The sequence below is a fragment of the Pseudomonas abietaniphila genome (genome assembly GCF_900100795.1).
Classification (GTDB): domain Bacteria; phylum Pseudomonadota; class Gammaproteobacteria; order Pseudomonadales; family Pseudomonadaceae; genus Aquipseudomonas; species Aquipseudomonas abietaniphila.
Window position 1 is genome coordinate 1 of sequence record NZ_FNCO01000012.1, and the last position, 230,686, is coordinate 230,686.

Consider the following 230,686-nt stretch of genomic DNA (forward strand, 5'->3'; position numbering starts at 1 on the left):
GTTGAGCAATTAGAAGCCGGGCTCGACGAGTACATCCATTACTACAACCACGAGCGGATCAGCATGAAGCTCAACGGCCTCAGTCCGGTACAATTTCGAAGCCAGATAATGAGTCTGTAGTTTGTCCAACTTTCGGGGGTCAGTTCACGGAGGCGAAACAGTTCTGCCCTTAGGCAGAACCAAGATATCAGCGTCGATCCAGAAATGGGGCGGGAGCGCAAAACCAGAAGACCTATAGAACCTTATTCACGCATCAGATACGCGAGGCTTCCCATGCGCCGCCAACCGCTCCAGCGCCGCCCGAAGCTTGGGATCACTGATCCCCTCAGCCGTCGAACTGATCGACTCAGCCGCCGCAGTCGACAAATCCCTCGAATGACCAACGGCACCCCGATGTACTGTCGCAGGCTGTACCTTCAGTTGCAGTCGGGTGAGATTCGCAAACTCTTTGAACGCCACCAATTGCCGCTGCAACCGCTTCTGCTGATAACGCAGACGCGTCGCCCAGTGCCCGTCGGTGACAATCAACAAGAGCGTACCTTCACGCCACGAAGCCACATGACAGTGCTCGCGTGCCGCGGGTTGCAATTGGCTTTCCAGCAGACGCTGTAAATGCGCCAATCGCTGGGCATGATTGAAAATGGCTTTAAGCGGCCTGGCTTCGCGCAAAAGAACAGCCGGTGAGCGAGCCGGTAAAGGACGAAATGCCACGTGAGATACCTTTTCTTACAAGCGCAAGATAGTATCAGAAAGCACTCATTGGCCCGGCAAGCGTTGATACATCACCTGTGCCAATTGCCGATTCATGAAAAAACATTAATAAAACTTCTCCCTGTTACGGGTTGAAGTCCCAAGAAATGCCCCTATTGTACTTCTGCCCCGTAACATTGCTGTGCCAGCATCGTGGAATAACGCCACTTTCCTCACCACCATTTCCGGGTAGAATGCTCGTTCGCATGCGGCCATGAGGGCTGCACGGGCGACTCACGGGGCCGCCCTCCATCCCTATGTGTGGAAGATCCTGTCGATATGTTTGCACCTTTGTTAAAAAAACTTTTCGGAAGCAAAAACGAGCGCGAAGTGAAGCGCATGCTCAAGACGGTCCAGATCGTCAACAGCTTCGAAGAGCAAATGGTGGCCCTTTCGGACGAGCAACTGCGTGCCAAAACCGAAGAGTTCAAGGCCCGCATAGCCAAAGGTGAGACCCTCGATCAGCTCCTGCCTGAAGCGTTCGCGGTCTGCCGTGAAGCCGGCAAGCGCATCATGGGGATGCGTCACTTCGACGTTCAGCTGATCGGCGGCATGACGCTGCACGAAGGCATGATCGCGGAGATGCGTACCGGTGAAGGTAAAACCCTGGTAGCCACCCTGGCGGTCTACCTCAACGCACTGTCCGGCAAAGGCGTGCACGTGGTCACCGTGAACGACTACCTGGCCCGTCGTGACGCCAACTGGATGCGTCCACTGTACGAATTCCTCGGTCTGACCGTCGGCGTTGTCACGCCATTCCAGCCGCCAGAAGAGAAGCGCGCTGCGTATGCCTCGGACATCACTTACGGCACCAACAACGAATTTGGTTTCGACTACCTGCGCGACAACATGGCGTTCAGCCTGGAAGACAAATTCCAGCGCGAGCTGAATTTCTCGGTCATCGACGAAGTGGACTCGATCCTCATCGACGAAGCCCGTACGCCGTTGATCATCTCCGGGCAGGCCGAAGACAGCTCCAAGCTCTACACCGAAATCAACAAGCTGATCCCTAAACTCGAGCAGCACATCGAGGAAGTGGAAGGCGTGGTCACCAAACAAGGTCACTTCAGCATCGACGAGAAATCGCGTCAGGTGGAGTTGAACGAGTCTGGTCACCAGTTCATCGAAGAAATGCTCACCGAAGTCGGCTTGCTGGCGGAAGGCGAGAGCCTGTATTCCGCGCACAACCTGGGCCTGCTGACCCACGTCTACGCCGGCCTGCGTGCGCACAAGCTGTTCCACCGCAACGTCGAGTACATCGTTCAGGACGGCCAGATCCTGCTGGTCGACGAACACACCGGCCGTACCATGCCGGGTCGTCGTCTGTCGGAAGGTCTGCACCAGGCGATCGAAGCCAAAGAGCACCTGAACATTCAGGCCGAGAGCCAGACCCTGGCCTCGACCACGTTCCAGAACTACTTCCGTCTGTACAACAAGCTGTCCGGCATGACCGGTACTGCGGACACCGAAGCGTTCGAATTCCACCAGATCTACGCACTGGCCGTGATGGTCATTCCGCCGAACAAACCGTTGGCGCGTAAAGACTTCAACGACCTGGTGTACCTGACCGCCGAAGAGAAGTACGCGGCAATCATCACCGACATCAAGGCCTGTCTGGCTGAGCAACGTCCGGTGCTGGTGGGTACGGCGACCATCGAAACTTCCGAGCACATGTCCAATTTGCTGCGTAAGGAAGGTATCGACCACAAGGTTCTGAACGCCAAGTTCCACGAAAAAGAAGCCGAGATCATCGCGCAAGCCGGTCGTCCGGGTGCACTGACCATCGCCACCAACATGGCCGGTCGTGGTACCGACATCCTGTTGGGCGGTAACTGGGAAGTGGAAGTGGCCAGCCTGGAAGATCCAACGCCAGAGCAAATCGCTCAGATCAAGGCCGACTGGCAGAAGCGCCATCAGCAGGTGATCGAGGCGGGTGGTCTGCACGTGATCGCGTCCGAGCGTCACGAATCGCGCCGTATCGACAACCAGCTGCGCGGTCGCGCTGGCCGTCAGGGTGACACCGGTTCAAGCCGTTTCTACCTGTCGCTGGAAGACAGCCTGATGCGCATCTTTGCCTCTGACCGGGTGAAGAACTTCATGAAAGCGCTGGGCATGCAGTCCGGCGAGGCGATCGAACACCGCATGGTGACCAACGCCATCGAGAAGGCTCAGCGCAAGGTTGAAGGCCGTAACTTCGACATTCGTAAGCAACTGCTCGAGTTCGACGACGTTTCCAACGAACAGCGTAAAGTGATCTACCACATGCGTAACAGCCTGCTGGCTGCGACCAACATTGGTGACACCATCGCCGAATTCCGCGAAGAAGTTCTCGACGCCACCATCAGCGCGCACATTCCTCCACAGTCGCTGCCAGAGCAGTGGGATGTGGCCGGTCTGGAAGCAGCCCTGAACAGCGATTTCAGCGTCAAGCTGCCGATCCAGCAGTGGCTGGACGAAGACGATCACCTGCACGAAGAAAACCTGCGTCCGAAACTGTTGGAAGCCATCATGGCGGCTTACAACGAAAAAGAAGACCAGGCCAGCGCCGAAGCCCTGCGCACCTTCGAGAAGCAGATTCTGCTGCGTGTTCTGGACGATCTGTGGAAAGACCATCTGTCGACCATGGACCACCTGCGTCACGGTATTCACCTGCGCGGCTACGCTCAGAAGAACCCGAAGCAGGAATACAAGCGCGAGTCCTTCACCCTGTTCCAGGAACTGCTGGATTCGATCAAGCGCGACACCATCCGTGTGCTGTCTCACGTACAGGTTCGTCGCGAAGATCCGGCCGAGGAAGAGGCGCGTCTGCGTCGCGAAGCCGAAGAGCTGGCGCAGCGCATGCAGTTCCAGCACGCTGAAGCACCGGGTCTGGATCATCCGGATGTGCTGGCCGAGGAGGGCGAAGACGTCGCCGTCGCGGCCGCAGCAGCCTTGTCGCCGGTTCGCAACGACCAGAAGCTGGGCCGTAACGAACTGTGCTGGTGTGGTTCTGGCAAGAAATTCAAACACTGTCACGGTCAGATCAACTAAGCCGGACACACTGGCCCGCTGCATCTGAACCGTTACACCGCGCCGCGACCGGCTTTGCCGTCGCGGCGTTTTTCAATTGATCGAGCCGTGCCGGCCGACCCGCACGGCGTGACATCTCTCAAGGAGCGCATTTCATGGCTGTTGGTCTTGGTCCTCTGCCGACTCTGCACCCGGTTCCCGGTTTTGAACTGGGTATCGCCTCTGCCGGCATCAAGCGCCCTGGGCGCAAGGATGTGGTCGTCATGCGCTGCGCCGAAGGCTCCAGCGTCGCGGGCGTGTTCACCCTGAACGCATTTTGTGCGGCACCGGTGATTCTTTCCAAACAGCGCGTGCAAGGCACCGTGCGTTACCTGCTGACCAACACCGGCAACGCGAACGCAGGCACCGGTGAGCCGGGTCTGGTCGCTGCTGAACGCACCACGGCCAGACTGGCCGAGATCACGGGCGTCGACGCCAGCGCTGTGCTGCCATTCTCCACGGGTGTGATCGGCGAGCCGCTGCCCGTGGAAAAGATCGAAGGCGCGTTGCAAGCCGCGCTGGATGACCTGTCTGTGGATAACTGGGCGGCTGCGGCCACCGGCATCATGACCACCGACACCCTGCCAAAAGGCGCGAGCCGTCAGTTTCAGATCGATGGCGTGACCGTCACCGTGACCGGCATCAGCAAAGGCGCCGGCATGATTCGCCCCAACATGGCGACCATGCTGGGTTACATCGCCACCGACGCAAAAGTGTCCCAGAGCGTGCTGCAGGACCTGATTCGCGATGGCGCGAACAAGTCGTTCAACCGCATCACCATCGACGGCGACACCTCGACCAACGACTGCTGCATGCTGATCGCGACCGGCCAGGCCAACCTGCCAGAAGTGACTGAAGCCAGCGGCCCGCTGTTCGATGCGCTGAAGAAAGCCGTGTTCGAGGTGTGCATGGACGTGGCGCAGGCCATTGTGCGTGACGGCGAGGGTGCGACCAAGTTCGTGACGGTCGAAGTCAACGGCGGCGGCAACCATCAGGAATGCCTGGACGTCGGCTACACCGTCGCCCATTCGCCCTTGATCAAAACCGCGCTGTTCGCCTCCGATCCGAACTGGGGCCGTATTTTGGCCGCTGTTGGCCGCGCCGGTGTGCCGGACCTGGACGTGAGCAAGATCGACGTGTTCCTCAGCGGCGTCTGCATCGCGAGCAAAGGCGCGCGCGCATCGACCTACACCGAAGCACAGGGCTCGGCGGTGATGGCTGAAGAAGAAATCACCATCCGTATCGAGCTGGGTCGCGGTGATTGCAGCGAGACGATCTGGACCACCGACCTGTCCCACGAATACGTGAAGATCAACGCGGAATACCGCACCTGATCATGATTTGATGGCAGTTGGCATCGAGCAAGAGTTGCAGATCCTTGCGCTAAATCTGTGGGAGCGAATTCATTCGCGAGAGGCCAGGGCGGTCGACGTAATTCCATCGTCTGGAAACCCTCATCGCGAATGAATTCGCTCCCACAATGTTGAGACATCGTATGTTCAACGGAGCTAGACCATGAGCCTGCACCTGATCATCGGCGACAAACGCTATTCCTCCTGGTCCATGCGGCCGTGGCTGGTGCTGGAAATGATCGGTGTGCCATTCACCGATCAGGTCATTCGCCTGAACCAGGCTGATACCGATCGGCTTATCCGGGAGCACTCGCCCAGCGGCAAGGTCCCTGCACTCAAGAGCGAGCACGGTACCATTGTCGACTCGCTGGCGATTTGCGAATACCTCGCCGAGCTGTTTCCCAAGGCTGGCGTATGGCCCGCGGACACGGCTGCCCGGGCGCGGGCGCGTTCGGCGTGCGCACAGATGCACAGCGGCTTCATGGGTTTGCGCTCAAACCTGCCCATGGATTTGCGTCGTGACGAAGCGCTGGAAGTGATTCCGGTGGAAGCGCAAGCCGACATCGATCGCGTCATCGAGCTGTGGGCCGAGTGCCGTTCGGCGTCGAAGGAGACTGGCTCTTTCCTGTTTGGCAAACCAGGCATCATCGATGCGTTCTTTGCACCGGTCGCCGTTCGCCTGCGCACGTACCGCGTCGAGTTGCCAGCCGATGCCGCTGCGTACGTTGAGACGATTTACCAATGGCCTGCATTCCAGCGCTGGCAGCAGGCAGGTTTAGAGGAAGGTTGAACGTGAAACGAGTCCATGTAGCCGCCGCGGTCATTCGTGGCACCGACGGCAAGATTCTCATTGCCCGACGCGCTGACAAACAGCACCAGGGTGGTTTGTGGGAGTTTCCCGGTGGCAAGGTCGAGGCGCACGAAACCGTCGAGGCGGCCCTGGCCCGTGAGCTGAAAGAAGAGCTGGGCATCGCCGTCGTGGCGGCGCGCCCCCTGATCAAGATCCAGCATGACTACCCGGACAAGCACGTGTTGCTGGATGTCTGGGAGGTCTCCTCGTTCACCGGCCAACCCCATGGCGCCGAAGGCCAGCCGTTGGCCTGGGTGTCGAACCGCGAGTTGGCCAGCTATGAATTTCCAGCGGCGAACCAGCCCATCGTCGCGGCGGCACGCCTGCCGGGCGAATACCTGATTACGCCGGACGCCCTCGAGACCCCGAAGTTGTTGCAGGGTATGCAGAAGGCGATTGCCGGTGGCATCAAGCTGATTCAATTGCGCGCTCCGAATGGCTATGACCCGAAGTACCGCGATGTGGCGGTGGACGCGGTCGGGCTGTGTGCAGGAAAGGCGCAATTGATGCTCAAAGGCCCGCTGGAGTGGCTGGGTGACTTTCCGGCGGCAGGTTGGCACCTGACCAGCGAGCAACTGCGCAAGTACGCCAGCAAGGGCCGTCCGTTCCCTGAAGAGCGCTGGCTGGCCGCGTCCTGCCATAACGCCGAAGAGTTGTCGCTGGCCGAACAGATGGGCGTGGATTTCGTCACGCTGTCCCCGGTGCAGCGAACCCAGACGCATCCCGATGCGCAACCGCTGGGTTGGGATAAAGCGCGCGAGCTGATCGAAGGCTTCAGCAGACCGGTTTATCTGTTGGGCGGGGTCGGGCCGACGGAACGCCAGCAAGCATGGGAAAACGGCGCGCAAGGCGTGGCCGGGATCCGGGCGTTCTGGCCTGATAACTGACATGAACCAGCTGTAGGAGCGTGGCTTGTCCCGCGATCGGGGGGGAACCCGCCGCAAATCCGGCAAACTCGGTCCGCCAGACACACCGCGTTTACCGAATGGCTGCCGGTTCCCGGCAGATCGCGGGACAAGCCACGCTCCTACAGTTGTTGTGATTACTCAGGCTTCTTCGCAGGCTCCCACAAAATCTCCGCTACCCCTTCACGCCGCGCAATGATGCGTGCCACGACAAACAGCAGGTCCGACAGCCGATTGATGTAGGCCATGCCCACCCCGGCCAGTGGTTCGATGGCGTTGAGGTGCTGGCAGCGTCGCTCGGCGCTGCGGGCCAGGCTGCGGCATACGTGAGCTTGAGCGATCAGCGCCGAGCCGCCCGGCAGGATGAAGTTCTCCAGCGGCCCGAGTTCTTCGTTCCAGCGATCAATCGCTGTTTCAAGCCGCTCGATTTCCGCCGCGTTCAGCGCCTGATAGGTCGGCATCGCCAACTCGCCGCCCAGGTCGAACAGCCGGTGCTGACAGGGCGCCAGAACGTCGATGACTTCCTGAACGGCTGGCAACGCACTGACAAGCCCCTCAAGGCCAGCGAGGAGCAAGCCCAACTGGCTGTTCAACGTATCGACTTCGCCGATGGCTTCCACCCGCGGATGGTCTTTGGTCACGCGACGACCATCCCCCAGCCCGGTTTCACCTTTGTCGCCGGTGCGTGTGTAAATTTTCGACAAGCGAAATCCCATGGTTCTACTCCCGGTCGTTCTGACCAATGATCTGTGGGGCGGGCACGTTCATCGGGTTGCCCGCCAACGGCAGGCGCAGCGTAAAGCAGGTGCCCTGGCCGAGGGTGGAGTGCACCTCCATCTGGCCTTTGTGGTTGTTGGTGATGATGAAATACGAGACCGACAAGCCGAGCCCGGTGCCCTGGCCGATTTCCTTGGTCGTGAAGAACGGTTCAAAGGTGCGTTTGCGCACAGCCTCGGACATGCCGACACCGTTGTCCTCCACCTGGATTTCAGCCCATGGCGGATTAAGGCGGGTGCGCAGAATGATGCGCCCCGGTTCTTTTTCGTTTTCGCGTTGGTGAATGGCCTGTGCGGCATTCTTGAGCAGGTTGAGCAGTACCTGCTCCAGTTCGTTGGCGGTGCCCGGCACCGGGCCGAGTTTGGGGTCGAACTGGCGAATGATGTTCTGGCCCTTGAAGTCGAAACCAATGGTCAGGTCGAAGTCGTTGCTGGCGATTTCCACCGCCTGGTCGATCAGCGCGGGCAGGTCACAAGGCGCCATCTGCCGGTTGCTGCGCCGGCTGAAACTGAGCATGTGGCTGACGATTTTGGCGGCACGGGCGCCAGCCTGTTGAATGCCGTCGAGCAACTGCGGCACCTCGCGCGCACTGAGGTATTGATTCACCGCGCTCAGTTCCACGCCCTCTTGTTGGGCCTGTTCCTGGTTCTTTGGCAGGTCGGGCGACAGACGCCGACGAATGTTCTGCACGTTGTGCATGATCGCGCCCAGCGGGTTATTGATTTCGTGGGCCATGCCCGCCGCGAGTCCGCCGACCGAGAGCATTTTTTCCGATTGCACCATCATGTCTTCCAGCGACAGGCGCTGGGTGATGTCATCGATCCTGATTACCACGCCGCGCCCGGCACCGCCGGTCAGTGGATAAAACGTCAGCGCATAATGCCGGGTGACTTCGCCCTTGACCCACGTCACCCGTTCGATCTTGGTCACGGTGTGGCGTTCGACGGTCTGCTTGATCTGCGGCAGGAACGACTTCATCGGCGGGAAGGCGAGGAAAATCGGCTGGTTCAGCGCTTCGTCCAGCGGCGTGCCGGACAATGCGCCGGCTTCCTGATTCCACTGCGTGACATACAGCTGCTCATCCAGGGCAATCAGCGCCGAGGGCATGGAGTCGATGATGCTGTTGAGGTAGTTCTGAAAGCCTGTGAGCTTCTTCTCGATCTTGCTTCGCACCTGGACTTCCAGCTCCAGCTTGCGGTTGGTGTGGCGGGTTTCTTCGGCAAGCCCCTGCGCCTGATCGTAGGCGTCCTGAGACTCGTCGCGTGCACGCTTGAGTTGCTGCTCGCGGGCCTCCATTCGCGACAGCATGGTGTTAAAGGCTTCAGCCAGAGATCCGATTTCGTCGCGGTTGCCGGTGCCAGCGCGTAACGCATAGTTTTCTTCACGGGTGACCCTGCGCGAAAGCTGCTCCAGCTGATAGATCGGCTCGGTGATGAAGCGCCGGATTTGCCGCGCCACGCCCGCCCACAACAGCACGCTAAAAATCAGAATGCCAAGACTGGCGGTCAGCGTGCCGGTGTAGAAGGCGGTCGGCAGTTCGCTGCTGGCGACCAGCAGCAGATGCCCAGGCGCCTGACCCGGTTTGAGGACGGGAATCACCTGGGTGTTGCGAAACTCGGTGATGCGCCAGCTTTCGAGATTGCGGTAATGGTCCGGCAGCCGGAGCTTGTCGCCTTGCTGAACCTGAGCGAGCCGGTTGCCGTTGGTGTCGTACACCGCAGCGGCGCGCAATGGCGTGTAGTTTTTCAGCTCTTTGAGCAGCGCCTGAGCATTGTCCGGCGACGACAACGCCTGCTCCGACAGGCCGGGGTTGCTGATCAGCCGGCCGATGGTCTGCAACGCCTGCGGCGCCATGGCTTCCTGGGAGATGTAATAGGCGGCGCTGATGAACGTCAGGTTGGCGACCAGCAGAACGGTGGTCAACAGGACCAGCAGGGCAGCCAACAGCTTCTGGCCGACCGGCAGGTTTTCGAGGCGCTGGCGCAATGGCATTGGCAAAGTCACTGGCGAATGAGGAACAGGCAGGTTAGCGCTGTTCGGGGCCTGCGCAAACCCGAACCTTTTAAATGGTCTGGGGCAAACCCGGTGGTCGTTCAGGATCCGTGGCTAGTCGCTCGGCAAACCTCGGGCTTGCAGGTGGGCGATCAACTGTCCGCGTATCCGGTTCAGGTAGGGCGCATGGCAGCCGTGCGCTCTGGCGGTGGTGCAAACGTGACCGAGCAAATAGCTGATTTCCGTTCGGCGACCGTTCGCGACGTCCTGGTACATCGACGAGTAGTTGGCGGCCGTGGCCTGGATGACCCGATTGACCTCGGCGTGCAACCCGACGGCAGCCTCTGGCTGGCCGCAGGTTTGCAGCACCTGAACCAGTTCGTCGCACAACGCGTCGACTTCGTCGCGATGCTGCAGCAGGTCGCCGTTGCTGCAGTCGTCCAGCACCGTCAGCGGATTGATTGCACAATTCAGCGCGAGTTTGCGCCACAGCCGGTCGAGGATGTCCGACGACCATTGGTGTGGAATGCCTGCAAGGCTCAGTTCATCGAGCCAGGCGGGGGCGGCACCGTTCTGCGTATCGCCGAGCCAATTGAAGCCGTTTCCGGCGAACACCACGCTGAAGTCTTCATCCCGAAACGCACCTTCCGTGCTGGAGACGAACACGCACCGCGCGTCAGGGACAAGCGCGGCAACAGCGTCCTGGCTGCCGAGACCGTTTTGCAGCAGTAAGAGCTCTGCACCGGGCCTCAGGCGCGGCGCAATGCTTGCCACCGCGTGCTCGGCATCGTACGCCTTGCAGGCCACCAGCACGCGTTGAATGGGCTCATCGTCGTCGACGGTCTGTGCCGCGATGTCGAGCGTCAGGCGCTGGCCTTGCTCATCGAGCGTCAGTCCGCCCTTGCGTGCGTACGCTGCGAGGCGGGTCGCATCACGCAGGATCAGCCGCACCGGCAGCCCTGCGCGAGCCAGTCGTGTTGCCCACAAACTGCCTAGGCTGCCGGCGCCAAGGATGTGCCAGAGAGTCGTATTCAAGAGACGTTGCGCCGCAGGTCGGTAAGCGTGAGCAACAAGGAAAACAAAATCGACACCGCAGGCTCACATGAATGGGGGAAAAGTCTCGTTATAATGACCGGGCTTTCATACCGTCAAGTCAGGCGTGCTCCATTTCCATGTCGAGCCGCGCCGTATCAATTGGAGAATCTACATGCCCTCGTTCGACGTAGTGTCCGAACTGGATAAACACGAAGTCACGAATGCCGTCGACAACGCGATCAAGGAGCTGGACCGCCGCTACGACCTCAAAGGCAAAGGCAGCTTCGAGTTCACTGAAAAAGACCTGCTGATCAAGATGACCGCCGAAGAAGGCTTTCAGCTCGAAGCGATGATCGAGATCCTTAAGCTGGCGTTGGTCAAGCGCAAGATCGACGTGCAATGCCTTGAACTGAAGGACCCCTTCGCGTCCGGCAAGGTCATGAAGCAGGAAGCCACGCTCAAGGAAGGGATCGACAAGGAGCTGGCCAAGAAGATCGTTGCGCACATCAAAGAGGCCAAGCTCAAGGTCCAGGCCGCCATTCAGGGCGAGCAAGTGCGCGTGACCGGCAAGAAGCGTGACGACCTGCAGGAAGCCATTGCGGCCTTGCGTGCCAAAGAGTTCGGCATGCCGCTGCAATTCAACAACTTCCGCGACTGATCGCTTTCCTGATTTGCCTCTGCGTGAGGAACCTGAAGGGTTTGTGCGCGTCCGAGTGCAGGTCCCGCTGAAACGACGGCGCTGCGAAGCGCGGTCGTTTCTGTCTTCCGTTTTCGCGACCGCGAGGAGAAATGAATGGATTTGGATTTGAACGGCCAGGTGGATCACCTGGTCAAGGCCTCCCAGGCCTGGCTTCCCATGGTCATGCAGTACGGCAGCAAAGTCCTGTTGGCACTCGTGGTGTTGCTGGTGGGCTGGTGGCTGATCAACAAGCTGACCACCAAAGTGGTCGCGCTGTTGGCGTACCGTCACGTTGACCTGGCCCTGCAAGGCTTCATCAGCAGCCTGGCGAACATCATTCTGAAGATCCTGCTGATCGTCAGCGTTGCGTCGATGATCGGCGTAGAGACCACATCGTTCGTCGCCGCCATCGGTGCGGCCGGTCTGGCCATCGGTCTGGCGTTGCAGGGCAGCCTGGCGAACTTCGCCGGTGGCGTGCTGATTCTGCTGTTCCGCCCGTTTCGCATCGGCGACTGGATCGAGGCGCAAGGCGTGTCGGGCACTGTGGACAGCATTCAGATCTTCCACACCATTTTGCGTACCGGTGATAACAAGACGGTCATTTTGCCCAACGGCAACCTGTCCAACGGCATCATCACCAACACCAATCGTCAACCCACCCGCAAGGTGGTGTTCGATGTCGGTGTCGATTATGACGCTGATCTGCAGAAAGCCCGGCAAGTATTGCTGGATCTGGCGAAGGATCCACGCGTGCTCGAGGATCCGGCGCCGCAGGCCGTGGTGTCGACGCTGGGCGACAGCTCGATTACCGTCTCCCTGCGTATCTGGACCAAGACCTCGGACTACTGGGACGTCATGTTCATGCTCAACGCCGAAGCGCGCGATCGCCTGAAGGCCGAGAACATCGACATCCCGTTCCCGCAGCGTGTGATTCGTGTGGTGCAGGAACAGCAGGAACCCGCTACACAGCGCTGATCAAGGCTGTTGAAACGACAAAAGCCCCGGCTCGTGAGAGTCCGGGGCTTTTTGTTGGGTGTCGGAACAACACAGATCGCTCCGACGAGGGGTAGGCGAATATCAGGGTTGTTCGCTCACCGGCGTTTCAACGGGCTTCTGATCCTCGTCGCGCTTCTCCTTGCGCGCTTCCTGCACCCAGTGAATGACGATCATGAACAGGGTCGGCACGCCCATCAGCGCGGTCGCCAGGAAGAAGTTGTGGTAACCGAGTTTCTCCACCATCACACCTGAATACCCGCCGATCAAGCGCGGCAACAGCAGCATGATCGAGCTCAGCAGCGCGTACTGCGTGGCCGAGAACTTGAGGTTGGTCAGGCTCGACAGGTAGGCCACGAATGCCGACGTCGCGAGGCCCGAGCTGAAGTTATCCAGCGAGATCGTGACGATCAGCATCTTCAGGTTCGGGCCCATATCGGCCAGCATCAGGAACAACAGGTTGGTGGCCGCCGACGTGGCGCCCCCGATGAACAGGATGGGCAGGATGCCGAAGCGGACAATGGCCAGTCCGCCGAACGCGGCACCGGCCAGCGTCATCACCAGACCAAAGATCTTGCTCACGCTGGCGATCTGATCTTTGGTGAAGCCCTGATCGATGTAAAACACGTTGGCCATCACACCCATCACGGTGTCCGACATGCGATAGGTCGCGATCAGCCCCAGCAGCAGAAAGGCCTGCCAGCGATACCGCAGAATGAAGTCATTGATCGGCGTCAGGACCGGCGCCAGGCCACGACGACCCATGGACGACAGGCAGGCGGCAGTCAGCAGCGTGTAGAGGATCGCGCGCAAGAAGGCACGGTCTTCCATCAGCAGGCTTTTCCAGGTGGTGCCTTCGAACAGCACGCTGGCGAAATCGGTGTTGTACAGCTGGGTGAACATCGCTGGCACTGACACCAGCAGGATGATCAGCACGAACACGGACGCGAGTTGATGGGCGAAGCCGTAGCGTGCCGCTGAAAGTTGCGTGCGCAATGGCACGGCGGGTTCGCGCATGATCAATGTGGTGATCAACGCAGGAAGCATCAACAGCCCGAACAGCACGTAGGTGCCGGTCCAGGCCGAGTGTTTGTAGGCGAAGCCTGTGGAGCCGAAGCCTTCGGCGAAATACAGCGCGCCAGCGGTGGCGAGCAGGGCGGCAACGCGGTAACCGGCCATGTAGCTGGCGGCGAGCGTGGCTTGCTGGCTGTCGGAGGCGATCTCCAGGCGGTACGCGTCGATGGCGATGTCCTGCGTGGCGGACGAAAACGCCACTAACACGGCAATTGCGATCAGCCATGACAAATGCTGTTGCGGGTCGCAGAAACCCATGCCGATCAGGCCCAGCGTCACGAGCGTCTGTGAGAGCACCAGCCAGGAACGCCGCCGTCCCAGTTTGCCCAGGAGCGGCAGGCGCCATTGATCAAGCAGCGGCGACCATACCCATTTGAAGGCATAGGCGAGGCCGATCAGGCTGGCATAGCCGATGGTTTCCCGAGCAACGCCGGCTTCACGCAGCCAGACCGAGAGTGTGGAAAACACCAACATATAAGGCATGCCCGCAGCGAAGCCGAGCAACAACAGCACTAACGTGGAGGGGCTGGCATATGCGGCGAGCGCGGCGCGCCAGGTTTTGCGGGGCATGGGCTGGAATCTGCCTCAGTTTACGTAAACAAAGCGCGCACTCTAACCGTTGTGCTCTGTCGGGCGCCAGCCATGACGTGTCATATCCACACGATTGTTACGGATGGTCACCCCTTCGGCGCGCAATCGCGCCCGTTGTTCTTCACCCGATACGGTTCCCGCAGCCAGGCTCAGCTTTCCGCCCGCGCCCAGCACCCGATGCCACGGCAGGGTGCTTCCGTCGGGCAACTGACTCAAGGTTCTGCCCACGAAGCGTGCCGCTCGTCCTAAACCCGCCAGTTCTGCCAACTGACCATAACTGACCACTTTGCCTTCAGGCACCTGATGCAATGTCAGGTAAAGCGCCGTACGCCGGGCCTCTGCGGGCGATTGGCCAGCAGGGTCATTTATCGGTGAGGAGTGTTCGATCACGGATTCGTTCCTGATTGTAGGACCAGCGGGAATTTTCACGAAGGAACTAGGGAAATTTCCTACGGTCATTGATACCTGTGCTGGCGGTCCTTCGATTGCCTTGACGTTGTCCGCAAGGATAATGCCCGATTCTCCGCGAACCAGAGCCTTGTCGTTTCCTATGTTGTCCAGAACCCTGCTGTGCCTTGCCATTACCAGTGCTTCCACCCCTTTGCTCGCCGACACCGTCTGGTTGAAGAACGGTGACAAGCTGACCGGGACCATCAAGGTCTTCGACGGTGGGAAGTTACTGCTCAATACCAAATATGCAGGCGACATTCCTTTGGACTGGAAGGAAGTCAAGACACTGGAAAGCGACCAGCATCTGCTGGTCAAGCAAGACGCCTACAACGGCGAGATTTCCAAGTCCCTGCACGCCGCCGACGATGGCAAGGTTACCCTGGCCAACGGCGACGCGCCCAAGACCGTCGAGCTGGCGAGCATCCAGCAGATCATGAAGCCCAAGCCGGTCGTCACCGATCTGGTCTGGAAGGGTAACGTCGACGCGGCGCTGGACTTCCAGCGGGCCGACAAGGACACCGACGACTACAACATCGCGTTCAAAACGTCTGCGACTCACGGCAGATGGCGTCACAACGCCGAAGGTGAGTTCAACCGCGAGACGCAGGACGAAGACACCACGATCGACAACTGGAAGGCCGAGTACTCCATCGACCGGTTCATCACTGATAAGTGGTTCTGGGATGGTCGTTTCACCTACAAGCACGACAACATCGAAGACCTGCGTCGCCAGCGCACGGTCGGTACCGGCCCGGGCTATCAGTTCTGGGACGATGAGTTGGGTGCATTCAAGGTCGGGACGCTGCTTAACCGTACCGACTTTGAATATTCCAACGGCGAGAAAGACAACTTCTATTCGGTTTCCGGTACGTGGGACTACAACCGCTACCTGATCGGCAAGAAGGTCGAGTTCTTCACCAACGGCGAACTCGGCAAGCCGATCAGCGGTGTGGCGGACTACAGCCTGGATACGGAAATCGGTCTGCGCTACAAGGTCACCGAATGGGCATCGCTCAACGTCAAGGCCGAGAAAAACGTCATCAGTGGCTCTGACGACGGCGATCTGGACAAGACCCGCTACACCGCCGGGTTCGGCGTCGCCTGGTAAAGCGCTGTCTTTAGAAGGCGCGTTGGTCGAGTGGGGCTGGCGCAGTTTCTGTGGGAGCGAATTCATTCGCGAGACGGCTGTACGGGCAATGCATCGATACCGTCCGAACGATTATTCGCGAATGAATTCGCTCCCACAGAATGGAAATCGCGCTCAGCCGCCTTTAAAAAATTACGCTTAATCCGCGCAAAATCGTCACGCCTCGCCAATCTGGCACCTCGCAACGATAACGATTATCTTGGAGCCGCAACCCCACCACGCTGCTGCGTACCCTTTTGTAGTCGTTGATTCATTTCAGGAGCCCCACCATGAGCGCCAAAGCCAACCGGCAAGCCCGAGCCCTGCTGCTCAAGGAGTATCGCGGTGTGCTGTCGACCCATTCCAAGTCGATGCCGGGGTTTCCTTTTGGCTCCGTGGTGCCGTATTGCCTGGACGATCAGGGGCGGCCGCTGATTCTGATCAGCCGCATCGCTCAGCACACTCACAACCTGCAGCGCGACCCCAAATGCTCGATGCTGGTGGGCGAGCGCGATGCCGAGGATGTCCAGGCGGTGGGCCGCGTCACGGTCATGGCTGAAGCGCAAAAGGTCACGGATGAGGCGGCTGTCGAAGCTGCCGCACAGCATTATTACCGCTACTTCCCCGAGTCGGAGAGCTATCACAGTGCTCACGACTTCGATTTCTGGGTACTGGCGCCGGTGCGTTATCGGTACATCGGCGGGTTCGGCGCGATTCACTGGCTCGACGACGTCGCCCTCGCCAATCCATTCGCGGGCGCCGCAGAAACCAGCATGGTCGAGCACATGAACGAGGACCATGCCAAGGCCATCGCTCACTATGTCGAACTGGCCGGCCTGCCGAAGACCGAACCTGCCACGTTAGTCGGCATCGACAGCGAAGGCATGCACCTGCGCGTGGGGCCGGGCCTGTACTGGCTGGCGTTCGCTGAGGCGTGTAATACGCCGACACAAGTCCGCCAAGCCTTGGTTCAGCTGGCTCACGCAGACAAATGGCCGACCGTTGAAGCCGCTGAGGCTTGAATTTACAACCTTGCGACATCACCTAGTGTCTACTGGAAGACTCCTTCCGTTGAGGAACTGATTTGATGCGCGCTTTTTTATTGCTTTTATTGCTTTTTCCAGTGCTCGAGCTGTTCGTGCTGGTGAAAGTCGGAATGTCTATCGGCTTCCTGGCGACGTTCCTGCTGGTTGTCGCGGGTTCCATGCTCGGCGTTTTCGTGGTCCGTGTTGCCGGTCTTGCGACCGCCATGAGTGCCCGTGAGAGTCTGGCGCGAGGCGAATTGCCCGCTCAGCAGATGATGGACGGACTGATGATGACTGTCGGTGGCGGCCTGTTGGTGTTGCCGGGCTTCATCAGCGACGTACTGGGCCTGATCTGCCTGCTGCCGTTTACCCGACGCTTGCTGGTGAACAAGGTACGCCAGCGTGCCGAGGCGTCAGCGACCCGTCAGCGTGCGTTTGCGGACGACCTGCGTTCTGCCGGATCGAGTCCGGGCGCCGGCCGCCCTGCGGCTCGCCAGCCCGACGTCATCGAAGGCGAAGTGATTGAGGGCGAGTTCGAGCCGCTCGACAAAAAGTGATTCCAACGCTTGATCCACACGGCACCTTCGGGTGCCGTGTTCGCTTCCATGACCGCGATTCCGTTAAAAAATTTCTTCGTTGAGCCTTGTAATCAGCTTGGCTGCCCTTATGTATGGGTCACCGCAAGGTTTCTGGCGCATTTCGTCAGACCGTATTCTGCGGTTCGCTCGCGAACCGTAACCGGCAAGCCCGGATGTTTTAACCCGCCGGTGCCAACACCGGGCGTTCAAAAACCATAATTAGGAGATCGACAATGAAGCTTCGTCCTCTGCATGACCGCGTCGTAATCCGTCGCAGCGAAGAAGAAACCAAAACTGCTGGCGGTATCGTGCTGCCTGGTTCGGCTGCTGAAAAACCAAACCGTGGCGAAATCATCGCTGTCGGTGCCGGTCGCATCCTGGACAACGGTGAAGTACGTGCGCTGGCCGTGAAAGTGGGTGACAAAGTGGTGTTCGGCCCTTACTCCGGCAGCAACACTGTGAAAGTTGACGGCGAAGACCTGCTGGTGATGAGCGAGAACGAGATTCTCGCGGTCGTCGAAGGCTGAGTTGATACCCCGCATTTTCCCGTTACTACAAAGTATTTAAGGAATATCGATCATGGCTGCTAAAGAAGTTAAGTTCGGCGACGTTGGCCGTAAGAAAATGCTCGCCGGTGTGAACGTCCTGGCTGACGCAGTAAAAGCGACCCTGGGCCCGAAAGGCCGTAACGTCATCATCGAGAAAAGCTTCGGCGCTCCGCTGATCACCAAAGACGGTGTGTCGGTTGCCAAAGAAATCGAACTCAAAGACCGTTTCGAAAACATGGGCGCGCAGCTGGTCAAAGACGTTGCCTCCCGTGCAAACGACGACGCTGGTGACGGTACCACCACCGCTACCGTTCTGGCTCAAGCCATCGTCAACGAAGGCCTGAAAGCCGTCGCTGCCGGCATGAACCCGATGGACCTGAAGCGCGGCATCGACAAGGCGACCATCGCCATCGTTGCCCAGCTGAAGTCGCTGTCCAAGCCTTGCACCGACACCAAGGCAATTGCCCAGGTCGGTACTATCTCGGCCAACTCCGACAATTCCATCGGCGACATCATTGCTGAAGCCATGGAAAAAGTGACCAAAGACGGCGTTATCACCGTTGAAGAAGGTTCGGGTCTGGAAAACGAACTGTCGGTTGTAGAAGGCATGCAGTTCGACCGTGGCTACCTGTCCCCGTACTTCATCAACAAGCCGGACACCATGGTTGCCGAGCTGGACAGCCCGCTGCTGCTGCTGGTTGACAAGAAGATCTCCAACATCCGCGAAATGCTGCCAGTCCTGGAAGCCGTTGCCAAAGCCGGCCGTCCTCTGCTGATCGTTGCCGAAGACGTTGAAGGCGAAGCCCTGGCGACTCTGGTTGTGAACAACATGCGTGGCATCGTCAAAGTCGCAGCCGTCAAGGCGCCAGGCTTCGGCGACCGTCGCAAGGCCATGCTGCAGGACATCGCTGTCCTGACCGGCGGTACCGTTATCTCCGAAGAGATCGGTCTGAGCCTGGAAAGCACTACCCTGGAGCACCTGGGTAACGCCAAGCGCGTTGTGCTGAACAAAGAAAACACCACCATCATCGACGGTGCCGGCGTTAAAACCGACATCGACGCGCGTATCGCTCAGATCCGTCAGCAAATCGGTGACACTTCGTCCGACTACGACAAAGAGAAACTGCAAGAGCGTCTGGCCAAGCTGTCGGGCGGCGTTGCTGTGATCAAGGTCGGTGCCGGCTCCGAAGTTGAAATGAAAGAGAAGAAAGCCCGCGTTGAAGACGCCCTGCACGCAACCCGCGCAGCCGTTGAAGAAGGCGTGGTACCTGGCGGTGGCGTGGCTCTGGTTCGCTCCCTGCAGGCTATCTCTGAGCTGAAAGGCGACAACGCCGATCAGAACGTCGGTATCGCTCTGCTGCGTCGTGCTGTTGAAGCACCGCTGCGTCAGATCGTTGCAAACTCCGGCGACGAGCCAAGCGTTGTGGTCGACAAGGTCAAGCAGGGTTCGGGTAACTTCGGTTACAACGCTGCGACCGGCGAGTACGGCGACATGATCGAAATGGGTATTCTGGACCCGGCTAAAGTGACGCGTTCTGCTCTGCAGGCGGCGTCTTCCATTGCCAGTCTGATGATCACCACCGAAGCGATGATCGCTGATGTGGCAGAAGACAAGCCAGCTGGCGGTGGTATGCCAGACATGGGCGGCATGGGTGGCATGGGCGGCATGATGTAAGTCGGCCTTACCCGCTTCTCGCTGTAAGAAAAACCCCGCTTCGGCGGGGTTTTTTTATGGGCACTGTTTGGGGTTTTGGGTTTGGGGTTTGGTGGCTTTGGGGGTGGGGTGTATATCCGTTATCTGCGGCGGCGCGGATTATGGTTCCGCTCTTACAGCGGGTCACTTTTCTTTCGGGAAAAGTAACCAAAACCATTTGCTCCTGGTTTGGCCCTCGTTCCTCGGGTTCCCTCACTTCGGCGACGCTCCGTGGGCCCGCGCCGAACGGACATCCCTGTCCTGACGGCGCTCTCGCGGCATCCATGCCGCTCGGCCCACTCCGCGCCGCCTGCGTTCAGCCTGCACCCAAGTCGCGCTTTGCGGTGTCTGAACGTTCGCGGTATGAAGATCAAAAGCGAGAGCAGGAGCACCTTGCTGTTCTTCTTTTGATTCTGGCCGGAGGCCGTAGGAGCGCGCTTGCTCTGGGCCGCACTCGGACGATCTACCGTGCAGCGGTAGCAAAACCAGGCGACTCGGTTGGACCTGACACACCGCATGCACAGGGTTTACTGCCGGTTCCCGGCAGATCGCGGGACAAGCCACGCTCCTACATTTAAGAGTGGGGCGGGGAGATGGGTGCACGAACCAAAAATGCGAAGAGCGTTAGCTCCAGCCCGCGTTGCGCTTGTACGCAATAGTCCAGTCACCACAAACCGCGACTTGGGTGCAGGCCAAACGCAGACGGCGCGGAGTGGGCCGAGCGGCATGGATGCCGCGAGAGCGCCGCAAGGACATGGATGTCCGTTCGGCGCGGGCCCACGGAGCGTCGTCGAAGTGCGGGTACCCGACGAAGTCGGGCCTAACCAGGAGCCAGACGATGCGGAACAGTTTGGCCGTTAGGACAAACCAAAAAACGCAGAATCACCGCCAATACCGAATATCCATGCAAATTAAGCGGCGGTATCGCCAAGCAAGCAACCGCTAGCCCGAAACCGGCTTACCGCCCAAAACCTTCTCCCTCTTACCCACCGGCCTGTAAAGCACCACGTAGTAGGCCCCCAGACAAATCAGCCAGCAGAACACCGCCGTCCAGATGTTGTGCGAGAAAAAGTGCGCGCCCTGCAGCATTCGCCCCACCGAGAACACCGTCCCGAGGCCAAACGCGAAGATCAGACCTGCCTTGGCCAGGCGCGGCTTGCGATCACGAAACACGAAGAACAACGCAAACAGCGTAAAGCCCGTCGCCGCATGACCGCCTGGCCAGCAACGGCCGGGTTTGTCCGTCTGTGGACGAGGGCTCAGCAGCTCGCTGTACTGCTCCTGGCCGCCAAACTCCGTCAGGCTCCACGGGCATTGCACGGCTGTGACGGCTTTCATCGGCGTCACGAAACTGGTCGACAGCGCCATCGACAGCACCAGACAACCCAACTCACGTTTCCAGGGTTTGAGCTTCTCTATAAAGAAAGAAGCGACAAAGCCGGCGAACGACAGCACAGCCAGCGCGATGACGACTTGTTTCGCCCGGTCGTGCAGGACGTTTTCCAGAAAGTAACTGTGCTTGCCGATAAACCCGCCAGCGGACGGATCATAGGCCAGCTTGGCGATATCCATGTCCAGCGACGTCAGTTCCAATAACAGCAAGACAATGGCGGTCACCGCTGGAATGCCGAGATAAACCCACAGGTTGATCGGGCGTGAAGCGGGACGTGCAAAGACTTCAGACATGGTGAATCCCGTGTTGTGGCGAGGAGGGCTCGCAAGGTAGACCGAGAGCAGTCGGCAGTCTGGGCCGAGTGCTGTCGGCGGGCTGTGAACCGGGAGTGAAAAAAACGTTATGCACGGCGAGGCTGGCCCTCTGGCGCACTTGGCCGTAAGCTGCCGCCAACTCTGACCTGAATGAGTCCGCAACACGGTGCTGCGCCAGGTCATGCCGACATCCGTATAGGGAGACAAGCGCCCATGAGAATCCTGCTGGTTGAAGACAACCGCGATATCCTGGCGAACCTGGCTGACTACCTGGGTTTGAAGGGCTACACCGTCGATTGCGCCCAGGACGGGCTTTCAGGGCTGCATCTTGCCGCGACGGAACACTACGATTTGATCGTGCTCGACATCATGCTGCCGGGCATCGATGGTTACACGCTGTGCAAACGTCTGCGTGAGGATGCCCGCCGCGATACGCCGGTGATCATGCTGACCGCCCGTGACCAGCTCGACGACCGCCTGCAGGGCTTCCGCTCGGGTGCTGACGACTACCTGCTCAAGCCGTTCGCGTTGTCGGAACTGGCTGCGCGCATCGAAGCGGTCTTGCGTCGTGCTCAGGGCGGCGGTCGCCGGACCTTGCAAGTGGCCGAGCTGATTTATGACCTGGACACCCTCGAGGTGACCCGCGAGGGTCGTTTGCTCAAACTCAACCCGGTGGGCCTGAAACTGTTGGCCGTGTTGATGCAGAAAAGCCCTCATGTGCTGCGCCGTGAAGTGCTGGAAGAAGCGCTGTGGGGCGATGACTGCCCGGACAGCGACAGCCTGCGCAGCCACGTTCACCAGTTGCGTCAGGTGATCGACAAGCCGTTCGCCAAGCCTCTGCTGCAAACCGTGCACGGTGTCGGGTATCGCCTGGCCGAGGGCCGGGATGGAGTTTAAGCAGAGCCTTGCGCAGCGGATCATCATTGCCTTTGCATTGATGAGTGCGCTGGTTGCCGGGTCGTTTGCCATGGGCATCGTTGCGACGGTGCACCTGGTCGAGGAAAAGCTGATTTCTGCCGGGTTAGGCGGGGATCTGACGCGCCTGTTGCTCATGGACAGTGTCGAGGACTGGAGCCATCGCCCGGAGCCGGATCAGCTTTTCTACTTCAGCGGCGGGCCGGGCGATTTTGACTTGCCCAAGGACCTTCGTCATCTGGAACCGGGATTTCACGAGGTGTTTCGTGGCCCGTTGTCCTATCACGCCATGGTCGAGGTGGTCGACGGCCGTCACTACGTCCTGTTGCAGGATCAAAGCGATTTCGAAGAGCGCGAGCGCGTACTGTTTGCCGTCGTACTGGTCGGGTTCGTGCTGGCCCTGGCGTTGGCGGTTTTCCTGGGGTGGGTGCTTGCACGTCGGGTGATGGCGCCGGTGGTTCGGCTGGCGCGTCAGGTGCGTCATCGGGACCAATTGCTGGGGCTCGCACCGCCGCTTGCGCCGGATTACGCCGCCGACGAAGTGGGTGAGCTGGCCGTGGCGTTCGACGCAACGCTAGGTCGCTTGCGCGACGCCTTGACCCGAGAGCGCATGTTCACCAGCGACGTGAGTCATGAGTTGCGAACCCCGTTGATGGTATTGGCCAGTTCCTGCGAACTGTTGCTTGAGAACCCGGCACTGGATCAGCGCGCCCGCGCACAGGTCGAGCGGGTAGGGCGAGCGTGTGAAGAGATGCGCGACCTGGTGCAGACCTTCCTCATGCTGGCGCGTACTCAGCGTGACGATGCAGGCATGAATCCGCAGTTGTCGTTGCAAGGGGCGGCCCAACAGCTTTTGACGCTTTGGCGTGAGCCCATCGAAGCCAAAGGTCTGTCGCTGGAATACCACCCTGACAACGCTTCTCAAACCACTTATAACGCCACCTTTTTATACGCCGTGATGGGCAACCTGTTGCGTAACGCCCTTCATTACACTGATCGAGGATTTATCCGCCTCACGTTGCTGCCGCAGGGCTTTACCGTTGAAGACTCAGGTGTCGGTATACCCGAAGAAAAACGCGAGGCAATGTTCCAGCCCTTTGTCCGGGGTAACGAGCAACGGGGCGAAGGGTTGGGCCTGGGCCTTTCACTGGTGCAACGTATTTGCGAAAACCAGGGCTGGACCGTGACCCTCGACACGATGCAGCCAAACGGATGCCGGTTCACTGTAGAGCTCAGGAAAGTGGTGAGTTCAACGTCCTGACACTCGATCCAGGGTTTTGTACAGAGAGTGTAAATGTTGCTGCGATCAGGCGGATAATGGCCCTATGCTAGCCCTATCGTCTGGAAAAACCCCGTAACATTTGCGGTGGCCAAAGGACGTTTTTTTCACAATTGCATGACCTGACAGTCACGCAAACCCGCCTAGTTTGGCCGTATCACCCTCAGGAGATACGGCCATGAGCAAGCGGATCGAGCTTGATTTCTCGCGTAAATACGACGACGAGCACGCTAAAAAATATTTACGCAAGCACAAGGACGGATTGGCAAGACGGTTGTCTGATCGTCGCGACAAGCAGCTGGCCAGACGCGCGCTGGCGCTGGCGGGCGAGCCTGGACTGGTGCTCGATCTGCCATGCGGCGCTGGACGCTTCTGGCCGCTGCTGGCCGAGAAGGCCAATCGGGTCATCATCGGAGCCGATAATTCTGCCGCCATGGTGGCCACGGCGTGTGAGTCTCAGCCTGCCGACGTGGTGAAAAGGGTACAACCCTTGCAGACTTCTGCCTTCGCCATCGACATGCCGGACAACGCGGTAGACAGCATCTTCTGCATGCGACTCCTGCACCATGTCGGCAACGCTCAGGACAGAGCGGTGCTGCTGAGAGAGTTTCATCGTGTGACCCGTGACAGCGTGATCATATCGCTCTGGGTCGATGGCAATTTCAAGGCATGGAAACGCAAGCGCGCGGAGCGTAAACGTCAGCAAGAGGGTTACCAGAACCGCTTTGTGTTACCGGTGGCAACAGTAGAAGCTGAATTTGAACAGGCAGGGTTTCGCATCCAGGAGCGATTGGACTTCCTGCCGTTGTACGCCATGTGGCGTGTGTATCTATTACGTAAGAGGTAACAGGATGGCCGTGGATTTTGCAGCAGAGTCGAGCGTTCCCGCCAAGGACCGTTTTGCCTATTTCTGGAACACCCGTGGTGAGTGGGTTGAAGAGCCCAACGTACGCCGCGGAGGGGAAAGTGGCGTACAGCGCGTCGTGTCGGAAAACGGTCGCCTGCTGTACGTGAAGCGCCAGACAGGACACATCTACCGCAGCTGGCTGCATCCGTTCGGTCGTCCGACGGTGCTGCGCGAGCGTGACGCGCTGGAGGGCCTGCGCCAACTCAACGTCAACGTTCCCCGCATGGTCTTCTGCGGTGCTGAGCGTGATGAGAACAATGAATGGCGGGCGCTGCTGGTCACCGCTTCGCTGGACGGCTACGACGAGTTCGAAAACTGGCTCAAAGCGGGTGGCCGTGAGCAGTATGGCGAAGCTGTTTACGACCAGATGCTCAAGGAACTGGCCGAAAACCTGGCGCGGATGCACAAGGGACGCTGGCAGCACAGCTGCATCTACATCAAGCACGTTTTTGTGCGCGTGGTCGGGGAGGGCGCAAACGCCAAACCTGAAGTTGCCTTGCTGGACCTGGAGAAGTGCCGCCAGCGTCTGACCGCTTACGGAGCCGCTCAGCACGACATGAAACAGCTGCGTCGCCATTCGTCGTTCCAGCCAGCAGACTGGAAGAAGCTCGTCTACTTTTACGAGACGGCGTTTGGCAGCCCCATCAAAGGTTTAGGTCGATGAAGTTAGAAATGGCGCGAGGTTTGTTTCTGGTTGGGGCTTTGGGCGTCGCTTCCATTGCCATGGCCGCCTGGGAGCAACCCAGGCCACAGATACTAAGCGCAGTACACGGCGAAGGGCATTGCCCTTTGCCGCGGGTAGCGAAGGCAGAGCTGCCGGCGCGACCTGATCATGATCTGTTGTTGTTGATGTTTGGCCTTGCACAGGGATCGGGGCCACAGCATTGAGACAACCACCTGACTGAAGGCCCCGTTATCGGGGCCTTTTTATTGGCGTTGATCCACCCGCCCAGCCAGCAACGTATAAACACACGGCAACACAAACAACGTAAACAATGTTCCCACCGACATCCCCGTCGCGATCACCAGGCCGATGTCGAAGCGGCTGACCGCTCCTGCGCCGGTTGCCAGAATCAATGGCACCATGCCGAACACCATCGCGGCAGTGGTCATCAGGACCGGACGCAGGCGAATCGCGGCCGCTTCCTCCACGGCCTCTCGAACGCCGAGGCCTTTGTCGCGCCGCAGCTGGTTCGCGAATTCGACGATCAGGATCCCGTGCTTGCTGATCAGACCGATCAACGTCACCAGGCCCACCTGTGTGTAGATATTCAGCGTGGATACGCCGAGGAACAGCGGGATCAGGGCGCCACAGATCGACAGCGGCACGGTCACCAGAATCACCAGCGGATCGCGAAAGCTTTCGAACTGCGCCGCCAGCACCAGAAAGATAATGGCCAGTGCAAGACCGAACGTCACCCACAAGGCGTTGCCTTCCTGCACGTACTGACGGGATGCGCCTGCGTAGTCGTAGGCAAAACCGGCAGGTGCTTCTTCCTCGGCGATTTGTCGCACGGTGTCGATGGCTTCGCCCATGCTGACCAGCGGAAAGCCCGAAATAATGGCCGAGTTGAGTTGCTGGAACTGGTTGAGCTGACGCGGCCTGGCACGGTCACTGACGGTGATCAGCGTCGACAGCGGGAGCATTTTGCCTTCGCTGTTTTTCACGTAATAGTTCGACAGCCACTCGGGGTTGTCGCGGTAAGCCCGTTCCACTTGCGCGATGACCTTGTAACTGCGGCCATCGATGGTGAAGCGGTTGATCTCCGCCTCGCCCAGCAGGGTCGCGAGGCTCCCGCCCAGGTCCTGCATCGACACGCCCATCTGCGCCGCCTTGGCGCGGTCGATATCCACCACGACTTCCGGCTTGTCGAACGCCAGGTCCACGTCGAGAAACGCGAACTTGCCGGACTCCGTCGCGCGTTTCTTGATCCGGTCCACCACTTCAAGCAGGGCTGGATAATCGTTTGGCGAATTGATGACGAACTGGAAGGGCAGCCCTTCACCGGTTCCCGGCAATGACGGCAGGTTGAAGCCGAAAATCTGCAGGCCGGTGATCTGTGAAAGCTTGGCCTGTACCTCGGGTAACAGCTCCATTTGCGTGCGCTTGCGCTCGCCCCATGGCTTGAGCAGGAAACCACCGACACCGCTCTGTACACCGTTGAAACCATTGATCTGGAAGGACGAGTAGTACTCCGGGAACGCCTTGAAAATGGAGATGAACTGGTCGGTGTACTTGTTCATGTAATCAAGGTTGGTCGGCTGTGGCGACGTCGCGATCATGAAAACGATGCCTTGGTCTTCATCAGGCGCGAGTTGCGACTGGCTGAATTTCAGGAACACCGGAATCAGGCACAGCACCAGCACCGCGAAGACGATGACCACCGGACGGCTGTTCAACGTGCCGTGCAGCAGGCGCTGATAGCGCACTTTCAAGCCGTCGAAAATCTGGTCGAGCTTGTGCGCCAAGCCAGTGGGGTTCTCGTCGTGGCGCAGGAGCACGGCGCACATCATCGGCGAGAGGGTCAGGGCGACGATACCGGAAATCACCACGGCACCGGCCAGCGTCAACGCGAACTCTTTGAACAGTGCGCCGGTCAGGCCCTGCAGGAAGCCAATAGGCGCATAAACGGCGGCCAGGGTCACGGTCATCGACACCACGGGCATCGCGATTTCCCGTGCGCCTTCCAGCGCTGCGTTCAGCGGCGTTTTGCCTTCTTCGATGTGCCGATGGATGTTTTCCACCACGACAATCGCGTCGTCCACCACCAGGCCGATCGCCAACACCATGGCCAACAACGTCAGCAGGTTGATCGAGTACCCCATCACCTGCATGAAGAACAGCACGCCGATCATCGACAGCGGGATGGTGATCACCGGGATCAAAACCGAGCGCAGCGCACCCAGAAACAGGAACACCACGACGATGACGATCAACACCGCCTCGACCAGCGTTTTCACCACTTCATGGATCGAAGCCTGGATGAACAGGGTGGCGTCGTAGGCGATGGACACCTTCAGGCTGGGCGGCAGTTGGCCTTCAAGTTCCGGCATGATCCGCCGGACTTCCTTGATCACGTCCAGCGGGTTGGAACTGGGCGTACCCTTGATGCCGATGTACACCGAGGGCGTGCCATCGAAGGAGCTGACGGTGTCGTAGTTTTCCGCGCCCATTTCCACGCGCGCCACGTCACCGAGCAAGACACGGCTGTCCCCCACGGTTTTCAGCGGAATGGCGGCGAACGTCTCCGGGGATTTCAGATCAGTGGTGGCGTTGACACTGGTCACCACGTATTCACCTTTGACCTCACCGGCGGCGGACAAAAAGTTGTACTTGCGCACAGCATCCGTCACATCGGTGGCTGTCAGCCCAAAGCCTGCGAGCTTGACCGGGTCCAGCCACAAGCGCATGGCGAACACCTGGTTGCCCAGAATCTCGGCTTCGGCCATGCCGGGCAGCGTGGCCAGTTTTGGCTGGATGACGCGGGACAGGTAATCGGTGATCTGCGGATTGTTCAGTTCCGAGCTGTAGAAACTGATGTACATGAGCGCCGAGGCATCGGCCGCTTCCTTGCTCAGCACCGGGTCTTCAGCGTCCTGCGGCAGCTTGTTTTTGACTTCGTTGGCCTTGGCCAGCAGCTCGGTGTAGAGACGGTCCGTGTTGGCGCCGATGCGCGCGTAGATCGAGATCACCGAGAAGTTCTGCCGACTGACCGAGGTCATGTAGTCGATGCCTTCCGCGCTGGCCAGGCTTTGCTGCAGCGGTTGAGTGATGTAGCCCTGGATGGTTTCGGCGTTGGCGCCGGGGTACGCCGTGGTCACGGTGATGAGGGCGTTTTCCATCTGCGGGTATTGGCGGATGGTCAGTTTGCTGAACGCCTGAAAGCCCAGCAGCACGATCAGCAGGCTGATCACGCTGGCGAGGACGGGGCGGCGGATGAACGGGTCTGTGAATGCCATGAACGTTCCTTTGAAAGCTCCTTCGAGCCATCAGCTGTGATCAGTCAACCTTGGGTTGGCTGTTCTGCTCTGCGGGCGCAGCCTGATCGGCGCTGATGGCGACGTGAGTGCCGTTGTCCAGCTTGAGCTGGCCGCCGGTCACCACTTGCTCGCCTGCTTTCAATCCCTTGCTGATGATCACCAGCCCGCCACGGCGCTCACCGGTGGTCACGAAACGTCGTTCCACGGCCAGTTGCGGTTCACCCTTGTCGTTTTTTTCCGGCTGGCCGTCGGTGGTTTTCTTCGGCACGACGACATACACCGAGTTGCCATACAGCGTGTAGGTAATGGTGCTTTCGGGCACCACCCGTTGCTGTGTGTCCTGTCCGAGGATGACCTGCAAATTGGCGAACATGCCGGGCAGCAACGTGCCGTCGGGGTTGGGCAGCGTGGCGCGCACGAGCACGTTGCGCGTGGCATCTTCGACCTTGGGGTTGATGGCGCTGATGCTGGCAATGAACACGGCGTCCGGATAAGCCGTGACGCTGACCTGCACCTGCTGACCGAGTGCCAGTTTTGGCAGGACCTGTTCCGGCACAAAGAAGTCGGCGTAGAGGCTGGTCAGGTCTTGAAGGGTGGCGATGACCGTGCCGCTGGCGAGGTAATCGCCCACGTCCACCTGACGAATGCCGATGGTGCCGCTGAATGGCGCAAGAATGCGCTTCTTGGCCAGCGAGGCATTCAGTTGCGCGACACTGGCCGCAGCTTTTTTCTGAGTGGCGGCGAGCTTGTCGAAATCGCCTCTGGAAATGGACCCATCGCCCACCAGTTTACTGCCGCGCGCGAAGTCCAGCTGCGCCAGACCCAGGTCAGCTTCGGCGGTGCCGAGCAGGCCTTTTTCCACATCGCTGTCGAGCTGCACGAGCGGCTGGCCGACCTTGACCTTCTGGCCGGACTCGAACTGCAAGGCCTTGACCGTGCCAGAGATTTCCAGCGCCAGGTCCACGCCCTGCAAAGCCTTGAGCGTGCCGATGGCAGGCAGGCGGTTCTGCCAGGGACGTTCCTCGACCACGGCGACCGCCACATTGATCGGCGGCTTGGGGGCGGTGAATTGCTGTATCTGTTTATAGATCGACAATGCCTTATACCCGCCCAAGGCCAGCACCACGATGACGACAACACCCAACATGATCAACATGCGGCGACGCAACATATTCCACTTCCTTGGAAAACAGATGAATCAGGCGACTTTGATGCCCTCAAGCCAACCCAAAAAACTCACACCAGATGCAAATGGTTGTCCCACAATCCTGCCGGCAACGCCAGTGGCTGAGCGACCAGTGTGCTCTGGCGGCAATCGTAGAAGCGGCATCGGCCTTGCCCCGAGGTGACGACAAACCCATTGGCGACTGCTCCGACCCCCGCGCAATCAGGCAGCGGCGCGTCTAGCCGGACGGCGCCGGTGTCCAGGTCCCAGATAAAGAAACGATTGCCACGCGGAGCCGTCAAGGCGACCAACCGCAGCTCGCTGTGGATGGCCACGCTCGCGGTGTAGTGCGCCATCGCTTGCAACTGTTTCTCAGCCACGGGAAAGGCCTGAAACGGCTGCCCCGGCCGTTTGATCGCCAGCAGCTCGGCGGACTCATGGGACGGCCCCATGAACTGTTGCCCGGCTACGACGGTGCCGTCCGCGGCAATTGCCATGTGGCGCACGCTGTTCATCGGCTGGGCCAAGGTTTCCTTGCTCAACAGTGTGCCGTCCCGGTGCATCAGGACCAGGCTGGGTTCCATGGCATTCAGGTTCATGTCGACCCGGCTTTCGGCTTCGGTACGGATACCGCCATTGGCGACGGCCAACGTCTCGCCGTCAGGCATCCAGGAGACCTGATGCGGGCCTATGCCGTGGGTGGGAATCTCACCACTGTGCTCCAGGCGATCACCGACGAACCGGTAGACCCCGAGCAGTCCGCGTCCCGGATCGGTGGTGTCGTTCTCGGTGGCGTACAGCCATTCACCGTCCTTGTGAATGACTGCATGGCCGTAGAAATGACGATTCGGCTTCGAGGTGATGGTCTGCAGCAGGCGACCGTCGCGCAGGTCGATCAGGTAGCTCTCGGTGCCCGGTCGGCGGGCGACGAACAGCGCGATCGGTCGCTCTGGATGATTGATGATGTCGTGGCAACGCTGGGCCACCTGTGTGGCGAACACCTGAGCGCCGTCCACGCGATACCCCACGGCGTAGTGCTTGCCATGGCTGTCATCTCGGGCAGACAGCAGCAGCGGGCTTTCGCCTTTCTTTTTGAACAGTGTCCATCCACCCAAGGTACAGGCGCTGAGAACAAGGCTGCCGAGAGCCAGAGCCTGACGTCGCAACATATCAGTCACCATCGTTGGCGTTGAAGCCGAGCTGAATGCCCAGTGCTTTGGCAAGTTCGCCCTCGTGCAGGCGATGCACCCTGTTGAGGCTGTCGTAGAACGCGTTCAACTGCTGCCGGCCTTGCTCGGTGGCCAGCAGCTCGACCAGTGGCGGTTTGAGCGCCGCCAGCTGCTTCTGACTTTCAGCGTAGGCAGCGTCGATCTTGTCAGCCAGCGGCTTTTGCTCGGCAGGCAGCAGGCCGCGCAGGCCTTTGTTGTCCACGCCCGACCAGACCGTTTCGGCGCTGGCGAGACCGGCTTGCAGGCTGCTCAGCGACGCCTTGCTGCGCCATGCTTCGGCCTGGAAAGGTTGTGGCACGCCTTTGGTCTGGCGGCCCAGCGGTGTGCCGAGTTTTTTCTTCAGGCTATCCAGTGCCGTGACCTGCACGCGCAACAGTTCAGCGATGGCCTCGTGAGAGTCGGCGTAGCGCTGGTTCGGGAATTTGCTCAACTGCGCGAGCATGCCGTCGGTGCTGTTCCAGCCGTCGAGGATCTCTTGCGCGAGGGTTTTCTGGCGTTCGCCGATGGCGATCAACAGCGGGCAGTAGCGCGCTTTCTGGTCAGCGCTGGCCATGTCGATTTCGGCATCGAACAGGATGTATTCATATGCCGACAACCCCTGCACGACGACGCTGGATTTCGCCAGTGCATCGGCGCTGATCTGCGGTTGGGCAGTCACCAGTTGCTCGACCTGACGGCCCACAAGGTTCTTCTTGTCAGGCCAGAACTGGATCTGCCACGAGCGGTTGCCTTCGGCCAGCGGACCGATCAGCAACGGCTGAAGTTCGGCCCAGGCTTTCTGGGCATGGAGGAAGTCGGCCCGCGCGGTGTCCAGATCGCTCTTGCCCTGACAGAACGCCAGCGCACTGACGGCCAGTTGCCTGTCAGCGTCGACCCAGCGGCTGTAGGTCGGCAGGATCACTTGCTTGGCGATGGCGGCAGACGTCACGGCCTGCGGGTCTGCGGGTGCACAGGCACCCAGCGCGAGCGCGGCGAGGCTGGTGAGCAACAGCTTGGGACGGAACATGTCCGGCTCCTTATCGTTCGGATAATACGTTTAAAGGGAATTCAGGAACGCCAGAAGCGCTGCCCGCTGTTGTGCGTCGAACGCCAGCACCTGACGCTGCGCGGGCAACGCTTCGCCGCCGTGCCACAGCACGGCTTCCATGAGGTTGCGGGCGCGGCCATCGTGCAGAAACTGGGTATGACCGCTGACGACCTGAGTCAGTCCGATGCCCCACAATGGCGGGGTTCGCCATTGCTGCCCGTTGGCCTTGAACTCAGTGAGGTTGTCGGCGAGCCCTTCGCCCATGTCGTGCAGCAACAAGTCGGTATAAGGGCGGATCACCTGGTTGGCGAGTTCCGGCTCGGCGGCGTTGGCTGCGGTCGTGAACTGCGGCGTGTGGCACTGCTGGCAACCGGCCTTGAAGAACAGATTCTTGCCCGCCAGGACTTGCGCACCGGCCACGTCACGGCGCGCCGGCACGCCCAGATTGCGGGTGTAGAACGTGATCAGCCGCAGAATGTTGTCACTGACCTCCGGCTCGCCATCGGGGCCTTGGCCATTGGGCGCGTCAAGGCAGGCGGGCTGCGACGGTGTGCAGTCATCCGCTGGCTTGAGGCTCGAGGTCAGCCCCATGTCGCCCGCGAGGGCATGGGCGTTTTGTTGATTGATGCTGGGTTGCGAAGCTTTCCAGCCGAAGCGCCCGAGCGCTGTTTTCTGCTGCGCGTCGTCCCAGACCCAGTTGGGTGTGCCGGTGACCCCGGTGCCTTTGCTGTCATCCGGATCCGCGTTGGCCAGAATGGCTGCTTCGGGAATGGCCTCCAGCAGGCCCAGGCCGATCATGGGCGGCGCGATGCGGGCCGACGCGCGGGTCTGCGGGTGCATTGGCCCATAACCCAGCTGGGTGATCTGCAGGGTAGGGCGACGCAGGTGCGCGGGCGTACCGTCGCGGAAATGCACGGTCATCGAGTCATATTCCACGCGCACTTTGCCTTCGGGTGTAACACCGGGAATCGCCATGTCCTGCAGCTGTTTGCCGTAGACCGGCTCCGGTGTCAGCCCCAGATGCCTGATGTGCTCTGCGAAAGCAGGCTCATCGGGAATCGACAGGCGCACGAGCATCGACACGGCGTTGTCGGCGCCCGGCTCGGGCGGGTGTCCGCGGCCGTCCTTGATATGGCAGTTCTGGCAGGCGTTGGTGTTGAACAGGGGACCCAGACCGTCTCGCGCGGTGGTGGTCGAGGGTGCGATGACCCAAGGGTTACGGAAAAAGCTGTTGCCGACGCTGAAGTCCAGCCGCCGGGTCGGTGAAAGGTTGGCCGCAGGAAGGGAAAACGCAGTGCGGTCCTTTTTGTGGACGGTGGTCGCGCCGCCGGATTGCGCTTCGCCAGGCTCGGCAGCGGTGAAACGCGGGGCGTCATCGCACCCGCCAATGGCCGAAGCCATCAGCAGGAAGAGCCAGAGACGGAACCGCGCAGTCATACACATCCTGCAAAGGGGGTGGAAATCGGGGCGAGCAAGCTTACCAGCCCCGTTCTTGAGGAATAAGAGGGATTTGCGTTTGTAAGCCTCTCTCGAAACGTGTTGTAACCAATTTGCCGCCAGCCCCGAGATTTGGCGGCAACTTGCCCATCACAGTCCTGAAATTTCCAGTGCGGGGTTCTCCACCAGTAGTTGCATGAGTCGTCGTTCGCCTTCTATCACTTTGAACGAGCGGTAGTCGCCAATGCTGTCGAGCTGACGCTCGCGTTCGCGGATGGCGAGTTCCTTGGCTCTGTCGTAGCCGTAGTGCTCGACCCTGAAGGACTTGGTCACGCTGCTGCCATTGCGCAGGGTCGTGCGCGCTACCCAATAGGCGATGCCGGTGTAGCAGCGGTAATGCACGCCGGGATAGCCGCTGGTGTTGGTTGAGATGATGCGTTGACGGACGTCCCGGCTGAGCTTGGGCAGGTGTTCGAGCAGCAATTGATCGCGGCAGGCGTCTGCCGCTTTGCGAGCGGTTTCGGCCCCGCCGTAGCGAGAGAATGAGAACAGTCTGTTGAAGGTTCTTCCATCACGGTAGATCGTCACTTTCCAGGCGCGAGGCCCCTTGATGCCGACCAACAAATGGATGCCGTAGTTATTGGCTTTGAGCTTACCGACGCGGCGCCTTTTATTGTTTCTCTTGGGCACTTTCTGTCTCCTCCTGGATAGGGTGGGGTCAAGGAAGTGCGCATGATCGACGGCGAATAAAGCGTGTTCAATCCGACACGGAGCGAACAGGAAATGCCCTACATAACTTACGGATTGGTCTTCAGAAACCCCCTGTTTATGGCGGTTCTGACGGTTTTTTTGTGGTCAAAAAAAGGCCGGCCCGCTAACGGGTCGGCCTTCTTTTGACGATCATCGAAGCGCGCTTTGGCGAGTGCCAGGCAGGCTTCGATCAGGACCGTGGGAGCACAAACGGCGCCAATCAGAATTCGTGATCGGCGTTGTCCGGGTTCAGGTCGGTAATGCCCAGCTTGCCGGCGGCTTGTTCGATCGCGCCGGTCTGCTTGACCAGCGACGCGATGGCATCACGAACGACTTGATTGCCAGCGGTGTTGCCCGCCGCGATCAACTGGTCAAAGTGTTCACCCTTGTTGGCATGATCGACGATTGCCTGCAGTTTCGCCTGGGTGGCGTCCAGGTCGGCGCGCACAGTGCTGTCGGTCGCGGCGTCGGCCTTGGCGACCAGCGAGGACAGGCTCGGCCCGCTGACCTTGGTGCCGTCTACGCGGGTGTATTCACCCAGATAAACGTTGCGGATCCCCAGTCCGTTATAGAAGTGCGAGTTGTGAGTGTTGTCGCTGAAACAGTCGTGTTCGTCTTCGCTGGAATTGGCTTCCAGCGCCACCTTCATGCGCTCGCCCGCCAGCTCGCCCAAGGACAGGCTGCCCATGCCGAACAGCATTTTACGCAGACCGTTTTCAGCAGGCTCCGCTTCCAGCGTGGCGCGGTAGTTGTCGGCAACGCCCGGTTTCCAGTTGTTGACCATTTCTTCCAGGTCGCTCACCAGCAGGTCGGTGGCGGCTTTCAGGTACGCACGGCGACGATCGTTGTGACCGCCGGTGCCGCCTTTGCCTTCGATGTAGTCGCTGGCAGGGCGTTCGCCTGCGCCCGGGCCGTTGCCGTGCAGGTCCTGACCCCAGAGCAGGAATTCGATCGCGTGGTAACCGGTCGCGACGTTGGCTTCGGAGCCGCCCAGCTCGTTCAGACTGGCCAGTTTCTCAGGCGTGATTTCCGTGACGTCGACCTTGTCTTCGCCGACTTGCACCGACTTGTTGCCGATGATATTCGCGGTGGCGCCCGGGTTGCCCAGCGCATGCTGGTAATCCTTGGCCACGTAGTCGATCAGGCCTTCGTCCAGCGGCCAGGCGTTCACCTGACCTTCCCAGTCGTCAATGATGGTGTTGCCGAAGCGGAACACTTCGCTCTGCATGTACGGCACACGGGCCGCAACCCAGGCGTCGCGCGCGGCTTTCAGGGTCTGGTCATTCGGGTTGGCGAGGAAGGTGTCGACAGCGGTCCGCAAGGTCTTCGCGGTGGATTCGGCGTCGCTGAACACGGCGAAGACGATGTTCGCGTAATTCGCGACCACGGCCTTGGTGGCGGCATCGTTGGTCTGAGCCGGTGCGGCGGCTGGCGCTGCTGCTGGCGCCGGCGCGGCTGCGGCGGGCGTCGGGGATGGCGCGGCGGCAGCGGGCTTGTCCTTGCCTTGGTCACAACCGGCCAGAGAGATAGCGATGGCCAGCAGACTTGCGGTTGCCAGGGGCATACGAATCATGACGGAATCCTGCGTCTGAAAGAGAGTGTGAACGGTGGCGAGCGCCAGAAAAAAGCTGCGACATAATGCGAAAGATTTGCATTCTGTGTAAAGGCAAAACGCCGCGACGCGGGAGGAGGAGGTATTTCAAGCTGTTACAAGGCGTTTCAGCGCGGGCTGGACCGCACTCTCAGCAAGAACGCGCGTGCCCGCGATTGGGTCTGGTCAGTCACATTGGCAGCGCACCACCCACGGGGTTCGCGGGCAAGCGCGCTCCTGCACGTCGGGGAGTGAAACTACAAAACCCCCACATGCGTGCGCTGCGCCTGCTTCAGATAGGACAGCAACTCCCGCGCGGGCAGTGGCTTGCTGTAGAAATAGCCCTGACCTTCGTGGCAGCCCTCGGAGATGATGTAAGCCTCTTGCTCGGTGGTTTCCACGCCCTCGGCGATGACCTGCATGCCCAGGCTTTTGCCCAGCTGGATGATGGCGCGCACGATGGTGGCGTCGTCATCGTCGTCGATCAGGTCCTGCACGAAGCTCTTGTCGATCTTGATCTTGTCCAGCGGCAGGCTTTTCAGATAGCTCAAGGACGAATAACCGGTCCCAAAGTCATCAATGGCAATCAGCGCGCCCGAACGACGGAGGCTGAGCAGGTGCTGGGCGGCGGTGCTGATGTCTTCCATCAGACCGGTTTCGGTCACCTCCAGCTCCAGACTGCGCGGCGGCAGGCGGTAAATCTGCAGCAGGTTGTTGACCACGCGAGGCAGTTCGGAGTGGTGCAGTTGCACGGTGGACAGGTTCACGGCCATGCGCAGTTCGCTGAAGCCCTGATCGTGCCATTCGCGCAACTGTTTGCACGCCTGGTCCAGTACCCATTCGCCGATGGCGATGATGGTGCCGTTCTGTTCGGCCAGCGGAATGAACTGATCCGGCGGCACGAAACCGTGCTCAGGGTGAATCCAGCGAATCAATGCCTCTACGCCGACGACACGCTGGTCGCGATAGCTGATCTGAGGCTGGTACACCAGATGAAACTGGTTGCGCACCAAGGCTTCGCGCAGGTCCTTTTCAAGCTCGCGGCGACGGCGCATCTCGCTGTCGACGCTGGCGATATAGAACTGATAGCGATTGCGCGAGCGCGTCTTCGCCAGGGTCATGGTCTGCTCGGCTTTTTGCAGCAACTTTTCAGTACTGTCGCCATCTTCCGGGAACAGCGTGATGCCGATGGTCGCGCGAAGACGGATTTCCTGCTGATCGACGGCGAACGGCGCTTCCAGATCATCCAGAATGTTCTGCGCCAGCTCCGCTGCTTCATAGGGTTGTTCGATGTCGGCCTGCACCAGCGCGAACTGGTCGCCGCCCAAGCGCGCGAGAGCGCCCAGGCGGCCACTGTGTCCACGCAGACGGTCGGCCAGCGCCAGCAGGAGTTGGTCGCCCGCCTGATAACTGAATTGTTCGTTGATGCCCTTGAAGTCATCCAGGCCGACGCACAGTACGGCAACCCGGTGCTGCACTCGCCCGGCATCGATCAGGATCTTGTCCAGTTGCTGTTGCAGCTGCTGGCGATTAGGCAGCCCGGTCAGAAAGTCATATTGCGCCATGCGCAGCAGGCTCGATTCAGCCTCGTGTCGCAGGTGAGTGTTGCGCTCGATGGAGGCCAGAAGTTCGTTGGCGGTGTTGACCCAGAGCCCCAACTCGTTCTTCTCGTGCCCCTTGAGCAGCGGTAACTGGTGTTCGCTGGGCCGGTCGGGATTGATGCTCGTCAGGTGTTCGATGATGCGCGACAGCGGTTTGGTCAGCAGCCAGTGATAAACCAGATACAGCACCAGCCCCATCGCGAGCGCGCGTAGCACGCCGGAAATAAAGATGATCATCGAATTGACGAGAAAGCCCTCGCCGTAGGTCGCGGTGTCGAGCGTGATACGCAGATCGCCGTAATATTCGCTGTACGGGCTGCGTCCTACCAACTGGGTGGTGAAGCTGCGTTCCTGGCCGAGGATCGGGTCTGTCAGCCAACGCGTCGGCGAGGGTTTGAGGTCACGGGTCTTTTCCGCGAGCAAGGTCTCATTGGGGTGGCCGATCGACGCCATGCGTACGGCCTTGTCCTGAAACAGGCCCTCGATGACCTGCATGCCCATTTCCCGGTCCAGGCTATACACAGCCTGTGTCGACGGGTCACGGAACATGTCGAGAATCCGCTCGGCGTCAGTGGCGACGGCCTGCCGGGTCTTGTAGGCGTCGTAGACAATTTGTGCGCAGCTGAGCACAACGCCCACGACGAGCGCTGAAAGCAACACCACACGCAGCAGCTTCACCGACAAGCTGTTCTTGAGTTCCAGCTTCAAATGGGCATTCCTTCATCCATGCTGATAGCGGGTGACTGTATGCAAGCATTGGCAATGCAGGCCATGGGGTCAAGGTTTCGATACACACCTGACCTGTTTCATTCAGATAACGATCCACATGCAGGCCAGTAAGGCTATCAGTACTGTGTCGGTAAACAGGGGGCGGAACTTGAGCCTCTTTTCGTCGATTCGGACGAAACTGATATTAGTCCGCTATCGCTTTCTGACAATACATAAAGGACGAACAGAACGCGAAAAAAAACCCGGCGAGGCCGGGTTTTCTTTAAAACGCGCGTTGATGCAGTAATCAGGCGGTGAAAGCCTTGCCTTCGAACTGCTCAGCAACGAACTTCCAGTTCACCAGGTTCCAGAACGCCTCGACGTATTTTGGACGCAGGTTACGGTAGTCGATGTAGTAAGCGTGTTCCCAGACGTCGCAGGTCAGCAGCGGGGTGTCGCCGCTGGTCAGCGGGTTGCCGGCGCCGATGGTGCTGGCCAGAGCCAGGGAACCGTCAGCTTTCTTCACCAGCCAGCCCCAGCCGGAGCCGAAGGTGCCGATGGAGGTTTTGCTGAACTCTTCCTTGAACTTGTCGAAGGAGCCGAACGCAGCGTTGATGGCATCAGCCAGCGCGCCGGTCGGTTGGCCGCCGGCGTTTGGTGCCAGGCAGTTCCAGTAGAAAGTGTGGTTCCAGACCTGGGCTGCGTTGTTGAAGATACCGCCCGAGGAAGACTTGACGATTTCTTCCAGGGTCTTGCCTTCGAACTCAGTGCCTGGCACCAGGTTGTTCAGGTTCACGACGTAGGTGTTGTGGTGCTTGTCGTGGTGGTATTCCAGGGTTTCCTTGGAGATGTGCGGCTGCAGAGCATCATGAGCGTACGGCAGCGGAGGCAATTCGAAAGCCATGGTAATTCTCCTAATCAGGTCAGTTGCGGTTAGCGCAAGGCCGATCACGGGCGGCCAGACAGAACATACGCCGGAGAGTCTTTTACTCTTTGCGGCGCAGGGTTTTGGATCATAGCACCGGGTCCGGCCCATAACCACGCAACAACTGTGTGGGATAGAGGTTCCAGAGCGTTGCGCGGGAAACGATGGATAGTTTTGATGAGTCAGCGCAGGCGCATGATCAGGCGGTTCGGATCAACTGCACTGCGATGCTGAACATCATCACGGCGACCATCAGATCCAGCAGGCGCCAGGTTGCCGGACGGGCGAGCCACGGCGCCAGCCACGCCGCGCCGATCGCCAGCGTCGAGAACCACAGCAGTGACGCACTGGCGGCGCCGGCCACGTAGGCGCCCGGTTCGGCCTGTTGCGCCCCAAGGGAGCCGATCAACAGTACCGTGTCGAGATAAACGTGCGGGTTGAGGAGGGTGACGGCCAAGGCCGTCAGCAACACTGCGCGGCGGGAACGCTGACCGTCGGCATCGCCCTGTTGCAGGCTTTGCGGCGACACGGCACGGCGCAGGGCTTTGCTGCCGTACCACAGCAGAAACATCACGCCACCCCAGCGCGCGACAGCCAGCAAGGTCGGGTTGTGCGCCAGTACGTTGGCCAGCCCGAACACGCCTGCGGCGACCAACACCGCATCGCACACGATGCACAGCAGCGCGACCGACAGGTGATGCTCGCGGCGCAAGCTTTGCGCCAGTACATAGGCATTCTGGGTGCCGATGGCCATGATCAGCCCGAACGCAACCAGCAGGCCATTGAGGTAGCTTTGCCACATGAGGAATCGCTCCGTGAAGTGAATCAGTGGGCGTTGGCGGCCAGTTCGCGCAGTACCGTCATGGCTTTGTGCGCGTCGTCTTTGCCCACGAACAGATGGTCGTGATAGAAGCCTGCGATCACATTGCAACTGATGCCTGCTTCGCCCAACGCAGTGGCGAATGCCGCAGTCAGCCCTACGGCCTCCAGTGACGAGTGCACGTTCAGCGTGATCCACGCCATGACGTAGCCACAGGCAAGGCCCAGTAATTCGGCCTCTTGTCGTTCGATAATTACGGTCAGCCCCTCCCGTTCGCGAAAGCTGCCGATGACCTGCACGCGTTGAAGGTCGCTGCCTTCGGGCACGCTGGCAAACACATATTCACCTGGGTTCAATGCTGGGCTCATGCTGCGCAGCAGCACGTTGAGGGAGGTTTCACCGGACATCAGGGGGTCTCATCGCAGGCAGGTTTGTGTGGCAAGTGTCAGGCAATGAGCGGTATAAGAAAAACCAATATTGCTCATCGCTCATTAGGGAAAGTGATGTTCGACTATAAATTGCTTTCGGCGTTGGCAGCTGTGGTTGAACAGGCGGGCTTCGAGCGCGCGGCACACGTACTGGGCCTGTCGCAGTCGGCCGTTTCACAGCGGATCAAATTACTCGAAGCACGCATTGGTCAACCGGTGCTGGTGCGGGCCACGCCGCCCAGTCCCACTGATATCGGTCGGCGCCTGCTGAACCATGTTCAACAGGTGCGGTTGCTGGAGCGAGACCTGCAAAGCGTGGTGCCTGCGCTGGACGAAGGCGGCATTGCGGAGCGTCTGCGCATTGCGTTGAACGCGGACAGTCTGGCGACTTGGTGGGCGCCGGCGGTGGGGGACTTCTGTGCCGAACACCGGTTGCTGACCGACCTGGTGGTGGAGGATCAGGACGTTGGCCTCAAGCGCATGCGCGCCGGCGAAGTCGCAGCCTGCCTGTGTGGCAGCGAACGCCCGGTGGCGGGCGCGCGCAGTCTGCTGCTGGGCGCCATGCGCTATCGCGCGTTGGCCAGCCCTGCCTTCATCGCGCGGCATTTTCCGCACGGTGTCACGGCTCAGGCGCTGGCACGTTCGCCGGCATTGGTCTTCGGGCCGGATGACTTTCTTCAGCATCGCTATCTGGCGTCGCTGGGCGTCGAGGGCGGCTTTGAACATCATTTGTGTCCGTCGTCCGAGGGTTTTATTCGCATGACGGAGTCCGGGATGGGCTGGGGGCTGGTGCCTGAGTTGCAGGTGCAAGAACAGTTGGCGAGCGGCAAACTCGTGGAATTGTTGAGCGATCGCTGCATCGATGTGCCTTTGTACTGGCATCATTGGCGCAACGGCGGGCAGTTGCTGACTCAGCTGACTGATCATCTGGCGAAGAAAGCCGGTCAGTGGTTAGTGCCGCTGGCAGCGCAGTGAGCGTCAGTACAGACGTTGAGGTGCCTCGGTCGGGCGCAAAACCTGTGGGAGCGAATTCATTCGCGAGCGGCCTGATCAGCCTGCGAAGATGTGTCGTTTGAAAAACCGTATCGCGAATGAATTCGCTCCCACAGAGATCACTAACGCCAGAGATTTCTGCGACCTGCAGGGTCGGGCCTCGCGAGCCAATGTTGTGCATTTTTATTTTAACGGAGCGGTAAATGAAGATTCTGGTCACCGGCGCGAGCGGCTTCATCGGCGGACGCTTTGCGCGTTTCGCCCTGGAGCAGGGATTGAGCGTCCGGGTCAACGGCCGTCGTGCAGAGAGCGTTGAGCATCTCGTGCGGCGCGGCGCCGAATTCATTCAAGGCGACTTGAGTGACCCGGAGCTGGTGCACGCCCTGTGCGACGACGTCGAGGCGGTTGTTCACTGCGCGGGGGCTGTCGGCACCTGGGGACGTCGTCAGGACTTCCAGCAGGGCAACGTCCAGGTCACTGAAAACGTCGTCGAAGCCTGTCTCAAGCAACACGTCCGGCGACTGGTGCACTTGTCCTCGCCATCGATCTACTTCGATGGGCAGTCGCACCTGAACATCCGTGAAGAGCAGGTCCCCAAGCGCTTCCACAATCACTATGCCGCGACCAAGTACCTGGCCGAGCAAAAGGTGTTTGGCGCCACGGAGTTCGGGCTTGAAGTCATCGCGTTGCGTCCTCGCTTCGTCACCGGCGCGGGAGACACCAGCATCTTCCCGAGGCTGATGCAGATGCAGCGCAAGAAGCGCCTGTCGATCATCGGCAATGGCCTGAACAAAGTCGATTTCACCAGCATTCAGAACCTCAACGAAGCGATGCTCAGCAGTTTGCTGGCGACGGGTGCGGCACTGGGCAAGGCGTACAACATCAGCAACGGCACGCCGCTTCCCATCTGGGACGTGGTCAATTACGTCATGCGTCAGATGCAATTGCCGCCTGTCACGCGTTATCGCTCGTACGGCCTGGCCTACAGCGCGGCGGCGATCAACGAAGCGGCCTGCCTGCTCTGGCCGGGCCGACCTGAACCTACGCTGTCCAGAGTGGGAATGCAGGTGATGAATCGAGATTTCACGCTTGATATCAGCCGCGCCCAGTATTATCTGGATTACCAGCCCAACGTCAGCGTCTGGACCGCGCTGGATGAGTTCTGCGGCTGGTGGAAAGCGCAGCACGGTCAGGCCGTTTAAAACGGCCGGCGATTCATAGGGTCCTACGTGTCGCGGTTATACTGCCGCCATTCAGATTCAGCGATCTTCAAAGGGAAACACATGCGCAAAGATCCGTATGACGACATCGATGACGTGCCGAGCCTCAGCGCCAAAGATGACGACGATGACTTCATCCCGACCGCCGGTGCCCGTGAGCGCACCACGGTGTATTCGCGAACCACACCGGTGGTCAAGGTCAAAGCCCCGGGCACCGGCGCTTTGTGGGCCTTGATCGGGGCGCTGTTCATCGCGTTCTGCGGTCTGGGCTGGTGGAGTTTTCAGCAGGTTTCGTTGATGGAGCAGCAATTGGTCGCCACCCAGGAAAGCTTCGCGCGCATCAGCGAGGAAGCGGCGGGGCGCCTGCAAGACATTTCCGGCAAAGTTGTCGCCACCGAATCGGTTGCCAACAGCGGCGGTGAAGCGCTGAAGGCCCAGATCAAACAGTTGCAGGATCAACTGGCGGACCAGGGTAAGCAGCAGCAAGGCGTGGCCGGTTTGCAGGGCGGCCTGGACAAGCGTCTGGAGCAGATTGCGGCTCAAGCGACGCAGCAGCAGGCGACCAATCAGCAGTTGCAGGATCAGTTGAAGACGGTCGCGACCGAACTGGCCGCGTTGAAGGCGGCGATGCCTGATAACAAATCGGCGCAGTCGCAGCAGGATCGTCTGGATTCTGAACTCAAAGGCTTGAGTGCCGATGTGGCGAATTTGAAGAAGAGCAATAACAGTCAGGCGATCGAGCGTCTGGAGCAGGACATGATCGTGCTCAAGAGCGAGCAGGACAATCGTCCGGCGCAGGCGGCTTCATCGAGTGCGAGCACGGCGGAGTTCGATGCGTTTCGTGGGCAGATGACGCGCAGTCTCAATACCCTGCAGAGTCAGATTCAGACGTTGTCGCAGCAGATCAATTCGCGGGCTCAGTAGGGCTCTGAGCGAGGCGTGCGCGCGGACAGTGAGCTGAGATGTCCGCTGTTTGTGGTGGCGCTGCTTTCAGGTCTGGCGTTAGCCAGACCCTGGCAGCGACGCAGGAAGAACCGGATACACCCCGAATCCAATCCAGCCCCAGCCAAATACGCTAATTACAGCGTCGGATAATCGATATACCCCACTGCGCCCTTGGCATAGAACGTCTCAGGATGCGGCTCGTTCAGCGGAGCATCCTTGGCCAGGCGTGCAGGCAGATCAGGGTTCGCAATGAACGGCACACCAAAGGCCACCGCGTCCGCTTTGCCGCTGGCCAGCCATTCATTGGCGCTCTGTTTGGTGAATTTCTCGTTGGCGATGAACGCCCCACCAAACGCCTCTTTCAAACGCGGGCTCAGACTGTCGTCCAGCTCACGCTCACGGGCGCAGATGAACGCGATGCCGCGTTTACCCAGTTCCTGCGCGACGTAGGTGAAGGTCTCAGCCAGGTTGTCGTCGCCCATGTCATGGGAGTCGGCGCGAGGTGCCAAATGCACACCCACACGGCCTGGGCCCCAGACTTCGATGGCCGCGTCGGTCACTTCCAGCAGCAAACGCGCGCGGTTTTCCAACGAGCCGCCGTAGCGGTCGGTGCGCGTGTTGGTGCTGCTTTGCAGGAATTGGTCGAGCAGGTAACCGTTGGCGCCATGGATTTCCACGCCATCGAAACCAGCGGCTTTGGCGTTCTCGGCACCGACGCGGTAGGCGTCGACGATGTCGTCGATTTCAGCCAGTTCCAGCGCACGTGGCGTTACGTAATCAGACAGCGGACGAACCAGGCTCACGTGGCCTTTTGGTTGAATCGCGCTCGGTGCGACAGGCGTTTCGCCGTTCAGATAGAGAGGGTGCGAAACACGGCCTACGTGCCACAGTTGCAGCACCATTTTGCTGCCCGCGGCGTGAACGGCCTTGGTGATGTTGCTCCAGCCGCGAACCTGGTCGTTGGACCAGATACCCGGGGTGTCCGGGTAGCCGACGCCCATCGGCGTGACGGACGTCGCTTCGCTGATGATCAGGCCAGCGGTGGCGCGCTGCACGTAGTACTCGGCCATCATCGCGTTCGGAACGCGGCCTTCGTCGGCGCGGCAACGGGTGAGTGGCGCCATGACGATACGGTTGGCCAGCTCCAGCTCGCCCATCTTGATCGGGTCAAAAATTGTAGTCATCGGGGATATCCTCAATGGGTTGGACAGTGGGTGAATCCGCAGTTTTGAAGCGTTGAAATCAGTTCGTTGCAGCGGCGAGTTCGCCATCGCCGCGCTGACGGAAAATGATCAAGGTCACCAGCAACGCAAGGATGGCCAGGCCGCCGGCGGCGAGGGGCACGCTGGTCAGGCCGTAGCCGTGGGCGATGACGCTGCCACCGACCCATGCGCCCAAGGCGTTGCCGACGTTGAAGGCGCCGATGTTCAGGGTCGACACCAGGTTCGGTGCGTCCTTGCCGAAGGTCACCACGTTGATCTGCAAGGCAGGCACGGCGGCGAAACAGGCGGTGGCCCAGAGGAAGAGGGTGATTTCAGCCGGGATCAGCGCCACGCTGGTCCAGGTCAGAACAGTGGACGTCACGGCCATGGCGATGAATACGCCGATCAAGGTGGCGGCCAGGCGACGATCCGCCAGCTTGCCGCCGATGATGTTGCCGGCGGTCAGTCCCAGCCCGATCAGCATCAGCGTCCAGGTCACGCCCAGCGGCGACACGCCGGTGATTTCACCCAGCAACGGTGCGACGTAGGTGAACAGCGCGAACACGGAAGCGGCAAACAGAGCCGTCATGCTCAGCGACAGCCAGATCCCGGCACCTTTGAGGGCACCGAGTTCAGCACGCATGTCGAGTTTCTCTTCATCGCGTTTGGCCGGCAGGAAACGAATCAGGCCGATAAAGGCAATGACGCCGATCACGGTCACCGCGTAGAAGGTCGAGCGCCAGCCTGCCTGTTGTCCGAGCGCAGTGCCCAATGGCACGCCCAGCACGTTGGCAAGGGTCAGGCCGGTGAACATCAGCGCAACGGCCGAAGCACGGCGGTTGGCCGGAACCAGGCCGGCTGCCACGACCGAGCCGATGCCGAAGAATGCCCCATGGCACAGCGCAGTGACCACGCGGGCGAACATCAGAATGTTGTAATCGGCCGCGACGGCGCAGAGCAGGTTGCCGATGATAAAGATCCCCATCAGCGTCACCAGCGCTGCTTTACGCGGCAGTCTGGCGGTGGCCATGGCCATGAACGGTGCACCGATGGCAACGCCCAGCGCGTAGCCGGTCACCAGCCAGCCGGCGCCGGGAATGCTGACGCCCAGGTCAGAGGCGACGTCGGGCAGCAGGCCCATGATGACGAACTCGGTCGTCCCGATGGCAAAGGCGCTCAGGGCCAGAATGAGTAGCGAAAGGGGCACGGTGCGTCTCCTGAAAAATCGGTGTTTGAGAGCGGCCCGCTCAAAGTTGCTGGGCCAGCTCCTGCAAAAACGCCTGAATGGCGTCTTCGTTGCGTTTGAAAAAATGCCACTGGCCGTACTTCCTGCTGCTGATCAGGCCAGCACGTTGCAAGGTGGCCAGGTGGGCCGAAACAGTCGATTGCGACAGGCCCGCACGTTGGTCGATCTGACCGGCACACACGCCGTTTTCAAGCGAGTGCTCCTGATCGGGGAAACAGGTGTGAGGGTCCTTGAGCCAGACCAGAATCTGACGGCGAACCGGGTGAGCCAGCGCTTTTATTATTTCGTCGAGGTCGATAGGCATGTCGTTCTCAATCTGCGTGTAGCGTTATATCGCGATGGAGCGAACTTTATATTGGTGCATCGCGATATACAAATATGAAGGGGTTCTAAGCATGGAGCGAATGGGTATATCGGGTTATAACGATACAAGCGCGGCGCCTCATTGTAGGAGCGCGCTTGCCCGCGATCGCGGTAGAACAGTCGATGAAAAAATACCCGACAAGCTGCCATCGCGGACCAGCGTGCGCCCACAGGCTTGCTCGGTGTCTGCTACATTGCGGCGACCTGCACACGGGCAACGGTTGTCATGAATTACCTCGCACACCTCCATCTGGGCGGTCAGACGCCTTCCCAATTGCTTGGCAGCTTGTATGGCGATTTCGTCAAAGGCTTGCTGCCGGGTCGCTTTCCCCTGGACATCGAGCAGGCGATCCGTCTGCATCGGCGCATCGATGCGTTCACCGACGCCCACCCCGTGACCAAACGGGCGATGGGGCGCTTTCCGGCCGAGCGTCGGCGCTATGTCGGCATCGTGCTGGACGTGTTCTTCGATCACTGTCTGGCGCGGGATTGGTCGCAGTATTCGGACGTGCCGCTGGATGCATTCACCGGCAAGGTGTATCGCGTGCTGGCGAACGAGCCTGAACTGCCCGAGCGCCTGGCTATGATCGCGCCGCGCATGGCGGCGCATGACTGGCTGGGGTCGTATCGGGATTTCGAAGTGGTAGGCGATGCGTTGGCCGGGATTGCCCGACGCTTGTCACGCCCCGAGGGACTGGCCGGCGCCATGCAGGAACTGCAGGCGCTTTATGGGCCGTTAAGCGAGGATTTCAGCGAGTTCTATCCGCAACTTCAGGCGTTCGCTCAGGCCGCCCTGGCGGTTGACGGTCGTAGCTCGGCAGGCTGAGCCACCTCCCCAAACAACGCAGTCTGGACAGCGGTCTGTGCTTCGAACGCCAGTGCCGCGCGCTCTTTGCCATGGGACGCAATCGGCTCCAGCAACTGAATGTGCACGTTGCTCACCTCGTTGGCGAACAGGCGGCGCAGGTGTGAAAGCAGATCGTCATCGCCAATGAATGGCGCGATGTGATCTGGCTTGCCGTCGCGCACATACCGGATGGCAACCGGTAGCACAGGGGTTCCGGTTTCAATGGCGCTGGACAGCAGGCGACCGTGGAAGGTGCGCAAACGGGTGCCGTCCGTGGTGGTGCCTTCAGGGAAAATTACCAGCGAATGATTGCCCAGCAGGTGCTGGCCCATTTGCTTTTGAATCAGCTTGCTGTCGCCCGAACCGCGGCGAATGAACAGTGTGCCGGCCTTCAGCGCCAGCCAGCCGGCCACCGGCCAGGTGCGCACTTCAGCCTTGGACAGAAACGAAAGCGGGGCGAGCATGCCCAGCAAGGGAATGTCGGTCCATGACACATGGTTGCTGACCCACAAGGCGGGCTGAGCCGGCAATGTGCCGCTGACCGTGACGCGGAACGGCAGCGCGGCCGTCAGGCGTGCCATGAACCAGCTTGTCCAGCGCTGACGGCGGGCCATGGAGTTGCCGACGCGCAGACGTTCCATCAGGGCGAACGTGCCGGCAATGGTCAGGCCGAGGCCGATAACCCACAGCACACGGATGACGCGCGCATGACTGCGCAGCGAGCTCATCACACCGCTGCCTTGAAGTGACGGGCGTAGCGCGGGCACAGCTCGTCGCGCTTGAGCAGGATGAACACGTCGGCGACCTGGAAATCTTCATCCCAGCACGGCTCGCCACAGATCTTGGCGCCCAGGCGCATGTAGGCCTTGAGCAGCGGTGGCATTTCGCAGATTACGTTGTTTGGAATGTCGAGGGTTGGCAGCGGGTTCTTCGGCTCGGCGCGCAGGTGTTCGGTGCTCAGGTAGCGTTCACGCAGACGCTGCATGATGGCGTGGGCCTGAATGCCGCCGTCCTGCATCGGGATGCTCGCGCAGCCCATCAGGTAGCTGTAACCGCCTTCGTTAAGCACTTCGGCCAGCTCGCTCCACAGCACGGCAATGGTCCCGCCGTTGCGATACGCCGGGTCGACGCAGGTACGGCCCAACTCCAGGATCGGACCCTGCAAATGGCCCAGGCCATGAAGGCTGAATTCTTCTTCGCTGTAGAAACGGCCCAGGGTGTTGGCGGCCTTGTGGTCCAGCAGGCGAGTGGTGGCGACCAGTCGACCGCTGTTGAGGTCACGTACGCCGATGTGCATGCAGTGAACGTCGTAATCGTCGATGTCCAGACCCAGCTCGGCACCTTTGAGTTTGGCGTTGAATTCGCCGCTGAACACGCTGAAACGCAAAGCCTGTGCTTCTTGCAGGGCTTGAGGACCGATCAGGCGCTCGGCCTGCAGGCGGCGGTCTACGCTGGTGTCTCGAATACTGGCGATCTGAGTCATAGGGCGTCTCCGTGGGCCAGCCTTGGTCCAGGCCGGTCGACTGAATGATTCGAAGCATTGCTGTACGAATGCAGGCTAGGGAGGGCCGATGTCACCACCATTAAGCTTTGGTGATGGTTGCGTGACAGGCGGGGCGGAAGGTGGGAGACGCTGGGGATGCGATGAATGCGTGGCGATTTTTGCTTCGGTGCCGAACCCCTGTGGGAGCGAATTCATTCGCGAAAAGTCGTCCAGCCAACAGAGCTGCTTTGACCCTGCTGGCCAATCGCGAATGAATTCGCTCCCACAGAAGATTTTCGTCCGGCTGATTTTGTGCTGCGTTTGAACGACCTCAAAGAGGGTTTCCCCGTGCTGTCATCATTGCGTGCCAGGATTGCCGGTATCCGCGCATGAGGTCCGTTCATGAGTCGTTTATGGTTAACGCTAATCCTCTTTTCGATGACTTGTTCGGCGGTCGCCGAAACCTGGCCTGACGCGCAATGGTCCGCTCGGCCACTCGCTTCAAGTGCAGCCCTAAAGGACCTCGACACCTACGCCTTCCCACCACGCGACGAGCAGACTCGCAAAGGTATTCGCACCGACGCGCTGTTGATCGTCCACAACGGCGAAGTGGTCTACGAACGCTACGCCGGCGTGACCCGTGCCGAGACGCCGCACCTCACCTGGTCGATCAGTAAAAGCATTCTCGCAACCGTGCTGGGCGTGGCCTTTACACAAGGGCGGTTCAAGCTGGATGACCCCGTTGCACGCTATTACCCACCGTTCAAAGCACATCCCGATATCAGGATTCAGGACCTGCTGCACTGGGCGTCGGGCCTGGATTGGCAAGAGGATTACGAATACGCGCCGCTCAACTCCTCGGTCGTCGCCATGCTCTACACCCGAGGCCGTGGCGACATGGCGCGCTTCACCGCCGAGCACCACGTGGCGAGCGCGCCCGGCACGGCGTATCGCTATTCCAGTGGCGACAGCACGGTATTGGCCGCTGCGCTTCGAGGCATGGTGGGCGACACGGCCTACGCCGATTACCCGTGGACCGCGTTGTTCGACCCGCTGGGCATCAAGAGCGCGGTCTGGGAAACCGATGGTACTGGCACCTTTGTCGGCTCGTCTTACGCCTACATGACCGCCCGGGATCTGGCCCGTATCGGTTTGCTCATGCAGCATGGTGGCCGTTGGCAGGATCGCCCGTTGCTGGCGCAGGGCTGGGTCGATTTCAACCTCACCCCGTTCAGTTCCCAAACGCCCACCACCGAAGCGCCGGGAGGACAGTGGTGGCTCAACCGGGCGGCGAACAACACGCCCGGCCCCTGGCCTGACGCGCCGCCCGACACCTTCGCGGCCCTGGGGCATTGGGGACAGGCGTTGTATGTGATCCCGAGCGCGGGCCTGGTGATCGTGCGTTACGCCGATGACCGGGACGGGACCTACGATCACAACCAGTTGCTCAAGCGGGCGTTGAAAGCCGTGGCCGTGGAGCGTGTGCAATGACGGCCAGGAAGGGGTTCATTCGACGCCGCCCGTTCAGCACGGTGGCGATGCTGATGGTGGTGTTTCTGCTCGCCGTGGTCTGGACCTGGCGTGTCCCGTTGCAGGCGTTTCCGAGCATCATCAGTGCTTACACCGCCAAGGAATATTGTTCCTGCCGTTACGTGATGAACAACCCGGTGGACGACTGTCAGGCCTACGTGAAGCAGTGGCTGCCAAGCACATTGACGGAAAGCCTGGCCGACAAGCGAATCACCGCTACAGGGATGGGCCGTGAAAGCAGCGCGCAATGGCAAGGCCAGCGCCAGGGCTGTCGATTGTTGCCAGCCGAGCCGTGAGGGCGAACGTCGCCATTTGCTTGCGGTCTGACAGGCGGATAAGGTTGCCTCAATCGCGCCGCTGGAGTTCTCATGCCCACTTTCACCCGCCTGCTGCTGGCCTCGCTCGCCGTGTGGGCGCTGCCTGCTCAGGCGAACTGGTATCTGGATAACGAGTCCTCGCGGCTGTCGTTCATTTCCACGAAGAACGCCGACATCTCCGAAGTCCACCGCTTCCTCAACCTGCACGGCAAGGTCGACCCCAAAGGCGTCGCCGAGCTGGAAGTCGAGCTGGATTCGGTGAGCACCGGCATTCCGTTGCGCGACGAGCGCTTGCGCAGGCAGCTGTTCGACATCAAGCAATTCCCGCAAGCCCGCATCACGGCGCAGCTGGACATGCGTCCGATCAATGCGCTGGCGCCTGGCGCGCAGTTGGAGTTACGGCTGCCGTTGAAGGTGCAGATACACGGCCAGTCGCAAAGCTACAACGCCGAACTGCTGGCGACACGACTCGATGACCGACGTTTCCAGGTCGTGACGCTGGAGCCGCTGGTGTTGCACGCCGAGGATTTTGGATTGCTGTCGGGCCTGGAAGGGCTGCGCAAAGTGGCTGATCTGTCGGCCATCGGGTTTTCGGTGCCGGTGGGTGCTGTCTTGATCTTTTCGGCGCGCTGATCATGAGAGGCGCGATTTTTCCGTGGCGTGACGACAACCAGTTCAACCTGATGATCGACGGCCCTGCGTTTTTCCCGCGCATGATTGCCGCCATCGACGGCGCGCAGCAGCACGTTGAACTCGAGTTGTATCTGGTGGAAGCGGGCGTGTGTGCCGAGGCGGTGGTGCAGGCGCTGGTCAATGCCGCACAGCGTGGCGTGATGGTGCGTTGCCTGTTCGACGACTTCGGTTCTCTAGCCTTTACCTTGAGCCTGCGCACGCGTTTGACCGAGGCGGGCGTGATTCTGCGGTTTTACAACCGCGTGCACTGGCGTCGGGGCATACGCAATTTCTACCGCGATCATCGCAAGTTGTTGCTGGTCGACAAGGCGCTGGCGGTGGTGGGCGGCACGGGCGTGACAGACGAGTTCTGGCGGCCGGATCAGGACGCCAGCGAATGGCACGAAGTGATGGTCGAGATTCGCGGCCCGCTGGTGCTCGACTGGCAAGCGCTGTTCGACCGCCAGTTCCACGCCAATCCCCGACGCCGGGCGTGGCGACCTGCGGAAAACTTCGGGTTGCCGCGTTTGCCGAAAGCGCCGGTCAGCGGCAGTGGCTTGGGGCGCGTGGCTTATGCCGACTCACGCCAGCACCGCGACATCCTGCAGTCACTGATTCGCTCCCTGAACACCAGCAGAACGCGCATCTGGCTGGCGACGCCGTACTTCCTGCCAACCTGGAAAGTCCGCCGCGCGCTGCGCCGTGCGGCGTCCCGGGGTGTCGACGTACGTCTGCTGCTCACCGGCCCGCGCACCGATCACCCGTCCGTGCGCTACGCCGGCCATCGGTATTATCCGCGTCTGCTCAAAGCCGGGGTCAAGATCTTCGAATACCAACCGTGTTTCCTGCACCTGAAAATGGTGCTGGTGGACGATTGGGTGAGCCTCGGCTCCTGCAACTTCGACCACTGGAACCTGCGCTTCAATCTGGAAGCCAATCTTGAGGCCATTGATCCCGGGCTGAGCCTGGCCGTGCAGAAGAGCTTCGAGCGGGACTTTCTGGTCAGCAGCGAAGTGAGTCTGGCGGACTGGAAATCCCGCCCCCTGTGGCGCCGTGTCAAACAGCGCCTGTGGGGGTGGGTGGATCGGCTGGTGGTCAATGCGCTGGATCGGCGGGGGTAGCCCCTTTTAGATTCAGGCGACTGCCTTGGTTTTCTGAAGATGGCGTCTGAAAAACCCAGTGGCCGGCCTTGCGGACGTGCTGGCTGCCGTGGTGTCTGGGTCAGCTGCAGTGACTCGGGTATAGGGTCCCTTGGGTTCGACGCTGATGACAAAGTCGATTTTACCTGCGTTGGGTTCTCGCCGAACGGACGTCGCTTTCAAATCGAAGTCATCAAGAATGCGCTGTGTGGTTTTGCCGTTAGGGGTTTGAGAAAAAAACACCTCCAGCATTTCCGCTGACTCGTCCTCCAGCCCCTCGGTTTTGCTGAGTGTGGTCTCGTTGACGACCTTGAATCGTCGTATGGTGGAAGGCAGGTGCCCGAAAAATTGATTGGCCTTGGCCACAGCCTTGTACTGATGGCGGGCTACATCGTTGGCAAATATTTTTCCTGAGTCCGAGAATTTGAAATTGTGCATGAACGTCCATTCATGCTTTTCGAATCTGTTCCAGTATTTGCTCGGCTTTTCCAGCGTCGAGAGTTTTGGATCGGTCTTGATCCTCGACTTCAAAACAATCCTGTGCGTGAAGTTTTCGGTGATCAGTCTGTTTCGTTCTTCAGCCCCTTCTTCGGTCGTGGCCAACGTCCGCTCCAGATCCTCCACGACGTAAGAAAAGATCTCCTGACTTTTTTGGGGAGGAGCTGTCAGCTTCGGCTGCGTATTGCGTCCGTCATCGACAACCGGGTCGAGAGGGGTGGGTAACCGTCCGTCATGGTCGGTCAGGGACAACGGATTATTTCGGACCATGCGATACAGGTTCGGCCCATCGACATTCCTGTCCGGGTCAGGGTTGATCCAGCGCATCAACCAAGGGGCGTAATACCTGAACCCGTAGTAGTAAAGCCCCGAGGCGTCACGTTCCTTGCCTGAATAGCGCACCGTCTTGTACTTCGCTTCCACCGCACTGCGCGCTGCCCACCACGCCGTGCCACCGAACGGGTAATAACCCTCCTGGCTGATCAGCCCGCCTTGATGATCCAGTTCCAGTGCGCTGGATCCCACGTGGTCCTGAAGGGTGTAACGCACTTGATCGTTGTCGATGCCGTTGGGTGTGCCGGCCTCCCAATGCAGGATTCTGACGCGGCTGCGTCCGGCCTGAACCGAGGCGACATGCAACACCTCACCATCAGGCTCGCTGCGAATCTCAAGGCCCGGCAGGTAACGCACTTCAGCGTTGAGTGTTCGAGCGTTCGTCTGTGCCCGACGAATCTTGCGGCAGCGTTGTCCGTCGCCGTCGTAAACGTACACCTCGTCGTCATTCGCGCCCTCTGGACGTTGCACCGCCGTGACCTGGCGCAACTGATTGTGCAGGTTCCATATCATTGCTTGTCCCCGCACGAGCGCCTGAAGATTGCCATTGGCATCGAAGCCATTTTCGAGATCTGTATCGGTTTCGCCTTCCGGCAGGCTGCGGTTGCTGTTGGAAGCAACCAGCATGGTGCGGGTAAACGAGTGATCGCCGACATGCCGCATCTGACACAGATTGGCGCCCGCGTCATAGGTGTAGGTCTGGGTGTAGTTTGTCAGTTGATTGGGATCGGGCAGCAGCGGCTGCTGGTCGGGCAAAGCGGGCCCGTGACTGAAGCCGGTTTTGACCTCACGACCGGTGGCCTCCACCAACTGGTACAGGCTGTCGTAGCGGTACAGATTGGCCGGATCAGCTTTTGTGTTTCTGGCGGTAGAAGAGGGAGACCATAGGTCTTCGAGCCTGACGAGATTGCCCTCCGGATCATATTCATAAGTCAGGCTATGCAAAACGGCGCCATTGGCTGTCTGGGCCTTTAGCTTTACCAGACGCCCGGTTTCCAGCTCGTAGGTGTTTTCCGTGGCAATACCGTTGCCCAACTGCTCGCTGATGACTTGACCAAACGGGTTGTAATGAATATCGCTGACCAGTGTTTGAGCTGTGGAGCTCCCCACCAACTCGATAGCGGTTTCCTTAAGCGAGCCGTCGACGTTATAGCGATGAACCTGCCGGTTTCCCGCTGCGTCGATCCGGCTGATGGGCATCGCCGTGGCATCGAAGAGTGTTGTGGTGGTATGACCCACTCCAGCTTCCAGCAACGGATCACGTGATGCGGGTTCAAGCGGCCAGTCTGGCGAAATTTGCGTGTCTTGCACAAAGCGCCGGTTTTCGATCAGTACCCCGCCTATCAGGCCAAAAGCCAAGGCTTGCCACGTGCCGGCCGGATCGTCATGGCGAATCAGTCGGCCACACTGGTTGGACGGCGAAGAAGCATCGCCGTAAGTCAGTCGCTCAACCACAGCAGCCTCTGCATCCGAAGTCTTTTCGGTGATTGAAACCCGTCGCAGCAGCTCGTCACACTCGGTCAGGCTGAAATGTCCTCGCCCGTCCCAGCTCTCCTGAATGTGCTGGTCAGCGCTCGTAAGACTTAACGTCCAACCCGCATCCACGCTGTCCGTGAGCAGAGTATGTCCCGAGAGTGAGGGGATTGCCGTTGTATTGGCACCGGACGCCTCGGCCCACAACCGCGGATCCCAATCAGCCACGGCTCGACCCGCCACGTCCCAGGTGCGTCGGGTCACGCGTTCTTCTGCGGGGATATCTTGATCGGAGCGGCAATAAGCAACCTCGCGGATCAACAATGCCCGAGGGTCGATCACCAGCAAGCGGGGCGTGTGGGTGTGCAGGCTCATGTCAGACGTCCTTGTCGCTACATTGCTTAAGCGTAGGAGCTCCGATCATGGATGCCGGGATGACTGATCAACGGTATGGCACTTGCCCATATGTCCGGTCAGCGAATCACCGGTGGGCCGTAGTACTAGGCTGTTACCCATGTTGCCGATTCAGGTCCGATACTGATCGGCATCACAACGCATCACTCATTGATGAGGACCGAAAATGGCTGCCAAGAAAATTCTCATGCTGGTCGGCGATTACGTCGAAGACTACGAAGTGATGGTGCCGTTCCAGGCGCTGCAAATGGTCGGGCACACCGTGCATGCTGTCTGCCCGGGCAAAAAGAAGGGCGATGTGATTCGCACGGCCATTCACGATTTCGAGGGCGATCAGACCTACAGCGAAAAGCGCGGTCATAACTTCGGCCTGAATTTCGATTTCGACAGCGTGAAGTCTTCGGACTACGACGCGTTGCTGGTGCCCGGTGGCCGCTCGCCTGAGTACTTGCGCCTCAATGAGAGGGTGCTGGAGCTGGTGCGCGAATTCGGTCGCGATGACAAGCCCATTGCCGCTGTCTGCCACGGTCCGCAACTGTTGGCTGAAACTGGCGTGCTCAAGGGCAAATCGGTGAGCGCCTACCCCGCATGTGCGCCCGAGGTTCGGTTGGCAGGCGGCGAGTACGTCGAGATCGGCATGGACGAAGCGCACACCGACGGCAAACTGGTCACCGGTCCTGCATGGCCCGCGCATCCGGCCTGGTTGGCAGCGTTCCTCAAAGTCCTCGGCACGCAGATCATTCTCTAAAACGGAGGGACGTCGCATGTGCGAACTTTACGTAAAAGCCGACCCCATTCTGTACGAATCCCGTTCGCGCTCACTGCGCATCTGCGGCGTCGTCACAACCCTGCGCCTGGAAAACCAGTTCTGGGACATCCTCGCCGAAATCGCAGGTCACGACGGCATCACCACCAACCAACTGATCAGCAAGCTGTACGAAGAGGTCATGGATTACCGGGGCGAAGTGATCAACTTCGCCTCGTTCCTGCGGGTCAGTTGCATGCGTTATTTAAGTCAGCACCGGGCCTTCGCGCCGCCGTTGAGTCTGGTGCGGGGTAACGCTGCAGGCCCAGAAACCGCCTGGGTCGGCAAATAGGGTGTGACCTCGGTTGGTGTGACACCGGCTGAGCCCCGATATCGCGTCGCGTGCTAACCCTCATCGCGAGACGTTCTAATAGAGCGTCTGCGAATCTCCTAGCCTGAAATCAACCCCGTGTTAATCGGGGTTCCAGGGAGAGGGATTGTCATGGCCGACACAGATAAAAAATCGCTGATCGCGAAATTGCTCAGCGACCCGGACGCAGGGGGCGTGAAGAAAACCAAACGAACGCCCAAAAGCGCCAAGGTCAGTTTTGTGGAGGCGATGGGCGAGCTCGGTTACACCTCGGTGTTCGACATCGTCAGGGAGTCCAAAAGCACCTTCGTCAGCAAACTGGCTGAACGCACCGACGCCGATGGCGATCTGGCGTATGACAACGCTCAATGTTACGCAGTGCAAATAGCGCGCTCGTGGCGTGAGCACCAAGTCTCATCCGATCGCCGACAGATCGCCACCGCGCGGACCGGGATCCGCTCCCTCGTGGACGTGGGGCCGAGCTTTCCCAATCTGTTCAAGGAAAACTGGGACCAGTTTTGCAAAGTCGGGGCCATCGCGGCGGTGGATTCCCCGGTGGCCTACCTCAACTCCCTGTATTCGTTTCTCCTGCGCGAGATAGAGGACCAAGGCGGTTCAGATGCCATTCCGCTATCCGTACGCCGGCCCGATATCCCAAGCCTGATGCTGGACGCGCAAAGTACGTTCACGCCGGTGCCGATGCTGAAGCTCGTGACCGAGGTGTTGAGTAAAGGAATCCAGGAGTACCTGGACGCGGCAGGCCACCCGGACAAAGACACGCCAGTTCATGAGTTGCTCAAAACCAAGCGTCATCCGTTTACGTTTCCGTATGACTTTCATCATCAGCAGATCATGTTGGGATTGTCCGGGAAGAAGCAGCCAACGCTGGGGGAGTTGAGTTATCGGGCGAGTCAGTTTTTGCCGGTGCATTTTCGCGATGGGATTGATACGGTCGATCCAGATAATAGCTATGGGAGCAGTGCCGATAATGCTCCCTCCAATGCTCAGATATTGCTGAGTGGGTTGAGTGGTGAGCAGCAGCAGTTGCTAACGGCGCCTTCTTTGTTTACGACCTTTTATTTGTGCCAGGACGACTTGAAGAGCACTTGGAGGTCCTCGACCTGTCATTTACTGGTGCCTTGGCATTGCGAGAAGAATTACAAAGGTTTCGTGGTTCCGGATCAGGACGGAGTTGCCGATGTTGACCCTCAGGCCAGTAGTTTGCAGGCGGGCGCAACGGGCAGTAACGAGATATCAGTAAATGACACTGCGAGGAATCTAATTATTGATATTACGATAGCCTACAGCGCTCACGATAACGTAGCTTCGTCACCCCAGTATATTAACTCCTTGCGATATGCTGCTGATTGTCTCTCCTTGGTCGTTTCAACCCCGCAGGGTGCGCCACAAAATGCCTGCGCTTCGTTTTACGTGATTTTCACGGCGGAAGCTCCTATTGATGGCGTGGCGGGCAGACAGCACATTGCCTCCCAATCTTTTACGATTTCCACACTCGAAGATTCACCCGATAACGATTGTGTTTTGACTGATGAGCAGCGAGATTATTTTTATAAACACTATGGGGTCACCGTCAACAGTTGTACTACTAATGGGCTGGTGAATGTTTCTACCTTTCTAAAAAGTACAGATTTGACGGCAGCTCAGCTGTCAGCGCTTCTCGCGCTACACGAACATCGGCCCAGGTTTTCGGAAAACGTCGTGCAGTCTAATCGCTGGGTACATGACTTTCCCTATTCGATGAATTACGGCGCCTGTTATGTCAATGGCACTGGAGGTTGGGAGGTGGGTTCGCGTCCCTTTGTCCGGACCACCATGAGCGATCCGTCAATAGGGATCGAGCACGAAAGCAGCCCCGATGGGACGGTCCTGCAATACCTGACGAACACTTCATTGAATCGCTTTGACCGGTTGCAGCGCATGATCCGATTGCAGAAATGGACGGGAATATCATTTGCTGAACTGGACACCCTGATCATGGCGGTCATTCACTCCGAGGGGGAAAGTAACCTGGCGTGGGAACTCAACCGGAATACATTACGTGCGCTGGGCGTGTACCGCTACCTAAGCGGCCGGTATACCCTTGAACCAGAAGAGTTTGCGGCATTCGTTCACTTTTTGAGTGCGTTTTGTATCGGTGACCGTCCTTCGATGTTCGACCAGATATTCAACAGTCCAGCATTGTTTGACACGCCTTTGGTTCTGGACGGCGACGCATTTAGCTATAACGACCCAGCGTCGCAAAAAACCATCGCACAGCTCTGCGCCGGGCTTAAGATTGCGAACACAGAAGACGAGATAGGTTTGGTGATGCACGATACAGCTTTATTGTTGGGGCCTCCTGATAATGAAAACGAACCTGTGGAAATAGAACTATCTCGTAGGCAAGTCGTCATTTCTTCGATGTATCGGCAAGTGCGTATTGCAAGAATGTTCCATTTGACAGTGAAAGAAAGTCGGTCCTTGATCACTCTGTTGGGTGGAGAGGCCTGCCTGAAACGCATTGTCACTGGGGTTATACGTGATGTGTCGAGCGACGAAGTGTCGCCAGACATACTTGATATCCTGATGCAGATGGATTGGGCCGTTACATGGATGAACGACACGGGTGCAAACATTTCCGCTCTACGGAAGATGATTGATCTGCCTGACAGTGCTCCAGTGAGCCAAACGTTGTTGGGTCAACTGAACGAGGCAAGAAAAAAGCTGAATGACGTACTGGTCACTCGAGTACAAGTTATCGGTCTGAGTTTGCCAGCCGCCGTATTCAATGATACCGGTGATCCGGTGGATTGGTGGGAAAGCATTGTTTGTCATCCTAACTGTCTCTCCGCCCGCGGTGTGGTAGTGACTGTGCCTTCCGAGAAGTTTAATGATCCTATGGGCTATTTCGTGGGTGTCATCAACGCGCTGGAAGTCCAGAACATAACGTTTTTGAATGAAATGACGCAGGAAGGGGCCTGGGTGCAGGTTACCAATGAGCTGGCGCTCTTGTTAACCCAGAAGCGTGCAGAACAGTTGAAGATACTGGAGGTGCTGTTTCAGGCCTGTTCAGGTATTTCAATGGACTACGCCGAGTTGGCGATCCGATTGTCGAGCAATAACACGAGCGGAGAAGAATTATTGGGCGGTTATGTCGTAGGCGCCATCGATCAGCCGGAAATCGTTTTGCCGCTTACTGGAATTGAGCTCGTATTGGCTTGGCGGGTGAGTGGCGTAGCGGGCTGCGCAGATATGTTGCAGCAACTAAGTATTTCCGCTGCTGCGTTGCGCCTTTTTATGGCTCATCCCGCTTGGTTGTTTACCACCGCATCCAGCCCATTAAAACTCAATCTTGCAACATATTATCTGCTTGATCGTTACGTGCACTGGGCACGTGAGAGCGGTTTGGGTGAGGATGTGCTAATGGCCTATTTTGTCGCTGCCGGTGAAGCGCCGGCTGGTGACAGAAACGAAATGCTCGCCCCGCTGATCAACTGGCCCGCCAGTGAGATATCTGCCGTGGTGCCAGCGGGGGCGGAAACCATGGCAGAGGTGGATTGGGTTCGAAGGGTTCAAGCGGCCTGCGCTGAAAGCGGACTGTCCGCCGCCTCATTGCTCGCGTCTACACAGCTCAACAAGGACAGTCTTTCAGCGGATTGGCAGGCGGTCGCAGAAGCTGCGATGGCCGCAAATCATTAATCTTTTTCAAAGGGCTCAGTGAAAGGCAGTCGAGCCTGGAGTTTATTTTCGAGCACGGAAGCAATTACTATGTCCAGTCTTATTGAACGTCAACTCAATGAATCCTTTCGCGATGCGCTGGTGAGTTATTACTTGAGCGAGGTTGTGCCCAATCACGGGCCCATCGTAGACTTAGGGCTGGATAACCGACTCATAACGGCCAATGATCTCTACGAGTATCTTCTCCTCGATGTTCAGGTCTCTCAGCTAGTAGAAACAAGTTATGTCGCGTCGGCCATCAGCAGTATTCAGCAATACATAAACGCCGTCCTGATGGGGATGGAGCCTGGCTACTCAAGTCAGGTGCTCAATGCCAATCAACTTGCAGAATGGCGTGACCAGCGAAGCCAATACCCCATCTGGGCGGCCAATCAAAAATTGCAGTATTACCCCGAGCTTTATATTGATCCGATGTTGCGTTTGCATAAGTCCGGGTATTTTCAGCAGCTCGAAACGGATATTAATCAGAGCAAGATCGAGGTTGATACCGTTCAGGAGGCGGTCAACGCCTACCTTGCCAGTTTTGAAGAGGTCGCCAACCTCTCTGTGATCAATGGGTATATTGACAGCAATGACTTTGCGACGGGCACTTACTATTTTGTCGGTAAGTCCAGGGCGGAACAGCAGTATTACTGGCGCAGCGTGGTGATGAATGATCGCCCGGTGGTGGACGGTGTAAAGTCAGATTATCCTAATCCAGGGGCGTGGTCAGACTGGAAAAAAGCGAATGTCGGCATTACTCCGCATACGTTGGAGCACACCATTCGACCTGTCTATTTTAACAATCGTCTATTTGTAACCTGGGTAGATCGCACGGATGTCATGGAAGCATTAGGTTCAGCCGGGGAAGTGGTGCCCACGCCTAAGGTCAGGCTGGCGATGCACGTTTCTTATAAAAAATATGATGATAGTTGGAGTGCTCCTCATGCGTATATAGATGTTACGGTACTTGCTACTGAACTAAAGGATGACCTGGATTCAATATCTGTATTTGATAATTCACATTCTCCGCAGGGGTTGTTCTTGGCTGTCTACGCAAATAAGCAAGGTAGTGGTTATAGTTTTTGGAGGATTTGTCTTGTTGATAAGAACTTCCAGTCTCAAGCTCTTGATGCGAATGACGCGGGGCCTGTGAGTACTGTTAAGGAGATTTTTTCGGCTACGAATGCGGGAAGGATGCAGTTTCAAGTTAACCCGGCGTGGAATATAGTTTCTTTCAACGATATCCCTACACCAAACGATGATCGATTTGACTATGGTGTGCTTAAATCCTCATTGGCTGAATTGACGGCAGCCAGTTTTGATTTTGACTTAAATCGTGGTCGTCTTAAATTCTCTCCCGTGGTGAAACAACGCGTTTCTTCAGGAGAGTTTATTGTAGATGTGGTGATTGTGGAACTTATAGTCTGGGTAAAATTTACGCTTTCAATATTTTTAACGGATGATCTGGAGGACGGGTGGTCAATTTTGGATGAGCGCTCATCTTTGGTGAACACGCTTGCGCTGGAAGTTCCTTACGGGTTCGGATTCGGTACTGAAGGTCTCATCTTGTTAAAGTCGCCCAGTGGGGAAGAAACCTTTGAACTCACGGGCAATCTGTCGTTGAAAAACTTCCGTATTAATTTGGCCTATTTTGCGTCTTTAACAAATTTTCCAATTGTATTGCCTTTCCGTAGGGCTTTTCCTCCTCCGACGTTTATGAGCAGTGATTGCTCTTTAATGAATAAGGTACGGTGGTGGTTCGGGTACGCATCTGATCTGGAGAATATTTCAAATGCTACGTTAGAGGAGACGATTGCATTGCTTCCACTATGGTACGTGGCAGCCAATGAGTTTAGGACTATAAATATAGATCTTGATGCTGGTGTTGGGGTTCCCGCTGATGGTTATTCTACGGTGAGCGGAGCTATTAATATAGTGTACGGGCTACAATGCGTTCAGTCAGAATCTGTGTTAGGGGCCGGATTGAAGTGCGTCGAATTAAAAATCGGTCTCACGGCACCAAGAGCCGATCAATACATTTCCCCACGCATCGCATCAACCCTGAATGGCAGCTTTGGCATTGCTGAGTACGTCGATTTTTCGGGGTCCACCATTGTATACAGCGATGGAAGTTCGACAAAACTCCGTAAACCCATTCGCATGAATACGCTCTTCGCCAGAGAGCTGGTGAATACTGCCAATATCGCACTTGAAAAATTATTGTCTTGGGACACTCAACAGCTTGCGGAACCCCCTCTACCTGGGGAAACAAGCCCGAAGATGGACTTCCACGGCGCCAACAGCCTTTATTTCTGGGAGTTGTTCTTCCATCTTCCACTGATGGTTGCTCAGCGGCTTAACTTGGAGCGGCAATTCGACGGTTCCGACTTATGGCTGGGTTTCATTTTCGAACCCGCGCGCACGTCAGATACGACAGGCCGTCCCGACTACTGGAATGTGCGTCCCCTGGAGGAAGACTCCGTTCGTGACTACGCCATGCGCATGCCTGTCGATCCTGACGGCATCGCCAGCAGCCAACCGCTCATCTATAAAAAGGCCACGTATGGCTACTACATCAAAAACCTGATCGATCGTGGCGACGCGGCCTATCGGCAATTGACCCCTGACAGTTTGACCGAAGCCAAGCTGTGGTACGTCCGCGTGCTTGATTTGCTCGGGCCTCGTCCGGACACGCTGCTGATCAATGACTGGACACCCCTGACCCTGATGGCCTTAAGCGCGGAAAATAATTCCGAGCTTCGCGCTTTTGCGGAGCAACTCAATGAACAGGATGAGCGCCGTCAGGCCAGTGCGGCAGCCAATGGCGGTGTTTCCAGGCTTCATTTCAAGCAGCAGCCCTTGCGGTTGAGCACGTACACGGCTGACCCAATGGCCGCAGAAGTGGACAACCCTCATTTCCGCGTGCCCATGAACGCTGAGCTGGTCAGACACTGGGATACGGTGGAGTCGCGTTTATATAACTTGCGGCACAACCTGACGCTGGATGGCAAACCCATGAGTCTACCTTTGTTTGCAGCCCCCCTTGACCCTCGGGCGTTGCTGGCGGCATTTGCCGACGGTGGTACCGGTGGCGGCCTTGCCACCTTGATGGGGCAGGAAGTCGGGCACTACCGTTTCGCGACGCTGTATAACCATGCCACTGCCGCGGTCGAAACGTTGATTCAGTTTGGTAGCACGTTGTTGTCGCTTCTGGAGCGAAAAGAGGCGAGCGAACTGCAGGAGATTCAGCAGCATCAGGCGTTAGAGTTAGCGCAGTTCTCTATCGAGTTGCAGGAGCAGACACAACTGCTTGAAGCCGAAAGTCGAAAAGCGTTACTGGCCAGCCAAAAAATAGCGGACCAACGAGCCCTTTTTTATTACCAGTTGGTTGATGAGGGGGTCAGTGTCGGCGAGCGGGCTGCGTCTGCAAGCCATTCCTTCGCGCGTGTGATGGGGGCTGTTTCCTCAATCAGCCAAGGGCTGGCTGTATGTACTCAGGTTTCAGAATTCATTGCTGGTTTTTCAACCGGCAATTTCAAGGCATTGCGTGTTCCCGTGCAGATGGCGGCCACCTTTGGGACTGCGGCTTCCGAAGAAGCGTCCATGATCGGCGACATCCTGGACCGTTCGGAGTCCTACCGTCGTCGCGAGGAAGAATGGCAGCACGCGTATGACCAGGCATGCCTGGAGTCAGCGCAAATAGACGCGCAGCTCAAGGTTTACGATGAGCAGGAGTTGCTGACAGCGAAGCAGTTGTCTATGGCTAAATCAGCCTGCGCACAAGCAAAGGCCAACTACGAATTCCTCGGCAAACGCTTCACCCAGTCCCAGCTCTACGAATGGCTGAACAGCCAGATGTCGAGCTTCTATTACCAGGCCTACGACGCGACGATGTCGCTGTGTCTGGCGGCGGAGGCCTCCTGGCAGTTCGAGCGTGCGGATTTCAGCACGCGCTTCGTTCGCCCTTCGGCATGGAGCGGCTCGCGCCGTGGTTTGCTTGCAGGAGAATCGCTGAAGCTTGATCTGTTGAAGATGAACACCGCTTACCTGACGCGCAACGAGCGTTTGCTGGAGATCGTCAAAACGGTCTCGGTCAGACAACTGCCTGTGTCGACCGAGGACGTCCCAACCCTCAACACCGGATGGGCAAATGTGTTGGAGCGGCTCGACGAGAACGGTATCGCCGAGTTCGAACTCACCAAGGCGATGCTCGACGATGATTATCCCAATCATTACCTGCGTCGAATCAAGCGCATCAGCGTGTCATTGCCTGTCACGGTCGGTCCTTATCAAGACATCCGCGCGATTCTGACTCAGACCTACAGCGCGGTGCATCTCGCGCCCGGTGCTGATGTGCCGCCGCGTGAAAACCTGCGCGCCAGCCAGCAGATCGCGGTGTCCACCGGCGTTGATGACGACGGGTTGTTCGTCTTCAACTTCGATGACGAACGCTATCTGCCCTTCGAAGGCACCGGGGTTATTTCGCGCTGGACGCTCGAGTTCCCGAACCCGGAGCTGCAACGCGAGATGATCGATTCCATCACCGACATCATTGTGCATGTGCGTTATACCGCCAAAAGCGGCGGCAGCGTGACGACGCGTTCCCGACCCGCCCGAATCAGCAAGGCGCGTGCCCAAAAGCCCCAGTGAATCATTCAGCATTTTGCAGGGAGCAAATGCCATGGCTGATCAAGAGCAAACCGTCGGTATCGCCGCCCCGTCGCTACCCAAAGGCGGCGGGGCGATTCAGAGCATCGGCAAAGGCTGGGGAGCGGTCGGCGCGACGGGGGCGGCGTCGTTCGAGATCCCGTTGCCCATCACTGCCGGGCGCGGGTATGCACCGCCTTTGACGCTTAACTATACAAGCTCAGTGGGAAACGGGCTGTTCGGGCTCGGCTGGAACCTGAACCTGGGCTGTGTGGCCAGACGGGCCACAAAGGGGGTGCCGCTGTACGACGATGATGACGTGATTCTGGGCCCGGACGGAGAAATGTGGCTGCCGGAGCGCGACACCAACGGGGTGATCGTGAAAACGGATATCAGCCGTTATAACGGGCTGGAGCTGGATAAGACTTATGAGGTGATTCGTTACTTCGCCAGCATCGAGGGGGCGTTTCAGCGTATTGAGCATTGGCGCAATGGCGGCGATCTGCCAGGGTTCTGGCTGGTGCATGGTGCCGACGGTACGCTGGCGATGTATGGGCGCAATACCGGGTCACGCAGCACCGACACTGCGGATTCGAACCGGGTGGCTGAGTGGTTGCTTGAAGAAACCATGAATGCGCAGGGTGAACACATTTTGTATGAGTACAAGCCTGAAAATCTGGATGGCCTGCAAGCCGGGTTTGATCCGGGCGAGAAGCGAAACTTTGAGGCGCAGTGTTATCTGCGGCGCGTGCGGTATGGCAATTTTTCAGCGCACTCGCATTTGTATTTGTGGCAGCCGGAGCAGATCGGTGACTTGCAATGGCATTTCGACCTGTTGTTCGACTACGGCGAGCGCAGCGACGTGGGAGACAGCCTTCCCTATGAGGGGGAGAACTCGTGGGAAGGGCGCGCCGATTATCATTCTTCATTCGCCTACGGTTTTGAGTTGGGCAACCTGCGTTTCGTCCATTACGTCATCATGTTCCATTACTTTCCTGACGAACTGGGTCCAGCGCCGGTGCTGATCAGCGCCCTCAAACTCAACTACGAGGACCTGCGACAACGCTACAAGGTGCTGACTTCTGTACAGCACCTGAGCTGGTCCATCTACGGCTCGCGCTCTATTGAGCGCCGCCCTCCGGTGTCGTTCACCTATCAGGATTTCGATGCCCAAGCCGGCGGTTTCACGGCATTCGACAGCATGCCCGGTCTGAATGATGAGCAACATTACCAGTTGGTGGATCTGTACGGCGAGGGACTGGCGGGCGTGCTGTATCGAGAAGACAAAGGCTGGCTGTATCGCGAGCCGATACGTGATGTCCATTCAGAGGACGCAGACGCCGTGGCCTATGGTCCCTGGCACCTCGTACCCAGCATCCCGACGATCGACTCGCGAACGGGTGTCCATCAGTCCCTCGCCGACATGACGGGTAACGGGCGCCTCGACTGGGTCGTCGCGCAACCGGGAATGGCGGGGTTCTTCACCCTCGCGCCGGACCGGACATGGTCCGGTTTCGCGCCGTTTTCGGCCTTTCCGGCCGAGTTCTTTCATCCTCAGGGGCAGTTGGCGGATCTGGTCGGTGACGGGCTTTCAGACCTTGCGCTGATTGGTCCGCGCAGTGTGCGTTTGTACGCCAGCCGACGTGCCAAAGGGTTCGCGCCGGCCATCGATGTCCAGCACGAGGACGTTGACGATTTTCTGCCGCTGCTCAGCGACAGCCCGTCGGAGCTCGTGGCGTTCTGCGACATCCTGGGCTCCGGTCAGCAGCATCTGGTGCGCATTCGGCATAACGAGATCCGGTTCTGGCCGAACATGGGCCGGGGGTATTTTGGAAAGGGGCAGGTGTTCGCAACGCTTGGTTTCGCTTACGAAGACTTCGACGCCGGGCGTATTCGTCTGGCTGACATGGACGGTTCCGGCGCAGTCGATATGGTTTATCTGGAGCCTGACGGCTTCAAGTTGTTCATGAACACGTCGGGGAATGCCTTCGCAGAGCCCGTCGAGATCCCGTGGCCGGACGGTGTTCACTACGACCGTTTCAGCCAGGTCAGCATGGCCGACCTGCAAGGCCTTGGGTGCTCGAGTCTCGTGTTGACCATTCCCCACATGACGCCTGCGCACTGGCGTTTCGACTGTCCGCCGATCAAGCCGTATCTCCTGCAGGGGACGAACAACAGCATGGGCGCGTCGGGCAGCGTGACGTACCGCAGTTCGGCGCAGGAATGGCTGGATGAAAAGCAGGAGTTAGTGGCAGCGGGCCTGCCTGTCGAGTCCGGCGTACCCTTTTCGTTGCATCTGGTCAGCCGACAAACCCAGCTCGATGAGGTGACGGGTAATCAGCTGACGCAGTCGTTCTCGTACCGTCAGGGCTACTACGATGGCCTTCACAGGGCGTTCCGTGGCTTCGGTCTTATCCTGCAACACGACAGTGAGGTGAGGCCGAGCGACGTGAGCGAAGGCTTTACGGCGCCCGTCCTGAGTAAAACCTGGTATCACACGGGACGATATCCGCACAAAGCCCCTTACGGTTTCAACGAAAGTGACGAACTGGCCGTCGTCCTGGGCCCCGATGTGTTGACCTCCTACGCCGACGGCCAGGATCAGGTCATTGAATCGCCTGTCGCCGCAGATTTGCGGGAGATGGGGCGCGCGCTTGCGGGGGCGGTCTTGCGCGTAGAAGTGTTTGGTTATGAGGGGGGCGAGCCTTCGCCATTGCCGTATACCGTGCAGTCTTCGCGCTATCTGGTACGCCAGCTTGAAGCGGTCGGACCTTATCAACGCTACGCCCGCCTGCAGCCATTGGCGCTGGAGTCCATCAGTTACCAGTACGAAGGGCAGGCCGATGATCCGATGTGCCAGCGTGCGATCAATCTCAGTTGGGATCAGTACGGTGTGTTGACCCACGGGGTTAACGTGAACTACGCACGGCGCAAGCTGCCGGGTGATGCCCCGCCGTTTACCGATGAGCATCAACAGACCTGGTGGCGGGCGTCCCATGACGAGGCTCAGCAGCGCTATTACCTGAGCGAAAGCAGAACAGAGGCGATTCACCTGGATGAAGCACAAAGCTGGCGATTGGGGTTGCCGTATCTGACGCGAACCAACGCGATGATGGACGAGGCCTCGCAAGTGACTGCCGAAGATCTCGGCTACGAGGCTTTTAAAAAAACCGATGGCTGGTTTGCGTCATTGCCGCGAACCCTGGTGTCGCTGTCGAAGCAACGTTATGTCGATTGCGTCGACGGTCAGGCAACGTTCCAGGCGCTGGCGGATGCGACAGAGATCGCTGAACTGGATGCCCATGCGCTGACCGCCTACAACAAACTGAAGATCTACCAGGGACCATCAGGCGAAGAGGCGCTGGCCAAGAAGCTGGAGGAAGTTGGCTATTCGCGCATGGCCTGTGTGCTGCCAGAGGATTCGTCTGTTGTGTTGTGGTCGGTCAAGCGCGGGTTCAATACGTATGCAGGGCCTGATGATTTCTACCGCGTCGTCGCTTTCAAGCCCACGTCCAGCCATGGGCTGAGCACCGTCACCTACGACCCCTATAGCCTGTTGGTCACGGCGGTCACGGCGCCGGACGGTTGTACCACCTCGGCGAGGTTCAGTTATTACAACCTGCTGCCCTCGCACGTTGTCGATCCCAATCAGAACACTCAGGAGGCGTTGTACGACGCTTTCGGCGTTCTCAGAATGACCAGCTTTTATGGCAGAGAGCTCGGCGAGGACGTGGGCTTTGCTCCGCTGGAGGGCACGACATTGTCGCCCCTCACTCCAACTGAGGCGATAACGGCGTCGGTCGAGACCGATTACGCCACGGCGTACTATTACGATGCCTTTAGCTGGACGAACGACAACGTCCCCGTGCACGGGATCACCCTGCAGTGGGACCGTTACCCGGATGACCCCGAACGGCAGCAACGTATGACGCTGACCTCCCTCGATGGTTTTGGGCGGGGGCTGCAGACCCGGCAAAAAGTCGAGAGCGGCAAGGCCTACCACGTGGTCAATGGGCAGCTGCAATACACCAATGGTGCATTGGTGGAGGTCGACGCCGACGATCGATGGCGCGTCAGCGAGCGCGTCGAGTACAACAACAAGGGCTTGGCTGTCCGCGTGTATCGCCCCTATTTCACGGACACCCATGAATATGTCGACGACGGTTCTGTGCGTGAGCACTGGCACCACGACAAGCAGTTCTACGACCCGCTGGGCCGTCCGACTGAAACCTGGACAGCCAAGGGCTGGCTGCGCCGCACCACCTATCAGACCTGGTACACCATCAGCGAAGACGAGAACGATACCGCAGAGGAAGTGAACGCCAGACGAGCGGCGGCCGGGCAGCCTTTGCTGGACGATGGCTTGCAGGCCGGGAAGCGGAAAAAGAACCGACTCGGGTTTTAGGCAAGGGCCGATTCCTTGAGGACACGTGGTAATAAAAAGCCCGGCGCGCTGGCCGGGCTTTTCATGACCGTCGAAGCGCTTACTGCACTTCCACCGCCAGACTTTCACTGATCTTCTTCTGCCAGATCGCAGGACCGGTGATGTGCACCGACTCGCCGTTGCTGTCGACAGCGACAGTGACTGGCATGTCTTTGACGTCGAACTCGTAGATCGCTTCCATGCCCAGTTCAGGGAATGCCAGGACCTGCGATTTCTTGATCGCCTGGGCGACGAGGTACGCAGCACCGCCGACAGCCATCAGGTAAACGGCTTTGTTGTCTTTGATCGCTTCGATAGCGGTCGGGCCGCGCTCGGATTTGCCGATCATGCCCAACAGGCCAGTTTGTTCGAGGATCTGGCGAGTGAACTTGTCCATCCGCGTGGCCGTGGTCGGGCCGGCAGGGCCGACGACTTCATCACCGACCGGATCGACCGGACCGACGTAATAGATGAAGCGACCTTTCAGGTCGACCGGCAGGGTTTCGCCCTTGTTCAGCATTTCGACCATGCGCTTGTGCGCAGCGTCGCGGCCGGTGAGCATTTTGCCGTTGAGCAGCACGGTTTCGCCCGGCTTCCAGCTCTGCACGTCTTCCGGGGTCAGGGTGTCGAGGTTGACGCGGCGAGCCGACGGGCCGGCTTCCCAGACGATTTCCGGGTAGGCGTCCAGCGGTGGCGCTTCCAGCGAGGCCGGGCCGGAACCATCCAGCACGAAGTGCGCGTGACGGGTCGCGGCGCAGTTAGGGATCATGCAGACCGGCAGCGAGGCGGCGTGGGTCGGGTAATCCATGATCTTGACGTCGAGCACGGTGGTCAGACCGCCCAGGCCCTGAGCGCCGATGCCCAGCTGGTTGACCTTCTCGAACAGCTCCAGGCGCATTTCTTCCAGACGGTTCGACGGGCCGCGGGCCTTGAGCTCGTGGATGTCGATGGATTCCATCAGGACTTCCTTGGCCATGACGGCGGCTTTTTCAGCGGTGCCGCCGATGCCGATACCCAGCATGCCCGGTGGGCACCAGCCTGCGCCCATGGTCGGAACGGTTTTCAGCACCCAGTCAACGATCGAGTCGGACGGGTTGAGCATCGCCATCTTCGATTTGTTTTCCGAGCCGCCGCCTTTTGCCGCGACGTCCACTTCCACGGTGTTACCCGGGACGATGGAGTAGTGGATGACCGCCGGGGTGTTGTCCTTGGTGTTTTTACGAGCGCCCGCCGGGTCGGCGAGGATCGAGGCGCGCAGGACGTTTTCCGGCAGGTTGTAGGCGCGACGCACGCCCTCGTTGATCATGTCGTCCAGGCTCATGGTGGCGCCATCCCAGCGCACGTCCATGCCCACGCGTACGAATACGGTCACGATGCCGGTGTCCTGGCAGATCGGACGGTGCCCCGTGGCGCACATGCGCGAGTTGATCAGAATCTGGGCCATGGAGTCGCGCGCGGCAGGCGACTCTTCGCGCAGGTAGGCCTCATGCATGGCCTGGATGAAATCAACGGGGTGGTAATAGGAGATGAACTGCAGGGCGTCGGCAACGCTCTGAATCAGGTCATCCTGCTTGATCACGGTCATGGGGCGTTCTCCTCTATCAGGCGGGAACATTATGTAGGGCGGTTTGCACGGGATGCGCTTGGCAAGCGCGCAAACGGCCTTTGGCTCGGCTAACGCTCAGGCGCAGCGGCAGGAAAAGGCGCCGCAGTATACCGCTTGCCCACCGCCGCGACACCCTGCCACAGGGTAAACCTTAGTCTTGAGGGCGCGCGGCGCCGAACGGCGAGGGTTCGCGAGCCTCGTCAGACCGCGGTCATGCTGCCGTCAGGGTGAAAGATCGTGGCTTGAGCGTCTCGCAGCGAGGTCTTCCAGGCTTTGAGCGGATTTCCTGTCGCACGCAGGCGCTCAAAATACGGAATGGCCTCCTTCGGGATATTCGACGAGTTGGCTGGATTTTGCAGATTGGCGAAGCCTTTCACGAACACCTTATGGGTGAAGCCCTGAACCGGGCGGCCCAGTTCCCTGGCGATCTCCAGCGCCGCACCGTTTTTTCCGCTCCAGCACGAGAGCAACACGAAGGTCTCATCGGCGCCGACCCCGAGCGCTTCGAGGCGGGGCGCGATGACGTCGCGTGCGATGTCGGCTGCACGCGCTACGTGGCCATCCGGGCCCATGAGCAATGCGCGTTTGGGATCACCATGGGTGAGCAGGGCGACCCGGTTGGTGCCGTGATAGGTGTCGATGAAACCGACGTCCACCCCTCTGGACGTGTGCTGGGCCAGCAACTCACCATTGCCCAGGCGGCCGGGCTTCGGTGGCGTCCAGCCGTGCTTGATGTCCAGTGCTCTTTGTCGGGCACCCGCGTGTTTCAGGCTGCCCAGCTTCAGGCCTATCCCGGCGCCAGACAGGCCGGTGACCAGGGAAATCCCCCCCAGGATGCCGGACGCGGCACCATCCTGCCCGGTCGCCTCAAGCACGGTGCTCGCCGCCCCCGTGGCCAGCGAGATGATATCCAGCGCCACGGCGGCAAGCGTTGCAATCTGCCCGGTGGTCAACAGGCCTGTCCCGGAACTGATCAAGACACCCGCAGCGGGCAGGGCCGCTTGCAGACCGGGAATCAACGCCACCGCCGCCAGCGCAAGTCCTGCGCCGGCGAGGGCGTAATTCACCCAGCTGTGGCCATCCGGGTCGACGCGATTGACCGGATCGCCGGCACACCACGCGTAGGGGTTGATCCCGCCCTGGCCGAACGGGCTGTCGGTGTCCGGAGCCAGAAAGCACATCAGCACTGGATCGTAAGGTCGATTTCCTCCCGGGACGTAAAGGCCCGACAACGGTTCGCGCTGCTCACCGGCGTAGCCGAACGCGGCGTGTTCGCTGTCGGCACCATGAGCGGTGTAGCGCCGCGCACGCACTGCGTTCTCAGCTTCCAGACGCACGCTGCCCTGCGCGTCGGTGCCGATCAGCAGGGTCTGGCGAACGCCGTCGGTGACCTTGTTCAAGGCGAACAAGGCGTTCAGGTCGCCGATCAACTGCACACTGTCATTGCCGGTTTGCTGATGAGTGAGTTGATCCGCGCTGAAAAAATCACGCGTCAGAACACCGTTCACTTCGCGGTCGGTGAGCTGTCCGCTGGGGTCGTAGCGGTACGTGCACGTCCCCGCCGGTGTGCGGACTTGCGTGAGTCGGCCCTGGGTATTCCAGCTGAAATGACGGCCCAGGCTGTCGCTGATGACCCGGCCGCAGGCGTCATAGTCAAGCGTGATTTCCGGTGGCCAGGAGGCGTGGGTGTGGGTGATGCGCACCAGTCGAACAGGGTCGTCGTCGGCGTAGCTGAAGCGGGCTTCGTCCCGACTCCCGTCGGCAAACAGACTCACCACCGTTTCATGGCCGTTAAATGCGTTGAAGGTGAACGCCTGTTCGACGATGAGGTTGCCAAACGGATCCTCTGCGGCGGCCTGGTGGTCGGCCGTGCACCGTACCAGCCTGTCGCGTGCATCGTATTCGAAGCGTTGTTCGCTTTGCGCATCGCCGTCGGTCCAGCGTCGGGAGATGATCTGATCCAGAGCGCAATAGCCTGACGTCTGGGTGATCGTCCTGATGGCAGGAGGGTGTCCTTCTTCGGTTTGCGTGAAGGTGAACGTGCGTGTGTGCTCGCGTCCAAGTGCGTCGTACTCAATCGAGGTGATGAGGGTACGGCGGTTTTCAGGGTCGCTGACGTGGACGGTCAATGGCCGCGACAGGGCGTCATAGGTGTAGGTGGTTTCCAGTTCCCCGACGCGTGTGGTCTGCACCCGACCCGCCGAGTCGAACTGACGCTGGTGAGCAATGCCCTGAGCATCTTCAAAGCCCTGCAGCAGGCCGCCGAACGAATAGAGCCAGCGGGTCGTGTGGGTCTGCCCGTCGACGGTCCACTGGTCTTGCGCCGGTTGGCCGGTGGCGCTGAAGGCGAAGGCTTGATGACCCTGTTCACCGCTAACGGCGCTGGGATGACCGAATGCCGGGTGGCGGGATATCTGTATCGCGGCTTCGCCATCGGGGGTGACGCTCATCAGATGATTATTGAGGGCCTTCTCGTAGGTGAATGCGATGTCGTTGTCGTCGGCCAGGGTCGTGGAAGAGGGCGGAAGCTGGTCGTTGCGGTAATGAAACAGGGTGGTGTGCCCACCCACTTCAACAGACAGCTGGCGACCCAGACCGTCGAAGGTCTGACGGCCGATGATGATGGGCGTGTTCATGTTTTCGATCCTTCGAAATGTGCAGTTCACCGGGAAGTGTGGTGTGCGTTGCCGTTTTCCCGGTGAGTGTCGTAAATGCTCCAATGCCGCTGCTTATGACGGTTCAGTCACGGTCGGTGGCGTCACGGCGACGGTGTCAGGGTGGTTGTCGTCGCTGTGTAAGGCGTAGGTCCAGCTCACCACCGTGTTGTCTGCCAGCCGCTGTTCGACGGTTCGCCCGTAGGCATCGAGCTGGACAGCCGTGACGCGGTCAGCCTGGCCGGGGACTTTGATTGTGGTCGCGGTGACGCGGTCCAGTCCGTCGCGTTGCCATTCTCTGGCACGGATCAAGAGGCCATCGGTGTCATACAGGTGTTCGCTGACAGGGCTGCCCGCCGCGTTATGGCGGGTCAGTGTGTGCGGACCCTTGAGCGTCCCGTTCTGTTGCCATCGCTTGACGGTGAGGATGATCGGGTCGTGCTCGTTGTATGTTTCCACGCCATCGGGTGTGATGCTCCGGTGTACATTGCCCCAGTCGTCGTAGAACGTTGTCGTCGTGAGGCTGAGTGCCGTCACTGCGGCAGGATCCTGAGGGTCGCGCAGCCAGTCCTGTTGGGTCTCGCTGACCGTTCGGCCTTCAGCGTCGAAGACAGTGCTGGCAATCTCACGAAACACGTCAGGGGCGTGGTCGATGTCTTCGAGTTCCACCCGCACGGTACGACCCTCGCCATCGAGCCATTGTCGACGCCGTTGGCCGGTCGAATGGCGATGCTCGATCATCACCGGGTTCTCGTTCCCGGACCTGTGCTCAAGCGCTGCCAGGTCGTTCACGCAATAGGTCGAGGTGCGGCGGGCTTCATAGCGGCTGTCATCGGCTGTGACCGCCAGCGTGACACGGCCGAGGGCGTCGTAGGCGTAGCGGGAGACAACCCCGGCGTGATTGCGCTCGCGGGTCAGACGGCCTGTGCTCAGCGCCCGCGCACTGCTTTGCGTGGCGCGCACCCGGTCGGTTTGCTCGAACCCGGTTAGGGTGACATGGGTGCTCAGTTCGTCCTCTGTCAGCGCGTAGCGATACTCAGTGGTGGTGGCTTTGCCATTGAGCGTGGTGACCTTTTTTTCAAGACGGGCATAGTGAGGGCCATCGTCAGTGATGTAGGTCTGTGTGGTGGTTTCAAGCAGGCGACCCTCGATTTCTTCCCGCGCCGTCTCGCGGTCCACCACGACAAACGCAGGTCCGCCCGTAAGCTTCGACGCCAGCGATGCGTAGCGGTACGTGGTCGAGATGACAGGCGCGCCGCCGTAGGTGCCGTCATTCAGGCGGGCCGGTATGACGGTCTTTTTCTTCAGGTGCCTGACCATGCCCAGAGAATTGGGCGGACACCCCTCGGTTTCCTCGATATCTGCGACACCTTCGGCAGGGTAGTACTCGCTGTGCTCCTCTAAGCCGAGAGGCGAGCGGGTGAACACGACGTTGCCGAATGCGTCGTAGCGATACTCGGTTTCTTCACGGCGTTGCAGGCCGGCGTTCGAGTGGTCGATGTAGGTCACGGTCTGTTTATGCGGAAGCTGGCACCACGCGGGCTGGTCCTCCCAGTCGGTGTCAGGTGCGATGCCGAACGTGGTCGTGGTGCGCAACTCGCAATGGCCTCGGCGGGTGACTTCGCTCGTGAGCAAGTGAAAGCGGTTCCAGGTGCGGGTGATGGTCGAGAGCGTTCTGCCGTAAGGATCGGTCTGGGTTTCGGTGACCTGATAATCGTAATCCTGCTCGACCTGGTACAGGTTGTCGCGTCCTTGCTGCCAGTCGAATGCCTGATCGCTGCCAAAACCCAGGAAGTTGTGCACGCCGGACCACTCATACGTGCGGGTCAGCTCGCGGGTCGTTTCGCCCGCCGAGTGGGTCCACTGCAACACCCGTGGCAATACCCGCAAGGGCGCCCCCTCGGGGAGTTGGTGGCCTTCTTCGCCCGTCGCCCAGATCACGGAATCGAACGCTCCCAACGGGCTCGTGAGTGTGCTCGGCAGCAGGAGATGGTTGTCCGGGTCGAGCGCATGGTGCTCATAGAGGATGCTGAAGGGCGTATCGATGCCGGGCAGGTAAACTTCGGTCAATGCATCGTTGACCAGCCGCAGGCGTACGCTCTCTTCTGCGCGCCCGGGAACAGTGAACGCGACCTCACCGTCATCCGCCCTCTGCACGTGCAGCAAGGTGCGCGTTTCGTCGCTGATCCGTTCGAGGATGAAGTCGTCGTTGCCGTAGGGCGACCACTCGACGAACACGCGGTTACCTTCCTGGCTGCGCAATTCAGTGACCAGATAGCGGGCGCTTTCTGGCTGTCGGGTGAGGATTTCAGTCTGACCGTTTTTTTGATCCACCCGAATTACCGAATCGCTCTCGCAGACCACCCGCCTCGATTTGAGCTTGGCATCCAATAGCGTCAACTCGCTGCCCGGCATGAACGTGGCGTTGTCGAGGTCAACCGCGAAGTGCTCTCCCGACGAAAGCCGCAACGACGGTGCGTCCTGGTGCAGATTGAGTTCGCTCAAGTCCAGCGACCAGCCCAGCCCGAATCCTTTGTCACGTGTGGAACCCAGAACGCCGAAGGTGAGGGTAGGGGTGACCGATGGGCCGGCCAGGTGGTTGGCGGGAAGCAGGGGCAGTTGAAACGCCAGGGTGAATTGCCCGGTGCGGGCATCGACTCCGGTCTTGATGCAGTCCATGAAATGGGTGGCTTGGGTATGAATACCGGACATGTGAGTTCTCTTTGTCGGTGCGCCAGGTGGCGAGTGAGCGCACCCTGTCGTCTGTCGACAGGGTGCGGCGGAACAGCCTCGAGCCGTTAATGGCGCATCTTGAAGTTCAGTTCATTGCCCGCGTTTTCCTGGGTCATCTGAATGCCGTATTCGTTACCGTACTGGTCAATCACGCCCCAACGGCTCGGTCCGAAAAAGGTCCGGGTGTACCGGGCGAATTCACTCCCGTAGCCAATCAACTCCAGGCGAATGAAATTCATGGCGCCTTCCCGGGTGTTCACTGCAACGGAGGCGTCATGGGAATTGAAATGTCCAGGTTTGCCAGGCTTGAAGGCGAAATGGAAATGCTCTTCGTAGATACGTGCCGGCCAGACTCCGTCGAAAACACGGTACCAAGGGGAGACATCCAGGGCGTCGTTGTAATAGGACTCATCGGCGTTGGGGCCGTAGGGAATGGCATCGACAATCTTGAAATGTCGATTGGCGAATTCCAGGTAATACAGGTCAATGTCTACGTCTGTATCCCCGGACTTGCCTTCGTATTCGTGAACGCGCTCAAGGGTGAAGTCCGACCGCTTCTTGTGGGGAGAGGCGACGGTTTCTATTTCAGCGTGTGAGTTGAAAATCGAGGTGCTGGTGGCGTATTCAACGCCTTCTTCCTTGGTGATCGCGGCGTAAATCTTGTATCGCTCACCTGCCGGAGCCAGTGAAGAAATGTAGAAGGAGCGGGCGCGCGAACTGGATTCGATCAGGTTCACCGGAGCGGAGCCGGAAGCGGCGTAATACTCGAATCTTGGGTCTTTAACCGTCGAGACGCGGAACAGGTCCTCCGGTAGAACGGGGTTCTGCGCGGCCCACTCAGGATCGTACGCCCCACGGCCAAATCCGGCGCCCAGGTCGCGGTATTGCCCATCGTCCGAGATCAGGAAGAGCCAGAGGCTATTGAGTTGTTCATCGCTGATTTCCTGGCCTTTGGCGGGTGTCAGGCTCACTGTGACTTTTATTTGTTGATTGCCGTTGCTATAGAGTCTGTTCGAATTGGAAGTGACCTCGATTTTGAACTTGCTCAGCCATTGAGCGTCGTTTCTTAACTGCATGTTTTAACCGTCCGTGGTTGTGTGAGAGCCTCAGGTTACCGATTCCAACCGTTTGAGTTGATATACATAGTTATGGTGTTCAAGCAGGGTTGATGAACAGGGTTCATCAGGCCTTGGCACCGGAGCTTGAAGCCGATCGACATTCAACGCGTCCGATACCCACGTTTGAATGGCACGACCGTCGCCTCGACAGACGCGTTGGCGAAACGCCCCGTTTCCTCTACATTGCAACCTTCCCGGATGAATGAAGCGACCGCTGCCCCTTCGGCCAGCGGTGGGATCCAGGCCCCAGCGGCCGGACAGGACGAACCCTCACACGATGACAACCCAGCCTCCTATAGATGGATCTATCCAGCGCTTGCGACTCAAGCGTTTTGCCCTGGCTGCCGGCACCTACGTGTTGCTGATCGCGCTGATGTGGGTGGCGTTCTGCGCCGGTTATTACCACGCGACGTTCTTTGGTGTGTGGCTGACCAGCGTGGCCGTGCTGCTCTCGCAGGGCGCGCTGAGCCTGGTGTTTTTTGGCGGGCTCAACAACCGGTTCAAAGACCCCAGCCTGACCGAATTCCAGGTGCTGATGGGCCTCGGCTGGGAAACGTTTCTGTTGGCCCATCTGGATTCCGCACGTGGCACCTTCCTGGTGCTGTATGTGTTGGTGTTGCTTTTCGGCCTGTTTCATCTTACGCCCAAAGTGTTCACACGCTGCGCCGTGCTTGCCTTGCTGGGGTTTACCGGGATCAACCTGTGGGATGCCTTTAGCGGCCAGTTGAATGACCCGGGCCTGGCCGCGCTCCAGACGTGCTCGTTGTTTATCGTGCTGGGCTGGTTGTGCATGTATGCGGGGTTCGTGCAACGCTCGCGGCAGCGCATGCATCAGCGTCGGATCACCTTGCAGGCGCATCAGGAAACCTTGCGCGGCATGATGTTTCAGCTTGAAGAGCTGGCGTCCACCGATGAGCTGACCAATCTGTACAATCGTCGGCATTTCTTGCGTCTGGCCACCCGTGAGCTTGAAACCATGGATGGCAATTACACCGAAGGTCTTGCCCTGATCGACCTTGATCACTTCAAGCGGGTCAATGATCTGCTCGGACATGCCGCGGGCGATCGTGTGTTGCAGGTGTTCGCGGCAACCGCCAGCGACTGCCTGCGCTCGGACGACATTCTGGCGCGCTATGGTGGAGAGGAGTTCGTGTTGCTGATCCCGCGTTGTACCCGTGCGCAACTGGTCGAATGCTGCGAACGCGTGCGTGAGGCCTTTGCAAACGTGACCATTCCCGATCTGCCGGGACTGGAGCTCAGCCTCTCGGTCGGCATGACGCTGGTTGAGCGCGACGACGACATGGATCGCGCCTTGCAACGTGCCGACCACGCGTTATACCGGGCCAAACACCACGGCCGAAACTGCTGCCATGGTGCCTGGGATTACGCCGATGCCTGAGTTGTGCGCAGGCGAACGGCAGTGGTCGGTCGCACCCGGTTCCAACCTTCTTGATGCCTTGAACAGCGCTGGCCTGTCGGTGCCTTACAGTTGCCGTGCGGGCAGTTGCCACGCGTGTCTGGTGCGTTGTATCGACGGTGAGCCGCTGGACGCCCTTCCCGAAGCTCTCGACGCCAGCAAACGCGAGCAAGGCTGGCGCCTGTCGTGTCAGTGCCGCGTGGTCGATGACCTGCGTGTCGAAATCTTCGACCCGTTGCGCGATGGGTTGCCTGCCAGCGTCAGCGGTTGTGACTGGGTCAGTCCATCGGTGTTGCGCCTGCGTCTTGAACCCGAGCGTCCACTGCGCTATCGCGCCGGGCAGCATCTGGTGCTGTGGACCGCGACCGGCATCGCGCGACCTTACTCGCTGGCGAGTCTGCCGGGCGAGGATGCGTTTCTCGAATTTCACATCGATTGTCGCAACCCTGGCGCCTTCGTCGACGTCGCGCGCACGCTGAATGTCGGGGACCCTATTCGATTGGGCGAGTTGCGCGGCGGAGCGTTGCATTACGATGCTGACTGGCAGGAGCGACCGCTGTGGCTGCTGGCGAGCGGCACTGGCCTCGGGCCGTTGTGGGGTGTGCTGCGCGAGGCGGTGCGTCAACAGCACCAAGGGCCGATCCGGGTGATGCACGTGGCGCGCGAACATTATTTCGCGGCTGAGTTACAGGCGCTGGCGGTCAATCATCCACACCTGCAGATCGACTTGATCGACGCAGCGGATGTTCAGGTGGCACTTTCGGGTGTGCGCGTGGCCTCCCGGCAAACCGTTGCACTGGTGTGTGGCTCGCCAGTCACTGTCGAGGCTTTTTCCAAACGGCTGTACATCGCCGGACTGCCTCGCAACCAACTGTTGGCGGATGTCTTCGTAGAAAAGGCCTGATGAGCGCGACCGGGATCGCATTTGCAGGGTTTATTGCCGCTGCGCGCCCGGTCGCGGGCAAGCGCGTTCCAATAGGTTCGGTCGGATAAATCGGCGGTACGGTCAGATTTGCGGAACCGTCGCGCACAAAAAAGCCCCGGTCTCTCACGAGAATCGGGGCTTTTGCTATCGCTGCAGCGTCTTAAACGAGCGGGTCGCCGACGTGCAGGATCTTCATGCCGTTGGTGCCACCGATGGTGTGGTAGCTGTCACCCTTGGTCAGGATGACCCAGTCCCCTGGCTCGACCAGACCGCGCTTGAGCAGCTCGTCCACGGCGGCCTGGCTGACCTGGCCGGCTGGCAGCGAAGCCGGGTCGAACGGGATGGTGTAGACGCCACGGAACATCGCCGCGCGCGCCTGGGTGTCGCGGTGCGGGGAGAACGCGTAGATCGGCACCGAGGAGCGGATGCGCGACATGATCAGCGGGGTGTAGCCGCTTTCAGTCAGTGCGATGATCGCCTTCACGCCAGGGAAGTGGTTGGCGGTGTACATGGCGGCCAGCGCGATGCTTTCGTCACAACGGGTGAACGAGTGACCGATGCGGTGGCTGGAGGTCTTGCCCGTCGGGTGACGTTCAGCACCGACGCAGATGCGCGCCATGGCTTCGACGGCTTCGACAGGGTAGGAACCGGCAGCACTTTCAGCGGACAGCATCACAGCGTCGGTGTAGTCGAGCACGGCGTTGGCCACGTCGGACACTTCGGCGCGGGTTGGCATGGGGCTTGAAATCATCGATTCCATCATCTGCGTGGCCACGATCACCGCTTTGTTGTGGCGACGTGCGTGCAGGATGATTTTCTTCTGGATACCGACCAGCTCGGCGTCACCGATTTCAACGCCCAGGTCGCCACGGGCAACCATGACCGCGTCACTGGCGCGGATCAGCGCATCGAGGGTTTCGTCGTCAGCCACGGCTTCGGCGCGTTCGATCTTCGCCACGAGCCACGCGGTGCCGCCGGATTCGTCACGCAGTTTGCGAGCGTATTCCATGTCAGCGGCGTCGCGCGGGAAGGAAACGGCCAGGTAATCCAGGTCCATTTCTGCCGCGAGCTTGATGTCTTGCTTGTCTTTTTCAGTCAGGGCCGGTGCAGTCAGGCCACCACCACGACGGTTGATGCCTTTGTGGTCGGACAGCGGGCCGCCGATGGTCACGGTGCAGTGCAGCGCGTCAGCGGTTTGCGTGTCTACGCGCATGACCACGCGTCCGTCGTCGAGCAGCAGTTCGTCGCCTACGCCGCAATCCTTGACCAGATCGGGATAGTCGATGCCGACGATTTCCTGAGTGCCTGCCGTCAGAGGATGGCTGGTGGAGAAGGTGAACTTGTCACCGACCTTCAGCTCGATCTTCTTGTTGGCGAATTTGGCGATACGAATTTTCGGGCCTTGCAGGTCACCCAGCAACGCGACGAAGCGGCCGTTCTTGGCGGCGATGTCGCGGATCAGCTTCGCGCGAGCCTTGTGCTCGTCGGGCGTGCCGTGGGAGAAGTTCAGGCGGGCAACGTCCAGCCCGGCAAGGATCAGCTTCTCGATGACTTCGGGCGAATTACTGGCAGGGCCAAGTGTGGCTACGATTTTGGTGCGACGAACGGACATGCACAAACTCCTTAAATGAAGCGCAGCGAGAGGCTACTACTGTATTGGCCTGTAGTCATTGTTCCTTTGCACTACCTTGCCGCGTCACGACTGGGCAATCGGCAGAGTAGCGGCCGACAAATCGACCTTGAAGAAATGCCGCGATGCGCCGATACAATGCAGAGCACAGGAGACTCTCATGCGAATCGTGATGATATTAGTGGCGCTGGCGGCGCTGAGCGGTTGCACCCGCTGGGCAATGAACAGCCATCTGGATAATGCCAACCGCGCGTACGCCAAGGGCGACTGCGATGCGGTGATGTATAACCTGTCGAAAGTGGACCGCGAAAGCCGTGCTCGTCGGTACGTCCAACCGGAAGTGTCCATGTTGCGCGGCCAGTGTCTGGAGCGGCAGAAATTGTACGTCGATGCGGTGCAGACGTATCAGTTCATCATTAACAATTATCCGTCCAGCGAGTACGCCTATCGGGCGCAGGCCCGTCTGGATACGCTGCATCAATTGGGGCACGACAACCTCGCACCGCCTGCTGTCCCGCGACCTGCTTCACTGTAGTTACACCCGAATGGATTGACGGTCACTTTTTCGGGTGGATGTTCTGTGAGTCTGAGCTAGTCTGAAAAAAACATAGGGACCTAAGCTTTCATCACAGGAGTGAGCGAAGGGCGCTCTGGTTATAGAAACGCGGGCGTTATCGCGAATTCGAATAATCGGATGAGTGACTTCGGTTATGGCTGGTGAGTCAGATGACGTCCCTGTTGTAATGAACAGGTGGATTCGATTGTGTACGTCGTCTTGGTGGTTTCACGTGCGACCGAATCTCAATGCACTAGCGCGACCATGCTCAATGGTCATTCCAGGGCGTGTCCAACAATGCTCAACGAAAGACGAATCGAGCGTCACCAGTTACCGTATTACCTGCAGGTGTTTAACCGGTACACCGACAAACCGTTGGGGTGCCTGGGTAACGTCTCGGAACAGGGCCTGATGCTGATCAGCGATCTGCCGATTCTCGTCGGCGCCGATTTCCAGCTGCGTCTGAAGGTGCCGGACGAGAAGGGCGGTGTTTACAACATCGACATCAATGCCAGTTGCCTGTGGTGCCAGGAAGATGAAACGCCGCGCGTTTACGACTCGGGTTTCAGATTGCAGGCGGCGCCTCCCGAGTACTTTCACCTGATTCAGGCCTTGCAGCGTTACTTCAGTTTTTACCCGCTGGAAGCGTCGGCCTGACGGCGGCACCTGTCACAAGGTGCCGGCTTTCTTCCATCCCAGATAGCGACTCACCAACTGCGGCCCCAGTTCGCCGGGGCGCACATCCAGCACCGGTATGCCATGAGCGTTCAAACGCTCATGCAAACCTGCCCGTGCGTTCAAAAAGTCTATCGTCCCGCAGTAATCCAGCGCCTCCTGCCAGGTCTGCACCGTCGCCTGGCGACGCTCATCCAGTACCTCTTCGCGAAGGCTGGCGATCAAGACCCGATGATGGCGGCTCAGGTGTTTGACGGCGCCGAGTAAATCCTCATCGTCTTCGTCGCGCAGGTTCGTGATCAGCACCACCAGCGCGCGACGTTTTTGCCTGACCAACAGCTGCCGGATGGCCGCGCCGTAGTCGGCGGGGTGCTGAGTACTGTCAAGGTCGTACACGTGGTTGAGCAGCACATTCAAGTGTGCCGCCCCTTTGACGGGGGACAAGTGGCGATTCTGCTCGGCGGCAAAGGTCGACACACCCACGGCATCGCCCTGACGCAGCGCGATGTAACCGAGCAGCAGGCAGGCGTTGAGGGCGTGATCGAAATGCGTCAGCTCGCCATCCTGGCTGCGCATCCGGCGTCCGCAGTCGAACAGGAAAACGATCTGTTGGTCGCGCTCGTCCTGATATTCCCGCGCAATCGGCGTGCGTTGACGCGCCGTCGCTTTCCAGTCGATCTGCCGCAGGCTGTCGCCCTCGCGAAACTCACGCAGCTGGTTGAATTCCAGACCCAGCCCCCGGCGCTGGCGCTGACGAATGCCGATCTGGCTCAACCAGTTATCCACCGCCAGTAATTGCCCGTTGTGCAGCCGTGCGAAATCCGGATAGACCCGTGCTGAGTGTGTGACCGGCAGGTAACGTCGCGAGAGCCACAAGCGCAGCGGGCTGCGGAGCTGGATTTCGATCCGTTCGAAGGTGAAATGGCCACGGCTCGTGGGGCGCAGCCGGTAGGTCACCTGAGCCTTGCGCTGGGGACGCAGCACGATCTCCTGCGGCAGGTGTTCGACCTCGCAACGATTGCCAGGACCCTCAGGCCCATGATCAAACACGCTCATCGGCAGGGCGCGCAGTGACGCGTGCTCGATGTCGATGCGCACGTCGCTCCAGCGGCCGAGCGCCAGACTGCCGGGCAGGTGGCGTTGCAGGCGGGGTGACGGTAAACGCCCGACCCACCATGCATCCAGTGCGGCCAGTGCGCCCATTACGCAGAGCAGTGCCCAGAACAGGCCGTCGAGTTTTACCGTCGGACCGCGGCCCAGCGACTGGAGAATGCCCAACAACACGGCGAAGCCTGCCAGCACGGCAAGCCACGCCAGCAGCCGGGTCGACGGCTTGAGCAGTTGTTTCATTGGCGCGGCGCCGGGACCTGATCGAGCAACTGCTTGAGCACTTGATCCACCGACATGCCCTCGATGTCGAGCTCGGGCGACAACCTGACACGGTGGCGCAGGACCGCCAGCGCGCAGCCCTTGATGTCATCGGGGACCACAAACTCGCCGCCGCGCAACAGCGCCCGGGCACGTCCGCCACGGACCAGTGCAATCGAGGCGCGAGGGCCGGCGCCGAGTGTCAGGCCCGGCCACGTACGCGTGGCGCGAGCCAGACGCACGGCATAGTCGAGCACCTGTTCGTCCACCGGCAGATCGCTGGCGATGCGTTGCAGCGCCTGTACATCCTTCGCCTGCATCAAGGTCCGTAGCGGCTGGACGTCCAGCATGTCCGAGCGCGTCGAACGCGTCACCTGACGCACCATGTCCAGTTCCTGCTCGGCCTGTGGATAATCCATGCGCAGCTTGAGCATGAAGCGGTCGAGCTCGGCTTCAGGCAGCGGGTAGGTGCCTTCTTGTTCGATGGGGTTCTGAGTGGCCAGCACCATGAACGGCTGCGGCACCGGCAGGGCGCGGCCCTCGAGGGTGACCTGACGCTCCTGCATTGCTTCGAGCAGCGCCGCCTGGGTTTTCGCCGGGGCGCGGTTGATCTCGTCAGCCAGCAGCAGGTGGGTGAACAACGGGCCTTTGCGCAGTTTGAACTGCTCGGTCTGCATGTCGTAGACCGCATGGCCGGTGACATCGCTGGGCATTAAGTCGGGCGTGAACTGGATGCGTGCGAACTCACCGCCAAAGCAGCGGGCGAGGGCGCGCACCAACAAGGTTTTTCCGAGTCCGGGAACGCCCTCCAGCAGGACATGGCCACCACCGATCAACGCGGTCAGCACATCGTCGATGACCGCGTCCTGACCGATTACCGCCTTTTGCAACTCATGACGCACGGCCTGAGCGAGGTGAATCGCACGCTGGCGTTGTTGCGCAGGGTTGCTCGTCGGCGCCGCGTGTGGGGCTGCGTCTTTGTGTTCACCTGCTTTCGGTTCGGTGTTCTTGTGTTCGATGCCGGGCTGTTCGAGGGTTTCGGCCAGGTTCGCTGCGCTGTTCGACGGTTCGGTCGAATGATCGCTCATTATTTCCGGAGCCTTGCTGACGGTTAAATTCGTTTTATCTTCCATAAATCAATGGGTTACCTAATTTAACGGTTTTTGGCTTTTTTGATTGCTGACCCTCGACTCCCGAGCTGCCCCGCAGCGCGAAATCGATCGAATGAACGTGATCCTGATGGCCAGAGTTAATGGCGTCCAATCGTGCATCTTATACTCGACTGCACCATTATCCCCCAAGCATGCCCAAGGCAAATGTCTCTGGGTCATGCACCCACGTGTCGGCATGCACAGAACCGCGATGCCTTTTTCTTCCGACAAGGTGCTCAACCCCCTGAGAACGGCTGGTTTTGGCCGACTGTGTTGAAAAAGTCGGTCCTTCCAAGCTGCGCATGTACTGAGTGCGGAAAATGCCATTTTTGCGCGCATCTACGCGAAATCTGACCCGGAACCCTCTGCTCAAAGCAAAGACTTCAAGCTCAGACCCGTACCTTTATACCGTGGAAACCATGGTCGACTTTTTCAACAGAATCGGCCGATAGCTGACTGTCTAATTGGAAACGCCGAGCTGGAAGGGTTGATAGGCAGCTAGTACGCTCGAGTCCGTCTGATGATAGGAACCTGAAATGGGAAATGACTCCGCGTTACAGATCGAACGCGCCGCTTATGAGGAGTTCGTCCGGCTTTGGAGTCAAGGAAGCTTCGAGCGTCAGCGACTGGGCCAAGCGTTTTACAACCACTTTAATCTACACAAACTCACCGATCAGGTCGGATTACACGATCTGTACGAGGCTGACGGTGATAAAGCCGCACGCTTGATCTCAAGGCTTTTCCACTTTCATTGAGTGACAGCAATCGACCCAAAGCAGTCGCTCAGAAAGTAGGACATTTGCAGATGCGGATAAGTATTCAATCTACTGTCAAATGCGAAACCACTTGAGGACCTCCTCGAGTTCATGCTGCTCGTGCAGGAGGTTCGCCTTGGATTTGAGCGAGGAAATAATGGGAAGGGCTTCTGGAGGAAACTGCGTTGTATCAGCTTTCCTGGCCAGAGCAAGAATAAGCCAGCAGCAGTTCGCAAAGCAGAAAGGACGATCTTGTTCTTCCGTAAGCTTAACCGCCTCTGCGAGGGCATCATAAGCTTCCCCAGGAGTCATCGTCCTCACGATCTCCTCTCTGGCATTCAACAGAGCCCATTCGTCATCTTCGCAACGATCCCGCGCTTTCAGTAAACAATTTCGAAATTCCTTCATCGCGCGCACTCGATATACCTATTTTCCTTCGTTCGGGCTCATAGTAAGCCGATGGATAGAGAAGGTGCTCGGCCCATCGACAAACTTGTTCTCTGAGCGTCCGCTTCTGGCCGTTAGCTGCCGGTGCGAAGTAGCGGCAGCATCAGAGGGCGATCGTCGTGTACGTTTCGAAAACCACATGGTTCCCACTGTTCTCAATCGTCGGTGGAATCCATGGAGCATTCACGCTAATACACTGCTTTTTGTTCTGACAATTGCCAATCGGCTGGAGCGAAATGGATATCAGAGAATTTTGCCTCGCTCATAAATTCGATATGGGCAAGTGTTCGGTCGCGTCAGGCGGTGGTAGTTTTGGACTGGCTGACCTTGAGACCACACCGGTCGAGTTTCTATTACTGGCGGAGGACGATTTTGAACGGGGCGGATTGGCGGCTCTTGTCAACGCTACGGCCAATGCAAAACGTGCCATTGTCAGCCAGCTAGATCAATTGCTAACCTCTTTTGGCTATCCGTCATTCAGATGGAACGTGCCGAAGAAGATTGAACGTCTTAGGGCTTTGGGGCTACTCGCGCCGAGTCTGTTGCGAAAAGTCGTAGACATGCGAAATGTTCTTGAGCATGAGTACGTAACTCCTGAGATTGGAAACGTTGAAGAAGCGTTGGATATCGCGAGTCTCTTTGTGATGTCCGCATCGGCGATGTTCATTCCGTTTGAAGACGTCTTGGAGTTTTCACATCCTGAATCAGGTGTGAGGGAAGGGGCGGTCACACATATCACTGCGGGATTGAACCGAATGGCTGGTAGGGTCTACTACACAGTTTACGCATACGAACCTGGCGAATATGCGGGGCGTTGCGTTGGTCAGTGTGAGATCGAATCAGGGCATGTCGTGTTCGAAGCTATGGTTAAGCTTTCTGCATCGCTGATGCTTCGATACAAGGTCAACCAGGCGCTCAGTGATTTTGAGCGAGCCGTTACGTAACCATGAGTGCTCACGAGATTGGGGCGGCGCCATGAGTGGCAGCTATCGACCCAATGCGGACATTGCCTTTAGCTGATGTTGACCGCCCACGAATCCGTATTGCAGCATGGAATTGCGGAGTGGCAGCGCTGTGCGGCCACTCTGTAAGCGCTACCTTCGCCCCTTACCGGAAGAAGCTCATGATCATGGTGTTACCGAAGATCGAACTCAAGGAACTATCTGTGAAAGCGGAAGCAGACGGTTTAACGCTGGGTGATCTAGTCCCCATTTGCGAAAGGTTCGGCGTTGCACCGCATGATGTGCTGAACGAGCTGTCCGTTGCGGTTGCGGAAGGCTATCTACAAGGATCTTTGCTCTATGATTTTTGTGACGGCGTTATGAACGGGATCATAAATGCGGTGGTTGAAATAGGCATGACTAGCGACATACCTCAGCCCGCTTTCTCGCTTTACCAAGCATTCGATCAAGGTGAATGGATCCGCAGTAATGACCCACCGGAAACTGACCCCAGTGAGAAATACTCGAAGCCGGTGGTAGAGGAAATAATGCGCACCCTTAGAGACTAGCCTTTACAGATCGGGAGGTTTTCGCTTTTCGGCAGGAAGGTAGTGGATCGAACGCCGCTTCTGGCCGGTAGCTGTCTGTTGAAGGGAAGCAAACGCCTACTACGCCGCAAGCGAGGATAACGGCCGCTTTGGTTATCGTGGCGCGCGATTGCTGGCCTCGCATCAGTGATGTCACAATGCCGGGCCATGCCTTGCACGCTACGATAAGCGCGGTTCACGGACTATCACCATGCCCAGCCTCTGTTGCTTTTTTAACACGCCAGGCCCGCCGAAGAGACTTCTCCTCGTTCGGCTGCGTCGACTGCTGTGCTTTGTGCTGCTCTGGGGGCAGGCTGCGTGGGCGGGTTCTGGCCCTCAACAGAACGGCGCCGAGCAGGTCATTGATGTACAGCTACGCTGGAAACATCAGTTCCAGTTCGCGGGCTACTATGCCGCCATCGCAGAGGGCTATTACCGCGAAGAAGGACTGGACGTGCGCTTGCACGAAGGTGGCCCCAATGTCACACCGGTCGAAGAAGTGCTCTCCGGGCGTGCCCAATACGGCGAAGCCAATAGTGAGTTGCTCTACGAACGCCTGCGTGGAAAGCCCTTGGTAGCGCTGGCGGTGATTTTTCAGCATTCACCTTCCGTGCTCCTGGCGCGCACCGACCAAGGTGTTCGCACTGTGCACGACCTGATCAGCAAGCCGGTGATGCTGATGGATGCACAGACCGATGCCGATTTTCTGGCGATGTTCCGTAGCGAGGGTATCCCCTTCGAAAAACTGCAACTGCTACCCAGCAGTTATCAAATTGGGGATTTAGCCAGCGGTAAAGTGACGGCGTTCAACTCGTACCTGACCAACGAGCCCTTCTACCTGCAACAGCGGGGCGTGAACTACAACATCATCTCGCCCGTCACTTACGGGATCGACTTCTACAGCGACATACTGTTCACCACCCAGGCCGAGATTGACGAACACCCAGAGCGGGTCGAGGCCTTCCGCCGCGCTACTCTGCGCGGCTGGCGCTACGCAATGGATAACCCCGAGCGAATCATAGACCTGCTGCTCAATCAGTATTCGGTGGAGAAAAGTCGCGCGCACTTGCAATTCGAGGCTCAGGCCATGCGTCCGCTGGTGGTGTCTGACCTGATCGAGATCGGTCATATGAACCCCGGGCGGTGGCAACGTATGGCTGAAACCTTCCTCCAACTGGGTATGGTCGACAATATCGCCGGTCTGGAAAACTTCATTTACGATCCCAACCCGCCACAGCTTGTCGAGCGGCTGCGCAAGACCATTGTGCTGATCAGTATTAGCTGTGTGCTTGTCCTGATGTTTACTCTGGTTCTGTTGAATGCCCAGCGCCATCTGCGCAACGAGATCAAGTTGCGCAAACTCGCCGAAGAGGAAGTACACAAGCTGGCCTTCTATGACAGCCTGACTGGCTTACCCAATCGCAATAGTTTTATTCCCTTTGCCAGTCAGAAGCTGCTGGCCGCAAAGAGCCGTGGAGAACATCTGGCCCTGTTCTATATCGACTTGAATCACTTCAAGCAGATCAATGATCGTTTTGGCCACCAGGCAGGCGATGCCATCCTGATCCACGTAGCCACGGCCATCAAATCCAACATTCGCGAGTTCGAAATAGCCGCGCGAATGGGCGGTGACGAATTCGTCGTACTGCTCGACGGCGCGCATCACAGAGGCGATATCCAGCGCATCACCCATGAAATCTGCCAGGCCGTCGCCCTGCCCATTCCATGGAAAAACAGCCAGATCCAGGTCAGCGCCAGCCTAGGGGTAGCGTGGTATCCGGAAGATGGCGAAGGTCTCGACGATCTGATTTTCAAGGCAGACACCGCCATGTTCCAAAGCAAAGCCAGCATCGCTGCGCAGGCTTGAAGCGGCTTGCGGTGCCCCTGCGAAAAGACTGGGTACTTCGAAGCCAGTGAGCCACTGCGGTTTTGCGTGTGCCTCGTCCTTTGCATGACGCTTCCAGCCAGCGCCGTCGACGGACCCAGGTTGCAGAAGCTGAATGGCCACTTCCTGGCCGCAAGATGATGTTCCGGTTTTCTCGCGTTCGATTCCGGGCTCAGGTCAGCTGCCGTACGCCCAACCCTAGAATCAATCCGCCACACAGGCGATCAATCACTTTGCGCGCCTGCTGATACGCTGAGGCAATCCTTGCCTGCGACAACGTCAGGGCAACCAGTCCGTACCACGTCAGCGAAACGACTACCACGACGGCCAGCATCGAGGCGAAGGTGCTGACTGAGACGTGGGCAGGGGCAGCGGCTGAAAAGACGGCCGCGTAGAAGGCCATGGATTTGGGATTTCCAATGTTGGTAACGACCCCCTGCAAGAAGGATCTGAAAGCGCTGCCAGCAGGCTCCTCGTCAGTCCGTGAGGCAGGATGTTTGCCAGCGCTGACGATCAGGCGCGCGCCAAACCACATCAGGTAGGCTGCCCCCAGGATCTTCACGATCAGTGCCGCCCATGGGAAGGCTGCAAACATAAGACCCAGTCCCGTGATCGCACAGCTCGACCAGAGCAGGTTCACGACCACGATGCCGGCGACTAATGCCAGCGCTTCGGATCGTGTCCCGGCGACTGCCTTGTGAACAACGGCGACGAAGTTAGGCCCCGGAATAACCACCCCGGCCAGATAAACCCAGAAAACGGTGAGTACCGCAGTACTGTCGAGCATTTCGATCCCTCGTCGCGCTTATCGGCCTCGGCGCCTGGTTGACTATTTCCTCACGTCGGTTGTCGTGAGAGCAGTGATGCTATCCAGTAAAGGCGAGGGCAGTCAGACCCAGATTCTCCAGTTAATTCCCATACAGGGACGCCTGCCGCCCAGTGATCTCCAGCCAGCCATTAGATAATCGGAGATCGCTGTAGCCGCCAGGATTGCCTTGTTGGTATCTGGGCGCTGTTGGCCCGAAGCTGACGGTGGCAAGCTGCCATTCATCCGCGAACGGATTAGGCGGGCAGGCGCTACCTATGCCCAACCAAGGTGCTGCTGATGCAACTCAGAGATGGGTGTTGAAAGGTTCATTGCATGTGGAGCGTTTTATCTGCCGTCGCTCGCTACAATCCTGAATTACTTGATCTCCACCGTGTAATGAAATCTGTCCGCAGGTATATACGACAGTCTCCATTCGACGGGTGCGCCGACATGATCGTGCATCGTTCTTTCGATCTGGATTGCCATCGTCCCCTGAGCGAGTTGGAAGAGTTTGGCATCCTGGTCGGTCAGTGGCTGTGCGGTGAGATCGTCGACCGCGCGGGCCACCAGTACATCGCATTCGGATTCGTACACGGGGTACAGCAAGACCGGAGAGTTAGATTCAAGATACTCAGGCAACTTCTCAAATTTCGGTAACGGCAGCCAGATATGCTCCACCAGCACAATTTCCCCGCCGAAAGATCTGCATCGATGCATGTAGAGCGCGGTTTGCCCAGGCGGGAGCCGTAATTGCTGCGCAGCTTTTTCTGGAGGGGGCAGGATTTTTGTCGCGAGGATTTGGGCGGTGGGCAATTCGTTTCCTTTTGTCCCCCTGAATCGCACGAAGCGCAGCATCGAGGAGCGTTCGAAAGAACGCGACACAAACGTTCCCAGCCCTCGGATACGCTCGACCAAACCGTCTTGCACTAATGCGTCAAGCACCTTGCGCATTGTGCTTACCGAAACTGAATACTCTGCGGCGAGTTTGTCTTCTGAAGGCAACGCTATGCCAGTCGCCCAAGTCCTCTGATTGATTCTTTGCGCCAGGTCGTCACGGATCTGTACGTAGCGGGGCAGGCGGCTATCCGGCTTTTGGCTAGAAGCGTGATCAGAAACCATTTCACTAATCCTTGAGTTTGAGCGTGGCGCGGTACACAGGGAGCGCACATTACCAGACGTTGACAGGTCGCTCAATAAATCTATACTTCTGTACAGAACTACCTAGGAGGTATTCATGACGACCTGCTCAAGCCGCGTTTCAACGGCGGACCTGTGCGATCTCTACTGGGATTCCATGGGGCCCGACATCCAGCAAGCTTTTCCGGGCCTTGTCTCCCTGGGCGGCAAACGCACCTGCGCTGGCCCTGCCATGACAGTCACATGCGTCGACGACAACGTGTTGATCCGGGAACTGGTGTCTTCCCCAGGCAATGGCCAGGTGCTTGTGATCGATGGAGGGGCATCTGCAAACCGTGCCCTGCTGGGCGACGTCCAGACGGCCAAGGCATTGAACAACGGTTGGGCTGGGCTAGTGATCAATGGCTATGTAAGGGATCGAGAGCTCCTGGCCTTACTGCCTTTCGCGGTATTCGCGTTAGGGACTGTACCCCTCAGGCCTCTGAAGACAGGTGCGGGGCATCTCGGCGGCGCGGTCAGTTTCCTGAATATAACCATCGCGCAGGGCGACTGGGTCTATGTGGATAGCGACGGTCTGATCGTTTCCAAGCGCGCACTCGAACTCCCGGCAGAAGCACTGACAGAACAATAAGAGCGTTTCTAGGCGTTAGCTGGAAGTGCGACCAGGAAAGATATGAACTTAAACTCCGAAATAGATAACCCTCTGCTCTTCGTGCGCACCCAAGATGGATGCCGGTTGGCCGTCAGACGTTTGAAGCATGCCGCTGATACTGCCCCCACAGTCGTGTTGATCCATGCTTTGGCTATGGACTCTCAGATGTGGACTGACACTGTCCGAGCATTACAAACGCAGGCCAATGTCTACGCTGTCGACTGTCGTGGTCATGGTCAATCTGACAAGCCAACGGGGCCTTACGATATCGCTCGCTTCAGCGAGGACATCTGCAGCGTCCTTGACCACCTGAAGGTAGATCGGGCCGTGGTGGTGGGCTGTTCCATGGGGGGCACCATAGCCTTGGGAATGGCTGGTCGATACCCGGAACGAGTGGCTGGCCTAGTCGCCATCGACACCACAGCCAGCTACGGCGAAGGGGCTCTCTCGAAATGGTCAGACCGAGGCGAGCAAGCGTTGCGCGACGGGATGGCCTCGTTGGCGGATTTTCAGTGTGAGCGCTGGTTCAGCGCGCAATACCGCCAACTTCATCCACAGGTGGTCAGCCGAGCGCTCGACGTCTTCTTGGCCAATGACACCAAGGCCTACCACCAGGCATGCCTGATGTTGGGCAAAGCCGACGAAAGGGAGCTGCTGCCCCGCTATAAAGGGCCTGCGCGGATCGTCGTCGGAGAGGATGACTACGCCACTCCGATTTCTATGGCCTTGGAGATTCAGCGCCTGCTGCCGAATTCAGTGCTCCAGGTCGTCCCTGAAGCGAGGCACTACACACCCATCGAAACGCCGGTATCTGTGGCTGCGAACATCGACTCTATTTTGGCATCGCTGTAACCCGGCATCACTGAAGGATTCGACAATGACAATAAAAAGAAGAAGTTTTTTGATGGGGGCGGCTGCCGCACTTGCGTGCATTCCGCTGCGCGATCTGTTCGCCGCTGGGGAAGCTTCATACGAGCCCGTATTCGACGCACACTTTCATTTGTTCGACCCTGCTTACCCGATAGACGCTAATGGTGGGTACACGCCACCTACGTTTTCCCAGGCTGATTACCAGCGGCTCGCGACCCCTTTAGGGATTTGCTCGGGCGTTTTGGTCGGCAGCTCGTTCCAAGGCTACCGGCAGGATTGGTTATGCGACGCACTCACCAAGCTGGGAACTGAATGGGTCGGAATCACCCAATTACCTATGGACGCTTCGGACGCGGAAATTCTTAGGCTTGCGAAGTTTGGGGTTCGCGGCATTCGCTTCAATATTTATCGCGGTGATGAAATTTCGATGGATCAACTGGTGGCGCTCTCCCAGCGAGCATTCGATCTTGCAGGATGGCATCCAGAAGTCTATCTGGATGCTTCCCAAATACGAGCGCATGTGCCGCAGCTGAGTAAGCTCCGTGGCTTGGTTATTGATCATCTCGGCATGACCGAAGCGGGCTTGCCTGTGTTATTGGATCTGGTTGACGCCGGTGCCAAGGTCAAGGCTTCAGGATTTGGCAGGGTCAATCTGGATGTGCCTCGCGCACTCGAACGTATTGCCCGGCGCAGCCCGGACGCCTTGATGTTCGGGTCGGATATGCCGTCTACACGCGCCAAGAGGCCATTCCAGGCTGCCGATATACAGCTCATCAAATCCATCCTGGGGCAAGAGTTGGCGCGTAAGGCGCTTTGGAGTAACGGGCGCAGCCTTTATCGCTTGCCGGTTACCGATCAAGTCAAACTGACCACGCGCAGAGAGGGTGCCCTATGAACACATCTATTGAAAAACGCACCATCAAAAAAGTTGGATTGCGGCTGATCCCGCTGATGCTGGTTTGTTATCTGGTCAATTATCTAGACCGTATTAACGTGGGTTTCGCTGCATTACACATGAACGAAGATGTTGGAATCACTGCAACAGTATTCGGATGGGGGGCAGGGCTGTTCTTTATCAGTTACTTTCTCTGTGAAGTGCCCAGCAATATGGCCCTTCATCGGGTAGGTGCACGTCGCTGGATTGCCAGAATAATGATTACCTGGGGGATCGTTTCAACCTGCTTTGCCTTTGTTCAGGGGCCGGTATCATTCATGGCTTTGCGATTCTTGCTAGGAATCGCCGAAGCGGGTTTTTTTCCGGGTATGGTGCTCTACATAAGCTATTGGTTTCCGCAGGAGTACCGCGGGCGATTGACAGCGTTGTTCATGACCGCGATTCCCCTGTCTGCTCTTATTGGCGCCCCTTTGTCTGGGTTTTTGCTGGAAACCGCCAGCTTCTGGAGTATCGCCAGCTGGAAGTGGATGTTCATCATCGAAGGTGTTCCAGCGATTATTTTGGGCGTAGTGGTTCTGGTGTATCTCACCGACAGGCCGTCTGAAGCCAAGTGGCTCACTCCAGAAGAGAAAGATTGGCTGGTCTCCAAGCTCTCCGTGGAAAAAACGGCCAGTCATCTCTCCAGCTTCAAGGATGCCTTCAAAAGCCTGAACGTGATGCTCATGGGCGTTATTCATTTGGGATTCGCTGTCGGCTCCTACGGGATTGCGATTTGGCTGCCTCAGATCCTCAAAGGGCACGGCTTGAGCAGTTTCCACATCGGACTGATGTCGATGATCCCTTACGGTGTCGCAATTGTAGGAATGATCGCTTGGGGCGCTTTGTCGGATAAAAGCCCTAACCGTTCCCTCCATGTGGCTGCCAGTTGCATGCTCGGTGCGATAGGCCTGTTGATAGCTGCTGCTGTGCCCACACTGTCCGGAGCCATGGTGGGCATCTCAATCAGCACCTTGGGTGTGATTGCAGCGCGACCGATATTCTGGACTTTGCCGGGCAGCTTTCTCACCGGCTCAGCAGCGGCGGCGGGTATAGCGTTCATCAATGCGTTTGGCAATCTCGGCGGATTCATAGGGCCTTACGTAATTGGTCTTATTAAAGACCAAACGGGTTCCTTTACCCTGGGTATCGTGGCCACATCCTTGCCATTGGCGTTAAGCGTCGTTGCAGCATTGGTTTTGGCCAAACGCCTAGCGCCACTCAGAGCCGTCGCAGCGGCCAATACTTCTGAATCCGTGCAGGAGCCTATGTAAGGGCTGCCTCAATGATGTGTGGAGTTGTCGATATTGAAATCACCTATGTTTCCCATCTCCCAGAATGGCTTTAGCCCTCAGATGCACGCTGGCGTGATGGAGTTGCCAGTGCATTACATGAGGGGTGGCACTTCCACCGGCGTTGTGATCTGGGAGCCCTTGCTTCCCCGTGATGAGGGGCTGCGTGCAGAGCTGTTGCGTCACCTCATGGGCGTACCTCTGGATGGAAATCAGCAGGGCAATCGGCAGATAACCGGGCTAGGTCGTGGCCCTGCCACGAGCAATAAGGTGTTCTTGGCACGGGTGGAAGACACGCCCTCGGGGCGTCAGATCGTGAGTACACTTGCCCAGTTGGCCAGTGATCATAGCGACATAGACTGGAGTGTGAATTGCGGCAACATGTCTTCCGCGTTGCCGCTATGGGCTATCGACATGGGCTTGATCGAAGTGCCTGCGGCTGGGAGCTTCGACATCGAAATCAAGAACACTAACACGGGCGTTCTTACCGTCGCCCGGATGTCTCGCGATGTTCAGGGCCGATTTATGAATGCCGAGATCCCGGGTGTTTCCGGCGCGTTTCCCCGCGTGGATCTTTTCCTTCAATCTCCCGGGGGCAACAAGACCGGCGCCCTTTTACCTACAGGCAACGTCTTGGACACAATCGCCGGGCACAATGTGTCATGTGTAGACGTGGCTGTGCCCATGGTAATTGCCGATGCCGCCAGCTTTGGCAAAACAGGCCACGAAGCCATTTCAGAACTCGAAGCCGACGCTGTGTTCATGGCGAAGCTCAGGCGAGTATGGATTGAGGCGGGTTTGAAGATGCAGCTTCGGCGTCGCGAAGGCGAGCTCATGAGCCTGGCCGATCTCGAACGAAGTGAAACCATTCCCAAAGTGTGCATCGTGGGCGCGCCGCGTCACGGCGGGCACATTGCAGTCCGGTATTTCACGCCCCAGACGGGGCACGCTTCGATGGCCGTCTCTGGCGGCTGCTGTCTCGCCGCCGCATGCTTGCTCGCGGGAAGCACCGCCCATGCGGTGGCCGTGGGTCTGAAAGGTATCTCAGCGACATATTCGGATGTAGAGGTGAGTATCGAGAATCCGGCTGGCATGTTGGATACCACGGTCAGTGTCAAGGCTCATACCGATAGCATAGACATCCGCGCCGCTGCTTACCGACGCAATACCCAAATCTTGATGCGCGGCCATGTCCCCCTTTATCGAGCGTCAGTGCAATTGATCGAAGCGATGGAGACAGCGGCGAAATCGGTGATCGATTGAGCGTCATCTTTGAGTGTTTTGAGTCATCACGCGACCAACACCTTACTGTAAGAGGTGACCTAGAGTGCGCCGCTCATGGCTGCTTCTGGCCGATAGTTATCACTGACCCCACTCGCTAGATTTCGTCAGTCGAAAGCACCGTTCAGCACCTCGTAGATGAGGCAGGTTGCCAATGCAACCAACGACTGCAACGCTCCGGATCATAAGGCATTCCTGAGGGTTTGCAGGTAGGCAACCTGACGGGTGAATTCGGTGCTGGACAGGCGTTCTTCAAGGCGCGGGCGCAAGGCCTGGCCAATGTGGCGGGTCGGCTGGCGAGTGATGCGGGCCAGCAATTGCCATTGTTCGGTGACCGGTAACGCTTCGAAGCCGGGATGGCGCTGTCGGGCGCGACGCAGTATGTCTTGCTGCAGGGACCGTAGCAGCGCGTGTTGACCTCGGCGGCGCAGCAGGAAGTCGGCGCTGGCGCGCAGGTGCTCACTCAATTGCCGGCGCGCCCGCGAGGGCTCGGGCTGTAGAGGGCCGTGGCGCATGCCGGCGTGCCAGAGACCTGCACCCAGGCACAGCGCCAATGCCAACAACGCCTGCGGGAAATACTTCCAGAGCAGCCCGAACAAGTCGTCGTGATCGGTGCGCAGCAAGAAGGTGACGTCGCTGTCCTGGCTCAAGTACCACAGCAACCAGGCATTGTCGTATTTGCCGATGGCGCGGGTTTTCCACAGGTCTGCGTCAGTGAGGATCGTGATCAGGCCGTTGCCGTACACCATTTGCAGCAGGTGGGTGGCGTCGGCGCTGTTGGCCCAGGATTGTGCGTGGTCCTGCGGATCGTCCAGGTGAAAGGCCGGATCGAAACTCATGTAGGCCGGGTCGTTTTCGTTTTGTACGTAGAGCCGGGTCAGCTCGGGCCAGGGCGTTTTCGGCGCCTCGATGTCCGGCGTGCTCAACGGGATGACGGGCTTGATCTGCTCGCGTTCACGTCGCCTGTCCTGTTCGCGCAGGTCACGGGTGAGGAACTGATGGATCTGCAACTGATCGAGCAACAGGTCACCGCTGCGGCCTTTCTTTTCATCCCACAGCTGCTCGGCGACGAACAGCAGTCGCCCGCCTGCACGGGTCCAGCTCAGCAACCGGGTGACGTCGGCCGGGGTCATCTTTTCGCGTGTGTCCAGCAGCATCAGGGTCTGCGTTTGCTGGCGCGTGTCGGGCAGGTGATTGAGGGCCTGGGTGACGTTGACTGACACGCCTCGCTGACGCAAAAACGTTTCGGCAGCCAGGTACGGGTTGGCCCGTACCTCAGGCGACGCGCCTTGGTCGACCACCTCTTCATAGTGCTCGATACGGTTGAGCAGCGGTGCGCTGGCAATCGCGACGCACACCAGCACGATGGCGCCAATCAGCATCCCTGTGCGCCGGTTCATGCAGCAGCGCCCTTGGCGAACAGCCGCCGCCAGTCGTCACACAGGGCTTGCTGCACGTGCGCCTCAGGAAGCTGATGACCGTAGGCCAGGTTTTGCCAGTGGCGTGTCAGTTCATGGCTGTAGGCGTGGAGCGTTGGCTGGTTCAGGGCGTCGACGCGTGCCAGCACCTGACCTTCGGTGTCGGCATTTCTCAGAGGCAGTTGATAGTCGGTGAGCAGGCGGTTGAGCAGGGCGCGGTAGAGCAGGCTGAGGGCTTCGCGGGGGGCGTGTGACCAGAGTTTTTCTGCGGCACTGGCGACGTCGTCCGGCAGACTCTCGGCGGCCACCTGCAGACCGAACAGCTGTTGAGGTGTTGCGCGCGCAGAGGGTTTCTTGCGTTGGCCCCGGCTGACAAACGTGCCGAACCAGGCGCGATAACGCCACGCGGCCCAGGCAACGACCACGGCGATCAAGGTCCATAGCAGGGCTTCGAAAACCGTCGACAGGGTTTTGCCTGCGTTCAGTAAGCCCACCACCAGCTTCGCCAGCCATTGAGGGCTGTCGCCGGTCTTTGCACTGTGTTTCTGTTCGGAGATTCGCCAGCCCGAGACGGTTTTCGGGTTCTTGAAGGGCGGGCTGTCCAGCACGGTTTTGATGGCTTGCCGCGAGGCCTGGCTGGTCAGTGGCTGGTTCAGCAATCGCGCTGCGGTGGGGCCTGCCACCTGCTCGTCCGCCAGAGGAGAGTCCAGAGGCGGCAACGGGCAGCTGTAATTCGATTCGCCTGGGGGCTCGGCGGCCATCGTGGTCGACGGAGACAGGCTGAAGGCAAGTGATACGCCGATCAAGAGCGCATAGGCGCTGCCCATCACGCGCTGGCGCAATTGGCGGAACGCCAGTTCGATGTCCCAGGCTTCCAGCGTCGTACGGCGATTGAGGTAAAGGGCGAAACCGCAAGAGACATAGGTCGGGCCCCAGAACACCAGCACCAGCGCGTAGAACGCATTGGTCAAATGTTCCAGCCAGTTCCATTGCCCTTCGATGTCCAGCAGGCTACGCCATGACCAGTCCAGTTCAACCTGCTGGGGAATGAGCGCGTAGAACAGCAACATTGCACCGACCCAGAGGCACATCTCCAGGGTGCTGCCCATGGACGTCAGACAGCGCGCGACGCGTCGGTCCTTTTGTCCCAGCAGCGCGATGCGTTGTGCCCGTGACAATCCGTTCAGGCCTTCAAGTTGCTGCACGGGCAAATAGAAGCTGCGGCTCAGACTGAAACGGCGCCATGTCAGGCTGGCGAGCAACTGGGGTTTGAGCGCGCGCGGCCAGGCCTTGAGCGCCTCCTTCAACGATGGCGTTGCGCCGAACAGCGCTTGGGAAAGGATCAGCAACGGCAGCCGTTCGAACGCGGGCTTGAGCCACCAGAACAGCAGCACCGCCACGCTGGGATAGTTCCAGAGCAACCCGCTGATCAGCGCGAAAATCGGCAACGTGACCATCGCCCAACTGGTCATGAGCAGACGCCGATGCTGACGCGCGAGGAGGACGCCGAGGTCGATGGCTTCCCATGGATTGCGCGGGCGAATCGCCACGCAGGCTTCAGTCAGGCGCATGAGGTGTGCGCCCGGCGAACATCAGATAGGAGGCGACCAACGCCCACAACACGGCGCCCACCAGGTATTTGGTGGTGGGCTGCGGCCAGGTCATCGACGACCAGTAGGCTTCGATAAAAGCGGCAATCAACAGAAACAACATCACGCCGCCGATCAGCCGGACGCTGGTTTTTGCGGCGATGCGCAGGGCTTCCCCTCGTCGCATCGGGCCGGGTGCGAGCAGTGCCCAGCCCAGTTTCAGGCCCGCAGCGCCCGCCAGCGCGATAGCGGTCAATTCGAAGGCGCCATGCCCCACCACAAACGGCCAGAACGTTTGGCCGAAGCCGACATCGGTGAGGTGACCTGCGACGGCGCCGATCATCAGGCCATTGAAGAACAGGAAGAACAAGCTGCCCAAGCCAAACAGCAACCCGCTGGCGAAGGTCTGAAAGGCGATACCGATGTTGTGCATGATGTAGTAGCCGAACATCAGCCAGTCGGTGCTCGAGGCGCGTTCTGCGGCTTGGCCGATACGACGAGCCGCAGGGTCGTACATGGATTCCATTTCGCTGACTTGAGCGGGGCTGACCACGCTGTAGATCAGGTCCGGATACCCGTACACCAGCAGTCCCATCACGATCAGGCTGCCGAAGAACAAGACGAGGGCCAAGGTGACCAGCCGCCATTCGGCACGCACCAGTCGCGGGAAATCTGCGAGTACGAATGCCAGCAACTGGGCCGCGAACTGGCTGCGGTGGCGATACAGCTGTTGATGGCCGCGCATGGCGAGCTGTTGCAGCGGCTCGACCAGATGGCTGCTGTAACCGCGCGCTTGAGCCAGCGCCAGGTGCTGACAGATTTGCCGGTACGCCTGCGTGAAACCGTCGCCTGCGTCGTGCCGGCGTCGGCTGCGTTCCAGCGCGTCGAGGCGCTCGCCGAACTGCTGCCAAGCGTCTTGATGGCGTTGTTCGAAATGGCTTTGCTTCATGGCGAGCACCGCTTCATGCCGATCCCGCCAGTGTGCGAGCGATGCCATTCAACTGGCTCACTGCTTGTTGCGGGTCGCTGTGGGCAGGCATCTGCAGCGGTTCGGCGAGTATCGATGCAAGCTCCTCGGCCCGCGCCGGGGCGAGCCCCGCCTGACGCTCGGCGAAGGCCAATACGGCGCGTTGTTCCGACAAGGTCAGCACCCACGGTGGCATCACGGGTGGCGCATCGGGCAGCGCCGGGCGAGGTGTGGGGGCGTCGCGGTAAATCACCAGCGTCCCCGCTGCCAGATCGCCAAGGCGTTTGAACAGCGGGTGTTGCAAGCAGGCAAACGCCCCGACGCTGTAACCGAACGGCAGCATGTCGACGAAGCGCAACAGATTGCGCAGCAGCGAGGCCGACCAGCCGACCGGCGTACCGTCATCGTGGACCACGCGCAATCCCATCATCTGCTTACCGGGTGTGCGTCCCTGATGCAGGACCTCGAACAGCACCATGTACCACCAGTTGATCAGGAACAGCACCAGCACGAACACGCCAGTGCCAAACTCACCCAGCGCTCCCAGCACAAAGAACAGTCCGGTCAGCAGGGCACCGCGAATCAGCAGATCGATGCTGAAGGCCAGCGAGCGCGCCAACAGTCCGGCAGGACGCAGCATCAGGTCGATGCCTTCCGGGGTTTCCATGCGGATACGGGTGTCCAGCGGGGCAGGCTGCGCAGCGTTCCTTGGCCAAGCGTGCGAGGTGGACATTGTGGGGAGGGATACGCCTTGAAATAAAGTCTGATGCTAGCCACGCAGGGGGAGGTAAGCAACCTGCGCATAACCTCGTTACATCTGCCGCCTCGATAGCGCGTCAGGTCCATCTGTTAGACTTGCCCGGTCTTTTGTTCAGGATCAGCCCCGTGACCTCCAGCATCTTCTGGTACGACTACGAAACCACCGGGATCAATCCGCGTAACGACCGTCCTCTGCAAATGGCGGGGATACGCACCGATGAGCAGCTCAACGAAATCGCCGACCCCGTCAACCTCTATTGCCAGCCGAGCGACGACATCCTGCCGCACCCGGCAGCCTGCCTGGTCACGGGCATCACCCCGGCACGGCTGGCGGAAAAAGGATTGTGCGAAGCGGATTTCATGACCCGCGTGCATGCCGAGCTTTCACAACCCGGCACCTGTGGTGCGGGTTACAACACGCTGCGTTTCGATGACGAGATGACGCGCTACAGCCTGTATCGCAACTTCTTCGACCCGTACGGGCGGGAGTGGCAGGGCGGCAACAGTCGCTGGGACCTGATCGATGTCGTGCGTACCGCCTATGCCCTTCGCCCCGAAGGCATTGTCTGGCCGGAAGAAGAGGGGCGCGTCACGCTGAAACTTGAGCGTCTCACTGCGGCCAATGGCATCGATCACGGTCAGGCCCACGATGCGCTGTCCGATGTGCGTGCAACTATTGCACTCGCACGTTTGATTCGCGACAAACAACCCAAGCTGTACGACTATCTTTTCCAGTTACGCAGCAAGCACAAGGTGCAGGAGCAGATACGGTTGTTGCAGCCGCTGGTGCATATATCCGGCCGGTTTTCCGCCGCGCGAAGTTACCTGAGCGTCGTATTACCGCTGGCCTGGCATCCGACCAATCGCAATGCGCTGATTGTCTGCGACCTTTTTCATGATCACCGTCCGTTGCTGGACGAAGACGGCGAGACCTTGCGCCAGCGTTTATATACACGTCGTGAAGATCTGGCGCAGGGGCAGTTGCCAGTGCCGCTCAAACTACTGCATATAAATAAATGCCCGGTCGTCGCGCCTCTGAGCGTCTTGCGCGAGGAAGATCGCCAGCGGTTGCAGTTGGACATGAGCGTCTTGAAAGAGCGTGTCTTGCGGCTGAATGAAGGGCAGGCGATCTGGCAGGAAAAGTTGAAAACGGTTTACACCAGTGATGAATTCGCGGCGAGTGATGACCCCGAGCAGCAGTTATATGATGGGTTTATTAACGACCGGGATCGTCGTCTTTGTGAGCAGGTCCGTATTGCCGAGCCGCAGCAACTGGGGAGCGAGGCCTGGCCTTTCGATGACCCTCGTCTGCCCGAGTTATTGTTCCGTTACCGCGCCCGAAACTTTGCCGAAACCCTGAGCGTCGAAGAGCAACAACGCTGGTTAAGCTTTTGCCAGTTGCGCCTCACCGACCCGCAGGCTGGTGCGCCCAACACGTTGAAAGCCTTTACCAAAGCCTTGATCGCGCAGTCCCTCACCGCGACGCCCCAGCAACTCAAGGTGCTGAGCCAGTGGCAGGATTATGCGTTGCAACTTCAGCAGCGAGTGGGCTTGTAAACGGGGGCTGCGTTTTCGCGGCCAATAAAAAACGCCAGCATTTGCTGGCGTTTTTCTTGAGTCGCACATCACTGCACAACAGCTAGCGCACTACGTGGGTAATTAGCCCAGCAGAGTTGCCCAGCTTTCAACCTCGTCGCCGCCCCACTTGGCTTTCCACTCTTTCAGGGTTTTGTGGTTGCCGCCTTTGGTTTCGATGATTTCACCGTTGTGCGGGTTCTTGTATTGCTTGACCTTGCGCGCGCGCTTGGTGCCGGTAGTTTTGACCGCAGCGCCGCGAGGGGCCTTCATTTTGGAATCTGGATCCAGCAGCGCGATGATGTCACGCAGGGATTTCTGGTATTCGCCCATCAGGGTGCGCAGTTTGCCTTCGAACTCAAGTTCCTTTTGCAGTTTGTCGTCTTGTTGCAGGTTTTGCAGACGCGCTTGCAGTTCTTTGATGGCTTCTTCTGTTGCGCGGTATTCGTTGATCAGGGACATGAGGGCTACCTGTGTTGTGATGAGCAGGGTGTAATGACGCAATAATAGTCACAGCGTTTGCGCAAGTAAACATTTAAGAAAAGTTTTATCTGTAGCATTTTGAAATAGCTGAGTGATCTGCGCATTCATGAAACAAATGTTATGTGGCCGGCGTTCAAAAGAATGCCTCTACTGAGTGCCTTATCTGCGCCTTGTTAGATCCGGGAGGGGCGGCTCGGGAGCAGCGACCCATTACCGTTGATCCGAGGCGCATTTTCACCCCATGAAATCAGTGTCATCGGAATACTGCAGAGTCGTCGGGTAGTCGCTAGAATAGCCGCCTTTGCGAAGTTCTGGAGTTTCCCCCTCATGCGCACTTTTCGTCTGGTCATCGCGTGCCCGGACCGCGTTGGCATCGTTGCCAAAGTCAGTAACTTTCTGGCGTCGTACAACGGCTGGATTACCGAAGCGAGCCATCATTCTGACAACCTCAGCGGCTGGTTCTTCATGCGTCACGAAATCCGTGCCGACACGCTGCCGTTCGACCTCGAGGGTTTCCGCGAGGCATTCACTCCCATCGCTGAAGAGTTCTCGATGGACTGGCGCATCACGGACTCCGATCAGAAAAAACGCGTCGTGCTGATGGCCAGCCGCGAATCGCATTGCCTGGCGGACTTGCTGCACCGCTGGCACAGCGATGAGCTGGATTGCGAAATCGCCTGTGTGATTTCCAACCACCAGGACCTGCGCAGCATGGTCGAGTGGCACAACATTCCTTACCACTACGTACCGGTCGATCCAAAAGACAAAGAGCCGGCCTTCGCTGAAGTTTCACGCCTGGTGAAACAGCACGAAGCCGATGTGGTGGTGCTCGCCCGTTACATGCAGATCCTGCCGCCTGATCTTTGCCGCGAATACGCACATCAGGTCATCAACATCCATCACAGCTTCCTGCCGTCGTTCGTGGGCGCCAAGCCTTACCATCAAGCATCGCTGCGTGGCGTGAAGCTGATCGGTGCGACCTGTCACTACGTCACCGAAGAGCTGGACGCTGGCCCGATCATCGAGCAGGACGTGGTGCGCGTCAGCCACCGCGACAGCATCGAGAACATGGTGCGTTTCGGTCGTGACGTCGAGAAGATGGTGCTGGCCCGCGGCTTGCGCGCGCACCTGGAAGACCGCGTTCTGGTCCATGACAACAAGACCGTGGTGTTCGACTGAGCCGGACGATAGAGTCCAGCCAGAGAGGCAGCGTTTAAGCGCCAGATCTGTGGGGGCCAGTTCATCCGCCATGCAATGTGTCAGGCGACACAGCGCAGTGAATGCACTGGCGCCTCACGAATGAAGTCGTCCCACAGTTCATCCGTAGACCAGCGGAGCACAGCCATGACCGACCCACTCGACAAAGCCACCTCCAACGCTCCGCCCACCTTGGGTGAAGGCTGTCTGAGCCGTTATGACCCGGAGGCGTTGTCTCCCGAGGACGGCACCGATTTCGAGGGGGCCGCTCAGTTGTGGGAGCGACTCAAGCCTGAGGAAACGGACGAAGAGGCTTCACGCCGCCCGGATCCGGAGTAGTTTCATCAACAAGGGTCGGCCCACCATCAGCAGAAACACCGGTCCGCCCGCCACCAGATAGAAGTAGTACGTCACGATCCGCCAGATCAGAATCGCCGCGGCAGCGGTCGATTTGCCCACCATCGGCGCCAACAGGGCCGCCGAGGTCAATTCCGCAGCACCGGCCCCGCCCGGCGACAGGCTGAACTGTCCCGCGCTCAGCGACAGCATTTGCACCAGAAACGTCCAGGCCCAATCGATGTTCACGCCAAGCCCCTGCAAGGCCAGGTACATCACGCTGTAACGCAGGCTCCAGTGCACGCAGGTCAGCGCGAAGACCTTGAGCAATATGCGGTGGGGCATCTTCCAGGTTTCAGCCAGCGCATCGCGAAAATGCAATAACTTGCGCGCCCATCGGATGCGCGTGGTGTTTTTGCGTTTAAGGCGTTTGAGCAGCTTGCCGTTCAGCAGAATGATTCGACGGTGATACCGTGCAAAACCTGCGCAGGCACCCAGGCCCGCGCCGATCAGCAATGCGCTGGCAATGAGCATCCATTCAAGGTTTTCGCTGAGTTTGTGAAAGACCGCGTAAATCAGGATGCCGATCAGCGCGAGCAGAAAAAACACCAGGTCATTGAGCTGATCCGTGGCAAACGCCGCCGTGCTCTTTGCCGGACCGATACCGCTGCGTGACAGCAGCGCCACCAGCGTCAACGGCGCACCGCTGCCACCGGGCGTCGCGCAGTACGCGAATTCGGTGGCCATGACCACTGCCAGAATTTTGCGCATTCCCAGTCCTCCCGCGCTCTCGCCCAACAGCAGGCGCAAGCGCAGGGTGTTCATGCACCAGCCGACCAGAACCATGCCAAACATGCCGAGCAGCAAGGGGAGCGGAAAGTTGCGCAGGCGGTGAAACATATCCGCGCCGCCCATGAAGAAGGGAATCAGAAGGGCAAGTACCAGCACCACCGCCAGCCAGACAAGTCGCTTCACGCCGCGGACCTGGCAGCGCATTGCCGTTGCAGCCCGTCAAACCTGGTCATGGGCTCACGGCCTTCTTCGAGCAGGCGTTCAAGGGGTGCAGCCGATACCGGCGAGAGAAATCATGGCGCATGTCCACGGGGTGTAGCCCGTGGCGGATAGGGGTGGCGTTATGCAAATGAGCCTCGCGATGGTCACTTATTATTTTCGGGAGTCCGCGTCGCCAGCAACTGCGCGCGCTCCAGACAATACCCGGTGCGTCGATCGGGGAAAAGTCCGGCAGACGATACAGGTGTTGTGCACCACTGGTGCATCAATGGTGCAGCCCTGTGGGCATTGGCGCAAAGCCGCTCGCGTGCCTGGAATATGCCCCATCGTGCTGACGTGCTCAGCCACGGTTGCTCCTTCCTGCGGTATTACGCCCTTCGTTGACCACTCACAAGATGAGTTGTTCGGTGGTGGTGGAAAGCCATTGTGCAATCGCCGACGCTGTGGGCTTCTCGTGGCGTGAACTAGAGTGAAGAAGCCGACGCGGGTTGGCGATGTTCAATGCGGGCGAAGCTCGGTGAATCGCTTTGGCCTTATTCGAAAACAAGCGACCTTTGGGGGATGACATGCCGGATTCTCAACACATTCTGGTCGGCGCGGGCCTCGACGGTCAGCCGATCGGTCAGGCGATGCGTCTGGCCAATCGTCACGGACTGGTGGCTGGGGCGACAGGCACCGGAAAAACCGTGACCTTGCAGCGCCTGGCGGAAGTGTTCAGCGACGCAGGTGTGGCGGTCTTTGCTGCAGATATCAAAGGCGACCTTTGTGGGCTGGGCGCAGCGGGCAATCCTCAGGGCAAGGTGGCCGAGCGTATTGCCGGGATGCCTTGGCTCAACCATACGCCGCAGGCGTACCCGGTGACGTTGTGGGATGTGCAGGGCCAGTCGGGCCACCCACTTCGTACGACGTTGTCCGAAATGGGGCCGTTACTGCTCGGAAGCCTTTTGGAATTGACCGACAGTCAACAGTCGGCCCTGTATGCCGCGTTCAAGGTCGCCGACCGCGAGGGACTGTTGTTGCTGGATATCAAGGACCTCAAGGCGTTACTCAACTACTTGCGTGACAACCCACAAGTGCTGGGTGAAGACAGCGCGCTGATGACGACAGGTTCCAGCCAGGCCTTGTTGCGTCGTCTGGCGGTGCTTGAGCAACAGGGCGCCGAAGCGCTGTTCGGCGAACCGGCCCTGCAACTCGAAGACATCCTGCAGCCAGCGAGCGATGGGCGAGGGCGTATTCACCTGCTGGACGCCAGCCGTCTGGTGCATGAGGCGCCGAAGGTCTACGCGACGTTCCTGTTGTGGTTATTGGCCGAGTTATTCGAGCAGCTTCCTGAGCGTGGCGACGCCGACAAACCGCTGCTGGCGCTGTTTTTCGACGAGGCGCATCTGCTGTTCGCCGATACGCCGAAAGCGCTGCAGGACCGGCTTGAACAGGTGGTCCGGCTGATTCGCTCCAAGGGCGTGGGTGTTTTTTTCGTCACGCAGTCTCCCTCCGACCTGCCCGACACGATCCTTGCGCAACTGGGCTTGCGTATTCAGCACGGCTTGAGGGCTTTCACCAGCAAAGAGCAGAAATCGCTGAGAGCCGTGGCGGAAGGGTTCCGGCCCAATCCCGAATTCGATGCGCTGACGGTGTTGACCGAGTTGGGGATCGGTGAAGCGCTGGTGGGAACCCTGCAGGAGAAGGGCACGCCGGAAATGGTCAAGCGTGTGCTGGTTGCACCACCGCAATCGAGGATAGGGCCGCTGAGCGATGCAGAGCGCGCGGCGTTGATCGCCCAATCGCCGCTGTCCGGTCGTTACGACAAGCCGGTCGATCGCGAGTCGGCGTATGAAATGCTGCTGGCGAGGAAAGGCGCAACTTCTGAATCAGGGCAGGCGCCCGTTGCAGACGAGAAAGCAGAAGGCGGCTTTGCCGACATGGCCGGCGGTTTTCTGGGCGGGCTGGCAGGGCAGGCGGTCAAAAGTGCGATGCGTCAGGCTGCCAATCAGATTGGTCGCGAGCTGGTGCGAGGCTTGATGGGGTCGTTGCTGGGAGGGAGCAAGAAGCGACGCTGACGGCTGGCTTTCAGGTTTTCCATCCACCCAAAACAACAGTGCCCACTCAATGAGTGGGCACCGTCAGTCTAAAGCGGCGGGTATCAAGCCAGTGCTTTGGACGCCAGCCAGAACAATCCAGCCGACAGTGCGACCGTAGCGGGCAGGGTCAGCACCCAGGCCAGCAGGATGTTGCGCACGGTGCCGCCTTGCAGGCCGCTCTTGTTCGCCACCATGGTCCCGGCCACACCGGAAGACAGGATATGCGTGGTTGATACCGGCAGGCTGAAGACGTTGGCCAGTGCGATAGCGCTGGCAGTGGTGATCTGTGCCGACATGCCTTGGGCGTACGTCATGCCTTGCTTGCCGATCTTCTCGCCAATGGTCAGCACCACACGTTTCCAGCCGACCATGGTGCCGATACCCAGCGCCAGGGCCACGGCGAAGATGACCCAGAACGGGGCGTACTCAGTGGTCGCGGTCAGGTCTTTGCGCAGTTTGTCCAGATCGGATTTCTCACGGGCATCCAGCGCTGGCAGTTTGCTGACTTTGCGCGCGGTGTCATCCAGGCACAGCAGGTAGCGACGAACTTCAATGCGATGCTCGGGCGCCAGGCTGTGATAGTCGGTCACGCCCTTGAGGTTGCTGAGCAGGGCATCGATGGTAGGTTCGGTCTGTTCCGGGTTGCAACTGAAGCGCTCGGGCAGGTCACCGCTTTTCGATTTGCCCAGGGCCAGGTACTCGCCGAGCGTCGCGTTGTTGCGCTGGTAAAACTGGCTCAGGTGCAACGTCGCGTCGCGGGTACGTTCGATCTGGTAGGTCGTGGTGCTCAAATCCAGTACGAACTGCGCAGGCACGATGCCGATCAGCACCAGCATGATCAGGCCGATGCCTTTCTGGCCGTCATTGGAGCCATGCACGAAACTGACCGCCATGGCCGATATCACCAGCACCAGACGGTTCCAGAACGGTGGATGCTTCTTGTCGTCGAGCTTGCGGCGTTGTTCCGGCGTCTTGTGCATCTTCGACAGCGGACGCCAGGTCTTGAGGCCGATCAGCACCAGCGCGGCGACGATGAAACCCATCAGCGGCGAGAATACGAGCGAGGCGCCGATATCGATCGCCTTCTGCCAGTTCACGCCTTCGCCCAACGGAATATGGTTGATCAGCGCGTTGGCCAGGCCCACACCCAGGATCGACCCGATCAGGGTGTGCGAGCTGGATGCCGGAATCCCGAAGTACCACGTCCCCAGGTTCCAGGTGATCGCCGCCGCCAGCAATGAGAACACCATCGCCAGTCCATGACCGGTATTGACGTTGATCAGCAACTCGACCGGCAGCAAGTGGACGATGGCGTACGCCACGCCGACACCGCCGAGCAGTACCCCGAGAAAGTTGAACACACCCGAGAAAAATACCGCCAGATGAGGCGGCATGGCCTTGGTGTAAATGACTGTCGCCACCGCGTTGGCGGTGTCATGAAAGCCGTTGATGAACTCGAAGGTGAGGACAAAAGCCAGGGCGAGCAGCAGGCTCACAATCACCCAGGCATCCAGTCCGCTGAATAAATCGATCATGGAAGGTTTTCTGACCCGGTATTAAGGGGGCGGGATTATGACAGAAAAAAAACTAATCGATAGGCAAGCCGCCAATTGGTAGCAACCTGCAACGAAATTTCTGTCGCTCCGCCCCGTTGACTTTCTGTAAGGAAGCAAAAAACGCAGTAGCGCGCTTCAACCTTAGCTGAAACCGGGTAGGGTGAATCGAGTATCTGGCCGTTGCCTCAGCACCGACAGTCGAACGGATTCAAGGCTCTTCTTTGAGCTCGTCTTCCATTTTCTGCAGTTCTTGCTTGAACGCCTGATCGAGCAAGCTGGCCCTTTTGCGCCAAGGCTTGCGTTCAGGTTCGGGTTGAGCGGCGTAGGTGGTGATTTCGCCACCGTAGACTTCCTTGTAACGTTGTTCCTGGCGCTCTAATTCTGCGCGCAGTTCATCTTTGGTCACGTTATTACCTGATTGTGTCGAGTTTGATTCTGGTGATAACGCAGTGCCTGGAAGTGTTGAAGCCGTTGACGGATCGACGAAAGATAAACGTGATCGATGAGTCAGGGGCGAATGTATTAAACACTTCTGCCACGTGCGGCTACGCGCACCAGAACGACAAAGCTGTCGTAGCAACATTCATTTTCGGGTTTGCCAGCGCTGCTGGCGAATCGACCAGGCTTCTGGCCTGTCTATCGCTGGGCAATGCACTCGGGTAGTGCATGCGGTGCGGAGATTGGATCCACGCCAGATCAGGCGGTGGACATCACCTCACGCCGTAGCGTTATAGCACGTCAATTACGGCGTACTATCTCCAAGAAGAACAAAAGAGTCAACTGTGGGGCGACCCCTTATTCAATAACCGAGGATAAATACTCTTTTCGTGTACGAAGGTTCCGAAGTTTGTGCGAGTAAAATTTACGACAGAACTTTGTTATTCAAATTGTGAACAGCTGAGACAGAATTCTGGCGACGTAATTCCATGCTGATTCGATTGAGCCGATCAATGTGAATGTATCGGGATTCATACACGGAAGATTTTTGCGGGGATTGAGGCAGAGACAAAAACGGCCTTGCGGTTAGCAAGGCCGTGCCTGGGACTTCTCAGTGGGTACCTGACCAGTATTTCCAAGAAGCCACATGGTGGCGTGTGAAAGGTATAAGCAACGGGACGGCGGGTCAATTGCGATTATCGGCCAGTGGTTCGATAATCGCCCCGATCACCCTTGATGTCTCCGAAAAAAGAGACGAGAGTGGCGCTATAGAAGGCCTGCGCGGCCACGACGAACGGTATCAAGATGAACGATCAACTGCGTAATTCCTTTGCCTCGCTGGCCCCACCCATCGTGGCGTCCCCGGCCAAGCGTATTCAGGCCCTCACAGGTGATCCGGATTTCATGACATCGCTGGCGCGTGGGCTGGCCGTGATTCAGGCGTTTCAGGAGCGCAAGCGACACCTGACCATTGCGCAGATCAGTCACCGCACCGAAATTCCCCGCGCGGCCGTGCGCCGCTGTCTGCACACACTGATCAAGCTTGGATACGCCACGACCGACGGCCGCACGTATTCATTACTGCCAAAGGTGCTGACCCTGGGCCACGCCTATCTGTCGTCCACACCGTTAGCGGTCTCTTCCCAGCCTTACCTGGACCGCATGAGCAATCAGTTGCATGAAGCCTGCAACATGGCCACGCTCGAGGGTGACGACATCCTTTATATAGCCCGTTCGGCGACCACCCAGCGGCTGATTTCCGTTGATCTGGCGGTGGGCGGTCGTTTGCCGGCGTATTGCACGTCCATGGGCAGGATTCTTCTGGCCGCACTGGACGACGTTTCGCTGCAGGAATACCTGGACCATGTGGACTTGCAGCCCAAAACCAGTCGCACCTTGCGCACGCCTGACGCGTTGCTTGAATGCCTGCAACAGGTTCGCCAGCAAGGCTGGTGCATTGTCGATCAGGAGCTGGAGCAGGGTTTGCGTTCGATCGCCGTCCCTGTGTATGACGCCTCGGGTCAGGTGTTGGCCGCGCTCAATGTCAGTACCAGCGCCGGGCGCGTGACGCGTAACGAACTGGAGCAGAAGTTTCTGCCGATCATGCTCGATGCCAGTCGCGATCTCAGTACCCAACTATTCACCTGAATTCAGGCGCTTCACTCTCTGTTCGATTATCGAACGGTTAGTCGATTATCGGATTGTTCAGCTCCACGCTCAGGCATAACCTGAATCTAAGCCCGGCACTGTTCGACGTGCCGCTCACCGATTGAGATTTTTGAACCTGGAGCACCCCATGGCTGAAATTCTTTCCCTGCACGATGCCGTGAAGCAATTCGTCAACGATGGCGACACCGTTGCGCTGGAAGGCTTCACCCATCTGATTCCTACGGCCGCCGGTCACGAAATCATTCGTCAGAAGAAGAAAGACCTGACGCTGGTTCGCATGACGCCGGACTTGATCTACGACCAGTTGATCGGTTCGGGCTGTGCGAAAAAGCTGATCTTTTCGTGGGGGGGCAACCCAGGTGTCGGCTCGTTGCACCGACTGCGCGATGCCGTTGAAAAACAGTGGCCGCAACCGCTGGAAATCGAAGAGCACAGCCACGCGGACTTGGCCAACGCTTACGTAGCGGGCGCATCGGGCTTACCGTTCGCGGTCCTGCGCGCTTACGCCGGTTCTGACCTGCCGAAGGTCAACCCGCTGATCAAGTCCGTGACCTGTCCGTTCACCGGCGAAGTGTTGGCCGCCGTGCCCGCAGTACGTCCTGACGTCACCGTGATCCACGCACAGAAAGCGGACCGCAAGGGCAACGTGCTGCTGTGGGGCATTCTCGGTGTACAGAAAGAAGCGGCGCTGTCTGCCAAACGCTGCATTGTCACCGTTGAGGAAATCGTCGATGACCTCAAGGCCCCGATGAATGCCTGCGTGCTGCCAACCTGGGCCCTTAGTGCGGTCTGCGTCGTACCGGGCGGGGCACACCCTTCTTACGCTCATGGTTACTACGAGCGCGACAACCGTTTCTATCAGGCGTGGGACGCGATCGGCCGTGACCGTGAGGCATTTACTGCATGGATCGACGAATACATCCACGGCACCCGTGACTTCAGTGAGTTCCAGAGCAAGCTGGCCCGCGCTTCGGAGGCAAAATAATGACCTACACCACCAGTGAAATGATGACCGTGGCCGCTGCCCGTCGCTTGAAAAACGGCTCTGTCTGCTTCGTCGGCATCGGGCTGCCTTCCAAGGCTGCTAACCTCGCGCGCCTGACCTCGTCACCGGACGTCGTGCTGATTTACGAATCCGGTCCGATCGGCGCCAAGCCGGATGTTCTGCCGCTGTCCATCGGTGACGGTGAACTGGCCGAAACCGCAGACACCGTGGTGTCCACCAGCGAAATCTTCCGCTACTGGCTGCAGGGCGGTCGCGTCGATGTGGGTTTCCTCGGTGCTGCTCAGGTCGACCGTTTCGGCAACATCAACACGACCGTGGTCGGTGATTACCACAACCCGAAAGTGCGCTTGCCGGGTGCCGGTGGCGCGCCGGAGATTGCGGGTTCGGCGAAGGAAGTGCTGATCATCCTCAAGCAATCTTCCCGTGCGTTCGTCAACAAGCTCGATTTCATGACCTCCGTCGGCCATGGCGAAGGCGGCGATTCTCGCAAACGCCTGGGTCTGCCGGGCGCAGGGCCCGTCGGCATCATCACTGACCTGTGCATCATGGAGCCGGAAGCAGGTACCCACGAGTTTGTCGTGACGACACTGCATCCGGGCGTGACCCGCGAACAGGTGATCGCCGCCACCGGTTGGGAACTGCGGTTTGCCGAAAACGTGGTGGTTTCCGAAGAACCAAGCGAATACGAGCTGAGCGCCTTGCGTGACCTTGAAGCGCGTACGGCTGCCGCCCATGGGCAGGCCCCGGGAGAAGCATGATGCGTGACGTCTTTATCTGCGATGCGATTCGCACCCCGATAGGCCGCTTCGGCGGCGCGTTGGCAACCGTCCGTGCGGACGATCTGGCCGCTCTGCCGATCAAAGCCCTGATGGAGCGCAATCCATCGGTGAACTGGAACGAGGTCGACGAAGTGTTCCTCGGCTGCGCCAATCAGGCGGGCGAAGACAACCGGAACGTCGCGCGCATGGCGGCACTGTTGGCCGGCTTGCCGGAGACCGTCCCCGGCGTCACCCTCAATCGCCTCTGCGCGTCGGGTCTGGACGCCGTGGGCACCGCTTTCCGCGCCATTGCCTGTGGCGAAATGGAGCTGGCGATTGCCGGCGGTGTCGAGTCGATGTCCCGTGCGCCATTCGTGATGGGCAAGGCTGACACGGCCTTCGGTCGCGGTCAGAAGCTGGAAGACACCACCTTGGGCTGGCGCTTCGTCAACCCGCAGATGAAAGACCAGTACGGCGTCGAAACCATGCCGCAGACCGGCGACAACGTCGCCGAGGACTTCAAGGTGTCCCGAGAAGACCAGGATGCGTTTGCGCTGCGCAGCCAGCAACGGACCGCCGCGGCTCAGGCTTCGGGCTTCTTCGCCGAAGAAATCGTGCCGGTGCGTATCGCTCACAAGAAGGGCGAAACCCTTGTCGACCAGGATGAGCACCCGCGTGCGGACACCAGCCTGGAAGGGCTGGCCAGACTGAAACCGGTCAACGGTGCGGGCAAGACGGTCACCGCAGGCAACGCAGCCGGTCTGAACGACGGCGCTGTTGCGCTGATCCTGGCGTCAGCCGAGGCGGTCAAAAAACACGGTCTGACCCCACGTGCCCGTGTTCTGGGCATGGCCAGCGCGGGCGTCTTGCCTCGCGTGATGGGCATCGGTCCGGTTCCGGCGGTGCGCAAGCTGGTGGAGCGTCTGGGCCTGGCCGTCTCGGATTTTGACGTGATCGAACTCAACGAGGCTTTCGCGAGCCAGGGCCTGGCGGTCATGCGTGAACTCGGCATCGCCGACGACTCGCCCAGGGTCAACCCGAACGGTGGGGCCATTTCCCTGGGCCACCCCTTGGGTATGAGCGGCGCGCGTCTGGTGCTGACCGCGTTGCATCAATTGGAGAAAACCGGCGGCAGCAAGGGATTGGTCACCATGTGCGTCGGCGTGGGACAGGGCCTGGCCCTGGCAATAGAACGATAAGCGACACCTGACGCGTCCAGCCACCCGAGCCATCGACTGCCTCCACGAACAGGCAACTCGATGGCTTGGGCGGTTGTCCTTGTGATGTCGAAGTGTTACTGCTTAAGTCCAAGTGTTGCAAACTATGTCGTAGACTGGCCGTTGGAACAGGCTCGAACGGGCTGGTACTTATAAAAACTGGGGAAACAATAATGACAACGACTCACTACACCGGAGAAGAAAGGAGCAAACGGATTTTTGCGATTGTGGGCGCCTCTTCAGGCAACCTCGTGGAATGGTTCGACTTCTATGTCTACGCCTTCTGTGCGATCTATTTCGCACCGGCGTTCTTCCCGTCTGACGATCCGACCGTGCAACTGCTCAATACGGCAGGCGTATTCGCGGCGGGCTTCCTGATGCGTCCTATCGGTGGCTGGCTGTTTGGCCGCGTCGCCGACAAGCATGGCCGCAAGAACTCGATGATGATTTCGGTTCTGATGATGTGCGCCGGCTCGCTGGTCATCGCCTGCTTGCCGACCTACGCCTCCATCGGTGCCTGGGCGCCCTTTCTGCTGCTGATTGCGCGCCTGTTCCAAGGGCTCTCGGTCGGTGGTGAATACGGCACCACTGCCACGTACATGAGTGAGGTCGCGCTGCGGGGGCAGCGTGGTTTCTTCGCGTCCTTCCAGTACGTGACGCTGATCGGCGGCCAATTGCTGGCGGTCCTGACCGTGGTCATCCTGCAGCAGTTTCTCAATGCCGATGAGTTGAAAGCCTACGGCTGGCGGATTCCATTCGTGGTCGGCGCCGTGGCTGCCGTCATCTCGCTGCTGCTGCGTCGCTCGTTGAAAGAGACCACTACCGCCGACGTGCGTCAGGACAAGGACGCGGGCAGCATCGCCGCGCTGTTCCGTGACCACAAAGCCGCGTTCATTACCGTGCTGGGTTACACCGCCGGCGGCTCGCTGATTTTCTACACCTTTACCACGTACATGCAGAAATACCTGGTGAACACCGTTCACATGGACCCCAAGGTCGCCAGCTACATCATGACCGGTGCGCTGTTCCTGTACATGTGCATGCAGCCGGTGTTTGGCGCATTGGCGGACAAGATCGGTCGTCGTGCGTCGATGTTGTGGTTCGGTGCGCTGGGCACGATCTGCACCGTGCCGTTGCTGGTGACCCTGAAAACCACCACCAGCCCGGTCCTGGCGTTCGTCCTGATCACGCTGGCACTGGCGATCGTCAGCTTCTACACCTCGATCAGCGGCCTGGTCAAAGCCGAAATGTTCCCGGTGCATGTCCGCGCGCTGGGTGTAGGCCTGGCGTACGCGGTTGCCAACGCCATCTTCGGCGGTTCGGCGGAGTTCGTGGCGCTGAGCTTCAAGAACATGGGCTCGGAAAACGTCTTCTACTGGTACGTGACGGCCATGATGGCGATTGCCTTCCTCTTCAGCCTGCGTCTGCCGAAGAAGCCGCACTACCTGCACGAAGACCACTGATTTATCCGCGCGCGCCTGCGAGCAGGCGCGCGTCATCCATACTCCTCAACGACTTTTTCGCAAGTGCTCGATAACAAGGAGCTGCTATGGCATTCGTACATCTTGAAGACGGTGAAATGTATTACGAGGTGGAGGGTCCCGCTGGCGCGCCGGTGCTGGTGCTCTCCAACTCGCTGGGCACAGACCTGCACATGTGGGACGCGCAGATCGAGGCATTCAAGAAGTCCTTCCGGGTAGTGCGTTATGACACCCGTGGCCATGGCAGGTCGCTTGTCACTCAGGGGCCTTACACGATCAAGCAGTTAGGGCGCGATGTGCTGGCGCTGCTCGATGCCCTGAAGGTCAAGCGCGCGCATTTCTGTGGTCTGTCGATGGGCGGGCTGATCGGTCAGTGGCTGGGCATCCACGCCAATGATCGTTTGCATAAGCTGATCCTGTGCAACACCGCCGCGAAGATCGGCGGACCTGAGATGTGGAAGCCTCGGATCGAGATGGTGAAGAAGGACGGCGACCAGGCGATGAAGGCGCTGGGCGCGGGGGCAGTTGGGCGCTGGTTCACGCCGGAGTTTGCCCGTGATCATGCGGATAAAGTCACGGCGGTGACCGACGTGCTGGCCAGCACCTCTCCACTGGGCTATGCCGCGTGCTGTGCAGCGGTGCGTGATGCGGATTTCCGTAAGCAGGTGAGTTCGATTACGGTGGATACGCTGATTATCTGCGGCAGTCATGATGCGGTGACGACGGTTGCCGATGGGCACTATTTGCACAATCACATCCAGGGTTCGCAGCTGTCTGATTACTACGCGGCGCATTTGTCGAGCGTTGAGTTGGAGGAGACGTTTACGTGGAGGGTGACGGAGTTTTTGTTGGGGTGAATCGGATTTAGCGTCGTGTGCAGATCCATTGTCTTGGGTGACGCTGGCAGTGGTTCTGCCGTTAGGCAGAACGATGAATCTCCGCACGAGCCATGCCTGGCGCACCCATAAAAAAACCCACCAAGCGGTGGGTTTCTCGTGAAGCATGAAGCGTCGAATCAGAACATCCGCATGGCCGGAACATCACCCGAAGTCGGCTGTTTCTGGCCGTTCTGGGTCTGTTCGTACCAACCGCCACCCAGCGCGCGGTACAGATTCACCTCACTGGACAACTGCGACAAACGATCCGTGATCAACGACTGCTGCGCACTGAACAACTGACGCTGGGCGTCGAGGAAGGTCAGGTTGCTGTCGATCCCGATGCGATAACGACGCTCAGCCAGACGGTAGTAGTCCTGGTTGGCCGCGACGAAGTCGTTCTGCGCCTTGAGCTGATCGGTGAAGGTCTTGCGTGCAGCCAGGCCGTCGGAGACTTCCTGGAACGCGGTCTGAATCGCCTTCTCGTAGTTGGCAACGCCGATGTCTTTCTGAATCTTCGAGTAATCCAGGCTCGCGCGCAGGCTACCCGCGTTGAAGATCGGCAGATTGATCGTCGGCGTGAACAGCCAGGTGCCCGAACCGCCTTTGAACAGGCCGCTCAGATCGCCGCTCGCCGTACCGGCACTGGCCGTCAGGCTGATGCTCGGGAAGAACGCGGCGCGCGCGGCACCGATGTTGGCGTTGGCGGCTTTCAGGCTGTGCTCGGCCTGGAGGATGTCCGGACGACGTTGCAGCAGTTCGGACGGCAGACCGGCCGGCATTTCATTGAGCATGTCAGCGCTCAACGGTTGCGGGGCCGGCAAGTTGGCTGGCAACCCGGTGCCCAGCAGCAGGACAAGGTTGTTCTCGTCCTGAGCGACCAGCCGTTGGTATTGAGCCAGCTTGACGCGGGCGCTTTCCACCGAGGTGCGCGACTGTGCCAGATCCAGGGCCGACGCCACGCCGACTTCGCTACTGCGCGAGGTCAGGCGCAGGCTTTCTTCAAAAGCACCCAGAGTGTCTTGCGTCAGCTTGAGCAATTCCTTGTCCGCCTGCCAGGTCAGGTAGGCGTTGGCGACGTTGGCCACCAGACTGATTTGCGTGCTGCGACGGGCTTCTTCGCTGGCGAAGTAGGTTTCGAGGGCTTGCTCGCTCAGGCTGCGCACGCGGCCGAACAGGTCCAGCTCATAGGAGCTGACACCCAGACCGACCGAATACTGACTGGTGATGCCGGCCTGGCCGGTTTGCGAAAGGTCCCCCGGTACGCGTTGACGCGTGCCGGTGGCTTCAGCGTTCACGGCCGGGTACAGGTCCGCACGCTGGATGCGGTACTGCGCGCGGTACGCGTCGATGTTCAGGGCCGCGACACGCAGGTCGCGGTTGTTCACCAGCGCCGTCTGAATCAACTGTTGCAGGGCTGGGTCATGGAAAAACTGACGCCAGCCTTGCTCGGCAGCGGCCTGGTTGGGCGCATCGGCCGGCGAATACGCCGGGCCTTGCGGGTACTGGGCGGCCACCGGTGCTGCAGGCTGCATGTAATCGGGGATCAACGAGCAGCCGCTAAGAATGAACGCGGTAACTGCCAGAGAGATCAGGGACTTGCTCATTGGCCAGCCTCATCGTGTGGGATGTGTTTCTGTTTGCTCTTGAACAGCGCGGATACCGAAACGAAGAACAGAGGTACCCAGAAGATCGCCAGGATCACGGCGGTGATCATACCGCCGATTACGCCAGTACCGATCGAATGTTGGCTGCCTGCACCTGCACCCGAGGAAATCGCCAGGGGCACTACGCCGAGGACGAACGCCATCGACGTCATGACGATCGGCCGCAGACGCATCCGGCATGCCTCAATGGTCGCTTCAACCAGACCTTTACCCTGCTCATGGAGTTCCTTGGCGAACTCGACGATCAGAATGGCGTTCTTCGCCGCCAGACCCACCGTTACCAGCAAGCCCACCTGGAAGAACACGTCGTTGGACAGGCCCCGCAGACTGGTTGCCATCAGTGCACCGATCACGCCCAGCGGGATCACCAGAATGACCGCGATTGGAATCGACCAGCTTTCGTACAGGGCCGCAAGGCAGAGGAAGACCACCAGAATCGACAGCGCATACAGTGCTGGCGCCTGAGAGCCGGACAGACGCTCCTCGTAAGACAGACCCGTCCACGAGATGCCGATGCCTGCAGGCAGTTTCTTGGCCAGTTGCTCGACCTCGGCCATCGCTTCACCGGTGCTGTAGCCCGGCGCCGGAGTACCCAGTACTTCCTCGGCCGGAACACCGTTATAGCGCGACAGTTTCGGCGAACCGAACACCCACTCGCCCGTGGCGAACGAGGCAAACGGCACCATCTCCCCTGCGGTGTTGCGCACGTACCATTTCTTCAGGTCTTCAGGCTTCATCCGCGCGTTGGGTTGACCCTGCACGTACACCTTTTTAACCCGGCCGCGGTCGATGAAGTCGTTGACGTAGTTACCGCCGAACGCCACCGAGAGTGTGGTGTTGATGTCCGACAGGCTGACACCCAGTGCCTGGGCACGTTCGTCATCGATGACCAACTGATACTGCGGCTCATCGTTCAGACCGTTGGGCCGCACGCCCGCCAGTATCTTGCTTTGTGCTGCCATGCCGAGCAGTTGGTTACGCGCTTCCATCAGTTTGGCGTGGCCCACGCCGCCCTGATCCTGGAGGTACACGTCGAAACCGGTGGCGTTACCCAGTTCCAGTACGGCAGGCGGTACGACGGCGAATGTCATCGCATCGCGGAAGCCGAAGAAGTGCTGCTGAGCACGCTTGGCAAGCTCGAACACGCTGTTGGACGCGTTACGGTCTTCCCACGGTTTGAGCATGATGAATGCCAGACCCGAGCTCTGGCCGCGACCCGCGAAGTTGAAGCCGTTGACCGTGAACACCGAGTTAACCGCACCGGACTCTTGCTCCAGCAGGTATTTGCGCATGTTGTCGATGACCACCTGGGTGCGTTCGGCTGTGGAGCCGGGCGGCGTCTGAACCTGGGCAAAAATAACGCCCTGGTCTTCTTCCGGCAGGAACGCGCTCGGGATGCGTGTGAACATCCAGACGGTGCCGCAGATGATCAGCAGGTAAACCAGATAGGCCGGGATCTTGTGCTTGATCATGTTCCCGACGCCGCGCTCGTAGCTCAGTACGCTGCGGTCGAACGTGCGGTTGAACCAGCCAAAGAATCCACGTTTCGGTTGACCGTGTTTTTCATGGTCAATGGGCTTGAGCATGGTCGAACACAAGGCAGGGGTGAAGATCAGCGCAACCAGTACCGACAGGGCCATGGCCGAGACGATGGTGATCGAGAACTGCCGATAGATCACACCGGTGGAGCCGCCGAAGAAGGCCATCGGCAGCAGTACCGCCGAGAGAACCAGGGCAATACCGACCAGTGCGCCCTGAATCTGCTCCATGGACTTGATGGTGGCTTCACGCGGAGACAGCTTGTCTTCCGCCATCACCCGTTCGACGTTTTCCACCACCACGATGGCATCGTCCACCAGCAAGCCGATGGCCAGAATCATGCCGAACATGGTCAGGGTGTTGATGGTAAAGCCCGCTGCCGCGAGGATGCCGAAGGTACCCAGCAATACCACTGGAACCGTCAGTGTCGTGATGACAGTTGCGCGGAAGTTCTGCAGGAACAGGTACATCACCAGGAAGACCAGCACGATCGCTTCACCGAGGGTATGAACAACCCCGGAGATCGATTCGGTCACCACCGGCGTGGTGTCGTATGGGTAGACGACTTTCATGCCTGGCGGGAAGAAGGGTTCCAGTTGTGAAATGGTCGCGCGGATCGCCTTGGCGGTGTCCAGTGCGTTCGCACCGGTTGCCAGCTTGATCGCAAGACCGGAAGCCGGTTTGCCGTTGAACTGCGCGTCGATGCTGTAGTTCTCGCCGCCCAGACCGACTGTGCCCACGTCCTTCACACGAACTTGCGAACCGTCCTGATTGACCTTGAGCAGGATGTTGCCGAACTGCTCGGCAGTTTGCAGACGGGTCTTGCCGATGATGGTCGCGTTCAGTTGCTGACCCTTGAGCGCAGGCAGGCCGCCGAGTTGGCCGGAGGAAACCTGTACGTTCTGGGCACTGATTGCGGTTTTCACATCGACGGGCGTCAGCTGAAAGTTATTCAGCTTGGCCGGGTCGAGCCAGATACGCATCGCATACTGCGCACCGAACACCTGGAAGTCGCCCACACCGGAGGTACGGGAGATCGGGTCCTGCATGTTCGAAACGATGTAGTTGGACAAGTCTTCCTTGGCCATGCTGCCGTCTTCGGACACCAGACCCACAACCATCAGGAAGTTTTTAACCGCCTTGGTGACACGGATACCTTGCTGTTGCACTTCTTGAGGCAGCAGTGGGGTCGCCAGGTTGAGCTTGTTCTGGACCTGAACCTGCGCGATGTCCGGGTTGGTGCCCTGGTTGAACGTCGCGGTGATGGTCATGCTGCCGTCGGAGTTACTTTCCGAGGCGACATAACGCAGGTTGTCGATACCGTTGAGCTGTTGCTCGATCACCTGAACCACGGTGTCCTGCACGGTCTGCGCGTTCGCACCCGGGTAGGTGACCTGAATCGCGATGGCCGGCGGAGCGATGGCGGGGTATTGGTTGATCGGCAGCTTGAGGATCGAGAGCGTCCCCACCAGCATGATCACGAGGGCAATCACCCACGCGAAAATGGGCCGGTCGATAAAAAATTTCGACATGAATTACTCCCCTTTACTGCCTGCGGCTGGATCAGTCGCCGGGGCAGGGGCCGGGTTGGCTGCCTTGACGTTGGTGGCTTCGGCGACTTTCACCTGGGCACCCGGTTTCACGTACTGCAGACCTTCAGTGATTACACGATCGCCAGCGTTCAAGCCTTTCTCGACGAGCCAGTCGCTGCCGATGGTGCGGTTGGCAACCAGCGTGCGGGTTTCAACCTTGTTGTCCTGGTTGACGATCAGCGCAGTCGGAGTGCCTTTAAGGTCTCGGGTAATGCCTTGCTGAGGCACCAGAATTGCGTTGGCTGCAACACCGGCCTGCAGGCGTGCATGAACGAACATGCCCGGCAGCAGCGTGTGGTCCGGGTTCTGGAACACTGCGCGCAGTGTCACCGAGCCTGTGGTCTGGTCAACCGACACTTCCGAGAACTCCAGCTTGCCGTCGACCGGATAAACGCTACCGTCTTCCAGCACGAGTTTGACCTTCGCCGCGTTGTCGCCTGCTTTTTGCAGCTGACCGCTTTCCAGTTCACGACGCAGTTTGAGCATGTCGACCGAAGACTGCGTGACGTCGACGTAGATTGGGTCAAGCTGCTGAATGGTTGCCATGGCGTCTGCCTGGGCACTGCTGACCAATGCGCCCTCGGTCACCGACGAACGACCGATACGGCCAGAGATCGGCGCATAGACCTTGGTGTAGCGCACATTGATTTCGGCTGTCTGTACGGCGGCCTGGGCTTCCCGCGCGGAGCCGACAGCGGTGTCGTATTCCTGACGGCTGACAGCTTGCTCGTTGATCAGCTGTTTATAGCGGCCGGCCAGCGAGTTGGCCGACTGGTAGGTCGCCTTGGCGCTGTCCAGGTTCGCTTGATAGATCGACGGATCGATCTGATACAGCTGCTGGCCTGCCTTGACGTCAGCACCTTCGGTGAACAGACGCTTGAGGATGATCCCATTGACCTGCGGACGCACTTCAGCGACCCGGAACGCAGTGGTCCGGCCCGGCAGTTCGGTGGTCAGGGTGTAGGCCTGTGTTTTCAGAGTGACGACGCCGACCTGAGGGGGCGGTGGTGCCGCGGCCGCTTCTTCCTTTTTACTGCATCCGCTGAGCAGCGATGCCAGGGCGACGGCAGTGACCAGTACGGTAACAGCTGGCTTGAATTGCATGAAGATCCTCGGGTCAGGAGCCTGAGCTCATGAGAAGTGGAAAGGGCGTAAAAAGTCTTCCGGCTGGATAAGTAGCAAGCTAATGAATATACTTACGTTCACGGTTGTTTGTAAACACCCATAGCTGCGACACACGAACGCAGTGAGGGCATCGATTGTAGGTCCGGGACAAGGCATTACAAAGGCCGTCCGGCATGCTGTTCAGGCCACTCGACCGGAGAGCCTGACGCATTTTCATTGAGGTTTTACTGCCATGGTCCGACGCACGAAAGAAGAAGCTCAGGAAACCCGCAGGCAGATTCTTGAAGCTGCCGAACAGGCATTTTTCGAGCGTGGCGTGTCGCGCACGACCCTGGCGGACATCGCAGCCCTGGCGGGGGTGACCCGCGGCGCGATCTACTGGCACTTCAGCAACAAGGCCGATCTGGTGCAGGCGATGCTGGACAGCCTGCATGAGCCGCTGGAGGAAATGGCCCGAGCCAGTGAAAGTGCGGATGAACTGGATCCGCTGGGCTGGACGCGGAAGCTCCTGGTTCATTTGTTTCAGCAAGTTGCAATGGACCCGAAAACCCGCCGCATCAATGAAATTCTGTTTCATAAATTTGAATTCACCGATGAAATGTGTGACATGCGGCGTCAGCGTCAATTCGTCTGGCTCGATGCCAATGAGCGTATCGCTCTGGCGTTGAGCAACGCGTCTCGCCAAGGGCAGCTGCCCGCCACTCTGAACCCTCATCGAGGGGCCATCTGTCTGCATGCGTATATACACGGCATTCTCGGCCAGTGGTTACTGGTGCCCGACAGCTTTCCGCTGTTCCAGGACGCTGAACGCCTGGTTGATACCGTTCTGGATATGCTCCGTTACAGCCCCGCCTTGCGCGACCCTTCCACAGGGTCTGGCGATCCCCGCGTTTGAAGCACTTTCTCTCTGTGCGCAATATGCACTGTCTGCTCTCTCGGGGCTGAAAGCCACACGAATCGCGCTCTTCAGAGCACGGACTATAACCGTGTGGCGCTTAGCCTGCATCTATACATACGTTCAAGCGGATTGAACAGACGGTTTACCCAGGCTTTACCTAAATCCCCGGGCGCATTCAGCAACGCGACAGGCTGTCGATTCTGGCGCCGGATTGTGCACATGGCGCCCATTCATCGGGCACCTCCTTGAGCGTCCTCTACACTCAAATCGCGCTGCACGTTGCAACGGTGTGGCGCAAGGGTGCACAGGCCTCCCGGTGTTTTTCGGGGGGATGTGACGAGAGTATTCCTGTCGCTTTTGGCGGTGTTGCCAACAGCGGCGACTTTCGAGGATCAACCATTGAACAAGCTCTATTCCACCGCCGACGATGCCTTGCAGGGGCTCGTTGAAGACGGCATGACGCTGGCCGTTGGCGGTTTTGGTCTGTGCGGTATTCCTGAGGCGTTGATTGCTGCATTACGCGACACCGGCAAGCGCGATCTCACTGTGATCAGCAACAACGCAGGTGTCGACGGTTTCGGCTTGGGCCAACTGCTGGCGACCCGTCAGATTCGCAAAATGATTTCGTCTTACGTGGGCGAGAACAAAGAGTTCGAGCGTCAATACCTGGCCGGCGAACTGGAACTGGAGTTCACCCCGCAAGGGACGCTGGCCGAGAAACTTCGGGCGGGCGGGGCGGGTATCCCTGCGTTCTTCACCCGAACGGGTTACGGCACGTTGGTGGCCAAAGGCAAGGAAACCCGTGAGTTTGACGGCGAGTGGTACGTGATGGAGCGCTCGCTGCGTGCCGACGTCGCGCTGGTCAAGGCCTGGAAGGCCGATAAGTCGGGCAACCTGCTGTTCAACAAAACCGCGCGCAACTTCAACCCGCTGGCCGCCATGGCCGCAAAAGTCTGCGTGGTGGAGGTGGAGGAAATCGTCGAGACCGGCGCGCTGGAGCCTGACCAGATTCATTTGCCGGGCATTTATGTGAAGCGTCTGGTGCTCAACGCGACGCCGGAAAAACGCATCGAACAACGCACCGTGAGGAGTGCCTGACATGGCCTGGACACGCGAAGAAATGGCGCATCGTGCTGCGCAGGAGTTGCAGGACGGTTTCTACGTCAACCTTGGCATCGGTCTGCCGACCCTGGTCGCCAATTACATCCCCGACGGCATGGACGTCTGGTTGCAGAGCGAAAACGGCTTGCTCGGAATTGGCCCCTTCCCGAAGGAAGATGAAGTCGACCCGGACCTCATCAATGCAGGCAAGCAAACCATCACCACGTTGCCGGGCAGCAGCTTTTTCAACAGCGCTGATTCGTTCGCGATGATTCGTGGCGGTCACATCAATCTGTCCATCCTTGGCGCGATGCAGGTGTCGCAAACCGGTGATCTGGCGAACTGGATGATCCCCGGGAAAATGGTCAAGGGCATGGGCGGCGCGATGGATCTGGTGGCGGGCGTGAAGCGCGTCGTGGTCTTGATGGAACATACGGCCAAAGGCGGGACCCACAAACTTCTGGCGCAATGTGACCTGCCGTTGACTGGCGTCGGCGTGGTGGACCGGATCATCACTGACCTGGGCGTGCTGGACATCACCGAGCAGGGCTTGCAGCTGGTTGAACTCGCCACCGACGTGACCTTCGAGCAGATTCAGGAAGCGACCGGGTGCAAGGTGATTGCTGCGTGAGTCTGGGTTGGCGTGATGAACAGATGGCGGCTGAACCCGCGCATCGCGGGCAAGCGCGTCCCGCAGATGCAAGCATCGAGCTGCCGAATACTTCCTTATTGCCATCCCGCGACTAAGCTTGCAGCCAAATCAAAAAAACGGGGTAAGCGCGATGCCGGTCGTTTCGGGATGTGGGGCGTGGAAAAAGTGGTTGGTCTTCGTGCTGGCCTGGCTGTGTGCGGGACAGCTTTGGGCGGCGGGGGACGAGGCTCAAGAGGCCGCGGCGGCGAAGGCACTGCTGGAAAAAGCCGTGGCGCACTACCGTCAAGTCGGTGACAAGGCGCTGGCCGAATTCAGTCGTCAGGGCGAGTTCGTCGACGGCGAGCGCTATGTCTTTGTCACCGACACCAACGGCGTGATGCTCGCCAGCGGCGGGCCATCGGTGGTGTTGATCGGCCGGGACGTCTCTTCGGTCCTCGAGCCCGAGCTGCAGAAGGGCTTCAAGGAAGTTCTGAAGACTCCGGAAAGCGCTGGTATTCAGCAGGCCGAATACCGTTGGAAGAACCAGAATGACGGCAAGGTCGAACGCAAGCGCGTGTATTTTCAGCGCGTCGGTGACCGTGTTCTGGCCGTCGGTTATTACCTGCCTCGTGCATCGCCGGAACAGGCGAGGGCGTTGCTGGACAAGGCGTCCACGGCGCTGGAGCAGGATCAGGACGGAACCCTTGAGGCGATCAACGACCTCAAAGGCGGCTTTTTGCAGGATGATCTCTACGTGTTCGTGGTTAATGTCGACACCAAGCGCTATGTCGCACACGGCACCAACCTGCGGCTGGTCAACACCGACTTCAGCAAGGTCAAGGACCCGGAAGGCAAACCGGTCGGCGTGCCGATGCTGGACATGATCAAGAAACAGCCGGAAGGCGAATACGAATACCGCTGGCGCAACCCAGTGACCGGCAAGGTCGAACACAAACACGCGTACATGCGCAAAGTGGGGGATTTTCTGGTGGCGGTGGGGTATTACAACGGTTGAGTCAGTGAACTTGCCGCCTACCGTGTAGGCGGCAAACAACCTCACCGATCCTTGTCATCCCGCCCGCGCAAGAGGTTGTTCGGCATCGCCAACGCCGCGGCCAGGCCGAGGACGGAAACGGCGGCACTGATCATCAGCAGATGCTGGAAGGTCATCGACAACTGGCCACGAAGCAGTTCCAGCGCCGGGCCGCTGGCGGCGTGCAGGCTGTCCATCAACAGATTGCCCGAACTGCCTTCACCGATCGCGCCGCCACTGAGGTGGCCCAGACCGGATGTCGTCAACATCGCCAATAACAGCGCCGACATGCTTGCCACGCCCACGGCACCGCCCAATGAGCGGAAGAGGTTGGTGGTGCTGGTGGCAACGCCCATGTCCTTCATGTCCACCGAGTTCTGTGTGCCGACCAGCGACGTGGGAAATTGCAGGCCGCTGGCGATGCCCGTGAGCACCATGAATAAACCGGTGAGGATGACTGACTGCGGGGGTGTGAAGGCGATGCCCAGAATCGCCAGCGGCATCAGCGCTGCACCGGTCAGAATGATCGGCTTGTAGCGACCGGTGAGCGACGTCCGACGTCCGCCAAAGTAAGCGCCCATCGGCATGCCGATCGCCAGGGGCATCAAGTGCAGTGCCGCACTGTCGGCGCCGCCCCCTGTCACGGTCTGGAAACGCAGTGGCAGCAGCACGATCAGCGAGATGGCCTGGAAGCTGGTGAAGAAAATCGTGCACCAGCACAACACGGCGCTGCGGTTGGCGAACAGATGCATGGGCAGCAGCGGCTCAGGGGATCGACGCTCATGCAGCACGAAAACCACCAGCGCCAGCAGCGCCACGCCCAGTTGAGTCAGCACGTGATCATCGCGCCAGCTATGACCCTGACCGATTTCAGTGATGCCCAACAACAGGGCCGTCAGGCCGATGATCATCAGCACCGTGCCCAGGTAATCAATGACAGGTTTGCGCTGCGGAACCGGCAGACCGATCAGGGTCTGACGCGCGACCCACCAGGCCACGAGACCCAGCGGCAGGTTGATGATGAACACCCAGCGCCAGGAGAGGTATTCGGTCATGAAGCCGCCCAAGACCGGGCCCGCGACGCTCGCCGCCGCGTACATGCCGCTGAAATAACCCTGATAACGGCCACGTTCGCGGGGCGGGACAATGTCACCGATGATCGCCTGGCTGACCGAGACCATGCCGCCCGCACCGATACCCTGCAGCACGCGCGCCAGCACCAGTTGTTCCATGCTCTGGGCCATGGCGCAAAACAGGGATGCGAGGGTGAAGGTCCCCAGACCAAACAGCATCAGGCGTCGACGGCCGTAGAGGTCACCCAGTTTGCCGTAAATCGGGACGGCCACGGTGAGCGCGACCATATAGGCCGAGATGACCCAGGCCAGCAGGTCGAAATCCTTGAATTGAGCGGAGATGGCGGGCATCGAGACCGCGACGATGGTCTGGTCCAGCGCACTGAGAAAGACGGCCATCATCAGCGCAAAGAGAATGCTGCGAATGTCCGGACGGGTTTGATTGAGGCTGGTCACGACAAGGGCTCGAACTGGCAGGTTGACCCGCCGTATACCGCTGCGGGAATTTTCGCTCAGTCTAGTCCGTTAGCTAGCTAATCGATAGCTGGCTTTATCGATTCACTCGCTGTCGACGCCTGCAGATACGATCAGCGTAAGGCGCTGAAGCTCGCATCCGACGGCACACAATGGCCAATGGTGCAGACCACTGCCATACGCGGTTGTTGCCGCAGTTGTTCTATTCGATAGGCGCCTGCCGCGTAAATGCCGAGCACCGCCAGAACAGCGACTACGTACACGCATTGTCTTTTTATTGTGGTTTTCATGACATTTGCCTCGATCCGGTTACAAAAATGTTTGTTTGTCGGACAAGGTGAGTGTAGGCCGTTATCGCGATGATGGCTTAACGATCAGGATTGAATGTTTTTATCAGCGAAGGGGCGCTGTAAGGTTTAACGCCGTCAAACCCTGCTGGCCGATCTGCTGCGGGCGTGATCACTGCCCCTCGCGCTGAGCGGCCTGGACCAGCAACCATTCCAGCAGTTCCTGCAGTTGTGGTGAGGACCCGGCACGGTTCGGGTAGACGAAATAATAGGCCTGACCGGTTTTGACCCGCAGATCAAACGGCATCACCAGTCGCCCGGCGCTCAAGTCTTCGCCGATCAGCGCCCAGTCGCCAATCGCGACACCCGAACCCTGAGACGCGACGGTCATTGCCAGGTCGAGGGTGTCGAAATGCTGACCCTTGCTGATGTTGCTCAGGGTCGTGCCTGCTGCCTTGAGCCACTGCTCCCAGTCACGTTGATCGCGGGTCGGGTGCAGCAACATGTGCTGCTCCAGATCGCTCAACTCGCTCAGCGGCGTCGGGCCGTCCAGCAGCGATTGCGAACAGACGGGCGTGAGTTGTTCGTCAAAAATGTGATGGACCTGCATCGATCCGTCGGGGCGAGCACCGTAGACCACGGCGGCGTCGAATTCCTCACGACGAAAGTCCACCGCGTGCTGCACGGTCGTGGTCAGTTCCACGGGCACATCCGGGCGTTCCTTTTGCCACTGCAACAGGCGTGGCAGCAGCCAGCGCATCATGCAGGTGGGTGCCTTGAGCTGCAGCGCCTCGCGCTTGACCCCGACCTGATCGACCGCCTCGTCGATCAGGGCGAACACTTGCTGGATACGCGGAAACAGTTCGCGGCCCTGCGCCGTCAGGCTCAGGCCCCGGGCCTGACGCTGAAACAAGCTGTAGCCCAGATGGCTTTCCAGCCCCGAAATCTGCCGACTGACGGCACCCTGCGTGATGTGCAACAGCTCTGCCGCACGCGTGAAATTGCAGCATTGAGCCGTAATCAGGAAGGTGTGCAGGGCGGGCAGGGGAGGCAGGCGTTTCATCGGTCGCGCAGGCATGAGTGGAGAACATGCCTAAGCATGACATTTTTTGCGTTGTCACCGATATGTCCGCACGGTTCCAATTACCCTACATCTGTTGCGCCTGGTTTGAGCCTGGCGGGCAGCTTCGAATCCGGTTTTCAGAACGAACGACTATAAGGTCCAGACAAATGGCGACGTGCGGCGAAGTGTTGGTCAAGTTACTCGAGAGATACGGTGTCGAGCAGGTGTTCGGCATCCCTGGCGTGCATACGGTGGAGCTGTATCGCGGCCTTGCGAGCTCATCGATCAATCACGTCACCCCGCGTCACGAACAGGGCGCCGGTTTTATGGCCGACGGTTACGCGCGCACCCGTGGCAAGCCGGGCGTCTGCTTCATCATCACCGGCCCCGGGATGACCAACATCACCACGGCCATGGGGCAGGCCTACGCCGACTCCATCCCGATGCTGGTGATTTCCAGCGTGCAATCGCGTAACCAACTGGGCGGTGGACGCGGCAAGCTGCATGAGCTGCCGTCGCAGAGCGCGCTGGTGGCGGGCGTCGCGGCGTTCTCCCACACGTTGATGTCGGCCGCCGAGTTGCCGTCGGTGCTGGCCCGCGCGTTCGCGTTGTTCCAGGCCGGTCGTCCCCGGCCTGTGCACATCGAAATCCCGCTGGACGTGCTGGTCGAGAACGCCGATGACCTGCTGGACAGCCAGCCGGTGTCGATCACCCCGGCCGGTCCATCGCCGGCCGCCATCAAGCAAATGGCCGGGTTGCTGGCCAACGCCAAGCGTCCGCTGATTCTGGCCGGTGGTGGTGCTATTGATGCGGCCGGCGCACTCACTCAACTGGCAGAAAAGCTCGACGCGCCGGTTGCGCTGACGATCAACGCCAAGGGCATGCTGGCGTCGAGTCATCCGCTGTTGATCGGTTCGACCCAGTCGCTGGACCCGACCCGCGAAATCATCGAAGGCGCCGACGTGGTGCTGGCGATCGGCACAGAACTGGCCGAAACCGATTACGACATCACGTTCCAAGGGCACTTCAAAATCCCCGGCACGCTGCTGCGTATCGATATCGACCCTGATCAGACAGTGCGCAACTTCCCGCCCAAGGTCGCGTTGGTGTCCGACGCCCGGACCGCAGCCGAGGCGCTGGTGGCTGCTGTGAACGAAGAAACACTGACCGAGCGTCAGAGTGACTGGGGCCACAAACGCGCGGCTGCACTCAAAGAGACGCTGACCGCGTCATGGGATGAAGCCACGCGCGGGCAGACGCTGTTCCTGGAAACTGTCCTGGAGGTGCTGCCCGACGTGGTGCTCGTGGGCGACTCGACCCAGCCGGTCTATACCGGGAACCTGACGCTGGATCTGGACAAGCCGCGCCGCTGGTTCAACTCGTCCACCGGCTACGGCACGCTGGGTTATGCCTTGCCCGCGGCGGTGGGTGCCTGGCTTGGCAGTCAGGATGCAGGGGAGCGCAACCCGGTTGCCTGCCTGATCGGCGACGGTGGCCTGCAATTCACCCTGTCGGAACTGGCCAGCGCGGTCGAAGCGCGCACGCCGATCATCGTGCTGCTGTGGAATAACCAGGGTTACGAGGAGATCAAGAAGTACATGGTCAATCGCGCGATCGAGCCGGTGGGCGTGGACATTTACACCCCTGATTTCATCGGCGTCGCCAAAGCCCTGGGCTGCGCGGCCGAGGCGGTCAGCAGCGTCGAGCAACTGAAAACGGCATTGAATGCGGCCAACGACCGTCAGGGCCCGACCGTCATCGAAATTGACCAGCGTCGCTGGATGAATGGATTGAAAGCATTGTGAGTGAGGCAACTGTGTTGAGCCCGGTTTTGGCAGGTGTATACATCGACGGTCATTGGCGCGCTGGCGGCGAGCAACTGACCGTGATCAACCCGTCGACCGAGGAGCGTCTGGCGATCGTCACCGGTGGCGATGCGCGTGCGGTGGATGATGCCGTGCAGGCTGCACGCGAGGCCTTCGGCGCATGGTCGAAAACCACCGGCGCGGCGCGGGCGATGATCCTGCGCAAAATCGCCCACGGTGTGGCGGCCCGTCGCGAGCGGCTGATCGAGTTGCAATCGAGCAACAACGGCAAACCGGGGTTCGAAGCAGCCATCGACGTTGACGATGTGATCGGCACCTTCAACTATTACGCCGAATTGGCCGAAGCCTCTGACGGTCAGCAGAACCGTGCGGTCGAGCTGCCCAGCGATGAATTCACCGCGCGCCTGCGCCGTGAGCCGTGCGGCGTGGTCGGGCTGATCGTGCCGTGGAATTTTCCGATGGTGACCACTGCCTGGAAGCTCGCGCCTGCATTGGCGGCCGGCTGCTGTGTGGTCCTGAAGCCTTCCGAAGTGACGCCTCTCGCCGAGCTGGAACTGGCGCAGATCATTGCCGCGAGCGGTTTGCCGACGGGGGTGTTCAACGTCGTCTGCGGCACTGGTCTGGCGGTCGGCGCGCCGATGTCGGGCCACCCCGGCATCGCGAAAGTGTCGTTCACCGGCAGTAATGCGGTGGGCGTGCAGGTAATGCAGCGCGCGGCGGAAACCGTGAAAGGCGTCAGCCTGGAACTGGGCGGCAAGTCTTCTCTTCTGGTGTTGGCCGATGCCGATCTGGATCTGGCGGTGGAGCTGGCCAGTGGCGGCGGATTCTTCAATGCCGGACAGATGTGCTCGGCGACCAGCCGCGTACTGGTGGCGAACGAACTGCTCGAACCCTTTCTGGAGCGCATCGTCGCAAAGGCCAGATCGATCAAGGTCGCCGCCCCTCAGGACGAAGGCGCCGAGATGGGCCCCTTAGTCAACAAGGCACAGTATCAACGGGTGATTGCCCATATCGAGGCCGGCAAAGACACGGGCGCGCGTCTGTTGTGCGGCGGGAAACGTCCGGCCGACCAGCCTCGCGGGTATTTTTTGCAGCCTGCGGTGTTCAGCCACGTGCCCCTGGACAGTGCGCTGTGGCGCGAGGAGATCTTTGGCCCGGTGGTCTGCGTTCGGGGTTTCAGCTCGGAAGCCGAGGCGATTGCTCTGGCCAACGACAGCCAGTTCGGTCTGGTGGCCAGCGTGGTCGGTCGTGATGCCGCGACCACTGAACGCGTCGCCAACGCGCTGCAGGCGGGGCTTGTGTGGATCAACGCGCCACAGGTGATCTTTCCTCAAACCGCTTGGGGCGGCTACAAGCAGAGCAGTCTGGGCCGCGAGTTAGGGCCTTGGGGCATGCAGGCATTTCAGGAAATAAAACACGTCGTTCGCGCTGTCTGAGCCGGTCGAAAACAGTTCACGCATGCCTCCCCATAAGGCATGCGTCGAGCACATGGCTCCAATGAAAAACTTTCGATTGTTGAGGGACCTGCGTCGCCGCAGGATGACCCCGCTGACTTGCTGAACTCCCCGCCATCCGGGGCTTATAGAGAAGTCGGCTTGCGCGCTGCGGTGCGAATTCCCTCAACCATGCGACAGAAAAACAATGGAGTCCGACGTGGGCAAACATGATCTGAACAGACGGCAATTCATCAAGGCAGTGGGCGTCGCATCCGTGGGCGCGGCGGCCATGTCCATGCCCTTTATCCGGGCGAGCGCCAGTGATGGCAAATTCCAGGGCAAGACCCTGCGTCTGCTGACCTGGTCGGATGACACGGGCCTTGCAGCCCTGCGCAATATCGCGGCGACATTCGAAGCCAAAACCGGCGCCAAAGTGATTGCAGACCGCACCGGCAGCACCTCGGAAATGGTCGCCAAACTCAAGGCCGGCGGCGATCGTCCTCAGTACGACATCATTACCCTGGCAGGCGTCGGCGCCGAAGGCCTGGCGGCCGCCGGTCTTCTGGAAAAACCGGACCTGAACCGCATTCCCAACATTGTTGATGTGCCTGAGAAGTACCGCACCGGCGCCAATGGGCACGGCATCGGTTACCTGCTCTGGTGCAACAGCCTGGTGTACAGCACTCGCACCGTGAAGGAGGCCCCGGACAGCTACGCCGCGCTATGGGACAAGGACATGGCGCCGAATATTTTCCTGCCGCCGCCCAACTGGACCGAGGCAATGGACCTGATCATCATCGCCGCGAAACTCGCTGGCGGTGACGAGCACAACATCGAGCCGGGCTTCAAGAAGCTCGCCGAGTTGAAGGACCGCGTCGTGACGCTGGGTGAGAACCCGAACCAGATCGCCGAGTTGTTCCGCACCGGTTCCCTGGACATGGGCGGGCTTTATGCGCCGGCATTCTTCCCGAAACAGATTCGCGACCCCAACTACGGCCTGGGCGCCACCTTTGGCATGAAGGAAGGCTTTTACACGGACCTGATGCAGTCGGTGATGCCGAAGAATCGTCCCGGCGATACTGACCTGGCCTACGCCTTCCTTGACCACTCGCTGGACCCAGTGGTGCAGGGCAAGATGGCCGAAGACATCTACAACGGCCCGGTCAACGCCAAGGCGGTGATCTCCGCCGAAGCGCGCAAAAGCCCGTACATCCTCACGCCTGAGCAGATTGCCGACAAGGCGATCATGCACGACAACGCCTTCCTGGCGACGGTGCATGACCAGTGGATTCGTCGTTACACCGAGATTTTCTCGTCCTGAGCCTGTGATAGGCGTCACGCGGGTGTTGTGTGGTCGTCCGTCCTGACGTCATCGCGAGCAAGCTCATTCCTACAGTGGAACGCGATCAATTGTAGGAGCGCGCTTGCCCGCGAACACATCGGACGTGCACCCGATGCATCCCTGACTCATCGCTAAACCCGAGATCAAACACATGCAAAACCCACCTATAACGCGCCAGGAAGACGCAGCCAAACCGCGTCGAAACCAGCCATTCTCGGCCACCGCTCGCGCATGGCTGTTCCTCACGCCGTCGATGCTGTTCCTCGCCGTACTGATCGTCGCCAGCCTCTTGGTCCTGCGCATGAGCGTCGGCACCAAAGGGGCGGAGTGGAGCGGCTTCAGTCTCGACAGTTATGCACAACTGTTCGAACCCTATTATTTGAAGTCCCTGCTGCTGACCTTGCGACTGGCCCTGATCAGCGCGGTGATTGCCGTCATCCTGGCGATCCCGGTCGGCTACACCATGGCGCGGCTCAAGTCGCCCTTGGTCAGACGTGTTTTTCTCGCGGCGGTCCTGTTGCCGCTGCTGGTCAACCTGCTGCTGCAAAGTTACGGCTGGCTGGTGATTCTCGGCCCGGCCGGCATGCTCAACCAGGCGCTTAAGGGGATGGGGCTGATCACTCGGCCGATCATGATGCTCTACAACCAGAACGGCGTGCTGATGGGCCTGGTGCAAACCGCTTTCCCGCTGGCAGTGCTGCCGATCGCGAGCGCCATGCGCGGGATTTCGCGAAGCTATGAAGAGGCCGCCGCGACGCTGGGCGCCAGTCGCTTTCAGGTGTTTCGTCAGGTCATCCTGCCCATGAGTCTGCCGGGCATCATCACCGGCGCCACGCTGGTGTTCGCCTACAACGCCAGCAGTTTCGTCGTGCCGTTGCTCCTCGGCGGTCGGCGCGTGCCGATGCTCGCGGTGATGGTGCATGACCAGATCGCGCCGCTCATGAACTGGCCTGCTGCGTCGGCGGCGGGTGTCGTGCTGATCATCACGACGCTGGCGATCATGACCCTTTCCGAATTCGTCACCGGTCGCCGTCGGCGCATGCTGGAGGCTTCGCAATGAGCAAAAAGATACGCCGTTCCCAGCCCCTTTTACCCGGCGAAACCGGACGTTTCGCGGCCATTGTGTCGGCGGTGATTCTGTTCCTGGCAGTCACCCCGATCCTGACCATGATCGTCATGTCGTTCAGCGGCTCGGCCAACCTCGATTTTCCGCCGAGCAGCTACAGCCTGCAGTGGTACAGGGCGGCCTGGCAGACCTTCGTTTCCCCGGATGAAAGCGATGTGCTGAGCCTGGGCAAAGCCATGACCACGAGCCTGATGGTGGCGTGCCTGACGATGATCTTCGCCACGTTGATTGCTGTGCCGGCGTCTTACGCGCTGACGCGTTGCGAGTTCCGTGGCAAGGCCTTCGCGATGCAACTGATGTCGCTGCCGCTGGTGTTCCCGATGGTGGTCCTGGGGCTGGCCTTGCTGCTGGTGTTCGACAGCTTGCCATTTCACCTGAGCACCTCGCGGCTGGTGATTGCCCACGTGATTCTCGCGCTGCCTTTCGTGATCAAGAACTGCACGGCCTCGATGATGACCATCGGCAGCGAAGTGGAAGAGGCCGCGCAGATGCTGGGCGCTTCTCCCACCCGCGCCATCGTCGATGTCGTGGTGCCGTTGATGAAATCGGGGATTCTCGCCGGGATGCTGCTGGCCTTCATCGTCTCGTTCAACGAGTTCACGGTGACCTACTTCCTTTACAACATCGACGTGATGACCGTGCCGATCTGGATGTACAGCCGCACCGTCTCCTCGCTCGATCCCACCGTTTTCTCGTTCGCCGTGCTGATCGTGCTGATCGACTTCGTCCTGATCTGGGCGTTGGAGAAGCTGGTCGGTGAAGGTGGCGTTTCGTTCTGATTTGAGGTGTGAAGAAATGACCGGACTGATGCTCGAAAACGTTGAAAAATTCTATGGCTCGGCCTGCGCCGTCACCGACGTTAATCTGCACCTGCCGCAGGGCAAGCTCGTGTGCTTCCTGGGCCCGTCGGGCTGCGGCAAAACCACGTTGCTGCGCATGATCGCGGGGCTTGAAACCCTCACCAGCGGCGAGATTCGCCTGGATGGCGAGGACGTCAGCCACACGCCGGCGCACGAGCGCAATTTCGGGATGGTGTTTCAATCGCTGGCGCTGTTCCCGCACATGACGGTTGGCGAAAACATCGCGTACCCGCTCAAGTTGCGGGGTGTCGACAAGGCCGCGCAGAAAGCGCGTGTCACCGAGCTGCTGGCGATGATTCAGCTGCAACAGATGGTGGATCGTCCGGTGGCGAAACTGTCCGGCGGTCAGCGCCAGCGTGTCGCGATTGCCCGCGCGATTGCCTCGCACCCGAAACTCTTGTTGCTCGACGAGCCGCTGTCCGCACTGGACGCCAAGCTGCGAGAGTCGATGCAGGTGGAAATTCGTCAACTGCAAAAACAGCTGAACATCACCACCATTCTGGTGACCCACGATCAACGCGAAGCCATGACCATGGCCGACATCGTCGTGGTGCTGGGTGAGCACAGGGTGCAGCAGGTAGGTACGCCGATTGAGATTTACCGCAACCCGGCCAACGCCTTTGTCGCGGACTTCATCGGTTCCGGCAATATCTTCCCGGCCAAAGCTCTGGGTGGTGGCCGCGTGCAGCTGCCCGCAGGCGATTCACTGGACGTGCCGATCGGCGACACGATCAAAGCCGGTGCCGAGATCAGAATGCTGGTGCGCCCGGAAGACTTGCAGCTTTCGCGTTCGCAGGCTGCTGAAGGTAATCGCCTGAACGGCACGGTCACGTTCATTCGCGACATTGGCGCCACCATCGAAACCACGGTGGAGTGCGGCGGCGTGTCGCTGACCGCGCTGAGTACGCCGAACCAGAGCCTCGGGCTGGCCATTGGTCATCCGATCTCGGTGATGATTCCTGCTGAGGCGTGCCGGGTGCTGAGCGCCTGACCTGCATGCTGCTCAGCGCCGATGGTTCACAGCGTTTTACGCAGGCGCGCCAGGTCCCGCAACGGGGGCGCGCCGAACAGGCGGCTGTATTCGCGGCTGAACTGGGACGGGCTTTCATAGCCCACCTTGTAACCGGCGGCTGACGCCTCAAGCCCGTCGGCCAGCATCAGGCGACGGGCCTCCTGCAAACGCAGCTGTTTCTGATACTGCAACGGGCTCATGGCGGTCACGGCCTTGAACCGATGGTGCAGTGTCGAGACACTCAAATTCACTTCCCGAGCCAGCTCTTCGATACGCAACGGTTGCTGAAAATGCTCGTTCAGCCATTTGATGGCTTGGGTCACACGATGGGTCTGGCAGTTGGAGATGGCGATTTCATACAACCGATAGCCTTCGCTCCCGCGTAGCAAGCGGTAGAGGATTTCGCGGGTGATCAGCGGCGCCAGCATGGGGATGTCTTTCGGGCTGTCCAGCAGGCGAATCAGGCGAATAACCGCGTCCAGCAATTGTGAATCGATGCGTTCCACGTACATGCCGCGTCCACTGGGGCGGGTCGGTACGCTCATAGGACCGGCTTGCGCGATTAACGCATTGATGTCGGCGGGGTCGATGTCCAGCCGCATGGCCAGGTGCGGGTCTTCCGGCGTTGCGTAAATCACTTTGCCGCTGATAGGCAGGGCAACCGAGAGCACCAGGTAGTTGAGCGGGTCGTAGGTGAACAGTTCGCCACCCAGCGTCACGTCCTTGCGGCCTTGGGCCATGATACACAGCGCAGGTTGAACCACGCCTGGCACGGACTGCAGCGGGCGGTCGTGACGCACCATGAACAGCGGCTTGATCAATGTCTGAAAGCTGCCGTCCGAGGGAGCGTGTCGACGGATCAGCTCGGCAAGCTCTGCTCGCTGCTGTTCCATTGTCGCGCTCAATTCTGGCATCGGCCGGGTGTCTGGCGCGGCACGGGCGATGGCGGGCTCAACGGCGGTGGGCAACATGGAAAATTCCTCTGACGGAGCGTCGATGCAGCACAGCTTATTTTTGTGCAATCGCAAGCGGTAGGCGAATCCTGCCGGATGATTGCCTGATTCTGCTATCGATTCATGCGATAGACGACGAAACGCCCTACCTGGCTGGGTTGATTGCTTGAAACTCCCGCGTCCAATGCCCCGGTTGGGCGATCAATGGGCTGGCGGCTGAGAAGCCTGCGCGCAGAATCAGGCAATAACGAGGCAGTATCCGGCTAACGACATTTGCACGGGGGCCACTAATCTTCACATCCAGCCGCAACGCCTTCTTCGATCGCGGCTGAATCAAAGGAGCGAAGACCATGCACAACCCGTCAGCTGTGAGCCACCTTGTGACCTTGCGCGCCAGCGCCGGAAACGGTGCCCGACTCGGCGCACGCCTGAGCACGTTGATCGCCCCATCCTCCCGGGCCGGCGGTTGCCTGCACTTCGCGCTGCAGCAATCGATGACTGAAAAGGAGGTGTGGGTGATCAGCGGACTGTGGGCGGACGCCTCAGCCATGAACGACTGGTTCGCCACACCTGAGCTGGCACTCTTTTCCGAGTTGGTGACTGAGCGCCTGGTCAGTAGCCTGGATTTTCAGACCTTCGCCCACGTCAGCGCCGCCCAGGCCGAGGCGGCGTATGGGTTGCCGGATGTGCGGAAGGCGGGGTGAGCAGCGGTTGTTTTAAGCGTTTTATCGCGAGCAGACCCACTCCTGCGAGACAGTGCGATCACGGTGGGTGAGCGTGGTCTGGGCGTTATTGCGACGAATACGTCGGCTTGAACATGGAAAATCTCACGCTCATCTCCCCAGCTCAGGTTTAAAATCCACGCCTTCTCTTTCAAGGCAGGATCCTCCTCCCATGGCACGCAAAGAATTCCAGCATTACGAAGCCGTTTCCGCTGCAGTCCCTGGCGACGGCGCGTACAGCGCCGCTATCGCCGTCAAAGGACTGGGAGCCGGTGGTGCGCCGACCTTTCATCGCGTGCTTCAAGACCAGACATTCAAGACAGCGCTGGCCGCCGATCAAGCGGCGGTCCAGGAACTGGAGCGGTTGATCGACGTGACGTCTGAGGGCGAACTGATGTTCGCCCAGGACTGATCAGGCGCGCGGTCGGTACATCTTGAACAACGACTCAGGGCCTAGCTGGAAATAATCGGCCGGGCCACCGCCGCGCAGGATCGGCTCACCGGCTGCGGTGTCGTAAATACCGTCCTTGAGCAGGCGCTTGGCGATGTGAATCGCTACCACTTCTCCCAGAATCAACCAGCTTGGCACGACTTCCTTGTCCGCGCGTTGCAGCTGGATGATCTGCGTCACCTTGCACTCAAACGCCACCGGCGTTTCTTTTACCCTCGGCACCGACACGATGCGTGACGGCTCGGCGGTGAGATTGGCGAGCTCGAATTCATTCACGTCTGCTGCCACGGGCGCGCAGCTCATGTTCATCTGCTCGGCAAGCGGACGGGTTGCGAGATTCCACACGAACTCGCCGGTCTGCTCAATGTTGTTCAGGCTGTCTTTGCGGCCAATGCTGCAGAAGCCAATGATCGGCGGCACGTAGTTGAAGGCGTTGAAGAAGCTGTACGGCGCAAGATTGAGCTTGCCATGGGCGTCCTGAGACGAAATCCAGCCAATGGGACGCGGGCCGACGATGGCGTTGAACGGATCGTGCGGCAGCCCGTGACCTTTGGATGGCTCGTAGAAATGAATATCGTCTGACATGGCGCATTTCCTGAATGAGAGAGGCGACGAGCCGGTTTGCGTATCGGCTGTCTGCACAGAATGAAGGCCGTCATAGTGCAAGGCATTTCCCGCGGATTCCAGACCCTGCCGTGATGCGGACAAAAAAAAGCCCGGCATAAACCGGGCTACAAAGGGAGTTCAGGAGGTGGAACGTGTGAAGCGGTAGACCTGTAAAGCCGAATCAGCTGACGCGGTTGTTGCCTACACGATCAGCGCCGTCAGCGGCCAAGCGGTTTGCACCGACGTGATCGGCACCATCTGCGGCCTGACGGTTGTTGCCTACACGATCAGCGCCGTCAGCGGCCAAGCGGTTTGCACCGACGTGATCAGCACCATCAGAAGCCTGACGATAAGAACCCGTGTGCGAAGCGTTGGTGTGAGAAGAACCACCTTCGGCTACAACCGTACCGTTCAATACAGCGTGATGATCAGAAACAGGCAATGCGAATGCACTCGATGCCAGAATGGAAAGACTAAGGCCGAACAGAAGATTTGAAGTTTTCATGATGTTTGCTCCATCAAAGTTCAATAATTTCTTTAACTTGGGTATGGAGTGAATTCTACGCGCGCATGCATTAAGTAGAAGTTAACAAGGTTGCTAACGACCATCGCTGAAAATGATAGTTGGCCGCAGCGCCCGGTTTTAAAGCGCTCCAGCGGATTTTGATCCGCAATGGGGCAAATTCTGTCAGTTCTGACAGTTTTGCTCCTTGACAAATAAATTCTTGCGTGGACGCATTTTTTCATGGGTGAGGTTTGCGTGATGAGTGGTGATTCATCAGGGTGATAGCGCGATCTGCTGGAAACGAGGAGAAAATCACCCCGAAATCGCCAGATGCCCCGTAAATGCAGGGACGAGATCGTTTCGCTGCATCAGAAAAAACTAAGCCCGGCGAAAGCCGGGCTCGAGAGGGAGCCGCTTGGCGATCAGCTCAGACGATTTGCGCCTACACGGTCAGCACCATCGGCAGCGACACGATTTGCACCAACATGGTCAGCACCATCAGTGGCCACACGGTTGTTGCCTACACGGTCAGCGCCGTCAGCGGCCACACGGTTGTTGCCTACACGGTCAGCGCCGTCAGCGGCCACACGGTTGTTGCCTACACGGTCAGCGCCATCAGCGGCCACACGGTTGTTGCCTACGCGGTCAGCGCCGTCAGCGGCCACACGGTTGTTGCCTACGCGGTCAGCGCCGTCAGCGGCCACACGGTTGTTGCCTACGCGGTCAGCACCGTCAGCGGCAACACGGTTGTTACCTACGCGGTCAGCACCGTCAGCAGCAACACGACCGATGTTGGTATGAGAGGATCCGTTTTCAGCAACTACCGGCGCGTTGACATGTTTGCTTGCGTCTGCAACGGGAAGTGCAAAAGCGCTAGAAGCCAGAAGTGAGAAAGCGAGGCCGAAGATCAGTTTGTTAGTTTTCATGGTAGTTGCTCCAGATCGATTCAAATAAGTGGGTAACTCGGTATGGAGTTAACTTTACTCGGCTCTGGATTATTAAGAAGTCAATCGCATTAGTAGCAATCATCGCTGAAATTGATACTGCGAAAAGCGCGTGGTGATTCAGCCACTTAGCGGCCAGGGCCGCGAAAAAAAGGGGCAGCCACTTTGCGTGGGTGCCCCTGGGTTCGCGTGCGTGAGCGCGCTAATACGGCCCTTTCCGCGCGGTCAGTCGGTCTCGATCCGAGAATGCTTGCGGGTGTCCTTCATGAAGACGTAGACCAGCAACGAGCAGGCGATACAGGCGGTGACGTACCAGTAGTAGCCCGTTTCCATGCCGATGCTCTTGAACCACAACGCGATGTATTCGGCGGTGCCGCCGAAGATCGAGACGGTCAGTGCGTACGGCAGGCCGACGCCCAGTGCACGAATTTCGGTAGGGAAGAGCTCAGCCTTCACCACGGCGTTGATCGAGGTGTAACCGCTGACGATGATCAGCGCCGCCATGATCAGGAAGAACGCACCCCACCAGGTTTGAATCGTGTGCAGCGTGGTGAGGATAGGTACCGTGCATAGCGTGCCGAGCACACCGAAGGCAATCAGGATCGGGCGACGACCGATCTTGTCAGACAGCGCACCGATCACCGGTTGCAGCACCATGAACAGAAACAGTGTGGCGGCGGAAATGGTGGTGGAGTCGGTGATGCTCATGCCGACGGTGTTCACCAGGTATTTCTGCATGTAGGTGGTGTAGGTGTAGAACGCCAGGGTGCCGCCCATGGTCAGGCCGACCACGGTCATGAGTTCCTTGGGATGACGCATCAGGGTGCGCATCAGGCTCTCTTTTGGTTCTTCCTTCTTTTTGGTGAACGACTCGGTTTCTTCCATGCCGCGACGCAGGAACAGCGCGACGACAGCGCAGAGCGCGCCGATGGCAAACGGAATGCGCCAGCCCCAGGTGTTCAGTTGCTCGGTGGTGAGTGTTTGTTGCAGCACGATCAACACGCCCAGCGCGATGAGCTGGCCGGAGATCAGCGTCACGTACTGGAAGCTGGAGAAGAAGCCACGACGTTCCTTGGTCGCCATCTCGCTGAGGTAGGTCGCCGAGGTGCCGTATTCGCCGCCGACCGACAGGCCCTGCAGCAAGCGAGCGAACACCAGCAGGACAGGGGCGCCGACGCCGATGGTTTCATAACCGGGCGTGAGCGCGATGATCAGTGATCCGAAGCACATCAGCAGAACCGAGGCCATCAAGGCAGCTTTGCGGCCCTTGCGATCAGCGTAAAGGCCCATCAGCCAGCCGCCGATTGGGCGCATTAAAAACCCGACCGCGAAGATCGCGGCAGTGTTGAGCAGTTGTGCGGTGGTGTCGCCTTTGGGGAAGAAGACTTTGGCGAAGTAAAGGGAGAAGGCAGCGTAGACGTACCAGTCGTACCACTCGACCATGTTGCCGACCGAACCGCTAAAAATGGATTTCAGGCGACTTCGGGTGGTCTTGTCGGCGACGGGTGCGGCAGCCGATCCGTTGGAAACAGAGTTGGGAATAGCCATTGGATTTCCTGCAAGTCATTGTTTTTAGAAGGATCGCAGCGATGCGGTCTTGCAAGGGTGATAGCAGGAGACGTGCCAAGCCCGAAAGGCCCGGTCTAGAAGGGTTTGCTTGCAGTGGATGAGCGGAAAACCGCCGATGCGCGGGGGTTGGATGAGCGAAATTTTGCTCATGTCGCGCGTTGTTGCAGGTGCGCGCTTGCTCAGGATGGCATGGGGGCAGCCAGCCTATTCGTATCAGGTCGATCGCATTCGCCACCGTCGTAACCTCCGGCAGCTCCTACAGTGGACGGGGTCCTACAAAGGGTCGCCGTTGTCAGGAAGAAACACTTCCCGGATCAACCCGTGACGCTGCATCTTTTCATTCAGCGTTCGGCGCGGCAGTTGCAGCTCGTTCAGCACCGCCTTGATATCGCCTTTATGCCGGCTCAGCGCCGAGCGCAGGCAATGGGCCTCGAACGCTTCCTGTTGCGCCGCCAGCGACTGTCCGGCCGGCATGTCCACCGAGGCTGGATTCTCCAGCCCGAGCACCTGACGTTCGGCGGCGTTGGCCAGCTCCCGCACATTGCCCGGCCAGTCATGGCTGAGCAAATGACTCAGTTGCCCACCGCCGAGCACCGGCGTGCTGCGGCCCAGACGTTCCGCCGCCTGCCGTGAGAAATGACCGAACAGCAGCGGGATGTCTTCGCGCCGTTCGCGCAAGGGGGGCAGGCGCAGCTCGGCAATGTTGAGGCGGTACGCCAGGTCTTCACGAAAACGCCCGGACCTGGCTTCTGCCAGCAGATCCGGCTTGGTCGCGGCCACGATGCGCAGGTCAACCTCGATACTCTGGTTAGAGCCCAATCGTTCAAGGCGCCGATCCTGAATCACCCGCAGTAACTTCACCTGTTGCGCCAGTGGCATGCTTTCGATTTCGTCGAGGAACAGCGTACCGCCGTGGGCGAACTCCAGTTTGCCGATGCGCTTGCCCTGGGCGCCTGTGAACGCGCCGCTTTCATGGCCAAACAGCTCGGCTTCAAACAGTTGCTCGGGAATGGCGGCACAGTTGACGGCCACGAACGGTTTGCTGGCCCGAGGGCCGAAGTCGTGCAGGCAGCGCGCAACCATTTCCTTGCCGCTGCCGGTTTCGCCCCGAATCAACACATTGACTGGCAGTTGGGCGAGGTCTTGAACCTGACGGCGCAGGGTCTGAATGCTCGGCGACAGGCCCAGCAACGTGGCTTCGAGGCGGCTGCGATTGTCCGCCTGTTCATGCAAACGACGGTTCTCCAGCACCAATCGGCGTTTTTCCAGCGCACGGCGCAGACTGCCGAGCAGGGTTTGCGGGGTGAACGGTTTCTCCAGAAAGTCATAGGCGCCGTCGCGCATGGCATCCACCGCCATGGGTACATCGCCGTGCCCCGTCAGCAGAATCACGGGCAAGTCAGGATCCCGTGCCTGTATCTGGGCCAATAGCTCCAGCCCGCCCATACCCGGCATGCGCACATCGCTGAGGATCACGCCGGGAAAGTGCTCGGGCAGCTGCGCCAGGCAGTCTTCGGCACGACTGAACACTTGCACCTCGAAGTCAGACAGCGACAGCCATTGTTCGACCGCTTCACGAATAGGGGCCTCGTCATCGACCACGATCACCGAGTTCAGCATAGGGGTTCAGCCTCCGGGGCCTGGGTCAGACAGAAGAAAAACCGCGCGCCGTTCGCGAGGTTCTCGGCGCTCAGACGTCCTCCTAGCTCATGGACGATAGCGTAGGACACCGCCAGCCCGAGACCGAGCCCGTCGCCGACGGGTTTGGTGGTGAAGAATGGATCAAAGATATTCGCCAGATGCGCCTCGGCAATTCCGCTGCCGCTGTCAACCACGCTCAGGCGCCAGTGATCGCCCTCGGCGTCGATACGGATTTCCAGCCGCTTGAGCGGTTGTTCGCGCATGGCGTCCAGGGCATTGCGCAGCAGATTGATGAGCACTTGCTCAAGACGAATCGCATCGCCCCGCACCCAGGCAGGACGCGTCAGGTCCAGGACACAGCTCACGCGTTCCTCGCGAATTCTGGCGTCGAGCAGCAACATCGCCTGATCGACCACGCAGGCAAGGTCCACGCGCTCGCGCAGGCCGCTGGGGCTTTTGCGGGCAAAGGTCTTGAGATGCCCGGTAAGCGCCGCCATGCGGGTCAATTGCTGGTCGAGCAGAGTCAGCGCCTTATAAGCGTCATCGACCCGGCCATGGTCGAGCAGTAAGCGCAGGGTTGCCAGTTGCATGCGTTGTGCGGTCAGCGGCTGGTTGATTTCGTGAGCGAGGGCGGCGGACATCTGTCCCAGCGCAGCGAGCTTGGTCGATTGCACCAGACCGTCCTGAGCGGTTCGTAAATCCCGGGTGCGCGCTTCGACCAGTTGTTCCAGTTCCTCGCGACTGCGTTGACGCATGCGCGCCAGTCGCCAGCGCTGATAAAGAAACAGCCCGAGGAACACCAGTGTCAGCCAGGTGCCGGCCGCTGCCAATGCGGCGTTGCGAAGGTCTTCAGGGGCAGGCTGAGGTTTGCGAAGCAGGTGCAGCGTCCACCCTTCCGGTTGCAAGGGTAACGACTGCCAGAGGTAATCGGTCGTACCCTCGGGCGCGACAACCCGGCTCAGGTGGCTGCTGTCGTTGAAGGTGCGCAGCGGTTCTTGAGTCAGTGGCGTCAACGGCTGTTTATCGTACTGGCGGGTGCTGCCCAGTTCGGTGCGGTCCTGATCCGACAGCGGGTGCAGTGAGCGATAGCGCCAGCCGGGCTGATTGGCGATGAACACCACGCCCTTTGCATCGCTGACCAGCAACAAATCGTCGCCCTGCGCCCACGTGTGCTCAAGGTCCGGGAACTCCAGCTTCACGACCATCGCACCGATGAAAAGCCCGGCGTCGTCGCGCACCGCATTGGCCAGGAAGTAGCCGGGGATGCCGCTGGTGACCCCGACCGCGTAAAACCGCCCGACGCCGGTCGCTTTGGTCTGCGTGAAATAAGGACGAAACCCGTAGTTGTGGCCGACGTAGCTGCTGGGCAGTTTCCAGTTGCTGGCGCCGATCGCCAGTCCGTCACGATCAAGCAGTTCCAGCGTCGAGGATTGCGCGGCGCCGTTGATCTGCTCGAGTTTGAGATTGAGGGCTTGCGTGGTTTCAGCGCCGACCGGTCCGCGCAGGGCGGCGCGCAGCTCCGGGTCCAGCGCCAGGACGGCGGGGAGGGCACGGTAACGCTCGATCAGGGTTTGCAGGGTGTTGGCGTAGAGCGAAAGCTGGTCCTGGGCGCGAGCTGCCTCGTCTTCGAGCGAATGGCGTTGCGCCTGATGCATCGCCAGGGTCGCGACAATCACGGCGCCCGCCAGGATGAGCAGGACATATAACGGAAGGCGGGCGGCGCGGGGCATAAATAGGCCTGAGGATGCTGACCGTGTAGGAGCGCGCTTGCCCGCGATAGCAACCTGTCAGTCCCCTCGGCAGGCGAGGAAGGCATGCAATCTCGGGCAAGTGCGCTCCTACACGTTAATCTCTTCGTGGTGCGGTCTGGGCACCGCACCACCCACAGCAAGGCTTAAAGCAGATTGAACGTCGTTTCTTTCACGTCCTTGGAGTCCAGGCCGATCATCAGCTTGAATTCGCCTGCTTCTGCCGCGTACTTGAGCGACGGATTGAAGAACTTCAGGTCTTCCTCGGTCACGGTGAAGGTCACCGATTTTTCTTCGCCAGGCTTCAACATCACCTTCTGGAAGTTCTTCAGTTCTTTCACCGGACGACTGATGGACGCAGCCACATCACGCAGGTAAAGCTGAACCACGGTTTCACCCGCGACCTTGCCGATGTTCTTCACTTGAACGGTCGCGGTCAGTTTGTCTTTGCGGGTCATCTTGTTGACCGACAGCACGATGTCCGAAACGCTGAACTGGGTGTAGCTCAGGCCGTAACCAAACGGGAACAGCGGGCTGGTCGGCTCCTCGAAGTAGTTCGAGGTGTAGTTCGAGTCGTTCTCGCGATACGGACGACCGGTGTTCAGGTGATTGTAGTAGGCAGGCACCTGACCGACCGAGCGAGGGAACGTCATCGGCAGTTTGCCCGACGGGTTGTAGTCGCCGAACAGCACGTCCGCCAGCGCGTTGCCGCCTTCTGTGCCCAGGAACCAGGTTTCAAGCATGGCATCGGCCTGCTTGTTCTCTTCACCCAGCGCCAGCGGCCGGCCGTTCATCAGCACGATGACCAGCGGTTTGCCCGTGGCTTTGAGCGCCTTGATCAAATCGCGCTGACGGCCTGGAAGTACCAGATCCACGCGGCTCGCGGCTTCGTGCGACATGTTGCGTGATTCGCCAACCACGGCCACGACCACGTCCGACTGCTGGGCGACCTTGACCGCCTCGTCGATCATGTCCTGCTCGGGACGGCCGTCGATGTGAATCTGGTCGTCCATCTTGTCCAGGTAGGTGATCGCTTCCTGGTTGTCGGTCACGTTGGTGCCGGCGGCGTAGAGAATCTTCGCTTTGTCGCCGATGGCATTGGCCAGACCGTCGTAGGCGCTGACGGTCTGACGCGCCAGACCGGCGGCAGACCAGCTGCCCAGCATGTCCAGCGAGCTCTTGGCCAGCGGGCCGACAATGGCAATGGTGCCTTCTTTCTTCAGTGGCAGGGTGTTGTGGTCGTTTTTCAACAGGACCATGCTGCGGCGCGCGACATCGCGGGCCTCGGCGCGGTGCAGCCGGTTTTCGGCATCGCGATCGACCGGGTCGTCGACAGCCGCACCGATGCGCAGGTAAGGGTTGGCGAACAGGCCCATTTCCCACTTCGCGCCGAGCACTTCACGCACGGCATTGTCGACTTCCTTGATCGACACTTCACCGTTCTTGACCAGCGCAGGGAGCTCTTCTCCGTACGCTTTGTCGTTCATGCTGAGGTCGACACCGGCCTTGATTGCCAGCTTCGCGGCTTCGCGGAAGTCCTTGGCGACGCCGTGGTCGATCAGCTCCTTGATGGCGCCGTGGTCGCTGACGGTGACGCCCTTGAAGCCCCAGTCCTTGCGCAGCACGTCTTGCAGCAACCAGGCGTTGGCCGTCGAAGGCACGCCGTTGATGGAGTTCAGTGCGACCATCACACCCCCTGCGCCCGCATCGATGGCGGCGCGGTACGGCGGGAGGTAGTCCTGTTGCATGCGCACCGGGCTCATGTCGACGGTGTTGTAATCGCGACCGCCTTCCACTGCACCGTAAAGGGCGAAGTGTTTGACGGCGGCCATGATGCTGTTCGGTGCTTGCGTGCTGGTGCCCTGGAAAGCGCGGGTCATCGTCGCGGAAAGGCGCGAAACGAGATACGTGTCCTCGCCGAAGCCTTCGGAGCTGCGACCCCAGCGGGCATCACGGGTGATGTCGACCATCGGCGCGAAGGTCATGTCTACGCCATCGGCAGCGGCTTCGATCGCGGAAACGCGACCGGCGCGGGTGACGGCGTCCATGTCCCAGGTCGACGCCAGGCCCAGGCTGATCGGGAATATGGTGCGCTGGCCGTGGATCACGTCGTAGGCGAAGAACATCGGGATCTTCATACGGCTGTGGGCGACGGCAGCGTCTTGCATGGCGCGGTTATCGGGCAGCAGGACGGAGTTGAAGGTGCCGCCGATTCTGCCTGCGGCGATTTCCTTGACGATTTCCGACTTCGGCATTTCCGGCCCGATGCTGATGAGGCGCAACTGACCGATCTTCTCGTCGAGGGTCATTTGCTTCATCAGGTTGGAGATGAATGCATTCTTGGCTTGTAACGTGGACAGGTTACTGGCGGGGCTGGTTGCGGTTTCGGCCCAGGCGGACTGACTGGCCAAACCGATGACTAGACTCAGTAAACACAGCTTATTCATGAATGATTTTCTCAAGGCGTTGACCGGCAACTCGCGCGAAATACCGGGTGGCCTTTGTTTTTGGTGTGAAACCTTTGGTTTTTATTGTCATCAGGACGGGGAGTCGCTGAACTCCCGAGGCATATGAGCATCAGTAGCGCAGCGAGTTTTATCTGATTGCTGCTTGGCAATCCAGTGCCCTGACAACGTGATGGGGCAAGATTATGCCGGGGATCGTCCGATTTGGCTAAAGTCATGGTCAGACGGGAAGACTAATGCAGGACATGAAGGGGCACACAGGCCATGCAAATAGAGCGTTACGGGCACATTCGGGGCAGTCGTTACAATTTGTCACTGGCGCTGCTGATGCTGTTAAGCACGTTGCTGGCCGGTTGCGGCATCAACAATATTCCGACCTATGACGAGCAGGTCAAAGCCGCCTGGGCCCAGGTGCAGAACCAGTATCAGCGCCGCGCCGACCTGATCCCCAATCTGGTCGAAACCGTGAAGGGCTATGCCAAGCAGGAGCAGGAGACGCTCACGGCGGTGATCGAGGCCCGGGCCAAGGCCACGTCTATCCAGATCGATGCCAATACGCTCAACGATCCGGCCAAACTCAAGCAGTTTCAGGACGCGCAAGGTCAGTTGACCGGTGCTTTGAGTCGTCTGATGGTGGTGTCCGAGCGCTATCCGGACCTGAAGTCCAACCAGAACTTCCTGTCGCTGCAATCGCAGCTTGAGGGGACAGAAAACCGGATTGCCGTGGCACGTCGCGATTTCATCGCTGCGGTTGAGAAGTACAACACCGAAATCCGTACCTTTCCTGGTCGTCTCTGGCATTCGGTGATGTACAGCGATCTGCCGATCCGGCCTAACTTCGAAGCCACCGCTGCAGACGCTGACAAAGCGCCGCAAGTGAAATTCTGATGGCGCGCGCGGGGCGGGGCATTCTGTTCGCCTTTCTGGCGATGTCGGTTGGCCTGTGTGCCCAATGGGCCCAGGCCGAACTGAAGTTTCCAGCGCTGAGCGGTCAGGTCGTCGACACGGCCGCAATGATCGACAACGAGAGCAAGGAGCGGCTGTCCCAGATGCTGCGGGCTCATGAAGAGCTCACCACTGAACAGGTCGTGGTGGTCACGCTGCCCAATCTGCAAGGCTCGACCATTGAGGATTTTGGCTACCAACTCGGTCGTTTTTGGGGCATCGGCCAGAAGGGCAAAGACAACGGCGCGTTACTGATCGTCGCCAAGGACGAGCGCAAGGTGCGTATCGAAGTCGGCTACGGCCTGGAAGACCGGCTGACGGACGCACAGTCCTCGGTGATCATCAATCAGGTCATCACGCCGGCGTTCAAGCAAGGTGATTTCGTCGGCGGCATCAGTAAAGGCACCGAAGCCATCGTGCAGGTGCTGGGCGGCGATCCGCTGGCTGAGCCCGCGGTCGGTGCGTCCGGGGGCGACGATGTCACTGACTGGAAAATGAGCCTGCTGTTTCTCATCCTCTTCGTGGCCTTCGTCTTTATCAACATGCGCTGGGGCCGTGCTTTGGGTGGCCTGGGCGGTGGCTATATCGGCTCGGGAGGCGGCGGTGGTGGCTTCGGTTCCGGCGGCTCCGGCGGTGGCGGGGGCATGCGCGGCGGTGGTGGCAGTTTTGGCGGCGGCGGTGCCTCCGGTGGCTGGTAGTCGATAGCTCAATAAGGATTGCAGTGCATGGGGTTACTCACTGAAGACGAACAGAAGCAGGTTGCTCAAGCCATCGAAGCGGTCGAGCGTCAGACGGACGCCGAACTGGTGACCGTGCTGGCCGCAAGTGCCGACGATTATGCTTACGTGCCTTTGATCTGGGCCGGACTGGTTGCGCTGCTCGTGCCCGGGTTGATCAATTTTTATCCCGGTTGGCTGAATGCCAACGAGCTGTTGTTGACTCAGATTGCGACGTTCATCGTCGTCGCGCTGGTGTGCCGGCTGCCCGCAATGACCTCTCGCTTGGTGCCCGGATCGGTTCGGCACTGGCGAGCGGGAAGTCTGGCGCGGCGTCAGTTCCTGGAGCAAAACCTGCACGCGACGGCTAATGGCACGGGAGTGTTGATTTTCGTCAGCGAAGCCGAGCGTTACGTCGAAATCATCGTTGACGACGGCATCGCCCGTCATGTGGATGACATGGTCTGGCGTTCAATGGTCGATGTGTTCACCCGGCAGGTGAGCGAAGGGAAGATCCTGGAAGGCTTTCTGGGCTGTATTCGTTCGTGCGGCGAGGTGCTGAGCGATCAGGTGCCGGTGACCCAGCCGCGCAACGAGCTGCCGAACCGTCTGGTGGTGCTGGAGTAGTGGAATCCGATCTACGGCCTTGTGGTGGTCAATAATTAAATCCACCACGGCCCGTCAACCCGCCTAAAATACGGCCCTCGCATTTTTCGCATCCACAGGGTTCACCCGATGTCCGTTACTGCAGCCAACGCCGCTCCCGCGCAGGATCACCGCGCCCAGTTCCTGAGTCTGCTCGACACCTGTCTGACGCAGAACTCACTGATCAAGCTGGTGCTGGCCAAGCACGTCGGGACCGAGGCCGAGCTGCAACGGATCATCATCAAACCCACGACGATCAAGGATCAGCCTTGTTTGTCGTTTGTGTATCGCTACAAGACCCGCGACATCACCAAGAACCATCCGCTGGTGGAGGCGCAAACGCTGATCGCCAGCCTGCTGCCCGCATCGTTCAAAAACGCGCATCTGCTGTCGCTCACTGACGAGGTGCAGCTGGAGTTCAGCAAGAAAGGCAAGAGCACCCTGTTCCGCAACACCTCACAGCAACAGCGTGAGGCGCCTTCGGCGGAACATGATCGCGAGAAGAAGCGCTATCTGGAGCTGAGCCGTCCGTTCCTCACGGATCTGGGTGTGACCAACAAGCAGCATGAACTGATTCCGGCGATGTCGCGCAAATGGAAGCAGATCAACAAGTTCATCGAGGTGTTCTCCCACGCGCTGTCGACCTCGCCGATCACGCTCGACAAGCCGGTGACGGTGGCCGATTTCGGCTCAGGCAAGGGCTATCTGACGTTTGCCATCCACGATTACCTGCGTAATACCTTGCAGGCCGAAGGCAACGTCACGGGCGTCGAGTTGCGTGAAGACATGGTCACCTTGTGCAACAACGCCGCCGCACGTCTGGAGCACCCCGGGCTGGTGTTCAAGTGTGGCGACGTGCGTTCGGTGGCGCCGAGCGAGCTGGACGTGATGATTGCCTTGCACGCCTGCGACATCGCCACCGATTACGCGATTCACACTGGTATTCGTTCGGGCGCCTCGATCATCATGTGCTCGCCATGCTGTCACAAACAGATTCGCCTGCAGATCCAGAGCCCGACGCTGCTCAAGCCGATGTTGCAATACGGTCTGCACATGGGGCAGCAGGCCGAGATGGTCACCGATGCGCTGCGTGCGTTGTTGCTGGAAGTGTGTGGCTACGAGACCAAAGTCTTTGAGTTCATTTCGCTGGAGCACACCAACAAGAACAAGATGATCCTGGCCGTCAAACGCGCAACGCCGGCCGATCCTGCAGAACTGCTGGCGAAAATTCAGGAATTGAAGACGTTCTATGGCATTCAGGAACACTGCCTGGAGACCTTGCTCCAGGCAGATCATCTGATCGGCTAAAGCCGCGTAGCCACGACCGGTTTGGGCGCGATGACCGCCGTCTTGCGACCGATGGCCAGCGTCACGACCACGCCGGCGGCAAAAATCCAGGTGACCGGGTCAATGTGTTCGCCGAAGAACAGCGCCGAAAACGCCATGGTGAAGAACAGCTGAACCAGCTGGATTTGACTGACGCGGGCAATCCCGCCCATGGCAAGGCCTGCGTACCAGGCGAAAAAGCCGATGAATTGCGAGAACAACGACACGTAACCAAACGCCCACCACGCGCCTGTCGAGATCGGCCCTTCGTGCTGCGAGGCGAGGTAACCGACCGGGATGATCAACACCGGAATGGAAATCACCAGCGCCCAGCAGATCACCTGCCAGCCGCCCATCTGTTTGGCCAGCCGGCCGCCTTCGGCGTAACCCAGCCCACCAATGGCCACGGCTCCCACCATCAGCAGGTCACCGGCCTGTAAGTTGCCCGCACCGCTGATCAGCGCATAGCCCAATACCAGCACACTGCCCATCGCCGCGCAGAGCCAGAACGCTTTTGAAGGACGTTCATGGGACAGCCATGCCGCGTAGATCGCCACCAGCAAAGGCTGCAGGCCGTTGACCAGCGCACCGTGGGAGGCTGGCAGGGTTTTCATGGCCCAGGCCGACAGCACCGGAAAGCCGATGATCACGCCCAGCGCGACGACCATCAGCGCTTTGAACTGGGCGCGGGTCGGCCATTTCTCCCGACGCCAGAGCAACAAAGCTGCCGCTGGAATCGCCGCGAACAACGCACGGCCGAGGCCATTGAGCAAAGGATGGATTTCCTGAACCACGATGCGGGTCATGGGCAGCGTCAGACTGAAGATCACCACGCCGACCAGTCCGAGGACCATGCCGGTGTTTTCGCGAGAGGACATGTTGAGTCGTGCCTTTTGTTTTAAGAATAAAAGCCAAGCGTGGAACGAAGGCTTCCATTCAGCCACAGATGACCCGCAAAGCCCCTTAACAGATACCGACAGAATTGGCCGTACACTTCGCGTTTCAGGGGGGAAACGCCGTTTGTGAGGATTTTCCTGCTGGCCGCTGCACACCTTTGAATATTGGTGCAGAAATTGAATGCCATCTTCCTGCAACCATTTGAAGGTCAAATGGGTGGCGTCGAATTCAGCCAGGAGAACAATCGTGTCGGTCATCGGAAAGTGGGCGTTGCAAGGTGTCGTGGTGTTCCTGTTCGCATGGATAGCGACCGTGGCGGGTCAGTGGTCAGCGAGCGTCGTGAAATCGACGAGCAGCGACCGCCTCGCCTCTCTCAGCAGCGTCCGACTGTTGACAGAATCGGTCGCTGCCAGTGTCAATAAGAAGGCGCACGGCAACACGGTCGTGGTGGGGGCGTTGTCGGAAAGTAACGAGTAAGCCGGCAGTGGTGGGAAGTTTGGGAGCGGGTGTGGATTGAGCGGAAAGAAACCGGGCTTTGGTGGTCCGGTTTTTTTGTGGCCACGGTATTTGCGGTAGAGAAAAATTTTCTCTAGTATTCGTCGCCATGGCTACCGTACAAAGCGACCGAAATTGGAAGATCAAGATTTATCCGGACGACCATGCTCCGCCGCATTTCCATGTGCAAACACCGGATGGGGAGTCGCTGGTGCAGATCGACGGCTTTAGAGTCCTGGGCAAAGGGGCCGAGCCTAAAGCACTGAAAGCCGCTTTGATGTGGGCCCGATCTCATTCCGCCGAACTCTGGCGGATATGGTACGAGCAAAACCGGAGGACCTGACCTATGGCGAGCAAATTACGTATCGCTGGCGTACAGCCTGTTGCAGGTAAGCACGCACTGACTGTTGATTGGAACAACGGCAAACGGCACATCGTCGATCTGTCTGACGTTCTCGATCAGTTTCCTATCCTCTCGCCCTTGAAAGACCCCGAGCGGTTCAGCAGGGTGACCGTCGGCGAGTGGGGGTTTGACGTCACTTGGGGCGATGATCTTGAATTGGCGGCATCTACGCTCCATCGGCTGGCGCTGGAGCAATCTGGCGAAGTGATGCCAACCTGGGAGTTCAAGCAGTGGATGGCAAAAAACAACTTGTCGCTGTCGGCTGCGGCGGTCGAGCTTGGTTTTACGCGCCGAACCATTACTGCTTACAGCAGTGGCGCTGCGCTCATACCCAAGCATGTGGCGCTGGCGTGCAGAGGTTGGGAATACGAACATCGCTGACGCTCAGCCCTTCCTGATCTCCAACCCTTCCTTCAACCGCGCCACCGGCACCGAAAACTCGGGATTGCCCAGCGGATGCGTTTTGGCGTCGAAGAACTTCAACTCGATGTTCTGTCCTTCGAACAACGCACTGTAGTGCCGCTTTTGATGCTGGATGAACGCTTCGCTGCGCGCAAGGATCGAGATGGCGAGCGTGGTCGGTCTGGCCTGCAGCACGGCGTCCAGGATGTGTCGGTCCTGTTTGCCCAGCGAATGCCCGAAGATGCACAGCGAGCCCTGGTGTTGCGCCAGTTGGGCGTGGCAGAACGAGAGGTAGTCCGAGCCTCGGATGATTTTCATCTTGTCGTTGCTGCGACCCTCACAGACGAACAGCGGGACGTCTTCCAGCGCATTGACGGCAAAGCTACCCAGCAGCGTGCTTTCAGAGGACATCAGCTTGCGCGCGGTGCCGTCGAAGTTTTTCACCAGGTGCATGCCGCCATGCAGATAGAGGATGCGCGTGGCGTGGCTGGTGGTCCGGTGCAGGTTGAAGACCGCGTCGTCATCGAACAGATCGTCGAACGGCTGTGCGCCATGCATCACCGCCCAATAGGCCAGCAGGTCATAGTTGGTGGAGTAGACCGTCGCGTACTGGCTCAGCGCCTGGCTGATGTGTGCGATGGTCGACGGCGCCATCAAACGCCATGGAATGTGCGCCGAACGAATCCCGTGAATGAGTGCTTCCTTGATCGCGAAGTAACGGTTGCGTGGCGACGACGAACTGATCGTCAGCGCCGCGTTCACCCGCATCGCCACCTTCAGGCCGCTGAGGACGGGCTCGAAGTTTTCGGTTTCCATGGATTTGAACAGCGCAAGCTCGGTCGCGCTCAGCGGCTTATTGCGGGTGGTCTGCGCCAGCTCGAACAGCGAGTCGTAGGCGAAGTTCTTCCACACCGCGAGGCTGGCACCGTTGCCCAACAGCAAACCTGAACACGGGTGAGCGGTTTGCAGTTGATGCCAGTCGGCAAGTTCAGCGTCAAAATCCGTGAATTCCATCTTCTCGCTTCGCGTTCAGGTGAGCAGGCTGGCCGAGCGGCCAAACGGAGTGGACTTATAGGAAGCCAGGTCGACCTTGTCAACGCCGGAGCCGTCGTCGGACCGTCCGGAAGATATTTCGAACCCCTGTGTCGAGCCTGTTTCTAACGCTTGAACCCCAAATCCGGTTCGCTGAGAGGTCATCATGAAAACCGATCCAGTGAATACCGCCGCCGCGCAAAGCCCCGGCCCTCATCCAAGCCCCATGGAAACGCCGCGTCGCGACAGGTCGTCGCCGTCCGCCGACGAATTCGAACGGGTTGAAGCCACCGATAAGCAAAGGCGCGAAACGCCGCCCCCGCAAACCTGGAAGCACCCGGACGATGGGAAAAACCTGTCGGAAAAAGACGAAGAACGACCGCTTAAGCCCTGACGCCATCTGTCTAACGGCCCCTCATACGAGGGCGACCGGGTGTAAGGTCTTTCGGGACAATCCATAACACTCTCTGAATGAGAGGGAGGTCACCATGCACACAGCGATGCTCAGCAAAACCCATTTCAACGGCTACGACGTGATCAACGTCAACAACGGCCCATGGCGGGTCTGCACTCACCACGACCGACTCGGGTCGTTTGGTTCGCGCGAGGAGGCGATGGCGTTTGCTGCGTCGTTACCGGCTTATCAGGAGCGGACCGCAATGAAAGCACAGCCCGCGGCAGTCGCTAAAGCCAAGCCGGCCGAGGCCCATAAAGAAGCACCAAAGGCTAAATCCAAAGCGAAAAAGTAAATGCGTGAACAAAAACGAAGCCTCGGTTCTTGCCGGGGCTTTGTACTTTTCCGCTCTCGAAAGATTACGTGCGCTTGTCACCGCATGGGTTGAGGAATAATCTCAAAAACCAATAACCTGGAGGTCAGGTTGGTTTCATTCGAGATAGCAGGTGATGCAGTGGACGTTATCGATCTGAAGGTTGTGGAAGCCGTCGCACGGCACGGCAGCATGAACAAGGCCGCAGTCGAACTGAACACCGTGCAGTCGAACGTTTCCTCAAGAATCCGCTCGCTGGAAGATGAACTCGGGGTTTCGCTGTTTCAACGCAGCGCCAAGGGCGTGCAGATCACCCCGGCAGGCCGACGCGTGCTGCCCTATGCCGCCAGGCTGTCCAAGCTTCTTTCCGACGCATCGGCCGCTGCGCGCGATGACGGCACGCCGGCCGGTGTGCTGGAAATCGGCACGCTGGAAACCACCCTCGCGCTTCGCTTGCCGCTGTTGATCGCCCGCTTCGCCAAAGCGTGGCCAGACGTTCGGCCAATGGTGCGGACCGGCACCACCAGCAGCCTGATTCAGGATGTCGTCGACTGTAAGCTCGAGGGGGCATTCGTGGCAGGGCCGGTCAGTCATCCAGAGTTGCAGACCGAAACCGTCTTTCACGAGGAGCTGGTGCTCGTCACCTCCCGTGCCGTGCGCTCGCTGGACGCTGTGCGCGCGATCGCCCATCTGAAAACCGTGGTGTTTCGTGTCGGCTGTTCCTATCGGCAGCGCCTGGACGCGTTATTGGCGAGTATGGGCCTGCTGGTGCCGGAGCCACTTGAGTTCGGCTCCATCGACGCCATCATCGCCTGTGTGTCGGCGGGCGTTGGCATCACGCTCCTTCCTCGAGGCGTTGTGGCTGACGCCTGGCAGGAAGGCCGGGTCGCCGTGCATGAACTGCCGACGGCTTTTTCCCAGGTTGAAACGGTGTTCGTCCGACGCATCGACAGCCATTTCTCCAGCGCGCTGGCGACCTTTCTTGACAGCGTGCATCAGGAAAATGGCGGTCGCCCGCAGATCGTCAGGCAGCTTGCGTGACATCAGCGAGGAGCCGCTTCATCAACGCTTCGTGAAGCCACGATGTCGATCAGCAAGGCGAGGGCGATGGCGCCGGTTCCCAACAGGAACAACAGGGCGTAGTTCCCGCCGCTGTACGAGAACAAGTACGAAAAACCATACGCCGCCACTGCCTGAAACAGCGCGAAGCCTACCGTGGCCGTCCGCCACGCGGCGTTTTGTTGCGCGGGATGGTGCACCAGCAGTTCCTGCACACGGCCCAGGACCAGCGGCACGGTCCCCGTTACAAATGCGCCGACCACCACGCTGGAGGCCATCAACCATGGCGTGCCCAGGCCCAACGCCGGGATGCAGACACACACACCTTCCAGGATGAACGACAACCGCAGCGCCAGGCCGAAGCCGACGCGGTCGGCCAACACGCCCGCCAGCAATGGGCCGAGTGTCGCGCCAATGCCGAACAGCACCCAATATTGAGCCCCGACTTCAAGCCCCTGACCCAACCCGTGAGCAATAAAGGCCACCAGAAAAATCATGTGCGGCACCCAGCCCGCCGCGTTGAGCGCGTACTCGGCGTACAACGCCTTGAGCGTCGTGTTGTTGGATTGACGCGGATGCTGAACAGCGTGAACGGGCGCAGCGTCCTGCTTCGGCCAACCCTTCCAGGCAATCGCCGTGAACACCAGAGAAATGATCCCCAGCCCCAGCCAGGTCTGCTTCAAACCTTGCTGCAGCAACAGCGGCACCAACGTGCCCGACGCCGCGATACCGACCCCGACCCCCATGAAAATGATCCCGCCCGAAAGCCCTCTCTTCGACGGCGGCACATACGCCAACACCGCAGGCGCAGCCAGCACCATCAGCGCGCCACCCGAGATCCCCGATAACAACCGCCAGACAAAAAACCACAGATAAGACACCGGAAACGCACAGGCAAAAAAGGCCACACTGGCCAGCAGCATCATTGCCCTGAGCGTGAACGCCGTCGACGACCTCTGCGCCATCACCCGCCCAGTCAACGCACCCAGCAGATACCCCGCCAGATTCGCCGCACCCAGGTACGCGGCCTTCGACGCATCAAACCACCCGGCATCAATGATCGCGGGCAGCAAAGGCGTATACGCAAACCGGGCAAGACCAATACCCACCAGACTCGCCGAAAACCCGGCCGCAATGCCCCATTTGGCATTGTGAGACTGATCGTGGGAACCCGTGCGAGAGGGTGATACCTGAACCTTTTCCATCGTCTTCGCCTGCTGCTTTCAGATGGCACCACCGTACGCGCGTGCGGGGTATCTGAAGAAGCGAAAAGAAGTGATTGGGGGTATCTGGAAAAGTGGTAGCTTGGTGCAAACAGAGGCGCAAGGGCGGATCGGCAGATCAAATCAGGAATGAGGAGGTCTTTCGGGCGGGGTTTGGAGAGACTGGAGCGGGTGAAGGGAATCGAACCCTCGTTATCAGCTTGGGAAGCTGGAGTAATGCCATTATACGACACCCGCTTTTGACGCTTTCAGCGGGTCACTTTGTACCAGAAGCGGGCACTGAATTGAAGCGTTAAATGCGGTGCGTGGAAATCAGTGGGTGTTGCGGGGTGTTGCGGGGAAGGTTCGGGATTCATTCGCCGAAGGCTGGCAGGCGGGCGCTGGCGAATGAATCCGTTCCTTGAGACCTTCACGGTCAGATTGCAAATGCATGGTGCGTGTGTGCCTGTCGGTAGCGGGTTCGGCTGGGTTCGGGTGCCGGCGTGAGGAAACTCAACAGTGCGTTCCGGGATTCCAGGCACGCGGCTTTGTGTTCCATGTCCAGGAAGTGCCCGGCGCTTTTGATGGTGGTGAAGTGGCAATCGCGAATGTGATTGGCGAACAGTCGGGCGTCGGGGGCGGCGGTGTATTCGTCCCATTCGCCGTTCATGAACAGCACCGGCACGTTGATGCGTTTGGCGGCTTTGATCTGGTTGTGCGTGCTGACGTCCAGCACATGGTTGATGTGGTGGTGCATCTGCGCGTACTCGTGCAGGTCCAGTGAGCTGACGTGTTTGTAGTTAAAGCGCTTGAACAGCGACGGCAGGTGTTTGCCGATGGTGCTGTTGATCAGGTTGCCGACTTCGAAACGATCAAAGGCGCCCAGGTGTTGCTGACCTCGGGTGAGGTAGTCGTGCATGTGTTCGTTGATGACGGGCGAGAACGAGCTGATCACGGCCTTTTCAATGCGCTTGGGTCGGTGCGCCAGCGCCACCAGCGCGGCCGCGCCACCCCATGAGAACGACATGATGTGTTCGGCGTTGAAATGGTCGATTAGCTCCAGCAGGATCTGGCCTTCCATCTCTTTGGTCAGCGGTCGTTCATGGAGGTTGTGAGGCTTTGATTTGCCCGCGTAGGGCTGGTCGTAGAGCACGACGTTGAACTGCGGGTGCAGGTTGCGGACGGTCTGGGCGAAAGATGCAGTAGTGGCCAGTGAGCCGTTGACCATGATGATGGTCTTTTCTGCGGCATCTGCGCGATAGAACTCCGTGTAAACCCGAAACTGGCCCTGTATATCAAGCACAGCGATTTCTGGCCTCATATCCATGTCTCCTGACGTTAAAACCGGTGTGCGCGCAACCACGTTGCACGAGTTTCGTGACAGGTAGGCAATGCCTTGAAAGGGGGGCCCATGTCGGTCCGGGACAGTCTGTCCGACAGGTATTGTTATTGGCGGGCGGTGTGTCGCTTTTGGTGCCTGAAGGCGCTCGTGACGACAAAAGGTTTCTTAGAGTGCGTTCGTGACTCTCCGGTCACATGTGGACCGACGATTGGATTCAAGCAGGCGTAGAGGCAACCCGCAAGTGCCATTCGTGAATTGTCCTACACGATCTGCCGGGCGGTCGAAAGACGTCAGATCTGCTGAATCTCTTCAGCCGTCAGTGGCCGGTACTGGCCGGGCATCAGCGCCGGGTCGAGGCGTAACGGGCCCATGCTTTCTCGATGCAGGCGCACGACCTTGTTGTCGTAGAAACCGAACATGCGTTTGACCTGATGGTAGCGGCCTTCGACGATGCTCAATCGTGCGCGGCGAGGGTCGAGGATTGCCAGCAGAGCGGGTTGCGTGGTCAGGTCTTCGAAAGCGAAGTAGAAGCCTTCCGCGAATTTCTGAACGTAATGCTCGCCGATGTCCTGCTCGGTTTCGACGTAGTAAACCTTCGGGAGTTTGGTGGCAGGCTGGGTCAGACGACGTGACCACTGGCCGTCGTTGGTGATCAGCATCAGTCCCGAGGTGTTGAAATCCAGGCGCCCGGCGATGTGCAGGTCGTGTTTGTCGGGCTCGTGCAAAAGATCGAGCACGGTCGGGTGCTGAGGGTCAGTGGTGGCGCTGACGCATCCCGGTGGTTTGTGCAGCATGAAGTAACGCGCGGGCTTGCCCGTCTGCAGCACTTCGTCGTCGAGCATGACGTGGCTGAATTCGCGAACCTCGTGCAGCGGGTCCTTGACCGTCAGCCCATCGACTTTTACCCGTCCGGCGAGCAGCGCAAGGCGCACGTCCTTGCGACTGAAGCGGGGGAGGTTGCTGAGGAGGCGGTCGAGGCGCATGGCAGTTTGGCGTGCAAAGAGGGTGGGGCATGTTACGTCAGGTCAGGAGGTCGTTGAACCTGTGGGAGCGTCAATGGCTCATTCCGGTCGTTGAATCTGGTCGGGTTCGATGGCCTGAGCCAGTCCGGCGCAGCGCGGACAGAGGCATGCCTGGTTGCGCAGGGCCTCGGGCAACGCTGCCAGCACGGCGGGGTCAATGGTTTCGGTGAAGCACCAGCACGGCTGATCCACGGTGCGCGGATCGGCCAGTGTGCAGCGGTTACTCATGCCGCAGACGGGGCATGTGTCGGGGCTTGGTTCGGACGCGTTCATGCCGGTTCTGCCACTTCGGTACAGACCCGATTGCGGCCGTTCTGCTTGGCGCTGTAGAGCGCCTGGTCGGCACGGGCAATCAGGCTTTGCAGGGTGTCGCCGGGGTGCAGTTCGGTCAGGCCAAGGCTGACCGTGACTTGCAGGGCCGCGCCGGTGAAGACGTAGGTATGTTGCTCGGCCAGCAGACGAATTTTCTCGGCGACGCGTCGGGCACCGCTGCTGTTGGTGTCCTTGAGCAGGATGATGAACTCCTCGCCGCCCCATCGGCAAATAATGTCGGTATCGCGCAGGCAACGCCGCACATCGTCCGCAAAGCCCGTGAGCACTTCATCACCGGCCAGGTGGCCGTGGGTGTCGTTCAGGCGCTTGAAGTGATCCAGGTCCAGCAGCATGGCCGACAGCGCTTTGTGCTCCCGGCGCGCATCCGCGATGGCGTCCATGGCGATCCGGTCGAAACCGCGACGGTTGGGCAGGCCGGTCAGGCTGTCGAGCATGGCCTGGGTTTCAATGCGGACCTGGAAGCGGCGAATGACCCGATTGAGCAGGTACAGCACCAGCACCATCACGGCCAGACAGATCAGCAGGTTCAGGTACAGCGACTGGCGAATCTCGTCCAGCGCGCCGTCTTCGCGTTTGTCGACGAACAGGTACCAGTTCAGCTCGGGGATGTAGCGCACGTTGAGGAAATGCGCGTCATCCAGCGAATCGTACTGGTAGCTGCCGCTTTGTGGCTTGGGCATCTGCTGCTGAAGCCCCTTGAGGTCGGGCAGTTCGCGCAATACCTGCCCGACTTTTGCGCCGCCGGGACCACCTTGCGCGCCCGTCAGCACCAGTCGGCCAAAGGTGTCGACGAAATACACACTGCGTTGATAGCGTTCCTGGTATCGGTCGATCAGCTTGATGACGGCATCGACGGTCAGCCCGACCCCTGTGGCACCGATGAAGTTGTCGTTGTAATCGAAAACCTTGTAGTTGATGAAGAAGGTCAGGTTGTCCTTGTTCGCCAGGTCCGGGTCAACGTTGATCTCGTACGGATCGGCCATGTCACGCACACGGTAGTACCAGACGTCACGGGGCTCGTCCGGGCTGATCTTTTTCAGAATGCCTTTGGCCTGGTAGTACGTCAGGCTGTGGTTGGAGACGAAGAAGGCCGTGTAGGCACCGTAGTGATCCATGACCTCCTTGAGGTAACGGGTCATCTGCTGCGGGTCTTTTTCGCCGGCCACGACCCAGTCGCGCACAAAGGTGTCGCGGGCCATCATCGATGAGATCAACACCGGACGGACCAAATCCTTCTGGATTTCGGAGTAGACCGTGTCCGACGTCAGTGGCAGTTCGGTGTTGACGATGCTGTCTCGAATGGCATCTCGCGAAGCAAAATAGCTGAGCAAGGATGTCGCCAGAAAGCCGCTCCCCAGAAGGATCACCAACGTCAACAGCAGGGAGCGTTGTGAGTGGAGCGTGGAACGAAGGGGCATGACCAGTCCGCTTGAATGTAAAAGAGTCCGTCGACCCAGACATGCTAGCCTGCGGCCACCCTGTTGCGCCATGGGGGGCTGCGGTTAACGGCTGATCGGTGATGGCCGGCACCTACGGGCTGATCGGCGCGTTACCGATCGGCGCGTGAAAGTCAGGCACTCGTCCCAGCAGCGAGCTGACCGCCGAGCAGCGGCAATGCACCAACAGAATCCTGTCGTAATGAATGCCATGGCGATTCAGTTCGTTGAACAGGTCCTGCAAGGTCGGGTTAGTCATGCCGAAACGATTGCGCACGGTCAGCACGTCCATGGGGGTTGACGGTAAGTGTCCCGCCAGCGGCGACTGCTGGGTGTTGCGTACGATATGACCGATGTATCGATAGCTTTCGTAGTGCTCACTCTGAAATTTCGCCAGGGTGTAATTCTTGATCCGACCTGGGAGTGACGTGCCGGCCATCAAGGTGTCGGCTTCCAGCCAGGACGAGAAAGGCGGCGTCCTGGGGCCGGGAAGAGGCTGCGTGGTGTTGAGCAGCGAGTAGGGGATAACGTTCTGGCTGGCAACACGGTGCAGGGTCGGATCAATCAGCGTCTGGCCATGAGGGGCGTAGGTGCGCAATTCCGTGCCGTTGGGAATGGCCGTGGTGCGGGTCCAGGGCAGGTAGTAACCGTGACTGCTGACAACCAGCGTGCGCGCCTGGTTGCGATCCGAGGTCCAGAGCAGAAACTTGCGCCCCAGCTTCCAGGCCCTGACCGGCTCGACGCCGAACATGCCGTTGCCGAGCAAGCTCCAGGTTTTCATCGGCCCTGTGCCATTGAAGAAGGTGCTGACGTAGGTTTTTCGCGAGTGCGTGGCGCCCCGTAGCCATTCGGCGAAGCTTCGGGAGGACGGTAGCGCACGGGCAACGCCCAGCGCCTTCGCGGGTGTGGCGAGCTGAGTGAACACCCGCAGCAGGCGGGGCGTTGCTGGCCCCAGCTGCAACAGCCCCAGGCTGAGGATTGCGAAAAAGACCTGCTTTCGTTCGGCTGCACGATGCCCCGGCAGACTGGCCGCCTGAACATTCAGCGCCAGGCTTGCGGCGCTCGCCGTCAGCGATGCAATAACGGCGACAGGCATCAGCAACGCCATCGGTGCCAGCAGCAGCTGCAATCGGCTCACCTGTTGCTTCCAGTGGTTTATCGCGACCTCGCGATCCGTGACGATGCTGTCTTCGGCGTCATGGTGGCCGTTCTGTCGTAACCCGCTGGCCATGAACGCCAGTGGACAGCCGGAAACCTCGTGTTCCGCGACGCCGCCTTGCCGGGTTTTGTACACGTCTTCGTTGTAAATTCGCTCGGTCCACGGGCGCAGGTCGGAAACCGGCGCAGGAACGGGGGCGGTGCCGCCCCAGAGTGCGGTGATATAGGCCAGGCGCTCGTGAAAACGGCTGGGCATGTAGTTGAGCACCGTCTTTCGCCAGTGTTCATCCGCTGCCGCGTGGGCCAGATGCTGAGCCAGACGCCTGGGGTCATCGAGTTCCACGAAGGGCTGCTTCTGACCCGCCTGATACAGCACGCCGGTCGGCTGTGTTTTGTGCCGGAACAGCAGCAGCCCGACACAGGCCGGAGCGTCCGCCCCCGTCACGGAGCCTGCGTTCAGGTAAAAGCCGAGTGCGTGACAGTGGGTCTGACGTTGCGCGGTGTGTTGCTCCGCCTCTTCGAGCGCGGTCACCAACAGGCTGAATGCTGATGCAGAGAGCTCGCCATTTTTTAGGCTCAACACCGCCTGCGCGATGAAGGTCTTCTTCAGAGAACGTTCGATGGCCGCGCCTTGTCTGTCCCAAAAACGCCTGAGCCTCTTGGCCATCATGTCGAGAAATTCGATGCTGTCGACATGCGCCTGGACACTCGCGGGTGTGATCGACAGCTCTGCCTCGGGCGACCAGACGCCCTTGGCGCTTGCATCTACGTACACCACCGAGCGGCCTCCCTCATCGGTGTACCCGCTGGGATGTTCTTCACGATAATTTCTGATCAGTGCCTGCCCGAGGCTCATCGGCGTTTCACTCGGTACGACGACGTGTGTGGGCGGTCGTTGCGGATCGCCCCACGGCGTGGTCGAGGTGCCTCGCACGTAACGGATGAAAACGTGTTTCGGGTCCAAGTCATGGGGAGGTCCTGCATCGAGCCCCTTGAGCCAATTGCCCATGATTCGGTTCGCGACAGTTGTCGGCGTGGGGATGCGGTCGAGGATCTTCGGTTCGCCATGCCAGTGATCCAGCACGCTGACCAGTGTCATCGCGGGCTGGATCGGCGCCATCAGCACGTCGTCTTCGTCCTCTGCAGCGTGTGCAAATGATTCGAACGGACCGCTGGTCATGAGCCGGTCAATGGAAAATTGCCGATGTGCCTGCTTGAGTTGCGTGAAGAGATCCCCAACCGGCTCGCTCAGCCCCAGCGTGTTCGGCGCCTGAGAAAGATCCAGGTGCATCCGGTGCCAGGGTGAAGCGTTCAGCGCTTTGAGGACGGCGTCCTGATTCCAGGGCTCATCGTCGCTGATGTACTCGTGGCAGTGTGTGGTGGCGCCGAGTACATGAACGTAGCAATGCCCCGTGAACCGGGACCTCAGGTGGAACACGCCCGGGATGAGGTCATCGTTGAGGGTTAGCAGATGCACTGCCGAGCGGGGGGTATGCCTTTCGGTGGTCAGTGCCGACAAGGTCTTTGGAAACCACTCGAACCCCGCAGCGTCCAGCGCAAGGACGTACCCGTCCATGCTGATGCGTTTGCGGCGCTGTAACTGACGCAGCCCGTCGAGAAACGACAGGGTGGCGAGCATTTGCCAGGTATCGGCATGTCGCTCCCAGAATCGCAACACCCGCTCCTCGTACTCACGGGTCCACCGCGTATCGATGAGCAGCGCAAACAGGGTGGCCAGCGTGAAGTGCGGGAAGTCTTCGTGCAGCGCCCGGTCAGGCTCCGCGCAACGCTGGAGCGCCAGAAAGGCCGGAGGATCGAGCACGGCACGGCCGAGTTCCCGGACGGACAGGCGCAGATCGAATTGTTCCTCGCCGTTGTTCTCCACGGTGGGATTTTCTACGGTCGTGAACTGGATATGCAGCGCATCGATATCAATGGGGTGGCCAAGCCTGTCGCGCAAGGCCTGCTCAAGCCGTTGATCAAGGTAAGCGTGAATCGAGGGCGGGAATTCGAGGTCCAGTTGCCACGCTTTCAGAATCCATACCGAACCCGCCAGCAGCCGTGCGACGGGGCTGTTGCGCATTCTGGCCAGTTGTTTGTGGTTGAGGAGGGCGGGCGCGGTGTGGGTGGTGGCGATGTTGCTGTGGGTCATGGCATGACAGTTATGAGGGAGTGAGCGGTGCACTATGTCGTGCTTGAGGGCTAAAAAAGCGTATCTATGTAATGCATTTTACGAGGTGGAAGCTGGTACGGGTCGCAGTGACCGAGGATGGTCGGAAAGGGCGGCGCCGGATCAGCGCCGCCCTCGCTGTCAGTGCTCTGCTTGGAGCACTACCACGCGTTGGCCTGCGCGTACGGCGGAGCCGGGCTGCACACGCACTTCCTGAACCACACCGGCAACCGGGGCGAGCAGGGGGATTTCCATTTTCATCGACTCGAGAATCACCAGCGTGTCGCCTGGCGCGACACGCTGCCCCACTTCGACCTGAACCTGCCAGAGGTTGCCCGCGATGTGGCTGTCGACGCTCAGATGCCCCGGTGGTACAGAGGCTTCTTCGACGCTTTCGGCGACCGCTTCATCGCTTTCGAACGTGGCCTGGCCGTTGGCAATCCAGCGTTCGCGCTCGGCGTTGAACGCGCCTTGCTGCTGGTTGCGGAACGCAGCGATGCTCTGGGCTTCTGTCGCCAGAAACGTCTGGTAGTCGGCCAGGTTCAGCGTGGTGTGTTCGATCTGCAGCGGGTAACGCCCGAGCGGAAAGTCGCGACGAATGTTCAGCAACTCGTCGGCGCTCACCGGGTAGAAACGAATCTGGTCGAAGAAGCGCAGCAACCACGGTTTGCCGTCGAACGCTTCGACGGCGCGGTAGCGGTTCCACATCTGCAGGGTGCGGCCCACGAACTGATAACCGCCGGGCCCTTCCATGCCATAGACGCACATGTAGGCGCCGCCGATGCCGACCGAGTTTTCGGCGGTCCAGGTCCGGGCCGGGTTGTATTTGGTGGTCACCAGACGATGGCGCGGGTCCAGCGGCGTGGCGACCGGTGCGCCGAGGTAGACGTCACCCAGGCCCATCACCAGGTAGCTGGCGTCGAACACGGTGCGCTGCACTTCGTCCAGGTTCGGCACGTCGTTGATGCGACGAATGAACTCCAGGTTGCTCGGGCACCACGGCGCGTCCTTGCGTACGGTGGTCATGTACTTCTCGATTGCCAGCTGGCAGGCCGGGTCGTCCCACGACAGAGGCAGATGCACGATGCGAGATGGCACCTCGAGGTTCTTGCTGGCGCACACCGCATCCCATTCGCCCGCGACGATGTTCAGCAGCTCGGCGAGGGGTAATTGTTCAGGTTGGTAATGCACTTGCAGCGAGCGAATGCCGGGCGTCAGGTCGATCACACCGTTCAGGTGTTTGCTTTCCAGCGCCTGCATCAGCGCGTGGCCCCGGAACCGCAGCACCAGATCCAGCTCGGGGGCGCCGATTTCCAGCAACAGGTGGGTGTCGCCGGATACGCGCGCGACCAAGCGGGTGTCGGCGACGCCAATGTCCAACACAATCGGCGACGTCAACGAGGCCCCCTGCAGGAGCGCGCTGGCCCGCGAAGAGGCTGGTACATCCGCTGCATCTCTGGCGTCTGAACCATCGTCGTCGCGGGCAAGCGCGCTCCTACAGGATTGAGATTCCCCCGGGATATCAGCGTCGACATCCAGGCCTGTGCAGAAGGCTGTTCGTGCGGCGTCGAGGCTGACGGGATGAAAGCGCACCTTGTCCCCGGCCTTGAGCTGTCCCAACTGCCACAGGTCCGCTTCGATGATGGTCACCGGGCAGACGAAACCGCCCAGGCTTGGTCCGTCGGGTCCGAGAATGACCGGCATGTCGCCAGTGAAATCCACTGCGCCAATCGCATACGGGTTGTCGTGGATGTTCGAGGGGTGCAGCCCGGCTTCTCCGCCGTCGGCACGCACCCATTCAGGCTTCGGCCCGATCAGGCGCACGCCGGTACGGCTGGAGTTGAAATGCACTTCCCAATCGGTGGTGAAGAAGGTCTGGATGTAGCCCTCGGTGAAATACTCCGGTGCGCCGTGGGGCCCGTAGATCACCCGGATATTACGCACGGCCGGCAGGGCCTGTGCCTGTTCTGCAGGCAATTGCGCTCCGACGCTGCGGTCAGTCAACGGCGCAATGTGCAGCACGTCGCCAGCCCGCAACGCGCGACCACCGTGACCGCCAAACTGTCCAAGGGTGAACGTGCTTTTGCTGCCCAGATAATCCGGTACATCCAGCCCGCCACGCACGCACAGATAACTGCGTGCACCTGCGCCGGCAATGGTGCCGAGCGCCAGAGTCGAACCTGCGGTCACCAAAAACGACTGGTTCATCGGCTGTGCCTGACCGTCAAGCGTCAGCGGAATCACGGCCCCGGTCACCGCTACCACGGCATCGGTGTTGAAGCGCAGCATCGGCCCGCTCATGGTGATTTCCAGCGCCGAGCAGCCTTCGGGGTTGCCGAGCAGACGATTACCCAAGCGCAGGGAGCGGCTGTCCATCGGACCGGACGGCGGCACACCGACCGCCCAATAACCCAGACGCCCCGGATAATCCTGCACACTGGTTTGCGTACCGCCGCTCAGCACCTCGAAGGTGTCGGCGTGATACACCAGACCTTCCAGGCAGCGGGTCCAGGGCTGGCCACTGGCAAAAGGCGCGTCGGCGAGGATCTGGCGCAAGTAGTCGCGATTGGTCTCCACGCCATACAGGCGCGTGTCGCTCAGAGCTTGCGCCAGACCTTCGCTGGCGGCTGCACGATCCGGCGCCCAGCAGATGACCTTGGCGATCATCGGATCGAAAAACGGCGGGATCTCGCAACCGACCTCGACCCAAGTGTCGATGCGCAACTGCTTGCCATCCGCGGGTGGGAATTGAACGGACGTCAGCAATCCCGGACTCGGCTGAAAGTCACGGCCCGGGTCTTCGGCGTACAACCGCGCTTGAATGGCGTGGCCGCGGGGTTGCAGACCCGCTTGCAAGTCGGCCAACGGCGGCAGGTCACCGGCGGCCAGCTGGATCATCCAGCTCACCAGATCCACGCCCCAGACCTGCTCGGTCACACCGTGCTCGACCTGCAAGCGGGTATTCACTTCAAGGAAATAAAAACGCTGATCGTCGCTGTCGAAGACGAATTCCACGGTCCCGGCGCTGCGATAACTGACGGCTTTCGCGAGCTTGATCGCCGCCGTGCACAACTCATCGGCCATGCCTTCAGGCAGGTTGGGCGCAGGGGTTTCTTCAAGGACTTTCTGATTGCGGCGTTGCACCGAGCAGTCACGAACACCCAAGGCAATGACTTCGCCCTGACCGTCGCCGAACACCTGTACCTCCAGATGACGCGCGCGCTGGATGTACTTCTCGATGAACACGCCCGCGTCACTGAAATTGTTCTGGCCGAGGCGTTTGACGGCCTCGAACGATTCGCTCAGTTCGCTGGCGCTGCGGCACACGCGCATGCCGATGCCACCGCCGCCTGCCGTGCTTTTCAACATCACCGGGTAGCCGATTGTCTCGGCGGCGCTCAGGGCGGATTCGACGCTGTCCAGCAACTCGGTGCCTTCCAGCATCGGCACGCCATGCTGTTTCGCCAGCGCACGGGCCGTGTGCTTGAGGCCGAAGACGCGCAGCTGTTCAGGCGTGGGGCCGACGAAGGCGATCCCCGCGTCTTCACAGGCCTGCGCAAACGCGGCGTTTTCCGAGAGAAACCCGTAACCGGGGTGAATCGCCTTGGCGCCGGTCGATTGCGCGATGGTGAGGATCTTGTCCACCGCCAGATAGGTTCCGGCCGCGCCACCGTCGCCCAGGCTGTGGGCCTGATCGGCCTCCAGAATGTGCAGGCTGGCGGCGTCGGCTTCGGAATAGACGGCAACGCCTTCGACCTTAAGGGCGCGCAAGGTACGCAGGATGCGGCAGGCAATGGCGCCGCGGTTGGCGATCAGCAGTGTGTCGAACATGGTTTTTGACCCCGGAGACTGACCTGCGTCGATCTCAAACTGGGTAGCGGGCCGTCCCGCTGTTGTACTCGTTGCACGAAGGCCGTCCCTCGCGCCAAAACGTCGAATCAGTGCGCGTGTAACGATTAATCCCAGACGAGCAATTCAGCCGGCGTCGGGTTGTAGCCGTTGCACGGGTTGTTCAGTTGCGGGCAGTTGGAAATCAGCACGATCACGTCCATTTCGGCGCGCAGTTCCACATATTTGCCCGCGCCGGAAATGCCATCTTCGAACGTCAGTCCACCTTCGGCGGTGACCGGCACGTTCATGAAGAAATTGATATTCGGGCTGATGTCGCGCTTGCCCAGACGGCCGTCGTGAACGCAGGCGCGCAGGTAGTTATCCCGGCAGCTGTGCATGTGGCGTTTTTCCAGCGCGTAACGCACGGTGTTGCTTTCTTGTGCGCAGGCGCCGCCGAGGGTGTCGTGGCGACCGCAGGTGTCTTCGACGATGGTCAGCATCGGTTTGCCGAGGTTGGAATAGAGCACGCTGCCTTTGCTCAGGTAGACATTGTTCTGCCGACGTAGCGTGCGCTGCACGTCATAACGTTCACGCGGGTTGGCCAGGCTGTAGAACAGCGTGTCGACGGCCTGATTGCCTTCGAGGTCGAGCAGGCGCAGGGTTTGCCCGGCCTTGAGTTCGGTCAGCGAAGGTTCGCCAGCCGGGATGAAGGTGATCGAAACGGGTGCGTTTTTCTGTGGCGTATTCATCGCGGCAATCCTCAAGCGAACAGGCGGTCGGTGTTGATGAAACCGCGCACGTTTTCCTCGCGGGACGTACGGCAGTGTTCAGCGACGCTGGCGTCGGCCTTCATCCAGCTCAACTTGACGGGCTGCGGCGCGTACTCGGGGTTGGGGTCCATCGGGTGTTGCAGCGCCGTGAGCACCACCAGCGTGTCCATCGGTGCGTACAGCTCGATGCTGTCGCCAGCTTTCGAGTTGTCGGGGACGAAGGCCAGGGCGCCGTTGTCGTCGACGTTGACGCGGCTGAACAGGTTGAGTGTCATCAGCAGATCGGAAAGGCCCAAGCCCCACTTGCCCATCTCGACCAGCAGGTTGTCGGTGCCGTTGCGGAAGAAGCCGTTGCGCAGTTCCTGATAGCGGCCCTGGCCGTACTTCTCGGTGACTTCATCGGCACACAACACGCCGCCGATGCTGTCGCTCCAGCCGCAGGTGTCTGCGGTGATCGCTGCCAGCACGCGGCCCATGTCCGAGTACAGGCAATGGCCGGTGGTCAGCTTGGCGGTGTGTTGGCATTTGAGGCTGTCAGGCAGGTTCAGGCGCTCGGTTTTTTCATGGGCGTTGAACATCGTCAGGCTGACGTTGGCGTTGCCGTTGAGGTCGGTCAGGCGCAGCAATTCGCCGCGTTTGAGGACGAACGACAGGTGGCCGCCACCGGGCAGCAGTTCTTCGGCGAATACCGGAAAGACAGCAGTTGAATCAGTCATGTCGAGAATCCTTCAAACCGTTTGCAGCGATTCAATGGCCGCGCGCGCGGCGCGACGATCGCTGTTCAGGGGAATGTCATAAGTGATGCGGGCGCCATAGGCACCGGGTGCGTGCGGGTCGATGCGGACCTTGTCGAACACCAGCAGCCGCGTGCCGAGGTTGAAGCCTTCGGACAGGTCGTGAGTGACCATGAACACCGTCAGTTTCGTTTCCCGCCACAGCTCCAGCAGCAGGGCGTGCATGTCTTTGCGGATGCCGGGATCGAGCGCACCGAACGGCTCGTCGAGCAGCAGCACGCGAGGCTTCATGATCAGTGCCTGAGCGATGGCGAGCCGTTGCTGCATGCCGCCAGACAGCTGCGTCGGGTACTTGTCCAGCGCGTGGCCGAGCCCGACCTTGTGCAGCAGCACCGAGGCCTGCTCCCGAGCCTCACGTTTCGCGTTGCCGAACAACCGGCCCAACACCGCTGAACGCGGCAGTTCAAGGCCCAGCGCCACGTTGTCCAGCACCGACAGGTGCGGGAACACCGAGTAACGCTGGAACACCACGCCACGGCTGGCATCCGGTTCTTTGGCCAAGGGTTGACCGTCGAGCAGAATGCTCCCTTTGCTCGGCACTTCCTGGCCCAGGAGCAGGCGCAGGAAGGTCGATTTGCCGCAACCCGACGCGCCGACAAGGGTGCAGAACTCGCCCTCGGCGATGCTCAGGTTCAGGCCTTCCAGCACCACTTGATCGTCGTATTGTTGCCAGACGTTATTGACCGTAATGAAGCTCATGCGCGTGCGCCCTCGTACCAAGGGAACGCTTTGCGTGTCAGCGCTTTCAGGCCCCAGTCCATCAGCCAGGCGAGCAGGGTGATCCAGACCACGTAGGGCAGGATCATGTCCATCGCCAGATAACGCCGCACCAGGAAGATGCGGTAACCCAGACCGTCGGTGGACGCGATGGCTTCGGCCGCGATCAGGAACAACCAGGCCGAGCCCAACACCAGCCGCAGCGAGATCAACAGCCGTGGCAGCAACTGCGGCAGCACGACGCGCAGAATCAGCGTCCAGGTCGACGCGCCCAGCGTCTGGGCCTTGATCAGCAGCTCGACCGGAATCTCCCGGGCGCGCTGTTCCAGATCACGGGCGAGCACCGGGGTGATGCCGATCACGATCAGCATCACCTTCGACAACTCGCCCAGGCCGAAGACGATGAACAGAATCGGCAGAATCGCCAGCGGCGGCACCATCGACAGCACCGTCAGCAAGGGTGACAACGGCGCACCGAACAGCGGCAGCACGCCCGACGCAATGCCCAGACACAGCCCGACGACCGCACTGATCGCCAGGCCAATGGCCAGGCGTTGCAGGCTGGACGCGGTGTCCTGCCACAGGATGTATTCGCCGGTGCGTTGATCAGGGTTGATCGCGACACGTTTGATTGCATCCGTCATCTGCACGGCGCTGGGCAGCAGCTTGTCGTTAGGGTTCTCCGTCAGCCGTGTTGCCGAGCCCGTGAAGTAGGCGAACAGCAACAGGGCGAACGGCAGGATCACCAGAATCAATCGGCTGGCGCGATCCGGGCGGCGGTTTATTAGGCGCATATGGAATAACCTGTCTGAAGCGAATTTTTACAACTTGCCGTCAGCGGCCATCTGCACATAGCTCGGGTCGAAGTGCAGTTTGAGGTTGCCCTTGTCGCCTTCGGTCACGCTGTTGGCGAAGCTCATGCCGACGGCGCTGGAGTCTTTGGCGCCTTCGCCGAGCAGACCGTGTTCGAAGGAGAAGTCAGCGACCTTGCGCATGGTGCTCGGCAGTTGCTTGCTGGTGGCGAACGCCAGGGCTTCTTTCGGTGTGGCGAACAGCTTGGTGGTGTCCAGCTGCGACTGGAAACCGGCCAGGTCGGTGCCCGAGGCCTTGGCCATGTGTTCCAGCGCGACCTTGGATTCGGCGGACTTGGCGTTCATCAACGCGACGACTTCAAACCAGGCGCCGGTCAGGGCTTTGCCCAATGCGGGGTTGTCTTTGAGGGTCTGGGTGTTGACCACCATCATGTCCATGATTTCGCCCGGGATCTTGCTCGAATCGAACACTTCGGTGACGCCCGGCTTGGCCTTGATGTCGGAGAGCATCGGGTTCCAGGTGGTGACGGCCTTGACCTGATCGGTGTTGAACGCCGCAGAGATGTCGGCATCGGACGTGTTGACGACCTTGAGGTCTTTCTCGGTCAGGTCCACCGAGTCCAGGGCGCGGGCCAGCAGGTAGTGGGAAACCGACAGCTCGACCAGGTTGACGTCCATGCCCTTGAGGTCAGTGACTTTCTTGCCGTTGCCCTTGATGACGATGCCGTCGTTGCCGTTGGAGAAGTCACTGACTACCAGTGCGGTGCTTTCCACGCCGCCTGCGGCTGGAATGGTCAGGGCATCCATGTTGGTCATGGTGCAGCCGTCGAACTGGCCAGCGGTGTACTGGTTGATCGACTCAACGTAGTCGTTGATCTGAGTGACCTTGATGTTGATGTTGTACTTCTTGGCCCACTTGTCGACGATGCCTTGCGTGCCTGCGTATTCCCACGGCATCCAGCCGGCATAAATGGTCCAGCAGACGTCGAAGTCTTTTTTCGAGGCGGCGGTGGCCGAGAGGCTGAATGCAGCGATGAGGCCGGCGGTGAGCAGACCGAACAGACGGGACTTTTGCATGGATAACCTCCAGTAGCGAAAAGGGGCGGTCAGGAGCACGGCGACACCACTGGTGTCCTGTCTCCCGGGCTTTTATCCCGCCGTGTAACCTCTACTGGAGGTCGCCGACTCTCGGACCAGCCACTCGCTGTTTTCAAGCGAGCCGGAACCCTAGTCGGCTATTGCAAATTGTGGTGCCGCGAACCTGAGTTGACTCCTGCACAACCTTTGATAAGCGAGAGTTGTGCCAAGTCGCCACAGGCCGCGCAGGCCATGGCGGCGGGCGACGTGTGAGGTTTTTTCGCGGGACAAACGTGCACCGTTGCGGGGCGCCGTCTGGCGGCTGGGGCTTGAGCTGGGGCACTCGGAGGGGATTTTGCAGTCTGACCTTACGTTCTCGGCAGTTTTGGGAACGCCGACCAGCGCCGCTGGTTCGAGCTCTATCGCGGTCCAGGAGGCCGCCATGTATCGACGAAGCTTGCTCACCGTTTTGATGACGTTGTCTCTTGCAGGATGTTACGGAGGCTATTACGAATCGGACACCTACACGCAGCCTGTCTATAGCAGCGGCTACAGCAGCGGATACGTGTATGACAACTATCGCCCCTATGGCCCGACCGCTTACGGTTCCGCGGTGTACTACTCATCTCCGCGCTACTACTCGGGCCCGCGCTATTACAACCCACCTCGTTACTATGCACCGCCTCCGCGTTATTACGGTCCCGGATATGGCGGTGGTCGCCCCGGATATGGAGGCGGGGGCTGGCACGGCGGTGGCGGTGGGTACCACGGCGGCGGCTCCGGTTATCGCCCACCGCCTCCTGGTCCTAGACCTGGCGGAGGCGGCGGTCCGGGGCCAGGTTCCGGCTGGCACGGCAATCCCGGCGGCGGAGGTCCGGGCCCAGGGCGTCCCTCCGGCGGTGGTCGCAACTTCCGCGAGGACGGTAATTTCGGTCGAGGCGGACATGGCGGCCCAGGCGGCGGGAACCGATAGGCCAACGCAGACGGCGCTCCCTTGAGCGCCGTTTTTTATTGTCTTGTCGCTGGTCACCCGTAGGTGCAATGTTCAATAGCCCGACAAATCCGCCAACGGGTGCCGTCCTTCCCAGGCCTTTTCGAAATGCGCGTCCACCACCGCCAGTGGGATCGTCGCGATGTCTTGCCAATGCCAGTGCGGCATATGGTCCTTGTCGATCAAGCGCGCCCGCACCCCCTCACTGAATTCAGGGTGACGGCAGCAGTTCAGGCTCATGCAGTATTCCATCTGGAACACCTGGGCCAGCGACATGTGCCGAGCCCGCTGAATCTGTTCCCACACCAATTGCGCCGTCAACGGGCAGCCCTCGGTCAGGGTTTTTGCGGCCTTGGCCAGCAGCGCATCCTGTGAATGAAGCTGATGTTTCAGAGCGTTCCAGGCACACGGGGCGTCCGCCACATCGAGAATCTCGTCGATCTGCTGGCGACGCGGCAGCCACTGCGCAGGCGGAAGCTGACCAGTGGCTTCCTGTTGCAGCGCCTTGAACAGGCTGTTCAGCTGCACGGCAGTCTGTTCTTGCCAGTTCAACTGCAACAGGCGATCAATCATTTCTTCCTGTTGATCGTCCAGCAGAAAGCGATCAGCCAGGTCCAGATCCAGCGCATCGCGGCCGTTGATGTGCGACCCGGTCAGGCCCAGAAACAGCCCCAACTTGCCGGGCAGGCGCGACAAAAACCAACTGGCGCCGACGTCGGGGAACAGGCCGATGTTGATTTCCGGCATTGCCAGGCGGCTGCTGGGCGTTACCACGCGAATATTGGCGCCTTGCAACAACCCCATGCCGCCGCCGAGCACGTAGCCGTGACCCCAGCAGATCAACGGTTTCGGGTAGGTGTGTAGCGAGTAGTCCAGACGGTATTCAGCGGCAAAAAACTGCGCGGCCAGTGGTGGGACGTTTCCCGGTTTGCCACGGTTGGCTTCGACCAGCGCCCGGACGTCGCCGCCCGCACAGAACGCTTTCTCGCCGTTGCCGCGTAAAAGGACACAGACAATCTGAGGGTCGCTGGCCCAGGCATCCAGTCGATCCTGCAGCGCCAGAATCATCGGCAGGGATAGCGCGTTAAGGGATTTTTCCGCATCCAGCGTGGCGATGCCGAGGCGGGCGCCGTCGGTGCCGGTAAGCTCTTCGAATTGCAGATTCATCGTAACCTCGTGTGCATGGTACGGGTATCCGTTAAGGACTGTGAGTCCTGCGTCTGCCGGGAAGTTGCAATCAGGTGGTGCAGAGGAGTGTAGAAAACCCGCGACGTGTTGCGCTGGAAATAATGGGTCACAGCCCCTAAAGTCCGCGCATTGATTTTGCCGGATACGACCATGACAGACGACGACCGCATCAAACTTGAGGCCAGCTGGAAGCAGGCCCTGCGTGAAGAATTCGAAAAGCCTTACATGGGTGAGCTGCGCGAGTTCCTGCGCCAGGAGCATGCCGCGGGCAAGGAGATCTATCCTCCGGGACCGCTGATCTTCAATGCGCTCAATTCAACGCCGCTGGACAACGTGAAAGTGGTCATCCTCGGTCAGGACCCGTATCACGGCCCGAACCAGGCGCACGGCCTGTGCTTTTCCGTGCAACCGGGCGTACCGGCGCCGCCGTCGCTGGTGAACATCTACAAAGAGCTCAAGCGCGACCTGAACATCGACATTCCCAACCACGGCTACTTGCAATCGTGGGCGGATCAGGGCGTGCTGATGCTCAACACCACGCTGACCGTCGAACGCGCCAACGCCGCCTCTCACGCGGGCAAAGGCTGGCAGCACTTCACCGACAAGATCATCGAAACCGTCAGCGCGCATCAGCCGCATCTGGTCTTCCTGCTGTGGGGCGCCCACGCTCAGAGCAAGAAAAAGCTCATCGATGCGACCAAGCACAAGATCCTCACCTCCGTTCATCCCTCGCCGTTGTCGGCTTATAAAGGCTTTCTGGGCTGCGGGCATTTCGGCATGGCCAACAAGTTTCTGGAGCAGAACGGACTGACCCCGATTGAGTGGCGCTTGCCCGAACAGGTCTGATTTTGATCGTTTGATCGTTCCCGCGCTCAGCGTGGGAACGCCTTTATTGACGCTCTGCGTCAAAGGACGCGGAGCGTCCGAGGGGCATTGCCACGCGGAGCGGGGGAACGATCATGACAATGCCGCTCCCCCAATCGGGCTTCACACCGCAGGCTGCCGATTCCAGTACCTGAACAACGGCTCCGCCAGAAACAACACGAACAGCAACCTCATCACCTGCATCGCCGTGACCAGCGGCACCGACAGTTGCAGCACTTCGGCCGTCAAACTCATTTCTGCGATGCCGCCGGGCATCATGCCCAGGGTCAATGAGCGCAGGTCCAGATGGGTCGCCGTGCTCAACGCCAATGCACACAGCGCTGCGATGCTCATGGTCAGCGCCGTCCCGATCAGCGTCCGCCCAATAAAAGAAGGGGCGCGGCGGAAGAACGCGCGGTTGAAGTGACACCCCAGACCGCTGCCGATCAACCATTGCCCCACCTGACTGCCGCCGTTGGGCAGGCCGATGTGCAGGTCGAAACTGACGCTGATCACCGCGCTCACCAGCAATGGCCCGAACAGCCAGGGATTGGGCTGTTTCAGACGCTGCCACAGCCAGGCGACCAACGCGCCCAGCGGGAAAAGCAACGCGAGCCACGTCCAGTCCACGACCGTGGCATGAGACGGCGGGGCGCCATTGCCCATCAGGTATTTGAAAATCGCCGGAACGCACAAGACCACCGCCAGCACGCGCAGGCTTTGACCGGCCGCCACGTTGCTGAGCATCGCGCCATTGCGTGCACCGAGGTTGACCATCTCTCCCGAGCCGCCGGGCATACTGGAAAAGAACGCCGTTGCGCGGTCCTCGCCGGTGCGCAGCATCAGCCAGACGCCCACCACGCTGGACACGCTGGTGACCAGCGCACCGATGAAGATCAGGCCGAAATGCGAGAGGACTTGTTCGATGACGACAGGGGTGAAGTGCAGGCCGATGCCGATGCCGACCACCCATTGGCCGCATTTGCGGCCGCCGGGGATTTCAGCCAGCTGCCATGGGGTCAGGCAGCGGACCAGGATGATCGCCAGCAATGAGCCGACCATCCAGGGCAACGGCCAGCCGACCTGACTGGCGAGGTAACCCCCCAGCAGGCCGACCAGCGGCGTTCCCCACCACGTTTTGAAGGGTCGATCAGACATCGGCCAGCGCGCGACGCTGTGAGCGCTTGCGCCAGATGCGCAGCAGCGGGAAGGCCAGCATGACGATGGTCAGTGCCCACACACCCAGCGTGATCGGGCTTGACCAGAGAATCTCCAGCGAGCCGTTGGAGATCGACAGCGCGCGACGCAGGTTCTGCTCCATCAAACCGCCGAGGATGAAGCCCAGCAGGATCGGCGACAACGGGAAGTCCAGCTTGCGCAGGATGTAACCGAAGATACCGATGCCGACCATCAGAAACAGGTCGAAGGTGGTGGCGTGAACCGCGTAGACACCGATCCCGGTAATGATCGCGATCACCGGCACCAGCGCCCAGTTCGGCACCGCAAGAATGCGAGTGAACACACGGATCATCGGAATATTCAGGATCACCAGCATGACGTTGGCGACGAACAGCGACGCGATCAGGCCCCAGACCAGATCGGGTTGTTGCTGGAACAGCAAAGGTCCCGGCGTGATGTTGTACAGCGACAGTGCGCCGATCATCACGGCCGTGGTCCCCGAACCCGGTACGCCGAGGGTCAGCATCGGCACGAGTGCGCCACAGGCAGCGCCGCCAATAGCGGTTTCAGGCGCTGCCAGACCGCGCATGTCACCTTGGCCGAATTTGCCGTCTTTACCCGCGATACGTTTCTCGGTCATATACGCCACGGCACTGGCCAGCGTAGCGCCGGCACCCGGCAACACGCCCATGATGAAGCCCATCACTCCGCAACGCAGGTTGACGACGAAGACCGCGCTGGCTTCCTTGACGTTGAACATCATGCGACCGGTCGCCTTGACCGCTTCCTGACCGTGGTGGGTCTTTTCCAGCAAGAGCAGGATTTCGCTGATCGAGAACAGGCCCAACACCAGCACCACGAACTGGATGCCGTCTGCCAGGTGAATGTTGTCTCCGGTGAAACGGTAGACGCCGCTGTTGGCGTCAATGCCGATGCTCGACAAAAACAGTCCGATCAACGCGGCAACGAATGTCTTCAGTGGACGATCGCCGGCCATGCCGCCCAGGCAGACGATCGCGAACACCATCAACACGAAGTATTCCGCCGGTCCGAAGGCGATCGCCCATTTGGCAAGCAATGGGGCGAACAGCACCATGCCGCAGGTTGCGATCAATGCGCCGATGAACGAACTCCATGCGGACAGCGAGAGTGCCACGCCGGCAAGGCCCTGACGGGCCATCGGGTAGCCGTCGAGTGTCGTCATGACGGTGGACGCTTCACCCGGAATATTGAGCAGAATCGAGCTGATGCGCCCGCCGTACTCACAACCCAGATAGACGGCTGCCAACAGAATCAATGCCGACTCGGGCGGAAGGCCCAAGGCGAAGGCGATGGGGATCAGCAGCGCCACGCCATTGATCGGACCCAGGCCCGGCAGCAGGCCGACGATGGTGCCGATCAGCGTGCCGGAAAGGGCGGTGATCAGGTTGTACGGGGTCAGCGCGACGCCGAAGCCCTGGCCGAGATAGCCGAGAGTATCCATATCAGTTCTCCAGAGCGTCGAGCACGCCCAGTGGCAGAGGCACATCCATTACTTTGTCGAAGAGCAGGTACAGACCGATGCTCATCAAGGTGATGATGACGATGCTGGGCAGCCAGCGACCGCCATATAAACGCGCCATGGGAATGCCGATCAGCATGCTGCTCAACACAAAACCCAGAGGTTCGAACAGGCCCGCAAAGATCAGCAGCAGAACCGTGCACGCGGCGATCTTGATCAGCGTCGGACGGTCCAGCGGTGGCTCGCCTTCGGAATGCTTGATCGGCGTTGGGCGAAACACCATGTACAGCAACGAAATGCCCATCAGCGCCAGCATCAGCAGCGGAAACGCGCGCGGGCCCACGGGTTCGTAGGAAAAAGGTGCCTGATAAGGCCAGGCCATCAGCGCCAGGCCGATACAGGCCAACAGCAGTACGAAGGCGAAAATGCGTTGAAACACCATGGAAAGCTCCCGGGTGGCGCCACCGCGCAGGCGGCGCAACCCTCACGTCAGTCAATCGAGAACCACTTAACGGGGTCCCATCACTGAATCAGGCCGAATTCCTTGGCCAGCACTTTGTATTCACCCACGCGGGTCTTCACGTACTTGTCCAGCTCGTCACCGGTCATGGCGAACGGGAACAACTCGCGCTGGTCACGCAGCTTGGCGAAGTCTTCCGAGGCCAGCAGCTTGTCGAACGCTGCTTTCCACCAGTTGTATTCCTCGTCGGTCACCTTCGGGCCGAGGTAGAAACCACGTACTACGGGCCAGACGATGTCGTAGCCTTGCTCTTTGGCGGTCGGAATGTTCTTCATTTCCGGCTCGTCCAGGCGCTTCTCGGAGAACACCGCCAGCAGGCGCATGTCGCCACTGAGGATGTGCGGCATGGAGTCGGAGATGTCAGTGGAGCCAACCTGGATATGCCCGCCGAGCAGGGCGGTGGCGATTTCACCGCCGCCTTCGAGCGCCACATAACGCAGATCCCGCGGGTTGATACCGGCTGCCTTGGCGACCAGGGCGGTCTGCATCCAGTCCTGACTGCCGACGGTGCCGCCTGAGCCGATGACCACTTTGCTTGGGTCGGTTTTCAGGGCTTTGACCAGATCGTCGAGGTTCTTGTAGGGCGAATCGGCTTTCACCGCGATGGCGCCATAACTGGTGCCGACCGCCGCCAGCCAGCGCACCGCGTTTTCGTCGAACCGACCGAACTTGCCTTGGGCAAGGTTCAGCAGCGAACCGCTGGACCAGGCGACCAGCGTGCCAGCGTCCGCCGGGCGCTGTGCGACCACCGCGTTGTACGCCACTGCACCGACACCGCCGGGCATGTAGGTCACGCGCATCGGTTTGGTCAGAATCTTCTCGTTGACCAGTGCGCTTTGCACCAGTTTGCAGGTCAGGTCGAAACCGCCACCCGGCGATGCCGGTGCGATGCATTCAGGACGATTGGGCTCGGCTGCCCACAGTTGAGTGGCTACCAGCATGCAGCTGGCGGCGACGCTGATACGGCGCAACGATAGGTTCATGGTCAGTCTCCAACGGAGTTGTTGTTTTTGGGTGCGTTTGGCTTATTGGATCGGGCGAAGATTCCCACCGCGTCGTGGACGCGTGGTGATCAGGGAGGAGGGCGTGACGATGCACCGCGCAGCAAAACCGCGAAGTGTACTCAAAACAGAATGGGATTCAGACGGCGCTGTGGCCGAGGATTTCAGTGAGCTCATCACCGGTGACTCCGATATTGTTTTTATTGTTGAAAACGCATCGAGGCGTTTTTCGTCACGACCTGCGTGTCACGGACCTCGGAATGAGGGCAAGCGTAACAAGTCGTAACCGGATCCTAATGGGCGAAGCTTTCATCAACCTTTCAACTACCTTTCATTGAGTACCCGCCAGCTCTCGTGCGGGCAGCGGCGGTGCTGTCTGACGCGCTTAGGGCCTTCACAGACGGCGGCGCGCCTGTAAACTCCGCCTCCACCAAACGCCTCAATCGGGAGAAGTCGATGCGTGTCCTGCTCGTCGAAGACCATCTGCAACTGGCTGAAAGCGTCGCGCTGGCGCTAAAGGGCAGCGGGCTGACCGTGGACGTGCTGCACGACGGCGTGGCGGCTGATCTGGCGCTGGGCAGCGAAGAGTACGCGGTGGCGATCCTCGATGTCGGCCTGCCGCGCATGGACGGTTTTGAGGTGCTCGCGCGGCTGCGGGCGCGGGGCAAGAACATTCCGGTGTTGATGCTGACCGCCCGCAGTGACGTCAAGGATCGGGTCCACGGCCTCAATCTGGGGGCCGACGATTACCTGGCCAAACCTTTCGAGTTGTCGGAGCTGGAAGCACGGGTCAAGGCGCTGTTGCGACGCAGCGTGTTGGGCGGCGAACGCCAGCAGCGGTGTGGGGTGCTGGTGTATGACCTCGACACCCGGCGCTTCACACTGAGCGACGATGTACTGACGTTGACCTCTCGCGAGCAGTCGGTCCTCGAAGCGCTGATCGCCCGTCCCGGTCGGGTGATGAGCAAGGAGCAACTGGCCGCTCAGGTGTTCGGCCTGGACGAGGAGGCCAGTGCGGACGCTATCGAAATCTACGTCCACCGGTTGCGCAAGAAGCTGGATGGCCATCCGGTCGGGATCGTGACCTTCCGCGGTCTGGGCTATTTGCTGGAAAGCCGGGATGCTTAATCCGTTTCCTTCTGCGGAAAACAGCCTGCGCTGGCGCCTGCTGTGGAACCTGGGATTGCTGCTGGTGGTGTTGATGATCGCCAGCGGCATGAGCGCCTACTGGAACGGTCGCGAGGCAGCGGACACCGCCTACGACCGCACGCTGCTGGCTTCGGCGCGGACCATCGCAGCCGGGTTGTCCGAGCGTGATGGCACCCTCAGCGCCGACGTGCCCTACGTGGCCCTCGATACGTTTGCCTATGACAGCGCCGGTCGGATCTATTACCAGGTCAACGACATCAACCACAAGCTGATTTCGGGTTACGAAAATCTCCCCGGGCCGCCGCCCGGCACGCCGCGCACCGACGCTTACCCGGCGCTGGCCAAATTCTACAGCGCGCGCTATCAGGGCCAGGATGTGCGCGTGGTCAGCCTGCTCAAACCGGTGAGCGAGCCGAACATGAACGGCATCGCCGAAATCCGCGTGGCCGAGACCGAGGAGCAACGGGTGAGCATGGCGCGGGGCCTGATGGCCGATACCCTGTTGCGGCTGGGCATGCTCGGCAGCGGCGCGCTGCTGCTGGTGTGGTTTACCGTGAGCGCCGCACTGCGACCGCTGGATCGCTTGCGCACGGCGGTGGAGGAGCGTGAGCCCGACGATTTACGCTCGTTACCCATGGTCGAGGTGCAGCACGAACTGCGCCCGCTGGTCATCTCGCTCAACCACTTCACCGAGCGCCTGCGCATGCAGTTCGAGCGTCAGGCGCAGTTCATCGCTGATGCCGCCCATGAGCTGCGCACGCCGTTGGCTGCGCTCAAGGCGAGGGTCGAATTGGGGCTGCGTGATCAGGAGCCGGCTGCCTGGCGCAGCACGCTGGAAAGCGCGGCCATGGGGACGGACAAACTGACGCACCTGGCCAATCAGTTGCTGTCGCTGGCACGCATCGAAAACGGTGCCCGGGCGATTGCTGAAGGCGGGGCGCAGTTGCTGGACCTCAGCCAACTGGCGCGGGAGTTGGGCATGGCCATGGCGCCGCTGGCCCATGCCCGAGGCGTTGCCCTGGCCCTGGAAGCCGATGAGCCGGTCTGGATGCGCGGCGAGCCGACCTTGCTCAACGAACTGCTGAGCAACCTTGTGGACAACGCCCTCGCACACACGCCATCCGGTGGCAATGTAGTGCTGAGGGTGCATGCGCCCTGCGTGCTCGAAGTCGAGGATGACGGGCCGGGTATTCCATTGCACGAGCGCGATCGCGTGTTCGAACGTTTTTATCGGCGCAATCAGCAAAGCACCGGCTCAGGGCTCGGCCTGGCAATCGTCGGCGAAATCTGTCGCGCGCATCTGGCGAAGATCACTTTGCATGATGGCGCTGAGCGCGGATTGAAGGTTCGAGTGACATTCCCGGTTTCCCTTCCATCGTAGACATACGCGCCAGGTCAGCGACATTTTTGCGGCTGACACACCACTTATGGGAGCGAGCTTGCTCGCGAATGCGGTGGGGCAGCGACATCATCGGTGAATGCCCCCCCCCCTTCGCTGCCCTCGTAACCTCGGACGTCTCCCACAGGTATTGCGTTGTACCCATGCTTCGTCGCAGCGCATCAAAACGGCTAGGAGTTTTCTGAAGAGACCGCATAAACCGGGACCTGCCACGCACCCTGTGGGAGCTGCTGGAGTTTACGACAGTGGCGAATGCGGTGGGTCAGCGACATTTTCGCGGCTGACACACCACCTGTGGGAGCGAGCTTGCTCGCGAATGCGGTGGGGCAGCGACATCATCGGTGAATGACCCCCCCTTCGCTGCCCTCGTAACCTCGGACGTCTCCCACAGGTATTGCGTTGTACCCATGCTTCGTCGCAGCGCATCAAACAGCTAGGAGTTTTCTGAAGAGACCGTATAAACCGAGACCTGCCACGCACCCTGTGGGAGCTGCTGGAGGTTACGACAGTGGCGAATGCGGTGGGGCAACGACATCATCGGTGAATGACACCCCTTCGCTGCCCTCGTAACCTCGGACGTCTCCCACAGGTATTGCGTTGTACCCATGCTTCGTCGCAGCGCATCAAACAGCTAGGAGTTCTCTGAAGAGACCGCATAAACCGGGACCTGCCGCGCACCCTGTGGGAGCTGCTGGAGGTTACGACAGTGGCGAATGCGGTGGAGCAGCGACATCATCGGTGAATGACACACCCCGTCCGGACAGGTCAGCGCGCGACAGTTGTTTTGGGGCGATCACGGCAGCGTCGAGTCAATACAGCAACGTCATCGCTTCATTCATTTGGTTGATCAACGCGCCGTCGGCCATGTTCAGCCCCAACTGGCTGACGGCAGGCATCCCCAGAACGTCCAGATTCGGGTAAGGCCGTCCGGTCGCTTCATGAACATGCACGGTGGCGACCTGCACCAGGTCGACGTAGTCGGCCTGGGTGGAAACCCGCGTAAAGTTCTGGAACTGCCTGGGCACGATCGCCAGTGCTTCCGGAAAATCCCACGAGCGCAGCAATCGTTCGCCGATGATCGGGTGAATGCGTTCGATCACATGGTTCAGGCTCACAGCGTCGGCCAGCAATTCAAAGTTGTCTTCGGCGTAGGTCAGGATCGGCAGCACGCCAATCAGATGAATCAGCCCGGCCAGCGTGGCCTTGTCGGCCTTCAAATGAGCGCGCTTCAAGCTGAGCACGCTGCTGACACCGGCAACTTGCAGGCTCAGTTTCCAGATGTCACGCATCTTGGACTCGACCACACCGGACTTGGCGTGAAACATCTGCTCGACCACCAGGCCGATGGCCAGGTTGCAGCTGTAATTCACACCCAGGCGGCGAACCGCGGTGAGTACATCACTGACTTCGAAGTTGGGCCGCAGCAACGGGCTGTTCACCACCTTGATCAGGCGGGCGGAGAGGGCGGTATCACTGCCAATCACTTTACTGAGAGCCGCGATGGTGATTTCCGAATCTTCCGCGGCCAGGCGAATTTTCATTGCCACCTCAGGAAGCGTCGGCAGAAACAAGGCGTCTCTGTCGATTGCCTTGATCAGGTCCCTCTGCACCTCGTCAGCCATGCTGCTCATATCAGATCTCTGGATAGTGCATTTCGGCCAACGCCCCCGGCCACATCCTGGCTGGAGCGCAGACAACTACGCTGACGTGCGGCTCGTTGATTCAAGCGAGGGTTAACGCTGTGTTTCAAGCTTGGCATCCAGTGTGTAAGGCAGTTCGGTCAACAGCAAAACCAGGCCATCCGCAGCGCCGAGACGAATATTGCCGTCTTCAACGGCGTCGGCCTGCAGAACCGCCAACACCTCGACGGTGGCGCCAGCACGCGCTGCAATCACCACGTTGCCTACCGAACTGGCGTGGACTGGCGAAAACAATTCGACGCCCGGCTCGGGCACATTGCTGCCTTCCAGTGTCAGGCGATACAGGCGACGTTTGAGTTTGCCCAGGTACTGCATTCGCGCGACGATTTCCTGCCCGGTGTAGCAGCCTTTCTTAAAGCTGACGCCGCCGACGGCTTGCAGGTTGATCATCTGTGGGATGAACGCTTCTCGGGTCTGGCCGAAGACTTGGCCGATGCCAGCACGAATCTGGCCCAGCAGCCAGTCGTTCAACGTGCCTTCCGGCAACTGTGCCGCCAGGCGGGTGCGGATCTCCTCCGCCTGATCGGCGCGAACCCACACCTCTGCGCGAGCAGGGGAAACGCGAATCGCGATCAGATCATTGGCACGGACGACCGCATCAGTCTCTTGTGGCAGGTCCAGACCGAGGGTGACCAGTGCGCCGTCACCGTCGTTGAGGCCAAAACGCACCCATGACGCGCTTTCGTCGGTCAGCCGGGATTTGGAAAACACCGCGTATTTTTTCAGGTCCAGCAACTGGGCTTCGATCAGCTCACTGGCCATGGCCAGCAGCACGCCGTCGCCTTCCAGCAGGATGCGGAAGCTGGATTGCATACGGCCTTTCTGGGTGCAACGTGCACCGAGCGTGGCCTTGGCATCGCTCAGGTAATCCAGGTTGCAGGTCAGCTGGCCTTGAAGGAATTTGCTGGCGTCCACGCCGCGAACGGCCAGTACACCTTCGTGAGAGAGTGGGCAGAAAAAAGCTGAATCGGCCATGAGTCATCGCGTGGGTAGAAGTCTGGGGCACCATCATAGTGCCGTGTCTCGCTTATGGGTATATGCAAGTCGGGTAAAGACCCTTGCAAAAACCTGCGACTAACTGCGGGTACGCCCCAACAGTGCGGCCCTGTATACTCGCCGGCAAATTTGAGGAGCGCCCCATGGTCGAAGATGTTGAACTCAATCGCCTCTTTTGGCACAGCCGCCGCGGCATGCTCGAGCTGGATGTGTTGCTGGTGCCGTTTGTCAGAGAAGTCTATCCCTCGCTAAACGACGTGGACCGCGCACTGTATGTGCGTCTGCTGACCTGTGAGGATCAGGACATGTTTGGCTGGTTCATGCAGCGCGGTGAGTCCGAAGACCCCGAACTGCAGCGTATGGTTCGAATGATCCTGGACCGTGTCCAGCCGAAATGATCGTTTCGAATGCCGTTGGCAGCGCTCTCGGGCCCTGTTGACGGCGTATCTCGGTGCCCAGTCGCTGGCGCTGGTCGCGGTTTTCCTGCTTGATCTTTCCTTGTGGGCCAAAACGGTCGCCGTCCTGCTGTGTGTGCTGCATGGTCTGCAGTATCTACGTCGATCGATTTTGCTGAGTGACGAACACGCCTACACCGGCTTGCGCCGAGACAGCTCGGGCTGGCAGGTGTGGAGCGAGCGCGCGGGATGGCAACCGGTGCAATTGCGTCCGGACAGCATGGCGCTGCCGCGTCTCGTTGTGCTTCGGTTTCGCGTGATGAAAGGGCACTGGCTGGCGCGCTGGTGGATCAGAAGCGTCTGCATTCCGGCGGACGCCATGGCGCCGGATCTGCACCGGCGCCTGCGTCTGCGGTTGAAGTTCAGCCGCAATAGGTGGGCGGCGCCAGAATAGTATCGAGCGCCTCGGGCAGCATGTCCGGATAGTCCAGCGTGTAATGCAGTCCCCGGCTCTCTTTACGCGCCATCGCGGAAGCGATCATCAACTCTGCCACCTGAGCCAGGTTGCGCAACTCGATCAGGTCGCGGCTGACTTTATAGTTGCTGTAGAACTCGTCGATCTCGTCCAGCAGCAAGCGAACCCGGTGTTGCGCGCGTTGCAGACGCTTGTTGGTTCGCACAATGCCGACGTAGTCCCACATGAACCGCCGCAACTCGTCCCAGTTGTGCGCAATGATCACGTCTTCGTCCGAATCAGTGACCTGGCTGGCGTCCCAGAACGGCAAATCGTGAGGCTGAGCGATGTCCGGCAACTGCGTAATAATGTCGTTCGCCGCGGAACGGGCGTAGACAAAGCATTCCAGCAGCGAGTTGCTGGCCATGCGGTTGGCGCCGTGCAGGCCGGTAAAGCTGGTCTCGCCAATGGCATACAGCCCCGGCACGTCAGTGCGACCGTGTTGATCGACGAGCACACCGCCGCAGGTGTAATGCGCAGCGGGAACCACCGGAATGGCTTGGCGCGTGATGTCGATGCCGAACGTCAGGCAGCGTTCATAGACGGTCGGAAAGTGCGTTTTGATGAAGTCCGCAGGTTTATGGCTGATGTCCAGATAGACGCAGTCGACGCCCAGACGCTTCATTTCATGGTCGATGGCCCGGGCAACGATGTCCCGGGGTGCGAGCTCCGCACGCGAGTCGAAGCGCTCCATGAACCGCTCGCCATTGGGCAGCTTTAAATAGGCGCCTTCGCCGCGCAGGGCCTCGGTGACCAGAAAGCTCTTGGCCTGTGGGTGATACAGGCAAGTGGGGTGAAACTGGTTGAACTCCAGATTGCCGACCCGGCAACCCGAGCGCCAGGCCATCGCAATGCCGTCGCCGCACGCGCCGTCGGGGTTACTGGTATAGAGGTAGACCTTGGCCGCGCCGCCAGACGCCAGAATCGTGAAGCGTGCGCTGTGGGTGTCCACTTCGCCGGTCGAGCGATCCAGCACGTAAGCGCCCAGGCATCGCTGTCCTTCAAGGCCCAGCCGACGTTCAGTGATCAGGTCCACGGCGACACGCTGCTCAAGCAGTTCGATGTTCGGGCGCGCCTTGGCCTGGGCGAGCAAGGTACGAAAAATCGCGGCGCCCGTGGCGTCAGCGGCGTGGATGATCCGCCGATGGCTGTGGCCGCCTTCACGGGTCAGGTGAAATTCGAATCCGCCGTCTTCGACGGTCGAATCATCGTCGCGGGTAAAGGGCACGCCCATGTCTATGAGCCATTGAATGGCTTCACGGCTGTGCTCGACCGTGAAGCGCACGGCGTCTTCATTGCACAGTCCGCCGCCGGCGTTCAGGGTGTCTTCAACATGCGACTGAACCGTGTCGGCATTGTCCAGAACAGCGGCGACGCCACCCTGCGCCCAAAAGGTCGAGCCGTTGGCGAGGTCGCCTTTGCTCAGGACCGCGATGCGCAAATCACCCGGCAATGTCAGCGCCAGACTCAATCCGGCAGCGCCGCTGCCGATCACCAGTACGTCGTGTTGAAAATGTCGACTCATGACTTATTCCGGCTTCTAAGTGGCCACTAGTATGTAAAGGGTGAGAACGGCACAATAGCTGCGATTTTATGGCAATTGTGAATCACAGCGGGGGGCGGATTGTGCGCTACTCCGCGACATCGTGCATACCGTCTGGCAGGCAAATTCAATGGCGAGGCAAAGCTCGAATTGGATCCTACAAACACCATGATGTGTGTCTTACGCTCTAGAGCGAAATGTGGGAACTTTTCATAAACCCCCACGTTCAATAGAAGGTTGCCGATAAAGGGACAGCGTCGGTGTGGCGCGTAGATGGCTTGGACATCTGCGCAAGCGCTTCCGACGACAAGATTATTCACGCAGCCGACCTGGTTCGAGCTGCGTTTTTCGTGCGGGCTACCGACGCTCGCCGGAAACTTGCTTGAAGGGGGGAGAACTTTTGCGAAAAGCCCGAGTCTATGTTTGCAAGCCTGTGAAGCAGCCTCTGCGACACTCCTTTGAGCTCTATGAGGAGTGTTCATGCTAACCCAGGAAGAGGATCAGCAACTGGTCGAACGCGTACAGCGCGGCGACAAGCGAGCCTTTGATCTGCTAGTGGTGAAATATCAGCACAAAATTCTTGGGTTGATCGTGAGATTCGTCCACGACACCCATGAAGCCCAGGATGTCGCGCAAGAGGCTTTTATCAAGGCTTACCGTGCGCTTGGGAACTTCCGCGGCGACAGTGCGTTTTATACGTGGCTGTACCGCATCGCCATTAACACGGCGAAAAACTATCTGGTGTCGCGAGGTCGGCGGCCGCCGGACAGCGATGTCAGATCTGAAGACGCGGAGTTCTACGACGGCGATCATGGCCTCAAGGACATCGAGTCGCCGGAGCGTGCATTGTTGAGGGATGAGATCGAAGGCACCGTCCATCGGACCATCCAGCTACTGCCAGAAGATTTGCGTACAGCTCTAACTTTGCGTGAGTTTGACGGTCTGAGTTACGAAGACATTGCGAGCGTTATGCAATGTCCGGTTGGTACCGTGCGCTCTCGCATTTTTCGCGCTCGGGAAGCCATTGATAAAGCCCTGCAGCCTTTGTTGCAGGAAACCTGAGACAGCGGCGACAGCCATATGAGAGGAACCGCCATGAGTCGTGAAGCCCTGCAGGAATCGCTGTCCGCGGTGATGGATAACGAAGCGGACGAATTGGAATTACGTCGAGTGCTCAATGCAATCGACGATGCGGATACACGTGCCACATGGTCGCGTTATCAAATTGCTCGTGCAGCAATGCATAAAGAACTGCTGATGCCTCATCTGGACATCTCGGCTGCCGTATCCGCCGCGATCGCCGACGAAATCAGCCCGCTGAAGGCCGGTCGTGGTCCTTGGCGCACGCTGGGTCGTCTGGCTGTAGCGGCTTCGGTCACCGTGGCTGTTCTGGCAGGCGTTCGCTTGTATAACCAGGACGAGATCGCTGGCGCCCAGTTGGCTCAGCAGTCGGCGCAACCTGCCAACGTTGCCATGCCTCAGGTAAAAGGTCCGGCGGTTCTGGCCGGTTACACTGAAAGCGAGCAGGCCCCAGGCCCGATGGCCAGTGGCGTCATGCAGAATCAGGCTGGCTGGCACGATCAGCGTCTGCCGGGTTACCTGCGTCAACATGCTCAACAAGCTGCGTTGAAAGGCACTGAAAGCGCTCTGCCGTACGCACGCGCCGCCAGCCTGGAAAACCGTTAAGGAGGATCATGCGCGCCATCCCTCTAGTGCCGCTTCTGCTTGGTGGATGGCTGGTCCTTCCAGTTCATGCCGATGACGCGCAAGACCAGCTCAAGCGTCTTGCGCAGGCAGAACAGCAGCAAAGCTTCCAGGGCACTTTCGTCTATGAACGCAATGGAAGCTTTTCCACTCACCGAATCTGGCACCGGGTTGCTGACGGTAAGGTTCGTGAGCATCTTCTTCAGCTTGATGGCTCCGCCCAGGAAGTACTGCGCGTCGATGGGGTGACCCAGTGCGTCAGCGGTACCTTGGAGGCGGGCGTCTCCAATATCCCCGATTCTCCGGCCCATGCCTTCGACGCGGCGAAACTGTCTGCGTGGTACGACATGAAAGTCGGAGGTAATTCGCGGGTGGCCGGTCGGCCTGCGGTGGTCGTGACGCTGACGCCTCGCGATCAGCATCGTTACGGCATCGAGCTGCATCTGGACAGTCAGACCGGTTTGCCGCTCAAGTCATTGCTGCTGAGCGACAAAGGCCAGCTGCTTGAGCGCTTCCAGTTCACCGAACTCGACACCGACGCTCCGACTGATCAGATGTTGCAGCCGAGTGCCGATTGCAAGCCGGTTAAGGTCGTCAAGGCCAAGGCTGATGCGCAGAAGCAACAGGTCGCCTGGCGTTCAGACTGGTTGCCGCCAGGATTCGAGCTGAGCAGCGCCGCTGCCCGCAAGGATCCCGATTCCAAGGCGCTGGTGACCAGTCTCATGTATGACGACGGTCTGGCCCGCTTCTCGGTGTTCATCGAGCCTGTCAGCGGCGCCGCTGTGACTGACATCCGCACGCAGTTAGGTCCCACCGTTGCAGTGTCCCGTCGTTTGACGACCCCCAAGGGTGACGCCATGGTAACGGTGGTCGGTGAAATCCCGATCGGTACTGCCGAGCGGATCGCGCTGTCCATGCGCAACGACGCAGCGCCTGCCGCGACCAAGAAGTAACCTGACGAAACGGTAAACGCCCACTATGAAAAAGGTTTCATATTGGGCGTTTCATGCCATAAGCCCAGTATTTTCGGGCTCGGGACGAGAGGCTGAAATGTTTGGTCAGCTTTGCAGGTTGCAATCACATTCTTTTTTTTCTATAGGTCACAGCTTCGCGGCTCTGGCCTTTTGTTGTTTTCAGCTTTCAGAAAGCTGATTGAGAGTAAAACTGGCCGAGAGCCGCGCGCCGAGCAAGACTGCAATGTGCAGATGCTCCTCGAACCTGTCGGTTCGTACCGCTTAACCATGCTCGTTGTGAACGGGAGCCGTATGTCGATACCACGCTTGAAAACCTATCTGTCCTGGATGGCCGCCGTGCTGATGCTCGGTCAGGTCCTTACTGCGCAGGCCGAGGCCTTGCCGGACTTCACATCGCTGGTGGAGCAGGCTTCGCCTGCCGTTGTGAACATCAGTACTCGCCAGAAACTGCCGGATCGTTCGGTGGCTCAAGGGCAAGCGCCCGACCTCGAAGGTCTGCCACCGATGTTGCGTGAATTTCTGGAGCGCAGCATGCCGCCGGGGTCGCGTCCGCCAGGATCGGGCAAGGGCGACCGCCAGCGTGAAGCGCAATCGCTGGGTTCGGGTTTCATCATCTCCCCAGATGGTTTCATCCTGACCAACAACCATGTGATCGACGGGGCTGACGAAATCCTCGTGCGCCTGTCCGATCGCAGTGAAATGAAAGCCAAGCTGATCGGCACCGACCCGCGGACCGACGTGGCGGTTCTGAAAATCGATGGCAAGGATCTTCCTACCGTCAAGCTGGGCAACTCCGACAAGCTGAAAGTCGGCGAGTGGGTTCTGGCGATCGGTTCTCCGTTCGGGTTTGATCACTCGGTGACCAAAGGCATCGTCAGCGCCAAGGGCCGCAGCCTGCCAAACGACACCTACGTGCCGTTCATCCAGACTGACGTGGCCATCAACCCGGGCAACTCCGGTGGTCCGCTGTTCAACATGGCCGGTGAAGTCGTGGGTATCAACTCGCAGATCTTCACCCGTTCCGGCGGTTTCATGGGCCTGTCATTCGCGATTCCGATCGACGTGGCCATGGACGTTGCCAATCAGCTCAAAGCCAACGGCAAGGTCAATCGCGGCTGGCTGGGTGTCGTGATCCAGGAAGTGAACAAGGATCTGGCCGAGTCGTTTGGTCTGGACAAACCGGCCGGTGCGCTGGTGGCGCAGGTTCTGGACGATGGTCCGGCAGCCAAAGGCGGTCTGCAGGTCGGTGACGTGATTCTCAGCGCCAACGGAACGCCAATCGTCATGTCGGCAGACTTGCCACACCTGATCGGCAACCTGAAGGACGGCAGCAAGGCCGAGCTCGAAGTCATTCGCGACGGCAAGCGCCAGAAGCTGACCGTGACCGTGGGGGCTCTGCCAGCTGAAGGCGAAGAGATGGGCGCGGCTGATTCGGGCGTGGAGCGCAACAGCAACCGCTTGGGCGTTTCGGTGACTGACCTGACCCCAGAGCAGATGAAGTCGCTGGATCTCAAGGGCGGCGTTGTGATCAAGGACGTGCAGGACGGTCCGGCTTCGCTGATCGGTCTGCAAACCGGCGACGTGATCACTCACCTGAATAATCAGGCCATCACCTCGGCCAAGCAGTTCACTGAGGTGGCTAAAGGCCTGCCGAAGAACCGCTCGGTTTCGATGCGGGTTCTGCGTCAGGGTCGTGCGACGTTCATCACCTTCAAACTGGCGGAATAATCAGCCATGACGGGAAAAGGAGCGGCACGTCCGCTCCTTTTTTTGTGCCCGGCGGCCTTGTGGCTCCCGGGCGTCGCGTGTGAACGTGACGCCCAAGCCTTCCTTCAGGTACAATTCCCGGCTATTTTTCGGCGGGCAGTCTGCCTGCAACCTTTTTCGAGTGTTGATCCGTGAGTGATTTGAGTCATATCCGCAATTTCTCCATCATCGCCCACATTGACCATGGCAAGTCGACGCTGGCTGACCGTTTCATTCAGATGTGCGGCGGCTTGTCCGAGCGCGAAATGGAAGCTCAGGTGCTTGATTCCATGGACCTGGAGCGTGAGCGCGGGATCACGATCAAGGCCCACAGCGTCACCCTTTATTACAAGGCGAAGGACGGCATCACCTACCAGCTGAACTTCATTGACACCCCGGGCCATGTCGACTTCACCTATGAAGTCAGTCGCTCGCTGGCCGCCTGCGAAGGCGCGCTGCTGGTGGTCGATGCGGGTCAGGGCGTGGAAGCGCAGTCCGTAGCCAACTGCTACACCGCCATCGAACAGGGCCTGGAAGTCATGCCGGTCCTGAACAAGATGGACCTGCCGCAGGCCGATCCGGACCGCGTCAAGGAAGAGATCGAGAAGATCATCGGCATCGATGCCACCGACGCCGTCGCCTGCAGCGCCAAGAGCGGTATGGGCGTGGACGAAGTGCTGGAGCGTCTGGTCAAGACCATTCCCGCGCCGACCGGCAACATCGAAGACCCGCTGCAAGCGTTGATCATCGACTCCTGGTTCGACAACTACCTGGGTGTTGTTTCCCTCGTCCGCGTGCGTCACGGGCGCGTCAAGAAGGGCGACAAGATCCTCGTCAAGTCCACCGGCAAGATTCACTTGGTCGACAGCGTCGGCGTGTTCAACCCCAAGCACACCGCTACCGTTGACCTGAAGGCTGGCGAAGTAGGCTTTATCATCGCGGGCATCAAGGACATTCATGGTGCGCCGGTCGGTGACACCCTGACCCTGAGCACCACGCCTGACGTCGAAGTGCTGCCCGGCTTCAAACGCATTCAGCCGCAGGTCTACGCCGGTCTGTTCCCGGTCAGCTCCGACGACTTCGAAGATTTCCGCGAAGCGTTGCAGAAGCTCACCCTCAACGACTCGTCTCTGCAGTACACCCCGGAAAGCTCCGACGCACTGGGCTTCGGCTTCCGTTGCGGCTTCCTCGGCATGCTGCACATGGAGATCATCCAGGAGCGCCTGGAGCGCGAGTACGACCTGGACCTGATCACCACGGCGCCAACCGTAATCTTCGAGCTGTTGCTCAAGACCGGTGAAACCATTTACGTCGACAACCCGTCGAAGCTGCCGGACCTCTCCAGTATCGAGGACATGCGTGAGCCGATCGTGCGGGCGAACATCCTTGTGCCTCAGGAGCACCTGGGTAACGTCATTACGCTGTGCATCGAAAAACGCGGTATTCAGCACGACATGCTGTTCCTCGGCACGCAGGTTCAAGTGACCTACGATCTGCCGATGAACGAGGTGGTTCTGGACTTCTTCGATCGCCTGAAGTCGACCAGCCGCGGTTATGCGTCGCTGGACTACCATTTTGATCGTTACCAGTCGGCGAACCTGGTCAAGCTGGATGTGCTGATCAACGGCGACAAGGTCGACGCACTGGCGTTGATCGTGCACCGTGACAACGCGGCTTACAAAGGCCGTGCGTTGACTGAAAAGATGAAAGAACTGATTCCTCGTCAGATGTTCGACGTGGCAATCCAGGCTGCCATCGGTGGCCAGATTATCGCGCGTACAACCGTCAAGGCGCTCAGAAAGAACGTACTGGCCAAATGTTACGGCGGCGACGTCAGCCGTAAGCGCAAACTGCTTGAAAAGCAGAAGGCCGGTAAGAAACGCATGAAGCAGGTCGGCAACGTGGAAATTCCACAAGAAGCCTTCCTTGCAGTGCTCAGGTTGGAATAGTCAGGCCCTATGTCACTAAATTTCCCGCTGTTGTTGGTCATCGCCGTGTTTGTTTGCGGCCTGCTGGCCTTGTTCGATCTGATCATACTGGCGCCGCGTCGGCGGACTGCGATAGCGAATTATCAGGGCAGCGTGAGCCAGCCGGATGTCGCTGTCGTTGAACAGCTGAACAAGGAACCGTTGCTGGTTGAATACGGCAAGTCGTTCTTTCCCGTGTTGTTCATCGTGCTGGTGTTGCGCTCGTTTCTCGTCGAGCCGTTCCAGATTCCTTCGGGCTCGATGAAACCGACGCTGGATGTGGGCGATTTCATTCTGGTCAACAAGTTCTCCTACGGTATTCGTCTGCCGGTGATTGACATGAAAGTCATCCCGGTGAGCGATCCGGCGCGGGGCGACGTGATGGTCTTTCGCTACCCGAGCGACCCGAGTGTCAACTACATCAAGCGTGTGGTAGGTCTGCCAGGGGACGTCATTCGCTACACCAATGACAAGCAACTGTTCGTCAATGGACAGATGGTGGCCAAGCAGTTGATCGGTTCCGAGCCCGGTACGTTGGGCAGCGCCGAGTTGTACGAAGAGAAGCTGGGTGAAGTTCAGCATCAGATCCGTCTGGAAATGAGCCGCTACCGCGCGCCGCCGGATCACGAGTGGACGGTTCCGGCCGGTCATTACTTCATGATGGGTGATAACCGCGACAACTCCAACGACAGCCGTTACTGGGATGACCCCAATATTCCCAAAGACGAGCTGGGCATGGTTCCCGACAAGAACATCGTCGGCAAGGCCTTCGCTGTGTGGATGAGCTGGCCTGAGCCTAAGCTCAGTCACTTCCCGAACTTCTCGCGAGTCGGGCTGATCAAGTAATCGATGCGGCGCTGTCTGACACAGCGCCGTATGTCATTTCGGCGGGCTATGCTGCAAGGCTGACCTTGCACGCAGCAGGGAAGGGCTATTCTTGAGGGCACACATGACATCTGCCGGTTCGCAAAAAGGCTTGTCGTTCATTGGGTGGCTGGTGTTGCTGGCTGTCCTTGCATTTGCCGCGAGTACCGCCGCCAAAGTGGTGCCGCATTACCTCGATTACATGTCGATGAAGAAAATCATCGAAGCCGCCGGGACGGACAATGCCGCAGAAATCAACACGACCAGGGATTTCTACGACTACGTTGCCAAAGGCATGCAGGTCAATAACATTCGGGATTTGGATTTGAACAAGGCGTTAAGTGTGACGACGGAGAACAACAGGTTCCTCGCCCATTTGAAATACGAGAATCGTGAGCCACTGATCCAGAACATCGATCTGGTGGTCAAGTTCGACCACGAATTCAGCGTGGGTAAACCGTGAGCGTGTCATTGAGTCGCCTGGAGCGTCAGCTCGGCTACACCTTCAAGGATCAGGAACTGATGGTCCTGGCCTTGACCCACCGTAGTTTTGCCGGCCGCAACAATGAGCGCCTGGAATTCCTCGGTGATGCCATCCTCAACTTTGTGGCAGGCGAGGCGCTGTTCGAGCGTTTCCCTCAGGCCCGTGAAGGTCAGCTGTCGCGTTTGCGCGCCCGGCTGGTGAAGGGTGAAACCCTCGCGCTGCTGGCCCGTGGTTTCGACCTGGGTGAGTACCTGCGACTGGGCTCCGGTGAGCTCAAGAGCGGGGGCTTTCGTCGTGAATCGATTCTGGCGGATGCGCTCGAAGCGCTGATTGGCGCGATCTATCTGGATTCCGGCATGGAGATGGCGCGTGAGCGCGTTCTCGCCTGGCTGGCCAGCGAGTTCGAGACCCTGACGCTGGTCGACACCAACAAGGACCCGAAAACCCGACTGCAGGAATTCCTTCAGTCCCGCGCCTGTGAATTGCCCCGCTACGAAGTGGTGGACATTCAGGGCGAACCGCATTGCCGAACGTTTTTCGTCGAATGCGAGATCACCTTATTGAACGAGAAAAGCCGGGGACAAGGTGTCAGCCGTCGCATCGCCGAACAGGTAGCCGCGGCCGCAGCCCTCATCGCCCTGGGTGTGGAGAACGGCAATGACTGATTCAACTGCAACACGCTGTGGCTATGTCGCCATCGTCGGCCGGCCAAACGTGGGCAAGTCGACGCTGTTGAACCACATTCTCGGCCAGAAACTCGCGATCACGTCGCGCAAGCCGCAAACCACCCGTCACAACATGCTGGGCATCAAGACCGAAGGCGCCGTTCAGGCGATCTACGTCGACACTCCCGGCATGCACAAGGGCAGTGACAAGGCGCTCAACCGCTACATGAACAAGACTGCCTCGGCGGCGTTGAAAGACGTCGACGTGGTGATCTTCGTGGTGGATCGCACCAAGTGGACCGACGAAGACCAGATGGTGCTGGAGCGTGTGCAGTACGTGACCGGCCCGCTGATCGTCGCACTGAACAAGACTGACCGCATCGAGGACAAGGCCGACCTGATGCCGCATTTGTCCTGGTTGCAGGAACAACTGCCAAACGCGCAGATCATTCCGATTTCGGCGCAGCAGGGTCATAACCTGGAAGCGCTGGAGAAGGTGATTGCCGAGCATCTGCCCGAGAACGATCACTTCTTCCCGGAAGACCAGATCACCGACCGCAGCAGCCGTTTCCTCGCCGCTGAACTGGTTCGCGAAAAGATCATGCGCCAGCTGGGTGCCGAGCTTCCGTACCAGATCACCGTCGAAATCGAAGAGTTCAAGCAGCAGGGCAAGACCCTGCACATTCATGCGTTGATTCTCGTCGAGCGTGACGGCCAGAAAAAAATCATCATTGGCGACAAGGGCGAGCGCATCAAGCGCATCGGTTCCGATGCGCGCCGCGACATGGAAGTGCTGTTCGATTCCAAGGTCATGCTCAACCTGTGGGTGAAGGTCAAGGGCGGCTGGTCCGATGATGAACGTGCCTTGCGTTCTCTGGGTTACGGCGACCTCTAAGACTGGCTGTAAACCGATTCACTGTGGGAGCGAGCGTGCTCGCGAATGAGATGTAGCATTCAGCATTGATGTTGACTGATACACCGCTTTCGCGAGCACGCTCGCTCCCACAGTGGTTTTAGATTGCCTGTCAGACCGCGTTCTTTCATTGAGATAGCAATGTCGCAAACCCTTCCCGCCAGCCAACTCGCCTATGTGTTGCACAGTCGGCCCTATCGCGAGAACAGCGCGTTGGTTGATTTCCTCACCCCTCAGGGCCGGCTGCGTGCCGTGCTGCGCAGTGCGCGGGGCAAGGCCGGGTCGCTGGCGCGGCCGTTCGTGCCGCTGGATGTGGAATTTCGGGGGCGGGGAGAGCTGAAAAACGTCGGGCGCATGGAAGGCTCGGGCATTGCCGCCTGGCTGGAAGGCGAGGCGTTGTTCAGCGGCCTGTACCTCAACGAATTGTTGATTCGCCTGCTGCCGGCCGAAGATCCTCATCCGGGCGTGTTCGATCACTATGCGGCCACGCTGGTGGCGCTGGCCGAAGGACGCGCGCTGGAGCCGTTGTTGCGTTCGTTCGAGTGGCGTCTGCTGGACGACCTGGGTTACGGTTTTGCCCTGGATGCGGACATCAATGGCGATCCGTTGGCCAGCGATGGCATGTATCGCCTGCAGGTGGACGCCGGGCTTGAGCGGGTGTATCTGTTTCAGCCCGGATTGTTTCAGGGCGTCGAGTTGCTGGCGATGTCCGAAGCGGACTGGAGTGCGCCGGGCGCACTGTCTGCGGCCAAGCGTCTGATGCGTCAGGCGTTGGCGGTGCACCTGGGCGGTCGCCCTCTGGTGAGCCGTGAATTGTTTCGTAAGCCCTAGTCAGGCCGTCGTGTGCCTGACCGATCAAGTTTTCAGGAGAACACAGTGACCCACAGCACCCGCATTCTGCTCGGCGTGAACATCGACCACGTGGCGACGCTGCGACAGGCCCGTGGCACCCGTTACCCCGACCCGGTGAAGGCTGCGCTTGACGCCGAAGAGGCGGGCGCCGATGGCATCACCGTGCACCTGCGCGAAGACCGCCGCCACATTCAGGAGCGCGATGTGCTGCTGCTCAAGGATGTGCTGCAGACGCGTATGAACTTCGAGATGGGCGTGACCGAAGAGATGATGGCGTTTGCCGAGCGTATTCGTCCGGCGCATATCTGCCTGGTTCCGGAAACCCGGCAGGAACTGACCACTGAGGGCGGCCTTGATGTCGCGGGTCAGGAAGCGCGTATCAAGGCCGCGGTAGAACGCCTGTCCGCGATGGGCAGCGAGGTGTCGCTGTTCATCGACGCGGACGAGCGTCAGATCGAGGCCTCGGCGCGCGTTGGAGCGCCAGCCATTGAATTGCACACCGGCCGTTACGCCGATGCCGAAACACCGACCGCAGTCGCCGAAGAACTGAAGCGAGTGGCCGACGGTGTGGCGTTCGGTCTGGCGCAGGGCTTGATCGTCAATGCAGGCCACGGTCTGCATTACCACAACGTCGAGGCTGTAGCTGCGATCAAGGGTATTAACGAGCTGAACATCGGCCACGCGCTCGTGGCCCACGCGTTGTTCGTGGGCTTCAAATCAGCGGTGTCGGAGATGAAGGCGCTGATTCTGGCGGCAGCTGCGAAGGCCTGATAACAGCACTCGCGAAGGTCAGCTATCTAAATACTGGCTGACGCACCGCGATACCTTGTAGAAGCGCGCTTGCCCGCGATGGCGGTGTGTCAGGAAAATTTTCATCCACTGACAGAATGCATTCGCGGGCAAGCGCGCTCCTACGGTTGATCTGTGTGTAGCGAGTAAAGTGATCCTTCCCACGCTCCGCGTTGGAATGCAGCTTAGGACGCTCTGCGTCCCCGGCGTGACGCGGAGTCCATCGAGGCATTCCCACGCGGAGCGCGGGAACGATCATGTGCAGCTTCAGGCTTTGCGACCGACAATCACCGCACGCCGTGGCGCAGGCAGGCCTTCCACCGTCTTGCTGTGGTCATTCGGATCGAGGAAGTCGCTCAGCGACTGGTAACGCATCCACTCGGTGCCCCGCTGTTCCTCAACGGTCGTGGTGCTCACGTCCACGCAGCGCACATCCACGAAACCGGCACGGCGCAGCCACAGTTCCAGTGCAGGCACCGACGGCAGGAACCACACGTTGCGCATCTGCGAATAGCGGTCCTCCGGCACCAGCACTTGATGCACATCGCCGTCGACCACCATGGTTTCCAGGACCAGTTCGCCGCCTTTGACCAGGCAATCTTTCAGCGCCAGCAAGTGATCGATGGGTGATTTGCGGTGGTACAGCACGCCCATGGAAAACACGGTGTCAAACCCTTCCAGCCGAGCAGGCAAGTCTTCCAGCGTGAAGGGCAGGTGCCACGCGGGTAAATCCGGCAAGTAGCGTTGCATGGCCTGGAACTGGCAGAAAAACAGCCAGTTCGGGTCGACGCCGATCACGCTGTCAGCGCCGGCGCCGAGCATGCGCCATTGGTAATAGCCGTTGCCGCACCCCACATCCAGAACGCGTTTGCCGACCAGGTCCAGGTGCGGTGAAACCCGCGTCCATTTCCAGTCCGACCGCCATTCGGTGTCGACGTGCACGCCAAACACATCGAACGGCCCTTTGCGCCAAGGCGACAGTCCCATCAGCGCGGCACGGGTTTGTTCGCGGGTGGCATCGTCGCAGTCGGCATCGAGGATGAAATCATCCTTGAGTTCGACGCGGGTTGGCAGCAACGCTGGCAGCGCATTCAATGCACCTTGCCAACGCTCCAGGTCACCGTGACCTTTTTCCATCTTCGCGTCGAGTTGCGCCTGCAGGCCTTGGGCCCAGGCATACAGCGGTGTGCCCGCCAGACGGCGGACCAGTGGGGCTAAATCAATCATGGCAGGGCAATCAGAGAGGCGAAATTAAGGCACTGGAACCACGGCACGACTTTGGAAAAGCCCGCCGAGAGCAGGCGTTCGCGGTGCTGTTCAAGGCTGTCGGGTTTCATCACGTTTTCGATGGCACTGCGTTTCTGGGCGATTTCCAGTTCGCTGTAGCCATTGGCGCGTTTGAAGGCGACGTGCAGGTCGGTGAGCAGGGCGTGCTCCTCGGTGTCGTCGAAACGCAGTTTCTCGGACAGGATCAACGCGCCGCCCGGCAACAGAGAGTGGCGAATACGCCCGAGCAATGCCAGGCGCTGATCGGGTGCAATGAATTGCAGCGTGAAGTTCAGTGCGACGACCGAGGCGGGCTGGAACTCAAGGGCGAGAATGTCGCCTTCGATGACGTCTACCGGCAGTAATTCCTGGAACATCGAGTCCTGCGCGTTCAGGTACTCGCGGCAGCGCTCGACCATCGCGGCCGAGTTGTCGATGGCGATCACCCGACAATCTTCAGTGCGCACATGGCGACGCAAGGCTTGGGTCACCGCGCCCAGAGAACTGCCAAGGTCGTACAGCACGCTGTGGGGCTGCGCAAACTGCGCCGCGAGCACGCCGAGGTTTTCGACAATGGTCGGATAACCCGGCACCGAGCGCTTGATCATGTCCGGGAACACACGCACCACGTCCTCGTTGAAGGCGAAGTCAGGCACTTGGGCCAGCGGCTGGGCGAAAATGCGGTCGGGTTCTTGGCTCACGGCGGTTCCGGGGATGAGGCGAAAAGTGCGGCATTTTAGCCAATTGTGGCGTCAGGCCGAAACCTCATCTCATCGTTCGGGCGATTGGCCTCAATTCACTGTGATCGCACAGTCAAACGTGCGCTCGGGGCGGACTTCCGGCGCCCACGGTTGTTGATAGACCATCATCAGATGACCCGTGCCGGCGTTGGCGGCCTTGTAGCGCCAGACCGACTGGCCTTCGGTGCCGACCATGCCCACGTCTTCCGGGGTGTTGAACACTTCCGGGCCCATGGCATTGAGGATCGACGGCGCGGGGTTCTGCATCAGCCAGCGGTGCCCGGTGGTGGGGTTGCTGGGGAGCATCAGCATCAGGGTCTGGCCGGTCTTGAGGGTGATCGGACAGTCTTTCTGATCGTCGAGGGACACGATCTGTTTCGGTTGCTGGGCGCAGGCGGCCAACAGGGCAAGGCTCAGCGGAACGAGCAGGCGGGCAGGGGTCATGGAGGCTCCGGTCGTGGGCAACGTGAGGGGAGCATAACCGAAGAGAATGGGTTTTTGAGCGATCTGGATTTTGATTCTGCCCGGAGGGCGTGGGAGCGTGGCTTGTCCCGCGATCGGCGACGCAGTCGTCGTAAATCCTGACACTGCAGTGGGTTCAGGCACACCGCAGTGTCAGGTTTGCTGCTGCTGCGCAGCAGATCGCGGGACAAGCCGCGCTCCTACGCCTTTCGGCAGAGGCAGCCCGAGGGCTGCATCAGTCTTCGGCATGGGCTTTAGAACAAAATCTTCGCCACGTCCGAGAAGCGCTTGGCGAAGTGCACGGTGATGCCTTCTTTCAGGTAGTCCGGCAGTTCGTCGAAGTTGCCACGGTTCGGTTCCGGCAGGATCAGTTCGAAAATCTTCTGCCGACGGGCTGCAATGACCTTCTCGCGCACGCCACCAATGGGCAGCACGTGACCGGTGAGCGTCAGCTCGCCGGTCATCGCCACGCCTTTCTTCGGCGCCTGATTACGCGCCAGAGAGAGCAGGGCGCTGGCCATGGTCACGCCTGCGCTCGGACCGTCCTTCGGTGTAGCACCTTCCGGCACGTGCAGGTGCACGAACGCTTCGTCGAAGAAACCCTTGTCGCCGCCAAACTTCGCCAGATTGGAGCTGACGTAGCTGTAGGCGATTTCCGCGGACTCCTTCATCACATCGCCCAGTTGCCCCGTGAGTTTGAAGCCACGGTTATGGGTGTGAATGCGCGTCGCTTCGATCGGCAGTGTCGCGCCGCCCATGCTGGTCCAGGCAAGCCCTGTGATCACGCCCGTTCCCGACAGCACTTGTTCGTTGCGGAACACCGGATGGCCCAGTGAGCTTTCCAGGTCTTTGGGCCCCAGTTTGATGACGGCTTTCGGGTCGTCGATCAGCTTCATGACCGCTTTGCGCACCAGTTTGCCCAGCTGCTTCTCCAGTTGACGCACCCCGGCCTCGCGGGCGTAGCCGTCGATCAAGGCTTTGAGCGCACTGTCGCTGATGCTCAGGCTGCCCTTCGAGACGCCGGCTTTTTCCAGCAGTTTCGGCCACAAGTGGCGTTTGGCAATGGCGACTTTTTCTTCGGTGATGTAACCCGACAGACGAATCACTTCCATCCGGTCCAGCAGCGGGCCGGGGATGGAGTCGAGGGTGTTGGCGGTGCACACGAACAGGACTTTCGACAGGTCCATCCGCAGGTCCAGGTAGTGGTCGAGGAATTCGACGTTCTGCTCCGGATCCAGGGTTTCCAGCAGCGCCGAGGCCGGGTCGCCCTGGTAGCTCTGGCCCATCTTGTCGATTTCGTCGAGCATGATGACCGGGTTCATGACCTCGACGTCTTTCAACGCCTGCACCAGTTTGCCCGGCTGTGCGCCGATGTAGGTTCGACGATGGCCCTTGATCTCAGCCTCGTCACGCATGCCGCCGACGCTGAAACGGTAGAACGGCCGGCCCAGGGATTCAGCAATGGATTTGCCGACGCTGGTCTTGCCCACACCCGGCGGACCCACCAGCAGTACGATCGAACCACTGATTTCGCCCTTGTAGGCACCGACCGCAAGGAACTCGAGGATGCGGTCCTTGATGTCGTCGAGGCCCGCGTGGTGTTTATCGAGCACCTTGCGCGCGTGCTTGAGGTCGAGCTTGTCTTCGCCGTAAATGCCCCACGGCACCGAGGTCGCCCAATCCAGGTAGTTACGGGTCACTGCGTATTCCGGCGAGCCGGTTTCGAGGATCGACAGCTTGTTCATTTCCTCGTCGAGGCGCTTTTGCACCTGCGCGGGCAGGACTTTGCCTTCCAGGCGCTGCTCGAACTGTTCGATGTCGGCGCTGCGATCGTCTTTGGTCAGGCCCAGCTCTTGCTGAATGACCTTGAGTTGTTCCTTGAGGAAGAATTCGCGCTGGTGCTCGCCGATCTTGCGGTTAACCTCCGCAGAAATTTCTTTCTGCAGGCGCGCAACTTCGACTTCCTTGCGCAGCATCGGCAGGACTTTCTCCATGCGCTTGAGCACGGGCACGCAATCGAGCACTTCCTGCAGCTCAACGCCGGTGGCGGAGGTCAGGGCGGCGGCGAAGTCGGTGAGAGGCGATGGATCGTTGGGGCTGAAGCGGTTGAGGTAGTTCTTCAGCTCTTCGCTGTACAGCGGGTTGAGCGGCAGCAGTTCCTTGATCGCGTTGATCAGGGCCATGCCGTACGCCTTGACCTCATCGGTCGGCTCGTTCGGCTGGTGCGGGTATTCGACTTCCACCAGGAACGGCGGGCGATGGTGTTTGAGCCAGGTCTTGATGCGCACACGGCTCAGGCCCTGGGCGACGAATTGCAACTTGCCGTTTTCGCGACTGGCGTGATGCACCTTCACCAGCGTGCCGTACTCGGGCAGCGCCTTGGTGTCGAAATGGCGCGGGTCGTCGGGCGGCGTGTCCATGAAGAACAGCGCCAGGGAGTGGTGATCGGATTTACTCACCAGCTCCAGTGTTTCGGCCCAGGGCTCTTCGTTGACGATGACCGGCAGGACTTGTGCCGGGAAGAAAGGGCGGTTGTGGATCGGAATGATGTAGACCTGGTCTGGCAGGTTCTGGCCGGGCAGGGCGAGGCTTTTTCGGTCCGAACCGATCACTTCGTGTTCGTGATCGTCGTCGTGGTGCGGATGGGAGGAGTCTGATTGCTGGTCGCTCATGGGGCACCTGCATAAATGGAGATGAGGCTTAGATGGGGCAGTCGCCCTCAGGTTTCAATAGCCGCGGTCGATAGCTTTGAATATGGACGTCGATTAAAAAAATGATTGTGACTTTGTGCCTTTCGTCGGTCATCAATGCGTGATGGCTTTGTGCCTGCTTTTAATGCGTGATCTTCCGCTCCCGGGCGGTTAATCTCGTCAGGACACCGCAATAAACTGCCAGGGCCGGCGCTGTGTTTTCCCGACCATGCCGTTCTGGACCCTCTGTATGACCCACGTTGTCTCTTCATTACTGTTAGCCGCCTGCGTTTTGTTCAGCGCCGTTGCCAGCGCCGCGACGCTGACCGCCGAGTTTTTCGACACGAACGGCAAGCCGTTGACCGACGCCGTGCTGACGCTTCAGGGGCCGGCCGGCAAACCGGATCTGGCGCCCAAGGCGGATATGGATCAGCGCGATCAGCGCTTCGCTCCGCATGTGCTTGCCGTGCGGACCGGCACACAGATCAAGTTCCCGAACAGCGACGACATTCGCCATCAGGTCTACTCTTTTTCTCCGGCCAAGCGCTTCGAATTGCGTCTGTATGGCGGCACGCCGTCGGATCCCGTGCTGTTCGACAAGCCCGGCGTGGTGGTGTTGGGCTGCAATATTCACGACTGGATGCTGGGCTATGTCTATGTGACCGACGATCCCTGGTTTGGCGTGAGCAACGACAAAGGCACGCTGACCTTAGACCAAATGCCGGCAGGCCACTATGTGGCGACGCTGTGGCATCCACAGGCGCTTGATCTGCAGCCTGTGCCAGGAGGCGAAATCGACATTCCGGCCGCGGGCCTGCACCAGCGCTTTAGCGTTGCCGTGCAACCCAAGGGTGACGACATGCCTGCAGCGCCGCCGTCCAGTGCGTTTGGCGATGCCTTTCATAAAGCTGCCCATGAATGAAACTACGAATTAGTTTTCAGGCACGCATTGCCGGCGTGTTGATCCTGCTGATGTTGATCGTGGTCGGTGCGGTGTTCGTGGCTGTCAGGGCCGCGACGCAGGATGCGGTGCGCAAACAGGCCCAGGCTCAACTGGAAGTCGGTACTCGCGTTTTTGAAGGACTGCTCGAAATGCGCGGTAAGCGGCTGCGCGATGCGGTGCAACTGCTCTCGACCGATTTTGGTTTTCGCGATGCGGTGGCGTCGGCGGACTCGGCGACCATCCGTTCGGTGCTGCTCAACCATGGCGCGCGCATCAGTGCCAATGACATGTTTTTGCTTGGCATGGACGGCAAAGTGCTCTCGAGCACGGTCGAGCAGATTCCTGAAGGCTCGCCGTTTCCCTACACCCAGGCACTGCGTGACCTGAAGGCCCACAATCAGTCGATGCTGATCGTGCCCTTGCAGGGCAAACCGCACTTGCTGGTCGAGAGTACGGTGCTGGCGCCGTTGCCGATTGCGCGGGTGGTCATGGGTTTCAGCATGGACGACGACCTGGCGCAGGAGCTGCGTTCGCTCAGTGGCTTGCAGGTTTCGTTTCTGTCGGTGGTGCATCAGTTGCCGGGGCAGATCATCAGTACCCAACCGCAGCCTTTGTACGAGAGCTTGCGCGGGGTGATGCTGAGCCCGGCCAACGATCAGATGCAGATGACCGAACACGGCGATCAGAGCTTTCTGAGCAAACGTCTGAGCCTGGGAAGCACCGGCGATGGCGCGGGCGATCAGGTCGTGGCGTTGCTGCAGAGTCCGCTCGATCAAGCGATGCAGGCGTTCGCGCCGCTGGATGAAAAACTGTTCTGGATCACGCTGGCAGCCTTGGCGGGCTCGTTGATCGGCACGTTGTTGCTGGCACGCAGTGTCTCGCTGCCAGTGCGCGCGCTGGCGATGGCCGCCGAGCGTATCGGCGAAGGTGATTACGGTACGCCGGTAAAGCTTGAGCGCAGCGATGAGCTGGGGTTGTTGGCAGGCGCGATCAATTCGATGCAGAGCGGGATTGCCGAGCGCGAGCAGCAACTGGCGCACAACGCGCTGCACGATGGCCTCACAGGGCTGCCCAACCGCGCGTTGGTGATGGAGCGTCTGGGCAGTGCGGTCTCGGCACAACGCCCCGTGGCGCTGCTGTACCTGGGGATCGATAACTTTCGCGCCATCAACGACAGCATCGGCCCTGAAGGCGTCGAGCAGCTGTTGCAGGTTATCGGCGAGCAACTGCAGCTGCCCATGCGGCCCGGCGATACCGTGGCACGTTTGTCAGGTAACGAATTTCTGTTGCTGATCCACAACGCCGAGACCGATAGCGCAGTCGCCGTGGCTGACCGTTTGCAACGCTTGCTGCTCAAACCTCAGCGCATTGGCGATCACGATCTGGCGCTGGATGCCAGCATCGGCATCGCGGTGTACCCGGCCAGCGGTGATTCGCCTTCGGAACTGCTCAAGCGCGCCGGCATCGCTCGTCAAGACGCGGCACAGTTGCCGGGGCGTCTGCAGGTCTACGAAGACGGTCGTGACCTGGCGCATCAGCGTCAGATCAGCCTGATTCGCGACCTTCGCCATGCCGCGCGCAATGGCGAGTTGACGCTGCAGTACCAGCCCAAACTCGACATTCGCAACGGCCGGGTGCGCCAGGCAGAAGCCCTGTTGCGCTGGCAGCATCCACAGTTCGGGAGCGTCTCGCCCGCGGAATTCATCGTGCTCGCGGAGCGCACCGGCAGCATCCAGATTCTTACCCGTTGGGTCATTGAGGAGGCGATGCGCCAGGTGGCCGAATGGGCGCGTCGTGGCCTGCATGTTCAAGTGTCAGTGAACATCTCCGCAGACGACCTGCTCAGCGAAGACCTCGCTGAGCGCGTGTCGAATCTGCTCAAGTTGTATCGCGTTCCGGCCGAGCAACTGGTATTCGAGATCACTGAAAGCGCTGTGATGCGCGAGCCCGAGCACGCGCTGAAGGTGTTGAACCGGCTGCGAGAGTGTGGCATCAGCCTGTCGGTCGACGACTTCGGTACGGGGTATTCCTCTCTGGCGCATTTGAAGCGGTTGCCGGTGCAGGAGCTGAAGATCGATCAGTCGTTCGTGCGTAATCTGGATGAAACCAGTGAAGACGCGGTGATCGTTCGCTCCACGATCGAAATGAGCCATAACCTGGGCCTCAAGGTCGTGGCGGAGGGTGTCGAATACGCCCACAGCTTGCGTTTACTGGAACGTTGGCACTGCGATACCGCGCAGGGCTATCTGATCAGCCGACCGCTGACCGCGGTGGCGTTCGAGGCATGGATCGCCAAGTCTCATACCTCAACCAGCATGCTGGTTCACTGATTGGTTCACGTTTATGGCACGTAGTCTCTCGGCTGTTTTCAGCCCTGTGGTGTTGGCAAGTATGGTGGGCGGGTGCGTGAGCGCGACGGCGCCTTTTGTTGAAGCCGATCAGGGACGTCTGATCGCGACCGGTGGCGCCAGCAGCATTGAAGGCGGCGCCGGGGGCGGGATCATTCCGTGGGCGGTGCTGGCCGGTTATGGCGAGCAAGGCGAGTGGGGCGCGAACGTGTTTGCGACCCACATCAATCTGCCGGACTACACGCTGGATGTGGCAGGGATGGCGGCTTCTTACGGCAATCGCGTGGAAGTCTCCTACGCGCATCAGCGCTTTGATCTGGGCTCGCTGGTCCACACGCTGAGCCTGCCTGAGGACAACCTCACGCAGGATATTTTTGGGGTCAAGGTGCGCCTGTTTGGCGACCTGATCTACGACCAGCTCCCGCAAGTCTCCTTGGGGCTGGAATACAAACATCAGAACGATTTCCTGATCCCGAGCCTCGTGGGTGCTCGGCGCGACTCGGACGTGGAGGGTTACCTCACGGCCAGCCGTTTGTTCATGGGTGCCGCATTTGGCTACAACGTGGTGGTCAACGGCGGGGTGCGTTACAGCCGGGCCAACGAAACGGGGCTGTTGGGTTTTGGCGGCGATCGCCGTGACACACGCAGCGTCTTGAAGGAAGGGTCGGTGGCGCTGTTGTTCAACCCGCGTTGGGCGGTCGGCGTCGAGTATCGGGAGAAGCCGGATAACCTCTCATTTGCTGGCGAAAGCGATTGGGCTGACATGTTTGTCGGCTGGTTCCCCAATAAGCATGTTTCGGTTGTATTGGCCTACGCACGCCTCGGCGAAATCGCGACGCTGGATAATCAGAACGGCACGTATCTGTCGGTTCAGGGGAGCTTCTGATGAAGCGAGCGTTGCAGTGGATGGGCGTTTTGAGCCTTGCGTTGCTGGTGGGCTGTGCGCAGCAACCGCCGAAGGATGACAGCCTGTATCACGCCTTGGGCGAGCGTCCGGGAATTCAGAAAATTGTCGAAGGCATGTTGTTGCACATCGCGAAGGATGACCGCATCTACAAGTACTTCGCCAAGGTCGACATCGTCAGAGTGCGCGACAAGTTGGTGGACAAGTTTTGCGTCGAAGCCGGCGGTCCTTGTACGTACACAGGCGACACGCTGGAGGAGGCACACAAGGGCATGAACCTGAGTCGTAGCGACTTCAACGCACTGGTTGAAAACCTCATCGACTCCATGGACGACCAGCATATTCCGGTGTCAACCCAGAACCGGTTGATCGCAAGATTGGCGCCCCAGCGCGGGGAAGTGATCGAGAAGTAACCCGTTGTCCTTGGATTCCGTTGCTGTTCAGGCGACACGGTTTTACTGACGCACCGCATGCACCGGTCTTACTGCCGGTTCCCGGCAGATCGCGGGCAAGCGCGCTCCTACGCCCTACGGGCAGAGGCTGATCGTAGAAGGATCACGGCTTTTGATTCTGGCCGGAGGCCGTAGGAGCGTGGCTTGTCCCGCGATCTAGCGCGCAGCGGTAGCAAAATCAGGCGACTCGGTTGTACTGACACACCGCATGCACAGGTTTTACTGCCGGTTCCCGGCAGATCGCGGGCAAGGTGGAACGCCACCCCGGTCGCTCCTACGCCCTCCGGGCAGAAGCGAGGTTGTGCCAGTCACACCGCACGCACCGGTCCTGCTGCCGGTTCCCGGCAGATCGCGGGACAAGCCACGCTCCTACGCCCTGCGGGCAGAGGCTGATCGTAGAAGGATCACGGCTTTTGATTCTGGCCGGAGGCCGTAGGAGCGTGGCTTGTCCCCCGATCTAGCGCGCAGCGGTAGCAAAAACAGGCGACTCGGTTGTCCTGACACGCCGAATGCACAGGTTTTACTGCCGGTTCCCGGCAGATCGCGGAACAAGCCACGCTCCTACGCGCCGAGGGCAGAGGCGATGCGGTGTTTGGCGTCATGTGCACGTCCTACGGGCAGAAGCGCGTCGAGGTGAGGGCAGGCGGTGAGGATCGGGACACAAAAAAGGCGGTCATCCCGGGATGACCGCCTTTCTTTTTACTGCATCACTTCATGCCTTGCCGGGCTGAATCACTCCGGCAGTTTGTAGGCAATGATGTAGTCGCCCATCCGGGTGCCCAGCGAGCCGTGGCCGCCGGCGACGATCAGCACGTATTGCTTGCCGTCCTTGCCGGTGTAGGTCATCGGGGTCGCCTGACCGCCTGCTGGCAGACGTCCGGCGAACAGCTCTTTACCGGTTTTCACGTCATAGGCACGCAGGTACTGGTCCAGGGTGCCGGCCAGGAAGCCAACGCCACCCGCCGTTACCATCGAACCGCCCATGCTCGGTACGCCGACCGGCAGGCCGATTGGCACTGGCGTGTTGTCGCGGGTGGTGCCGTTCTTGTGTTTCCAGATCACCTGATTGGTGGTCAGGTCGACAGCCGCCACGTTACCCCACGATGGGGCTTGGCACGGGATGCCGATCTGCGACATCAATGGGTGCATGATCACCGCATACGGCGCGCCGGTGTTCGGCTGTACGCCGCTGGTTTCGCTTTCACGCTTGCTGCCGGCTTCCACTTTGGCGCGTGGCACCAGCTTGGAAACGAAGGCCATGTAGTTCGGGCTGGTGAACATCAATTGACGAACCGGATCGACCGACACGGCGCCCCAGTTGAACACACCGACGTTGCCCGGGTAGATGATGCTGCCCTGTTCCGACGGCGGCGTGTACTGACCTTCGTAACGCAGTTCCTTGAACTGGATGCGGCACAGCATCTGGTCGAACGCGGTGGCGCCCCACATGGACTTTTCGGTCAGCTCAGGTGGCAGCATGTTCAGCTGCGAGCGGGCCTGAGTCGGCGACGTGTGGTCGCCTTGCGCAGCACCGGTCGGCGCCGGGACTTCGTCGATCGGTACGATCGGCGTGCCGTCGCGACGGTCCAGCACGTACAGGCTGCCTTGCTTGGTCGGTTGAATCACGGCCGGCTTCACGCCGTCCTTGGTTTTCAGGTTGATCAGCGTTGGCTGGCTCGGTACGTCCATGTCCCACAGGTCATGGTGAGTGAACTGGTAATTCCAGCGCACCTTGCCGGTGTTGACGTCCAGTGCGACCAGGCCGGCACTGAATTTCTCGGCGCCAGGGGTACGGTCGCCGCCGTACTGGTCAGGCATCTGGTTGCCCAGAGGCAGGAACACCAGGCCCAGTTTTTCGTCGACACTGGCCAGCGACCACATGTTCGGCGCGTTGCGCGAGTAGAACTGGTCGGCAGCGATGGGCGCGGTGGCGTCCGGGTTGTTCGGGTCCCAGTTCCAGACCAGCTTGCCGTCGTGCACGTCGTAGGCACGGATCACGCCCGATGGCTCGTTGGTCGACTCGTTGTCGGTCACGTGGCCGCCGATGATGATCAGGTTACGCGTGATCGCGGCAGGGGAGGTGGAGTAGTAACCACCGGCCGTGAAGGGACCGATGTTGGCGCGCAGATCGATCGCACCTTTATTGGCGAAGTCTTCGCAGACTTTACCGGTGTCGGCGTTCAGCGCGATCAGGCGCGCATCGGCGGTCGGCAGGTACAGACGACGTGGGCACGAAGCAGCGATGGCAGTACCCGCTGGCGACAGTGCGGCAGCCGGTGCGCCAACGTCTGATTTCGCGTAGGCGTTTTCGTCGTAGTACGAGACGCCACGGCAGGTCATGTGCGCCCAGCCGGTGAAGTTCTTCGCACCTTCCTTGGAGATCTGCGGGTCGTACGACCAGATCGTCTTGCCGGTGTCAGGGTCCAGCGCCAGCACCTTGCTGTGAGGTGTGCAGGCGTAAACCATGCCGTTCACCTTGAGCGGGGTGTTTTCGTTGGTCAGCTCGACCGGGTCTTCCGCCGTTGGCAGGTCGCCGGTGCGGACGCGCCAGGCTTCCTGCAGCTTGCCGACGTTTTCCGGGGTGATCTGCTTCAGCGGCGAGTAACGGTTGCCGTGCTCGGAACGGCCGTACGCCTGCCAGTCGCCATCGGGCATGGGCTGCGGATCGTAGGCCACGCCTGCGTCGTCACGGTCCAGCGTGCCTTTGATTTCACCCGGGCTGGTGAACTGGCTGGCCAGTGCAGTCAGACCGGCCAGCACCACGGCGATGCTCAGTGCAACGGTCGGCATGCCGCCTGGCTGGCCACGCAGCAGAGGGCGACGGAACCATGGCAGCAGCATGACAATGCCGAGTACGAACCACAGCGACAGACGTGGCACCAACTGCCACCAGTCAAGGCCGACTTCCCAGAGCGCCCAGACCGTGCTCGCGAACAGCACCAGCGCAAACAGACCCAAGGCCGAACGACGGCCCATGATCAGCAACACGCCGGTGATGACGAAACCGATACCGGTCAGCAGGTAGTACAGCGACCCGCCCAGCGTCAGCAGTTTGATACCCCCGGCCAACAAGGCCAGGCCCATCACAAGAATCACCAGCCCGAGCAAGCTCGGCAGCAGGCGACCCTTACTGAAAGCACCGTCAGTGCTCATAGTGTCGTACTCCGTAACGATTAAGTGGTTGACGCTTTGTTCTTTTCGTCTGATCGACTCGAACCGTTTGAATCCGCTTCATTCACGCTAGTTCCTGAAACGGAATTCAGAAAGTTTAAATAAGCCGATCAGAACGAAGATTGAATCTTCAGTCCGGCCACCAAGGCGTCATCGACCTGGTTCACGCCGCCCGGATGACGGATGAATTGCAGGTTGGGACGCACGGTCAGCCAGTTGGTCAGGTGAACGCCGTAGTACAGCTCGGCGTTGTATTCGGTGTCCTGCACGGGCAGGAAGGCCGGGTCGTTGTAGTCCGACACGCCGTCGGCCTGATTGCGCAGGTTGATGTTCTTGCGATACGCCGGGTTGACGTGAATGCGGCTCACAGCCAGGCCGAGATCATCTTGCGGGCGCGCATCGAACGGACCTTTGTAGGTCGCGCCCAAGGCCACGAAGTTGTCGATCATGTTGGTCTTCTTGTCGTGCAGCGTGCCGTTGGCGAACAGGCTCAGGCCACGGCTGTTGTCACTGGCCAGGCTCGTGACCTGCTGGCGCAGGGTCAGCCACATGCCGTGTTTGCTGGACGAAGAGGCGTAGTCTTCGCCGCTCAGCGCGGCATAACGACCGTTGCTGTCCTTGTAGACGTCGCTGCTGTCGGCGGTGCTGTAGTAGTAGCCGAGACGGTATTCGCCCGGCAGGTCGTTGACTTTCGGGGACCAGACCAGCTCCACCGGCAACACCGCACCTTGGGTGCCACTGCCGCTGAGCTTGAAGTTGTTGTCGTTTTCCAGGTTCGACGGGTTCTGCTCGAAGGCGCCGATCTGTACGAACAGCTCAGGGTTGAGCTGGTATTTGACGCGCATAGCCCACTGGCTGATCGGCCAGTTGTACCAGATGCCGCCGCCCCAGTTGCCGACCTGCGAGCCACAGAACGCCAGGTTCTGGAAGTCGCACGGGAAGGTGTTGAAGTCTTCGCCTTCGTTGAAGCGACCGACCTTGATGCTCAGCTTCTGATCGAGAAATTTCTGCTGGTACCACAGGTCAGTCAGGCGCGTGACGTTGCCACGGCCCCAGACTTCCTGGGACGAGGAGATGGTGCCGACGCGGGGATCGGAAACGCGGTCGTTGCTGATGTTATCGCCGTTGCGGTTGGTCAGCGTCAGCTGAAATTCGGCGTCATGCCAGCCGAGGATCTTCTGCAGGTCCATGTGCGCGCCGAGGGCGAACTGGTCACTGTAGCGAGTGGCTTTATCGTGGTTGTAGCCGCCGTGCAGGTTGGAACCCACTTCCACGACGCTGTCGAGTTTGAAGTCATAGCCCTGTTGCGACAGCTCGGTGCGCTTGCCACCCCAATCCCCCAGCATCCACGGCGATTCACTGTCCAAAGCAGGTGCTGCATTGGCGCACGTCGCCAAGCCAAGGGTGATCAGCGTGGCACCGTGTACGGTCAACAGCCTGGCGGTCGTGAGAGCGGGACGTTTCGGATGAGTAGGCATGGGCGTTGAGTTCTTCTTTGAGGGGTCTGAAAGCCAAAGGAAACGCTGCTCGCAGCGCGTGGAAGTCGCGCCAGGCAAGGGTCTGAAGAGTAGACGGATTAATCGGTTCAGCGTTTAAGGCGGCGATGATAGGGCCCTAACGATTTTTTAAAAAGTCGAATTTGCGACATGATTAGTTGTTGTTTTGGTAACAGTCCGGCAAATACAAGGTAGCGCTATCCCTTAGCGTTTATATGGGATGGGCGAACGGCGTGGCCTGGCGGTCGTTCATCCACCGTTGCAGTGGCTGTACAGATGGAGCCTCGGCGCTCAAGCGGGTAGTTGGTGCAGCCAGTCATGGGTCGCTACCGACCTTGAACCTGTAACCCGTTCTACAATCTCTTCACACTTATCCATTGCTCCGTTAAGGTGCGCACCTCGCGACAACGTGTCCCTTCATCGAGTGCAAAAGGCCTGGCATGACCCTACCCAACAACAACCCGCTGCATGGCGTGACGCTGGAGCAGATCCTCAACGCGCTGGTCGAGCACTACGAGTGGTCGGGCCTGGCAGAGCGCATCGATATTCGCTGCTTCAAGAGCGACCCGAGCATCAAGTCGAGCCTGACGTTTCTGCGCAAGACACCTTGGGCGCGCGAGAAGGTCGAAGCCCTGTACGTGAAACTGGCGCGCACCAAGCGCGGGTGATCGCGCCCCGTTCGAACGCCTTCCAGGACTGAATCAGATGCACAGCCAAACGCTGCCCCTGGCGCCGGGACAACGCCGCTTCGCCACCGCCAGCGCAGTGCTCGGCTGGTTCGCGTTGGCGGTTCAGTTGTATTTGATCCTGTGGGGCCGCTGGACCGATCAGGCCAGTCTGGTGGGCGGGCTGGTGCGCTTTTTCAGTTTCTTCACCGTGCTGACCAATACGCTGGTCGCCGTGGCGCTGACCTGTGCCATCACCGACCGGTGTGGTGCGGCGCACCGGTTCTTCCGATCCCCGATCGTGTGCGCGGGCATCACCACCAGCATTCTCCTGGTGAGCATCGCGTACAACCTGCTGCTGCGCCATTTGTGGACGCCGGAAGGCTGGCAGTGGGTCGCCGACGAGCTGCTGCACGACGTCATGCCGCTGCTGTTTGTCGGTTATTGGTGGCTTTACGTCACGAAGGGTTTGCTGGGACTGAAGCATCTGCTGGCGTGGATCGCGTATCCCGCGGTGTACTTTGCCTGGCTGCTGTTTCGGGGAAACGCCTTCGGCGATTACCTGTACCCGTTTCTGGACATCGGCACGCTCGGCCTTGGCAGAGTGGTGATCAATGCTTTCGGGGTGTTGGCGGGGTTTGTGGTGATCGGGTTGATCATCGTGCTGATCGACAGGCTCAAGGCGCGTCGCGTTCAGAATCGGTAGGCCTCCACCGCTCGTGGCTGCGAAGGCCTACAGGCAGCGTCTCGTTATTCTTCGTCGGTGTCGGCCAGACGCCAGTAACCTGCCGCCTTCACCGCTGCCTCATCAAGTTTGAATTCGTCGAGCAGCACCCGACGCACCTTGCGTGACAACGCAGATTCCGTCGCCACCCATGCATACAGACTCCCTTGCGGTAGCGTCAACTGACGCGTCACGTCCAGCAGACTCTGCTCACCGCGCAACACCCAGATCACGTCAACCTGCGCCTGGCTTGTCAGCGCCTGACGCTCAGCGGCGTCTTCGATCTCAACCACCACCTGTGCACGGCGATTGGCCGGCAGTTCTTCCAGTCGACGGGCGATGGCGGGCAGGGCCGTCTCATCGCCGATCAACAGGTAACTGTCGAACATGTCCGGCACGATCATCGAGCCACGAGGACCGGCGATGTACAGGTGTTGTCCGACAGCCGCCTGCGCCGCCCATGTCGCGGCAGGACCATCGCCATGCAGCACGAAGTCTATGTCCAGTTCTCCCGACGCTGCGTCGTAGCGGCGGGGCGTGTAGTCGCGCATGGCCGGCTTTGGGCCGTCTGCATTCGCGCCGGGCATGAAGTTGTCCAATGCCGCCTGTTCTTCTGGCGTGGTAGCGAACAGCAGTTTGACGTGGTCGTCGGTGCCCAGGCTGATGAAGCCGGTCAGCTCATGCCCGTGCAGGGTCACACGGCGCATCCGTGGCGTAAGGTCAGTGACGCGCAGCACCTCGAGTTTGCGACGCTTGATTTCGTGACTGACGCGGTGAATCGATTGCTGTGAATTCATTCGGACTTCTCCGACCGATTGTGGGGGCCATCGGCGACGGCTTTGGCGGTTTCGTTCAACAGGTCGCGAACGCGGACGATTTCTTCCGGGCTCCAGCGGCCATGGTGCATGTGCAGGGCGTGCCTGAGGTTGTGCACAGCCTCGTGAATTTCCGCTGGGCGATCGTGGCCGCGCAGCGAGCGCTTGCTCACCTCAATGCGCATCTTCACGCCATCCAGCGCGACGGCCTGCTCGATCAGGTGTTGCTGACCGGCGGGGGTGATCTGGTAACGCTTTTTGCCACCTTCCGCATCGCCAGCGATCAGCTCGCTTTCTTCCAGAAACGTCAGGGTGGGGTAAATCACACCGGGGCTCGGGCTGTAGGCCCCGTCGAACAAGCCTTCGATCTGGCGGATCAGGTCGTAGCCATGGCAAGGCTGATCGGCAATGAGTGCCAGCAGCAGGAGTTTCAGGTCGCCGGGAGCAAACACCCGAGGTCCGCGTCCACCGCGTTCCCGACCTGTGCGTTTTTCAAAACCATCGCGGCCGTCGCCGTGGTCACCGAAGTGAGGGCGGTGGTGATGGGGGTGATCGTGTGAGTGGTCTCTCATCTTTTTTCATCTCTCGTTACAGTTAGATATACCTTAAGATATATCTTAACGTGTATGCAAGAGGCTTAAAGACGAACGGTTCTCGTTTGTGCGGTCGCCTGGATTGCTCCTGGCCGGCATGAGTGAGGTTTTCGAGGCTGGAAGAAAGCAGGATCAGCGAAGGCTCGCCACGTGCGTGGCCGCTGGCGCCTTGCACTGGGTGTATGTCCCGGGCTCCAGATAGCGATTGAGGATCGGCGCCATGCCTTTGAGGACCTGAACCGGCAATGCCGAGGTGAACTTGAAGCTTTCGGCCGCGCGGCCCGGTACGTACGCCGTCAACGTGCCGTAGTGGTTGTCGCCGATGTAGAACACGAACGTCGCGGTGCGGTTGATCGCCCTGGACGCGAGAATCCGCCCGCCGGAACCGAAGCTTTCGATGCGGTTGTCACCTGTACCGGTCTTGCCGCCCATCGCCAGTGTGGTGCCGTCCTGCAATTTGAAGCTGCCCGACACGCGCCTTGCGGTGCCGGCGTCCACCACCTGCGACAGCGCCTCGCGCATCGCGGTCGCGACGGCCGAAGGCAGCACGCGTTTGCCCAGCTCGGGGTTGTTGGTCAGCAGCGTTTCGTAGGGTGTGTCGGCCGCAAAGTGCAGGCTGTCGATGCGCAGGACCGGTAACCGGATCCCGTCGTTCTGAATGATCCCGATCAGCTCGGCCAACGCGGCCGGACGGTCGCCCGAGCTGCCGATGGCGGTCGCCAGCGAAGGGACCAGATGGTCGAAAGGATACCCCAGACGTTGCCAGCGTTGATGAATGTCGAGGAAGGCCTCGATCTCCAGCATCGTGCGGATGCGACTGTCTCGCGCGCTCTTGTGCCGACTCTTGAATAACCAGCTGTACACCTCCTGACGTTCGAAGCGGCTGGCAGCGACAGCCTCCTTGAATTTTGCATCGGGGTTCTGCAGCAGATAGCCCACCAGCCACAGGTCCAGGGGATGAACCCGGGCGACAAAGCCCTGATCGGGCAGGTCGAATTTGCCCGGACCGTACGCGTAATACAGCTCGTCGAGCCGTTTTTCACTGAGCGGTGGCTGACGTTTGTCCGCCACGACATGGGCGCGGACAAAAGCGTTGAACGCGCTTTGAGTTGCGTCGGGCAACAGGTAGCGGTGCACGGCCGCCAGGCGGCTGGCAGACGGATGGACCCCATCGAGGAAGGTGTCCAGGCGGTCCTGCGTGGTCTTGTTCTTGTAGCGTTTCCAGAACCTGAGCAGGAACGAAGTGCCCTCGCGATCGGCGAAATCGGCCAGGTATTCCTGACGCCTCGGGTCGCTGTCGTCCTTGAGCAGCACGGCGCTGTTGTTCGGCCCCTGGTAGGTCGTGTAGCGCACCACATCACGCATCAACCGAATGAACGGCAGGTTGATCGATTCCCGCAGTGCATCACGAAGCGTCGGGATGCGCTCATTGTCTTCGCGACGAAAGTTATTGAAGTGGTGCATGCCGCCACCGGTGAAAAAGTACTCGCCGGGGCTGGCGGAGTATTTGCGGTCCAGCGCCGCCGTGAGCATCTTCGACAGGTCGCGGTCGTTGTTCTGGATCAGGTAATCCAGTGCCCAGCGACTGAGTCGGTCAGGGTCTTCGACCGGGACTTTCTTGAGTTCCGCATTGCTCATCCCGGCGTATTTGTCGTGAATTTCCGAGATGATTTGCAGATACGTCGTCAACACCCGCATTTTCGCGGTCGAGCCCAGCTCCAGCTTGCTGCCTTCGTTGATGTCGAACGGCTGATCCGTGCTGTCGGTCTGCACGCGGACCCGTGAGCCGTCGGCGTCGCGTTCGAACAACGTGAAGCTGTAGCGCACCGCCTGGGTGCTGGTCGGTGTCAACAGATGCTCGCCGAGCAGACCTAGCTGCGCGGCGTATTCAGGGTTTGCCAGGTCACGCAGGTACTGGCCGACGCTCAATTGCAGATCGCTTTGCAGCGTGCTGGTGGCCGACAGGTCGAGGCGGTCAAGATCGTAAAGCGTCCTGTCGAGCATGTTCGACAGGCGCGTGCGGGCGACCGTGATGCCTTTGTTGGTCTCGATGGGTTGCACGGTCGGCTGCTGCACCCAGTCACGGTAGGTCACGGTGGCGCCCATCGCGGCGTCTGCCAGTGCTTGGTGGATCACCTTGTTCTGCGCCAGCAAACGGATATGGCTGTCAGTCAGGTCGGCCAGCTCTTTGCGGCCCTTCGCCAGATAGTGCGAAGGCCGGCGCTGGGCGATGACCAGCGACAGGACTTCACGCAGCGCCAGGCCCTTGGCCGCCATGGTTTTCGGGTCTGTGGCGGGCGATGCCAGCAACTGGTTGGTCCGGTCAAAGTCGGCGCCGTACCAGACGCGCAGGCCTTCAGCCATGCCGTGCACTTCGCCATGCCCAGGCACCGCCGACAACGGCACGCTGTTGAGGTAGTCGCGCACCACCCGTTGCCGTGCCTCCAGCGTTTGCGGGCCGGGTTGATAGGCGCGCACGCTGGCGGAAATCATCTGACGTATTTTCTCGCCACCCGACTGCGTCAGGCCATCGGGCGAGTGACGGTATTTCTCCAGTTGCGTGGCCAGCGTGCTCCCGCCCGCCGACTGGCCCGGCAGGCCAACCAGCTTCGCCACCTGTGAGACGGCGGCCTTGAGAAAGCGCGGCCAGTCCACCGCAGGGTTGGCCATTGGCTGCTTGTTGTCGAGCAAGTCACGGTTTTCGATGAACAACAGGCTGTTGACCACCACAGGCGGGATCGACACGAAGGTTGGGTATAACTGCTGCGGGTACGTGAACTGATACAGCGAATCGCCCCGGCAATCGAAAATGGTCAGGCCTGACTGACTCTTTTCCTGGTACGGCACGAAGAACCCGCGCTTGGCGTAGGAAACAAGCTCGGGAGAGAACCGGGCTTGCTCGGTGATCCGGTAATCACGTTTGAGCAAGCGGGGCAGGAATTCGCCCAGCGATGAGTAGCCCAGGCGTTTGTCGAAAGGCCCGTCTCCAGGATACAGAATCGCGTCGCTGGGACCGGGCTCCACGGTGTAATTCAGTTCATGGGCGAACTGGCTGAACTCGCGCGCCTGAAGCCTCGAACTGCGGGTTTCCGTCGACACGGCAAATCCCAGGATCACCAAAGCCAACAACACCAACCCCACCAGCAAGCGCCACAGATACCACTTGCGCCGTGGGCGTGCCGGCATCGGTACATCCCCCTGACTGTCAGCCTTGACCGCAGCCTTCTTCTCGTCTGAATGCCACAAAGCGCCCATATCGTTGGCCCGGTTAAACCTGTTAATCGCACCTGACTACAAGCTTAGACGCTGGGCGGGGAGGATGAAGAATTTGTAATGGAAAGTGGATCGAGGACCGTTATGCGAACCGTCTCCCGGAATTTAAGCCCGCACCACCGTCGCCACCTTCGGGCTCCCCAATCGCTTGTTCAGCTCAAGCCAATTAGACAACAGCAGCATCAACCCCAGCCCCAGCAACGCCGTAATCACGCGCATCTGCCAGACATCACCGGCCAGCGCGTTGACGCCATCCGCCAGCGGCGCGAGGACCACGCCCAGGCAGAAGATTTCCAGCGAGTAACGGCCCATGCGGCATGTTTGCTGGGCAGGCCAGTTGTCCAGCCACGCCGTGGAGGCCGGCAGCGATTTGGCGACCACATACACCAGCGCCACGAAATGCAGGAGACGCAGTGGCGACAGGTCGGTTTTGCTGATCGGATAAATCAGGTCGGTGAACGCCTTCGGCAGCAGTGCATCGTGAACGTCGGGGAATTTCCAGAGGAAGGTGATGGGGCCTGCTATCAGCAAGTAAACAGCAGCCAACAGAAACAGCGGCTGCTGCCACACAGGGCGTACGTTCGGGCGCAGGCTCGAAGGTCGCTGGGTGTACATCGCGAAGGCGCCGCCCAGCACGAAGATCAATTGCCACGCCACCGGGTTGAAATACCAGTAACCCCCGCCTTCGTAGGCCCGCAGGTTCCAGCCGAACAGCGGCACCATCATGTACATCGCGATCGACAGGCCGACAGCAACCCCCACGTTGCGCAGCATGATCGGCAGGATCAGTGGCAAGGCGCCCATCAGCAGGATGTAAAGCGGCAGCGGGTCGGTCAGGTTGGGCTTGAAGCGTAACAAGAGCTCGTCGGCGAGTGCCTGTTGCGGGTTGCCGACGAAATACTCAAGGCCCATCTCGCGCACCATGTCACGGGTTTCGACATGGTTGTTGGCGACGAAGACGATGCCCATCAATAAGGTCAGCAGGAAAATGTGCGCGACGTACAGCACCCAGGTACGGCGCAGGATCCTGAGGCAGGCGACGACATAACCGTCGCGCGCGACCACACGTCCATAGGCCAGCACGGCGGCATAGCCCGCGAGGAAGACAAACACCTCGGCGGCGTCGCTGAAGCCGAAATTACGCAGGGTGAGTTGCGCGAAAGGGTTGTCCGGTACGTGATCCCAAAAAATGAAGATCAGCGCCAAACCTCGAAAGAAGTCGATTCGATGGTCGCGTCCGTTCGTCATGACGGTGGGGCTCTTGCAAGTCTGTTTAAAGAAGGGCCGCATGCGGCCTTGGTTCCACGCCGACAGCGGGCGCTGATCGGCGGCGCGCAGGGTGGCTGTTTCAGGGGGGAAAAGCAAAAGGGGGGTATTACAGAATGTCTCGGGTCTGCGGGCACCGTTTCAACGGTGCGAGCTACAGACGGTAATGCTTGCCAGCGGCGGCGACGTTTGAAACCACCGCGGCTGGCAGGCGGGCGCTACAGGGTCAGATCAATCAATCTCATTGGGCTCAAAACTGTCCGCCCGAGCCATACGCCAGGTCCGTGAGTAGAAGCTGTCGTCGACGATACCGTTGAGCAACTGGCCCGGTTGCAGGAACACGTGAGACTGGGAGAACTGTTTAATCTCGGTGGCCGACATGCGGCGCACCAGGTGTTTGGCTTCCAGTTGATCAGGGGAGTCCAGACCTGCGGCTGCGAGCATCTCGGCCAGGGCGTGCAGGGTATTGCGGTGGAAATTGAATACCCGTTGCGCCTTGTCCGGGACGACCAGTGCGCGCTGGCGCAACGGATCCTGAGTGGCGACGCCGGTCGGGCATTTGTTGGTGTGGCAGCTTTGCGACTGAATGCAGCCGATGGCGAACATGAAGCCGCGGGCGGAGTTGGCCCAGTCGGCGCCGATGGACAGCACGCTGGCAATGTCGAAAGCACTGACGATCTTGCCGCTCGCCCCCAGTTTGATCTTGTCGCGCAGGTTGAGGCCGACCAGGGTGTTATGCACGAACAGCAAGCCTTCGCGCATCGGTACGCCCATGTGGTCGGTGAACTCGACAGGGGCCGCGCCGGTGCCGCCTTCGGTGCCGTCGACGACGATGAAGTCCGGCAGGATCCCGGTTTCGATCATGGCCTTGGCGATGCCCATGAATTCCCAGGGGTGACCCAGGCAGAACTTGAAGCCCACCGGCTTGCCGCCGGACAGTTCCCGCAGTTGCGCAATGAACTGCATCATTTCGAACGGCGTGGAAAAGGCGCTGTGACGCGATGGCGAGATGCAGTCCTCGCCCATGGGGATACCCCGCGTGTCGGCGATTTCCCGGGTGACCTTGTGCTTGGGCAAGATGCCGCCGTGGCCGGGTTTGGCGCCCTGACTCATCTTGATTTCAATCATGCGGACCTGCGGGTCCTGCGCTTGTTTGGCAAACCGCTGCGCGTCGAAACGGCCGTCTTCGGTGCGACAGCCGAAATAGCCGCTGCCCAGCTCCCACGTGAGGTCGCCGCCGTTTTCGCGGTGATACGGGCTGATACTGCCTTCGCCGGTGTCATGGGCGAAGTTGCCGAGTTTGGCGCCTTTGTTCAGCGCCCGGATCGCATTGGCGCTGAGCGAGCCGAAGCTCATGGCCGAAATATTGAAGATCGACGCCGAGTACGGCTGAGTGCATTGCGGGCCGCCGACGGTGACCCGGAACTGGTTAGGGTCCGACAGCGGCGCCGGGCGCATGGAATGGCTGATGAATTCGAAGCCGGATTGATAAACGTCGATCAGGGTGCCGAACGGTTTGTCGGCCGATTCATTCTTGGCGCGTGCATACACCAGCGAACGCTGCGCACGGGAGAAGGGCAGGGCATCGCTGTCGGACTCCAACAGGTACTGGCGGATTTCCGGGCGGATCGTTTCGACGGCGTACCGGATGTTGCCCAGAATCGGATAGTTACGGCGCACCGAGTGCGGGACTTGAATGAGGTCGAAAATACCGATCAGGCTGAGGATCGCCGTCGCGAGTGTGAACGGCCACAGCCACTCGTGGTAGAGGAACGGGAGGCTCAGCAGGGTGAACAATACACACCCGACGAAAAAGGCGTAGCGACTTAGAAGGGACAGGCTCATAGGCAATCCTGGGGTCTTAACACGGTTGATGGAAGAGACGCTGTGCCGCGCCTTTTTTCGGCAAGACTTTCCTTTGCCTCAAGCGCTCTGCGCCTGAAGAAAAATCGAAAACAGTTCTGACTGGGATTTGATTCCGAGTTTGCTGTACATGTGTTTCTTGTGAACGCGCACGGTTTCGGCAGAGATTTCCAGCTTGCGCGCGATCTCCTTGCTCGAGCAGCCGCTGAGCATCAAACGGCCGACGTCCAGCTCACGCGCGGTCAGTTGGGCGCCACGGCTCTGCTGCACCGAGGCTTCCAGTTGGGTGCGCCAGTCGGCGGTCGGCAACGGCGCAGCGGTGCGTTCGTCATCGGCCACAGGCTCCGCCAGCTCAAACGGCAGGCGCTGACGCAACAGGGCAATGACCCACGGTTGAATCATCGACAGCAAGGCGATCTGCTCGGCGGTGAAGCGCTGCGTCGAGCCCAGCGACAGGCAAAGCGTGCGGTCGTTGTCGAGCTGGCAATTGAACTGGATTTCATCGGCCACGACATTCAGACGAAAGTATCGCTGGTAATACTCAGTCAGTTCGAAGTGTTCCGGGGCAACCTCAGCCAGCCGGAACAGCCCACTTTGCGAGCGCTCGCGGCTGGCGATGTAGAACGGATCCAGCAGATAAAGGCCTTTCAGGTAGTCCTGAAACAACTGATCGGGGTTGCCGTCCTCGGCGGGGCATTCGGCGAAGACCTGAGGCCGGTCTCCAGCGCTGAACTGCAGGGCCACCCAACTATCGAACGTCACGTATTGATTGAGCAGCCGCACCAGTTGTGCCCAGAAGTTGGGCCGGTCCAGCGCTTCGATCAGCTGGGCGACCGAGCGATGCCAGGCCATGTCCTGAAGTGCGATTGTCATTGATCTACCCCTATTGGGTTACTACAGCTGCGTAATTCCCCGTAACACTTGCTGATGCGCATACTGCCCGCAGAGCCAATGATCAGGCCAGCATTTTGTGCCCGATCGGCAACGTGACTCGATAAGGAGAACCCATGAAGGTCGAATTTGCCCAAATGACGGGCCAGGACAATGGCACGCGCCATAACCTGAAGCGCGCGCTTAATGCCATCGCCGCCTGCGCCGATGACACTGCGCTGATCGTATTCCCGGAAACGCATCTGATGGGGTTTCCCTCCAGCGAGACCGTCGCTCAGGTCTCCGAGCCACTGGACGGTCCAACCGTTCAAGCCGTGCGGCAGGCCGTTCGGGCGCGCAACGTCTCGGTGGTCATTGGTATGGCCGAAAGCGATGACGGTCGGTTCTACAACACCACCTTGTTGATCACGCCCGAGGGCATCGCGCTGCGGTATCGCAAGACCCACCTATGGGCGTCCGATCGTGGCGTGTTTACGCCCGGAGACCGTTATGCGACCTGTCTGTGGAATGGCGTGCGGGTCGGCCTGTTGATCTGCTATGACATCGAGTTCCCCGAGTCGGCCCGTGCGCTGGCGCAGCTGGGTGCCGAGCTGATCATCGTGACCAACGGCAACATGGACCCTTACGGCCCGACGCATCGCACCGCAATCATGGCACGCGCCCAGGAAAATCAGGCGTTCGCGCTGATGGTCAATCGTGTGGGTGAAGGCGATGGCGGGCTGGTCTTCGCCGGTGGCAGTGCGCTGGTCGACCCGTTTGGCACGCTGTTGCAGGAAGCTGGCCGCGAAGAATGCCAATTCAGCGCCCAGCTCGATATCAACCTGCTGCAAGCCGCGCGCCGCGACTACCGCTACCTGGATGATCAGCGCCTGCGCCTGCCAGGTGAAGTGATCGAGCACGCCAACGGTGTGCGAGAACTGATGATTCCAAAACACGCATAAAAGCAGTGCCTGCCGAGCGTCGTTGCGGCGACTGCCCGGCAGTTTCCAATAAAAAGAAACGCCTTTGTTCTGCCGAACTTTTCTCTGCCATAAAACCTATAAATTCGGAGTAGTCGCTCATGGCTCGTTTGCAACGCACCCTTTCATTAGGGTCGGTGGTGCTGTTCGGCATCGCCTATATGACCCCCATCATCGTGCTCGGCACCTTCGGCATCCTTGCGCAATCCACAGGCGGCATGGTCCCGGCTTCTTACCTCGCGGCCTTGGTGGCGATGTTCTTCACCGCCATGAGTTACGGCCGCATGGCGGCGGCTTACCCGGTCGCGGGTTCGGCCTACAGCTACGTGCGCAAGGCAATCAGCCCGAAGCTGGGTTTCATCGCTGGCTGGGCAGTGCTGCTTGATTACCTGTTCCTGCCGATGGCGATCTGGTTGATCGGCGCTGCATACCTGGGCTCGGCCTTTCCCTCTGTGCCGCAGCCTGTCTGGGTACTGGCGTTCATCGTCGTGACCAGCTTGATCAACATCGTGGGGCTGAAACTGGCCAACACCGTCAACGCCCTGCTGATGATCGTGCAGTTCCTCGTGCTGGCTGCGTTCGTCGCGCTGTGCATCCACTACATCGGGGGCGATGCCAGCACACCGTTGTGGACACTGACGCCGTTCTTCAACGGTGATATGCAGATGCCGCTGATCATGAGTGGCGCCGCGATTGCCTGTTACTCGTTCCTGGGTTTTGACGCGGTCAGTACCCTGACGGAAGAAACCAAAGACCCGCGCAAGACCATTCCAAGGGCGATCATGATGATTACCTTGATCGGCGGGTTGATCTTCGTCGGTGTGTCCTACTTCGTGCAATTGGCGCATCCGTCTGCGCAGTTCGAGAACGTTGATTCAGCGGCGTACGAAATCGCCCGCAATATTGGCGGGGACCTGTTCGTGACGATCTTCCTGATCGGACTGATCGTTGGTCAGTTCGCCTCGGGGCTTTCGGCTCAGGCCAGCGGTTCGCGCCTGCTCTTCGCGATGGGGCGTGACGGTGTGTTGCCGAAGTCGTTTTTCGCGGCGTTGAGCGAGCGTTTCGGTACACCGGTCAACAGCATCCTGCTCTGCGCCGTGGTGGCGCTGCTCGCCTTGAAACTGGACGTGACCACGTCGACGTCGTTCATCAATTTCGGTGCGTTCCTGGCGTTCAGCCTCGTCAATCTTTCAGTGATTTTCCATTACTGGATCGCTGGTGAAAAACGCGGTCTTCGCGAGGTATTGCTATTCCTGATCTGCCCGCTTATCGGCCTGTTGGCCGACGTGTGGCTGATGGTCAGCCTGGACAAGCTGGCGATCATGCTCGGCGTAAGCTGGCTGGTGCTGGGTTGTCTCTACCTGGCCTGGCTCACTGGCGGGTTCCGCCGTCAGCCGCCTGAGATGGATTTCCAGGAAGCGGCGTGATTCAAGAACGGGGCGCGCTGCAATGGCGCGCCCCTGTATTTCACATGACCCTCCCCTCGATCAGATGACGTGTTGAAAGTATCAGCTCCGCCCGTTACTGGCCGAAGACGCGTTCCTTGGTTTCAAGGGTCTGCTCGACCATTTTGCTGATGTCTTCCTGTCCTTCTTCGGTGCAGCTGCGAATGTCCTGGATCAGTTCTGCTTCCTTGGGCGACAGTGCGATGTAGCCCAGCTCGCACGCCCAGCGGTTGAACGCTTCATGGCTGTCCACGGGAAGCGCTGCGTCCGCGGCTTCGGTCAATGCGTCTATCAATGGCTCCAGCTTGTCCGCCAGTACATCACGGTCAATCTGAACGTCGGCTTCCTGCACGAAACGCTCGAGAACATTCAGCGCGCTTCGGGCATCGATCAGACGCATGTGGCTGGGGATGCTCATTTCGTATCGATCGATCATTGGCATTGCACAACTCCCTGGTGGTGATTTTTCATTCCGTTCCCGATGGGTTTCGGGGGTGCTTTGGTCAGCGGCGCGAACCTTATAGGCACTTGCGGCCAGATCAAAGGCCAAAGTTGTAACAGTTACAAAATTTGGGGAGTTGAACTTTTTCTAATTGTTACTGTATAACGTATTACATGATCACCTAAATCTGGAGGACGACATGAAAGCCGATATCCATCCCGACTACCGTCAGGTTCTGTTTCACGACACGGCAGCCGACGTCTATTTTCTGATCGGTTCGACCGTTGACACCGACCGGACGCAGAAGCATTCCGACGGTCAGACCTATCCGTACGTGGCGCTCGATGTGTCTAGCGCTTCGCACCCGATGTACACCGGCCAGCAACGCAAGACCACGACTGAGGGGCGTATTGCGGGCTTTAACAAGCGGTTCGCGACGTTTGGGTCTGGGGCCAGGAAAGCCGAATGACCGCAGGCAGGTCCCGCGCTTTGGGTGTCGTTTTTCGATGACCTGGGGGGCGGGATTTTTTTTGGCTGTTTGTCGGGATCTGGTGTTGGGTTTTCGGAACATAACCGCTGATAGGTGGTGGCGCAGACAGGCTCTGGCTAACCGGTTCTGCCATTAACGGGTGTTCTGGAGGGTCATTCCGTCATTCAGATGCCCCGGACACTGGACTATGGACGCAAATTGCTTTTAGCTCTGCGACCTGAAATCCAGGAGTTTCCGTTTTGAAAAAGTCAGTCGCCATCGTATTCGGTGGGCAATCCTCCGAGCATGAAGTGTCGTTGCAATCGGCACGCAACGTGATCAATGCGATTGATCGCAACAACTACTACATCACCCTGATCGGCATCGACAAACAAGGGCATTGGTTGCGGTTTGACGAGCGCGATTACCTGCAGAACGCGACCGATCCGGCGCACATCAAGCTCAGCGAATCCGGTCGGCTGCTGTCGCTGATGCCCGGTGCCCAAGGCCCTCAGTTCGTTGAGATGGAAACCGGTCTGGAAGTGCCGCGCATTGATGTGGTCTTTCCGCTGATCCACGGCAGTTCTGGCGAAGACGGTTCCCTTCAAGGCCTGTTGCGTCTGCTCGATATTCCGTTCGTGGGTCCCGACGTGCTGGGTTCGGCGGTGTGCATGGACAAGGACGTGACCAAGCGCCTGCTCCGTGACGCGGGCATTGCCGTGGCGCCGTTTGTGGTCCTGCACCGGGGCGAGTCGGTGGACTTTGTCAGTGTGTCGGCGCAACTGGGCCTGCCGCTGTTCGTCAAACCTGCCAGTCAGGGCTCCTCCGTCGGCGTGAGCAAGGTCACGGACGAGGCCGGTTACGTTGCCGCCTTGAAGCTGGCGTTTGAGTACGACAACAAGGTTCTGATCGAACAGGGCATCGTCGGGCGTGAGGTGGAGTGCGCGGTGTTGGGCAACCACGCCCCGCAGGTCAGCGTCTGCGGCGAGGTGGTCGCCAACGATGAGTTCTACGCCTATGACACCAAGTACCTGAACGACGGTCAGGCGCGGATCGCAATCCCTGCCGAGCTCTCGGCAGACCTCAGCGAAGCCGTGCGTGAAGTCGCCTTGCAGGCGTATCGCGTATTGGGTTGTGCCGGTTTGTCGCGGGTGGATTTCTTCGTCACCGACGCGCGTGAAATCATCATCAACGAGGTCAACACCCTTCCTGGGTTCACCTCCATCAGCATGTACCCGAAACTCTGGCAGGCCAGCGGGTTGAGCTATCCGGAGCTGATTGATCGGTTGATCGTGCTGGCGCTGGAACGCGCGGATGAACATCGCGCACTGAAAACCGAGGTGGTGCTGTGAAGGTCATTCGCATCGCTGCAGCGTTGCTGATTGGCGCCGATGGTCGAACCTTGCTGGTGCGCAAGCGCGGCACGCAGGCGTTCATGCAGCCGGGCGGCAAGATCGATGCGGGTGAGACGGCGGTGAATGCGCTGGCGCGTGAGCTCCATGAGGAACTCGGATTGCGGGTCGAGCCGGAGCAGGCGCAGTTTCTGGGCGAGTTTTCAGCGGTCGCCGCCAACGAGCCGGGCTTCGAGGTGAACTGCCAGCTGTATCGGCTGGACGTTGCGCATGACGTCACCCCGGCTGCCGAGATCGAAGAAGTCCTGTGGGTCGACGCCGGTGATGTAAGCCACGTGGCTCTGGCGCCGCTGACGCGGGATTCGATCTTGCCGTTGTATCGACGTCTGCAAAGCGCCTGAGTCTTCAACGAACCCTGTAGGAGCACGCTTGCCCGCGATTGCGGTGCGTCAGTCACCGCCGTCATCACCGATACGCCGCCATTGCGGGCACGCGAGTTCCTACACCAGAGCTTCCCAATTCACCGCACTGCACTGACTCCATCCAGCGTCGAGAACGACGTGTCTTTCGCCGTCAGCAGAAAGTCACGCATATACGGCGCGTCCAGCATGTCGGCGCGAATCGCCGCGTACAGCGTCGCAAATAACCCTTTCTCACCCAGCCGCTTGGCTTTTACATAGCCGCGTGAGCTGTATTCATGCAGCGCCCAGTGCGGCATCCCACACACGCCGCGGCCGCTGGCGACAAGCTGCATCATCATCACTGTCAGCTCTGAGGTGCGTACCTGCGCGGGCTCGACGTCGGCGGGCTCCAGAAAACGCGTGAAGATGTCCAGCCGGTCACGCTCGACCGGGTAGGTGATCAGCGTCTCAGTGGCCAGGTCATCCGGGACAGCATAGGGCTTGCTCGCCAGCGGGTGTTGATTCGCCACGGCGAGCATGGCCTCGTAGGTGAACAGCGGCACGTAGGTAATGCCTACCAGATCCACCGGGTCCGAGGTCACCACCAGGTCCAGATCGCCACGGGCCAGAGCCGGCAAGGGCGCGAAGGCAAAACCCGAGGCAAGGTCCAGCTCGACTTCAGGCCATGCATCCCGGAACTGATCAATGGTCGGCATCAGCCACTGGAAGCAGCTGTGGCATTCGATCGCCATGTGCAGACGTCCGGCCACGCCGCCCGCCAGACGCGAGATGTCCCGCTCGGCACTGCGCAATTGCGGCAATACCGAGTCGGCCAGTTGCAGCAACCGCAGCCCGGCGCTGGTGAAGCGTACCGGCTTGGTCTTGCGCACGAAGAGCGGCATGCCCATGCGCTCCTCCAGTTCCTTGAACTGGTGGGACAGGGCGGATTGCGTCAGATGCAGGCGATCCGCCGCATCGACCAGGCTGTCAGCCTCGCGCAGCGCGTGCAGGGTTTTCAGGTGGCGTATCTCAAGCACCGTGGCGCTCCATGAATGAATTTTGTGATCAACACGAAAACAATGAGTTTGTCTCATGTAACAGCGAGTGTCGACAATGGCGCCATATTTTGAGTGGAGTAGTTGTCATGGCCCTGGCCCATAACCTTGGATTTCCGCGCATTGGCGCCGACCGCGAACTGAAGAAAGCACTGGAAGCTTACTGGAAGGGCGATCTTGATCAGGCGGCTCTGCAGTCGGTAGGACGTGAGCTGCGCGCTGCTCACTGGCAGCTCCAGAAAGACGCAGGGATCGACCTGCTGCCTGTAGGGGATTTCGCTTGGTATGACCAGGTGCTGACGCACTCGCTGACCTTCGGGGTAATCCCCGAACGTTTCGCCGGCGTGACAAACGAAAAAGGCCTGCCCATCCTCGACACGCTGTTTGCCATGGCCCGGGGTGCCTCCAGTGCCTGCTGCGGTGGCAATCACGGCACAGCGCAGTACGCTCAGGAACTGACCAAGTGGTTCGACACCAACTACCACTACCTGGTCCCGGAATTCACCCGTGATCAACACTTCAAACTGAGCTGGGAACAGCTTTTTGAAGAGGTCGACGAAGCCACGGCGTTGGGTTACACGGTAAAGCCGGTGATCATCGGGCCGTTGACGTATCTGTGGTTGGGCAAGGCCAAAGGCGACAGCTTCGACAAGCTCGAACTGCTGGACCGCCTGCTGCCGATCTATGGCGAGATTCTCGGTCGTCTGGCCGGGCAG

At 59.7% G+C, this 230,686-nt stretch carries 193 protein-coding genes, 1 tRNA gene, 2 pseudogenes and 1 riboswitch (1 of these 197 cut by a window edge); of the genes and pseudogenes, 104 read left to right on the forward strand and 92 right to left on the reverse strand.

Annotated elements, in window-relative coordinates; all coding sequences use genetic code 11:
- Positions 1-120 (forward strand): IS3 family transposase (locus BLS87_RS21505; protein WP_143024435.1); only part of this gene is annotated, 120 nt, incomplete at its 5' end.
- Positions 121-246: 126 nt separating this feature from the next.
- Here the strand turns inward: BLS87_RS21505 and BLS87_RS21510 are convergent.
- Entirely contained in the window at positions 247-711 is a 465-nt protein-coding gene (locus BLS87_RS21510; protein ID WP_074755416.1) for a DUF721 domain-containing protein, read from the reverse strand.
- Positions 712-1,029: 318 nt separating this feature from the next.
- Here BLS87_RS21510 and secA point away from each other — a divergent pair, with 318 nt between their 5' ends.
- The 4 genes from secA (at position 1,030) to BLS87_RS21530 (ending at position 6,887) form a co-directional block, all read left to right on the forward strand.
- On the forward strand, positions 1,030-3,780 hold the full coding sequence (gene secA / locus BLS87_RS21515) for a preprotein translocase subunit SecA (RefSeq protein WP_074755418.1): 2,751 nt from the start codon (positions 1,030-1,032) through the stop codon (positions 3,778-3,780).
- Positions 3,781-3,914: 134 nt separating this feature from the next.
- Complete coding sequence (gene argJ / locus BLS87_RS21520; RefSeq protein WP_074755420.1) at positions 3,915-5,132, forward strand: bifunctional glutamate N-acetyltransferase/amino-acid acetyltransferase ArgJ; 1,218 nt, start codon at positions 3,915-3,917, stop codon at positions 5,130-5,132.
- Between the two features lie 181 nt (positions 5,133-5,313).
- Entirely contained in the window at positions 5,314-5,940 is a 627-nt protein-coding gene (locus BLS87_RS21525) for a glutathione S-transferase family protein (RefSeq protein WP_074755422.1), read from the forward strand.
- Between the two features lie 2 nt (positions 5,941-5,942).
- Positions 5,943-6,887, forward strand: coding sequence for a Nudix family hydrolase (locus BLS87_RS21530; RefSeq protein WP_074755424.1), 945 nt, complete (start codon positions 5,943-5,945; stop codon positions 6,885-6,887).
- A 155-nt stretch (positions 6,888-7,042) separates the two neighbouring features.
- Here the strand turns inward: BLS87_RS21530 and BLS87_RS21535 are convergent, their stop codons facing one another.
- The 3 genes from BLS87_RS21535 to BLS87_RS21545 all read right to left on the reverse strand — a co-directional run bounded on the left by BLS87_RS21535 (position 7,043) and on the right by BLS87_RS21545 (position 10,709).
- Positions 7,043-7,621, reverse strand: a complete 579-nt coding sequence (locus tag BLS87_RS21535) for a cob(I)yrinic acid a,c-diamide adenosyltransferase (protein WP_074755426.1) — start codon at positions 7,619-7,621, stop codon at positions 7,043-7,045.
- 4 nt (positions 7,622-7,625) lie between these two features.
- Positions 7,626-9,674, reverse strand: coding sequence for a sensor histidine kinase (locus tag BLS87_RS21540; protein ID WP_074755428.1), 2,049 nt, complete (start codon positions 9,672-9,674; stop codon positions 7,626-7,628).
- 114 nt (positions 9,675-9,788) lie between these two features.
- Positions 9,789-10,709 (reverse strand): putative 2-dehydropantoate 2-reductase, encoded by a 921-nt coding sequence (locus BLS87_RS21545; protein ID WP_074755430.1) that lies wholly within the window; start codon positions 10,707-10,709, stop codon positions 9,789-9,791.
- 172 nt (positions 10,710-10,881) lie between these two features.
- Here BLS87_RS21545 and BLS87_RS21550 point away from each other — a divergent pair, with 172 nt between their 5' ends.
- Positions 10,882-11,367: a YajQ family cyclic di-GMP-binding protein gene (locus BLS87_RS21550; protein ID WP_074755432.1), complete on the forward strand. Its 486-nt coding sequence runs from the start codon at positions 10,882-10,884 to the stop codon at positions 11,365-11,367.
- 141 nt (positions 11,368-11,508) lie between these two features.
- On the forward strand, positions 11,509-12,363 hold the full coding sequence (locus BLS87_RS21555; RefSeq protein ID WP_074755778.1) for a mechanosensitive ion channel family protein: 855 nt from the start codon (positions 11,509-11,511) through the stop codon (positions 12,361-12,363).
- A 102-nt stretch (positions 12,364-12,465) separates the two neighbouring features.
- On the opposite strand, the gene BLS87_RS21560 is transcribed toward BLS87_RS21555, so the two are convergent.
- A complete protein-coding gene (locus tag BLS87_RS21560) occupies positions 12,466-14,025 on the reverse strand; it encodes an AmpG family muropeptide MFS transporter (protein WP_074755434.1) in 1,560 nt (519 codons plus the stop codon).
- A gap of 42 nt (positions 14,026-14,067) precedes the next feature.
- Complete coding sequence (locus BLS87_RS21565; protein WP_425262243.1) at positions 14,068-14,436, reverse strand: MGMT family protein; 369 nt, start codon at positions 14,434-14,436, stop codon at positions 14,068-14,070.
- A gap of 160 nt (positions 14,437-14,596) precedes the next feature.
- Here BLS87_RS21565 and BLS87_RS21570 point away from each other — a divergent pair, with 160 nt between their 5' ends.
- From BLS87_RS21570 to groL, 5 genes are all read left to right on the forward strand, one after another.
- Positions 14,597-15,604: a DUF481 domain-containing protein gene (locus BLS87_RS21570; protein WP_074755436.1), complete on the forward strand. Its 1,008-nt coding sequence runs from the start codon at positions 14,597-14,599 to the stop codon at positions 15,602-15,604.
- 308 nt (positions 15,605-15,912) lie between these two features.
- On the forward strand, positions 15,913-16,644 hold the full coding sequence (locus tag BLS87_RS21575) for a HugZ family pyridoxamine 5'-phosphate oxidase (RefSeq protein WP_074755438.1): 732 nt from the start codon (positions 15,913-15,915) through the stop codon (positions 16,642-16,644).
- Between the two features lie 65 nt (positions 16,645-16,709).
- Positions 16,710-17,204: an FxsA family protein gene (locus tag BLS87_RS21580; RefSeq protein WP_074755440.1), complete on the forward strand. Its 495-nt coding sequence runs from the start codon at positions 16,710-16,712 to the stop codon at positions 17,202-17,204.
- A 254-nt stretch (positions 17,205-17,458) separates the two neighbouring features.
- Positions 17,459-17,752: a co-chaperone GroES gene (locus tag BLS87_RS21585; protein ID WP_062384143.1), complete on the forward strand. Its 294-nt coding sequence runs from the start codon at positions 17,459-17,461 to the stop codon at positions 17,750-17,752.
- 52 nt (positions 17,753-17,804) lie between these two features.
- Positions 17,805-19,448: a chaperonin GroEL gene (gene groL, locus BLS87_RS21590; protein WP_074755442.1), complete on the forward strand. Its 1,644-nt coding sequence runs from the start codon at positions 17,805-17,807 to the stop codon at positions 19,446-19,448.
- Between the two features lie 960 nt (positions 19,449-20,408).
- Here the strand turns inward: groL and BLS87_RS21595 are convergent.
- On the reverse strand, positions 20,409-21,152 hold the full coding sequence (locus BLS87_RS21595; protein ID WP_074755444.1) for a phosphatase PAP2 family protein: 744 nt from the start codon (positions 21,150-21,152) through the stop codon (positions 20,409-20,411).
- A gap of 234 nt (positions 21,153-21,386) precedes the next feature.
- Between BLS87_RS21595 and colR the strand changes: the two genes are divergently transcribed.
- From colR to BLS87_RS34710, 5 genes are all read left to right on the forward strand, one after another.
- Positions 21,387-22,070, forward strand: coding sequence for a two-component system response regulator ColR (gene colR / locus BLS87_RS21600; RefSeq protein ID WP_074755446.1), 684 nt, complete (start codon positions 21,387-21,389; stop codon positions 22,068-22,070).
- Complete coding sequence (locus tag BLS87_RS21605; protein ID WP_074755448.1) at positions 22,060-23,349, forward strand: sensor histidine kinase; 1,290 nt, start codon at positions 22,060-22,062, stop codon at positions 23,347-23,349. Before colR ends, BLS87_RS21605 begins: the two co-directional genes overlap by 11 nt.
- 196 nt (positions 23,350-23,545) lie before the next feature.
- Complete coding sequence (locus tag BLS87_RS21610) at positions 23,546-24,214, forward strand: class I SAM-dependent methyltransferase (protein WP_074755450.1); 669 nt, start codon at positions 23,546-23,548, stop codon at positions 24,212-24,214.
- Between the two features lie 4 nt (positions 24,215-24,218).
- Positions 24,219-24,938 (forward strand): lipopolysaccharide kinase InaA family protein, encoded by a 720-nt coding sequence (locus BLS87_RS21615; protein ID WP_074755452.1) that lies wholly within the window; start codon positions 24,219-24,221, stop codon positions 24,936-24,938.
- The gene (locus BLS87_RS34710) at positions 24,935-25,162 is read left to right on the forward strand and encodes a hypothetical protein (RefSeq protein WP_074755454.1); all 228 of its coding nucleotides are present in this window, start codon (positions 24,935-24,937) and stop codon (positions 25,160-25,162) included. Before BLS87_RS21615 ends, BLS87_RS34710 begins: the two co-directional genes overlap by 4 nt.
- 39 nt (positions 25,163-25,201) lie before the next feature.
- Here BLS87_RS34710 and BLS87_RS21625 read toward each other — a convergent pair whose 3' ends face one another.
- From BLS87_RS21625 to BLS87_RS21680, 11 genes are all read right to left on the reverse strand, one after another.
- A complete protein-coding gene (locus tag BLS87_RS21625; protein ID WP_074755456.1) occupies positions 25,202-28,234 on the reverse strand; it encodes a multidrug efflux RND transporter permease subunit in 3,033 nt (1,010 codons plus the stop codon).
- Between the two features lie 40 nt (positions 28,235-28,274).
- Complete coding sequence (locus tag BLS87_RS21630; protein WP_074755458.1) at positions 28,275-29,426, reverse strand: efflux RND transporter periplasmic adaptor subunit; 1,152 nt, start codon at positions 29,424-29,426, stop codon at positions 28,275-28,277.
- A gap of 65 nt (positions 29,427-29,491) precedes the next feature.
- Positions 29,492-30,589, reverse strand: coding sequence for a DUF1513 domain-containing protein (locus BLS87_RS21635; protein WP_074755460.1), 1,098 nt, complete (start codon positions 30,587-30,589; stop codon positions 29,492-29,494).
- Position 30,590: 1 nt separating this feature from the next.
- Positions 30,591-31,655: an imelysin family protein gene (locus tag BLS87_RS21640; protein ID WP_074755462.1), complete on the reverse strand. Its 1,065-nt coding sequence runs from the start codon at positions 31,653-31,655 to the stop codon at positions 30,591-30,593.
- A gap of 30 nt (positions 31,656-31,685) precedes the next feature.
- Positions 31,686-33,113, reverse strand: coding sequence for a di-heme oxidoreductase family protein (locus BLS87_RS21645; RefSeq protein WP_074755464.1), 1,428 nt, complete (start codon positions 33,111-33,113; stop codon positions 31,686-31,688).
- A 150-nt stretch (positions 33,114-33,263) separates the two neighbouring features.
- Entirely contained in the window at positions 33,264-33,803 is a 540-nt protein-coding gene (locus BLS87_RS21650; RefSeq protein ID WP_074755466.1) for an AP2 domain-containing protein, read from the reverse strand.
- 280 nt (positions 33,804-34,083) lie between these two features.
- Positions 34,084-35,436 (reverse strand): imelysin family protein, encoded by a 1,353-nt coding sequence (locus tag BLS87_RS21655; protein ID WP_074755468.1) that lies wholly within the window; start codon positions 35,434-35,436, stop codon positions 34,084-34,086.
- Positions 35,437-35,711: 275 nt separating this feature from the next.
- Positions 35,712-37,763 carry a putative bifunctional diguanylate cyclase/phosphodiesterase gene (locus BLS87_RS21665; RefSeq protein WP_074755472.1) on the reverse strand — a complete coding sequence of 684 codons (2,052 nt, stop codon included), beginning with the start codon at positions 37,761-37,763 and terminating at the stop codon, positions 35,712-35,714.
- A gap of 307 nt (positions 37,764-38,070) precedes the next feature.
- Positions 38,071-38,667, reverse strand: a complete 597-nt coding sequence (locus BLS87_RS21670; protein WP_074755474.1) for a superoxide dismutase — start codon at positions 38,665-38,667, stop codon at positions 38,071-38,073.
- A gap of 220 nt (positions 38,668-38,887) precedes the next feature.
- Positions 38,888-39,490, reverse strand: a complete 603-nt coding sequence (locus BLS87_RS21675; RefSeq protein WP_074755476.1) for a LysE/ArgO family amino acid transporter — start codon at positions 39,488-39,490, stop codon at positions 38,888-38,890.
- 23 nt (positions 39,491-39,513) lie between these two features.
- The gene (locus BLS87_RS21680; protein WP_074755478.1) at positions 39,514-39,915 is read right to left on the reverse strand and encodes an ACT domain-containing protein; all 402 of its coding nucleotides are present in this window, start codon (positions 39,913-39,915) and stop codon (positions 39,514-39,516) included.
- Between the two features lie 96 nt (positions 39,916-40,011).
- Here BLS87_RS21680 and BLS87_RS21685 point away from each other — a divergent pair, with 96 nt between their 5' ends.
- The 3 genes from BLS87_RS21685 to BLS87_RS21695 all read left to right on the forward strand — a co-directional run bounded on the left by BLS87_RS21685 (position 40,012) and on the right by BLS87_RS21695 (position 43,073).
- Complete coding sequence (locus BLS87_RS21685; RefSeq protein WP_074755480.1) at positions 40,012-40,911, forward strand: LysR family transcriptional regulator ArgP; 900 nt, start codon at positions 40,012-40,014, stop codon at positions 40,909-40,911.
- 221 nt (positions 40,912-41,132) lie between these two features.
- A complete protein-coding gene (locus BLS87_RS21690; protein WP_074755482.1) occupies positions 41,133-42,131 on the forward strand; it encodes an NAD-dependent epimerase/dehydratase family protein in 999 nt (332 codons plus the stop codon).
- 81 nt (positions 42,132-42,212) lie between these two features.
- Entirely contained in the window at positions 42,213-43,073 is an 861-nt protein-coding gene (locus BLS87_RS21695; RefSeq protein WP_074755484.1) for an ATPase, read from the forward strand.
- A 155-nt stretch (positions 43,074-43,228) separates the two neighbouring features.
- Here BLS87_RS21695 and BLS87_RS21700 read toward each other — a convergent pair whose 3' ends face one another.
- From BLS87_RS21700 to BLS87_RS21710, 3 genes are read right to left on the reverse strand one after another with little or no spacing between them, the layout of a single operon-like run.
- Positions 43,229-44,278: an alkene reductase gene (locus tag BLS87_RS21700; RefSeq protein ID WP_074755486.1), complete on the reverse strand. Its 1,050-nt coding sequence runs from the start codon at positions 44,276-44,278 to the stop codon at positions 43,229-43,231.
- A 58-nt stretch (positions 44,279-44,336) separates the two neighbouring features.
- Complete coding sequence (locus BLS87_RS21705) at positions 44,337-45,503, reverse strand: MFS transporter (RefSeq protein ID WP_074755488.1); 1,167 nt, start codon at positions 45,501-45,503, stop codon at positions 44,337-44,339.
- A 40-nt stretch (positions 45,504-45,543) separates the two neighbouring features.
- On the reverse strand, positions 45,544-45,846 hold the full coding sequence (locus BLS87_RS21710) for an ArsR/SmtB family transcription factor (protein ID WP_074755490.1): 303 nt from the start codon (positions 45,844-45,846) through the stop codon (positions 45,544-45,546).
- Between the two features lie 285 nt (positions 45,847-46,131).
- Here BLS87_RS21710 and BLS87_RS21715 point away from each other — a divergent pair, with 285 nt between their 5' ends.
- The gene (locus BLS87_RS21715) at positions 46,132-46,731 is read left to right on the forward strand and encodes an acyl carrier protein phosphodiesterase (RefSeq protein WP_074755492.1); all 600 of its coding nucleotides are present in this window, start codon (positions 46,132-46,134) and stop codon (positions 46,729-46,731) included.
- On the opposite strand, the gene BLS87_RS21720 is transcribed toward BLS87_RS21715, so the two are convergent.
- Both BLS87_RS21720 and olsB read right to left on the reverse strand, forming a co-directional pair.
- Positions 46,689-47,480 (reverse strand): lysophospholipid acyltransferase family protein, encoded by a 792-nt coding sequence (locus BLS87_RS21720; protein WP_074755494.1) that lies wholly within the window; start codon positions 47,478-47,480, stop codon positions 46,689-46,691. The two genes, BLS87_RS21715 and BLS87_RS21720, sit on opposite strands and share 43 nt — an antisense overlap.
- A complete protein-coding gene (olsB, locus tag BLS87_RS21725) occupies positions 47,480-48,235 on the reverse strand; it encodes an L-ornithine N(alpha)-acyltransferase (RefSeq protein WP_074755496.1) in 756 nt (251 codons plus the stop codon). The genes BLS87_RS21720 and olsB overlap by 1 nt, the downstream gene beginning before the upstream one ends.
- 402 nt (positions 48,236-48,637) lie before the next feature.
- Between olsB and BLS87_RS21730 the strand changes: the two genes are divergently transcribed.
- The 4 genes from BLS87_RS21730 (at position 48,638) to BLS87_RS21745 (ending at position 51,875) form a co-directional block, all read left to right on the forward strand.
- Complete coding sequence (locus BLS87_RS21730; RefSeq protein ID WP_074755498.1) at positions 48,638-49,726, forward strand: serine hydrolase domain-containing protein; 1,089 nt, start codon at positions 48,638-48,640, stop codon at positions 49,724-49,726.
- The gene (locus tag BLS87_RS21735; protein ID WP_074755500.1) at positions 49,723-50,061 is read left to right on the forward strand and encodes an amidase; all 339 of its coding nucleotides are present in this window, start codon (positions 49,723-49,725) and stop codon (positions 50,059-50,061) included. The genes BLS87_RS21730 and BLS87_RS21735 overlap by 4 nt, the downstream gene beginning before the upstream one ends.
- Positions 50,062-50,133: 72 nt before the next feature.
- Positions 50,134-50,715, forward strand: coding sequence for a YceI family protein (locus tag BLS87_RS21740; protein ID WP_074755502.1), 582 nt, complete (start codon positions 50,134-50,136; stop codon positions 50,713-50,715).
- Positions 50,716-50,717: 2 nt separating this feature from the next.
- Positions 50,718-51,875, forward strand: a complete 1,158-nt coding sequence (locus BLS87_RS21745) for a phospholipase D-like domain-containing protein (protein WP_074755504.1) — start codon at positions 50,718-50,720, stop codon at positions 51,873-51,875.
- A 12-nt stretch (positions 51,876-51,887) separates the two neighbouring features.
- Here the strand turns inward: BLS87_RS21745 and BLS87_RS21750 are convergent, their stop codons facing one another.
- Positions 51,888-54,572 (reverse strand): RHS repeat-associated core domain-containing protein, encoded by a 2,685-nt coding sequence (locus BLS87_RS21750; protein ID WP_074755506.1) that lies wholly within the window; start codon positions 54,570-54,572, stop codon positions 51,888-51,890.
- 205 nt (positions 54,573-54,777) lie between these two features.
- Here BLS87_RS21750 and BLS87_RS21755 point away from each other — a divergent pair, with 205 nt between their 5' ends.
- From BLS87_RS21755 to BLS87_RS21775, 5 genes are all read left to right on the forward strand, one after another.
- On the forward strand, positions 54,778-55,359 hold the full coding sequence (locus BLS87_RS21755; RefSeq protein ID WP_074755508.1) for a DJ-1/PfpI family protein: 582 nt from the start codon (positions 54,778-54,780) through the stop codon (positions 55,357-55,359).
- 16 nt (positions 55,360-55,375) lie between these two features.
- Entirely contained in the window at positions 55,376-55,708 is a 333-nt protein-coding gene (locus BLS87_RS21760) for a ribbon-helix-helix domain-containing protein (RefSeq protein WP_074755510.1), read from the forward strand.
- A 150-nt stretch (positions 55,709-55,858) separates the two neighbouring features.
- Positions 55,859-59,425, forward strand: coding sequence for a Tc toxin subunit A (locus BLS87_RS21765; RefSeq protein ID WP_074755512.1), 3,567 nt, complete (start codon positions 55,859-55,861; stop codon positions 59,423-59,425).
- Positions 59,426-59,494: 69 nt separating this feature from the next.
- Positions 59,495-64,096: a Tc toxin subunit A-related protein gene (locus tag BLS87_RS33840; protein WP_143024448.1), complete on the forward strand. Its 4,602-nt coding sequence runs from the start codon at positions 59,495-59,497 to the stop codon at positions 64,094-64,096.
- 31 nt (positions 64,097-64,127) lie between these two features.
- Positions 64,128-68,498: a SpvB/TcaC N-terminal domain-containing protein gene (locus tag BLS87_RS21775; RefSeq protein WP_074755516.1), complete on the forward strand. Its 4,371-nt coding sequence runs from the start codon at positions 64,128-64,130 to the stop codon at positions 68,496-68,498.
- A 79-nt stretch (positions 68,499-68,577) separates the two neighbouring features.
- Here the strand turns inward: BLS87_RS21775 and BLS87_RS21780 are convergent, their stop codons facing one another.
- The 4 genes from BLS87_RS21780 to BLS87_RS21795 form a co-directional block, all read right to left on the reverse strand.
- Positions 68,578-70,101 carry a fumarate hydratase gene (locus BLS87_RS21780; RefSeq protein WP_074755518.1) on the reverse strand — a complete coding sequence of 508 codons (1,524 nt, stop codon included), beginning with the start codon at positions 70,099-70,101 and terminating at the stop codon, positions 68,578-68,580.
- Positions 70,102-70,322: 221 nt separating this feature from the next.
- A complete protein-coding gene (locus BLS87_RS21785; protein WP_074755520.1) occupies positions 70,323-72,758 on the reverse strand; it encodes an RHS repeat domain-containing protein in 2,436 nt (811 codons plus the stop codon).
- A 93-nt stretch (positions 72,759-72,851) separates the two neighbouring features.
- On the reverse strand, positions 72,852-75,488 hold the full coding sequence (locus tag BLS87_RS21790) for a hypothetical protein (protein ID WP_074755522.1): 2,637 nt from the start codon (positions 75,486-75,488) through the stop codon (positions 72,852-72,854).
- 86 nt (positions 75,489-75,574) lie between these two features.
- Positions 75,575-76,585: a hypothetical protein gene (locus tag BLS87_RS21795; RefSeq protein WP_074755524.1), complete on the reverse strand. Its 1,011-nt coding sequence runs from the start codon at positions 76,583-76,585 to the stop codon at positions 75,575-75,577.
- Positions 76,586-76,904: 319 nt separating this feature from the next.
- Between BLS87_RS21795 and BLS87_RS21800 the strand changes: the two genes are divergently transcribed.
- Complete coding sequence (locus tag BLS87_RS21800) at positions 76,905-78,026, forward strand: GGDEF domain-containing protein (RefSeq protein ID WP_074755526.1); 1,122 nt, start codon at positions 76,905-76,907, stop codon at positions 78,024-78,026.
- On the forward strand, positions 78,019-78,948 hold the full coding sequence (locus BLS87_RS21805) for an iron-sulfur-binding ferredoxin reductase (RefSeq protein WP_074755528.1): 930 nt from the start codon (positions 78,019-78,021) through the stop codon (positions 78,946-78,948). Before BLS87_RS21800 ends, BLS87_RS21805 begins: the two co-directional genes overlap by 8 nt.
- Positions 78,949-79,129: 181 nt before the next feature.
- Here the strand turns inward: BLS87_RS21805 and pyk are convergent, their stop codons facing one another.
- Positions 79,130-80,581: a pyruvate kinase gene (gene pyk / locus BLS87_RS21810; protein WP_074755530.1), complete on the reverse strand. Its 1,452-nt coding sequence runs from the start codon at positions 80,579-80,581 to the stop codon at positions 79,130-79,132.
- 178 nt (positions 80,582-80,759) lie between these two features.
- Between pyk and BLS87_RS21815 the strand changes: the two genes are divergently transcribed.
- Positions 80,760-81,134 (forward strand): tetratricopeptide repeat protein, encoded by a 375-nt coding sequence (locus BLS87_RS21815; protein WP_074755532.1) that lies wholly within the window; start codon positions 80,760-80,762, stop codon positions 81,132-81,134.
- Positions 81,135-81,452: 318 nt separating this feature from the next.
- Positions 81,453-81,812 (forward strand): PilZ domain-containing protein, encoded by a 360-nt coding sequence (locus tag BLS87_RS21820; RefSeq protein WP_074755534.1) that lies wholly within the window; start codon positions 81,453-81,455, stop codon positions 81,810-81,812.
- 12 nt (positions 81,813-81,824) lie between these two features.
- Here BLS87_RS21820 and BLS87_RS21825 read toward each other — a convergent pair whose 3' ends face one another.
- Both BLS87_RS21825 and BLS87_RS21830 read right to left on the reverse strand, forming a co-directional pair.
- Entirely contained in the window at positions 81,825-83,180 is a 1,356-nt protein-coding gene (locus tag BLS87_RS21825) for a DUF58 domain-containing protein (protein WP_074755536.1), read from the reverse strand.
- Complete coding sequence (locus BLS87_RS21830) at positions 83,177-84,286, reverse strand: AAA family ATPase (RefSeq protein ID WP_425262244.1); 1,110 nt, start codon at positions 84,284-84,286, stop codon at positions 83,177-83,179. Before BLS87_RS21830 ends, BLS87_RS21825 begins: the two co-directional genes overlap by 4 nt.
- Positions 84,287-84,885: 599 nt before the next feature.
- Between BLS87_RS21830 and BLS87_RS21835 the strand changes: the two genes are divergently transcribed.
- Positions 84,886-85,104: a hypothetical protein gene (locus BLS87_RS21835; RefSeq protein ID WP_074755540.1), complete on the forward strand. Its 219-nt coding sequence runs from the start codon at positions 84,886-84,888 to the stop codon at positions 85,102-85,104.
- Between the two features lie 75 nt (positions 85,105-85,179).
- Here BLS87_RS21835 and BLS87_RS21840 read toward each other — a convergent pair whose 3' ends face one another.
- Complete coding sequence (locus BLS87_RS21840; RefSeq protein WP_074755542.1) at positions 85,180-85,512, reverse strand: hypothetical protein; 333 nt, start codon at positions 85,510-85,512, stop codon at positions 85,180-85,182.
- 275 nt (positions 85,513-85,787) lie between these two features.
- Between BLS87_RS21840 and BLS87_RS21845 the strand changes: the two genes are divergently transcribed.
- The 3 genes from BLS87_RS21845 (at position 85,788) to BLS87_RS21855 (ending at position 88,946) form a co-directional block, all read left to right on the forward strand.
- Entirely contained in the window at positions 85,788-86,495 is a 708-nt protein-coding gene (locus BLS87_RS21845; protein ID WP_074755544.1) for a hypothetical protein, read from the forward strand.
- Positions 86,496-86,674: 179 nt separating this feature from the next.
- Complete coding sequence (locus BLS87_RS21850; RefSeq protein WP_143024449.1) at positions 86,675-87,061, forward strand: hypothetical protein; 387 nt, start codon at positions 86,675-86,677, stop codon at positions 87,059-87,061.
- Positions 87,062-87,290: 229 nt separating this feature from the next.
- Positions 87,291-88,946 carry a GGDEF domain-containing protein gene (locus tag BLS87_RS21855; protein WP_083370732.1) on the forward strand — a complete coding sequence of 552 codons (1,656 nt, stop codon included), beginning with the start codon at positions 87,291-87,293 and terminating at the stop codon, positions 88,944-88,946.
- A gap of 190 nt (positions 88,947-89,136) precedes the next feature.
- Here the strand turns inward: BLS87_RS21855 and BLS87_RS21860 are convergent, their stop codons facing one another.
- Together BLS87_RS21860 and BLS87_RS21865 are read right to left on the reverse strand one after the other, a co-directional pair.
- A complete protein-coding gene (locus tag BLS87_RS21860; protein ID WP_074755548.1) occupies positions 89,137-89,751 on the reverse strand; it encodes a LysE family translocator in 615 nt (204 codons plus the stop codon).
- 396 nt (positions 89,752-90,147) lie between these two features.
- A complete protein-coding gene (locus tag BLS87_RS21865) occupies positions 90,148-90,891 on the reverse strand; it encodes a GntR family transcriptional regulator (protein ID WP_074755550.1) in 744 nt (247 codons plus the stop codon).
- Between the two features lie 115 nt (positions 90,892-91,006).
- Between BLS87_RS21865 and rraA the strand changes: the two genes are divergently transcribed.
- The 5 genes from rraA to BLS87_RS21890 are packed head-to-tail and all read left to right on the forward strand — an operon-like array spanning position 91,007 to position 95,917.
- Complete coding sequence (rraA, locus tag BLS87_RS21870; RefSeq protein ID WP_074755552.1) at positions 91,007-91,540, forward strand: ribonuclease E activity regulator RraA; 534 nt, start codon at positions 91,007-91,009, stop codon at positions 91,538-91,540.
- A gap of 42 nt (positions 91,541-91,582) precedes the next feature.
- The gene (locus BLS87_RS21875) at positions 91,583-92,413 is read left to right on the forward strand and encodes an alpha/beta fold hydrolase (RefSeq protein WP_074755554.1); all 831 of its coding nucleotides are present in this window, start codon (positions 91,583-91,585) and stop codon (positions 92,411-92,413) included.
- A 25-nt stretch (positions 92,414-92,438) separates the two neighbouring features.
- Positions 92,439-93,326 (forward strand): amidohydrolase family protein, encoded by an 888-nt coding sequence (locus BLS87_RS21880; RefSeq protein WP_244165882.1) that lies wholly within the window; start codon positions 92,439-92,441, stop codon positions 93,324-93,326.
- Complete coding sequence (locus BLS87_RS21885) at positions 93,323-94,636, forward strand: MFS transporter (RefSeq protein ID WP_074755556.1); 1,314 nt, start codon at positions 93,323-93,325, stop codon at positions 94,634-94,636. The genes BLS87_RS21880 and BLS87_RS21885 overlap by 4 nt, the downstream gene beginning before the upstream one ends.
- Before the next feature lie 45 nt (positions 94,637-94,681).
- Positions 94,682-95,917 (forward strand): PrpF domain-containing protein, encoded by a 1,236-nt coding sequence (locus tag BLS87_RS21890; RefSeq protein WP_074755557.1) that lies wholly within the window; start codon positions 94,682-94,684, stop codon positions 95,915-95,917.
- A gap of 200 nt (positions 95,918-96,117) precedes the next feature.
- Here BLS87_RS21890 and BLS87_RS21895 read toward each other — a convergent pair whose 3' ends face one another.
- From BLS87_RS21895 to BLS87_RS21910, 4 genes are read right to left on the reverse strand one after another with little or no spacing between them, the layout of a single operon-like run.
- Complete coding sequence (locus BLS87_RS21895; protein WP_074755559.1) at positions 96,118-97,335, reverse strand: DUF4350 domain-containing protein; 1,218 nt, start codon at positions 97,333-97,335, stop codon at positions 96,118-96,120.
- On the reverse strand, positions 97,332-98,924 hold the full coding sequence (locus tag BLS87_RS21900) for a DUF4129 domain-containing protein (protein WP_074755561.1): 1,593 nt from the start codon (positions 98,922-98,924) through the stop codon (positions 97,332-97,334). Before BLS87_RS21900 ends, BLS87_RS21895 begins: the two co-directional genes overlap by 4 nt.
- Entirely contained in the window at positions 98,911-99,891 is a 981-nt protein-coding gene (locus BLS87_RS21905; RefSeq protein WP_074755786.1) for a stage II sporulation protein M, read from the reverse strand. The genes BLS87_RS21900 and BLS87_RS21905 overlap by 14 nt, the downstream gene beginning before the upstream one ends.
- 13 nt (positions 99,892-99,904) lie before the next feature.
- Complete coding sequence (locus BLS87_RS21910; protein ID WP_074755563.1) at positions 99,905-100,642, reverse strand: RDD family protein; 738 nt, start codon at positions 100,640-100,642, stop codon at positions 99,905-99,907.
- 152 nt (positions 100,643-100,794) lie between these two features.
- Between BLS87_RS21910 and sbcB the strand changes: the two genes are divergently transcribed.
- Entirely contained in the window at positions 100,795-102,225 is a 1,431-nt protein-coding gene (gene sbcB / locus BLS87_RS21915) for an exodeoxyribonuclease I (RefSeq protein WP_074755565.1), read from the forward strand.
- Positions 102,226-102,327: 102 nt separating this feature from the next.
- On the opposite strand, the gene mvaT is transcribed toward sbcB, so the two are convergent.
- Entirely contained in the window at positions 102,328-102,705 is a 378-nt protein-coding gene (gene mvaT / locus BLS87_RS21920; RefSeq protein WP_074755567.1) for a histone-like nucleoid-structuring protein MvaT, read from the reverse strand.
- A 348-nt stretch (positions 102,706-103,053) separates the two neighbouring features.
- Between mvaT and purU the strand changes: the two genes are divergently transcribed.
- A complete protein-coding gene (gene purU, locus BLS87_RS21925) occupies positions 103,054-103,905 on the forward strand; it encodes a formyltetrahydrofolate deformylase (protein WP_074755569.1) in 852 nt (283 codons plus the stop codon).
- 165 nt (positions 103,906-104,070) lie between these two features.
- The gene (locus BLS87_RS21930) at positions 104,071-104,262 is read left to right on the forward strand and encodes a hypothetical protein (protein ID WP_074755571.1); all 192 of its coding nucleotides are present in this window, start codon (positions 104,071-104,073) and stop codon (positions 104,260-104,262) included.
- Here the strand turns inward: BLS87_RS21930 and gpgF are convergent.
- Positions 104,239-105,234 (reverse strand): glucosaminyl phosphatidylglycerol flippase, encoded by a 996-nt coding sequence (gene gpgF, locus BLS87_RS21935; protein ID WP_074755788.1) that lies wholly within the window; start codon positions 105,232-105,234, stop codon positions 104,239-104,241. The two genes, BLS87_RS21930 and gpgF, sit on opposite strands and share 24 nt — an antisense overlap.
- Positions 105,231-105,582 (reverse strand): annotated as a pseudogene (locus BLS87_RS34715) (DUF2334 domain-containing protein); the annotation flags it as partial. The gene gpgF and the pseudogene BLS87_RS34715, both read right to left, overlap by 4 nt.
- Before the next feature lie 254 nt (positions 105,583-105,836).
- On the opposite strand from BLS87_RS34715, the gene BLS87_RS21940 reads away from it, so the two are divergent.
- The gene (locus BLS87_RS21940) at positions 105,837-107,327 is read left to right on the forward strand and encodes a helicase HerA-like domain-containing protein (RefSeq protein WP_074755573.1); all 1,491 of its coding nucleotides are present in this window, start codon (positions 105,837-105,839) and stop codon (positions 107,325-107,327) included.
- 83 nt (positions 107,328-107,410) lie between these two features.
- Here BLS87_RS21940 and BLS87_RS21945 read toward each other — a convergent pair whose 3' ends face one another.
- Positions 107,411-108,883, reverse strand: a complete 1,473-nt coding sequence (locus tag BLS87_RS21945; protein ID WP_074755575.1) for an inorganic phosphate transporter — start codon at positions 108,881-108,883, stop codon at positions 107,411-107,413.
- A gap of 229 nt (positions 108,884-109,112) precedes the next feature.
- Positions 109,113-109,310 carry a hypothetical protein gene (locus BLS87_RS21950; RefSeq protein WP_062383732.1) on the reverse strand — a complete coding sequence of 66 codons (198 nt, stop codon included), beginning with the start codon at positions 109,308-109,310 and terminating at the stop codon, positions 109,113-109,115.
- Between the two features lie 836 nt (positions 109,311-110,146).
- Between BLS87_RS21950 and pcaR the strand changes: the two genes are divergently transcribed.
- The 6 genes from pcaR to pcaD all read left to right on the forward strand — a co-directional run bounded on the left by pcaR (position 110,147) and on the right by pcaD (position 116,329).
- Positions 110,147-110,989 carry a pca regulon transcriptional regulator PcaR gene (gene pcaR / locus BLS87_RS21955; protein WP_074755577.1) on the forward strand — a complete coding sequence of 281 codons (843 nt, stop codon included), beginning with the start codon at positions 110,147-110,149 and terminating at the stop codon, positions 110,987-110,989.
- A 148-nt stretch (positions 110,990-111,137) separates the two neighbouring features.
- Positions 111,138-111,995 carry a CoA transferase subunit A gene (locus BLS87_RS21960; protein ID WP_074755579.1) on the forward strand — a complete coding sequence of 286 codons (858 nt, stop codon included), beginning with the start codon at positions 111,138-111,140 and terminating at the stop codon, positions 111,993-111,995.
- Positions 111,995-112,774, forward strand: a complete 780-nt coding sequence (locus BLS87_RS21965) for a CoA-transferase subunit beta (RefSeq protein ID WP_074755581.1) — start codon at positions 111,995-111,997, stop codon at positions 112,772-112,774. Before BLS87_RS21960 ends, BLS87_RS21965 begins: the two co-directional genes overlap by 1 nt.
- Positions 112,771-113,973: a 3-oxoadipyl-CoA thiolase gene (gene pcaF, locus BLS87_RS21970; protein ID WP_208605186.1), complete on the forward strand. Its 1,203-nt coding sequence runs from the start codon at positions 112,771-112,773 to the stop codon at positions 113,971-113,973. Before BLS87_RS21965 ends, pcaF begins: the two co-directional genes overlap by 4 nt.
- 191 nt (positions 113,974-114,164) lie before the next feature.
- Complete coding sequence (locus BLS87_RS21975; protein ID WP_074755585.1) at positions 114,165-115,454, forward strand: MFS family transporter; 1,290 nt, start codon at positions 114,165-114,167, stop codon at positions 115,452-115,454.
- A gap of 86 nt (positions 115,455-115,540) precedes the next feature.
- Complete coding sequence (gene pcaD, locus BLS87_RS21980; RefSeq protein WP_074755587.1) at positions 115,541-116,329, forward strand: 3-oxoadipate enol-lactonase; 789 nt, start codon at positions 115,541-115,543, stop codon at positions 116,327-116,329.
- A gap of 158 nt (positions 116,330-116,487) precedes the next feature.
- On the opposite strand, the gene BLS87_RS21985 is transcribed toward pcaD, so the two are convergent.
- From BLS87_RS21985 to BLS87_RS21995, 3 genes are read right to left on the reverse strand one after another with little or no spacing between them, the layout of a single operon-like run.
- On the reverse strand, positions 116,488-117,954 hold the full coding sequence (locus BLS87_RS21985; protein WP_074755589.1) for an AdeC/AdeK/OprM family multidrug efflux complex outer membrane factor: 1,467 nt from the start codon (positions 117,952-117,954) through the stop codon (positions 116,488-116,490).
- Positions 117,951-121,085 (reverse strand): efflux RND transporter permease subunit, encoded by a 3,135-nt coding sequence (locus tag BLS87_RS21990; protein WP_074755591.1) that lies wholly within the window; start codon positions 121,083-121,085, stop codon positions 117,951-117,953. The genes BLS87_RS21985 and BLS87_RS21990 overlap by 4 nt, the downstream gene beginning before the upstream one ends.
- A gap of 3 nt (positions 121,086-121,088) precedes the next feature.
- Positions 121,089-122,249: an efflux RND transporter periplasmic adaptor subunit gene (locus tag BLS87_RS21995; protein WP_074755593.1), complete on the reverse strand. Its 1,161-nt coding sequence runs from the start codon at positions 122,247-122,249 to the stop codon at positions 121,089-121,091.
- Between the two features lie 253 nt (positions 122,250-122,502).
- Here BLS87_RS21995 and BLS87_RS22000 point away from each other — a divergent pair, with 253 nt between their 5' ends.
- The 4 genes from BLS87_RS22000 (at position 122,503) to BLS87_RS22015 (ending at position 125,915) form a co-directional block, all read left to right on the forward strand.
- Positions 122,503-123,165 (forward strand): TetR family transcriptional regulator, encoded by a 663-nt coding sequence (locus BLS87_RS22000; RefSeq protein ID WP_074755595.1) that lies wholly within the window; start codon positions 122,503-122,505, stop codon positions 123,163-123,165.
- A gap of 402 nt (positions 123,166-123,567) precedes the next feature.
- Positions 123,568-124,266, forward strand: coding sequence for a CoA transferase subunit A (locus BLS87_RS22005; protein ID WP_074755597.1), 699 nt, complete (start codon positions 123,568-123,570; stop codon positions 124,264-124,266).
- 1 nt (position 124,267) lies between these two features.
- Positions 124,268-124,900 (forward strand): CoA transferase subunit B, encoded by a 633-nt coding sequence (locus BLS87_RS22010; RefSeq protein WP_074755599.1) that lies wholly within the window; start codon positions 124,268-124,270, stop codon positions 124,898-124,900.
- A 151-nt stretch (positions 124,901-125,051) separates the two neighbouring features.
- Positions 125,052-125,915: a cache domain-containing protein gene (locus BLS87_RS22015; RefSeq protein ID WP_074755601.1), complete on the forward strand. Its 864-nt coding sequence runs from the start codon at positions 125,052-125,054 to the stop codon at positions 125,913-125,915.
- Between the two features lie 41 nt (positions 125,916-125,956).
- Here BLS87_RS22015 and BLS87_RS22020 read toward each other — a convergent pair whose 3' ends face one another.
- Positions 125,957-127,462: an MDR family MFS transporter gene (locus BLS87_RS22020; RefSeq protein WP_074755603.1), complete on the reverse strand. Its 1,506-nt coding sequence runs from the start codon at positions 127,460-127,462 to the stop codon at positions 125,957-125,959.
- A 477-nt stretch (positions 127,463-127,939) separates the two neighbouring features.
- Positions 127,940-128,830 carry a LysR substrate-binding domain-containing protein gene (locus BLS87_RS22025; RefSeq protein ID WP_074755605.1) on the reverse strand — a complete coding sequence of 297 codons (891 nt, stop codon included), beginning with the start codon at positions 128,828-128,830 and terminating at the stop codon, positions 127,940-127,942.
- Positions 128,831-128,997: 167 nt separating this feature from the next.
- On the opposite strand from BLS87_RS22025, the gene BLS87_RS22030 reads away from it, so the two are divergent.
- The 6 genes from BLS87_RS22030 to BLS87_RS22055 all read left to right on the forward strand — a co-directional run bounded on the left by BLS87_RS22030 (position 128,998) and on the right by BLS87_RS22055 (position 136,411).
- Positions 128,998-130,635, forward strand: coding sequence for a 5-guanidino-2-oxopentanoate decarboxylase (locus BLS87_RS22030; RefSeq protein WP_074755607.1), 1,638 nt, complete (start codon positions 128,998-129,000; stop codon positions 130,633-130,635).
- On the forward strand, positions 130,632-132,092 hold the full coding sequence (locus tag BLS87_RS22035) for an aldehyde dehydrogenase family protein (RefSeq protein WP_074755609.1): 1,461 nt from the start codon (positions 130,632-130,634) through the stop codon (positions 132,090-132,092). Before BLS87_RS22030 ends, BLS87_RS22035 begins: the two co-directional genes overlap by 4 nt.
- 217 nt (positions 132,093-132,309) lie before the next feature.
- On the forward strand, positions 132,310-133,413 hold the full coding sequence (locus BLS87_RS22040) for an ABC transporter substrate-binding protein (RefSeq protein WP_074755791.1): 1,104 nt from the start codon (positions 132,310-132,312) through the stop codon (positions 133,411-133,413).
- 274 nt (positions 133,414-133,687) lie between these two features.
- Positions 133,688-134,494, forward strand: a complete 807-nt coding sequence (locus BLS87_RS22045; protein WP_425262245.1) for an ABC transporter permease — start codon at positions 133,688-133,690, stop codon at positions 134,492-134,494.
- Complete coding sequence (locus BLS87_RS22050; protein WP_074755613.1) at positions 134,491-135,339, forward strand: ABC transporter permease; 849 nt, start codon at positions 134,491-134,493, stop codon at positions 135,337-135,339. The genes BLS87_RS22045 and BLS87_RS22050 overlap by 4 nt, the downstream gene beginning before the upstream one ends.
- A gap of 16 nt (positions 135,340-135,355) precedes the next feature.
- The gene (locus BLS87_RS22055; RefSeq protein WP_074755615.1) at positions 135,356-136,411 is read left to right on the forward strand and encodes an ABC transporter ATP-binding protein; all 1,056 of its coding nucleotides are present in this window, start codon (positions 135,356-135,358) and stop codon (positions 136,409-136,411) included.
- Positions 136,412-136,437: 26 nt separating this feature from the next.
- Here BLS87_RS22055 and BLS87_RS22060 read toward each other — a convergent pair whose 3' ends face one another.
- Entirely contained in the window at positions 136,438-137,346 is a 909-nt protein-coding gene (locus tag BLS87_RS22060; RefSeq protein WP_074755794.1) for an AraC family transcriptional regulator, read from the reverse strand.
- 389 nt (positions 137,347-137,735) lie between these two features.
- On the opposite strand from BLS87_RS22060, the gene BLS87_RS22065 reads away from it, so the two are divergent.
- On the forward strand, positions 137,736-138,089 hold the full coding sequence (locus BLS87_RS22065) for an antibiotic biosynthesis monooxygenase family protein (RefSeq protein WP_074755617.1): 354 nt from the start codon (positions 137,736-137,738) through the stop codon (positions 138,087-138,089).
- A 190-nt stretch (positions 138,090-138,279) separates the two neighbouring features.
- Positions 138,280-138,519 carry a hypothetical protein gene (locus tag BLS87_RS22070; RefSeq protein WP_074755619.1) on the forward strand — a complete coding sequence of 80 codons (240 nt, stop codon included), beginning with the start codon at positions 138,280-138,282 and terminating at the stop codon, positions 138,517-138,519.
- On the opposite strand, the gene BLS87_RS22075 is transcribed toward BLS87_RS22070, so the two are convergent.
- Together BLS87_RS22075 and BLS87_RS22080 are read right to left on the reverse strand one after the other, a co-directional pair.
- Positions 138,520-139,143 carry a flavin reductase family protein gene (locus BLS87_RS22075; RefSeq protein WP_074755621.1) on the reverse strand — a complete coding sequence of 208 codons (624 nt, stop codon included), beginning with the start codon at positions 139,141-139,143 and terminating at the stop codon, positions 138,520-138,522.
- Between the two features lie 202 nt (positions 139,144-139,345).
- The gene (locus BLS87_RS22080) at positions 139,346-139,669 is read right to left on the reverse strand and encodes a hypothetical protein (protein WP_074755623.1); all 324 of its coding nucleotides are present in this window, start codon (positions 139,667-139,669) and stop codon (positions 139,346-139,348) included.
- Between the two features lie 485 nt (positions 139,670-140,154).
- Here BLS87_RS22080 and BLS87_RS35330 point away from each other — a divergent pair, with 485 nt between their 5' ends.
- Positions 140,155-140,559: a hypothetical protein gene (locus tag BLS87_RS35330; RefSeq protein ID WP_208605187.1), complete on the forward strand. Its 405-nt coding sequence runs from the start codon at positions 140,155-140,157 to the stop codon at positions 140,557-140,559.
- 279 nt (positions 140,560-140,838) lie between these two features.
- Here BLS87_RS35330 and BLS87_RS22090 read toward each other — a convergent pair whose 3' ends face one another.
- From BLS87_RS22090 to bglX, 4 genes are all read right to left on the reverse strand, one after another.
- Positions 140,839-142,161: an MFS transporter gene (locus BLS87_RS22090; protein ID WP_074755628.1), complete on the reverse strand. Its 1,323-nt coding sequence runs from the start codon at positions 142,159-142,161 to the stop codon at positions 140,839-140,841.
- 294 nt (positions 142,162-142,455) lie between these two features.
- On the reverse strand, positions 142,456-143,802 hold the full coding sequence (locus tag BLS87_RS22095) for a sigma-54-dependent transcriptional regulator (protein WP_074755630.1): 1,347 nt from the start codon (positions 143,800-143,802) through the stop codon (positions 142,456-142,458).
- On the reverse strand, positions 143,796-145,553 hold the full coding sequence (locus BLS87_RS22100) for a sensor histidine kinase (protein ID WP_074755632.1): 1,758 nt from the start codon (positions 145,551-145,553) through the stop codon (positions 143,796-143,798). The genes BLS87_RS22095 and BLS87_RS22100 overlap by 7 nt, the downstream gene beginning before the upstream one ends.
- A 164-nt stretch (positions 145,554-145,717) precedes the next feature.
- The gene (gene bglX, locus BLS87_RS22105; RefSeq protein ID WP_074755634.1) at positions 145,718-148,018 is read right to left on the reverse strand and encodes a beta-glucosidase BglX; all 2,301 of its coding nucleotides are present in this window, start codon (positions 148,016-148,018) and stop codon (positions 145,718-145,720) included.
- Between the two features lie 282 nt (positions 148,019-148,300).
- Between bglX and BLS87_RS22110 the strand changes: the two genes are divergently transcribed.
- The 4 genes from BLS87_RS22110 to BLS87_RS22125 all read left to right on the forward strand — a co-directional run bounded on the left by BLS87_RS22110 (position 148,301) and on the right by BLS87_RS22125 (position 151,650).
- Positions 148,301-148,924 (forward strand): LemA family protein, encoded by a 624-nt coding sequence (locus BLS87_RS22110; RefSeq protein WP_074755636.1) that lies wholly within the window; start codon positions 148,301-148,303, stop codon positions 148,922-148,924.
- 41 nt (positions 148,925-148,965) lie between these two features.
- The gene (locus BLS87_RS22115) at positions 148,966-149,679 is read left to right on the forward strand and encodes a TPM domain-containing protein (RefSeq protein WP_244165883.1); all 714 of its coding nucleotides are present in this window, start codon (positions 148,966-148,968) and stop codon (positions 149,677-149,679) included.
- A 27-nt stretch (positions 149,680-149,706) separates the two neighbouring features.
- A complete protein-coding gene (locus BLS87_RS22120) occupies positions 149,707-150,324 on the forward strand; it encodes a TPM domain-containing protein (RefSeq protein WP_074755640.1) in 618 nt (205 codons plus the stop codon).
- Between the two features lie 108 nt (positions 150,325-150,432).
- Entirely contained in the window at positions 150,433-151,650 is a 1,218-nt protein-coding gene (locus BLS87_RS22125) for a class I SAM-dependent methyltransferase (RefSeq protein WP_074755642.1), read from the forward strand.
- Here the strand turns inward: BLS87_RS22125 and BLS87_RS22130 are convergent.
- On the reverse strand, positions 151,647-152,546 hold the full coding sequence (locus tag BLS87_RS22130) for a DMT family transporter (protein ID WP_074755644.1): 900 nt from the start codon (positions 152,544-152,546) through the stop codon (positions 151,647-151,649). The genes BLS87_RS22125 and BLS87_RS22130 overlap by 4 nt on opposite strands.
- Positions 152,547-152,811: 265 nt before the next feature.
- Between BLS87_RS22130 and BLS87_RS22135 the strand changes: the two genes are divergently transcribed.
- The 3 genes from BLS87_RS22135 to BLS87_RS22145 all read left to right on the forward strand — a co-directional run bounded on the left by BLS87_RS22135 (position 152,812) and on the right by BLS87_RS22145 (position 153,844).
- Positions 152,812-153,042, forward strand: coding sequence for a hypothetical protein (locus BLS87_RS22135; protein ID WP_074755646.1), 231 nt, complete (start codon positions 152,812-152,814; stop codon positions 153,040-153,042).
- Positions 153,043-153,169: 127 nt separating this feature from the next.
- Positions 153,170-153,403 carry a DUF4160 domain-containing protein gene (locus BLS87_RS22140; RefSeq protein WP_074755797.1) on the forward strand — a complete coding sequence of 78 codons (234 nt, stop codon included), beginning with the start codon at positions 153,170-153,172 and terminating at the stop codon, positions 153,401-153,403.
- Positions 153,404-153,406: 3 nt separating this feature from the next.
- On the forward strand, positions 153,407-153,844 hold the full coding sequence (locus BLS87_RS22145) for a DUF2442 domain-containing protein (RefSeq protein WP_074755648.1): 438 nt from the start codon (positions 153,407-153,409) through the stop codon (positions 153,842-153,844).
- Positions 153,845-153,847: 3 nt separating this feature from the next.
- Here BLS87_RS22145 and BLS87_RS22150 read toward each other — a convergent pair whose 3' ends face one another.
- Positions 153,848-154,879, reverse strand: a complete 1,032-nt coding sequence (locus BLS87_RS22150; protein WP_074755650.1) for a DUF4917 family protein — start codon at positions 154,877-154,879, stop codon at positions 153,848-153,850.
- Between the two features lie 184 nt (positions 154,880-155,063).
- Between BLS87_RS22150 and BLS87_RS22155 the strand changes: the two genes are divergently transcribed.
- From BLS87_RS22155 to BLS87_RS22165, 3 genes and pseudogenes are all read left to right on the forward strand, one after another.
- Positions 155,064-155,291: a hypothetical protein gene (locus tag BLS87_RS22155; RefSeq protein WP_074755652.1), complete on the forward strand. Its 228-nt coding sequence runs from the start codon at positions 155,064-155,066 to the stop codon at positions 155,289-155,291.
- Positions 155,292-155,385: 94 nt separating this feature from the next.
- Positions 155,386-155,553: pseudogene (locus BLS87_RS34720) on the forward strand (SPOR domain-containing protein); the annotation flags it as partial.
- A 252-nt stretch (positions 155,554-155,805) separates the two neighbouring features.
- Entirely contained in the window at positions 155,806-156,705 is a 900-nt protein-coding gene (locus BLS87_RS22165) for a LysR family transcriptional regulator (RefSeq protein ID WP_074755654.1), read from the forward strand.
- A 2-nt stretch (positions 156,706-156,707) separates the two neighbouring features.
- Here BLS87_RS22165 and BLS87_RS22170 read toward each other — a convergent pair whose 3' ends face one another.
- The 14 genes from BLS87_RS22170 to BLS87_RS22240 form a co-directional block, all read right to left on the reverse strand.
- Positions 156,708-157,928 (reverse strand): YbfB/YjiJ family MFS transporter, encoded by a 1,221-nt coding sequence (locus tag BLS87_RS22170; RefSeq protein WP_074755656.1) that lies wholly within the window; start codon positions 157,926-157,928, stop codon positions 156,708-156,710.
- 181 nt (positions 157,929-158,109) lie between these two features.
- A tRNA-Gly gene (locus BLS87_RS22175) sits at positions 158,110-158,183 on the reverse strand.
- Positions 158,184-158,361: 178 nt separating this feature from the next.
- Complete coding sequence (locus BLS87_RS22180) at positions 158,362-159,246, reverse strand: alpha/beta fold hydrolase (RefSeq protein WP_074755658.1); 885 nt, start codon at positions 159,244-159,246, stop codon at positions 158,362-158,364.
- 311 nt (positions 159,247-159,557) lie between these two features.
- Positions 159,558-160,250 (reverse strand): pseudouridine synthase, encoded by a 693-nt coding sequence (locus BLS87_RS22185; protein ID WP_074755660.1) that lies wholly within the window; start codon positions 160,248-160,250, stop codon positions 159,558-159,560.
- Positions 160,251-160,328: 78 nt separating this feature from the next.
- Entirely contained in the window at positions 160,329-160,562 is a 234-nt protein-coding gene (locus BLS87_RS22190; RefSeq protein WP_074755662.1) for a cysteine-rich CWC family protein, read from the reverse strand.
- Complete coding sequence (locus BLS87_RS22195) at positions 160,559-162,040, reverse strand: sensor domain-containing diguanylate cyclase (RefSeq protein ID WP_074755664.1); 1,482 nt, start codon at positions 162,038-162,040, stop codon at positions 160,559-160,561. Before BLS87_RS22195 ends, BLS87_RS22190 begins: the two co-directional genes overlap by 4 nt.
- Positions 162,041-162,152: 112 nt before the next feature.
- Entirely contained in the window at positions 162,153-165,368 is a 3,216-nt protein-coding gene (locus BLS87_RS22200; RefSeq protein WP_074755666.1) for a dermonecrotic toxin domain-containing protein, read from the reverse strand.
- 159 nt (positions 165,369-165,527) lie between these two features.
- Positions 165,528-169,217: an urea carboxylase gene (uca, locus tag BLS87_RS22205; protein WP_074755668.1), complete on the reverse strand. Its 3,690-nt coding sequence runs from the start codon at positions 169,215-169,217 to the stop codon at positions 165,528-165,530.
- A 125-nt stretch (positions 169,218-169,342) separates the two neighbouring features.
- Positions 169,343-169,966, reverse strand: coding sequence for an urea amidolyase associated protein UAAP2 (locus tag BLS87_RS22210; RefSeq protein ID WP_074755670.1), 624 nt, complete (start codon positions 169,964-169,966; stop codon positions 169,343-169,345).
- A gap of 11 nt (positions 169,967-169,977) precedes the next feature.
- Positions 169,978-170,703: an urea amidolyase associated protein UAAP1 gene (locus tag BLS87_RS22215; RefSeq protein WP_074755672.1), complete on the reverse strand. Its 726-nt coding sequence runs from the start codon at positions 170,701-170,703 to the stop codon at positions 169,978-169,980.
- Positions 170,704-170,715: 12 nt separating this feature from the next.
- Positions 170,716-171,480, reverse strand: coding sequence for an ABC transporter ATP-binding protein (locus tag BLS87_RS22220; protein WP_074755674.1), 765 nt, complete (start codon positions 171,478-171,480; stop codon positions 170,716-170,718).
- Positions 171,477-172,292: an ABC transporter permease gene (locus BLS87_RS22225; RefSeq protein WP_074755676.1), complete on the reverse strand. Its 816-nt coding sequence runs from the start codon at positions 172,290-172,292 to the stop codon at positions 171,477-171,479. The genes BLS87_RS22220 and BLS87_RS22225 overlap by 4 nt, the downstream gene beginning before the upstream one ends.
- 27 nt (positions 172,293-172,319) lie before the next feature.
- The gene (locus tag BLS87_RS22230) at positions 172,320-173,387 is read right to left on the reverse strand and encodes a putative urea ABC transporter substrate-binding protein (protein WP_074755678.1); all 1,068 of its coding nucleotides are present in this window, start codon (positions 173,385-173,387) and stop codon (positions 172,320-172,322) included.
- Between the two features lie 59 nt (positions 173,388-173,446).
- Positions 173,447-173,552: riboswitch (guanidine-I (ykkC/yxkD leader) on the reverse strand.
- A gap of 880 nt (positions 173,553-174,432) precedes the next feature.
- Positions 174,433-175,545 carry an enoyl-CoA hydratase/isomerase family protein gene (locus tag BLS87_RS22240; protein ID WP_074755680.1) on the reverse strand — a complete coding sequence of 371 codons (1,113 nt, stop codon included), beginning with the start codon at positions 175,543-175,545 and terminating at the stop codon, positions 174,433-174,435.
- A 171-nt stretch (positions 175,546-175,716) separates the two neighbouring features.
- Between BLS87_RS22240 and ung the strand changes: the two genes are divergently transcribed.
- Entirely contained in the window at positions 175,717-176,412 is a 696-nt protein-coding gene (ung, locus tag BLS87_RS22245; RefSeq protein WP_074755682.1) for a uracil-DNA glycosylase, read from the forward strand.
- 141 nt (positions 176,413-176,553) lie between these two features.
- Here the strand turns inward: ung and BLS87_RS22250 are convergent, their stop codons facing one another.
- The 4 genes from BLS87_RS22250 to BLS87_RS22265 all read right to left on the reverse strand — a co-directional run bounded on the left by BLS87_RS22250 (position 176,554) and on the right by BLS87_RS22265 (position 180,619).
- Complete coding sequence (locus tag BLS87_RS22250) at positions 176,554-177,588, reverse strand: AbrB family transcriptional regulator (RefSeq protein WP_074755684.1); 1,035 nt, start codon at positions 177,586-177,588, stop codon at positions 176,554-176,556.
- Positions 177,581-179,092, reverse strand: a complete 1,512-nt coding sequence (locus tag BLS87_RS22255; protein ID WP_074755686.1) for a tripartite tricarboxylate transporter permease — start codon at positions 179,090-179,092, stop codon at positions 177,581-177,583. The genes BLS87_RS22250 and BLS87_RS22255 overlap by 8 nt, the downstream gene beginning before the upstream one ends.
- 1 nt (position 179,093) lies before the next feature.
- A complete protein-coding gene (locus BLS87_RS22260; RefSeq protein ID WP_074755687.1) occupies positions 179,094-179,552 on the reverse strand; it encodes a tripartite tricarboxylate transporter TctB family protein in 459 nt (152 codons plus the stop codon).
- An 80-nt stretch (positions 179,553-179,632) separates the two neighbouring features.
- Positions 179,633-180,619 (reverse strand): Bug family tripartite tricarboxylate transporter substrate binding protein, encoded by a 987-nt coding sequence (locus BLS87_RS22265; protein WP_167362092.1) that lies wholly within the window; start codon positions 180,617-180,619, stop codon positions 179,633-179,635.
- A 468-nt stretch (positions 180,620-181,087) separates the two neighbouring features.
- Between BLS87_RS22265 and BLS87_RS22270 the strand changes: the two genes are divergently transcribed.
- Complete coding sequence (locus BLS87_RS22270; protein WP_074755691.1) at positions 181,088-181,759, forward strand: response regulator; 672 nt, start codon at positions 181,088-181,090, stop codon at positions 181,757-181,759.
- Entirely contained in the window at positions 181,752-183,161 is a 1,410-nt protein-coding gene (locus tag BLS87_RS22275; protein WP_074755693.1) for a sensor histidine kinase, read from the forward strand. The genes BLS87_RS22270 and BLS87_RS22275 overlap by 8 nt, the downstream gene beginning before the upstream one ends.
- Positions 183,162-183,988: 827 nt before the next feature.
- On the opposite strand, the gene BLS87_RS22280 is transcribed toward BLS87_RS22275, so the two are convergent.
- Complete coding sequence (locus BLS87_RS22280) at positions 183,989-184,810, reverse strand: HDOD domain-containing protein (protein ID WP_074755695.1); 822 nt, start codon at positions 184,808-184,810, stop codon at positions 183,989-183,991.
- Positions 184,811-184,912: 102 nt separating this feature from the next.
- On the reverse strand, positions 184,913-185,854 hold the full coding sequence (gene ygfZ / locus BLS87_RS22285; protein WP_074755697.1) for a CAF17-like 4Fe-4S cluster assembly/insertion protein YgfZ: 942 nt from the start codon (positions 185,852-185,854) through the stop codon (positions 184,913-184,915).
- A gap of 164 nt (positions 185,855-186,018) precedes the next feature.
- Here ygfZ and BLS87_RS22290 point away from each other — a divergent pair, with 164 nt between their 5' ends.
- The gene (locus BLS87_RS22290; RefSeq protein WP_062388232.1) at positions 186,019-186,273 is read left to right on the forward strand and encodes an FAD assembly factor SdhE; all 255 of its coding nucleotides are present in this window, start codon (positions 186,019-186,021) and stop codon (positions 186,271-186,273) included.
- The gene (locus BLS87_RS22295) at positions 186,257-186,724 is read left to right on the forward strand and encodes a protein YgfX (RefSeq protein ID WP_074755699.1); all 468 of its coding nucleotides are present in this window, start codon (positions 186,257-186,259) and stop codon (positions 186,722-186,724) included. Before BLS87_RS22290 ends, BLS87_RS22295 begins: the two co-directional genes overlap by 17 nt.
- Here the strand turns inward: BLS87_RS22295 and nadB are convergent.
- Positions 186,693-188,309, reverse strand: coding sequence for an L-aspartate oxidase (nadB, locus tag BLS87_RS22300; protein WP_074755701.1), 1,617 nt, complete (start codon positions 188,307-188,309; stop codon positions 186,693-186,695). The two genes, BLS87_RS22295 and nadB, sit on opposite strands and share 32 nt — an antisense overlap.
- A gap of 498 nt (positions 188,310-188,807) precedes the next feature.
- Between nadB and rpoE the strand changes: the two genes are divergently transcribed.
- From rpoE to pdxJ, 11 genes are all read left to right on the forward strand, one after another.
- The gene (rpoE, locus tag BLS87_RS22305; RefSeq protein ID WP_037014368.1) at positions 188,808-189,389 is read left to right on the forward strand and encodes an RNA polymerase sigma factor RpoE/AlgU; all 582 of its coding nucleotides are present in this window, start codon (positions 188,808-188,810) and stop codon (positions 189,387-189,389) included.
- 33 nt (positions 189,390-189,422) lie between these two features.
- Positions 189,423-190,013, forward strand: a complete 591-nt coding sequence (locus BLS87_RS22310; protein ID WP_074755703.1) for an anti sigma-E factor RseA C-terminal domain-containing protein — start codon at positions 189,423-189,425, stop codon at positions 190,011-190,013.
- An 8-nt stretch (positions 190,014-190,021) separates the two neighbouring features.
- Positions 190,022-190,984 carry a MucB/RseB C-terminal domain-containing protein gene (locus BLS87_RS22315; protein WP_074755705.1) on the forward strand — a complete coding sequence of 321 codons (963 nt, stop codon included), beginning with the start codon at positions 190,022-190,024 and terminating at the stop codon, positions 190,982-190,984.
- Between the two features lie 348 nt (positions 190,985-191,332).
- Positions 191,333-192,733 carry a DegQ family serine endoprotease gene (locus tag BLS87_RS22320; RefSeq protein ID WP_425262246.1) on the forward strand — a complete coding sequence of 467 codons (1,401 nt, stop codon included), beginning with the start codon at positions 191,333-191,335 and terminating at the stop codon, positions 192,731-192,733.
- Positions 192,734-192,903: 170 nt separating this feature from the next.
- Complete coding sequence (gene lepA, locus BLS87_RS22325; protein ID WP_074755709.1) at positions 192,904-194,700, forward strand: translation elongation factor 4; 1,797 nt, start codon at positions 192,904-192,906, stop codon at positions 194,698-194,700.
- A 9-nt stretch (positions 194,701-194,709) separates the two neighbouring features.
- The gene (lepB, locus tag BLS87_RS22330; protein WP_074755711.1) at positions 194,710-195,564 is read left to right on the forward strand and encodes a signal peptidase I; all 855 of its coding nucleotides are present in this window, start codon (positions 194,710-194,712) and stop codon (positions 195,562-195,564) included.
- A 103-nt stretch (positions 195,565-195,667) separates the two neighbouring features.
- Positions 195,668-196,045, forward strand: a complete 378-nt coding sequence (locus tag BLS87_RS22335) for a DUF4845 domain-containing protein (protein ID WP_074755713.1) — start codon at positions 195,668-195,670, stop codon at positions 196,043-196,045.
- Positions 196,042-196,731 carry a ribonuclease III gene (gene rnc / locus BLS87_RS22340; RefSeq protein WP_074755715.1) on the forward strand — a complete coding sequence of 230 codons (690 nt, stop codon included), beginning with the start codon at positions 196,042-196,044 and terminating at the stop codon, positions 196,729-196,731. The genes BLS87_RS22335 and rnc overlap by 4 nt, the downstream gene beginning before the upstream one ends.
- The gene (gene era, locus BLS87_RS22345; RefSeq protein WP_074755717.1) at positions 196,724-197,626 is read left to right on the forward strand and encodes a GTPase Era; all 903 of its coding nucleotides are present in this window, start codon (positions 196,724-196,726) and stop codon (positions 197,624-197,626) included. The genes rnc and era overlap by 8 nt, the downstream gene beginning before the upstream one ends.
- A 159-nt stretch (positions 197,627-197,785) precedes the next feature.
- Positions 197,786-198,475 (forward strand): DNA repair protein RecO, encoded by a 690-nt coding sequence (gene recO / locus BLS87_RS22350; protein WP_074755719.1) that lies wholly within the window; start codon positions 197,786-197,788, stop codon positions 198,473-198,475.
- Positions 198,476-198,520: 45 nt separating this feature from the next.
- On the forward strand, positions 198,521-199,267 hold the full coding sequence (pdxJ, locus tag BLS87_RS22355; RefSeq protein WP_074755721.1) for a pyridoxine 5'-phosphate synthase: 747 nt from the start codon (positions 198,521-198,523) through the stop codon (positions 199,265-199,267).
- A gap of 285 nt (positions 199,268-199,552) precedes the next feature.
- On the opposite strand, the gene cmoB is transcribed toward pdxJ, so the two are convergent.
- The 4 genes from cmoB to lon all read right to left on the reverse strand — a co-directional run bounded on the left by cmoB (position 199,553) and on the right by lon (position 204,425).
- Complete coding sequence (cmoB, locus tag BLS87_RS22360) at positions 199,553-200,512, reverse strand: tRNA 5-methoxyuridine(34)/uridine 5-oxyacetic acid(34) synthase CmoB (RefSeq protein ID WP_074755723.1); 960 nt, start codon at positions 200,510-200,512, stop codon at positions 199,553-199,555.
- Positions 200,509-201,252: a carboxy-S-adenosyl-L-methionine synthase CmoA gene (gene cmoA / locus BLS87_RS22365; protein ID WP_074755725.1), complete on the reverse strand. Its 744-nt coding sequence runs from the start codon at positions 201,250-201,252 to the stop codon at positions 200,509-200,511. The genes cmoB and cmoA overlap by 4 nt, the downstream gene beginning before the upstream one ends.
- Positions 201,253-201,342: 90 nt before the next feature.
- Positions 201,343-201,735, reverse strand: coding sequence for a protease inhibitor I42 family protein (locus BLS87_RS22370; protein WP_074755727.1), 393 nt, complete (start codon positions 201,733-201,735; stop codon positions 201,343-201,345).
- Between the two features lie 272 nt (positions 201,736-202,007).
- Entirely contained in the window at positions 202,008-204,425 is a 2,418-nt protein-coding gene (gene lon / locus BLS87_RS22375; RefSeq protein WP_074755729.1) for an endopeptidase La, read from the reverse strand.
- A 268-nt stretch (positions 204,426-204,693) separates the two neighbouring features.
- Here lon and BLS87_RS22380 point away from each other — a divergent pair, with 268 nt between their 5' ends.
- The 4 genes from BLS87_RS22380 (at position 204,694) to BLS87_RS22395 (ending at position 209,051) form a co-directional block, all read left to right on the forward strand.
- Positions 204,694-205,365, forward strand: a complete 672-nt coding sequence (locus BLS87_RS22380; protein ID WP_074755731.1) for a methylamine utilization protein — start codon at positions 204,694-204,696, stop codon at positions 205,363-205,365.
- A complete protein-coding gene (locus BLS87_RS22385) occupies positions 205,362-207,716 on the forward strand; it encodes a bifunctional diguanylate cyclase/phosphodiesterase (RefSeq protein ID WP_074755733.1) in 2,355 nt (784 codons plus the stop codon). Before BLS87_RS22380 ends, BLS87_RS22385 begins: the two co-directional genes overlap by 4 nt.
- A gap of 61 nt (positions 207,717-207,777) precedes the next feature.
- Positions 207,778-208,620, forward strand: coding sequence for a DUF3034 family protein (locus BLS87_RS22390; RefSeq protein WP_074755735.1), 843 nt, complete (start codon positions 207,778-207,780; stop codon positions 208,618-208,620).
- The gene (locus tag BLS87_RS22395; protein WP_074755737.1) at positions 208,620-209,051 is read left to right on the forward strand and encodes a group I truncated hemoglobin; all 432 of its coding nucleotides are present in this window, start codon (positions 208,620-208,622) and stop codon (positions 209,049-209,051) included. Before BLS87_RS22390 ends, BLS87_RS22395 begins: the two co-directional genes overlap by 1 nt.
- A 771-nt stretch (positions 209,052-209,822) precedes the next feature.
- Here the strand turns inward: BLS87_RS22395 and BLS87_RS22400 are convergent.
- Complete coding sequence (locus tag BLS87_RS22400) at positions 209,823-212,243, reverse strand: glucose/quinate/shikimate family membrane-bound PQQ-dependent dehydrogenase (protein ID WP_074755739.1); 2,421 nt, start codon at positions 212,241-212,243, stop codon at positions 209,823-209,825.
- Between the two features lie 128 nt (positions 212,244-212,371).
- Positions 212,372-213,739, reverse strand: a complete 1,368-nt coding sequence (locus BLS87_RS22405) for a carbohydrate porin (protein WP_074755742.1) — start codon at positions 213,737-213,739, stop codon at positions 212,372-212,374.
- 458 nt (positions 213,740-214,197) lie between these two features.
- Between BLS87_RS22405 and BLS87_RS22410 the strand changes: the two genes are divergently transcribed.
- Entirely contained in the window at positions 214,198-214,425 is a 228-nt protein-coding gene (locus tag BLS87_RS22410; protein ID WP_074755744.1) for a VF530 family protein, read from the forward strand.
- A gap of 37 nt (positions 214,426-214,462) precedes the next feature.
- Positions 214,463-215,128, forward strand: a complete 666-nt coding sequence (locus BLS87_RS22415) for a Pr6Pr family membrane protein (protein ID WP_074755746.1) — start codon at positions 214,463-214,465, stop codon at positions 215,126-215,128.
- Positions 215,129-215,172: 44 nt separating this feature from the next.
- On the opposite strand, the gene BLS87_RS22420 is transcribed toward BLS87_RS22415, so the two are convergent.
- The 6 genes from BLS87_RS22420 to BLS87_RS22445 all read right to left on the reverse strand — a co-directional run bounded on the left by BLS87_RS22420 (position 215,173) and on the right by BLS87_RS22445 (position 223,829).
- Positions 215,173-215,943: a siderophore-interacting protein gene (locus BLS87_RS22420; protein ID WP_074755748.1), complete on the reverse strand. Its 771-nt coding sequence runs from the start codon at positions 215,941-215,943 to the stop codon at positions 215,173-215,175.
- Positions 215,940-216,533, reverse strand: coding sequence for a PadR family transcriptional regulator (locus BLS87_RS22425; RefSeq protein ID WP_074755750.1), 594 nt, complete (start codon positions 216,531-216,533; stop codon positions 215,940-215,942). The genes BLS87_RS22420 and BLS87_RS22425 overlap by 4 nt, the downstream gene beginning before the upstream one ends.
- A gap of 153 nt (positions 216,534-216,686) precedes the next feature.
- Positions 216,687-219,809 carry a transglycosylase domain-containing protein gene (locus BLS87_RS22430; RefSeq protein WP_074755752.1) on the reverse strand — a complete coding sequence of 1,041 codons (3,123 nt, stop codon included), beginning with the start codon at positions 219,807-219,809 and terminating at the stop codon, positions 216,687-216,689.
- 123 nt (positions 219,810-219,932) lie between these two features.
- On the reverse strand, positions 219,933-221,075 hold the full coding sequence (locus tag BLS87_RS22435; protein ID WP_074755754.1) for an OpgC domain-containing protein: 1,143 nt from the start codon (positions 221,073-221,075) through the stop codon (positions 219,933-219,935).
- Between the two features lie 249 nt (positions 221,076-221,324).
- Complete coding sequence (locus BLS87_RS22440) at positions 221,325-222,938, reverse strand: FMN-binding glutamate synthase family protein (RefSeq protein WP_074755756.1); 1,614 nt, start codon at positions 222,936-222,938, stop codon at positions 221,325-221,327.
- A 78-nt stretch (positions 222,939-223,016) separates the two neighbouring features.
- Entirely contained in the window at positions 223,017-223,829 is an 813-nt protein-coding gene (locus tag BLS87_RS22445) for a helix-turn-helix transcriptional regulator (protein WP_074755758.1), read from the reverse strand.
- Between the two features lie 134 nt (positions 223,830-223,963).
- Here BLS87_RS22445 and BLS87_RS22450 point away from each other — a divergent pair, with 134 nt between their 5' ends.
- Both BLS87_RS22450 and BLS87_RS22455 read left to right on the forward strand, forming a co-directional pair.
- Entirely contained in the window at positions 223,964-224,788 is an 825-nt protein-coding gene (locus tag BLS87_RS22450; RefSeq protein WP_074755760.1) for a carbon-nitrogen hydrolase family protein, read from the forward strand.
- 119 nt (positions 224,789-224,907) lie between these two features.
- Positions 224,908-226,233, forward strand: a complete 1,326-nt coding sequence (locus BLS87_RS22455) for an APC family permease (protein WP_074755762.1) — start codon at positions 224,908-224,910, stop codon at positions 226,231-226,233.
- Positions 226,234-226,327: 94 nt separating this feature from the next.
- Here the strand turns inward: BLS87_RS22455 and BLS87_RS22460 are convergent, their stop codons facing one another.
- Positions 226,328-226,693, reverse strand: a complete 366-nt coding sequence (locus BLS87_RS22460; protein ID WP_074755764.1) for a hypothetical protein — start codon at positions 226,691-226,693, stop codon at positions 226,328-226,330.
- 199 nt (positions 226,694-226,892) lie between these two features.
- Between BLS87_RS22460 and BLS87_RS22465 the strand changes: the two genes are divergently transcribed.
- From BLS87_RS22465 to BLS87_RS22475, 3 genes are all read left to right on the forward strand, one after another.
- Positions 226,893-227,162 (forward strand): type B 50S ribosomal protein L31, encoded by a 270-nt coding sequence (locus BLS87_RS22465; protein WP_074755767.1) that lies wholly within the window; start codon positions 226,893-226,895, stop codon positions 227,160-227,162.
- Between the two features lie 260 nt (positions 227,163-227,422).
- Positions 227,423-228,514 carry a D-alanine--D-alanine ligase gene (gene ddlA, locus BLS87_RS22470; RefSeq protein ID WP_074755769.1) on the forward strand — a complete coding sequence of 364 codons (1,092 nt, stop codon included), beginning with the start codon at positions 227,423-227,425 and terminating at the stop codon, positions 228,512-228,514.
- Positions 228,511-228,915, forward strand: coding sequence for an NUDIX hydrolase (locus BLS87_RS22475; protein WP_074755771.1), 405 nt, complete (start codon positions 228,511-228,513; stop codon positions 228,913-228,915). The genes ddlA and BLS87_RS22475 overlap by 4 nt, the downstream gene beginning before the upstream one ends.
- Positions 228,916-229,034: 119 nt before the next feature.
- On the opposite strand, the gene metR is transcribed toward BLS87_RS22475, so the two are convergent.
- The gene (gene metR, locus BLS87_RS22480) at positions 229,035-229,952 is read right to left on the reverse strand and encodes a transcriptional regulator MetR (protein ID WP_074755772.1); all 918 of its coding nucleotides are present in this window, start codon (positions 229,950-229,952) and stop codon (positions 229,035-229,037) included.
- A 107-nt stretch (positions 229,953-230,059) separates the two neighbouring features.
- Between metR and metE the strand changes: the two genes are divergently transcribed.
- Positions 230,060-230,686: the 5' end (the start) of a 5-methyltetrahydropteroyltriglutamate--homocysteine S-methyltransferase gene (gene metE, locus BLS87_RS22485; RefSeq protein WP_074755774.1), read on the forward strand. 1,686 nt of this gene lie beyond the right edge of the window; 627 of the gene's 2,313 nt are visible here — the first part of the coding sequence; its start codon is at positions 230,060-230,062; its stop codon lies off the right edge, out of view.

Coding starts and splice junctions, on each gene's coding strand:
- BLS87_RS21795 (WP_074755524.1), bottom strand. CDS start 76,585: ATGCAGTTAAGAAACGACGCTCAATGGCTGAGCAAGTTCAAAATCGAG.
- uca (WP_074755668.1), bottom strand. CDS start 169,217: ATGTTCGACACACTGCTGATCGCCAACCGCGGCGCCATTGCCTGCCGC.
- ung (WP_074755682.1), top strand. CDS start 175,717: ATGACAGACGACGACCGCATCAAACTTGAGGCCAGCTGGAAGCAGGCC.
- BLS87_RS21940 (WP_074755573.1), top strand. CDS start 105,837: ATGCCGGATTCTCAACACATTCTGGTCGGCGCGGGCCTCGACGGTCAG.
- BLS87_RS21610 (WP_074755450.1), top strand. CDS start 23,546: ATGAGCAAGCGGATCGAGCTTGATTTCTCGCGTAAATACGACGACGAG.
- BLS87_RS22090 (WP_074755628.1), bottom strand. CDS start 142,161: ATGGCTATTCCCAACTCTGTTTCCAACGGATCGGCTGCCGCACCCGTC.
- era (WP_074755717.1), top strand. CDS start 196,724: ATGACTGATTCAACTGCAACACGCTGTGGCTATGTCGCCATCGTCGGC.
- colR (WP_074755446.1), top strand. CDS start 21,387: ATGAGAATCCTGCTGGTTGAAGACAACCGCGATATCCTGGCGAACCTG.
- BLS87_RS22050 (WP_074755613.1), top strand. CDS start 134,491: ATGAGCAAAAAGATACGCCGTTCCCAGCCCCTTTTACCCGGCGAAACC.
- BLS87_RS22080 (WP_074755623.1), bottom strand. CDS start 139,669: ATGAAAACTTCAAATCTTCTGTTCGGCCTTAGTCTTTCCATTCTGGCA.
- BLS87_RS22385 (WP_074755733.1), top strand. CDS start 205,362: ATGAAACTACGAATTAGTTTTCAGGCACGCATTGCCGGCGTGTTGATC.
- BLS87_RS21800 (WP_074755526.1), top strand. CDS start 76,905: ATGACAACCCAGCCTCCTATAGATGGATCTATCCAGCGCTTGCGACTC.
- BLS87_RS22405 (WP_074755742.1), bottom strand. CDS start 213,739: ATGCCTACTCATCCGAAACGTCCCGCTCTCACGACCGCCAGGCTGTTG.
- BLS87_RS21835 (WP_074755540.1), top strand. CDS start 84,886: ATGGGAAATGACTCCGCGTTACAGATCGAACGCGCCGCTTATGAGGAG.
- BLS87_RS21930 (WP_074755571.1), top strand. CDS start 104,071: ATGACCGACCCACTCGACAAAGCCACCTCCAACGCTCCGCCCACCTTG.
- BLS87_RS22310 (WP_074755703.1), top strand. CDS start 189,423: ATGAGTCGTGAAGCCCTGCAGGAATCGCTGTCCGCGGTGATGGATAAC.
- BLS87_RS21615 (WP_074755452.1), top strand. CDS start 24,219: ATGGCCGTGGATTTTGCAGCAGAGTCGAGCGTTCCCGCCAAGGACCGT.
- rpoE (WP_037014368.1), top strand. CDS start 188,808: ATGCTAACCCAGGAAGAGGATCAGCAACTGGTCGAACGCGTACAGCGC.
- BLS87_RS35330 (WP_208605187.1), top strand. CDS start 140,155: ATGGTCAGCACCATCAGTGGCCACACGGTTGTTGCCTACACGGTCAGC.
- BLS87_RS21550 (WP_074755432.1), top strand. CDS start 10,882: ATGCCCTCGTTCGACGTAGTGTCCGAACTGGATAAACACGAAGTCACG.
- BLS87_RS22315 (WP_074755705.1), top strand. CDS start 190,022: ATGCGCGCCATCCCTCTAGTGCCGCTTCTGCTTGGTGGATGGCTGGTC.
- BLS87_RS21655 (WP_074755468.1), bottom strand. CDS start 35,436: ATGATTCGTATGCCCCTGGCAACCGCAAGTCTGCTGGCCATCGCTATC.
- BLS87_RS22110 (WP_074755636.1), top strand. CDS start 148,301: ATGCAAATAGAGCGTTACGGGCACATTCGGGGCAGTCGTTACAATTTG.
- rraA (WP_074755552.1), top strand. CDS start 91,007: ATGACGACCTGCTCAAGCCGCGTTTCAACGGCGGACCTGTGCGATCTC.
- BLS87_RS22450 (WP_074755760.1), top strand. CDS start 223,964: ATGAAGGTCGAATTTGCCCAAATGACGGGCCAGGACAATGGCACGCGC.
- BLS87_RS22200 (WP_074755666.1), bottom strand. CDS start 165,368: ATGACCCACAGCAACATCGCCACCACCCACACCGCGCCCGCCCTCCTC.
- BLS87_RS21890 (WP_074755557.1), top strand. CDS start 94,682: ATGTTTCCCATCTCCCAGAATGGCTTTAGCCCTCAGATGCACGCTGGC.
- BLS87_RS22430 (WP_074755752.1), bottom strand. CDS start 219,809: ATGGGCGCTTTGTGGCATTCAGACGAGAAGAAGGCTGCGGTCAAGGCT.
- BLS87_RS22225 (WP_074755676.1), bottom strand. CDS start 172,292: ATGCGCCTAATAAACCGCCGCCCGGATCGCGCCAGCCGATTGATTCTG.
- BLS87_RS21905 (WP_074755786.1), bottom strand. CDS start 99,891: ATGAAGCAAAGCCATTTCGAACAACGCCATCAAGACGCTTGGCAGCAG.
- BLS87_RS22130 (WP_074755644.1), bottom strand. CDS start 152,546: ATGTCCTCTCGCGAAAACACCGGCATGGTCCTCGGACTGGTCGGCGTG.
- BLS87_RS21880 (WP_244165882.1), top strand. CDS start 92,439: ATGACAATAAAAAGAAGAAGTTTTTTGATGGGGGCGGCTGCCGCACTT.
- BLS87_RS21850 (WP_143024449.1), top strand. CDS start 86,675: ATGATCATGGTGTTACCGAAGATCGAACTCAAGGAACTATCTGTGAAA.
- BLS87_RS21605 (WP_074755448.1), top strand. CDS start 22,060: ATGGAGTTTAAGCAGAGCCTTGCGCAGCGGATCATCATTGCCTTTGCA.
- groL (WP_074755442.1), top strand. CDS start 17,805: ATGGCTGCTAAAGAAGTTAAGTTCGGCGACGTTGGCCGTAAGAAAATG.
- BLS87_RS21730 (WP_074755498.1), top strand. CDS start 48,638: ATGAGTCGTTTATGGTTAACGCTAATCCTCTTTTCGATGACTTGTTCG.
- BLS87_RS21750 (WP_074755506.1), bottom strand. CDS start 54,572: ATGAGCCTGCACACCCACACGCCCCGCTTGCTGGTGATCGACCCTCGG.
- BLS87_RS21625 (WP_074755456.1), bottom strand. CDS start 28,234: ATGGCATTCACAGACCCGTTCATCCGCCGCCCCGTCCTCGCCAGCGTG.
- BLS87_RS21675 (WP_074755476.1), bottom strand. CDS start 39,490: ATGTGGCAAAGCTACCTCAATGGCCTGCTGGTTGCGTTCGGGCTGATC.
- BLS87_RS21700 (WP_074755486.1), bottom strand. CDS start 44,278: ATGACTACAATTTTTGACCCGATCAAGATGGGCGAGCTGGAGCTGGCC.
- mvaT (WP_074755567.1), bottom strand. CDS start 102,705: ATGTCCCTGATCAACGAATACCGCGCAACAGAAGAAGCCATCAAAGAA.
- BLS87_RS21645 (WP_074755464.1), bottom strand. CDS start 33,113: ATGACTGCGCGGTTCCGTCTCTGGCTCTTCCTGCTGATGGCTTCGGCC.
- BLS87_RS22395 (WP_074755737.1), top strand. CDS start 208,620: ATGAAGCGAGCGTTGCAGTGGATGGGCGTTTTGAGCCTTGCGTTGCTG.
- BLS87_RS21780 (WP_074755518.1), bottom strand. CDS start 70,101: ATGACCGTGATCAAGCAGGATGACCTGATTCAGAGCGTTGCCGACGCC.
- BLS87_RS22140 (WP_074755797.1), top strand. CDS start 153,170: ATGGCTACCGTACAAAGCGACCGAAATTGGAAGATCAAGATTTATCCG.
- BLS87_RS21845 (WP_074755544.1), top strand. CDS start 85,788: ATGGATATCAGAGAATTTTGCCTCGCTCATAAATTCGATATGGGCAAG.
- BLS87_RS21965 (WP_074755581.1), top strand. CDS start 111,995: ATGACCTACACCACCAGTGAAATGATGACCGTGGCCGCTGCCCGTCGC.
- BLS87_RS22095 (WP_074755630.1), bottom strand. CDS start 143,802: ATGCTGAACTCGGTGATCGTGGTCGATGACGAGGCCCCTATTCGTGAA.
- BLS87_RS22195 (WP_074755664.1), bottom strand. CDS start 162,040: ATGCCCCTTCGTTCCACGCTCCACTCACAACGCTCCCTGCTGTTGACG.
- BLS87_RS21535 (WP_074755426.1), bottom strand. CDS start 7,621: ATGGGATTTCGCTTGTCGAAAATTTACACACGCACCGGCGACAAAGGT.
- BLS87_RS21560 (WP_074755434.1), bottom strand. CDS start 14,025: ATGCCCCGCAAAACCTGGCGCGCCGCGCTCGCCGCATATGCCAGCCCC.
- pcaD (WP_074755587.1), top strand. CDS start 115,541: ATGGCATTCGTACATCTTGAAGACGGTGAAATGTATTACGAGGTGGAG.
- BLS87_RS21635 (WP_074755460.1), bottom strand. CDS start 30,589: ATGTTGCGACGTCAGGCTCTGGCTCTCGGCAGCCTTGTTCTCAGCGCC.
- BLS87_RS21910 (WP_074755563.1), bottom strand. CDS start 100,642: ATGTCCACCTCGCACGCTTGGCCAAGGAACGCTGCGCAGCCTGCCCCG.
- BLS87_RS22435 (WP_074755754.1), bottom strand. CDS start 221,075: ATGACGAACGGACGCGACCATCGAATCGACTTCTTTCGAGGTTTGGCG.
- BLS87_RS21805 (WP_074755528.1), top strand. CDS start 78,019: ATGCCTGAGTTGTGCGCAGGCGAACGGCAGTGGTCGGTCGCACCCGGT.
- BLS87_RS22065 (WP_074755617.1), top strand. CDS start 137,736: ATGCACAACCCGTCAGCTGTGAGCCACCTTGTGACCTTGCGCGCCAGC.
- BLS87_RS34710 (WP_074755454.1), top strand. CDS start 24,935: ATGAAGTTAGAAATGGCGCGAGGTTTGTTTCTGGTTGGGGCTTTGGGC.
- BLS87_RS22070 (WP_074755619.1), top strand. CDS start 138,280: ATGGCACGCAAAGAATTCCAGCATTACGAAGCCGTTTCCGCTGCAGTC.
- BLS87_RS22000 (WP_074755595.1), top strand. CDS start 122,503: ATGGTCCGACGCACGAAAGAAGAAGCTCAGGAAACCCGCAGGCAGATT.
- lon (WP_074755729.1), bottom strand. CDS start 204,425: ATGAGCGACCAGCAATCAGACTCCTCCCATCCGCACCACGACGACGAT.
- BLS87_RS22250 (WP_074755684.1), bottom strand. CDS start 177,588: ATGTCTGATCGACCCTTCAAAACGTGGTGGGGAACGCCGCTGGTCGGC.
- BLS87_RS21575 (WP_074755438.1), top strand. CDS start 15,913: ATGAGCGCCAAAGCCAACCGGCAAGCCCGAGCCCTGCTGCTCAAGGAG.
- BLS87_RS21985 (WP_074755589.1), bottom strand. CDS start 117,954: ATGAGCAAGTCCCTGATCTCTCTGGCAGTTACCGCGTTCATTCTTAGC.
- BLS87_RS22220 (WP_074755674.1), bottom strand. CDS start 171,480: ATGAGCTTCATTACGGTCAATAACGTCTGGCAACAATACGACGATCAA.
- BLS87_RS22240 (WP_074755680.1), bottom strand. CDS start 175,545: ATGAATCTGCAATTCGAAGAGCTTACCGGCACCGACGGCGCCCGCCTC.
- BLS87_RS22445 (WP_074755758.1), bottom strand. CDS start 223,829: ATGACAATCGCACTTCAGGACATGGCCTGGCATCGCTCGGTCGCCCAG.
- BLS87_RS21580 (WP_074755440.1), top strand. CDS start 16,710: ATGCGCGCTTTTTTATTGCTTTTATTGCTTTTTCCAGTGCTCGAGCTG.
- BLS87_RS21995 (WP_074755593.1), bottom strand. CDS start 122,249: ATGCAATTCAAGCCAGCTGTTACCGTACTGGTCACTGCCGTCGCCCTG.
- BLS87_RS21945 (WP_074755575.1), bottom strand. CDS start 108,883: ATGATCGATTTATTCAGCGGACTGGATGCCTGGGTGATTGTGAGCCTG.
- BLS87_RS22030 (WP_074755607.1), top strand. CDS start 128,998: ATGGCGACGTGCGGCGAAGTGTTGGTCAAGTTACTCGAGAGATACGGT.
- BLS87_RS21585 (WP_062384143.1), top strand. CDS start 17,459: ATGAAGCTTCGTCCTCTGCATGACCGCGTCGTAATCCGTCGCAGCGAA.
- BLS87_RS21570 (WP_074755436.1), top strand. CDS start 14,597: ATGTTGTCCAGAACCCTGCTGTGCCTTGCCATTACCAGTGCTTCCACC.
- BLS87_RS21990 (WP_074755591.1), bottom strand. CDS start 121,085: ATGTCGAAATTTTTTATCGACCGGCCCATTTTCGCGTGGGTGATTGCC.
- BLS87_RS21895 (WP_074755559.1), bottom strand. CDS start 97,335: ATGAACCGGCGCACAGGGATGCTGATTGGCGCCATCGTGCTGGTGTGC.
- BLS87_RS22270 (WP_074755691.1), top strand. CDS start 181,088: ATGCGTGTCCTGCTCGTCGAAGACCATCTGCAACTGGCTGAAAGCGTC.
- BLS87_RS21540 (WP_074755428.1), bottom strand. CDS start 9,674: ATGCCATTGCGCCAGCGCCTCGAAAACCTGCCGGTCGGCCAGAAGCTG.
- BLS87_RS21765 (WP_074755512.1), top strand. CDS start 55,859: ATGGCCGACACAGATAAAAAATCGCTGATCGCGAAATTGCTCAGCGAC.
- pcaR (WP_074755577.1), top strand. CDS start 110,147: ATGAACGATCAACTGCGTAATTCCTTTGCCTCGCTGGCCCCACCCATC.
- BLS87_RS21775 (WP_074755516.1), top strand. CDS start 64,128: ATGGCTGATCAAGAGCAAACCGTCGGTATCGCCGCCCCGTCGCTACCC.
- BLS87_RS21900 (WP_074755561.1), bottom strand. CDS start 98,924: ATGCGCCTGACTGAAGCCTGCGTGGCGATTCGCCCGCGCAATCCATGG.
- BLS87_RS21860 (WP_074755548.1), bottom strand. CDS start 89,751: ATGCTCGACAGTACTGCGGTACTCACCGTTTTCTGGGTTTATCTGGCC.
- BLS87_RS22180 (WP_074755658.1), bottom strand. CDS start 159,246: ATGAGGCCAGAAATCGCTGTGCTTGATATACAGGGCCAGTTTCGGGTT.
- BLS87_RS22010 (WP_074755599.1), top strand. CDS start 124,268: ATGGCCTGGACACGCGAAGAAATGGCGCATCGTGCTGCGCAGGAGTTG.
- BLS87_RS21745 (WP_074755504.1), top strand. CDS start 50,718: ATGAGAGGCGCGATTTTTCCGTGGCGTGACGACAACCAGTTCAACCTG.
- BLS87_RS22420 (WP_074755748.1), bottom strand. CDS start 215,943: ATGAATTCACAGCAATCGATTCACCGCGTCAGTCACGAAATCAAGCGT.
- BLS87_RS21790 (WP_074755522.1), bottom strand. CDS start 75,488: ATGTCCGGTATTCATACCCAAGCCACCCATTTCATGGACTGCATCAAG.
- BLS87_RS21595 (WP_074755444.1), bottom strand. CDS start 21,152: ATGTCTGAAGTCTTTGCACGTCCCGCTTCACGCCCGATCAACCTGTGG.
- BLS87_RS21710 (WP_074755490.1), bottom strand. CDS start 45,846: ATGCCTATCGACCTCGACGAAATAATAAAAGCGCTGGCTCACCCGGTT.
- BLS87_RS21855 (WP_083370732.1), top strand. CDS start 87,291: ATGCCCAGCCTCTGTTGCTTTTTTAACACGCCAGGCCCGCCGAAGAGA.
- pyk (WP_074755530.1), bottom strand. CDS start 80,581: ATGTCCGTTCGTCGCACCAAAATCGTAGCCACACTTGGCCCTGCCAGT.
- ygfZ (WP_074755697.1), bottom strand. CDS start 185,854: ATGGCCGATTCAGCTTTTTTCTGCCCACTCTCTCACGAAGGTGTACTG.
- BLS87_RS21640 (WP_074755462.1), bottom strand. CDS start 31,655: ATGTTCCGTCCCAAGCTGTTGCTCACCAGCCTCGCCGCGCTCGCGCTG.
- BLS87_RS22100 (WP_074755632.1), bottom strand. CDS start 145,553: ATGCCCCGCGCCGCCCGCCTTCCGTTATATGTCCTGCTCATCCTGGCG.
- BLS87_RS21830 (WP_425262244.1), bottom strand. CDS start 84,286: ATGAGCGATCATTCGACCGAACCGTCGAACAGCGCAGCGAACCTGGCC.
- BLS87_RS21885 (WP_074755556.1), top strand. CDS start 93,323: ATGAACACATCTATTGAAAAACGCACCATCAAAAAAGTTGGATTGCGG.
- BLS87_RS22075 (WP_074755621.1), bottom strand. CDS start 139,143: ATGTCAGACGATATTCATTTCTACGAGCCATCCAAAGGTCACGGGCTG.
- nadB (WP_074755701.1), bottom strand. CDS start 188,309: ATGAGTCGACATTTTCAACACGACGTACTGGTGATCGGCAGCGGCGCT.
- BLS87_RS22230 (WP_074755678.1), bottom strand. CDS start 173,387: ATGCAAAAGTCCCGTCTGTTCGGTCTGCTCACCGCCGGCCTCATCGCT.
- BLS87_RS22390 (WP_074755735.1), top strand. CDS start 207,778: ATGGTGGGCGGGTGCGTGAGCGCGACGGCGCCTTTTGTTGAAGCCGAT.
- bglX (WP_074755634.1), bottom strand. CDS start 148,018: ATGAATAAGCTGTGTTTACTGAGTCTAGTCATCGGTTTGGCCAGTCAG.
- argJ (WP_074755420.1), top strand. CDS start 3,915: ATGGCTGTTGGTCTTGGTCCTCTGCCGACTCTGCACCCGGTTCCCGGT.
- BLS87_RS22060 (WP_074755794.1), bottom strand. CDS start 137,346: ATGCCAGAATTGAGCGCGACAATGGAACAGCAGCGAGCAGAGCTTGCC.
- BLS87_RS21720 (WP_074755494.1), bottom strand. CDS start 47,480: ATGAGCTCGCTGCGCAGTCATGCGCGCGTCATCCGTGTGCTGTGGGTT.
- BLS87_RS22370 (WP_074755727.1), bottom strand. CDS start 201,735: ATGACCCCTGCCCGCCTGCTCGTTCCGCTGAGCCTTGCCCTGTTGGCC.
- BLS87_RS21670 (WP_074755474.1), bottom strand. CDS start 38,667: ATGGCTTTCGAATTGCCTCCGCTGCCGTACGCTCATGATGCTCTGCAG.
- BLS87_RS21820 (WP_074755534.1), top strand. CDS start 81,453: ATGCTCAACGAAAGACGAATCGAGCGTCACCAGTTACCGTATTACCTG.
- BLS87_RS22055 (WP_074755615.1), top strand. CDS start 135,356: ATGACCGGACTGATGCTCGAAAACGTTGAAAAATTCTATGGCTCGGCC.
- purU (WP_074755569.1), top strand. CDS start 103,054: ATGCGCACTTTTCGTCTGGTCATCGCGTGCCCGGACCGCGTTGGCATC.
- BLS87_RS21735 (WP_074755500.1), top strand. CDS start 49,723: ATGACGGCCAGGAAGGGGTTCATTCGACGCCGCCCGTTCAGCACGGTG.
- BLS87_RS22190 (WP_074755662.1), bottom strand. CDS start 160,562: ATGAACGCGTCCGAACCAAGCCCCGACACATGCCCCGTCTGCGGCATG.
- BLS87_RS22380 (WP_074755731.1), top strand. CDS start 204,694: ATGACCCACGTTGTCTCTTCATTACTGTTAGCCGCCTGCGTTTTGTTC.
- BLS87_RS22170 (WP_074755656.1), bottom strand. CDS start 157,928: ATGGAAAAGGTTCAGGTATCACCCTCTCGCACGGGTTCCCACGATCAG.
- BLS87_RS21875 (WP_074755554.1), top strand. CDS start 91,583: ATGAACTTAAACTCCGAAATAGATAACCCTCTGCTCTTCGTGCGCACC.
- BLS87_RS22115 (WP_244165883.1), top strand. CDS start 148,966: ATGTCGGTTGGCCTGTGTGCCCAATGGGCCCAGGCCGAACTGAAGTTT.
- BLS87_RS21755 (WP_074755508.1), top strand. CDS start 54,778: ATGGCTGCCAAGAAAATTCTCATGCTGGTCGGCGATTACGTCGAAGAC.
- lepB (WP_074755711.1), top strand. CDS start 194,710: ATGTCACTAAATTTCCCGCTGTTGTTGGTCATCGCCGTGTTTGTTTGC.
- BLS87_RS22400 (WP_074755739.1), bottom strand. CDS start 212,243: ATGAGCACTGACGGTGCTTTCAGTAAGGGTCGCCTGCTGCCGAGCTTG.
- BLS87_RS33840 (WP_143024448.1), top strand. CDS start 59,495: ATGTCCAGTCTTATTGAACGTCAACTCAATGAATCCTTTCGCGATGCG.
- BLS87_RS22145 (WP_074755648.1), top strand. CDS start 153,407: ATGGCGAGCAAATTACGTATCGCTGGCGTACAGCCTGTTGCAGGTAAG.
- BLS87_RS21975 (WP_074755585.1), top strand. CDS start 114,165: ATGACAACGACTCACTACACCGGAGAAGAAAGGAGCAAACGGATTTTT.
- BLS87_RS22320 (WP_425262246.1), top strand. CDS start 191,333: ATGGCCGCCGTGCTGATGCTCGGTCAGGTCCTTACTGCGCAGGCCGAG.
- BLS87_RS21690 (WP_074755482.1), top strand. CDS start 41,133: ATGAAGATTCTGGTCACCGGCGCGAGCGGCTTCATCGGCGGACGCTTT.
- BLS87_RS22275 (WP_074755693.1), top strand. CDS start 181,752: ATGCTTAATCCGTTTCCTTCTGCGGAAAACAGCCTGCGCTGGCGCCTG.
- BLS87_RS22015 (WP_074755601.1), top strand. CDS start 125,052: ATGCCGGTCGTTTCGGGATGTGGGGCGTGGAAAAAGTGGTTGGTCTTC.
- BLS87_RS22460 (WP_074755764.1), bottom strand. CDS start 226,693: ATGCCAATGATCGATCGATACGAAATGAGCATCCCCAGCCACATGCGT.
- BLS87_RS22210 (WP_074755670.1), bottom strand. CDS start 169,966: ATGAATACGCCACAGAAAAACGCACCCGTTTCGATCACCTTCATCCCG.
- BLS87_RS22455 (WP_074755762.1), top strand. CDS start 224,908: ATGGCTCGTTTGCAACGCACCCTTTCATTAGGGTCGGTGGTGCTGTTC.
- BLS87_RS22335 (WP_074755713.1), top strand. CDS start 195,668: ATGACATCTGCCGGTTCGCAAAAAGGCTTGTCGTTCATTGGGTGGCTG.
- BLS87_RS22125 (WP_074755642.1), top strand. CDS start 150,433: ATGTCCGTTACTGCAGCCAACGCCGCTCCCGCGCAGGATCACCGCGCC.
- BLS87_RS22150 (WP_074755650.1), bottom strand. CDS start 154,879: ATGGAATTCACGGATTTTGACGCTGAACTTGCCGACTGGCATCAACTG.
- BLS87_RS21815 (WP_074755532.1), top strand. CDS start 80,760: ATGCGAATCGTGATGATATTAGTGGCGCTGGCGGCGCTGAGCGGTTGC.
- BLS87_RS22255 (WP_074755686.1), bottom strand. CDS start 179,092: ATGGATACTCTCGGCTATCTCGGCCAGGGCTTCGGCGTCGCGCTGACC.
- BLS87_RS22120 (WP_074755640.1), top strand. CDS start 149,707: ATGGGGTTACTCACTGAAGACGAACAGAAGCAGGTTGCTCAAGCCATC.
- BLS87_RS21760 (WP_074755510.1), top strand. CDS start 55,376: ATGTGCGAACTTTACGTAAAAGCCGACCCCATTCTGTACGAATCCCGT.
- BLS87_RS21740 (WP_074755502.1), top strand. CDS start 50,134: ATGCCCACTTTCACCCGCCTGCTGCTGGCCTCGCTCGCCGTGTGGGCG.
- BLS87_RS22260 (WP_074755687.1), bottom strand. CDS start 179,552: ATGGTGTTTCAACGCATTTTCGCCTTCGTACTGCTGTTGGCCTGTATC.
- BLS87_RS21865 (WP_074755550.1), bottom strand. CDS start 90,891: ATGGTTTCTGATCACGCTTCTAGCCAAAAGCCGGATAGCCGCCTGCCC.
- BLS87_RS22425 (WP_074755750.1), bottom strand. CDS start 216,533: ATGAGAGACCACTCACACGATCACCCCCATCACCACCGCCCTCACTTC.
- BLS87_RS22215 (WP_074755672.1), bottom strand. CDS start 170,703: ATGACTGATTCAACTGCTGTCTTTCCGGTATTCGCCGAAGAACTGCTG.
- cmoB (WP_074755723.1), bottom strand. CDS start 200,512: ATGATTGATTTAGCCCCACTGGTCCGCCGTCTGGCGGGCACACCGCTG.
- BLS87_RS22045 (WP_425262245.1), top strand. CDS start 133,688: ATGCTGTTCCTCGCCGTACTGATCGTCGCCAGCCTCTTGGTCCTGCGC.
- recO (WP_074755719.1), top strand. CDS start 197,786: ATGTCGCAAACCCTTCCCGCCAGCCAACTCGCCTATGTGTTGCACAGT.
- BLS87_RS22465 (WP_074755767.1), top strand. CDS start 226,893: ATGAAAGCCGATATCCATCCCGACTACCGTCAGGTTCTGTTTCACGAC.
- BLS87_RS22410 (WP_074755744.1), top strand. CDS start 214,198: ATGACCCTACCCAACAACAACCCGCTGCATGGCGTGACGCTGGAGCAG.
- BLS87_RS21525 (WP_074755422.1), top strand. CDS start 5,314: ATGAGCCTGCACCTGATCATCGGCGACAAACGCTATTCCTCCTGGTCC.
- BLS87_RS22290 (WP_062388232.1), top strand. CDS start 186,019: ATGGTCGAAGATGTTGAACTCAATCGCCTCTTTTGGCACAGCCGCCGC.
- olsB (WP_074755496.1), bottom strand. CDS start 48,235: ATGACTCAGATCGCCAGTATTCGAGACACCAGCGTAGACCGCCGCCTG.
- secA (WP_074755418.1), top strand. CDS start 1,030: ATGTTTGCACCTTTGTTAAAAAAACTTTTCGGAAGCAAAAACGAGCGC.
- pcaF (WP_208605186.1), top strand. CDS start 112,771: ATGATGCGTGACGTCTTTATCTGCGATGCGATTCGCACCCCGATAGGC.
- BLS87_RS22025 (WP_074755605.1), bottom strand. CDS start 128,830: ATGAAACGCCTGCCTCCCCTGCCCGCCCTGCACACCTTCCTGATTACG.
- BLS87_RS21680 (WP_074755478.1), bottom strand. CDS start 39,915: ATGTCCGGTGAAACCTCCCTCAACGTGCTGCTGCGCAGCATGAGCCCA.
- BLS87_RS21960 (WP_074755579.1), top strand. CDS start 111,138: ATGGCTGAAATTCTTTCCCTGCACGATGCCGTGAAGCAATTCGTCAAC.
- BLS87_RS22280 (WP_074755695.1), bottom strand. CDS start 184,810: ATGAGCAGCATGGCTGACGAGGTGCAGAGGGACCTGATCAAGGCAATC.
- BLS87_RS21825 (WP_074755536.1), bottom strand. CDS start 83,180: ATGAAACAACTGCTCAAGCCGTCGACCCGGCTGCTGGCGTGGCTTGCC.
- BLS87_RS21715 (WP_074755492.1), top strand. CDS start 46,132: ATGAATTACCTCGCACACCTCCATCTGGGCGGTCAGACGCCTTCCCAA.
- BLS87_RS21785 (WP_074755520.1), bottom strand. CDS start 72,758: ATGAACACGCCCATCATCATCGGCCGTCAGACCTTCGACGGTCTGGGT.
- BLS87_RS21630 (WP_074755458.1), bottom strand. CDS start 29,426: ATGTTGCGTCGCCGCATGTTGATCATGTTGGGTGTTGTCGTCATCGTG.
- BLS87_RS22185 (WP_074755660.1), bottom strand. CDS start 160,250: ATGCGCCTCGACCGCCTCCTCAGCAACCTCCCCCGCTTCAGTCGCAAG.
- BLS87_RS21840 (WP_074755542.1), bottom strand. CDS start 85,512: ATGAAGGAATTTCGAAATTGTTTACTGAAAGCGCGGGATCGTTGCGAA.
- BLS87_RS22440 (WP_074755756.1), bottom strand. CDS start 222,938: ATGAGCCTGTCCCTTCTAAGTCGCTACGCCTTTTTCGTCGGGTGTGTA.
- BLS87_RS22155 (WP_074755652.1), top strand. CDS start 155,064: ATGAAAACCGATCCAGTGAATACCGCCGCCGCGCAAAGCCCCGGCCCT.
- BLS87_RS21685 (WP_074755480.1), top strand. CDS start 40,012: ATGTTCGACTATAAATTGCTTTCGGCGTTGGCAGCTGTGGTTGAACAG.
- BLS87_RS22415 (WP_074755746.1), top strand. CDS start 214,463: ATGCACAGCCAAACGCTGCCCCTGGCGCCGGGACAACGCCGCTTCGCC.
- BLS87_RS21695 (WP_074755484.1), top strand. CDS start 42,213: ATGCGCAAAGATCCGTATGACGACATCGATGACGTGCCGAGCCTCAGC.